Raw genomic sequence first — 230686 nt, forward strand, 5'->3', positions numbered from 1 at the left:
GCTACAATATACTTATGCTGTTCGCTATAAGGCGTATTGGACAATCCCAAAACCTTTTTCATATCAACAACCGGCAAAACCTCACCGCGCAATTGGATAATGCCTTCTACATGTGGGTGTGCATGCGGAATAAAAGTAACAGGTATAGGTTGAATTATCTCTTTTACTTTAATAACATTAATACCGAATTTGTTTGTCCCCATTTGGAACTCAACTATTTCAAGCTCATTTGTACCGCTCTCAAGCAAAATACCTTTATTTTCATTCATCTGAGCTAATACCTCCTACAATTCTCCCATAATTACCCCAATTGTATCATATTACATCATTTGCATATAGAAGAATTATTGACAATAAGTAGTCAATTTTTGCATTAACATCAAACCACGTAGCTCAAAAGTAACTAACTTTTATAATAATCAACTAATGCTTGAGTACCTAAATCATCATATCCCTTTTGCGATAACTCCTCGTACATTCCTTTTGCAAGAGATAGACCCGGCAATTGGAGTCCCATCATTTCTGCTTCTTTTAAGGCAATGCCCATATCCTTGATGAAGTGTTTAATATAAAATCCTGGTTCTAGGTCTCCCTTAACAATACGTGGAGCTAAATTGCTTAAAGACCAAGATCCAGCTGCACCGGTTGATATGGATTGAAGTACTGTATTAATGTCGAGCCCTGCTTTTTTGCCATAAACGATTGCTTCACATACACCAATCATATTGCTCGCAATGGCAACTTGGTTGCACATTTTTGTATGCTGTCCCGCTCCAGCCTCTCCTTGATAAATAATATGTTCACCAAATAATTCAAATACAGGTAGTACTTCTTCAAATACATCCTTTTTGCCGCCTACCATGATGGAAAGTGTCCCATTTTTCGCGCCAATGTCTCCACCTGAAACAGGAGCATCCAATGCTTCCATCCCTATAGTCTCAGCATGTTTAGCAATTTTTTTAGCTAGGGTTGGCTGAGATGTAGTCATATCAACTAATCTCGTTCCCTCTTTGCCCATTTTAAAAATACCTTTTTCTCCAAAATAAACTTCTTCCACATCCTGCGGATAGCCTACCATCGTAAAAACAATTTCTGTATTTTCCGCTGCTTCGCCTGGACTTTCAAACCAGCTTGCCCCTAGTTCGATTAAAGCTTCCGCTTTTGCTTTTGTTCGCGTATAAATATGTACTGTATGTCCTGCTTTTAATAAATGCATGGCGATACTTGATCCCATTACACCAGTTCCAATAAAGCCAATGGTCCATTTTTTCATATTATGACTCCCCTTTTTTATTGTTGTGTTCATTATATCAGAATTTTCATTCCTCTTTATTATACAAGAACTTTCTTAGTACAAAAAAAGAGCAGATACGTAAAGTACCTGCTAAAGAAAGGGGGAAATGAGATTGTTGCTGTGTTCTTTATTATTATTCCACGCTACAACAAATTCTAAACCACCTTGTGTAAATTTTTTTATATAGTGTAAGTAGATAGCCAAAAGTATTACCAAGGCTTATTGTGTCTTTCATCTGCTGGAAGTAAATAAATCTACAAAAAAAGATAACTCCTAATAGGAGTTATCCTTTAAAATTTCACTAAATCTTCATCCTTAGGATAATCTTGTTCATGCTCTTGTTCTTGCTGATAAGTGTTTAGTAAATGATCTAACTTTTTACTTAAGCGGATGGTTTCAATATTAGAAAATCCCTTCTCGATACCTGATTGAATCATTTTTTCACGTGTATTTTCTAATTTTTTTAAAATGGACTCAGACATCCACCATCCTCCTCTCAGTAAAGTATTGTTTTTCTTATCCTATTGCAGATGTAGCTTGTCTTATGAAATTCTATTTTAACTTCGCGGTTCTTTCAAGTAAACATAGATTATATCTCCACCTTGTTTGGCGATCCCTTGAAAATGCTTAAAGTCTTCTCTTTTAATTAATTCTTCTCTCAGTTGATAAAATTCATGTTTATCTACTTTTAATTCTTGAATGTTTCCATTTTTTAAATCGTCTAACTTTTGTATGTAATTGTTCATATTCGCAACTCCCTTTACGTATAATATCAAAAATCTACATAAAATGGTTTTCACTTTACGAAATAACTATTTTAAGGCAAACTGTAAAGTAACTAAAGTTAAAGGGGCTGGTACTTATGAAAATAGCTGAAATTGGGAATGTCATTGAATTCGGAAATGGACTACAGGGAATTGTCGAGAAAGTGAATGAGAATTCTGTAATCGTGAATCTAACGTATATGGAGAATTTCAATTCACTTGAGATTGAAGAAAAAACTGTTGTTAACCATAAACGCTATAAAATATTAGCAGCTGCTAATAACAATTAATATAACGCATTACATATTCTTCAACCATGTTGTCTCTACGAATACCAAACATTTTGTGCTGCTCTATAAGAGCGGCATTTTTTATTAAACAACCTATAAATACTTCTATTGTCTGTTTGTCTTTTTACGTTTAGCATTTTCCCTGGATCCTCTTTATACTGTAATGCCCTCTATTATTATGACAAAAAGAGCGATGTATGTGTCTTACATCACACCACTCTTTTGATCTTAATAAGACAAATCTTTAATTGAGAGCCCTAGTTTTTTTAATAAATCAATCGCTAGGTCTTTTTCTTCCCCAGTCAATACACTTGTAATTTCATGCAATTGTTGTTCATGCTTAGGAAACAGCTCGTCCATAAACTCAGTACCTAGGGGTGTTATTTCAGCATATGTTATGCGCCGATCAGATGGACATGATACGCGCGTTAAGTAACCTCTTTTTTCTAATTTATCAACAACATAAGTGATTGACCCGCTAGCCAGTAAAATCTTATTTCCTATTTTTTGGAGGGGCTGTCTTCCTTTATGGTAAAGTAACTCCAACACAGCGAATTCTGTAGGATTTAATCCATTCTCCTGGAAGAATTGGTTTGTGCACTCATTTATAGCTTTTGTTGCCCTCGAAAGTACAATAAAGAGTTTCAATGACTGCTTTATTTCATCTTGTGTTGCCATTCTTGTTCATCCCTTATAATAAATCTTGATTTTAAGATATTATACCGCTGTGGTTAATACTTTGTCAAAAGGGTGATGTTATACAGAATAAAAGCAATCGCTCTGTTCTGTAAGATCAGCGAAGTCTATTTCCAAGCTTTTTTCTGCCACCATCTCTCTTTGTTTTTGGATTACAAGTGGAAAATCAATACTGAATATAGTGCCCTCTCCTACTTTGCTTGTGGCTGTGATTTTACCATTATGTTCTTCAACAGTTTTCGCCACAAAAGCAAGGCCTAATCCAGTACCTTCTGATTTAGTAGTGTAGAAGGGAGTAAAGATATTTTCCAAGTCGTTTTCAGACATACCTGTACCACTATCTTCAATCGAGATGGTCACTTTATCGTAATACTTGATTTGTTGTCGAATGACAATCTTGCCACCTGAAGGCATAACCTCAAAAGCATTCTTTAATAAATTGATTAGCACCTGCTTCAGTTTGTGGCTATTCCCTAAAATTAAATCTTCTTGATAAAGGTTTTTCTCATATTCTATCTCTACATGCTGCATAATTGATTGGGGCTGCATCAGCTCAATCGTCTCTTCCATTAACTCGCTAAATGAGAAAATATTCATCTCATAGCCACCTGGCTTGGATAAATCTAAGAATTCATTTACAATATTTTCGATACGTTCGATTTCTCTGTCCAAAACAGATAAATAACGCTTATTTTCACCTGTGGCTGTCATTTTCATTAAATCTGTAAAACCCTTTAATGTTGTCATAGGGTTTTTAATTTCATGTGCAATACTTGCTGCCATCTCACCGACCATTTGAAGTGTTTGCTGGTGTTCCAGCCGATTCATCATCATAATTCTTTCCGTTTCATCGCGAATAATTGTTAAATGAATATCATCCTGGCTGTCATAATTGCTCAATAACTGTATATAGCGCGTGCCCTCTTTCATTGGCACTTGAACGGTTAATTCTCCCTTGCCCGTTTCTTTTAAAGAACAGAAGAATTTATGGATATTATACCCTTCATTAGGGAATAACTTCCATAAAATAGAGATATCTTGTCCAATGATACTATGCAGGGAAACATTTAATAATTTGGCGGCCATTTCATTCATCTCAACAATTCGCTTATCAGCATCAGTTAAGAGAAGACCACTCTCAGATTGGTCAAAAACACGTCGGAACTTTTTCTCAACGGCGAGATGCTTATCAACTTTACTAGTAACCTCCGAGTAGTGGAAGCATAGTAAAATCCAATCGTATACATCTGAATAGCAGCTCGTTACTTTCATATCCTCTATTTTAGAGTTTAAGGTGTTAATAGACATCTTCTCAGTTGTATACGAACGAGTTTTAGTATTTTCAACAATCTTCTTCCATACATCGTAGGAATCTTCGCTTAGCCAATTTTTTATATCAATATCTTCTTCTACTTGTAAGTGTTCTTTGGCCAATTCATTAGCAAATAAAATATGGAATCTGTGGTCAACAATTATAATTGGTTCTTCACATTCTTGAAATGTAAAATCAAAATTACTGAAAAATCGTTGCGGCATTAACTAATCACCAATCCCTTCTTTTTATCATTCTATGAATTTCGCCAATAAATTATGACATCAAATTAGCACTAAATAAGATGAAACTCTACTAAATAGGAGTTTTAATGTCCTAAATTACCTCCGTCCGAAATTAAATTATTAATATTCAGATTATTTCATATAAATCAAATTCTATAAATAGGACTTTTTACTTTAAATTTTTTTGTATAATTACGCTAGTATCTTTATCTTAAAACAACTCTGTTAAATATACAAGATATTTCCACTCGACAAATTAGCTAAAAGGAGATTCCCTATGAATATTGTTCTTGCAACACTAAATGCCAAATATATCCACACTAATCTTGCTATCAGATATTTAAAAGCTTATGCCCAGCCTGACTTCAACCCAGTTCTTGCAGAGTATACGATTAAAGACCCTACTTTTAATATCGTATCTGATCTCTATCGAAAATCTCCAGATATCCTCGGATTCAGTTGTTATATCTGGAATATTGAAGAAACAATCAAAGTAATACAAATGGTGAAGAAAGTCAGCCCTCATACGAAAATTGTCCTAGGAGGCCCAGAAGTAAGTTATGATGTCCATGTTTGGCTCAAGCGTTTAAAAGAAGATGTTGACTGCATTATTATGGGCGAAGGTGAGCATTCTTTTAAACAACTACTTCATTATTACCATGGACAAATTCCTCTTTCTGAAGTGCCAGGCATCGCTTATTTAAAAGAGGATAAGGTTGAAATACATCAAGCGGCACAAAAAGTTGATTTGCGTGACATGCCTAGCCCTTATCGTTTTGAAGAAGATCTTCCCCATCTATCAAAGCGAATAGCCTATATTGAGACAAGTCGTGGCTGTCCTTTTAACTGCCAATTTTGCCTTTCTTCTATAGAAGTTGGTGTTCGCTACTTTAACCGCGAAAAAATAAAAGAAGATATACGATATTTGATGAATAACGGCGTCCGGACGATAAAGTTTGTCGATCGTACTTTCAACATTAGCAGAAGCTATGCAATGGAAATGTTCCAGTTTTTAATAGATGAACATCAAGAAGGTGTCGTATTCCAATTTGAAATTACAGCAGATATCATGCGTCCAGAAGTTATTCAATTTTTGAATGACAATGCACCCAAGGGTTTGTTCCGCTTTGAAATTGGCGTACAATCGACAAATGACTTAACCAATGACCTAGTGAAGCGAAGACAAAACTTCTCCAAATTAACTCGTACAGTGACAATGGTAAAAGAAGGAGGCAAAATTGATCAACATTTAGATTTAATAGCAGGACTTCCAGAAGAAGATTATCACAGCTTCCGCCAAACATTTAATGACGTATTTGCTCTACGCCCAGAAGAATTACAGCTAGGTTTCTTAAAGTTACTGCGTGGCACTGGACTGCGCCTGCAAGCGAAACAATACGGCTACGATTATGTGGATGTAGCTCCATATGAAATTGTCGCAAATAATGTGCTAAGCTTTGATGATATGCTTCGGATTAAACAAACCGAGGATATATTAGAGAAATATTGGAATGATCACAGAATTGATTATACGATAGATTATTTGGTCAGTAGCGTCTTTGAAACACCATTTGATTTCTTCCAAGAATTCGGAACCTATTGGGACAATCAAGGCTGGTCACGTATAGGCCACCAGCTTGAAGATTTATTCTTACGCTTGATAGCATTTCTAGAACAGCGCGGAAACGTAAATATGAATATCATTGTAAGTTTGCTGCAGCTAGACTATTTAAAAGCACAGCGTTTCCAGCCTCGTAAACCTTGGTGGAAAAATCAGCTACCTGAAATTAAATCAAAAGATATACTGAAAGAAATACGCTTACACCCTGAAATGGCCGGCAGTGCATTTGCCCAATTCAATGTAGGAGAAAAAGAACTGTATAAGCATACACTGCTTCTGCCTTTCTATATCGATTTAGATTTACTGAATAATAATAATGAGGTCAAAGAGTGCAATGGTTATCTAATGACCTATTTCCGCAAAGATGGAGCTCCGTACTTTGCTTTTATCCGTGAAGAACAAATGGCTTACAGTTAATCATGTATGCAAAAAAAGGGCTCCTCTAAGGAGCCCTTTTTAAAATACTCAAGCTTAATTTATCCATTTACAAACTATCCAATAATAACCCGTTCCTTCGGATAATGATATTTCGTCTGTTTCGCTTTTCCGCCAAGAGAGTAAAGGAATGAAATCATTCCTACCCTGCCTATAAACATTAAGAAAATCATAACAACTTTCCCAATGCTAGAAAGGTGCTCAGTTAACCCTAATGACATACCACATGTACCGAACGCTGATGTGATTTCAAAGAGAATTTCAATCAACGATGCATGCGATTCAGTTAATGATAAGATCATTGTTGCTAATACTACTAAGCATGTAGACAAAATAATCACCACATAGGATCGAAAAACATCCAGGACATGGATTTCACGATGAAAAATTTGAATATCCTGCTTATTTCGTGCAAAGTTGATTAAAAATAAAATAGCAATCGCTAAAGTGGTTGTACGAATACCTCCACCAACAGAACTTGGAGACGCACCAATAAACATTAATAGGCTTAAAAAGATATCTGTCGCTTGATGGAACTGCGTTACATCAATAGTCGTTAATCCTGCTGAACGTGCAGAGACTGAATGAAACATAGCTGTAAAGAATGCTTGATGCCAGCTCATCCCTTTAAATGCATTGAATGCCTCAAGTAACAGGATAACTGCTGTCCCCACTATGAATAAAATAGCGTAGGTAGACGTGGTGATTTTTGTGAAAAGTGAAAACTTAAAGTTTGGCGTCTTATTTGACAAAAAGGCCTTCACTTCAATTAACACCGGAAAACCAATAGCACCAAGCGCGATCATAATCATATTAATAACTTGAACAAAATAATCATGTCGGAATAGATACATAGAATTACCTGTAATATCAAATCCTCCATTTGTAGTCGCTGATATAGCTGCAAAGAACCCATTATAGAGCGCTTCTAAAAATGTATCAAAATACTGAGTGAAATATAGTGTTAAAATCGCAGTCCCTATTAATTCAATCATTAGAAGAAGCTTGATGATTTCTTTAATCAAATGGACAACACCTGATAAATTATATTGATTATGATCCACCATGATTAATTGCCTTTCACGCAGCCCAATCTTCTTTCCAAAAATAAGCCAAGTAAAGGTACCTAATGACATAATACCAATTGCGCCGAGCTGCATAATAACCGACAACATAATAACCCCAAAAACAGAGTATGTTTCAGAAATATTATTTACAGTCAGCCCAGTAACGCTAACAGCACTCACAGCAGTAAATAAACTGTCAAGCAAAGATACATGGACATTTTCCTTATGCACACCAGGTAAAATTAATAAGATGAATGAAATAGCGATCGCTATAAAATAGTAAGTCACGATTGCTTGGAACGGCGTTAACCGCTTTTTAAAACCTTTTGCTGAAGCCATTATTTCGGTCCTTTCATTGTTAACCAAGATACATACACACTATTGTATTGAATAATGAACGAAAAAGGAAGGGTATTAGGGAAAAGATTTACTCTTTGCTATCTTTCCCTTTTTAAGCAAAAAAAAATCCCATTCCCTACTACAGGGAATAGGATTTCCTATCTTTATTTTTCTGGTTCATTTAAGGATTTTGTTTTATGACTTACACTCAATATATAACCACCCGCAAGGATAAGAAGAAGAACAACCCAAAATATCACTTTCCAAGCAATTGAATGTGGGAAATCCTCGTCTAAAATACCAACCTGTGGATGTGCAAGAGTCATCACGCCTAGTTTTACACCAACCCAGCCTACAATCATAAATGCTGCTGTTTCAAATGAAGGATATTTCTGTAATAACGAAACAAACCATTGTGCAGCGAATCTCATAATAATCAAACCGATAATCCCACCTAAGAACATGACCGCAAATTGTCCTGCATTAATGCCTCCGATAGAAAAATCTCCCATGTGAGGCAAGGTAACAGCAAGTGCAACAGCTGCCAACATTGAATCTATCGCAAACGCTAAATCTGCCATTTCTACTTTCACTACTGTTGCCCAAAATCCTGAAGCTTTCTTTTGTTTAACAGAATCTGAAGAACCTGTTTGATGCTTTTTCATATCATACAGATGCTTTCCTGAAACAAATAGAAGATAGATTGCACCTATTGCTTGTATCCACCACCACTTTACTAAAAAAGTGATTAAAAAAAGTGCTGCAAAGCGCAATACAAACGCACCAATCAAACCATAAAAGAGCGCCTTTTTTTGTTGAAGTGGCGGTAGATGTTTCACCATTACAGCCATGACCACCGCATTATCTGCCGCAAGCAGACCTTCTAATACTATTAATATTAATAGTACCCATCCGTACTCTAGTAAAATTGTTTCCATAAAAGTTATTTCCTCCCTTAAATTTGAAAATAAAAAGACCTCTGCCTATAAAAGGCAAAGGTCTCGCTTAGCATTCGTCATTTTTGGATGCTTCTCATAACCGATGGCGTTGCTGCCATGTAATGACGATTATGAGGTAGGTTTCCCTATAGCTACTCCCCTTTGACATGTGTCAAAAGAAGTTATACAGTTTGTTAACTCAGTATAGCAAAAAGTATTCAAAATGTAAATGCATTTTTGTAGATGAAAACATTTGAATTACAATAAGCTATATAAGCGAATATCCGGATTTTTATCATTAAACCAACGCATAGCAAATTCATTTTCGAATAAGAATACGTAGTTGTTAAAACGGTCATGCACTAGCATGCTGCGCGGGCCGGACATTGATTCTTTGACATCTTCTTCGTTTTCAATCCAACGGGCAATTTTACTGCCAATTGGCTCCATATGAACATCTACATTGTATTCATTTTTCATACGGTTTTCGAAAACTTCAAATTGAAGCTGCCCAACAGCACCCAAGATCACATCTTCTGTGTGTAGAGTTTTATAGTATTGGATGGCCCCTTCTTGCACCAACTGCTCAATACCTTTATGGAAATGCTTAGACTTCATAACGTTTTTAGCTGTTACACGAACAAACAGTTCAGGTGTAAACTGCGGAAGCTTTTCGAATTGGAATGTTTTCTTTCCGCCGACAATCGTATCACCGATTTGATATGTTCCGGTATCATAGAGACCAATAATATCGCCTGCTACCGCTACATCAACAGTCTCGCGGTCATCAGCCAAAAATTGAGTAGATTGTGTCACTTTAAAGGATTTTTTCGTACGAGATAAAGTGATGTTCATACCGCGTTCAAACATACCTGATACAATCCGGACAAACGCAATACGGTCCCTATGCGCTGGGTTCATATTTGCTTGAATTTTAAAGATAAAACCTGAGAATTCTTGATCCAACGGCTCTACAATTGTTTCCTCTTCTGTTAAACGAGGCTGAGGCGTAGGTGCGAATTCTAAATATGTTTCTAAAAATGTTTGAACACCAAAATTTGTTAAAGCAGAACCAAAGAATACAGGTGTTAATTCCCCTCTTTTGATACGCTCTTTTGAAAAGCTATTTCCCGCTTCATTCAACAGCATAATATCATCCATTGCTTGCGTATAGTAGGATGTTTTTTTCATCTCATGGTCAACAGCAAGCTCGCCGTTTTCATCTAACGGTAAAAAGCGTTCATCTTCTTCTGTACGGAATTGTTCAATTCGGCTATTGTAACGGTCATAAATGCCAAGGAATTCTTTCCCCATACCGATTGGCCAGTTCATCGCATACGATTCAATGCCCAATACTTCTTCTAGTTCTTCCATTAATTCTAAAGGCTCTTTACCTTGACGGTCTAATTTATTGATGAATGTAAAGATCGGAATACCTCGCATACGGCAAACCTTAAATAACTTCAACGTTTGGGCTTCAATCCCTTTCGCTGCATCAATAATCATGACAGCACTGTCAACAGCCATTAACGTACGGTACGTATCTTCTGAGAAGTCTTGGTGTCCAGGTGTATCCAAAATGTTTACACGGCAATCATTATAGTCAAATTGCATAACAGAGGAAGTAACAGAAATCCCCCGTTGTTTTTCAATCTCCATCCAGTCAGATGTCGCAAATTTGCCAGATTTCTTCGCTTTGACAGTACCCGCATCACGAATAGCACCACCAAAGTATAATAATTTTTCGGTCATCGTTGTTTTACCAGCATCCGGGTGAGAGATAATGGCGAACGTACGACGGGCTAATATATCTTGTTCAAGCTTAGCACTCATATTGTAATCTCCTTTATTTCTTTAAATAGTGATTTTTATCTGGGATCTATAGTTAGTCTACATCGGATTCATCCTTTAATATTTTTCACTAAGTGAATTTTTATATTTTAATTTTAATGAAAGATTTGGAATACCTTCACAATCAGTTATCCCATTTTCTTGTAGAATTATAACTTCGCCGTTTTTTAATTAAAACTTAACCTTGCAATTATATCAAAAAAAGTGAGGGTATTCATACCCTCACTTTTCTTAAATGATGTAATTTTAATTATCGATTAGGTAAGTTGAATTTTTCCCTTGCAGCTGCTAGTGCAATCTCTGCATCGCTGTGCGGGTATTTTTCATTGCCAATGATTTGATAATCCTCATGACCTTTCCCTGCAAACAAAATAACATCGCCGGGTTCAGCCACTTCGATTGCATGGCGTACAGCTTCTGCACGATCACCGATACAACGATATTGATCATGCTGCATCCCTTTTTCTAAACCACTTAGAATGCTGCCATATTCTTCATAGCGCGGATCATCTGTCGTTAATATAACATAATCAGCTGCAGAGGCTTTTTTAGCCATATCCGGACGTTTTAATTGGTCACGGTTGCCGCCTGTGCCTATTAGAAAAATGAGCTTATTTTTCTTATATGGCATTGCAGCTGTAATAGCTTTTTCAATTGCATCAGGTGTATGAGCATAATCAACGAAGATTTGTATAGGGAAATTCTTTGGCGATACTTGTTCCATACGGCCTTTTACAGGTTTTAATTGTTCTAGCTGTTCAATAATTTCTTGTACTTTATATCCTTTGCAATATAATGCGGCTGTAGCAGCTAAAGCATTATAAATATTAAATTCGCCAAGCAATTGCAATTCAACACTAAATGTTCCTTCTGGCGTTACCATGTCAAAATAGGTGTGATGGTCATGATACTCACAGTTAATGGCTCTAAACAATGCGTCTTCATTGTGCAGACCATAAGTCCATATTGGATATGGGGTAAGACCCGCATATTTTTCAGACCACTTATCATCTGCATTTAATACAGCATGTTTATCTTTCTCAAGATCTTGGCCAAGCTGAGAGAATAACAAACCTTTTGCATTTCCGTATTCCTCCATCGATCCATGGAAGTCAAGATGGTCATGTGTTAGGTTTGTAAAAATAGCAACATCAAAGTCTACGCCCGCAACACGGCCTAAAACAAGACCGTGAGAGGAAACTTCCATTACCATTGTTTCACAGCTCTCCGCTTTGGCGCGGAATATCATTTGTTGTGTAGATAATGCATCACTTGTTGTGTTGCCTGATTCGTATAAAATTCCGTTCAAATTAAAGCCAATAGTTCCTTTTAATGCAGAACGAACGCCAAGCCCCAATAAAATATTTTCGATCATTGTAGCGACACTTGTTTTGCCGTTTGTTCCCGTCACTCCGAACATTATCAAGTCTGTTGATGGATAGTCAAAAAACCGTGCTGACAAAAGGCCAAGCGCTCGATTTGTATCGCTAACGATGACTTGCGTTACATCTCCTGACAAATCAAGTTGCTTTTCAGTAACGATAATAGTAGCACCTTGGTCAACCGCATTCTGGGCAAAGTCGTGCCCATCGACTGTATAACCTTTAATGCATATAAATATACTTTTGGGTTCTACACCACGAGAATCAATCGCAATGTTTTTTATTTGATCTGGCAATGTTCCAATGACTTTTTTACTCGGTAAACATTGTAATAACTGTGTTGCTTGCATTCTTTATTTCCTCCTATTACTCGTCACACATGGTTGACGCCACATACGCAGATACAAGTTGAGCTGTATTCTTAATTGAATCAATATGTGTCCGTTCATACGCGTGAGATGACTCAATCCCTGCACCAAATAATGCATGCCGTATATCAAAACCAGCGCGAATGGCGGCAGAAGCATCTGAACCATAGTAAGGATAAATATCTAGTTTGTAATCTATGTTGCTTTCTTTTGCGAGCTTGACTAAATGCTGTGTCAGCTCATAGTGATAAGGACCGCTTGAATCCTTCGCACAAACGGAAACAGTATATTCATCAGATGATTGTCCGTCACCAATCGCTCCCATATCTACAGCTATATATTCGACAACCTCAGAAGGTATGCTTGCATTGCCGCCATATCCAATTTCCTCGTTGTTTGAAATATAAAAATGCGTTGTATACGGCAATTCGATCTTTTCAGCCACGATTGTTTTCACGAATTGAAGCAGTATAGCTGCACTTGCTTTATCATCCAGATGTCTAGATTTAATGAAACCTGTTTCAGTTGCTTCATAACGGGCATCAAAAGAAACAAAGTCGCCTACTTCTATACCGATTGATCGGCTGTCCTTTTCATTAAACACCTTTTCATCAACTCGAACTTCGATATGTTCCTCATTGCGGGGTAGCTCGCCTGCTTTCTTGTATACGTGAACAGATGTTTCGTGCATGAGAATGGTACCTCGGATTTTTTTGCCGGAAGCCGTATGGATGGTACAGGACTCACCCTCTACAGCATTCCATCTGAAACCGCCCACCATCGTCAGTGCCAGGCGACCGTTTGATTTGATTTCTTTTACCATAGCGCCCAATGTATCAACATGAGCTGTCAGCAAGCGATGGCGTTGCGTATTCTTGCCTTCAAGTGTAGCAATGACAGCACCCTTATTTGTTTTGATGAATGGAACATTATTATCTTCCAAATATTCACTAATAAAATTCATAATTTTTGTTGTATAGCCTGATGGACTTGCAATATTCACTAATCTTTCTAGCAATTCAACTGTTTCTTCTTCGTTAAATCTATTTTTCAATGCAATTCCCCCTACTTGTTCTCTCATCATATCAAAATAGGACATTTTACGACAACGTAAAATCATGTATGATGGAAGTATGAAAATATTTAGTACTTCCGAGGTGTCTTAATGAAGCACTCTACCATATTAAGAAAAAAGAATCGCTTCGTACTGTTAATTTTAGTAGCGGCGACCATTTTTCATACATTGATTAATTTACTTGGATTAATAGATGATGGCCAACTCTTAACGCTTTCGTCTATTCTATTTTGTATCTGTATTGGTATATTAACCTATTTTAAGATTGATGAACGACTGATTTGTATTCTGTTGGCAATGGGACTCAATTCATTTGTTGTACTGATTAATCTATACTTTAATTATACACATCATTTGGTCCTCTTTATATTATTACTTTTTATCTTAGCTATCTATCATTCTTTTTGGCTGAATTTTGCTATGATGTCTATCTCATTGATTGAATTTTATTTTCTATTAAAATTTCATTATGAGCCCTTTTCTAAATTCTATAATTCAACAGATATGACGATATTCTTTTTAATTTTTATATTCTTAGCGGTAATTGGAATTATTCAAAGCAACTATTTGAATTATAGATGGAAAAAGGTTGAACAAGTAGCTGAAGAGAAACAGCAAGAATTATTGTCAAAAGAAGGCTACCTGCACCTATTTTTTGAAAATGCGAAAGATAGTATTGCCGTTTTTGATTTGGAAGGACGTGTAGTAGCAGTAAACCCTGCTTTTGAAAAATTGTATGGATGGCGTAAAGAAGAATGTATTGGAAACGAGATTCCGCTTGTTCCACCAGAAAATTTAGCGTATGCAAATGAGCGTTTACGCCATTTGTTAAATGGAGAAAGCTTCCATTTATTCGAGACAAAGGATATGAAAAAAGACGGTACTTACTTTGATGCTCAAGTAACACTTTCACCAATACTTGACGATGAAGGCAAGGTTATTGCCACATCTGTCATTACTAGAGATATATCCTATAAAAAAGAAGCCGAACAAATGCGAATCCAGTCAGAAAAGTTAAAAGTTGCAGGTGAAATTGCTGCTGGGGTCGCTCATGAAATTCGTAATCCTTTAACGGTGATTTCTGGTTTTGTTCAAATGATGAATAATGAGCAAAATTCGCCTTACACCTACTATACAAATCTAATTAACGCAGAGATTGACCGTATAAATTTAATCATTAGCGAGTTCTTAGTTCTGTCGAAACCTCATTCAAAACAAGTGAGAGATTTTGATGTTAAACATGTGGTATCTGATATCTTATTATTGTTCAAACCAGAGTTACAAATGAAAAATATTTGTCTACTAGAGGATATTCCGGATAACAATATTGTATTAAGAGGTGACTCTAATCAAATCAAACAGGTCTTAATTAATTTGATAAAAAACGCAATCGAAGCGATTGAAACTGATGGCACCATTACGATTTCGATTAAAGAAGCAGAAGAAGGTTATTGTGCGATTCGAGTGGCAGATAACGGGCAGGGAATGTCTGAGGAAGTCATTCAACATATTTTCGAGCCATTTTATACAACAAAAGATGCTGGGACAGGGCTTGGTATGATGATCTCTGAAAAAATCATTCAAGAGCATAAAGGTTGGATAGAAATCAACAGCAGGGTTGGAGAAGGAACTGAAATATCCATTTTCCTAGAAATGCTGTCTGAATCGTAAGAAGTTACAATAAAGCTATTTTGTATTTAGATAAAATTTTGATACGAGGACTGAAAAGTCTCCCTTTTAGACAACTGCGAGTATGGAATGTGAAATCGTTCTCATACTCGCTTTTTTTATGGAAGACGTTGCCACTGTTCAAGACAGGCTGTACCATTCTGCTCAACAACATAGCTAATTTAAACATATGAAAAGAGGCAATTTCTATCCAAAAACAGAATAGCTATTGCCTCTTTTTATAATAATTACTTGATCTAAAAGGGTTGAGCCTATTCTTGCATTTGGCTCCGAATATATTCACGGATTATCGGCAAATCTGGTGGGCTTATGTTAGAAGGGATACTATTTATATGAAAGAATTTTAAGTCCGCAACCTCGTTTTCTTCTGCCTTTATGATTCCTTTATAATCTTTACATATATAAGCTGCTACTACATTATATACCTCATCACCATGAGGATATTGATAGTAAAGATCTTGGCCAGAAAAAACCTCTAATAGCATTAAATTGTTTGCAGTTAATCCTGTTTCTTCAAATAACTCTCTTTTGGCAACTTGTTCTAATGTTTCCCCTATCTCCATAGAACCACCGGATAACCCCCAACAATGATTATCCTTGCGAAGTTGCAACAATAGCTCATTTTTGTTATTAATAAGAATTACACATGCACCTACCATGATTAAAGGTCGACTGCCCACTATATTTCTTAATTCCTTAATATATCCCATACCAACCTCCGATAGCCTAAAAACTAATCTCTCTATTTAGTACCTTCACGTCCAAATGCTATTGTTTGAATATTTTCCTTATCAAGGAATGCTTCTATTTTTTTCTGTTCTTTGCCATTGACTACCCCATTTTTCTCAATGAGTGAACCAATGTTTAATTTAGAAAAATCCCCATCACTAACCTTATCAATTATTGTGTTTAATTCATGAATATATTCGTTTGAAGCCGTTATATACCGACTGATTCTTTCAGATTCTTCTTGATACCCTTCCGGTAAGGTATTATTCGAGATATATTGTGAGAAGGATTCATCATTTTCTTTTATAAGCTTGTTAATCCTGTTCAGCTTTTTTGATTCACTTTTAGATAATTTCTCACCGTCATAAATATTGTCCTCAAATGGTTCACTAGCACGTTCTAATTTTTCATCACTATCTAGGTAGGTTTGTATGCTACGTTTCATTTCCTCTTTGTTAAGAGTTTGATTTTTTTTGGTTGAATTGAAAACAGTACGCGGAATTTTCACATCTGCAATAAGTGGTGTATCGTCTTCCGCATCATCGATATATTCTTTCTGAGAACAACCACTCAGTGCACATACAATTAAGAAGCCATAAACAATTTTCCTCATATATTTATTCTTCTCCCCCTTAAGCATAGAGATTTCTCATTTATCCTTTATCGCAAAACTGTGCGAATTAACTTTGCCTTTTGCTTATAAGGTGGATACAATAAATTATTCGCTAGTTTACTAGATCGTTTAAGAATAGATTTTGGATGTGTAAAGCATTCAAAACTAGCCTTACCGTGATAATTGCCGATACCTGACGGACCAACTCCCCCAAATGGCAGGTGGGTATTCCCGACATGTGCCATCGTATCATTAATGCACCCTCCGCCAAACGGCAATTCATCTAAAAAGTATTGAATGGCTTTTTCGGTCTCAGAAAAGAAATAAGCCGCAAGCGGTTTTGGCTTCTGCTTGATCCGATATATAGCCTCAGGCAAATCATCATACACTAATAAAGGAAGGATCGGACCAAAAATCTCATCTTCCATCACAGGATTATCCCATCTAATATCTTGTAAAACAGTAGGTTCAATATACAAATCTTCTCTGTCTACATTCCCGCCAAACAAGAGATGTTCCTTTTCCTTTGTGAGCAGTTGATTCAGCCGATCGAACTGCTTAGTATTGATAATACGTCCAAAGTCCGGACTCTCTTGTGGATTGGAGCCATAAAACTTTTGCAGCGTTTTTTTCAAATGGCGGATGAATGTTACTTTCACTGATTCGTGGACAAGCACATAATCCGGTGCCACACATGTTTGGCCTGCATTTAAAAATTTTCCCCACACAATACGTTTCACCGCTACTTCAATATTAGCTGTTTGATCTACAATGACCGGGCTTTTACCACCTAGCTCAAGCACGTGTGGTGTTAATCGTTCGGCACATGCTTTGGCTACGATTTTCCCTACTCCTACACTACCTGTGAAAAACACAAAATCAAAAGGTGCATGGATAAGTATGGATGTTTCCTCCACTTCGCCCTCTACCATACGTACATAACGTTCTTCAAATGTTTCTTCAACTATTTTTTGTATGACAGCTGCTGTGTGTGGAGCAGACTCTGATGGCTTCACAATTGCTGTATTTCCACCAATAATGGCGCCAATCAACGGCTCCATAACAAGCTGGAATGGATAATTAAATGGGCCAATGATTAATGAAACACCATATGGCTCTCGAACCACCATACTTTTGGCAGGTTGGAAATAGATTGGAGTAGGAACAGCTATAGGATGCATCCATTCTTCTAAATACTTCAGCATAAAACTGATGCTTTCTAATACAATACCGACTTCTGTCGAGTAAGCCTCAAACTCACTCTTATGTAAATCTTGATTTAAAGCGCTCATTATTTCTTTTTCGTTTCGTTGAATGGATCCCTTTAATTTCTTTAACTGTTCCCTACGGAATTCCAGTGTTTTTGTTGCACCCGACATATAATATTCTCGTTGCAAAGCGATCATGTTTTCAATATCTTGTACAGTAAAATTCGCCATAAAATCCCTCCTACAAAGTATAAAAAAAACCAACTTATCCATACTAATTTCAGCTAAATAGAATGTTGATTTTGCCAGTACGCACTGTCTTTTTTCAAATTGTACCATTTGTGAAAAATGAATACTAGTCGCGAAGGGAGTCATTAATATGATAAAAACAGACACTTGGTGGGAATCTTTATTTTCAGGGGATTTATCAATTGGACTATCACTGGAACGTCAACAGGAGCTAGAAGATGAAGGATTTTTGTATTTGCAAAATACAGAACGTTTTGAACGACAAGATGAGTTAACGATCTAACATATACCTTCATCTTACTTCAAGCATGTATACGCAACTATCCGTATACATGCTTTTTTCACTTTCAAAAAAAGGTGGAGACAGGAATGAACAAAAGTATCCAAATTTATAAAAGAGATATAAAAAATATTGTCATAAACAGTAGTTCAGCCATTATCATATTGGGGCTAATTATTCTACCCTCTCTTTATGCTTGGCTTAATATCGCTGCTTCTTGGGATCCTTACGGAAAAACCAATCAGATCCCCGTTGCCATTGTTAATGAAGATCAAGGAGCAACAGCTGGGAACCGCTCGTTTAATGCAGGGAAGGAATTAGTAGAGCAACTAAAAGGCAATCATGATATGGATTGGAAGTTTACAACAAGGACTAAGGCGTTGGATCGTTTGAATAATGGAGACTATTTCTCTGTCATCATCATTCCTAAAGGGTTTTCTAAGGAACTAGCGACTGTCACAAGCGGGCAGCCCCAACGCGCCAAGATGGATTACTTTGTAAACGAAAAGATTAATTCTATTGCTCCGAAAATCACCAGCAAAGGTGCTAGTGTTTTAGTCGAATCAATGAGCAGCAAATTTATCGGAACAGTGAATGGTATTATCTTTGATATTATGAACAGGCTTGGCGTAACGATGCAGGAAGAATTGCCTGATATCGAAAACTTTAAAAATTTGGTTTTCACTCTAGAAAGAGATTTACCGTCTATTTTCAACAAGCTTCAACGAGCGCAAAAGGACCTCAATAGCGCTGGTCAAATTCTTCAAAAAGCTAAAAAGGATTTGCCAGAAGCAAAGGCTTTAACACAAGATGGTCTTTCCACGATCAATCAGACATTAACTTTCATCAATAATGCAGAAACAAAAATAAATTCGCTCAAACCCCAAGTAAGAAATGATGTTGAAAAAATCCAGCATATTGCTACATCTGCCCAAGATCTCATTACAGCCTTAAACAACGATAACTTCACGCCTGCCACTTTGACTGATATGCATAATAAACTGAACCAGCAAGCGAGTACTGCACTTGAAAGATTGACCGCTATTCACACTGCCCTGACAACACTGCAACAAAACAGCAATAATCAACAAACAACGGAGGACCGTCAAGCGTTAGACAAAGCTTTACAGCAAACAGCCAATGCTCAACAAGCCATGGAAACCCTGCAGCAAAATATACAATCAAACACAGACCAAGTACAAGGGCTTTCTCAAAGGGTTGGAAAGCTACGGGAGTTTTCAGATACTGCCCTCACTGGCCTAACGAATTTTACGAATGAATTCGACAATGTTATTCAACCTACAATCGATTCACATATCAACCATATAAAAGAGATGCTAACAGGAGCGAAGGGTATATTGACAGATATCCAGTCCACTTTCCCTGAAATAACACGCTTATTAAACGTATCTGATAGTGCATTAGCTAGCACCAACCAAGGATTGCAAAAAGCAATTGCTGATTATCCGCTTATTCATAGTCGTGTACAAAAGCTCGCCAATCAAATACGCAGTTTCGAGAAAGAAACAAATCTTAACAGTGTCATCCAATTGCTCATCAATAATCCGACCGCTGAAAAGACCTTTTTTGAAGAACCTATTAAGATGAAAGAACATCGCGTATTCCCTATCCCTAATTATGGCACTGGCATGGCTCCGTTTTATTCTGTCTTGGCCATTTGGGTTGGCGGACTACTGCTTGTTTCATTATTGGCGACAGACGTAGAGGATAAGCAATATACTGTTCGAGAAGTATACTTTGGTAAGCTGCTGACATTTTGGACGATTGGCCTTTTGCAAGCGCTAATTATTGTATTAGGCGACCTTTTCCTCTTAAAAGTCTCCGTACAAGCACCGCTTCCTTTTTTACTCTTTAGCTTATTTATCAGCATTGTATTCATGACCATTGTTTACACGCTCGTTTCAGTCTTCGGAAATATCGGAAAAGCCTTATCCATTGTCCTGCTTGTATTGCAGCTGGCAGGTTCAGGAGGAACATATCCTGTCGTTTTGCTACCCAAGTTTTTCCAGATCATTAATCCTTACCTTCCCTTTACCTACGCGATTTCCTTGGCTAGAGAATCTATTGGCGGGATCATTTGGCAGAAGGTCATTTTAGACTTAACCTTCCTAGGTGGCGTCTTGCTATTTATCCTGTTATTTGGAAGTATTTTTAAAAAGCAAATGCAAACCATGACTTTAAAAATGACCGAGAAATCCAGAAAATCTGGTTTATTCCACTAAATCTACGTATTTCACATCAAAACGATACAACGTATTGACATTTGATGTTTTGAAAATTATGATAGATGGAGATTCTTACACAAGTAAGACTCAATAATCTCAAATAAGAGCCTTGCACAATTCCTGTGCAAGGCTTTTGTTTGCACTTTATCCTACAAATGATTCATTTCAGTAAAAATAGCTTGTCTTTTTTAAAAACCGTACTATAATATACAATTAGGTGCCAAACCTACGTGAGATTTATTCGTAAATCATCACAAAAAGGAACTCCATAACAGCACGGATTGCTGGGAGTTCTTTTCTATTAGCAGGCAGATGAGCGCCTGCTTTTTTATTTTGATTTGAAATTCCATACCATCTTTTTCTTCAGAGAAAACCTCCAAAGTTATTCTACATACAAACAATCCATACACAATAAAAACTGCCAACTCCAAAAGAGATTGACAGCCTAATTCTATTAAAATATTAAGTTTAGTATAAAATAACAAATGGCAGCTAAGGCAGCCGACGTTGGCATCGTAATAATCCATGTCATAACAATTTTGCGGGCTACTCCCCATTTAACGGCTTTTACTCGTTGTGCCGCGCCTACACCCATAATAGATGAAGAAATAACATGAGTTGTACTTACAGGCAAATGGATCAGCGTCGCACCGAAGATAATGGACGCGGATGCTAAGTCTGCAGCCGCTCCATTAATTGGCCGAAGCTTCATAATTTTGCCGCCTACAGTTTTGATAATTTTATAGCCTCCGATTGACGTACCTAACCCCATCGCAGTAGCTGCTGCAATCCGCACCCATGTTTGAATTTCATCGCCTGTTTGCCAGCCTGCAGCAATTAACGCCATTGTCATAATACCCATAGCTTTTTGGGCATCATTAGTGCCGTGTGTAAATGATTGAATCGCTGCTGTACAAATTTGCAAGTAGCGGATCCCTTTATTGGTCTTATAAAGATGTGCCTTTTTAAAGATGACTTTGAAAAGAGACATCACAATGAATCCCATGGCAATCGCAATGAACGGCGAAAGAAGCAATGCTTCCAAAATTTTAAGGAAACCACCGTAATTCAAGATGCTAAAGCCTGCAGCTGCAATAGCTGCACCTGCAATCGATCCAATGATGGCATGCGAGGAACTAGATGGAATACCGAAATACCATGTCACTAAATTCCATATAATCGCTGCTATTAATGCTGCAAGAATTACCACTGACCCATTCTCTAAGGCGAAAGGATCGACAATATCCTTGGTAATGGCTTTCGCAACTCCTGTAAAAGTGATAGCTCCGATAAAGTTCATTACAGCAGCCATCATAACAGCTACTTTTGGCGATAATGCTCTTGTGGATACTGAAGTGGCAATCGCATTAGCTGTATCGTGGAACCCATTGATAAAATCAAATGCTAAAGCGAAAATAACAACGAGAACTGTTAATAGTATGATTGAATCCATGCTGCACTCACTTTCTATGCATTACGCATAATGATGGTTTCCATTGTATTTGCTACTTTTTGACATTCATCCGCAATATCTTCTAGTTGCTCGTAAATATCTTTAAATTGAATAATGCGGATTGGGTCTTTTTCATGTAAGAATAACTGTTTAATGGATACACGCAGTACTTCATCACATTTACTTTCGTAATCTTTTATTAAAATTGCATTTTCACGCATGCTTGTTAGATTTTTATTTTGCAATTTCTCCATTGCTTTCACAATTTCATCTGTACTCTTCACAATATATTCGATAAATGTATTCATAGATTCATCAATATCTGTTAACGCAAACATATCAAAATGTGCAATACATTCTTCCATGCCGTCCAGTACATCATCCATGCTGTTGGCTAGTGCCAAAATATCTTCACGTTCAATTGGAGTCATAAACGATTTATTCAACATCACAATTAACTCATGAATCAACGTGTCACCGTCAGTTTCATACTTTTTCATTTTTGTGCTAATTTCCTGTAGATCCTCAAAATTTTTAATTCGAAAATCATTGGCAAAATGCAAGGCTTCTTGTACATTCACTGATATTTTAACTAAGGCATCAAAAAATGGATCTACTTTCTTTCGACTAAACATAAAATCCCCCTGAAAAAGTTAGTATATACTATGTGCTGTTTGCAAAAATAGCATATCAGTAATTAAAATAAATTGCTTGTAAATTTACACTACTTAATAGAACATTTACAATCCTGTAACATTACTTACTAACTTTTTCAATAATTTCGATTTTATTCTCTTATAAACCTGAATATAAACTTCAACAACAAAAAAACCAGCCGCTTAGAGTGCGGGCTGGTTCAGTTTCAATGCTCGGTTGCCGATATCATTTCGCCAATGCAAGCCATCGTTCTTAATTTTTTTAATTTCTTCATACACTGTTTTATGTGCATCCTCCAAATCAGTTCCTTCAGCTGCAACAACTAGAATTCTTCCGCCATCTGAAATCCATTTACCGTCTTTAGATTGAGCTGTTCCAGCATGATAGATATGTACATCAGAAGATATTGTTTCCATTCCATCAAGTGAAATTCCTTTTGTATAATCTCTTGGATAGCCTTCAGCTGCAAGAACTACGCCTAGCACTGCCTCTTCTTTCCATTCTAGCTCCATGTCTCGTCCATCTAAAACAGCTTCGATGGCCTCTGCTAAATCAGAACCCAGACGTGGCAAGACCACTTGTGTTTCCGGATCACCAAACCGAGCATTAAATTCAATCACTTTAGGACCAGCATCGGTTAAAATTAGCCCGGCATACAGTACACCAGTAAATGGGCGTCCTTCTGTAGCCATCGCTTTTGCGGTCGGCATCAAAATATGATCAAGCGCTTCCTGCACGATCTCTTTTGAAATTTGTGGAACAGGCGAGTATGCCCCCATTCCTCCCGTATTAGGGCCCGCATCTCCATCAAAAGCTCGTTTGTGGTCCTGTGCAATAGCCAATGGGTACACTTTTTCTCCATTTACAAAAGCCATGAAGGAAAACTCCTCTCCTTCTAAAAATTCTTCGATCACCAATTTTTCGCATGTTAATTCTGACAATGCCTGCAGAGCCTCTTCTTCTGTCATAGCCACTACTACACCTTTACCAGCAGCTAGGCCATCTGCTTTCAATACAATTGGTGCCCCTTTTTCCATAATGTAAGATTTAGCAAGAGCGAAGTCAGTAAAAGTTTTATAATGTGCTGTGGGGATGCTGTATTTTTTCATTAGATCCTTTGCATATGATTTGCTTCCTTCAATCTCTGCCGCTAGCTTTGAAGGTCCAAACGCACGCAGTCCAGCCGCCTCAAAATCGTCTACTAGACCCTCCATTAAAGGTATTTCAGGACCTACAATAGTGAAGGTAATTTGATTTTCTTTTGCAAATGCGATAAGTCCGATATGGTCATTTTCATGGACGTTACATAGTTCAGCAACATCGGCCATTCCTGGGTTTCCTGGTGCTACAAAAACTCTATCAACATGCTCGCTCTCCGCAAGTTTTCTTGCAATAGCGTGTTCTCTGCCACCACGTCCCACTACAAGTACCTTCATCCAATCACCTCATTGTTAATGTTTAAAATGTCGAACACCTGTGAATACCATGGAAATTCCATATTCATCCGCTTTTTGTATAGAATCCATATCTCTAATAGATCCTCCGGGCTGAATAATGGCTGTAATGCCCGCCTTAGCAGCAGCTTCTACTGTGTCCTCCATTGGGAAAAAGGCATCTGAAGCCATAATACTGCCTGCTGCTTTTTCTCCTGCCTGTTCTAAGGCAATGCTAGCTGCGCCTATTCGGTTCATTTGACCTGCTCCCACACCAAGTGTCATTTGATCGTTGGAGACAACAATTGCATTGGATTTAACATGTTTCACAACCTTCCAGCCAAATTTCAACGCCTGCCACTCTGTTTCAGTCGGCTTCCGTTTTGTAGGCACTGTAGTTGTCGTTTCATCCAGCTTGGCATTATCACTATCTTGTACCAACAGCCCGCCTTCAATGGAAGAGATTCTTCTTTCTACATTTGAACTAGCCTCAAATGGGATGGTTAACAGACGAATATTCTTCTTCGCTTTTAAGAGATTGAGCGCTTCTGGTGTAAATGAAGGAGCGATAATAATTTCCAAGAAAATGCCGCTGAGTTTCTCAGCTGTTTTCACATCAACGGTTCGATTTAAAGCCACTATTCCTCCGAAAATAGAAGTTTCATCTGCTTCAAACGCCTTAGCAAAAGCTTCGGCTATTGTGTCACCTGTACCTACACCACAAGGATTACTATGCTTCACAGCAACCGCCGCGGGTTCTGCAAATTCCTTGGCAATTTGAATGGCCGCGTCTGCATCATTGATATTGTTGTAGGAAAGTGCTTTTCCATGAAGCTGTTTTGCTTTAGCGATTGAGAAAAGAGAGCCTAGTGGCTTTTCATAGAATGCAGCTTTCTGATGTGGATTCTCTCCGTAACGCAAGTTTTGTTTTAATTGGTAAGTCACTGTTAGACTTTCCGGATTTTCCTCCCCTGATATCTCTGTCATATATTGGGCAATTATCGTGTCATAGGCTGCTGTATGGCGAAAAACCTTCGCAGCTAGCTTCCGATTTGTTTCAAATGAAACACTTCCTGTATCAGCTAATTCTAAAAGGATGCCTTCATAATCTGCTGGGTCAACAACCGCCGTAACATATTGATGGTTTTTAGCACTTGATCGAAGCATCGATGGTCCTCCGATGTCAATATTCTCGATGGCTTCTTCCCAAGTTACATCTGGTTTTTCAATGGTTTGTTGGAATGGATATAAATTGACGCAAACAAGCTGAATGGGTGCGATGCCATGCTCTTCTATCTGACGAAGATGGCTTTCTTCACCATGCTTTGCTAACAGTGCTCCATGAACCATTGGGTGGAGTGTCTTTACTCGTCCTTCCAAAATTTCAGGAAAACCGGTCACTTCACTGATGCCTGTCACTTCAATGCCCTCGTCCAATAGTGCCTTTTTTGTACCGCCTGTTGAAATAATTTCAAATCCAGCATTCTTTAAACCCTTCGCAAAATCAATAATCCCTTTTTTATCTGATACACTCAGCAATGCTCGTTTAGACATATGATTCCTCCTCAACCTATGTTTACATGCTCTTGTTGAAATAGTTCTTTTAAAACAGATGGATAAAGACGATGTTCTACTATTTGAATACGTTTCTTCAACGACTCTTCCGTGTCATTCTCATAAATTCGCACGGACTCCTGTGCAATGACAGGTCCTGTATCCATGCCTTCGTCCACATAATGGACGGTGACGCCTGTCTCCTTTGCCTTTGCATCAAGTGCCTGCCCTATTGCATCTTTACCAGGAAAAGCTGGTAGTAGTGAAGGATGGATATTAATGATTCGTCCTTCGTATTCCCGTAGAATGGTCGGTCCAATAAGGCGCATATAGCCAGCTAAAATGAGATAGTCCACTCCTTCTGCAAGTAGATGCTCTAGGATTACTTCCTCATATGCCTTTTTATCTTCGTATTCCTTTGGATTAAAGCAAAAAATAGGAAGTCCCAAGCCTTGTGCACGTTGTACAACATAAGCCTCGTGATGATCACAGACAAGAAGGGATGTTTTTATTTTTAGTTCTTTCTTTGCTTCAGCTTCCATGATGGATTGAAAGTTTGAGCCGTTGCCTGATGCAAAAATAGCAATCTTTTTCATTAGGCAAACGACACTCCTTCCCCTGCAACTGTTTCGCCAATAATATAGGCTTCTTCACCTGATTTTTTAAATTGAGCTACAGCACGTTCGGCATCTTCACGCTTCACGATCACAGCCAAACCAATGCCCATATTAAAGATTTGGTACATTTCATGTGTTGAGATTTGCCCTTTTTTCTGCAATAAAGAAAATATTGGGTGAACCTTCCAGGTGTCGAGTTTCACAGCTGCTCCTACTCCGGCAGGCAGCATGCGAGGGAGATTTTCTACAAAACCTCCACCTGTAATATGGGCCATTCCTTTGATTTCAAATTCTTGCATCGCAGCCTGAATAGCTCTTACGTAAATTCTCGTAGGTGTAAGCAGCACATCGCCTAGTACCCCATCAATCTCCTCAACATACTGATCCAAAGGCATATCTTCAACAACTTTTCGTACTAACGAAAACCCATTACTATGAATGCCGCTTGAAGCAAGTCCAATAATCGCATCGCCAGGCTGGATGGATGCTCCTGTGATTAATTGAGATTTCTCGCATGCCCCTACAGCGAAACCAGCCACATCATATTCATCCGCATCATACATGCCAGGCATTTCAGCTGTTTCGCCACCGATCAATGCACAGCCTGCTTGCTCACAGCCCTCTGCAATTCCTTTTACAATGTCTTCAATACGTTCCGGCACAGCTTTGCCCAACGCAATATAATCAAGAAAATAAAGTGGCTGTGCTCCCTGTACGACAATATCGTTTACACACATTGCGACACAGTCAATGCCGATTGTGTCATGGCGTCCCATCTTCATCGCTAGAAGAAGCTTTGTCCCAACGCCATCTGTACCTGATACTAAGACAGGTTCCTTTAAACCTAGTGTGGAAAGGTCAAATAGTCCGCCGAAGCCGCCAAGTCCACTCATCACTTCTGGCCTCATCGTTCTTGCCACATGTTTTTTCATGCGTTCTACGGATTCATAGCCGGCTTCAATATCTACACCAGCTTGTTTGTATGCATTTGCCATGGAATGACTCCTTTTTAGCATTTCTATTTTTTACCAATATTAATTGTTTGAGCGTCAGTTAGCTCCCAATTTTACTTCTTCTACTGTTAGATTTTCTGATACAGGTTCTGATGCCGGATAAATTTCCGTTGGGTATTGGCCTGTAAAACATGCTAAGCATTGCCCTCCATCTGCATAAGGCCTACCAATTCCCTTGACCATGCCCTCTACACTTAAGAAAGTAAGCGAGTCTGCTCCAATCAATTCACGCAGCTCCTCGACTGACAGTTTCGATGCGATCAGTTCGTCTTGCGTCGATGTATCGATACCATAAAAGCAAGGATTTTTAATAGGCGGTGAGCTGATACAAACATGCACTTCTTTCGCCCCCGCTTCTTTCAGCATGGCTACAATTCTTTTGCTTGTTGTTCCTCGTACGATCGAATCATCGACCATGACTACACGTTTACCTTCTACAACCCCTCTCACAGGTGAGAGCTTCATTTTCACCCCTTGCTCCCGAAGAGACTGTGATGGCTGGATAAATGTTCGTCCGACATAACGGTTTTTTATGAGGCCCATCTCGTATGGAATACCAGATGCTTCCGCATAGCCAATCGCTACTGAAACGCCAGAATCGGGTACCCCCGTCACGACATCTGCATGGATCACTGATTCTAGCGCCAGCTGTTTCCCCAAATTTTTACGCGCTGTATGAACATTAATTCCATCTACATTGCTGTCAGGACGAGAGAAATAAACATATTCCATTGAACACATCGAGCGCTGTGTCGCATGTGCGAATCTCTCAGAATGAATGCCTTCCTCATTAATGATCACAAGCTCACCCGGTTCAATATCCCGTATAAATTGAGCGCCGACGATGTCTAAGGCGCATGTTTCAGAAGCTACAACAACCGCATCGCCAATCTTTCCTAAAGACAATGGCCTAAGACCATGTGGATCAAGAGCTACCATCATTTCCGTCTCGGTCATAATTAAAAAAGCATAAGCTCCCTTTAACATCCCAAGCGCATTTTTAACACGCGTCTTCAAATCTGCGAAACCGCCACGTTTAATTAAATGAGCAAGAACTTCCGTGTCTGAAGTGGTCTGAAAAATGCTTCCCTGTGCTTCTAGCTGATCTTTTAACTGTGCCGCATTCACCAGATTTCCATTGTGTGCCAGTGCAAGCCCACCGCTTTGTGAGTTAAAGAGGAATGGCTGGACATTTTCATATCCGCCACCTCCTGCTGTTGCATAACGTACATGCCCAATCGCCGCATGCCCTGAAAGGCCTTGCATTTTTTCTGGTGTGAATATTTCTGTGACAAGCCCTTCGCCTTTTGCACCGGTTAGATTTTTTCCATCTGTTAAAACCATTCCGCATCCTTCTTGCCCTCTGTGCTGGAGACTATGGAGTCCGTAATATGTAATATTTGCTGCATCCTGATGGCCCCATATCCCAAATACGCCGCATTCTTCATTTAAACCCTTTAATTCAGCAAGCATGGGATTGCTCCTTTCCACACATCCTGCAATTCTTGGACAGCCGCATCTATTAGTAGCTCTCCTTTTTCGTTATGAACGATAAGCTTTGGAGTGGACGTCACTTTCCCGAGACATACTGCATCATCCATCACTGCTTCAAATGCAGCTTGATTCTCTTCCTTAATCGATAGAAGGAAACGAGATTGTGTTTCACCGAAGAGTGCTGCTGTTTCAATACCTTTTATAGATACTTTTGCTCCCAATTGATTTTGACCAAATAATGATTCAGCCAGTGCGATAGATAGTCCACCTTCAGAAATGTCATGAGCTGATGCAACAAGTCCTGATCGAATCGCTTGAAGCAATTGGGATTGGCGCTTTTGTTCGATTTCTAAATCAATAGCTGGGGCACTCCCAAAGATTTTTCCTTCTACCATCTTTTGGAGTTCACTTCCACCAAACTCTTCCTTTGCCTCGCCGATGATATAAATCAAATCACCCGCATCTTTAAACGTTTGTGTCGTGATATGTGCTGTATCTTCAATAAGCCCTACCATGCCTACTACAGGGGTTGGGTATACTGCTTCACCATTTGTTTCATTGTAGAGCGAAACATTACCGCCAATTACCGGCGTTTTCAGCGTTCTGCAAGCTTCGCTCATTCCGTCAGCCGCTTGCTCAAGCTGCCAGAAAATCTCTGGCTTTTCCGGGTTGCCGAAATTCAAGCAATCTGTAATAGCAAGTGGCTCTCCGCCGGAACATACAATATTTCTAGCTGCTTCGGCTACAGCGATTTTCCCTCCGTTTTCAGGGTCTAAGTATAAGTAACGCGAATTGCAGTCTGTTGTCATTGCAAGAGCCTTTTTCGTTCCTCGAATGCGGACAACTGCGGCATCAGAGCCCGGCGCTACGACTGTATTTGTTCTCACCATATAATCATATTGGTTGTACACCCACTCTTTGCTGGCAATAGTAGGCTGTGCCAAAAGATTCAAAAGAGTCTCTTTATAATCTGTAACCACTGGAACTTTTATGTTCATTGCTTGGAAATCGCGGAAAAACTGCGGCTCTTTTGATGGTTTATGATAGACTGGTGCATCCTCGGCAAGTGCATCCACCGGCACCTGTGCTACTTTTTCGCCCTGATGGAATAGTGTCAATTGGTGATCATCTGTTACTCTTCCAATAGATACGGCTTCAAGGCCATATTTCGAAAACAATTCGACGATTTCGTTTTCACGACCCTTCTTAACAACAAGTAGCATGCGCTCCTGTGACTCGGAAAGCATCATTTCATAGGCGGTCATATTTGTTTCGCGTTGTGGAACATGATCGAGATTCATTTCAATGCCAGAACCAGCTTTGCTTGCCATTTCGGCAGAAGAACTGGTTAAACCTGCTGCACCCATATCTTGTATGCCAACAAGCGCATCTGATTGAACAAGCTCAAGACATGCCTCAAGCAATAGTTTTTCCATAAACGGATCACCGACTTGAACGGCAGGGCGTTTTTCTTCGGATGCTTGGGAAAGCTCCTCTGAAGCAAATGTAGCTCCATGAATTCCATCGCGTCCTGTTTTTGCACCTACATACATGACAGTATTCCCTATGCCATGCGCTTGGCCTTTTTTGATATCCTTATGTGCAATTAAACCGACGCACATCGCATTGACAAGAGGATTGCCTTCATAGGAAGAATCAAACTGGATTTCTCCTCCTACTGTTGGAATGCCAATGCAATTTCCATATCCTGCAATACCTGCAACTACTTCTTTGAACAGGTATTTCACACGAGGATTTTGCAGTTCTCCAAAACGAAGCGAATTTAATAAAGCAATAGGGCGTGCTCCCATCGAAAAGACATCACGGATAATACCCCCTACACCTGTGGCAGCTCCTTGATAGGGTTCGATAGCCGATGGATGATTGTGGCTTTCGATTTTAAATACAACGGCTAAATCGTCACCGATATCGACAATCCCTGCTCCTTCACCTGGTCCCTGTAATACTTTTTCGCCTGTTACAGGAAACTTCTTTAAAATGGGCTTTGAATTTTTATAGGAGCAATGTTCTGACCACATGACAGAAAAAAGACCTGTTTCCGTGTAGTTAGGCGTGCGTCCCAGAATTTTTTCAACCAATGCAAATTCTTCATCAGATAATCCCATTTCAGCATACAAACGATTTTCTTTAATGGATTCAACAGTAGGTTCAAGCAGTAACGACATGTGATTCCCTCCAGCTCTTAACGATTGATTGGAACAGCTTCAGCCCGTCCTCTGATCCTAGGAGCGCATCTACAGCTCGCTCAGGATGTGGCATCATACCCAGCACATTGCCTCTTGCATTCATAATGCCTGCAATATTCTCGAGGCTTCCATTCGGGTTTTCTTCATGATAGGTAAACAGGATTCTATTTTCTTTTTTTAATTCTTCTAGTGTTTGATCATCGCAATAGTAATTTCCTTCACCATGTGCAATCGGAATGGAAAGCACTTCACCAGTTGTATATAGATTGGTGAAAGGAGTCTGGCTGTTTTCTACTTTTAGTTTCACATTTCGGCAAATAAATGAAAGCTGTTCATTTCTTCTCATCGCGCCAGGTAAAAGGCCTGCTTCCAATAAAATTTGAAATCCATTGCAGATGCCAAGCACAGGCTTCCCTTCCTCAGCTGCCTTAACTACCTGCTCCATGATAGTTGAAAAACGCGCAAGCGCCCCACTTCGAAGGTAGTCTCCATAAGAAAATCCTCCAGGAAGCAAAATGCCATCATAGCGATCTAGATTGTCTTCAGTATGCCAAACATAATCCACCTCTTCACCAAGCTCATCCTTGATGGCATGGTACATATCAGCATCACAGTTCGAACCAGGAAATACAATGACAGCAAACTTCATAGCGCGGCAACCTCCTTAATATCGTAGCGATAGTCTTCAATCACCGTGTTTGCCAGGAGTTTCTGGCACACTTCATTAACCAAACCATCTATATCTTGTTCTTTTTGATCAATGGTAAGTTCAAGATATTTACCAATTCGTATATCTTCAACTCCTTTATAGCCAAGGCTATGCAAGGATTGTTTTACAGCCGAACCTTGAGGGTCTAATACACTTTCACGCAATGTAATATATACTTGTACCTTATACATGGATTTCTTCCTCCAATTTCATGAGAATCGTTTGGTAAGCTTCTGTTAAACTGCCTAAGTCCCGGCGAAAGACATCTTTATCTAGCTTTTTATTTGTAGCTGTTTCCCACAGTCGACAAGTATCCGGCGATATTTCATCCGCAAGTAAAATTTCACCATCAGCTGTTTTGCCGAACTCCAATTTAAAATCTATAAGCGTAATGCCAAGCTCTTGAAAGAACGCACTCAACACCGCATTCACCCGCTGTGCATATTGTTTTAACACAATCACATCAGTTGGATCAGCAATCGCCAGTTCTTCAATATGATCTTCATTGAGCAGTGGATCGCCCAATGCATCATCTTTATAGTAAAATTCAACAAGTGGTTTAGAGAATGGCGTTCCCTCTGCTATACCGAGCCTTTTGGACAGACTACCGGCAGCTTTGTTTCGCACTACTACTTCCAATGGAATAATGGATACTTTCTTTGCAAGGTGCTCTCGTTCGGAAAGTTTCTGGATGAAATGAGATTGAATGTTTTCGCTATGAAGCTTTGAAAACAGCAAACTTGTAATCGAATTATTTAAAACCCCTTTGCCTGCAATCTCTGCTTTTTTCTCCCCATTAAAAGCAGTGGCTTCATCCTTATATTGTATTAGGACTACATCTTCCTGATCTGTTGCGTATATCTTTTTTGCTTTCCCTTCATATAACATCTCTCTCTTTTCCATTCCTGCCCCTCCATTTTCCGAATAGTATGACTAAATAATTGATAAAATACGCCATAAAGATAGTCAAACACCCATTTCAATATATGTGCATGATTTATGTGTTTAAGGGTGTTTTCCATAATCCGCTTTTTTCAATTTGCACAAGAGCTTCTTCTGTATTCCGGTGAAGAATATTAATATGGCCCATTTTCCGATTAAACGCCGCTTCTTTTTTTCCATAAATGTGATACTTCCACCCATGACTATGTGGTATCGTTGTAATCGCGTTCTCCATATGCTGTCCCAGCAAATTCATCATGACAACGGGCTTTAGCAATTCGGTACTTCCTAGTGGCCAATTACAGATTGCCCGAATATGCTGTTCAAATTGTGAGGTTTCGCAGGCATCCAGCGTGAAGTGTCCTGAATTGTGCGGTCGTGGTGCGAGCTCATTCATAATCACTTTATCTTCTTCTGTCAAAAACATCTCGACCGCAAGCGTGCCGACAACTTCTAGCTTTTCTGCGAGCATCATTGCCTGTTTGGTAGCCTCTTCGACTGCTTTTTCACTGATGCGGGCAGGTACAATGGTCTGCGCTAAAATATTGTCTTGATGAATATTTTCAGCAATTGGGAAGCACGTGCATTCACCGTCTGCTTTTCTAGTCAAAATGACAGATATTTCTTTCACGTAGGGCACCCAAGCTTCTAATACACAGACACCGCTTTGTATAAGATCGCTTGCGCGAGATAAATCTATACGGCTCTTTATTACAAGCTGCCCTTTACCGTCATAACCGCCGCGAGCTGTTTTTAATACGCACGGAAATCCTATTTTTTCTACCCCGATTGCAAGTTCCTCCAAGGTTTGAATGACACAATATGGAGCGACCTCAACACCGCTGGACTTTAGAGCCGTTTTTTCAGCAATACGATTTTGGCTGATTCTTAATAATGCAGAGCCTTGAGGCAAATACGCATAATCACTAAGCCAATTCAATGCTGGAGAGCTAATATTTTCGAATTCAAATGTAATGACATCACTTACACCTGCAAGTTCTTGTAATTTTTCTGTATCATCATAAGCACCAATAATCTCAACATCTGCTACCTGTGCACATGGCCCATTTGGAGTTGGATCTAATACCGCAACACGAAACCCCATTGCTTTCGCAGCAATGGCCATCATTCTGCCAAGCTGTCCTCCGCCGATAATGCCAATCGTTTGCCCCGGTACAATCACAAGGCTATGTAAGTTGTTCACTGCTGTTTAGCACCTTCTCCCTTGTCTCATTGCGCATTCTTTCTAACTTTTCCGCTAACATTTCATCTGATGTCGCCAAAATTTGAGCAGCCAGCAGGCCAGCGTTTGTTGCACCTGCTTTCCCGATTGCTACTGTTGCGACTGGCACACCGCCAGGCATTTGCACAATCGATAAAAGAGAATCTAGCCCATTGAGCGCCTTTGTTTGTACTGGAACGCCAATAACGGGGACCGTTGTCTTAGCAGCTGTCATACCTGGTAAGTGGGCCGCTCCTCCTGCACCAGCGATTATTACTTTTATGCCGTGTTCCTTTGCCCCTTCGGCATATTGGAATAATAATTCTGGCGTTCGGTGAGCTGATACTACTCGTTTTTCAAAGTCGATTTTCAGTTCCTCTAAAATGGCACATGTATGCTTCATTGTTTCCCAATCAGATGTGCTTCCCATAATTACCCCAACTTGTGGCATCTCTTTCCCTCCATCTAACATAAAGATTAAGTAAGACATCACTCTACTCTGCATTCTTTTGAAACAAAAAACCGGACAGATTACTTTCAAAGAGAAAGTAGTCTGTCCGGAAAGTGAAAATGGGTACACTGGTCCCATTCTATCCAGCAAACGGTTCTACTTTCTCTCATAGTCCAATAATTTACGGTTATTGGGTAGAAACTTTCGGGCCATATTCCCGGGGATATATGAGAGAATTGCTTATTACACCCTGATAATACTACAGGATTATCCAGCTGTCAAACCAATAATCGAACATTATATAATTTTTTTTATATAATGTTCGCTTTTTAAATAACTAATTATAAACCGCACCGCTCCAGACGGCGCTTTCCGCTGGCTTGGCTTCAATCTCCTCGTCACTTTGTTCCTGCGGGGCTTTCAGCTCAAGCTTTTCAAGTAGAAGATGCTATCTATAGCTAACCTAATGTAAAAACAAGTTTTAATTTTTGCTCATAATGTCTACTTATTTCGCTTCGCTCCAGACGGCGCTTTCCCCGGGCTTGGCTTCAATCTCTTCGTCACTTTGTTCCTGCGGGGCTTTCAGCTCAAGCTTTTCAAGTAGAAGATGCTATCTATAGCTAGCCGACCGTAAAAACGAGGTTTAATTTTTCCCCATAATGTCTGCTTATATCGCTTCGCTCCAGACGGCGCTTTCCGCGGGCTTGGCTTCAATCTCCTCATCACTTCGTTCTTGCGGGGCTTTCAGCTCAAGCTTTTCCCGCAGGAGACGCCGTCTTCCGCTACGCTATAGGATAAAGATTGTTCAAGTTTTTTGTTGCATAGTATGATGAAATCAGCATTTTACACTTTTAGGTTTTTTACCTATTCTAATACATATTAAATTGGACAGTTTATTAAATTGTGAAGGACGGAAGAGCGGATATGAATCTTAACGGGTTTATTTTAACTTTAATTGTGGGATTTATTTTAATCTTATTAGGTTATTTAATTTGGTATAAAAAGATGCTTTTTCTAATTGCGGGTTATAATGAAACAACTTTTGAAGGGGATAAAGAAAAGTTAGCAAAGGGCACGGGCATCGTTCTTATCTTATTAGGTATAGTTTTGATAGTTTTGCCTTATTTTCTATACTGGTTTGGAAACACTCTAGTCTATTGCTTACTCGCTATTATAGGAATAGCTGGAATAATAGTAGTTATTATGATGAAGAGTAAACCATAGTTTAAATCGTCTATTTTTCATTCTTCTAATAGAATCATATAAAAAAGGATAGATAGAGCTGTTTCAATCGTCTCTATCTACCCTTTTTAAGCATTTAAAGTTGTAATGACAACATACTGTTTCTACTTGCCCTCTTATTTTAAATCCGTCATATAGCTTGTATCATTATATGTTTCTAATAACCATTTCTCTTTTTCATATGATATTGTGCTAATTCCACCGTTTGATAAGCGAGGGACTTCTGGAAAAACTGTCATCTTTTCAACCATATCAAAGATTGTATGGATGACTGCACCATGTGTGACTAAGATAACCTCATCGTGGGGATAGCTTTGCTGAATCTTTTGCAAACCCTTTGCTAACCTTTGGCAGAGACTTTCCATAGATTCTTGGTTCGGATATTGCTTGCTTGGATATAATTTCAAACGTTCTTCTAGTGTTAGTCCTTCTGCCTTGCCAAAGTTTCGTTCTTTAAACTCGTCTATCAAAATTAATGGCAGGTGCAGCGTTTCATTCATTATAGTAGCAGTTTGCCGTGCTCTTTGAAGCGTGCTACTAAAAATAGCTTGGCAATTTTTATCTTGAAAGTAATTCCTACAAGCAATCGCCTGCCGCTTCCCATTTTCATTCAGTACAGTATCTGTCCCACCTTGAATTTTACCCGCTAAATTCCAATCTGTTTCTCCATGGCGAAGCATATAGATTTTTGTCATTGATACACCTACCTTGCCGCTTTTGTAAAACCTGCCTTTTTGGCTTCCTCTTCTGTACAAAATGTTTTTTCCGGTTTTACATTATTGTACTGAGCCATTCCTGGCATGTGGTATAGTTTATTTCCTTTGCTGTTGATATTGCCTTTAATCGTACAAGCACTTTTTTCGTTATCTTTTTGTCGGTAAGTCCCGTTTGAATTTTTCGTATGTTGTTGCTTTTCAACGACAGATTTGACAAATCCTCGATCCGTCACATATCCGTCATATCTCCATATCCCTATCTTCTTTTTCTTAGCTTGTTCTTGAATATCTTTAAATTCATTTACATACTTTGTATTCGGCTGATAGATATAGCCAACACGTGCTAGTCCCTCAGCCACTAATTGTTCTTGCACACTTTTTCCATCTGCATAGACATAAGCCAGCAGGCGGCCATACTTGTCCTCCTTATCGCCAACATCAAACTCTAAGGAAACGTTCTTAGCATGATTCAATATCTCTCTATTTTTAGACTGTGCCTCGCGCCCGTATGGCTGCTCGCCAAGTTGTTTATGATACATCTCGGGTGTATCAATCAATAAGTAGCGAACTTTTTTTAGTTCACCATTATATTTCACCTTAATTGTATCGCCATCCATCACGCTTATTACCTTTACAGGTACTTTTTCTGATGTTTCAGTTTCTTGTTCATTGCTAGAAGAATTGTCCAATGTACAGCCGGCAAGTACTACAAGCACCAAGCTGCATAGTAGGATGATCCACCATTTCATACTATCACCATATTTTCTTTATAAATTTCCATAACGCGACGAAACAGCGCCAAGTATGACGCTGCCCAAAGACGCTATACTCTGTCTCTTCCTGCAATGGATTCACCTGTTTCTTCGACGTCGCGAATACGGTGTGCTAGTCGAGAAGAAGCAGATGCAGCAATGCTTGCAATCAAATCATCTAAAAATGTGTGGACGCCTGTTCCGTCTCTAGTATCCAATTTCTTGATGATGCCGATTTTTTGCTTATCTAAATGTCCATACGTTGTCATTGCTATACTTCCGTATGTGAGAACAGAGCCTATCGCAAGTGTTTCATCAATGCCAAACAGGCTTTCATCTGATTCTATTAATTGCTGCAATGGCTGGGAAAGCATTCCCTTTTCTGCAAGTTCATCTAATTCAATTCCGACGAGAATAGCATGCTGTACCTCTCTCTTATTGAGAACCCGTTCGACTGATTGAATGCAATGTGCCAGTGTCAAGCCGTTGCTATAGGGATATTGCATCTCAAATACAATTTCGGCGATATCGCTAATCAACACGCCACGTCGCGCAATTGCTTCTTTAGCTGCATTTCGGACGCTTTCGGAGGATATATTCACTTTTTCATTATACATAATAATGACCTCATTTCTCCCTATATTTCTTATTATACCTTTGCAAATTCATATGTTACAATTTCCCTACAGAATGTTGAAGGGTGTGTTTGGTATGGGACAAGGAACTATTAACGATATAGCATTTTATAGCGAAGCACTACAAGAAGAATTACATTTGTTGATTTATCTACCAGAAAATTATTCACCGCTTTACAAATATACTATTTTAATCGCTTCTGACGGGCGCGACTATTTTCAGTTAGGACGCATTTCTAGAATTGCCGATGAATATTTGGCAAATGAAGAGATTGAAAATTTGATTATTGTGGGCGTTCCATATAAAAATGTGGAAGATCGTAGACGCAAGTACTTGCCAAATGGCGACTTACATACCGCTTATTTGCGTTTCTTAGCACATGAGCTCGTGCCCTATTTAGACAAAAATTATTCCACTTATCATATGGGTATGGCCCGGGCTCTCATTGGTGATTCTCAAGCAGCCACAGTATCTTTGCTTGCCGCTGTTGCCTATCCTAATACTTTTGGAAAGGTACTGCTTCAATCGCCGCAAGTGAATGAAGAGGTGCTTCAGAAAGTCCAAGAAATGAAAGATCCTCATGCTTTTTCGGTATATCATGTTATCGGTTCTTTAGAAACGGAAGTTGTGACGATGGATAAAAAAGTAAAAGACTTTTTGACACCAAACCGAAAACTTCACCAACTGCTTAAGGAACTAGGTGTTGATACGTTTTACGATGAATTTGAGGGCAAACATACGTGGAAATTTTGGCAAGCTGACTTAAAAAGAGCTATCCGACAAAATTTCGGTCAAAAATAAATAGTTAGGTAATAACCTTTACAGTAATTTCTGCTATACTGAAAATTAAGTTAATTATTTTTCTATTAAGGAGGTTTTCATAATATGAAATATGGAATTGTTGCATTCCCATCAAAAGAAATCCAAGATTTTGCTAACTCTTATCGTAAAAGATATGATACCCATTACGCAAAAATTACTCCGCATATTACATTAAAAGGAGAAACAGAAATCCAATCTTCTGAAATTGAGGAAATCTCAGCATCTATTAAGAAGGTGTGCGAACAATTTAATCCGCTAACTATTTCTATTTCAAAGATTAGCTCTTTTGCACCTGTTAATAATGCCATTTATTTAAAAGTGGAGCCGACAGAACAACTTATGCACTTACACGAGGCATTAGAAAATGATGTTGCAGGCGGCGAAGCAAAATATAAATTTGTACCTCATATTACGATTGCCCAAGATATGAGCGCTGGAGAACATGATGATGTCTTTGGCCAATTGCGCATGACAAAGGTTGATTTCAACGAAACAATTAATCGTATTCATTTGCTTTATCAGTTAGAGGATGGTTCTTGGACAGTGTTTGAAACTTACCGACTTAGAGGAGAAGAGTAATTATTGGTTTTCGCTAAGATTGTTGAAACAGAAAAAGAATTGCAGGATGCTTTTTTTGTTCGAAGAGAAGTGTTTGTGAAAGAACAAGGAATTCCTCAACCTTTAGAAATAGATGAATATGATGAGAGTGCTACACACTTTGTCGCATACTTTGATAATCGACCGATTGCCGCTGGGCGTGTAAGATTTACAGATGAACTAGTAGCTGTTGTAGAACGCGTATGCGTTTTACCAGATTTCCGGCGAAAGCAGATTGGTATTCTCATGATGAATTGCCTAGAAGATTTTATTCATGGCTCAGAGATTCGTAAAGTAAAGTTGAATGCCCAAACGCATGCTATTCCTTTTTACGAGAAACAGAATTATATCATCACTTCTCCAGAATTTCTCGATGCCGGAATACCTTACCGCGCTATGGAAAAAATAATATAACAGCAAAAAAGCTACGATGTCTATGAATCTCAAGTACATCGTAGCTTTTTATATGGAAGAAGTATGGAAGGGTTTAGGTTGATCCATTGATGAAATGAGCATATTAGACATATAAGTTGCAAATCAATCCCTTATCCGTTTTATTCACAATTTCGTGATCATAAGAATCAGCTGTATGGCGTTTAGGACTGTGTATGATTGGTTGGTGGTGTACAGGTGAAGATCTTTTTTTCTCTACATAGAAAGATTGCTTCATCGTTTGTCTTTTTTGCTCTAACTCCTGCTGAAACTTTGATGAATTTTTCACTTTCTCAACACGTTCCACGTATGAATAGGATTCTCTTGTTTGTGCAGAGCGATTGATATATTGAGCAGCTTGATAGTCATTGATTGGTAAAATATAACTCATTATAAGCACCCCCGACAGTTTTTTATCCTTTATACCCTATATGTTTAAAAGATAAACATCATGCCGGGGGAAACTTATATTAAAGCATATCTTGGATTTTACTTATGTCCAAATTCTTGCCATTCTTCATAATAGAATTGACAATTTGCTCTTCTAGATCTTTTGAAACGGGCTTATTTGCAAGCTTCGCTACTTTTTTTACAATTTTACGTACTTGACGTTCATCTTGAAAGTCGGCGTTTTGAATGGCATTTGCTAGTGCGAAGACTTCTTCCATTGGAACCCCAGTCTTTTGTTCGATCTTACGAAAGAAAGGTGAATTCATTCAATATCCTCCTCTAGCAAATGAAACTTGCGCCAACAATAATCAACAAGATGAATAAAACAACGATTAAAATGAAAGTAGATCCACCGTAAGAAGATCCACCACCATCATAACCATAGCAGCCTCCGCCGAAGCCGCCTCCGTATCCGTAACCGCCTCCGCATCCGTATCCCCATGACATTTACATCCCCTCCTCTCTTTTCTCTATATCCTATGCCTTTTGGAAAAGAGAGACCGGGCGTATGTCTATGGATGCTGACCTTTTGAGTGGAAAATAAGCGCACCAATCATACCAAAAACAATTGCTGCACTGATACCCGAACTTGTCACTTCGAACATTCCTGTCAGAACGCCAATCCATCCGTGCTTTTCTGCTTCCGCTAGAGCACCGTGTGTCAAGGAGTTACCAAAGGAGGTAATCGGAATAGTTGCACCAGCTCCAGCAAAGTCAATTAACGGTTCATACAAATTAAAGCCGTCTAAAACTGAACCAAGAACAACCAGAATACTTAAAGTATGTGCTGGGGTCAGTTTTCCTAAATCCATAATCAGTTGCCCTACAACGCAAATAAGGCCACCTACAATAAAAGCAATCAACAATGTTGCAAACATATTTATATCCTCATTTCATTGAAATTTCGATGGCGTGTGCCGTGCAAGGAATAGACTCATTTTGCTGAACAGTAAGCGGCGAAAGCAATGCTCCTGTTGCGACTGCTAAGACCCTTTCATACTTCTTCTCATTCAATCCCTTTAGAATAGTACTGAAAAAGACAGATGCAGAGCACCCCGCACCACTTGCTCCGGCAAGAAAGGTTTGATCATCTCCATAGAATTCTGCTCCGGCATCACGGATTTTCATCACATCTTGCTGAGCCATTCCTTCCTTAATTAAACATTCCTGTAATATTGGAAGACCAACCTTCGCCAAATCTCCCGTAATGATTAAATCGTAGTCGCTTAATGATTGTCCTCTTCCTTTTAAATGCCTTGTAATTGTGTCGCAAGCTGCAGGTGCCATAGCTGCCCCCATATGGAAAGGATCAGTTTGCTGCAAGTCGATGGATTTCCCGACAGTTGCGGCCTCTATTACAGGACTATTCATTTGCCCTTTCGCTATTAATGCATAGCCTGCTGCTGTAACGGTCCATTGTGCTGTACCAGGTTTTTGACCGCCATATTCCACTGGATATCGAAATTGCCTTTCAATGGAGTTATGCTGGCTTGCAGCACCAGCCAACGCATATTTACTTGCCCCTAATTCTGTTAGTAATGCTGCCACAATAGCTCCGGATATAGAAGTAGCACAGGCAGAATATAGTCCCAAATATGGAATACCTAACGTAGACGCTAGAAAGTTGGAGGGGGTCATTTGATTAACTAAATCTCCACTCATAAGGAAGTCAACATCACGTTCTTTAATATTCGCTTTTTCTAATGCAATTTGACATGCTTGAAGAGCCATCTGTTTATGGCCCTTTTCATTGGATTTTTCTTCTGCTCTTTCATCGTCTAAAAGAAGATCAAAATCTGCAGCAAATACACTTTTTTTCTCTAAAGGGCCACCTACTACTCCAGAAGCAATAATGGAAGGCTTTGACGGAAAATAAATTACTCCTTGATCCATTACCAATTCGTCACCCCCACTGTTACTAAAAGAAGTTTTACTAGTGCTACAACAAAGGCTGATACAACGCCGAATACAATAACAGATCCTGCTAATTTAAAAATATTGCCTCCAACACCCAATACATATCCTTCAGATTTATGTTCAATGGCTGATGAGATAACAGCATTACCGAACCCTGTAACCGGTACGGCGCTACCTGCTCCTGCAAATTGTGCAAGTTTCTTATAAAGCCCGAATCCAGTAAATAGCATAGCAAGGAAAATCATTGTAGCGACTGTCGGGTTTCCCGCTGTTCTTTCTGTAAAATTAAAATAAGCCATATAAAAGAACGTAATCAGCTGGCCAATTGTACAAATGATGCCGCCTACGAGAAAAGCCTTTAAACAATTTTTAATAATGGAAGGTTTTGGTGACAGAGATTGTTGTAAAGTATCATATTGTTTTGCATCCATTAAGTTTGCTCCTCCGCTAATTCTTTTAAATTTTTAATTTTTTCTTTTACCTTCTTCTCGCTCATTTTCTTTTCGTTTAAACGATCTGTTTCCATTATTATCTTTTGATCTGTACTAACTAGCACATCGCGATCAGGAAGCGCACGCTTAATTTTTTTTTTCCACTTCTTTTCATATTTCTTTTTATTCCATTTTGAAAACGGCTTTACCTCCACACCTACAATTGCCTCTTTTTTTGTAAATAAGACAGATACCTTTTGGACATGTTTGTCATGGCCTAAAACTTTTTCTACCGATTGCCGTTCTTCCTGATATTTGTGGTCATCATTGACTGAGATAGCTGCACTATTTGATTTTCCACATCCAGCAAGCACAGTTAATAGAGCAATAAACATCAACAGGCTTTTTTTCATATCTTCCCCATCCTTTTTATTGATAGTATGCGAATTTTAAATTCAAATTATTCAAAAGCAATAATGATAATAGCCTGCGCCATCCCACTAAATAGCCATATAGTATAAAGAATTGGAAATAAGGAGGTGAATTTGAATGGGTTGTGGAAGAGAAAGTACAAGTGTGAGCCCAATTATGGGAGGAAATTGCGTATGTGACGTATTACAGACAATTTTGGACCTCCAAGTTCAACGTGAAAATAACGAATGCGGTACTTGTCCTACTAGCTGTTTCCTAGAACCTCTAGGCGGTTTAGTAAGTCCATCTAGATCAAATGCTGATACTCGTGTATTTATGCTAGTGACTAAAGATGGCACGCCGTTTAAAGCTTTCTTCAAAAACTCTCGTCACCATCATCGTAATTCTTTAGAGAGTACGTCACTAGGCGGAATGAACATGAACAATCATCATAATCAACAGCACCATAATCAACAACATCATAATCATAATCAATCTTGCTTCTCTGTATTTTTCCGTGTAGAAGATATTTTTGATGACTGCTGTGCAACATTACGTGTATTAAAACCGAATCGAAACATCTTAAAAGAATGCGGCTCCATCGACTTCAATAAAATTTGTGAAGTAACTGACTTCGAACTTACAGATAGTTGCATTACCGTAGATCTAAATTGCTTCTGCGGCGTACAATGTGTGCAAGATGTCTTCTTAGACGTTTGCCGATAAAAAGCTCGCTCAAGGTGAAACAGCGTCGTAATATGGCAAAGGGTCCTAATCTATGATTAGGGCCCTTTGTTCTTTTAGCCCAGTCTCTTTTTTTAATAAGGCATATGCTATAGAGAATCTGAATAAGGATGTGATATTAATGGGTTGTGGAAAAGAAAGCTCAAGCAGTTCAAGCTCAAGTTCGAGCTCAAGCGTTAGACCAATCACTTCAGCTAATTGTGTGTGTGATGTGGTGCAAGCAATCTTAGACATTCAGACACAGGACATCACTAATGATTGCCAGTGCCCTTCTAACTGTTTCTTAGAGCCGCTGGGTGGCTTGGTAAGTCCATCTAGATCAAATGCAGACACACGTGTGTTTATGTTATTAACAAAAGACGGCACACCATTTAAAGCATTTTTCAAACCGCGTCATCACGGTTCGCATAATAACAGTGCAACACATCATAACGGATGTTTTTCTGTATTTTTCCGTGTAGAAGATGTATTTGATGGCTGTTGTGCAACATTGCGTGTACTAAAACCAAACAAGAACATTCATAAAGATTGCGATTGCGGCTCAATCGATTTAAATGCAATTTGTGATGTAACTGATTTTGAACTTACAGATAGTTGCATTACTGTAGATTTAAATTGCTTCTGTGGCGTGCAATGCATCCAGGACGTCTTCTTAAATGTTTGTCCTGATTAACAAAAATACCTAAACCAGAAAACGAATAGACGATAAAAAGCGGGATTCTCCTTTACTATGGTGAATCTCGCTTTTTTCATACAAATTTTTTATGGAAGTGGTATATTATTTTACAATAAAAAAAGCCTAGAAAAATATCTAGGCAAGTTTTAAAAATTGAATTTAAGATTCAGCATCGATTTTATCTTTTTCAGCATGTTGGACTTGTGGTTTAAAGAATGAGCTTCCTCTCCACACCAAATCAGAGATTTCCCAAACCTTATACGTTAACACTGTTTCAGAGGTACGAATAAAGACATCCTCTGTCTCACTATCAAATTTCTTTACTACTCCAGTGATCTCCTGCCCATCATGCAGTACAAATACAAGCGGCTGATATGCCCTTTGCTGAAATGGCTTTGACAGGAAATGAAGCCTCTCTTTTCTTTTTACTAATTCACTGTTATCTAAATTATGTGTACTTGGCTTTTGAGCACTCTCAAAATGCTCTGTTTGGTCCTCGATTACAATACTTTCAATTAGCTCCGCACTTGTTTCCACAGGGACTGTTTCTCTGAAAAAAGCAGGGGGCGTTTTGATAAAAAGGAGTGGGTCTTTTCCCACAATCACACATCCTTTTTATTTTTATCATATGCCTAATATGCCATATGGGTTCACATGAGATGATTAATGAAAGCTGTAGCAATTCCTAAGTAAATCAGAATACTGGTAATGTCATTTAATGTTGTGATAAAAGGACCTGAAGCAACTGCAGGGTCAATATTCATGCGGTGCATCACTAACGGAATCACTGCACCAGCCAACGTTGCCACGACGATTGAGCAACAGATGGCCACACCTACCAACAATCCTAGAAGGAATGTATGTTGCCAGAAGTATACAATGCCGAGCGCGATGATCCCGCAAACAACTCCCATGATGATGCCAGTGACCATCTCTCTAAGCATCAATGCCCATTTGTTATCTTCTTCTGAATTCCCTGTCGCAATACCCCGGACCGCAACCGCAAGCGCCTGTGTACCACTATTCCCTGAAGTCCCGCCAATTAACGGTATAAATGCAGCCAACAACGCTACTTTTTCAAGCGTATCAGTAAATAGATCAACTAAATTAGCCGTAATCATACCAAGGAACAACAGTATGACAAGCCAAGGTAATCTTTTTTTGGCAGCCAAAAAAGGATTCTTGTCAAATGTATCCATATCTGAAACACCTGCTAGCTTGGAATAGTCCTCAGATGCTTCTTCATCAATAACATCAATAATATCATCAACTGTGATAATACCGAGCATTTCATTTTTTGAATTAATAACGGGCACCGCTAGGAAGTTATAGTCCTTCATAATCTGAGCTACATCTTCCTGGTCATCCGCTACCTTCACGCTTACGACACGATCGTTCATAATTTCATGGATTAGTGTATCTTCATCCGCGATAATTAAATCACGCAATGAAATGACACCTGCCAAATGTTCTGCATCATCCACCACAAAGATATAATAGATGGTTTCGGCATTCGGCGCCTCATTCCGCAGTATCGTCATAGCAGACCTTACAGTGGAATTTTCGGGGATTGCCACATATTCCGTGGTCATAATAGAACCCGCAGTATATTCCTCATAATGAAGAAGCTCCCGAATTTCCTGGGCATCTTCATTGCTCATTAATTTTAAAAAATGGCTAATTTGGTCTTTGTCTAATTCATTTAATACATCGACCGCATCATCCGTGTACATTTCTGAAATCATTTGCGCCGCATAAATAGGCGTCATTTCCTCAAGAAACCGAGTATATCCATTATCGTCAAGTTCTAGAGCTTCGAAGATTTCCGCCAACTCTTTCGGGGACAAGTATTGATAGATCACCTGTCGTATATCTGGTTCCACCTTCTCATAAAACTGTGCCTGATCATATGGATGAAGCGATAAATACTCTTCTCTGAATGCAAGTGTATCGCCTTGGTGAATTAACGAGCATAAATGCTCTTCATCAAATTGTACTTCATCATTTTCTGTTTTGTTATCCATCATGCATGTCCCCTCCTCTCGATTTGGATCTTTTTTAATACCTTACTATAATAGTTCGAAGTTTCGACAAGGGTCAATTCTTTTTTAGTGTTTCTATCGAATCAATTTCATAAATCCGTTTTCATAAAAGAACGTTTTAACCTTTTATTTATTCATAATAGTTCTGGCTAGACACACTTTGCAGTGGGAGACTTAATCAATTCATTCTTGCAAGTATTCAGCTCAAGCTCTACCTGCAGTGATCACTATATCTACTGCACTATACCCCAAAAATATCATATAAAAAAAAGCCTGTGACATAACTAAAGTAGTCCGTTCCCTGTGCTCCAAAAGATCGCTTTCCGCGGGGCGCACCTTGAGCCTCCTTGTCGCTTACGCTCCTGCGGGGTCTCAAAATTGCACTAAATCCCGCAGGAGTCGACCTTTTTCCGCTCCGGTCCACTCCCAAAACTGAATAGGGGTTTGGGATATTTAAAGGCAGTCATATAGAAAAAATGCATGAAGGCGTATTGTCCTTCATGCATTTTTATTTTTGAAATTATGGCCCAGCCTCTTGTTAATTTACACCACTATTTGAATGGCTGAGCAAAATATGCTCCATATCTTCCGGAAGATTGCTATACCATATCATTTCCTCTTGGGAGAGAGGATGTTGAAGCTTTAGCGAAACACAGTGCAGCGCCTGCCGTCTAATCAATGTGCACTTTCCTCCATATAAGTCATCACCCAACAATGGATGTCCAAGCGAAGATAGGTGTACACGAATCTGATGTGTTCTGCCTGTATGCAAAGTCAAACGAACATGGCTTACTTCTTCTCCATTTACATTAAAACGGTTTAAGACAGTGACATCCGTATGGGCGTATTGTCCATCCTCTGTTACTTCACGTTCAATAATGCTTCCTGCTTTTCTGCCAATCGGTGCGATGATTTGCTGAAAGTCTTCTTTCACGTGGCCATGTACAAGAGCTTCATATGTTCGGTAAATGGTATGCGATTTTTGTGCTTCGCTGAGCAAATGATGTATATGGCGGTGCTTTGCTATACACATCAACCCTGATGTATCGCGGTCTAATCTTGTGACGATATGAACAGTGGATGCCACATCCTGCTCTTGCAAATGCCCCGCAATCTTATTCGCAATACTGCCTGTCGGATGGTCATGTGAGGGTATAGAACTTTGACCATCCGGCTTTTCGACAATCAATAACGCTTGATCTTCATAACAGATAGTTAAACGTCCTTTTTCAGGTATTAAGCCAGCACTCATCTCTTCTTTAGGAAAAATAACCTTAATTTCATCGCCTTCTGTTAAGGGATGACGCACATTCTGTTCTTCTCCATTGACCAACAGTGCGCCACCGCGAAATTTGATCGCTGTTAATGTTCTCTTCGAAATGCCAAATTGAGCTAGTGCATCTCTAAGTAATTGTCTATCTAGAGATGCATGAAACGTTAAATGGTATCGTAAATCTTTCATTAGTCCCTCAAATCGCTATCAATAAAGGAGTCATGTACACGTTGCCAGAAAGGAAATGCTCTAAAACGCGCAAATCTCACTTTATCTTTTGCCACACGATATTGAATGGTTTTCACGTTTTTATGCAAAAGCTGAATATGATCAATCGTTACCATAAAATCATCCACCTTCACTGGCTTTAATACACAGTTGTGATGTGCAGGTAACACGAGCGAAGAGCCAACTGTACGGAATACGCGATTATTAATAGAAGCCATTTCCGTTAGTTGAATTGTCTCTAATGATGGATGAATAATGGCTCCTCCTAGTGCCTTGTTATAGGCTGTGCTGCCGGAAGGAGTAGAGACACATAGACCGTCGCCGCGGAAACGTTCAAATAGCTTACCGTTTAACTCTATATCCATTACTAGTGTGACCTCTGGCGACTTCACAGTAGATTCGTTTAGCGCTAAATAGGTAAAACAATCCGTATTGTCTTGATAATTAATCGTCATTTCTAATAATGGGTACTCAATTACATCAAACTCATTTTTAGCAATTGAAATGACCAATTTTTCAATTTCAGCTGGCTTCCAATCTGCATAGAAACCGAGATGACCTGTGTGGATTCCTACAAAAGCCACTTCTGATAGCATATGTGTATATCTATGGAAAGCCTGTAATAGTGTACCGTCACCGCCGATAGATAAGACTATTTCCGGCTTTTCTTCGTCTAATTCCAACCCGAAATGTGTTAAATAGTTGATAGCTCGTTCCATCAGTTCATTAGACTGTGGATCATTCCGTGACTGAACTGCGAATCTCATCGTTTTCCTTCATCTCCTTTCCCTTGGCTTTGGCGCACTTCTGGATTGTTTGCTTCTTTATATTCTGTGAAATATGCCTGCGCTTCTCGAATTTCCTCGCGAATCTCAGACATCTCCTCATCAAGCATGAATGCCGCTTCGGCTGCGCTTTGAAGACGCTTTTTTATCTCGTCAGGAAATAACCCTTTATATTTATAGTTTAACGAATGTTCAATTGAAGCCCAGAAATTCATAGCGAGCGTTCGTATTTGGATTTCTGCCAATATCTTTTTTTCGCCCTGAATGGTTCCGACAGGATATTCGATTATCATATGATAAGAACGATATCCACTTTTTTTCACATTCGTAATATAATCTTTTTCTTCTATGATATGTAAATCATTTCTTTGCCGCAAAAGGTCAATCACAACTGGTATATCATCGACAAATTGGCACATAATTCGCACGCCTGCGATATCTTGCAATTCATGTGCAAGTGTATCGGAAGGTTCAAAGACCAAACCTTTTTCCAATGTCTTATCATATATACTTGCAAGCGGTTTTACTCTGCCTGTGACAAATTCAATCGGCGATGTCCTATTTGATTTCTCAAATTGAGCACGTATTCCTTTTAATTTTATTTTCAATTCATCAACGGCTTGCTTATATGGCTGCAAAAAGCGATCCCATTGTCCCATGATAAGTCCCCCTAACACATTTAGGCTTCACTCAAAAGTTGTGCAAACACTTCCTCAACCGCTGTTGTAAAAGCTTCGCCGTAATTAGAGTTGCCTTCAATATTATATATTAGCGATCTTAATTCATCCCATAGATGAACTAATTCCACTTTACCCGCATCCCATTTTAACACAGGTACTGCATTTATCTGCATAGCAGCAGCTAAATTCGGCCAAATAGCTTGCGGGAATTCCACATAGCTATATCCCTCTTCCTCGTCCATCATATATACAAAAGTCATGGCATCCGAGTCTGTAATAAGCTTGCCGGACGGCGTTCCCATTATATTCTCCTCTTGGTTTTCAAGTAGAAAATTAATATGTGTGTTTTCTAAAGTACTACTGCCAATCGTATATGTTTTTCTCACTATTCTTCTCCCCTTTTGTGAAGTGTTTCTCTTGTTTTGTATTATGGATTTCACGATCAAATTGTTCGCTCTTTACTTAGTTGTAGAACTCCATATTATTTTATCATAAAGACGTTCTTTTCTAACCATATTCTTCATTTTTACATCTGTACACCTTTGTTGTCATTTTAGCCTATATTCCGCTATAATTCAGGATAAGAAAGGGTGAAAAGAATGCCCCAAGAATTAGAAATTGAATTCAAAAATATGCTGACAAAAGATGAGTTTATCAAACTCGCCAACTATTTCAACCTAAAACAAGATGACTTTCGTGAACAAACCAATTATTACTTTGATACAAGGGACTTCTTACTGAAACAGCTGCGTGCAGGTCTCCGTATACGAAAAAAAGGCTCTTCCTTTGAATGTACATTAAAAGAACCGTTCACCGGTATAGGGCTCATGGAAACAACGGACAGGCTAACTGCAAGCGAAGCAGACTCTTTTCTAAAAGGAGAAGGCCCACTTGCTGCCTCAGAAGTAAACCAACGGCTTGAAGCATTAAAAATTAATATAAAAGACTTAAATAATATAGGTACACTTATCACCAAACGTGCCGAAATAAAGTACGAGGGTGGTCTTCTAGTTTTAGACCATTCAAATTATGGACGTACGGAAGACTATGAACTAGAATATGAAGTATCAAATGAGGAAAAAGGAAAAGCAACATTCCTTGAATTTCTTGCTAGCCATTCGATTCCCATCCGTCCTGCAGAGAAAAAAATTGCCCGCTTGATGAATGCGAAAAAATAAGATCTTTCTCTTATTACATCATGTGTAAGGGGTATTTTTTACAATCTCTGTTTGATAAAAAGTGAGGTCTATCCATGAACATTCAATCTATTCTTCCATATATACAATCACTTAATACGAGTACGGCAGATATAAATGGAAATAACACAACAAATTCTTTTGCTAACATGATGGGGCAATATGCTGGCTTATCAACAGAATCATCCGATACTTCGCAAATGCTTGGTATGTCTAATGCTTTGTCGAATACAGGAACACAATTATTGCAATTATTATCTTCTAGCGGTATGCAGAATAGTAATTTAGCCAGCGCCTTCAATCCAACCCAACTGTTGGGCAGCTTAGGCTCCTTATCCAACAGTGCCAACTCGCTTTATTACAACGGGACATCTCCTGTTTACAGTCCAGCTACGATGAACCTTACAAATGGTTCCACGTCTGTGTTAAATACAACACAGCAGCCCGTGAGTGCCGCGACAGGTTCTGGGCCACAAACGGGTTTTGATGAGTTAATCACGAAGGCTTCCAATATGTATGGTATTCCAGAAAAAATGATAAAATCGGTAATTAAACAAGAATCTGGCTTTAATCCAAGTGCTACTAGCTCCGCTGGTGCAGGAGGTTTAATGCAATTAATGCCGAGTACCGCTAAATTCTTGGGTGTTTCCAATGTGTATGATGCCGAACAAAATATCATGGGCGGTACTAAATATTTAAAACAATTATTTGATAAATTTGGGGGCAATTACGATTTAATGCTCGCTGGATACAATGCAGGACCTGGAGCAGTTGCAAAATATGGCGGCGTTCCTCCTTATAAAGAAACGATGAACTATGTGCAATCTATTATGAATACATTTAATGCTTAAGTCTCTTATATTACTGGCCAATCTTAGCTAACTGTCATCTTTTTACGTTTAATTATGTATGATTTTAGCACGTAGATTGGCTTTTTACTTTGTACTCTATGAAATATGAAATAGATAACGTATCATTTGTTTGAGAAAATAGAAAGAGGTTGATAAAATAGGATTACAGCTAAAGCAAAGGAGATACATCTATGATGCAAAAACCTATTATCCCATTTGAGGAAATTGGTGAGGAAAGACTCTATAAATTAATTGATATTTTCTATTCAAAAGTTGCCAACAATCCGAAGCTAAAGCCTATATTCCCTGATGATTTAACTGAGACCGCACGCAAACAAAAGCAATTTCAAACACAATATTTAGGCGGTCCCAACATTTATACACAAGAGCACGGCCATCCCATGATGAAAGCTAGGCATATGCCATTTAAGATCACTCCTGAAAGAGCTCAAGCTTGGTTGGAGTGCATGTCCGAAGCTATGGATGAAGTCGGCTTAGACGGCAAATTCAGACACGTGTACTATCAACGTCTTGTCCAAACTGCACATCACATGATCAACGCACCGGACGAAGACGAGGAGGTTTTAGAGTGAACAATATTCAGTATTTAAGCGAAAAACCTGCTGTCTCCCCATCTCTAAGCAAACCGATTGAACTTTATGTGTTCATTGATTTGCTTTCTCCGGGGAGCTTTGAACTTCAAGCGCTAATCCGACAATTACAAATAAACTATGGCCATTATTTTTCAATGCGCTTTGTCCTGAGCACAGAATTAAATTCTTTAAACAGTGCTTGTCAGCGTATTAATAGTTGCCAAACACAAGAAGAGCTAGTGGACCTATCACATCCTGTCCTGCCTTCCATCGCCGTAAAGGCTGCGGAACTGCAAGGAAAAAAAGCAGGTTATCGCTATTTAACTAAGCTCCAGGAATACACCTATTTAAATACAAAAAATGTATGCCAATGCAGTACATTACAAGAAATCGCTTATGAAACAAATCTAGATGTAGAAGAATTCCAAACAGACTTTTTATCCGTGGAAGCTTCCCGCTCTTTCCAAAATGATTTATGCATTGCACGAGAAATGGAAGTAGATGAAGTGCCAAGCTTTGTATTCTTCAATGAAAATATTGAGGATGAGGGATTAAAAGTTTCAGGCAGCTACTCCTATGAAGTCTATGAAAAAATATTAGAAGAATTACTCGGTGAAAAGCTAGTTTGCCAGCAACCGCCATCAGTAGAAGATTTATTCCATCGCTTTCATACATTTACAACAAAAGAATTAGCAGCAATTTATCAAATTTCCCCTTCTACTTGTGAACGTGAGCTAAAGAAAAAAATGTTGCAACAAAAAGTAGACCGAGTGAGTTATGAAAACTTATCGCTCTGGCGTTTAAAATAAATGAACAAAAAAGCCCTAACTGTTGATAACAGTTAGGGCTTTTTATATTGAGATATAACATTCTAAAATTGGCAAAAAAATAAAGAAGCATCTCTACGGGAGATGCTTCTTTTCACAAAGGGGATGGGAGAAATGTTCACGTTCAAACAAAGGGGTGTATGTTTGTTTGTGATTTATTTCACATCTATTACTTTAGCACGGAAAATCGCATATATCAACGCTTTGAACATCTTTTCACAAAGTTGTCAAATAGAAAGCGTTATCATTGAATATTATCCATTTATTCACAGGGCTTTCTTATATATGGGGTACTAATTTGATATGTGGATGAAGTGGGGATAGCTACTCTTTCCGGGGGTCAGACTTCTCTAATACTTTCTATTAGCAATATCCCCCGTCTGTACCCAAAGCAAAAAAGATTGAACTCTTCAACTAGAGAGTCCAATCTTTTTCATTCGTTTATTGTTCTGACAAAAGCTTTTCTAATTCTTCTAAGTTTCGCTCGAACACTTTACATGCTTCTTCAATTGGGGATGCAGATTCCATATCAACACCAGCAGCTTTTAACACATTGATAGGATAATCTGAGCAGCCTGCTTTTAGGAACTCATTGATATAGCGCTCTACAGCTGGTTTGCCCTCTGATAAAATTTGAGAACTTAATGCAATTGCAGCACTTTTACCTGTTGCATATTGATACACATAATAGTTGTAGTAGAAGTGTGGAATGCGAGCCCATTCCAAGCCGATCTCTTCATCTACGACCATGTCGTCACCAAAATATTTCTTATTTAACTCATAGTATACTTCAGTCATACGATCAGCAGTTAGAGCTTCACCTTTTTGGTCCATTTGATGAATAATATGCTCAAATTCTGCGAACATTGTTTGACGAATAATGGTGCCACGGAAGCCTTCAAGCCAATGGTTTAAGATATAAATTCTTGTTTTCGGATCATCAATTGTTTTCAGCAGGTAGTCATTTAACAATTCTTCATTACATGTGGATGCTACCTCTGCCACAAAAATTGAATAATCACCGTACACGAACGGTTGATTGTTGCGTGTGAAATAACTGTGGACACTATGTCCAAATTCATGCACAAGTGTGAACAGGTTATCCAGATTATTTTGCCAGTTCATCAGAATGTATGGATTTGTTCCGTAAGAACCTGATGAATAAGCCCCGCTGCGTTTGCCTTTGCTTTCTAAAACATCCACCCAGCGATCTTTTAAAGCTTGCTCAACGATACCTACATACTCATCACCCATCACACTTAAGGATTTGAGCATATGTTCCTTGGCTTCGTCATATGTCATATCAATTTTTGATTCAGCGACAAGTGGTGTATAGACATCCCACATATGCAATTCATCTACTTGAAGCATTTTTTTGCGCAATGCAATGTAGCGGTGCATCAACGGTAAATACTTGTGGATAGTTTCAAGCAATTGATCGTATACTTTTTCTGGAATATGATTTGCGCTCATAGCAGCTTGGCGGGCAGAATCATAATGGCGAATTTCAGCATTCACATTATGAGCTTTCACATTGCCTGATAACGTTGCGGCAAACGTATTTTTAAAATCTCCATACGTTTTGTACATCGCACGGAATGCAGCCTCACGGACTGAGCGATCTTTGCTTTCCAAGAAATGAACATAGTTGCCATGAGTTAATTGAACTTCATTACCTTCTTCATCACGTACAGTTGGGAATTCCAGGTCTGCATTGTTCAGCATGCTAAAGGTATTAGAAGAAGCACCCGTTACCTCAGACATTTGCGAAAGCAATGCCTCTTGCTCTGCAGGCAAAATATGAGGGCGTTCATTATTAATTTCTTCTAATTCATGTGTATATAATTGGAGATCCTTATTTTCTTTCAAATATTCTTTAATTACCGCTTCATCCAACGCTAAAATTTCCGGCGTCAAGAAAGACAGGCTTGTAGAAACCTTTGCATATAATGTTTTAGCGCGACTGTCCATAGCTTGGTATGTGGAATTCGTTGTATCTTGGTCATTGCGCATATGAGAATATGCATAAAGCTTTCCAAGCTTAGTATAAACTTCATCGCGGAAACGAAGGACTTTAAGCAATGCATCCGATCCTTCAGCAATAGTACCTTGATATTGCGAAGCCTGTTTCGCCAATTCTGCTAATTCTTGATAAGAAGTTTCCCAATCAGCATTTGACTGAAAAATATCTTCCAATTTCCATGTTAATTCCTCTGGTACTTCTTCTCTTGTAAGTACTTTCGTTTTTTCTGTCATTACTTAAACCTCCTACTTTCAACTCCAAAAATGGACTGCTCTATTATTTTCTCAATTTTCTTAAGTTTTTGCAAGAAATTGGCTATAAATATAGTGAAATATCTTTTCTTCCTCATAATGGCTAAATATATCTTCAATATCTAAATGATTTAATATTTCGCTATAAAAACGAATTGATTCTGTATCTACACATATGCCATGTGAGTCAGTGAAATCCTTTGCTAATTTTGGACTATAAGCCATACAATTTTGATGCTGTGTATATAAAAAATATAGCCATAACAGCTGCCATTCAACTGCTTCTATTGAATGCGGCTTTTTATTTATTGGAATGCCAACAAATAAGGGCAACTTCTCAGGGATGACTCGTAAATAATAGCAAGCACGTAAAAAGGGATCCTTTACTCCCCTCTTGCTTATATGTAGTCTTCCTCTAAGAACTCGTTCTCGTTCCCTTTTCCAAAGCTGCCAATATTTCAAGCATTCATTCTTTGTGAGTGCACTTGCACGCAAAAAAGGAAAGTGCTGTTGGTCAATGGCAAGTGTTTGTACCTTTGCAATGAAGCGATACCCGCCAATAGGAAGCAGATAATTAAAGTACACGAATAGTTTTAAAGTGGGGTTGTAGGTGATGAGATGGGCATGTTGATTACTATATGTGATGAACTGCTGTTTAAATGGAGATAAACGTATTTGTTGAATTCCATCTTTATGAGGATTTTTGGCCATAGGGGTATGTAAAATCCATAGTGGAATCATTTTTTCCTTGTGATAGCCAGTTGTACGTTTTACCATTTGGGGTTTGGAAATCGTACTGTATTGAAATTCAATAGCATATTGCTGTTCTTCTACTTTGATAAGAAGATCGGGACGTTGCATTAAACTTTTTAGATAAGGCTCTAGCTTTGCCTCTATCTGCAGTCTTTGAAACATTTCATATAAATGCCGTTTTCCAAGCAGGTGTGTAGCTGTCTCGCCTTCTGAAAAATACTGGCAAGACCCTTTCTTTCTGTGTGCAAAATGCGGAATCATCACTTGTCCAATTTTTAAATGCACGGCTTTTTGGCATTGCGGACAAAAAAATTGTTCTTTTTCTCTCAAACGACTTAACCCATTTTTATCCTCATTTCCAGACAACAAAATGAGCTTGTTCGAGGAATCAAGTGCCGTCAACATTCAATCACCTCCACAAACCAAGTGTAAGAATATTCAACACTGAATGCAAACAAAAAACCCTCTCTACTTGGAAATAGAGAAGGTTTCAAAGAAACTGTTAGAAGTATTTTCGTACTGTTTCTAAACAGTTTTTATCCATAATTAATTTTCCGTATTCTTCTAAAAGGTGAATGGTTGTATCTGCTTCTTCTGCACATTCGGAGATAACGCTTAGATAGTCTTCTAAATCATCCATCGTCATTTCCTCGTCAAAGTCAGCATGCAAGAAATACTTGCCTTTCATCTCGAAAAGTGATGTTTCAAAGTTTGCACTTTGCGGCATTCTTTCTGCTATATCAATTATGTCGTCAAAGTCTTTTAGGATAAACGTATATCCATCTATATCATCCTCAACTTCGCCGAAAATTGTATCAAAGTTAGAGGAACCCGCCTTCGCATCAAGCCCACTAAACGCATTTTCAAAAAACTTTCTTTTTTCTTCAATACTGGAAGGGAGATCCATCAAACCATCAGGAGATAACTTTGTAGATGTTACCGTCAATTCGAGACCTTTGTCAGTTGCCACAACTTGGATCCATAACGGGCCATCCATTTCAAAATCTATATCATCATTAATTTCTTCCATCATAACCCAGAAGAGTTCTTCGCCTTTATCACGGTCATACCAAATTTCATCTTTGGTGAATCCTCGTTCTTCAATATCAACGTAAGAAATGAAGAGTTTTAGTGTATTCTCATTAATGCGTTCCATATCCATTTTACACAACCCCCTTCGGTCCATAATTATAATATTCTTCAACGATCATGTAGCCAGATTTTCAAGGTGTATTACTTTAACAGCGTCTATTACTATTGTATGACGAGATGGTGAAAAATGAAAAGGATAAATCTTAGGAAATATCAATAGTATATGAATTATAATAGTTTTAAGTTCCATTTGCCAATAAGAAGCAATAGATTATGGCAATGTGAATAGAATGTATTCACAGCAATTGTTTTAACATTATATTCTGATGCCTTGCCATTGTTGACACATCGCTGTTTAATATCCTCATGTCTTTACCTTCTTCTTTACCCACAAATGGCTTTTAAAAAACGAAAAAAGCTAAAACCCATCAGACGATGGATTCTAGCTTAGCTTGTACACCTGTACTTGATCTATACAGAGTTAGTTCACCATTTTTTGCGCTTCTTGCAATTGGTAAGCACGAACTTTACGTGGTAGGAAACGACGAATTTCATCTTCGTTGTACCCCACTTGCAGACGCTTTTCGTCTAAAATGATTGGACGTCTTAATAAGCCAGGATTTTCTTGGATTAACTCATATAATCGTTGTAAAGGTAATGATTCAACGTCTACTTTTAATTTTTGGAAAATCTTTGAGCGTGTAGAGATAATCTCATCTGTGCCATCTTCCGTCATTCGTAGTATTTCTTTAATTTCGCTTATGCTTAACGGCTCCGCGAAGATATTTCTTTCTTTATATGAAATCTCATGTTCTTCTAACCATGCTTTTGCTTTTCTACATGAAGTACAACTCGGTGATGTAAAAAGAGTGACCATCATCTCAAAAACACATCCTTTCGAAAATGTGAGTTAATGTATATAGGAATTGCTGTATTGTTAAATTAGAATTACTCTAATAAAGAAGTCTAACATCATTATACACCATAAATTCTCATTTGAATATACACAAAATAGAAATTACATCAATTGATTGACGACTAAATATGACGAATTATTCTATTATGTTCAGTTTCACTATTATTCGTCATAGAGCAATTCTCAGTTATATCTGTATTATCCCCATTTTTAGGAACAACTAAACATAAAAATCCAGAATAATTTTCTCAATTAATACCTTTACACTGAAAATGAGTTGCTATACTATTATTTACGTTTAATTGCCAAAAAGGTTCCAAAACTTTTTGAAAAGATGAAAAATAAAGAAGATATTTTTTAGATATTCTCTAACTGACTTGCAGTAGACAAATAAAAGCTTTCTCTATAATTGGAAGTTATGCAACAGTTGCTTTTTCAAAAACGCTATATTATAATTTTCACCATATTGATAAAACGTTGAAGAAGAAGAGTACTTATAGTTCGTTTGTAAAGAGAGTCTGTGGCTGGTGGAAACAGATCATACGCTATAGGGAATGGGCTTCTGAGTAGCTTTATGAAAATATAGTAGTAAGGCTCGGGTTTGTCCTACGTTACAGGATTAGAGTGGCCGGATTCGGCAAACTTGGGTGGTACCGCGGATACATAACATTATTCGTCCCTTTTCAGAGGGATGAATAATGTTTTTTGTTTTTATAAGAAATTTTTAGGAGGAAAAAGAAATGAAAAGAATTTTTTCAGGTGTACAACCAACAGGTGTCATTACATTAGGAAACTATATTGGGGCCTTTCGGCAGTTCGTGGCTATGCAGGAGGATTATGATTGCATCTTTTGTATCGCTGATGAACATGCAATTACTGTACCGCAAGACAGCGATTCACTAAGAAACAGCATACGAGCTCTTGCCGCTACTTATATTGCAGCAGGCATTGACCCACATAAATCAACATTATTCATTCAATCTGAAGTTCCTGCACATGCACAAGCAGGCTGGATGTTAACTTGTACAGCTTATATCGGAGAATTGGAACGCATGACTCAATTTAAAGATAAGTCGAAAGGAAAAGATGCCGTATCAGCAGGCCTTTTAACTTACCCTCCATTAATGGCAGCAGATATCTTGCTTTATAATACAGACATCGTTCCTGTTGGAGAGGATCAAAAACAACATCTTGAAATCACACGTGATCTAGCAGAGCGATTCAACAAACGCTATGGCGAAGTATTTACTATTCCAGAAATTCAACTCCCTAAGAACGGCGCTCGCATCAAATCACTTCAAGATCCATTGAAGAAGATGAGCAAATCAGATGAGAACAAAAAAGCAACAATCCGTTTGCTGGATACGCCAAAAGAAATCGAGAAAAAGATCAAATCAGCCGTTACTGATTCGGAAGGTATCGTGAAATTCGATATGGAAAATAAGCCAGGCGTTTCTAATCTTTTAACTATTGAAGCAGCGTTGAGCAATATGTCGATAGACGATTTAGTCTCAAAATATGATGGACTTGGCTATGGTGCTTTTAAAGCTGGCGTAGCGGAAAGCGTTATTCAACACCTAACACCAATTCAAGAAAGATACAATGAATTAATTGATTCACCTGAATTGGATGAAATTCTGAATGTTGGTGCTGAGAAAGCCAACAAGATTGCAAGTGAAACTGTTACGAAAATGGAGTCCGCGATGGGCTTGGGAAGAAAAAGACGGTAATCAGTCCAAGACATGCTCCTAAAAAGATTTTAAAATCCACTGTCTTCAAGATGAAAATAAATACATCAGACCATGGATAACCGAGAGCATGATAGTTTAAATACAAAATCATATGAGTGGCGGTCAATACAACTAGTCCATAACAAATTAAAAAAAATAAGAATCGCATATCATTATCCTTTTCTTGTTTTTTTATTTCAGTGTTTGAAAGAGATTTGTTGTGTGAAATTTCGCTTTGTCGTTTAAAGAATCTATTATAAGCTATGAAAAAAAGCCTTTCTCTATTCATGAGAAAGGCTTTTCTACTAGTTTTAACTTTTTGTATTACATTTTTTTAAACAGTAGTGAAGCATTATGTCCACCAAAACCAAGCGAATTGCTCATCACGTAAGAGATTTCTTGCTCTCTTGCTTTATTTGGCACATAATCCAAATCACATTCTTCATCTGGTGTTTCAAGATTCATTGTCGGTGGCAGAATATTTTCTTGCAACGCCAATACAGAGAAGATTGCCTCAATGCCACCTGCTGCACCAAGTAAATGGCCGGTCATTGATTTAGTTGAACTGATCGCTAATTTATAAGCATGCTCTCCGAAAACTGTTTTGACCGCTTTCGTTTCGAATAAATCATTATAGACCGTACTTGTTCCGTGAGCATTAATGTAATCCACTTGCTCAGGAGATACATCTGCATCATTAAGTGCTTGTTGCATAGCACGTGCTGCTCCTTCACCTTCTGGAGCAGGAGCTGTGATATGGTGTGCATCACCTGTTGAGCCGTAGCCAATAACTTCTGCGTAAATTTTTGCACCACGGTTAACCGCATGCTCATATTCTTCCAAGATCACAATACCAGCACCTTCGCCAATGACGAAGCCATCACGATTTTTATCGAACGGACGTGAAGCTGTTTTTGGATCTGGATTTAATGTTAGTGCAGTATTTGAACAGAAACCAGCTACTGCCATGTTAGTAATCGGTGCTTCTGCTCCACCTGAAATCATGACATCAGCATCACCACGTTCAATTACCTTGAAGGCGTCACCGATTGAGTTTGTACCTGATGCACAAGCTGTTACTGAACATGAATTAATCGCTTTTGCTCCGAAATGGATGGATACTTGACCCGCTGCCATATCGGGAATCATCATTGGTACGAAAAATGGACTCACACGACGTTGCCCTTTTTCAAGGAAATTATTATATTGCTGTTCAAATGTCTCCATTCCACCAATTCCTGAACCAATCCATACACCCGTGCGCAATCCGACCTCAGGCGTAATTTCTAGGTTTGAATCTTCAACAGCCATAATAGATGCAGCTAATGCATATTGAGTAAAACGGTCCATTTTTCTCGCATCTTTTTTAGAAATATATTTTTCAATATCAAAGTCTTTTACTTCAGCAGCAATTTTAGCCGGAAATTTTTCTGGATCCAATCTTGTTAATGGTCCAATTCCAACATGGCCTGCTTTAATATTTTCCCAAGTTGTTGAAATATCGTTTCCTAGCGGTGTTACTGCTCCAATACCAGTCACTACTACTCGACGTTTTGCCATGGTTATAATTCCTCACTTTTCCTTTGTGTTATTTTCCCCATCTCATTGCAACAGCGCCCCAAGTTAATCCAGCTCCGAAACCTACTAAAACAAGTAGATCATCATCTTTAATGCGGCCGTTCTCCAACTCTTCTACTAACGCATTACCAATTGAAGCAGCTGAAGTGTTACCGTATTTGTGGATAACTGACGACATTTTTTCAGGCGGTAATTCCAACCGTTGTCTAGAAGCTTCCATGATACGGATATTAGCTTGATGCGGAATCAAAAAGTCTACATCATTTTTTGTTAAGCCTGCTTTATCAATTACATTTAGTGCAGATTGTCCCATTTGACGAACTGCAAATTTAAATACTTCGCGGCCATTCATTGAAAGATAGTTTTCTTTCGTTTGATATAGATGATTTCCACCTGAACCGTCTGAACCCAATTCAAATGAAAGTATACCTCTTCCTTCAGAAACTTTACCTACCACTGCTGCAGCTGCACCGTCTCCAAAAAGAACGGCTGTATTACGATCAGACCAGTCAACAATTTTTGTTAGTTTTTCAACTCCAACAACCAAAACATAATCGTAAACACCTGACTCAATAAACTGCTTAGCTGTGACTAAACCATAAATATAGCCAGCACATGCTGCAGAAAGATCCATCGCTGCTGCATTAACTGCACCAAGCTGGTCTTGTATCATGCAGGCTACACTCGGAAACGGCTGATCCGGCGTAACAGTAGCTACTAGAATTAATCCAATTTGTTCTGGTTTTATGCCAGCGTCTTTGATCGCTTTATCTGCTGCTTCAAATGCCATATGGGATGTATCTTGGTCATCTGCAGCGATATGACGTTCTTGTATGCCAGTACGTGTGCGAATCCATTCATCTGACGTATCCATCATTTTTTCTAAATCAAAATTTGTTAATACCTTCTCTGGAACACATCTTCCTACTCCAACAATCCCAGCATTCATGAGGTAGCGCCTCTTTTCTTATTATCAATTATTAGTATCTGGTCTTAATTATAGCGAATAATTCTCTTTTTATCAATATGAATCAATTTTGTTCTTATCAGATTGCAAAAGTTTCTTCCAAAAAAATAAAACGTTATGGTATGATAGAGTTGATAAAAAGTGAAACGAACACTCAGATTTCATGAGGTTTAATCCTCAATTAGTGCGCGTTGAACCAATCGGGCATTTATGGTCAGTAACTCTTCTAACCATTCGTTATCACTCAAGTGTTGAGTTGAGGTCTTGCTGCCCCATAATGCGGATAAAAGTGAGCTAGAGGTGATTATATGAAATACATTATGTTAGTGATTTGGTCAGCATTATTGGTTTCCACATTAAACTATGTTGTGAGCTCAATCAATAATGTGCCATTAGATGGACCAGCATTCACAAAAGGATTATGGATATCACTTATCATTTCAGTATTAATCTTAATAATGGATGCAGTGATTCCAAAAGATTCACCAAAAGAAATCGGTCAACACGAATAATGACTAAAAAACCTGTCCCAAATAATGGACAGGTTTTTTATTTTGAAGAATGATTATTTACTTTCTTTATGAATGGTTACTTTACCATCCTCCAAGGCTACTACTAATCGGTCTCCGGCGCTTGCTTCGCCTTTTAATAATTCTTGCGCTACCAAAGTTTCAATATAGCGTTGAACAAAGCGGCGTAGTGGACGTGCGCCAAATGCAGGGTCAATGCCTTCTTTAACTACCCATTCTAGTACATCTTCATTTACGATTAGCTCAATATCTTGTTCTGCCACCCGTTTTTGAAGGAGTGCTACATATTTTTTAGCAATTTCGTAATATTGTTTTTCTGATAAGGAATGGAACATCACGATATCATCAAGTCGGTTAAGCAATTCAGGTTTAAAATGTTGTTTCAATTCTGCCATTACTAGATCTTCGATTGCATGATCGCTATCTTGCCCTTTTAACTCCAACAAATAGTGTGAGCCAATATTGGAAGTTAAGATAATGACTGTATTAGTAAAGTTGACTGTACGCCCTTGACTATCGGTTATGCGACCATCATCCAATATTTGTAACAAGATATTCGCTACATCAGGATGAGCTTTTTCAATTTCATCGAGCAACACAACAGAATAAGGATTTCTGCGAACGGCTTCTGTCAATTGACCGCCTTCTTCGTATCCAATATATCCTGGAGGTGCACCCACTAATCTTGAAACACTGTGTTTTTCCATGTATTCGGACATATCTATACGAATGAAATGATCTTCTGAATCAAATAGCTGAGCAGCCAATGCTTTAGCTAATTCTGTTTTGCCGACACCTGTTGGACCTAAAAATAGGAATGAACCAATAGGCTTGTTCGGATCTTGAATGCCAGCTCTTGCACGCCATACTGCTTCCGTCACCAAACGTACCGCATCGTCTTGCCCAACTACACGTTCATGCAATGTGTCTTTTAGATGCAATAGCTTTTCGCGTTCACCTTCTACTAATTTAGTCACAGGAATACCCGTCCATCTTGAAACGATTGATGCAATCTCTTCCGCTGTTACATCTTCTCGTAACAAACGGCTCTCATCATCAGTTTGCAAAGATTTTTCAAGCGATTGCAGTTCTTTTTCTAATTCTGGAATTTTGCCATGGCGCAAAACGGCAGCTTTGTTAAGATCATATTGATTCTCTGCATCCTCTAATTCTCTACGATAGCGGTTTAATGTTTCCCGTTTTTCTTGGATAGCTTGCAGTGCATTTTTTTCTGACTCCCACTGCTCTTTCATATTTTTAGATGATGCTTTTAATTGATCTAACTCTTCGCGTAAAGCTATAAGCCGTTTTTTGCTTGCTTCGTCTTTTTCTTTTTGTAACGCTTGTTCTTCAATCTCTAGCTGCATTTGGCGACGTGTTACTTCATCTAGCTCTTGTGGCATTGAATCGATTTCAGTACGAATCATCGCACAAGCTTCATCGACTAAATCAATCGCTTTATCTGGTAAGAAGCGCTCTGTTAAATAACGATTAGACAATTCTGCTGCCGCTACAATCGCTCTATCATGAATTTTTACGGCATGATGCAATTCAAAGCTTTCCTTTAAACCACGTAAAATGGAAATAGTATCTTCTACTGATGGCTCTCGCACGAGTACTTGTTGGAAGCGACGTTCAAGCGCCGGATCTTTTTCAATATACATGCGATATTCATCAAGCGTTGTCGCGCCAATACAATGTAATTCACCGCGTGCAAGCATTGGTTTAAGCATATTGCCTGCATCCATTGCTCCGTCTGTTTTTCCTGCGCCAACAATAGTATGAATTTCATCAATGAATAAAATAATACGTCCTTCACTTTCTTTGACTTCTTTCAAGACACCCTTTAACCGTTCTTCAAATTGGCCACGGTAGCTCGCACCAGCCACTAATGCACTCATATCAAGCTCATATATGAGATGATCCTTTAATCCTTCAGGTACATCTTTTTTTACAATACGCTGTGCAAGGCCCTCAACAATAGCTGTTTTTCCTACCCCAGGTTCACCAATTAATACCGGGTTATTTTTCGTTTTACGGGACAATATTCTAATAACATTCCGAATTTCTTGGTCTCGACCAATGACAGGATCCATCTTTCCTTTTTTCACTTCTTCTACTAAATTCCGTCCAAATTGTTCTAATGGGCTTTTTTGCTCTTCGTTATTCATTTGCATTTGCATTCAAATCAGCTCCCTTTGACCATTACTGACCTTATGTTAATTTTATTATATTCTTCTCTATCTTTAATGTAAAGTAATATGTTTGACCTTATTTGACTAAATAATAATTACCATTATTTACTGTATTCACATGACTATCATTCTAACTACGCTGTGTTATAATGAGAAAAATAGATTACGCGAAGGATGGGATAGGTATTGGCAGATTTGGATCATTTTGAACCGCTTCCACAAAAGATACGAAAAATCTTTGAAGAACATGGTTCATTGATTAAATTTCCTAAGAGTAGCCATATTTGCATCGAGGGAGAGCCAGTTAAAGATCTTTTCTTTATCGTAGCTGGGAAAGTGGTTGTATCGAAAGAAACTGCAGGAGGCAAAGAATTGTCGCTCCGAATTTGTGGCAGTGATGATTGTATTGGTGAAGGAATTGTTTTTAGCACATCTGGTTTTTATCCACTGAGTGCGAAAACATTGGAAGCCTCTCAAATTCTTACATTAGATGCAGGCCTTTTCGAAATACTTTTAGCTCAAGAACCTGATTTGTTAATTGAGTATATTAAATGGCTACAGCTTCAAAATTTAAAAACCCAAACGAAGCTGCGTGATTTGCTGCTATTTGGCAAGAAAGGTGCGCTATATTCCACTATCATTCGTTTATCCAATACGTACGGTGAAAAACTAGAAAATGGTGACATTCTAATTAACTATCCATTAACAAACACTACGCTAGCAAATTTGTGTGCTACAAGCCGTGAAGTAATCAATCGTACGCTGCATGAATTAAAGAATTTAGACGTCATTTCTTTTGATAAAGGATTGATTACCGTCCATCAATTAAACTATTTAAAAGATCAATGTGAATGTGATAACTGCCCTATTAGCGTCTGTCGTATTGACTAATGCTTCATCTTCTATGTATACCCTACTGTCATGAATATATTCGGAATGCTTATATAAAAAATCAGTGAAGAACTAGTTCTCCACTGATTTTTAATTTTTATCGAATACCTAATGCCATTTTTGCGTAGCGTGACATCTTATCTTTAGACCAAGGCGGATTCCAGACAACATTGACATCTACATCTTTTACTTCTGGAATTTCAAATAAAGCTGTACGGATTTGATCCACAATCACTGGTCCCAGTGGGCAACCCATAGAAGTAAGTGTCATTGTGATGACGCATAGTCCTTCTTCAGACATATCCACGTCATAGACTAAACCTAAATTGACGATATCTATACCCAGTTCTGGGTCAATAACATTTTCAAGTGCACCTAGAATATTTTCTTTTAAATCTGCATCCATGGTTTTATCCCCTTTCTTCATATTGTTCCCTAATCATATCATCCCTAAATCACTATGCCAAATGGTCAGCAAGGAAAGCAGTCCCTGCAAGCATCCCTGCACGAGATACTTTGTGGCCAGAAGACGAATCAACCATAAACGCCAAATCTTCTGGATGATCCTGATAATAATCTTTTTGAAGTAGTTTATAAAATTCATGCGTAGGCTTAAATGGTACCATTTGGTCCTTTTTGCCATGCCAAAAGAATACAGGGCGACCTAACAGACCTTCTGGTTCTTTACTTAAGTCAAAACGACTAAGCGTTTTATACATTCTCTCTAACTCTTCGTCATTCAACGGAATTTTAAACCCTTTTTCTTCAATGCCGGCAATTTGTTCCTTCGCTAATTCTACATAAGCTGGAGAGCCCATCATAACAGCCGCCGTTTTGATCCACGGATATACTTTCAATGCGCCAAGCGTCACAATGCCACCCATTGAGGTTCCAGAAAGGCCAATTTCACCTTCTTTTGCCAACCCTTTTTCTAGCAGCTGGTTGCGTAAAAATTGTACTTCTTCGATAGAAGTTAAAACAATTTCCCAAAAACGAAGACTCAACTGAACTTCATCCAGTTCTTCTTCGCGTTCCCCATGCAATAGCGCATCAGGCAATAATACACGTAGACCCTTATTTACTAACTGGTAAGCATAATGTAGATTATGTTCTTTTGCGCTTGTAAATCCGTGCAAAAAAATGACAGTGGGCGCTTCTTTTGTCGCCGACTGTTCATTGTATATATGAAGTAAAGGGATATTGCCCCAAATTTCATGGTCCACTTTCATTTCATTCACTCCCTCATTTCGTTATGTCAATGTTATCAAAAAAAAGAAAGTGAAGCCAATCTGATGTTATATACTTATGGTTTCAAGCCTACTAATACTGCTATATCCTGTGGTTTTTTTAACACGTATTCCGCTAAGTCATAGCCCTCTGTTGTTTTCGCTCCCCACAATGCCAGGGCAAAATGTACTCCTGCTTTATAGGCGCAATGCATATCATAGATGGAATCACCAATGTACAGCGCGCTGCTACTTGGTACACCTAATCCTTCTAGGCAAGCCAATAGTGGTTCTGGCTCTGGTTTGTGTTTGACTGTATCGTCAGCGCAAACTATATACTGAAAATAGGTATTCAATCCAAATGGTTCGAACTCTCTTTTCAATTCGTCTCTTGTTTTAGAAGTAACAATCCCCATTTGGATATGCTTATCAGCCAATAACTCTATGATTTCTTCTATATCGCTAAACAATCCAACCTCATCAGCATATTCTAATACGGCTTGCGACCACTTCTTATCCATTTTATCTACATTCGTAACAGGGAATTGCTTGAGTGCCTCTTTCCCCGGTATTCCTAAAGAAAACTTTAGATCATCTAATTCATAACTTAATCCTTCTTCTTTCAATACCTGCTGTAGAGATAATAAGATGGCTTTTTCTGTATCCAATAAAGTACCATCAATATCAAAAATAATCGATTTGTACATCTGAACTACTCCCCTTTGTTAGTTATTCTAAAATATATATAACCTTTAGAAATACATTAAACCCTTTATTGTGAATAAACTTTGACTAAAGCCTTATTGAAAGGATAAACTTTAATATATCTTACCAACTGAATCAACTTCATATATCCATTTAAATAGTGTATAAACGAACGTTTTTATTTTTAATCATTCAGAATTTCTGCCAATTAACGCTTCGCTTCAAACGGCACTTTTCACGGACTTACACTATAAAATAAAGAAAGCTCGTTCATTTCAACTATATGGTGAAAATGATTCAGCTATTGGCATTTAAACATATGTATTCCTATGATGAAAATTTCACTTAAATCACAGGACTAGCTAAATTTGGACTACACATCGACAAAACAAATAAGAAAAGGAGTTATCAGCATGGCACAACAACATTTAATTGTTTTAGATTTAGATGGAACCCTATTAACTGATGAAAAAGTGATTTCTGATAAAACAAAGGCCACATTGCAAAAAGCTAGAGAGGCCGGACATGAAGTCATGATTGCAACAGGAAGGCCCTATCGTGCAAGTAAATTGTTCTATCATGAACTAGGTTTGCACACACCCATCGTCAATTTCAATGGTGCATTTGTACATCATCCTCTAGACCAAAACTGGAAGACAGTACATAAGCCGATTGACTTAAAAGTTGTACAAGAAGTCGTAGAGTCATTAAACAGAGAGCAGTTTGAAAATTTAATTGCCGAAGTCATGGATGACGTGTATGTACAATACCATGATGAGAAGCTATTAAATATATTTAGTATGGGTGACCCGAAAGTAACGACGGGAGACTTGCATCAATATCTAAAAGACAACCCAACAAGTTTGTTAATTCAAGCGAAAGAAAGCAGCGTGCCGAGCATTCGTCAATACCTGGCAGACACGAAAGCCGAATTGATTGATCATAGGCGTTGGGGAGATCCTTTCCCGGTCATAGAAATCGTACGTCATGGCTTGAATAAAGCTGTCGGCCTCTCTCATGTAGCGAAAGACCTGGGCATTCCTCGCGACCGCATTATTGCTTTTGGCGATGAGGACAATGACCTTGAAATGATTGAATATGCAGGTGTAGGCGTAGCAATGGGCAATGGCATTAGCCAACTTAAAAATATTGCGAATGAAGTAACAACAACCAACAACGAAGACGGAATTGCTGAATTCCTTATTGATCGTCTTCATATATAGAGAATAGAATACAGGGGGTTTTAAAATGAGAATTTACGCAGATAGCGCATCTGATTTGCCAAAGTCTTTTTATGAACAAGAGGATGTTACACTCATCCCACTTCGCGTTCATCTAAAAGGAAAAGAATATGATGACATCATTGGCGTCGACATGGATGAGGTGTATCAAGCCATCCGGGATGGAGAATCATTAAAAACCTCGCAAGCTTCACCCGAACGTTTTTTGAAGGAATTTAACGCTTTAGGTCAATCCGGAGAAGAAGGAATCTACATTGCTTTCTCATCTGAACTTTCGGGAACCTACAATACTGCCGTCATGATGGCGCAGCAGGCAAAAGAAAATTACCCGGATTTAAAGCTAACTATTATTGATACAAAATGTGCCTCTCTTGGTTACGGACTAATCGTTAAAGAAGCTGCCCGCATGAAGAATGAAGGCAAATCTTACGATGAAGTGACGGAAAGAGCGCGATTTAACGCACTCCATATGGAGCATTTATTTACAGTAGATGATTTAGATTATCTTGCAAAGGGTGGCAGACTCTCCAAAGCGAGTGCTTTTATCGGTGGCCTTTTGAGCATTAAACCTGTTTTAGATGTAGAAGATGGAAAATTGGTGCCTATCGAAAAATATAGAGGGCGCAAAAAAGTATTTAAACGCCTGATAGAGTTAATGAAAGAACGAGGCGACTCACTTTCTGAACAAGTGATTGCCATTAGCCACAGCGATGACCTCGCTGCAGCAGAGGAAATGAAAGCTTTGATTGAGGAGAATTTCCATCCTAAAGCAGTAGAAATTCATTTAATCGGATCCGTCATTGCGGCACATACAGGGACAGGTACTATTTCTGTCTTCTTCTTAAATCAGCTGCCCGAAAAATAAAAGAATACAAAAAAAGCTCTTTCTTATCTTTTCGATAAGAAGAGCTTTTATTTTATGCTTTTTTCCCTCTACGTCCTCTACGAAGCAACAAAACAATGAAGGTAATAAAGATGACATACACAAGTCCTAGCGCTATCATATAAGGAATATTAATTCCCTTATGGTCAGTAACTTGGTAAAACTCAACAAGTTCACGGTCTAAAACAATGTTGTATTTTTCATCTTCTTTTTGTTGGCGCACAATATCTTTTTCAAAGATGCCGTGCAGTTCCTTATTATTACCAATCACAGATGGATCCAAAACATATCTCTTTGTTTTATCTGTATTATTGACAACTATAATCCATTTTTCTTTTCCAGAGTAGCGCTCATATACGATTAAACCATCTTTATTTTCTAACAGCTTAAATTTCCCTGTACGCAATGCCTCCGATTTGTTTCTAACTGATTGAAGATCTTCAATATAGGAAATAATATCATCTTTTGTACGGAAATCCATTGGCGCATGTGATTCATCTGTAGTCACACCATTTTGCGCGATTTCAGTACCATATGAAACAATCGGCACACCAGGCAATGTCATGATTGCTCCCAGTGCAACTTTAATCCGTGTAGGCGGGAACATGTTTTCTTCAGCAGATGCATGTGTAAAGCGAGCACTATATAAATCATCAAGCATTAGTGCAACAGGCTTTTGCGAGGTATCGTTAATACTATTACCTAATGGCTTCTCTAGCTGTGAAGAGTCTTGATCCACATTCTTAAAGATGGATTGGTATGTATCAATCGTATGTTTGTTTACTTTCAAATCAAAATCAGCATCGCTTGGCTCATTTGTAATCACATACAAATTTTTATTTTTTTGTTTAAGCGCTGTAATCATCTTATTGAGAAATGCAGTGTCTGCTTTGCCAAGCTCCGTTAATCGGATTCCATCCACTTTATACTTACCTACAAAATCTACTGCTGCCTGTATTAATGCGTCTTGTACAGCAGGATTGGATGTCTTCCAATTGATGCGGTCAGAATTTGCTAGCTCGTACCAGTCTTGATGGCCTTTTTCTAATACCCATGCATGATTTTTACTTACATTGTTAATCGGAAAATCTACCATCGTTTTAATATGGTTTTTATGCAAAGTTCCAATTAATGATGAAAATTCTTTGCCTGTACCGAAATGGCGCTCAATTTTATTGTAATCTACAACGGCTTGTCCATCATATGTTTCGGATGAAAAAACAGAACCTAATGAAAGCATGGTAAAACCTAAATCTTGAAAATATGAAAGCTTAGTAGCGATCCCATCAAAGTCTCCACCATGAAAAGCTTTTGGATCTTTTGCATTAATATTATAATCATTCTCTACATTTTTATCGAAAAATCGGTCTATTAATACATCATAAATACTTTCATTTTGAATTTGGGGTGTCTCTTCTTTCGCAGATACTGCCGGGGCTGTGCCAATTGCCGTGGCCAGCAATATGGATGCAACTGCAGTACTAATCCATTTTACATTCAACTCGAAGTCCTCCTCTATAGAACTGTCCAACATAATTTTAACAAACGAATAACAATCTCTCCATACGTACTTGCAAAAAAAATGTAATCCTTCTGTAATTTCAACAAAGTTGTGAATGTCCTTTGACAGAAAAAAACACACATTCTTACAGAATGTGTGCTTTAATCTACTGCCTTTTAGATATGAAGGAAACCTAATGGCAAATGTGCTCCCATATATACAGTGAATACAAGGAAGATAATAAAGAGCGCCCAAAGTACGCCTGTAGATTTTGATTTTTGTTTGCGAACTAGGACCATTTCCATCATGCCGATTACAAGTAATCCGCCCAATAGTTTTAATCCGTATTCCATTGCCATAGGGCCTGCCATTTGATCACTAAATACTATGCCACCAGAAATAATGATTAAAATGTAGAATACACGTAAAATCATATGTGTGATTTTTTGGCCTTTAGAGCCGTTTTGCATCATAACAGCTACGAAGAATAAAATGACTGCTATAATAACCGATGTAAAATGTAAGTGTATCATTTCGTATTTTCCCCCAAATAGTTATTGTCTTATTTATCCTACCAAATTTGTTATGTACTATACAAATTTTAGACCGATGGATAATAGATTCCATCGGTCTTATTCTTAATTCTGACATAATTATTTCAATAATGTAGATTAAAAGGGCTACACATGTCAGCTTCGTTATTCAAAACTGTTTACCAAAGTGCCGATTCCTTCGATTGATACTTTCACCACATCTCCTGCTTTCAGGTATTGCGGCGGATTCATACCCTTACCGACGCCTGCAGGAGTGCCAGTCAAAATAACATCTCCAGGTTCTAACGTTACTAATCTAGAAATCTCTACTATTAAATCTTCAACAGTGTGCATCATATCTAGGGTTGTACCATTTTGACGTACTTCGTCATTTACCTTTGTCACAACAGTTAAATTCTGCGGATTAGGTAATTCATCTTTCGTCACCAAATAAGGTCCCATTGGGCAAGAGCCATCTAAACTTTTGCCTAAGAAAAATTGCTTATGTTTTCCCTGTAAATCTCGTGCAGTAATGTCATTGGCAATCGTATAGCCAAACACATAATCAAAGGCTAGGTTTTTCGGTATGTCTTTTCCCTTTTTGCCAATCACAACAGCTAGTTCACCTTCATAATCCAATTGAGATGTTACATTTGCATGTATAGGCAAAGTTTGTTCGTCAGCAGCAATAGCTGTCGGCGCTTTTGTAAATACGACAATATCCTCAGGAGCTTCTGCTGCACCCATTTCTTTTGCATGCTCATTATAATTTTTGCCAACGCAAATAATATTTTTAGTAGTACGCGGTATAGGCGCCAACCACTCAATATCATTAAAGCTATATTTAAAGTGAGCTGGGTTCTCTGATTCTTCAGCAGCTCTTACTAGTTTGCGTGTTTGCTCCACAAATTCAAAGCCATTCGTCATGCCTTCTACTATTGTTTTAGCATACGAAGGCAGAACTTGTAGCTCTTCCTGAATCGCAAGTACATCCCAAACTGCTTCTTCTTTTTTCACCTTTGGACCAAAGCCCAATTGATCATTATAACGAAAAGAAAGAATTTTCATAAATGTAGCACTCCTTTTTTTACCCATCATACAACATTTACTTAAATATTTCCTCTTTTTTCGCTAATCTTTCCATACGTAATACGTTTCCATAGACTTTCTAGTGGTCCTTGGCGAAAAATCAATAACCAGAACATAGAAAAAACTGCTAAAATCGCATATATTCCAAGCGCTAACCAGGTGATTGTATCAAGACCTAATTTTCCATAAAGCCCTAATCCAAAATAATAAAAAATAAGTGTACAAACAAGGGATTCTAATAAGTAAACAGTTAATGACATTCTCCCTGCCATCGCAAAAGGCAATAAAATCTTCGTTACATAAGGAATGCAACAAATAAGAATGATAGCACTAGCATATCCAACAGCTAAAAGCGGTCCACCGAATTGCATTTGAATGCTATCTAGAAAATAAGTGCGATCCATTGTATAAGGCAACATTTTTAAAATAATTCCAAGTACAATGAGCACGACCGCAGCCACAAACCACTTAGATAGATGACTCTTCGCACTTTCTATTAACTTCCATTTAGCCGCCGCGGCTCCAATTAACATGAAAGGTAGTATGGTGAACAAGGACATAATCCACATAGAAGGAGAAAATTGTACGCTCGCATCTGTTAAACGCTGCTGGAACGCATCCATCCAAGAACCGCTCCCATAAGCTTTAATCGCACTTTGAACAGCTTGTATATCCGCGTATTCAAATGTGTCGGATGAAGCTTTAACTAATGAGGCGATATATGCCAATAAAGCTACCAAACCATTTATTGCTCCGTAAAATAGCAAACCAATCGCTAATAAAAACTGGGGCTTCATACGAATCAAGCTAATGGCAATAAGTCCGCAGAAAGCATACATCATTAAAATATCTCCCCACCAAAGAAGCAGTACATGAAGCAAACCGATGATGAATAGCACCACCAAACGTTTTACGCTCAATTTATAAAAACTGTTTCCTAGCCTTTCCGCCTTTTCCTGTTGCATCGCAAGACCATAGCCGAACAACATGGCAAAAAGCGGATAAAAACTGCCCTGCACGAGAATATCCAACCATTTATGATATGAAATATCAAGCGGCGTTGAAAAATACGTCTTTAAATCTACATATGGTACTGGCGTACTGAATGCAAACATATTTACGAGAAGAATGCCAAGTAAACTGACCCCTCGCAGAATATCTATGGTAGCGACTCTCTCTTTGGTCGCCGTTGGGGTACTCTGCACGTCTATTCCTCCTATAATTGTATAGAGTGATTAGCATTAAATGCGTAAATCACTTTCTCCGCTATTTCAATCTTCAATATCTCTTCTATTGCTTTTTTATAGAGTGAAAGCTGCACTTCATATCGCTTAACCATTTCAGTACGCAAGCCCTCTATTGTTTGCATATGGGGCAAAAGCCGATCCGTTTTATAATCGAGCAAAATCCACTTTCCGGTTGCATCCTTTAACAGGCAGTCGATTACCCCCTGCACAACCTGCGTATCTCCCTCATTGTCTGCAAGACTTAGCGTAAAAGGCATTTCTCGATGAAGCTCTTGCGCATTCATAAAGCGGATGCCTGTTTCACTTTTAAAGAAGTCGATAATCTTGTTCGGTTTCACAGCTTTCGCTTCTTCTTCTGTTAACAGTTGGCGCTCCACTAAAGAATCCACAAACCTGCGTACCGTTTCTTCGCTATGAAGACCTTCTTTTGGGATATGCTGCATCACTGTATGGATAGCTGTCCCCGTTTCTGCTGCTGTCAGTGATTGCTGCTGTAAAAATGCAGGCCTTTGTGCTACTCTTTGCTGATTTGGCGTGCTGCTCGTAAATAGCTCTGGCTCTTCTTGTGATTGTAGCTGCTGCAGTCTCTTTAATTCACTGACAGATGTTTTGGAACGTTTAGCAATCGCTCGTTCATATGCGTAAGGTTCGTCAAAGCGTCTTTCAATCTCTGCCACCATTGCCGGATTTACTTCCGCTTCTGGTAAAGATTCTTTTTCTTCTTCTACTTTCTCTACCTCAGTTTCATATAAATCATTCACATGCAAAACATTTAATTTCCATTGAGATTGTTCTGTCCCTACCTCTTCTCCTTTGAAATGAGGATGTCTTGCAAATGCCGGTCCGATCCAATCTAAATAACTTTTTGCTTTTGCGCGAAGGTAGTCTGGAAGCATTTCTCCATCTGGCAGCTGTGCAGAATCCGTCCACTGTTTCTTCGCTTTCTCCCAATCTTTAATCGTTCCAAGTAAGAAAAGCTTCTCCTTCGCCCTTGTCATAGCTACATACAGAATACGCATCTCTTCTGATTTCATTTCTAGTGTTTTCTTTTCTACCATCGCAAGGAAAGGCAGAGATGTGTACTGGATTCTCTTTTCTGGATCAATCATCTTCACAGCTAAGCCAAATTCTTGATCAAATAAGTAAGGCAAATGGAAATCCATTTTATTAAATTCACGGCCAAGCCCTGCTACAAAAACAAAAGGAAACTCTAGGCCTTTAGATGAATGGATGGTCATGAGACGAACAACATTTTCCTTCTCACTGATAGCTTTAGCAGTTCCTAAGTCATTTCCCCGCAACCGCATGCGCTCTACAAAACGTAAGAAGCGGAAAAGACCTCGGAATGACGTTTTTTCATAAGCTATAGCCCGATCATGTAACGCACGGAGATTCGCCTGCCTTTGCTTGCCATTTGACATAGCTCCGACCATCTCATAATAATTTGTATCCATATAAACGCGCCATATCAAATCAGCCAGAGATCCGCGTCTCGCCAAATCTCGCCAATCCTCTAGTTGCAATAAGAAACGCTGTAACTTCGAGGCAGTAGTGGCGTTTAACCCGGCTCCTTCACTACGCACGAATTGTTTAAGCGCTTCGTAGAATGATGCCTTCGGTTGTGCAAGGCGAATTTTGGCCAATTCATTTTCAGTAAGACCCACAAAAGGTGCTCTTAAAACCGATACAAACGGAATATCTTGATAAGGATTATCGATTGTTTTTAAGGTGTTTAACATAATCATGACTTCAAGTGCTTCAAAATAACCTTTTGAAATCTCCGCATACAATGGGATCTCCGCTGCCTTAAACTCATCCACCAAATCTGCAGACCAAGTCATTGAACGCATTAGAATGACAAAATCCCTATACTCGATGGGTCTTTCTTTTTTGGTCCACGGATCCATTACTGTCATACCTGAATCCATCATGCGTCTAATTTCTTTAATCATAAATCTAGCTTCTTGCTGGGATTTCTTTAACTCTTCTTCCTCGGATGCTTGCGAACCGCTTTCATCCTCATTCTCTTCGGTATATAAAATAGCCAATTCAATTGGCATTTCTTTTTCGGCATAAGGTGCTTGTGGTTTTAAAGCGGCAGCTTCATCATAAACCACTTCTCCTACTTCCTCGCCCATGATTTGTTTAAAAACATAGTTCGTTCCATGCAACACCTGTGGACGACTACGGAAGTTAGCGTTCAAGTCTATACGGAGGCCTGAATTCTCCCCCTCATTGTAAGCTAGATACTTATGAAGAAATAGAGTTGGTTCTGCTAAGCGGAATCGATAGATGGCCTGCTTCACATCACCGACCATAAACATGTTGCCGTTTGATGCTTCACCTGTTTTGATGAGCTGTAGGATGGTCTCTTGAAGAAAATTGACATCTTGGTATTCATCAATTAACACTTCTTTAAAATGGGCCCGATAATCAAGTGCAACCGATGAAGGCACCATTTCGCCATCCACGTCTTCCGTTAAAATAGCTAATGCGTAGTGTTCTAAATCTGAAAAGTCTACTAATCCCTTTGAGCTTTTAGCTGCTCCATACATTTCGCTAAATTGTAAAGCCAGCTCTACCAACGTTGCAATCATCGGCTTCATAAAGCGAATTTCATCAAGCAGCCTTTCTGGAGAACGCTGAAAATACTTTTCAACTGGCTTTTCAAACATTTCTTTTACTTGCTTACGTTTCGCTTTTGCCATTTCTAGCAGTTCTTCATCACAGCTACCCTTCTTTTGGGCTTTCGCTCTGTCTAGTTTAGCCTTTTGGAAGAATGAATGAGCCTCCTGCCAGCTTCTCTCACTAACAAGAGCTCTTGCCTCTTGAAGCAGCACTAAATCTTTTTCTGCTGTTTCCCCGTATGCATAAGGCCCATCTGGCAACAGTGCAAGCTGACGGATTTCTTGGGCAATGTGGATGGCCCCATCAATATCATGCAAAATGGCCTTTTTCACATATGGAATGAAAGGCAAATCATCTACAACAGCATCATCTGCAATGGCATATTGCTCTGGCAAGGCCAAAAGCCATTTAGATGGCTCTGGATTGACGCGAGACATTTCATATAACTTAGAAATGAGCACTTCAATCGCCTGGTCATCTCGATCGGATGTAAAACTATCCACTAATCGGTAGACACGCTCTGCATATTCACCGTCATAGGCCGCTTCTAGCACTTGCGCGAGAATATCATCCTTTAGCAATGCTGCTTCTGTTTCATCTGCAATGCGAAAACCTGGGTCTATGTTCAGTAAATATGCATATTGCCGCACGATATTTAAGCAAAACGAATGCAGTGTAGAAATCTGCGCTTTATTAATCAGACTTAATTGCCTGCGCAAATGCTTAGAAGTAGGGTCTTTCTTAATTTCCTTCTCAAGCGCATCGGCCATACGATGTCTCATTTCTGCCGCAGATGCATTTGTGAATGTAACGACAAGCAGCTGATCAACGTCAATGGGATGGTCAGCTGAAATGACTTTCTCAATCATCCGATTAATCAATACTGCCGTTTTACCTGACCCTGCTGCTGCAGAGACTAGGATATCTTGTCCAGTTGCCCATATGGCTTTCCACTGTTCGTCCGTCCATGTCGCATCGTCCGGCTTTTTAGGTATGGCTGAGGTCATCGTGACCACTCTCCTTTCGTATCTTTTCAATTACTTGTTCAGGCTTATCCAGCGATAATTGGCGATAATGCTGCGCTGGGTCTGTTGTATCAAATTGACATACACTTTTAAATGAACAGAACTCGCATGCGGTACGCTGATTCATCTTGAATGGGCTTATGTCCGTTTTGCCTTCCAGAATTTCCTGGCCTGCCTTTTTATGCTTACTCCGAATAAAGTGTGTAAGTGAACTCATATCATCTGGCGCTATGATGGATGACATACCGGGAGATGCATTGCCGTCTTTTTTGACATAAACAGGCACGACCTTGGAATATCCTCCACTCTCAGCAAGATTTTCGTCCATCGCAAGGATTGATTGAGAATCATTTAATAATAGGCCACGCATTTTAAATTCCTTTAAACGCTCAGTTTCGGCTTCTTCTATTGATAAGCTATTAGATGCGCTTAGCATTGGGTTGTGAACATGAATATAAAGAACGCCGCCAGCTTCGGCATGGACCGGAAGCCATTCCTCTGAATTCGTAATGGCCACATCTAGGTATGTCAGCATCTGTAAAGATAGTCCATAGTAAACTTCATTTAAATCCAGCTTGCGGGCAGATGATTTATAATCGACAACGCGTATATACGGTTTACCGTCAATGGTTGTTGCATCCACACGGTCAATTCGGCCGCGCATTTGCATTTTCTTATTGTTGTCCAACTGAATAACAAGTGGTGGCAAAGGCTCATTCGGCCCAAAAGCTGCTTCAATCGCAATGGGTTTAAAGCCCGACACTCTTGCATGCTGGCTTAGCGATTGCAGTGTACGTTGTACGATATAGGTCAACTTTCGAGCAATATAGCGGTAGCGTGCATTGCTTAATAAAATTTGGTGATATAAAAGTGGCGATATTTCTTCAACAGCTTTTTTAGCTAAATGCGCACATTGCTCATTCGTTAATTGGCTCCATGAGAGATGCAGACGATCCGTTTCTTCACTAATCCATTTCAAAGCAGCATGAAAAAGATCGCCAATTGTAGGTGTTTCTAAGCGATACTCTGCTCTTTCCTCCAGATTTAATCCATACATTGAAAAATGGGAGAATGGACAGCGATAAAACTTCTCTATTCGCGATACACTGGAAGTTAATGTAGATCCATAAAGGGACTCTGTCATTTCAGGTGTTAAAGGTTCAGCCTGCCCATGCGTTTTTAATGGACGCTTTAAGCGCTCTAAAATGGTTCTCCAATAAGGATCCTTCTCATAATACTGTTGAAGCGCTAACCATTCAGGACTTAACTCTCCATGCTCCTGTTGCATCCGTAGTCCTTTCATTAAATACGCAAGCGACGTACGCGGATGCACAATATATGACATAATATCAAAAGCCTCAGTCGATTCGGTCGGATCAATAAGCGCCATTGTTTTACGTATGTTTTTCAGTTGATCTTCCAAGCGTTTGATATACAAAGACGGTAGCAGTGCCTTGCTTTCTTCATCAGCCATCGCATAAGAAACAAACAAACGATGGGATTGCATAGTAAATGCATGATAGGTGATAAATTCTTCTTCTAACAAGCGAGTTTTAGAGGTTGGTGCGATTTCATGCCCAAGTCTTGAAAACCACTCACGTTCGCTGTCTGCCAATATCCCTTCATAATCAAGCCGTTTTGGATACACACCATCATTTACGCCAATCACAAAAACTGCCTTAACATGTGTTAAACGAGCTATATCAGCTGATGCTATTGTTATTTGGTCTATAGAAGGCGGAATTCTTGAGAACTCCAATGTATCAAAGCCTTCATCTAAAATCTCAAAGGCTTCTTCTAAATTCATAGGCTGATCGCCAAAAAGAAGAACAAACTGGTCTAGGATATCCACCCAATTTTTCCATGCTTGTTCATGCTCACTTGCTTCCAGTAAACGTCCTTTTTCAATTTCATAGTCCTTTAACGTTTGCAGCTTATCAAATACTTCTAGCGTCTCCATGAAACGATAAATGGCTGTGGCGATATCTCTTCCAGTAACGGCTTCTTGCAATTCCGTTTCTAATGCTTTCAATGGGACACGTATTTTTTCACGTACCAATTCTATCTCCTGTTGATACGCTCGTTCTTCGTCTGTTTGATTGGCCGTATATAATTCCAGACCGCGATATTTTTTATAGAGCCAGCGATCATCTTCAAACCAGCGTTTTCCGTATATACCTTTTGCCAAAACAAAATTTTCAAGTAAGTCCGCTCTTTCTCGCCATATTTGCTTTTCTGCATTCATTGGGAAAAATAAATCTGTTTTGACGGCACGGAAAATAGGCTCATACTGCCAGCCAGATTGGATAGCTTCCAAAGCTGATCGGCTTAATTCAATCAGCGGATGATGAAGCATCGGCTTTTTTTGGCTAACAAAGTATGGCAGATCATATTGAGGAAAGATCGTGTGGATTAGGGGATCATAGACATCTTGTTGGCGATAAAGAATTGCCATATCACGATAACGCATGCCATCCTCATGGACAAGCCCATGAATTTTTCGGGCAACAGCATGAACTTCTGCCCGACGATTAGATGCTTCAATGATCTCCGCACTGCCATCGCTCTCTTGTTGAAGTGCTGGGAATGCATCAAACTGACTTTCTAAATGTCGTAAATCAGCCGTCTGAAATCTGTGTTGCTCTCTTTGATGGATAGTCGGTTCTAATTCAACGCCATTTTCCTGCGCTATTTCAATTAATTTAGCGCACGTTCTTGAAGATTGATAGAACAATGCATGCTCATCTTCTGCATCTGCAATAGACTCCATTGGTAAAACAACCGTTACGCGGCGCGCTGTTTTTAGCAATTCCTCTACGACTTCTAACTCTCGTGTAGTAAATGCCGTAAAGCCATCTATATAAATGTCCGCCTGTTGGATAGCAAGTGATTTTCCCAGCTGTGACGCTAACAATGGATAGTAGCCCTCACTATCAACATACGTCGTGCCCAATGATTCTTCTATTGCCCCTACAAGCAAATGTAAGTCATGCATTTTATCCTGTAGCGTTTTAGGCGCATCTACATCTGCAAAACTAGCCATTAGATTTGTTAGCGCTGTACTATCCAAACTATATCTGCTAAATTCCTTTAGCAATGACTCCATTTCAGCTGTAAATCCCCGTTTATCAGCAGCTTTCTTAAACAGAGCAAATTCTTCTTTGTGTTGGTCCAACAATTTCCGGATCAGCATTCGATAGCCAAAGCCATTGACTTCTTTGCGGCTAATCCCACCTGTTTCTTGTAGAACACGCCATGCCAGTCGTTTAAAGGTTGTGACTTGTGCACGAATAAGCCCTTTAATGCTATATTCGTGTGTCATATCTCTCTCGGCTGAAAATGACATCTGATCAGGCACAATTAAAAAAATCGGCGAACCAATTGGCTGCTCTTCCACTTTCGCCACAATTTCTTGTTGAATCAGGGCTGTTTTGCCCGATCCAGATCTGCCTGTAATGAATCGCAGTGACATACATAACCCCCGCTTTCTTTTCCTTTATTATAGCACAATGCGAACTAGCGTTCTATTTATGCTCATATTTAGATGAATTTCTCATTTCTGCTTTCATTTTATTGTTCATTCGCGCTTCGACATGCTTTCCTCCCCACCATAAGAGAACCAGAACGACGACAATCAAGCCTGTCCTAACAGGATTTGTAATGAGTGCTTGCAAATCTGAGCCTATCCAACTAATAATAAAGATCATCACCAGCTTTGCCAGCATCACCGTGACTAAATAATTCTTCTTTTTAAGCTTGGATAAGCCCGCCACCACATTGACAATAGCTGATGGGGTGAAAGGAAAACAAAGCAATATTAATAATGGGGTGAACCCTTGGTATTCAACCCAATGTATAAGCTTTTGAACAGCAGAACGATTTGAAATAAAGCGCAGGATTTTGCTTCTGCCAAACTTTCGGATAATAATAAATACAGAGTAAGCCCCTAACACTGCGCCTGCCCACGAAAATAAAAATCCCCACCATAATCCATAGGCGCTAGCATTCGCCACCACGAATGCAGCTAATGGCAAAAACGGCAAAAAAGCCTCTAAGAATGGCAAGGCTATAGCTAGTAGAGTCCCAATTAAACGATAATGTTGTGCAAGCAGCTGAAATTTCTCAATGGATAACCATTCAGGCACGGTCATTGCCCCTTTCGACAAATCTTACTTTTATAGTTAAGACTAATATAGCCATTTATAAGTTGCGTTACGATTCAGTTGAAACTTTTTTGCTATTTTCGACATACATTTACCCGTTGAACTTAATAGGGGGTAGTCCAATTATTATACAACACTTTGTACAGGGGTGAGAGACAAAAGGATTGCCTTAATTTCGACAAAATGTTGTTCTCCAAAATACAAAAAGACGGCCTGTCCTTTCAGACAGCAACCGTCATAATAGATATGTTTCTATTTATATATATGCTAGTTTTAAGAATTAACTCTAGCTTAATCTTCTGCTTACAATGTGTCTTCTATCGAACTACTAGCAAGCCAATTCGATAGTGGTCATGACGATAAATGACATGCTGCCTTAATCGAACTTCTCCGTCCTGGTCAACCACTTCTAGTCGACAATGAGCCGCATTTATTTGGAGCGCTTCATATAATTCTTCTTCATTTGAGACCGGAATGCCATTGACTTTACGAATGCATTCACCCACTTGAATGCCCATAGCTGCAGCTGGGGAATCCGGCAAAACACCCGCAACCATCACACCATTATCTTTGGGCGTTACGGCATAGGTACCATGGCGTTCACTTAATGAATATAGGATTGAAATAAAAATACGTCCAATTATACCGACAAATACTGCTGCGACTCCCATGATTGGAAAGAAGTATGCAATAATTCCTTCAATTAAGACAAGCAGGCCCAGTATCTCGATTGTTTTCCCTACTTGTGGATAAAAGTGTACCGGCAACAACTTTCTTGATCTCTGTTGGAAACCAATGACAAACGGTACAAGAATTAGTGAGAATGTATTGCTTCCTAGCGTAAACTGCGGCCAATATGGAACATATTCGTGAATCGCTCCACTCGGAATGACGAAGAAAATAGGCAGCATCCACAATCGTTTGGCAAGGTAGATAGCGGATGGTAAACCTCGTTCAGACTTTAATATTCTTGGTGAAGCCAGTTTAGCAGCGTTCTTCACTACAAGAGCACCTTCCGCGACCAGCACAAGCCCAATTAATATAGGAATCGTACTTAACATACCGACATGCATAGAATGACTTGTCACATCCCATTTCAAGAAGTGCCAAGAGCCATCTGTAATATATGTATACCATAAGATAACAAATGCTATGCCAAGTGGATAAACAGCAGATGCTGCATGATAATAAAAAACAGCGATTAAAATAACGCCGACGACTGCACTGATTACAATAAATTGAATGGGAACTGTTAATCCTACGATTAAGCTTATGGCTGAGATGATAACCCCAGGCAACCAGCCTTCTTTCATCATAAGGATTGTCTCAGACCATCCCCAAAAAATTCGTGTCTTAAAGGATTTCCGTTCTGATTTTACACGCTGATAGCCAATTAAAATAGCGAATAAGATTCCTATATATAATAAAGGATTTAAAAAGAAACGGCCGATGCCTTTGATAATTTCCATGATTACATCTATGTACATACGTTTTGCATCACCTTTCATTCTCCGGCAGTTAATATAATGGTGCTTTCATTGTATCAAACAGCCGATTGAAAACGAAGTGTTTTAATGATTATGTACCATTTATCTTATATTAGGGAATGTATTAGCGGTGAAAAGCAATAGTTTTCTCTTCTTCACTTTCTGGCTCATGAATTGCAAGATTAGCCCTGTAGGAAGCGGTCGAGCATGACTGCTCACCTACAGGGCTTTCTCATCTATTTCAATTTTTGATTAATATAGCTAATCGCCATTTGGAGCTGCGTATCATTTTCTTCTTTCTCTCTATATTGAACCATCTCTTCACGCAAGGTTGTTAAGAATTCCTCATTCATCTCACTTTTGCCGGACAGATTGTGTTTATCACTATACTGTTGGACAGCTTTTGCTGTGGATTTGTCATAATACCCATCCAATCGGCTAATTTGGTAGCCCTGTGTTTTTAATACTTCTTGGATGGATTGGATATCATCTGCAAAATCTCCTTCTTTAAATTTCCCTACGATTGGTGGCAATTTCATATGAAATAGGGGATTTTGTTCCACTTCAACTCCAGCTTGAATACCCTTGCCATGAATCCATTCCCTTTTTGGCGTCAGCCATTTATTCGTGGAAAGCTTCAATTCGCCCCCATTAGATAATGGCCAAGTTTCTTGTACAGTGCCTTTTCCAAAACTTTTAACACCAATAATCATTGCTCGATCTAACTCTTTTAACGCTCCACTTAACACTTCACTCGCAGAGGCACTTCCCTCATCTTGCAGCAGGACCATCGGCAGCTGTTTTAACTTTTCATCATAATCAAACGCAAGATCATCTTTTGCGACTTTTAAAGGCTCTTGATTGCCCATCGCATCTTCCATGTAGGCGAAAGTAGAATCCGGTTTAACGACACTTCCAATAACTTGTGCGACACTTTTGAGATATCCGCCAGGGTTGCTTCTTACATCAATGATTAAAGCTTGAATATTATTTTTCATTAGTTCGCTTGTTTGCTGGTACCATTCTTCTGCCGTCTTTTCACCAAAAACAGAAATAGCAATATAACCAATATTTTTGTCTTTTACTCCAATGAGCTTGCTTTTGACAGATGTTTGCGCAATTGCTCCTCTTGTAATTTTGATATCTACATGTCGGTTTTCTGAAGGCCTAAATACTGTCATGGTAAGGGTTGTACCCTCATCGCCCCTTATAAGTGCAAGCAATTGAGTTAATGACTTTCCTTCTGCCCTTTGCTTATCTATTTGGACGATTTCGTCATAAGGTTTAAGCCCAGCTTTCTCAGCTGGTGACCCTTTCATTGGCGACACGACAATAAACCGGCCTTGGCTTTGGGTAATCTCTGCTCCTATCCCTACACGTTCATCAGATAATTGTTCCTTATGCATTTTTGCTTCTTCTTTTGTATAGTAGGTGCTGTATGGATCCTTCAAAGCGCCCGCCATACCTGTAATCGCGCCTTCAACCAATTGTTTTTCCGTTGTACTATGAACCGACTCTTGGCGAATTAATTGATATGCTTCTCCAACAGGTTCTAAAGTCGTTGATTCAGCCTTCACTGCTTCTTTTGTTTTTTGGGACTTCATGAAATAGAAAATCCCTCCGCATACCAATACACTAATAAATAAATAAAGCCACCATTTTCGCATTAATCTCAGTCCCTCCCATATCTTTGCACTATATGAGAGAGAGTCCTGAAATAAAACTAAAATGGTGGACATGTTTTGAAATTATTTTAGGGAACTCATTGCATATTCCATCATTTTCCTATCCATTGGACCCTTAATTATCTGCTTAATTTGTCCTTTTTCGTTAATGAAATAGGTTGTAGGAATGTTAACTATTTCGTACTGCTTTTGCTGTTCCCCTTTCTTATCTAATAAGATAGGGTATGTGATATCGTACGATTCGGCAAACTCTTTAATATACTCTTTACTTTTATCAGCACTAGTCAAATTGACCGCTAATATTTCTACATTATCTTTTTTATTCAAGCTTTTATAATACTTCTCCATTTGTGGTATCTCTTCTTTACATGGTGGACACCATGTTGTCCAGAAGTTCAGGATTATTTTTTTGCCGCGATAATCTGATAGCTTCACTTTTTTCCCTTCGAGAGTCTTAAGCGTAAAATCAGGAGCATATTGACTGATTTCTACTCCACTCTCTTCTACTTCTTTTGTTTCTACTTGTGTGTATGAGGTGTCGATTTTTTCTGCTTCTGTTATTTTCGACTTTAAAAAGTTCGTGAGCGCAAAAACAATTAATGCCGCGACTAGCAGCAAACCGAAAACTTTCTTTTTCACTTTTTCGCCTCCAGCTTTGCATATCTATAAGAATTTATGCTTGTTACCATACTAAAAATGCTATCACAATCTAATTTGAAAAGCTATGAATGCTGTGTGAATAGATACGGTGGAAATAAAAAAAGTTGCCGGCTAATTAGCCAGCAACCAATTCATTATGTTTAAAATGATATATACCGCAAAGGATTGACCGCTCCTACTTTTTGCCCTTCCCATGGTGTTGTATGGATTTCAAAATGGAGGTGGCTGCCGTATGCGCGGCCTGTATGCCCCATATAGCCAATCACCTGGCCTTTATGAACCCTTTCGCCAACACATACCTTATATTGGCTTAAATGTGCATAAACTGTCGTAAAGATATGTCCTTCAATGGAATGTGTCATCATGATCACATTGCCGTAGGTAGACAAGGGACTAGCACGAAACACTACTCCATCGGAGGCTGCTACTACAGGGGTGCCCTCTTTATTCGCAAGATCAATACCATAGTGAAATTCTGCACCTTCACCTAAATCCCGCCAACCGTGATTGGATGTCAGCCGCCCTACAGCCGGCTTTGTCCATGTTCCAAACGTGACCTCGGGCAGTTCGCCCGTCTCCATTTGAGAAGCAGCCGAAGTAGCTGCATTTGACGTAGAGGACATTTGTGCTGCTAGGTTTGCTAGTCTTTGCTGTTCTTCTTCAATCTCTCTTTTCACATTTTCACTCATCGTGACAGCTTCTGAGTATTCCTTTTCAAGGAGTCTCTTCCCTGTTTGCAGCTTTTTTTGTTCTGCTTCCAGTTTGTCGATTATACCATTTTTATCTATTATTTGTTCATCATACGATTTACGAAGCAATTCTAATTGTTCACGGTAGATTTTTTTCTTCTCTACTTTCCCATCAAGCTCAGCCTGTTTCTCTTCCAAACGCTCCTTTTTGTCGCGTTGTTCTCGTAAAATTTGGCGATCTGCTTGTAATAATGTATTCACAGCACCCACACGGTCAATAAAATCACCTAAACTTTGTGATTGTAAGACAAGGGTCACATAGCTTAAACTCCCATTGTTTTCTTGAAGAGCCCTTGCACGATTATCAAGCAATTCAGAACGTTGATTGATTGTTTGCTGCATGCTTTCAACCGATACACTTAATTGTTTGATTGCTTTAGACATCTTGTGTTCTTTCGCAAGCACGGAACCAATTTTCAAATCAGTTTTAGTAAGTTTACGATCAAGGCTAGCGATTTGGTCCATATAATTCTCAATTGTTGCTTGATGTTGATTAATCTCAGAAGTTTTTGCATCTAGTTTTGAATGGATTTCACTTTTTTCTTTGTCCATTCTTTGCTGTTTACTATTTAAGTCCTTGATAGATGTTGCATGCACCTTTATCGTTGGCCATACTAGAGCAAATGCGATTGTGGTACATAGTAAAGCTTTTAAGGCCCTTGATTTCATGTTCAACCACGAATCCCCCTGATATTCTTTCTCTCTCAACATTGCACATTTATGGCTTTACTTACACTTTTAAGAATTTACGTACAGACATAAAACTTCCCCACATACCGATGATTACGCCCATTACTAATATCAATGCATCTATTTCAATGATAAATGGAGAAACGCTTAGCAATTCGAACACTTCTCCCTTTAATCTTGGCGCTAGCGCACTATGGATATTTGCATACGCAAGCGTAACAACTATAATCGGAATAATCGATCCTAAAATACCTAGCCAAATCCCTTCTAGTAAGAAAGGAATGCGTACAAACCAGTTCGTAGCACCTACAAGTTTCATGATTTCAATCTCTTTACTTCGAGCAAAAATAGTAATTTTGATAGTATTCGAAATTAGGAACATTGCAGTCAGCAATAAGGCAATGATGAGTACAATCCCCACATTTCTACCTGTGTTTAACACATTGAAGAGCTTCTCGATTTTCCCTTTTCCGTATAGCGCTTCATATGTACCATCCATCTTATCAATTTGTTTAGCGATTTTCGCTGTCTGTTGAGGGTTGGATGCTTTGACATAAAGAACATTTCGCAATGGATTGCTTTGTTTAAATAAACTTAAATCATTACCAAAGTCTTTCACTAAACCGCTTAATTCACTCTCTTTTGATGAATAGCGTATTGATTCTACCCCTGGCAGGTTCTTAATTTGATCTTGCAGATTGCTTTCATCTTTTTCATTTGCTTGTAAATCGATGAGTACTTTGATCTCCACATCGTTTTCCAGATCATCGGCAACTTTGTTTAAGTTCATCATAATCACCATAAATACTCCTACAAGCAATAGGGTTACGGTGACGGCACTGACAGAAGCAAATGTCATCCATCCATTTCTGGCAATTGATTTAAAGCTTTCTCGTAAATGACGCGACAAGGTGTTAAATTTCATAGCCGTAATCACCTCCTCGTTCATCACGAACAATTAGTCCGCCTTCAATGGCAACAACACGACGTCTCATATTATTAACGATTTCTCGATTGTGCGTCGCCATTATAATGGTTGTCCCTCTTGCATTAATCTCTTCAAATAAACTCATAATCTCCCAAGATGTATCAGGGTCTAGGTTTCCGGTCGGTTCATCGGCAATTACTACTTTTGGTAAATTGACAATGGATCTCGCAATCGACACGCGTTGTTGCTCGCCACCCGATAATTCATCCGGAAACATTCTCGCTTTCTTTTTTAAGCCCACTAAATCCAACACATCCATCACACGTTTCCGTATTTTTTCCGGATGTTCTTCAATTACCTCAAGAGCAAATGCGACGTTCTCAAAGACAGTAAGCTTTGGCAGCAGCTTAAAATCTTGAAAGACTACGCCGATTTGCCTTCTTAAGTAAGGAACTTCTTTATTCTTCAAATTAGACAGGTTCATGCCATTCACAACAATTTCACCTGATGACGCTTTTTCTTCCCGATACATCATCTTAATAAAAGTCGATTTCCCAGCACCGCTCGGACCGACAATATAAACAAACTCCCCTTGGTTAATTCTTATATTGAGCCCATTCAGCGCTACAATACCATTGGGGTACTTTTTATAGACATTCTTCATTTCTATCATATTTAGACCACCTATGTTTTAGTAAAACTTGACTATTTTCCACTCTATTATATCACGGCACTATTTGTCTACCATTACAAGTGTATTTCAAATAGGTGAATTATTACTTGGGTGTTTCTTTTTATTTACTTGTTATTTAATGTGCAAAAAAAGACTGCATCAAAAGAAAGCGTTAAAGCTTTCTTTTAAAGCAGTCTTCTTACCATAACTTTTAAAGGTTATATCGAACTATAACTGAACCAGTTTTTGTTTCCCCTTCAACTAGCAGAGTTTGTGTATCTTCAATTACTTTTGAGAATTGTACACTCTTTTGCAAGAACTGATTTTGTTCATTTTGTCGTTGGATATCCGGTAGACGCACATCTACTTTCCCTAAGTTTGAAGTGACTTCACCCTGTAGGGAGGTATTATTCGGTATATAAATTTCCACTGCACCAGCAATTGTTTGTGCACGGATATTCTTTGCTTTTTCAGTACGAGTCGTCACTACGACATGGCCATTAGCTGATTTCGCATCTAATTCTTCTATTTTGCCATCGACATAAATGCGGCCATTGACTGTTTCTACTTCTGCTTTTTTCCCTTTCACATCACGTAGGTCAATTGCGCCATTGGCAGTTTCTGCTTCCAATTGGTAGAAACCAACATTTTTGAAATCAATACCACCATTCATTGTTTTGACTTTTATTTGTTCGATGTCAATGTTAGCTGTTTTAAATCCTCCATTGAATTGGCGGATTGTGACGAAATCATATTTTTTTGCCGGAATGTAAATAGTAGCATCTAGGCGCAGTTTTTTTGTTGCAGAGACAATTCGTAATGTATCATCATCTGCCTTGCTGACTACACCTTGATTGAATTCTTTTAATATGTCATCCGACATTTTCCCAATGGTTGGTCGAATACGATATACAATCTTCGCACTCTCTTCATTCGTTGGAATCAACTCGATATTACCATTGGGAATATCAATGCTAATATTAGAAAACGTAGCGTTCTGTAACTCTTCTATTTTTTCTTCTGAAGCTGAAGAACTCATAAACCCTTTGTCAAAATCAAATTCTTTCACTTTCGAGAAAGTAGTATTCATTAAATTCACCAATTTCGTTCCAAATTGTGTGAAGTCTTTACGTATTTCTTCAAAGAATTCATCTTCATTGCCAGATTGGCGTTGTTCAGTTGTCTGCTCCCCATGCTGGTCACTTGTCATCTTCTCTTTTTCCGACTCATTTTCGAAGTATTCTTTCTGTGGAGCAGTCTTGCTGCTATCAGTTGTTGCTTTATTTTCGTTTGGCTGTTGATTCATGTTTGATGGCTGCTCAAGTTTTTCAAATAGTACGATTGCTTCTTGGGCGGTGATTGTGCCTTTTTCGACTAAATCCAAAATTCGTTTACGTTCATCTTGCATAATAACACCCTCCATTATTCGTCTTACTACATGTACGAATTCACTAGCAAAAAGTTTCATAATAACGGAAGGAGATATACCTACCAAAGCTTATTTAGCTCTCTATGGCAGATAAATCTCCATTTCCACTCATACTATCTTAATCATTTTACTAATACTATTTCTGCGCTTTTTCGAGCGATGCTTCCATACGGGCGCGATCACGCTCTAATACACGGTTCAAATAAAATCCGGTATATGAACCTTCTGTGTCAGCTACTTGCTCAGGCGTTCCCTTAGCAACAACAGTACCACCTTTATCTCCGCCTTCTGGTCCCATATCTATAATGTAGTCAACTGTTTTTATTACATCAAGATTATGTTCGATAACCAGCACTGTGTCGCCATTCTCTACAAGTCGATGTAACACTTTTAATAGACGCGAAATATCATCTGCATGAAGTCCTGTTGTCGGTTCATCCAATATATAAATGGATTTTCCATTAGACCGTTTATGCAATTCAGATGCCAGCTTAACGCGTTGCGCTTCCCCACCGGATAACGTAGTCGCTGGTTGGCCAAGTTTGATATAACCTAATCCCACATCAACTAATGTTTGCAGCTTTCTAGCAATACGCGGGATGTTTTTGAAGAATTCCAAGCCATTTTCAACTGTCATTTCGAGCACATCTGAAATATTTTGGTCTTTATATTTTACCTCAAGTGTTTCCCTGTTATAACGTTTGCCATGACATACTTCACATGGTACGTAAACATCAGGCAAGAAATGCATCTCAATTTTGATGATCCCGTCTCCTCGACACGCTTCACAGCGTCCGCCTTTGACATTAAAGCTAAAGCGTCCTTTTTTGTAACCGCGTACTTTCGCTTCATTTGTAGAAGCGAACACATCTCGAATATCATCAAATACCCCTGTATATGTTGCTGGGTTAGAACGTGGCGTTCTGCCGATCGGCGACTGGTCAATATCAATCACTTTTTCTAACTGCTCGATTCCTTCTATTTCTTTCACTTCGCCTGGCTTAACCTTGGCGCGGTTCAATTTATGAGCGAGCGTTTTGTATAGAATTTCATTGACTAACGTACTCTTCCCAGATCCAGAAACACCAGTTACTGCAACAAATACGCCTAATGGAATATCTACTTTTACATTTTTTAAATTGTTTTCTCTTGCCCCTTTAATCTTGATATAGCGGCCATCAGGGGTTCTCCGTTCAATCGGCAATGGGATAAATTTCTCGCCGCTTAAATATTTCCCTGTCAATGAATGCGGATTATGCATAACCTCCTGCGGTGTACCGGCAGCAACAATTTCACCGCCATGTGCTCCTGCGCCAGGTCCTACATCGATTAAATAGTCAGCGGCCATCATTGTATCCTCATCATGCTCAACAACAATCAATGTGTTGCCCAGATCTCTCATGCTTTGCAATGTAGCGATCAGACGGTCATTATCGCGCTGATGTAGGCCGATTGACGGCTCATCTAGGATATATAACACACCAGTTAACCGAGAGCCAATTTGAGTAGCGAGACGAATACGCTGTGCCTCGCCGCCCGATAATGTGCCTGCTGCACGGTTTAACGTTAGATAATCCAAACCAACATTGATTAAAAAGCTTAATCGCTCTTGAATCTCTCTTAAAATCAACCGGGCAATCTGCATATCTTTTTCCGATAGCTCTAGTTCTTTAAATAGTTGGAATGCTTCTTTTACAGATAGCTCTGTTACTTCACCAATATGCATACCATTGATCTTTACAGCTAATGATTCGGGTTTTAAACGATGACCGTGACATGATGGGCACGGTTGCTGTACCATGTATTTTTCCATTTGCTCCCGTACATAATCCGAGCTAGTTTCTTTGTAGCGTCGTTCTACATTTCTTAACACACCTTCAAAGAAAATATTTTGGTCTCGCACGCTTCCGAATTCATTTTCATAGTGGAAGTGAATGCTATCATTTCCCGATCCATTCAATATCTTATCCATTTGTTCACTTGATAGCTCTTTTACCGGCACATCCATTGGGATGCCGTAATGGTAGCAAACAGCTTTCAATAATTGTGGATAGAATTGTGAGCTTGTTGGAATCCATGGAGCAATGGCTCCTTCATCCAATGTCAAATCCCAGTCTGGTATGACTAATTCTTTATCTACTACTAGTTTAGATCCAAGACCATCACATCTTGCACATGCACCAAACGGGCTGTTGAAGGAGAACATTTTCGGTTCTAATTCGCCGATTGAAAAGCCACAAATAGGACAAGCGTGATGTTCGCTGAATAACAATTCTTCATGTTCCATCACATCGACTACTACACGGCCTTCTGCAAGCCTTAACGCTGTTTCTAATGAATCGCTTATACGTGCCTCGACGCCTTCTTTTAAAACGATACGGTCTATGACCACTTCAATCGTATGTTTTTTATTCTTATCTAATTCAATATTATCGTCTAAATCGCGGAGTTCACCATCTATTCGTGCACGGACAAACCCCTGTTTTTTTAGATCCTCTAAAAGTTTTACATGTGTGCCCTTTCTCCCTTGGATCATGGGTGCAAGCAATTGAAGCTTGGTACGCTCAGGATACTGCTTAATGCGATCCACCATTTGTTCAATGGTTTGAGAAGTAATTTCAATACCATGCTTTGGACAGATTGGTTTTCCGACACGAGCAAAAAGCAATCGCAGGTAATCATAAATCTCCGTTACCGTTCCGACTGTTGAACGTGGATTTCGGCTTGTTGTTTTTTGATCGATTGATATGGCAGGCGATAAGCCTTCTATCGCATCTACATCCGGCTTGTCCATCTGACCTAAAAATTGCCGTGCATAAGATGACAGCGACTCAACATAACGCCTTTGACCTTCCGCATAAATCGTGTCAAAAGCGAGAGAGGATTTCCCTGAACCCGACAAACCAGTAATCACGACTAATTGGTCTCTTGGAATGGTCACATCTATATTTTTTAAATTATTTGCTCTGGCACCTTGTACTACAATCTCTTGATTTTTCAAATTGGTCATCCTTCCGACTTCAATTCCAAAATAGTGTCTCTTAATTCTGCTGCCCGCTCAAAATCAAGCGCTTTTGCAGCATCCTTCATTTCTGTCTCTAATGATTCAAGCAATGTGATTTTTTCCGCCTTTGTAAGCTTTTTGCCTTTGGTTGCCTTTGTCAGATATGATTCAGGCTCCTCGGCAGCTTGTGTTGCACGAATCACATCACGAATTTCTTTTTGTATAGTTTTAGGTGTAATATTATGTTTTTCATTATATTCCATTTGAATTGTACGACGGCGTTCCGTTTCCTCGAGTGCTTTTGCCATTGAATCTGTAATGCGATCAGCATACATAATGACATGCCCATTGGCATTTCGAGCAGCACGACCGATTGTTTGGATTAAAGAACGTTCTGAACGAAGGAAACCTTCTTTATCCGCATCTAAAATAGCGACAAGCGAAACTTCCGGAATGTCTAGTCCTTCACGAAGCAAGTTAATACCGACTAGTACATCATATGTTCCTACACGCAGCTCGCGAATAATCTCAATACGCTCTAACGTTTTTATTTCAGAGTGCAAATACTGTACCTTAATGCCCATCTCTTTTAAATAATCGGTTAAATCCTCCGACATTTTTTTCGTAAGCGTCGTAATGAGTACACGTTCATTCCGTTGAATTCTATTTTGAATTTCATCCATTAGGTCATCGATTTGGCCTTCAATTGGGCGTACATCGATTTCTGGATCAAGCAAGCCAGTCGGGCGAATAATTTGTTCAGCCATCTCAGGTGTATGTTCCAATTCATAAGGACCAGGCGTTGCCGAAACATAAATTGCGTTATGAATATGTTTCTCAAATTCTTCAAATTTCAGCGGCCTGTTATCAAGCGCAGACGGCAAGCGGAATCCGTGTTCTACTAGTACGTTTTTGCGTGCTTGGTCTCCATTATACATACCACGGATTTGCGGCAATGTAACATGACTTTCATCAATGACAAGCAGAAAGTCTTCCGGGAAGTAATCAAGCAATGTATAAGGTGTAACACCAGCCGGGCGCAATGTAAGATGCCTTGAATAGTTTTCTATGCCAGAGCAGAAGCCCATTTCGCGCATCATTTCCAAGTCGTAATTCGTTCGTTGCTCTAATCGCTGTGCTTCAAGCAGCTTGTCTTCTTCTCGCATATGTTTTAATTGATCTTTCAGTTCTACTTCAATATTATCTATTGCTTTTAACAATTTCTCCTCACGCGTAACGAAGTGGGATGCTGGGAAAATAGCAATATGTTCTCTATCTCCAAGTACTTCGCCTGTCAACGCATCTACTTCTCTAATGCGGTCAACTTCATCCCCGAAAAATTCAATACGGATACAGTGTTCATCTCGAGATGCAGGGAAAATTTCGACTACATCTCCGCGCACTCTAAAGGTACCACGCGTGAAATTTATATCATTTCGTTCATACTGGATATCTACCAGTTTGCGGAGCAGCTGGTTGCGTTCAATTTCCATCCCTGTACGAATGGACACAACCATTTCACGGTATTCTTCCGGGTTCCCCAAGCCATAAATACAAGAAACGGATGCAATAATAATTACATCATCTCGTTCAAACAATGAGGAAGTGGCAGAGTGCCGCAGTTTATCGATTTCATCATTGATGCTGGCGTCCTTTTCAATGTAGGTATCGGTTTGTGGCACATACGCTTCCGGTTGGTAATAATCATAATAGCTGACGAAATACTCGACAGCATTATTTGGAAAAAACTCCTTAAATTCGCTGTAAAGTTGACCTGCGAGCGTTTTATTATGCGCAATGATCAACGTCGGCTTTTTCACTTCTTTGATAACGTTTGAAATCGTGAATGTTTTCCCCGTTCCTGTTGCTCCAAGGAGTGTTTGATGCTGTTTATTTTGTCTAACGCCTTCAACCAATTCTTTAATCGCTGCAGGCTGGTCGCCACTCGGTTGATATGCGGAATGTAATTCGAAATCTTTACTCATTTGGTTCCTCCCCGTTCCTTAAAACTCATAGACATATTTTAACATAGCTACGCACAAGTATCCAGAAATAAGCGAACGTACGTTTTATTGTTTAAATAAAAAAACCGCTCCATCTGAACGGTTTTTAATTTTTAAATTGAATGATAACAGTCACAGTTTTCGACTTTGGGGGCTTTTACTGAGAAAGTAAAACAAAAATAGTTTAATTTTACCCTCATATGGCCCAAGCAAAGTATTCATTCTACCAACAAAAAGAGAAGAACGACCAATGATATGGCACTTTTCTCTGTTTTATTTCCTGAAATGCTTTTTGTTAGTATAGGAAAAACAACATGAATATGCAATCTTTTTTACTTTCTCATCTATCTATAGAAATAGTGTAGTTGAGAACATTATATACCCGTAAATTTAGTCTTTGAATCCACCAACATACTAGGAGGAATAAAAATGGAAATTATAAAAATTAATGAATTTTATCTAACACCGGATATTTGCATGCTTAAGCCTATTTTGGTAGACAAACGTAATTATTCACTTGTTATTGAGTTGAATCGTCAATACATCGTCTCATGTACCGTGACCCGGTTGATTAATTATATTTGTACTTCACTCGGCACTTCTTTGGACGTATCACTGGAATATTCAAATTACGTATTTAGCAAAGTAAACGAACATGCTAAATCAGACACGATAATTAAACTACCTATCATCTTAACGGCTCTTTTACAGCCGTATATTTTCTTTCCGACTGCATCACCTAAGAAAAAGCATAACGCGTGGATTTTGTGGCAAAATTTTAGAGGACATACTATGATGAATAAACAAGAAATGGGCTTATATTTCAAGCAAGGAGTTTATATAGAGGAACATTTAAGCTTTACAACCCTTTCAAGGCAGCAATATTATGCTTCAATCCTTTATTTCCGTCATATGGATGAGGTGATCAATAGGCATCAAAAAATGGACAATCGTTCAATTATAGAGCGCGGCTTGTTTCTTATGGCTTAGATAAATAGTGAGTTAACAGTTCCTCCACATGATTGCGCAGCCGAATATTCGAGTATCGCCGGCAATCTTGGGCTCTTTTATTGATAAAAATGTATTCGGAGAATAGATCATCTCGCTCCCCGCGGAATACTTGCAGCTGATGCATAGCCAAATAACGTTTCGTCTCAGCCAGTTCTTTGTGGACTCGCTTGGTTGTCTGTTCAAGCAGCCTTATATAGGGTTGTTTTAATTTAAAATGCCCTTGCTCAAATTCCTTGCTATCACGCTTTAGAATTTGCAGCACCATTGGCAAGTAAATGGCCTGCTCTAACCTATGAATTGCTTCATTCGATAAATTCAACATCGCCAACAACCTCCATAGAAAACAAACGTTCTTATTTTATTTTATATTCGAGTTGCTCATTTAGCAAGTAAAATTAAGAACAAACGTTTGGTATGTTTTGGCTCAATACCCAAAATAGAAAGAGACAACACCGCTACTAGCAAAAAATACGCCCGTTCAGATGAGACCTTGCAAAAGTCTATCCACTCGGGCGTATTATTTATTCATAACTTACAGTTTTTATAGCTGTGAGCGCAAATATGCATTAATAAACTGGTCAATATCGCCATCCATCACCGCTTGGACATTACCGGTTTCTGTGTTGGTGCGATGGTCTTTCACCATTGAATACGGATGGAATACATATGAACGGATTTGGCTACTCCAGCCGATTTCCTTCTGTTCACCGCGGATATCATCTAGCTGAGCTTGCTGCTCTTCTACTTTTAGCTGATACAATTTCGCCTGCAGCATATTCATCGCTTTCTCACGGTTTTTAATTTGTGAGCGTTCAGCCTGGCATGCCACCACAACACCTGTTGGCAAGTGAGTAATACGGACAGCGGATTCTGTTTTATTGATATGCTGTCCGCCTGCGCCTGATGCACGATACGTATCTACTTTTAAATCTTCTGAACGAATTTCAACAGCAATCTCATCAGTAAACTCCGGCATAACATCTGCAGACACAAAGGAAGTATGTCGACGACCAGCGGAATCGAAAGGTGAAATACGTACAAGGCGATGAACGCCTTTTTCGGCTTTCAGGTAACCGTATGCATTATGTCCACGAATTGCGAGTGTAACAGACTTCAACCCTGCTTCATCGCCTGGCAAGTAGTCTAATGTTTCTACTTTGAAATCATGTTTTTCTGCCCAACGCGTATACATACGCAAAAGCATAGACCCCCAATCTTGGGACTCGGTACCGCCTGCACCTGGGTGAAGTTCTACAATGGCATTGTTTTGATCGTAAGGGTCGCTTAAAAGCAATTGTAGTTCGAAATCCTCGGTGCGTTTTTTAAACTCATCCATCTCATTAAAAAGTTCTTGCTGCAATTCTTCATCTGGTTCCTCTTTCAATAAATCCAGTGTCATTTCAAGGTTTTCCTGCGTTTCAACTAATTCGTGAAATTCGTTGACGATTTCTTTTAAACCTCTGGATTCACTGATAATTTTTTGCGCATTGTTTTGATCATCCCAGAAAGATGGCTCAAGCATCATTTCATCCAATTCTTGAATCCGCGCCTCTTTGTTTTCTAAGTCAAAGAGACCCCCTAAAGTCTTCTAATTTTGTGGACGTCCCATCAAGGTCGTTCCGAACATCTGATAATTCCATCATAATTTGTTCCTCCAATTACATTAAATATTCAATAATTTATCACGCATCTTGGCCAATTTTCAACAACTAAGGCTGGATGTTATTCACTGTAAGTATACTTGTAGAAGGGAGAATTTTCTACAACTATACCTATGAAAAGACATAAAGGAGTTGTTCAAATTTTGAACAGCTCCTTTTGCCAATTACATCATTCATTTTAACCCACATTACGGGCAGAAGAGCTCATCAGCGGGAGAAAAAGGATCCCACTATTTTTACTCTTTATACAGCACCGTGGCAGTTTTTATATTTCTTACCGCTACCGCATGGGCATAAATCATTACGACCTACTTCTTGCTGTTTACGGACTGGCTTGCGTTTAGAAGTCTTTTCATCGGTTTTCGGATTTACCGCTTCACCCTTCGCTACTTCTTCACGTTCAAGATTACTGCGGATTTCTGCTTTCATTGCATATTGAGCAACGTCAGAACGGATTGCTTCTACCATTGCTTCGAACATCGCAAAACCTTCTGATTGATATTCACGAAGCGGATCTGTTTGAGCATAAGCACGTAGATGAATACCTTGGCGCAATTGATCCATTGCATCGATGTGGTCAATCCATTTAGAGTCAATTGCACGAAGCAAAATAACTTTCTCAAATTCGCGCATGCGGTCAGGCGTAAGTTCTTCTTCTTTGCGATCATATTCTTTTTGCACTTCAGTGCGAAGGAATTCAATGATTTCTTCTTGGGTTTTACCTTTGAATGAATCGACAGTAGCAACGCCTTCTGGTAGCAAATTAGCACCTACAAAACTTGCTAGTCCTGTTAGATTCCATTCAGTTGGATTTTCTTCAGTTGTATATGAATGAACTGCGCTAACTAGTACTTCGTCTACCATTGATTCAACTAAGCCACGCATATTCTCTGTTTCCAATACCTCATAACGCTCTTTATAGATGATTTCACGTTGTTGACGCAAAACATCATCATATTGCAATAAGCGTTTACGCGCATCGAAGTTATTGCCTTCTACACGTTTTTGAGCAGATTCAACGGCTTTGGATACCATTTTCGATTGGATTGGCTGTGTATCGTCCATCCCTAATCTTGTCATCATGTTTTTCATGCTTTCTGAGCCGAAACGTTTCATCAATTCATCTTCCAAAGAAAGATAGAATTGTGTGATACCAGGGTCACCTTGACGTCCAGCACGGCCTCGCAACTGATTATCGATACGGCGTGATTCATGACGTTCTGTACCAATAACGGCTAATCCGCCTAAATCTAGTACACCTTCGCCAAGTTTAATATCTGTACCACGACCAGCCATGTTTGTTGCAATAGTTACAGCGCCTTTTTGACCTGCTTCTGCAACAATCTCTGCTTCGCGCTCATGGTTTTTCGCATTCAAGACATTGTGCGGAATGCTGCGTTTTGCTAATAAGTGCGAGATTAATTCTGATGTTTCGATAGCAACGGTACCAACAAGTACTGGCTGTCCTTTTTGATGACGGTCTGCAATTTCATTTGCCACCGCTTCAAATTTACCTTGCATAGATGCATAGATTAAATCCGGACGGTCATCACGTGCAATTGGTTTGTTAGTCGGAATCACAACAACATTCATATTATAAATATTGCGGAATTCCTCTTCTTCCGTTTTAGCTGTACCTGTCATACCAGATAACTTTTCATACATACGGAAATAGTTTTGGAACGTAATAGTCGCCATGGTCATAGACTCGTTTTGAATTTCCACGCCTTCTTTTGCTTCGATGGCTTGGTGTAATCCTTCTGAATAACGGCGGCCTTGCATAATACGTCCTGTAAATGAGTCAACGATTAATATTTCACCGTCTTGTACCACATAATCAACATCCAAGTGCATACTAACATGCGCTTTTAACGATTGGTTAATGGCATGGTTTAGACCAACATGCGTTAAATCAAACAAGTTATCAATATTGAAAGCTCTCTCTGCTTTTTCAATCCCTTGTTCTGTCATTGTAACGCCTTTAGTTTCTACATCATAATTGTAGTCTTCATCTTGTTTCAATGTGCGTACAAACGCGTTTGATTGTTTGTATAAGGCAGCTGATTTATTCGCTTGACCAGAAATGATTAAAGGTGTACGGGCTTCATCGACTAAGATGGAGTCCACTTCATCGATTACTGCATAATGCAGCGGGCGTTGAACACGTTCTTCTTTATAAAGCACCATGTTGTCGCGCAAGTAGTCGAAGCCAAGTTCGTTGTTTGTGCTATATGTGATATCACAAGCATAAGCTTCTCTTTTTTCATCTTTTGACATGTTATTCAAGTTCAATCCAACTGTTAAGCCTAAAAATTCATATAATGGACGCATTGTTTCAGCATCACGGCTTGCTAAGTACTCGTTGACTGTAACAACATGCACGCCTTTATGAGTAAGGGCATTTAAGTAAACAGGTAAAGTGGAAGTCAACGTTTTACCTTCCCCTGTCTTCATCTCAGCAATATTCCCTTCATGAAGCGTTGCGCCCCCCATCAATTGAACTGGGTAAGGGTACATGCCTAAAACGCGTTTAGATGCCTCACGAACAACTGCAAAAGCTTCAGGGCGAATTTTATCTAAATCTTCGCCGTTAGAAAAACGTTCGTAGAATTCATTCGTTTTTGCTTTTAATTCTTCATCTGTTAATTTAGCCATATCTTCAGCAAATGCATCGACTGCACTTGCAACTTTTTCTAAGTGTTTTAATTCTTTTTTATTTGGATCAAAAATTTTATTTAATATGCTAGGCATTGATTTTCACATCCTATATAGTCTCAACCTTCATTTTAACACTGTCTGAACGTTTAAAGCAAATGAACAATTAGTAAAAATCTATTATTCCTAAACAAATAATACAAGGAAAAAAGATATACAGAATTGAAATTTACAAATCTATTCAGTGTGATGAATCAAATCATCTACTGTGAGCGTTCACTTAACATATAACAGTAATGATAACTTAACAGTAAAGTAAATAAATTGAAAAATCAATCTTTAATTTCTTTTAAAAGAAATACATAGAAGGAAAGGTTTGATTTCAAAAATTGATAATGAAGGATATCACACAAAAGCCCAGCTGAGCAAACATTAGGTTGCTCCTGCTGGGCTTATCTAAAAAGCAAATACTATGAATTTATTATCTTAACTAGTTTCAATCAGTCCGTATTTACCATCTCTACGTTTGTAGACAATATTTGTGCCGTCTGACTCTGCATCTGTGTAAATAAAGAAATCATGACCGAGTAAGTTCATTTGTAAAATGGCTTCCTCTTCGTCCATTGGTTTCAAGGAAAGTTGTTTTGTACGGACAACTGATAGTTCTTCCTCTGAATCATTCGGATCAGTTACTGCTCCAGGGGAATTATCAGTCTGAACATTTGCAAAGTAAATGCCTACTCCTTCACGATCGCGGAATTTACGATTGACTTTTGTTTTATGCTTGCGAATTTGACGTTCCAACTTGCCAATAATCAAGTCAACTGCAGCATACATATCATCATTAGCCTCTTCTGCACGTAAAGTTAAACTTTTCATAGGAATTGTTACTTCTACTTTCGTACTCTTGTCATTGTAAACCTTTAAATTTACATGAGCAATCGCATTAAGATCTTCATTGAAATAGCGTTCTAATTTTTGAAGCTTTGTTTCAACGTACTCTCGAATTGCTGGAGTTACCTCAATGTTTTCACCACGAATGTTAAATGTTAGCATGTAAACTCCTCCTTTAATCAACCATACTAATATTATTCTACAATGCCCGTTAAAACCCTTCTTAAAACACATAATTAATTAATTTTTTTTGATGTTGTTATTATGTTCTGCCACTATTTTGTCTTATTTCCACTAAAGTATATTGCTTGGGACTTAGATATAGAACATAATAATATATTTTTGATATTTTGGATTTCAAAAAAAGACCCGAACGCCATAACGGCTCGGGCCTTCATTATATTAAAGATTATCCAATTGGTTTTTAATATCATAAACCGCATAGAAATATTGATAGCGTTGAAGTACTTTGCGATCAATAAGCGTGCTTAATTTGATTTCTTCCCCCTTGATTAGCTTTGGTATATTTAGATCTTGGTAAAGCCGTTCAAGAATAACCATTTTGTCGACAATGTTTTTACTACATGTCCCAGTTTCACAATTATTATTTGTTTCATCAGCAGCAAGTTCCTCTACCTTGGCTACGCCTTTTTCAAAGTCTGCAAGCTTTTTAATAGAAGGTTCGATATTTTTATCTGTCCTATATTCTCTTAATTTGCTTTTATTCTTCACATAATTTTGGGCATTAACCGACATAGCGTCATAAGTTTTGCCTGCTTCAATGACTGCTTTTGTGTAACCAGACTTTCCAGGTGTAATAGCCACAATCTTTTTATCTAGCTCTTGAGCGGCTTTAATATTGTCACCTTCATTTAGCAAGGCCTTTTGAGGTACAGTTAACGATTCTTCTGCTATTGCCTTTTGGTCCTTCCCCAACTTATTGTACAGTGTTATGACCTGTGCAATATTATCAATATACTGATTATCATACGGAGTGCCAGGATCTGTTAGTATTGTCACAATTGAAACGATGGGAGCATATTTATTGTAAATAGCCAGTACTTTGCTATCTACATAAGTTAATGCTTTTTTGTCAAGTCCATTATACAATTTCACTGCTTCTAATATATCAGCATATGGACTTTTGGGATTCAAGCGATTGACAGCCTTCTCAAAAGCATCTGCCTTTTCTTTTGGCGTTTTGTATTCTGTCCCAGATTGTATACTATCAAAATCCGTTACAACATATTTTTTAGCCGTAGTCGACAATTTGCCATAATCTTGGATAAGTTTTTTCAAATCAGTACCGTACTTTTTACTGTTTGGATCAAGTGATTGATAGCTCTTATCGAGTTTTTGCGCTTGTTTGATAGCTGTTTCTTCGGTTAAAAATTCCTTATTCAAGCTTGTTGTTTTTGTAACAATAGCTTTTGGGTCTAACGATAATTTTTTATAAATGGCAATTGTGGAAAGCATTAATTGAATATCGTTATTGCTGTACTTTCCATTTTTATTTATCTTATCAATATTTATATACATATCTACTAAAGGAGCATAGCTATTATATTTTGCTAGCGTTGGCTTATCTAGAAGCGAAAGCTGTACTTCATTTAGTGCATTGTATTGTTTCACAAGAGAATTGACATCCTCGTACAAACTGTTCTTAGACAACTTGTTCAAAGCTTGAATAAATGCATCAATTTCGGCTTTAATAGTTGCTGCATTAAAACGATTAGCAAAATCCTCAATCTCTTTCGAGTAGATTACATAAGCCTGAACGTTTGGACCCGCATTCATGTATCTATAATACAGAGCAATTGCACCATCTCTATAGCTAGAGCTAGTTGGCTTTAACGCTTCATACGCTGCATTGATTTTTTGTGCTTCTAGGAAATTCTGAATCGCCACATCATTCAACGGGATAGACGGACGAATAATTTCATTTTCTTCAAAAACTCGATTTGAATCATACGGAATGTTGTGTGATTCTTCATACGAGTGGTCGTTTGCATACCTTGGCGCCTTGCTGACAATAGCTCTTTGCGGTGAATCTAATTGATTATAAAGAGTAATAACCTTTACAATACTATTTACGTCATTTTTATTTTTTAGTTTATCACCAGAAGCATATCCTTTTCCTTCGACAAACCGTCCATATTGCACATACATGCTTTTTGCGATGTCCTGAATTGTCAGGATATCTTCGAATTTATGATATTGTTCCATAATTGTTGGATCTATAATCGTTTCTAAAGGAACATTATACTGCGCATTAATCTTGTTGTATTTTACGTTATTCACATAGTAATCTTTGACTTTTTTTACATCTTGCACGCCTGGTGTATAGCCTTTATTACTAACTTCCGACAGGTCTTTCACCATTTGTTCGAATTCCCTAGCTGTCGCAAGTTGTGGAATATATCGCGTTGCTACTTCTTCCAAGGCCTTCTTGTTTGCTACATATTTTTTCACCTGTGACGGTGCACGGTCATAAAGAGTGTAATAGACTTTCAAAATGTCTACTTCATACTTGCTGTCAGTAGGTTTAATTTTTTCGAATGCTTTATCAATAGTTGCAGCTTGAGCTATCTCATCTCCATCTTGCAAAAATTTATATTTAGAGCGATCTGCATCATCTATTACTTTTTTCGGATCAGCTGCCAGCTTCTTATACGTTTTGATGGCTTGTTGAATATATTCAATATTAGTTGGTGAAATATCGTTTTCATTCGTAATTTTTATCAAATCAAACATTTGCATGATATCCGCAATTGGCTCATATTGCTTATATTTTTTTAAGATTTTGCTATCAACAAGATTGCTTATTTTTGAATAAGGTTCTACCTTTGCTAAATAGTAACGGACAACTGGCAGTACATCTTGCGTTGCATTACTTTTACGATTCAATTGGTTAACCATTTCTTCAAAGGTTGAGGCAAGCTGTTGTTGGCTTTTATAGGCTTGATCTAATCCTTCCATTTTTAGGCCATTTACCAAATATTTAAGCGTATCAGGTGATGCATCTAGATAATCGATGTGTACTTTTTTCGCTTCTTTCGGATAGTTTTTGCTCGATTTTTTCAGTTTAGCATAAGCTTTATCGAGTCCTTGCGCCTCTTTAATATTGGCTTCTTCACCTGCCAGCATCTCAATTGTCGGTTTGTGTGTTGTTGTCGAATTGTCTACAATTGCTTTTTGAGGAGTACCTAGCTTTTTATACGTTTTAATATTGGATAAAAGGTCAGTAATATTCTTTGTAGAATATCCATAATAACCATTACTTAATGTTTTATCTGGAATTTTATTAAACGCTGTTACCACTTGTGGAATGCCTGCGTATTGGTTGTATGTCTTAAGAACTATTTTATCTACTAATGCTGTTTGGTTTGGTTTTGCATTAGACATAGCATTATATTTTGCAACAACTGATTTTACATCTTGGAGAGTGCTATTTGCCGATAATTTACTAACGTCTATAGCAAAGTCATCAGCTGCTTTCTTTGCTTCTTTGTAAACTGGAGACGTAGGAATTGCGGCAATGGTAAGCGCATTCTTTATAAATCGTCTAACATCAATGATGGCATTATCATATGCATCAAAAACCTTCTGCAGGTCTGCTAAGTAAGTTGGACTCGTTTTTTTCTTTTGCACTGAATCATAACTTTTATCTATATTCTGTGCACTAGCCACATTTTTTTCTTCTAAAAGATATGGCTTTTTTTCCTTTGCGTTTGCTTGAACTATCTCTTTCTGATCTGCTCCAAGCTTTTTATATTTTGCAAGCTGGTCGATTAAATTATCAATTTGGGCTGAAGTTAATGAGCCTGGCGTAATGGTGGTAAAAGTAGGCAAGCTTTTTATTCCTTCAACTATGCTTGGTATGCTCTCGTACTTTTTATAAGTTGCTATTATCTTTTTGTCCACAATATCAATTGTAGCCAATTTGGGATAAACGTTCGGTGAAGAACTTGCTGTCGATTTGCTATAAAGTTTATAATCGCTAACAGCTTCCTTAATTTTATCAAACAGTTGATCTTCAGTAATCGTACCTTCATCAATGTTGTCTATAAGTGCTGAAAAAGTCTTAGCCTGTTCCATTTGTTTACTATATATTGTATTAATTTTAGCTATTTCAGTTCCGTTTGGCATAAAATCAGTCACAGCTTTTGGTGCATTTGTGTATTCCCAGTACAAAGCAACAGCATCTTTACCATACGTATTGCTGGATGTCTTTAAACTTGCATATTTTTTCTCCAATGTGGCAGCTGTTTTAATTGTGTCAGCTTGAGTTAGATAACCATTTAATTTACTTTTCTCGTCTGAACTCATTAAATGGTCTAACAGATTTTTTTGAGCGCCCGAAAGCTTATTATAAGAGGTTAAAAAGTTATATATTTTGGGGCCATTTTTTTCTTGTGTTCCGCTATTTGCATTTCCTACAGCTAGCGTCATTAAACGATAGGAACCTGTGACATTGCTATAATGATTTAATTTTTTTACTGTAGAAGCAGGAACAGCCGCTTTGGTTATTGCATTCATGCTATCATAGGTCTTTTTCAGCGGAGCAGCTTTTGTTCTGTAGTTTTTATCAGTTAATTTATTGACATCAGCTTGGAGCTTTTTTACTTTCTTAAGAGCTGGCTGTATTTTTGCCCAATGTTTTTTTAAAGTTGAATAATTCGCAACTAACTTTTTGTCTTTTTTCGATAGTTTATCGTATGCGCTTTTGGCAGTTTTTGTTTTTTGGATGTAGTCAGCTTTTTGAGATTTAATCGCTTTAATCTTATTAATAACTGCTTTAGCTTTTTTACTTGTTTTTTTGGATACCATCGTAATATCAGCATGGGTTGAGATATCAGGACCAGCTTGTGCTTCTGTACTTTCCTTGCTAGCAGCAGACAAAAACGCTGGCGCCATTAATACAGCTGCAAGTCCCATAGCGACAAATGATTTACGCATATGAATCCCCCTTTATGTAATGTTATTTATATAGTCTCTCTTCTATTATATCGGAAGAAAAATTGGTAATGTTAGAATAACTGGTTTATTAAGAAATGAAAAAACCCCGTAAAGATTTGTTTCTCTACGGGAATAGTCTAGATTTATACATGTTGTTTTTTATCAATAATTTCTTGTTTACGACGTAATTTCAATTCTGAAATTATCAGCGTTTCAATCAGCTCATCGGTTTCTAAATCAATACCATAATAATAATGGCCAAAAGCAGGACGCTTCCATTTCACTTCACCATGTACAGCAATAGGTTTGGTATGTAAGACAAAGAGAAGCTCAATAACGCAAACTTTGCCTTCAATTGGTAAATTATCGTTTAAAGCAATCCTCGCACCGCTGGGGCTTAAATCGACTAACTGGCAAAATTCTGAGGTTGAAGAAAAATCCTGTACAATTCCGTCCATTATTACTTTATACTTTGAAGTTATCCTGTTCTCAAATATATGCCGAAATGACTCGGTACGTTTAAACTTCATAACGCTTTCCAACACCTTTACTACTAAATTGTTTCTATTATAACGAGAGTGACAATATGAAGAATATAACAAAAAAAGACTCTAGCAAAAACAGCAGCCTTCGCTAGAGTAATTACTTTTACTTCTTACCATCAAAGTAGCTACCATCCATCACACGGACACTCGCATAAGGATCAACATAACTTCGTTCAGATTTCTTAGATAAATGGAGATTCTTTATATCTGTTGAGAGTTCATCTTTTTGGGCTTTCAAACGTTTTCGGATTCTTTCATCCAGCTCCCGCAACTGCTTTTCAAATGGATGACCCGGCAGTGGATTTACTTCCAACTGCTGTAGTTCCTCAATAATAGATCCCCGTTCATCTAGTAAACGTTCTGTGATTTGTAAATAATCATCCCGCTCTTTATCCGGCGGCAGCTCGGACAAATGTTTAAAAAGTTGCGCGGATACTTGCAATAGTTGTTGAAGCAAATCCATTATAATTGATTCCCAACAAACTGTTTTTGTCTGTTAAACTTAATGACTTCTTTCCATGTATCACGGAACTCTAACACTAAGCCCTCCACTTCATCAATAATGGAAGGGTCACTTTTTATATTCGCCTCCATTAAACGACGATTCATATAGTCGTAAAGCGGCATCATTTCATTAGAAACAGCTAGATCCATATTTAATGTGGACATTAATTCTGTGATAATATTTTGGGCTTTAATAAGATTTGTATTTTTCATTTCAATATTTTTTTCAAGAATTCCTTTTTTGGCATGATGCATAAATTTAAGACAGCCATTGTATAGAATAAGTGTTAGCTCACCAGGAGAGGCGGTTGTGACACTATTTTGTTTGTATGCATTATAAGCATTTTGTGCTTGCAAGTTGGACAACTCCTTTATATTTTACAAAGTTCTTAAATTATCTATTGGGCGAAGTAAGAGGCTTGGCTATTCGCACGTGCAATTGCATCCTCCATGGCAGAAAATTGCTTCCAATAACGGTCTTCAATCATTTTTAAGCGGTCTTTCCAATCAGCAATTTTGTCTGTTAGACCTTCAAGTTGTTTTCCAAGAGTATATGTGTTATCCACAGAAGAAGCTTTACCTGCACGTTCTTCAATTGTTTTTACGGTATCTTGAGAAATTTTACGCATTTGCGCAACTATCCCTGTGTTAGGCTGAGTAAAGATTTTCATTACGTTTTCTGGATCTTTCGTCAGGGCTTCTCGAAGCTTGTTTTCATCAATCTCTAACTTCCCGCCATCGTTGTAGGTTTTTGTTGTAGTAATGCCGATTTCAAATAGAGCTTTCTTATTTCCATCTCCAAATTCTACTGATTTATAAAGAGTGCTGCGCAGACTGGAAAGCGCATTACGCACAATAGAATCGCTACGTATTGATCCGGATTTCGCCTTTTCTTCCCATTTTTTAATTTGATCTTCAGTCATTTGAGAGCGCTGTGCATCGGTAAGTGGCTGATAATCCTTGTATTTGGCTTCACCAATCTTATCATTCAATGAGGTGATGAGATTATTGTACATGTTGACGAAGTCTTTCATCTTGTTTACCATTCCATCTGTATCAGTTGTGGATGTAACCGATATTGGACTGATAGAATCTTTAGCAAATTTTTCTTTTAGAGTAATAGTATATCCTGAAATAGAGAGTTGGTTTGACGTGCTATTCATCGTAATTCCGTTTATAGTATACTCAGCATTTGTACCCTCAATTATCTGTGCATCAGCTGCCTCGAAACCAAGGCCTTCCATAAGAGATTTATCATTAGCACTATCTGCTTGGATAGATGCCCCCCCATCCTTAGGTAATCCTGTTGCATTTGCGGTAAGTGACATTTTTCCGTCTGCAAAAATTGCTGTTATACCAACTTTATTCAGTTTACTTGTAAAACTAGATAATGTGTCTGTGCCTTTATATGCAATGCTTTCTTTTTTCATTGACCCATCTTTTTGTAAAACATTTAGAGTTAGGGTCCCTTCTTCTGATGAAAATCCAGGAATTTGAGATAATAATGTATTTTCATCAGCTATCCCTGAATTTGTTGTAATTTTTCCTGACACTAACCTACCAGAAGTTGCAAGGCTTGTGATACTTTCTATAGAAAGCGATCCGCTAGCTGTTGAAGATGCAGTAGCAGAGATTTTAGAGCTATCGGATACATTAACTGTTTTTGTCGGGAATTTACTTTGCAAACCAAATTCGTCAAAAAATGTTTTTTCAAATGTGGATAGCTTTGTGTTCACTTCCCGATAAGCATCTCGTTGCCATTCATATTTTTGCTTTTGTTGTACAAGTTTTTCCATTTGCATGCTTTGCGCTTGCATTAGTTTTTCTACCATAGATTCCGTATCAATTCCAGATGCTAATCCTGTAATACGGCTACCGCTTGTTTGTAAATATGAATAACTCGAAATATTGTTCGCCATTTCATTCACTCCTTAAATCTTTTCGTCTACTATATTTCCGATAATCTTTTGCATTTCATAGTAAGCATCTAATACTTGTTTCGATGGGATTTCACGAATAACTTCATCTGTTTTCGAGTCGACCACTTTGACATAATACTCTTTCAATCCATCATGATAGACAAACTTCAAGTTATTATTATGTACCTCCATGAACTCATTCAACTTGTCTATTGCCTTCTGGAAAGTGGCTTTCGGTATGTCATTTTCTTTGTTTTGATTTAAACTTTCTTCCGTTGATTCATTCGCATTTTTTGTTAAAGGTGTATTTGCTATAGCCGGATCGACCGGCGGCATCTGTGAAGCAATTCGCATAGACAGATTCCTCCCTACAATTAGCATGCATAATTAGTTACCTTTAATATCGGATAAGTCTTTTGCTTTTCAATAGTTCATTAGAAAGAAATCAAAAAACCGCCCCTCCAAATAGGAATAGGCGGTTTGTCTGTTCAATTATTTAAAACGTTCAATAACATCTTCTAATTCACCGGCAATTTGTTTCATATGCTCAGTAGAAGTAGACACATGCTCCATTTCTTGTTGTTGTTGGACAGCAGATGCACTCACTTCTTCCGCTGATGCAGCCGTTTCATCCGAAATTGCTGCTACATTGCGGATTGCTTCCATCGCTCTTTCTTTATATGTCAGCATTTCTTCTAGCTTATGAGACAATTGCTCAATGGAGCCACCCATTTCTTTTGCTACTGACGCGTTTTCCATAAATGTTGTCTCGGTATCAGAGACAGATCGATTGGTGGTTTCCATCAATTCTATATTATGTTGAATAAGCGAAACTGTTTGAGCTGTTTCATTCAAAATTTCTTTCACTGTATGCTGGATACTTTCTGTTTCTGTACGTGATTGCTCAGCCAACTTTCTTACTTCTTCTGCCACAACCGCGAATCCTTTGCCATGCTCCCCTGCTCTTGCAGCTTCGATACTCGCATTCAGTGCCAATAAATTAGTTTGTGCTGTAATGCCCTGGATCGATTCAATGACCGCATTAATTTTTGTCATCTTATGAGATAGAACTGAAATTTGAGCTTCCACTTTACTGTTCATATCGTTAGTGGTTTCATGATGATTACGAAGCAATTCTACTTGCTTAATTCCTTGTTTAGTAGAATGTGCTGATTTCAGTGACAACTGATCCATATTTGCAGAAAGTGCTGCTAACGCATCAATCTGTGAAGAAAGATCCACCATTTGCTGATTTGTATTTTCTGCATCAATTGATTGTTGTTGTGCACCTTGCGCAATCTGTTCTACTGCTGCTGCCACTTCTTCGCTCGCCGCTGAAACCTCTTCAAATGCACGATGCACGTTCGTAGATGTTTGATTCAAGCGCGAAGTAGATTCTTTAACCGTGCCAATGACTTCATTTGTTTGGTCTAACATATCATTGAATGCTATAGCTACAAGCCCAATTTCATCTGGACGTATTTGCGATTCATCTATTTTCTCAGTTAGATCACCTGAAGCTGCTTTTTCAATGGATTTTCTTAAGCTGGCAAGAGGTTTCATTTGATGATGAATGAACCAGAACGATACTGCCGCCATCAGGATGATGATAATAACACCTGCAATGATTGTTAGAGTTAAAATAGATTTAAACGTAGCCAGAATACTTGATTTAGGAACTACCGACTGCACGCTCCATACCTCATCTGCTCCCTCGACTTTTATTGGTGCAAATGCGTTAAACGCTTGTTCTTTTAATTGCTTCGAATCTACATACAGACTTGGTATATCACCTTTTGTCAATTGACTTTTTACCGGTTTCCAATTAATCGCATTCGCCATGTTGGTTCCAGTGATTTTGGGGTTTATACTATTCGCTACCACAGTCCCATTGTCTGTGATAATGCTCGCATAACCTCCATCAGGCTTCATGTCCTTAACCAATTCATTTAAGAAATCCATTGAAATTCCAGCTGTTATTACACCTGCAAATTGATGATCTTCTGTATAAATAGGCGTAGCTATAGAAGCCACATAAATAGATTCATTTCCTACTTTAAACTCCTGTGGTTCCGTTAATACAGTACGATCTTCATTTTTGGGAATAGCGTACCATTTACTTATCTCTTCATTATCATATCCGACTGCTGGTACTACGTTAACTTGATCATTATTTTTTAACATGTATGGAATGTATCGCCCATTCTCATCCAACAATTTCGAATCTACTAAATTCTTTTTAGGTGCAATATTTTTTTCTAAAATTATAGATATGCCGGTAAGCTGCGAAGTATTATCTAAGTTTTGCTTCATAATACTTAAAACTGATTGTGCTGTCAGTTTATGATCGTTTGCAAGTGCTTCTAACGCATGTTTTGTCGCCTTTATTGTTTCTTCTGTGGCCTCAAATCGTTCAGAAACTTCAGCGGCATATAGCTTCGAATGCTCTTTTGCATATTTTTCTGAGTCCTGGATACTTTTTTGATATAAATTGATACTTACTAATACCGAATATATCAGGAACAATATTAGAAACAGCCCTATAATTACCCCTGACAATCTCCAACCTATACTTTTGGTCTTCTTCATGTGTTTTTTCTCCCCTAGTTGTCTGCTATGTATAGCAATTTGGACCAATATACCCAAAAGGCGACTGGTACGTTAAACTATTCTACCATGCCTGCTAAATAGTAAAAAGTAATAAGTATTTTTCCAGAAATATTCCAAAGAATAAAAATTTTAGGTTTCAATTTAAAAATATTGTAAATTTAATAACATGTTATTATAATAGAAAAGTTGCTGGGCAATTTGACTTAATAACTATATAAAGATGCTTTTCTCATTGAAAAAGGTGTATTTACAGATTATAAATACCTTTGTACATAGCAAAATAAAGCATAATATAGGTCAAAAGATTTGATGTTTTAAAGAAACAACAAATTCCCAATAGAATAAAAAAATATGCTACAAAAGCATGGCAGAAAAGGATGATTTAAAATGAAATGGACCATTAACCGAAAACTTCTCGGTGGTTTCGGAGTAGTAATTGCACTTTTAATTACTATGGTCGCAATAAGCTTTTCCCAACTTCGTTCAGTGAATGATAGTTATAGCTTTCTATTGCAAGACAAAGCGCAGAAAGCTGTAGATATTAAAGATTTACAGGTAGCGTTGAAGCAAGAAATGTTTAGTTTAAGAGGATTCTTACTTTTAGGTGGCGATCAAGCTTTACAAGAATACACGCAATCACGCGAGGATTTTAAAAACCAGTATGACAATCTACAAAGTAGATTTAAGATCCCCGAAGCAAAGAAAATGTTAAGTGATTTAAATAGTATTGAAGATGAATATAATCAACTCTCCGAGCAAATCATTGCGCTCCAAAAACAAAAGAAAACAGAAGAAGCAAACCTTTTAATGACTTCAAAAGGTAAAGATATTGTAAGTCGTATTAATGAACAATCAAAAAAACTGTCTGATTATCAAAATGATATTCTAGACAAAGGAAATAAAGAAACAACAGATACAGTAATGCATACAATAAATATTTTAATTCTAATTGGCATTATAGCAGTCATAGTTTCGATTGCCATCGCATGGTTCATCGGCCGTCTTATATCTAAGCCGCTCATCGCCATTGCACAATCAACCTCGCGCGTTTCAGACGGTGATTTAACTGTTGAGCCTATTCAAGTAAAAAATAAAGATGAAATTGGCGATTTAGCTCAATCATTCAATTTGATGACCGATAACCTTCGTAGTTTAATTCATAAAGTAAACAATAATGCAGTCCAAGTTGCTTCTTCAGCAGAAGAATTAACTGCTAGCGCTGAACAAACTTCACTGGCGACAAACCAAATTGCAACGAGCATCCATGAAATTTCTAGCGGTGCAGAATTGCAAGGCCAAGGTGCAATGGAAAGCTCTAGTGCAATGAATGAAATGACAGTAGGTATTCAACAGGTAGCCGAATCTTCAGCACAAGTTTCTGAACTATCAAGCGATACATTAAAAGAAGCTAATAATGGCCATGACTCGTTGAAAAAAGTGATTTCCCAAATGAACACCATTACAGATGTAGTAGATGATTCTGCTAGAGTCGTCAAAAACTTGGGCAGCCATTCTGAAGAAATCGGCCATATTATTGAGGTGATAACTTCAATCGCCGATCAAACAAATTTGTTGGCACTAAACGCTGCGATTGAATCAGCTCGAGCTGGCGAACATGGTAAAGGCTTCGCAGTAGTTGCTGCCGAAGTACGAAAATTAGCTGAACAATCCAAGCAATCCGCTGACCAAATCGCTCAATTGATCAGCAAAATTCAAAATGATACGGCACGTGCAGTAGATGTTATGACACAAGGAACACATGAAGTGCAAGTAGGCATGACTGTCGTACATGAAGCTGAGACTGGCTTTAAAGAGATTGTGAAATTAATAGAACAAGTTTCTACCAAAATAGAAGAATCTACAGCTATCTCTGAAGAAATGTCAGCAGGCGCTGAACAAATCAACGCCACTATGGAAGATATAGCTCAAATAGCACAAACTTCCGCTACAAATACTCAACACGTGGCTGCTGCTTCTGAAGAGCAACTGGCATCAATGGAGGAAATTTCTTCTTCTGCTTTGGCGCTTTCTAAGATGGCGGAAGAGTTGCAAGAACATGTGAACCAGTTCAAAATCTAATTTATCCTTGATTTATAACTTTTAAATATCAACACACACGAAAAAGACGCTACTCGATTGAGTAGCGCCTTTTTCATCCCAGTTGCGGGATTCAAGGGAAATTACTAGAAAAAATTTCTAGCGCTAAATATAACGGTTCAGGACGAGTGTTCCTTTCGCCCGGAAACTAAATTCCCCGTACAAGGTGTTTTCCAATACATCTTCTGCAGTCGCTGTTAAACACTTCATGTCTATCAGTCCCCTTCGTTGTAGTATTGTTTTTCCCTTGTATTCTATATATACCCGCTGTCGCAGGCTTAAAACATATTTTATAAAATTTGTTAGGATTGATAGTAGCTTTTTTGTCGAACTACCTATTACGGAGCTAGTTTAATTCCCTTTTTTCTTTCAGCAGCCTTTGAAATTCCTTCTCTAATTCACTAGAAGGTTCAATACTTAGACGGCTGAGCACTTCTGTTATTTTTGTCTCTAATAAGAGAAGCTGGTCTGACTTAGGATTATCTTTTTTAGGCTTTTGTTGCTGTACATATTGCGGATAACTACCTTCGAAAATATGGATCTTCTGCTTCTTAATCTCCAATATTCGAGTTGCAATCTTTTCAATAAATTGACGGTCATGCGATACAAAAATAATTGTGCCTTCATAATCTTGCAGGAGTGATTCTAAAGCTTCTACCGCTTCAGTATCTAAGAAATTAGTCGGCTCATCTAGCACTAATGTATTTAGATCACTGACAAATAATTTGGCGAACGCTACTTTTACTCGTTCACCCCCGCTTAATACACCAACAGGTTTATACACATCATCATGATAGAAATGCAAGCGTGCAAGAACTGTACGAATTAGGTCTTCCCCTCTTTTAGAAGTAGATTGCACGTTTTCTAGGATTGTTTTTTCGGTGTCTAATATATCGAGTTTCTGACTGAAATAGCCCATTTGAATAGAGGGAGAGATCGAAATGCCTGCATCTCTTGCCATTATTTTTTTAAGGAGCGTTGTTTTCCCTGTTCCATTTGCTCCGATTATTGCTAATTTATCGCCGCCTCGTATGAAGAAGCTTGCTTTTTTCCATAGCTTTCTTTCCCCGAAAGACCCTTCCACATTTTCTATTCGAAAGACAATACGTCCATTCACTAAATCTGCATGAGGTAAATCCATTTTTATAGGGGCACGCTCTTTGCTCTTTTCCACTTTTTCAAGATTTTCTATTCTCGTTTCAATGGCTTTAGCAGATTGATATAACTTTTTTTGTTTTTTTGCAAAGTATGGCTTTGTTCCAGTAATTCTAGCTTCCGAGGAGCTCAGCTTTTTCGGTTTTTTTGTGGCTCTTTTTGCTTTTTCTTCTTTTAATATTAAAGCTTCTTCAAGCTGTTTCTTTTCTTTTACGTACTTTTCGTATGCCGCTTGCTCTTGATTCTTTTCCACTTCTTTTTGTTTTACATATTCACTATAATTGCCTTTATATTTTGTCAGCTGGCCATCTCTTATTTCCCATATACTCGTGCAGAGAGCATCCAAAAATGTCCGGTCATGTGATACTAAAATAAATGCTCCTTGCCAGCTTTTCATACTTTTTTCCAACCAGCTGATATGAGAAAGGTCCAAATGAGTAGTCGGTTCATCTAATAGCAGTAAGCCTGAATTTCGATTGAGGCTTTTTTGAATATATTCTTGTGTGACTTCTCCACCACTTTTGGTTGTGACATCAACCTTTATTTGCGGAATATACTCACACTCTACATATTGATGCACAAACCCATTATCAGGCGTTATTTTCTGAGCTAAAATCTGTAATAGTGTCGTCTTTCCGCTTCCATTCGGTCCAACCAGCCCAATCCGTTCATGCTGTTGCACCTCGAGTTCTGTAATATCCAACAACAAACGATCTTTTACATAATGTTTTATTTGTCCCGCTTTTAATACCTGCATAAATTCATCTCCTTTTGGAGACAGAAAAAGCCTCCTATTTTATGCAGAATAGGAGGCATTCATAAATAGAGGATCATTAAATAAGCCTATAAAAAGACCATTCAATCCAACTATAGAAATACAATCCTATTCTGAAAATGACAATTGAAGGCATCAAAAAGAAGCGGTGTCCGCCTACTTAAAACCTTCATTTGTGTGTTTTCAATCATAGGATTAGTAAATCATTTAGTTGGGTCACCCTCTCGTCCGTTTGAATTACAATTATCTTAAACCAAAGAGCAAAATTCTGTCAAATGAAATTTGCCCTCTGTGAAAAATCTTTTACCTAATAAAGCTCAAGGAACTTTCCTTTTGCCTTTTTCCCTTTGGTACAGTATGGATTGCCTGGCCAATAAGCCCTTCCACACTTTCTAACAGGGCTTCATTCATACTAGGGTGGGCAAAGGCCGGAAATTTTGCATCCTCTTCTTTCGCTGCCATTTCCAATAGTTGAACAAATGTGCTTGATAGCTCAACCGCTCCTTCTCCTATCATATGAATGCCCAAAATAATGTCATTTGAAGCATCTGTCACTACTTTAATAAAGCCATCTTTGTTGCCAGTAATCATGGCATAGCCATTACTCCCCAATGCAAATTGATTTACACGAAGATCGATTCCAAGATTTTGGGCTTGCTGTTCAGTCAAACCAACTGAAGCAATTGGCGGAATGGAATGAACAATGGTTGGTAGGAATGCTAAATCTACCTCCGGATTGCCACCAGCAATCGATTCTACTGCGGCTTTGCCTTGCTTGATTGCCTTTACTGCGAGAAGTGGACCTTCCGTCACATCCCCGATCGCGTAAATAGAGGGAACTGTTGTCCTCATATTTCGATCAATCTTTATAAACCCATTTACATTTTGCTCGATACCAAATCGTTGTAGCCCTAGATCCTCTACATTCGGCTTCCTGTTCCCTGCTGCGAACAAATGTGTACCTGAAACATCCTCTTCTTTTCCTTGCGTTCTGAACCTTACATCTATACCTGCTTCTGTTTCCTCGGCTGACAAAATCTTCGCTTCTTTGTAGACCTTTATCTTCTTTTTCTTCAGTAACCTGTTCAATTCCTTAGTGATAGAACTATCAAATATAAAATCATCTGTGTCTTCCAATAGAATTGTCACTTGAGCCCCTAATGCATGAAAGCTTGAAGCCACTTCTAGCGATATATAATCATGGCCATAAACGATTAAATGCTCGGGCAACTCCTGCAAATCAAATATTTCCTGAGAAAGCAGCATACGCTTATTGTTTTTTGGACATCCCTCTGGCAACACAGGGCTACTACCTGTAGCGATAATTGCTTGCTTGAACGTATAAATATCAAATTGGTGGCCATTTTCAACACCAATCCGATCTTCTCCAATCAATCCTGCCTTCCCTTTAATTATCTCTACTTTATTGGCTTTGCAAAGTGTTTCTACACCACTTCTGAGTTGATCAGTCACTTTCGATTTATAAGAAAGCAGCTTGTTTAGGTTAAATGATGTTTCCCCAACGAAAAGACCTAGCTCTTTCATATGCCCAGTTTCTGACTGTTTTTTCGCAGCATATGTAAACACTTTAGACGGAATGCAGCCCCTATTCAAACAAACGCCGCCAAGTTTTTCTTGCTCAATCAACGTTACGGATACTCCAAGCTGCGCAGCACGAATGGCCGCACTATATCCGCCGGGGCCGCCACCGATAATGACCAAATCTCTTTCTTGACTGATATCTCCAACGACCATCTATATCATCTCCAGCATCAGTTTGTTTGGCTGTTCAATTAAACTAGCAAAACGATTTGTAAATGCCACCGCAGTAGCACCATCTGCAACACGATGATCAAAAGACATGGACAATGTCATCACATGTCCAATAACAATCTCATCATTCTCCGTCACGATTGGTACTTTTTTTGTTTTATGGAAAGCGATCAGTGCTGTTTCCGGATAGTTGATAATTGGTGTTGCACCTGTACTTCCAAGCGGGCCCACATTACTAACAGTAAATGTGCTGTTTTGAATTTCAGCAGCCACAAGCTTACCGTCTTTCGCCTTTTCATTTAAGCATTTCATCTCATCATGAATCTGTTGTATTGATTTCTTATCAGCATGATGAATAACTGGCACAATTAAGCCCTCTTTTGTATCTACTGCCATGCCAAGATGGTACTCTTTTTTCAGCAGGATTCTATCGTTTTCTTCATCAAGCTCCGCATTAAATACAGGGAAATCTTTCAAAGCAAATACCAGGGCTTTCATGAAGAAAGCAGGCACCGATACATGAACGCCTTCCTTCTTTAATTCCTCCCGCAGCTTCAGTAGATTTGTCATATTGACTTCGTCAAAATGGGTCACATGTGGAATCGTAAAGAGGGATTTTGTCATTTTCTTCGCGATTTGTTTGCGTATACCCCGGAACGGAATTTCATCAGGCGATATTGGCTTTGCCAGGAATTCTGGCTCTACCATAGTCGATACAGCTTCCTTCTCTGCTAACTGTTCTCCCTTCATAAACCGGTATACATCTTCTTCTGTTACCCTTCCAGAGGGATCCGATGGTGTAACATCTTCAATATTGATATGGTGATCGCGTGCAATTTTGCGTGTATAGGGAGTAGCTAATACGCGATTAAACGAAGAAACAAACTCATTTTTCTCCTTTAATAGCACCGGAACTTCTTCTTTAGGAGTTTCAGATGCCTTCCCTTCACTAACAGGTTCTAAGCTTCCTTCTCCTTCAATGTAAAGCAGCGTCGTACCTACAGCTACTGTTGTGCCTGTACTAATAATAATTTCTTTTATTGTACCGGCTCCAGGTGAGGGCAATTCAGCCACCATCTTATCCGTCTGCACTTCTACAAGCGGCTGGTCAGCTATCACCCGATCTCCTGGTTTAACAAGGTAATGAATAATTTCACCTTCTGTCATTCCTTCTCCGATATCATGAAGTTTTACCTCTAGCATAGACGTTCCCCCATTTCAAAAAACATAATGCATTTATTCTCTTTATAGAAAAATAGAAGACGCCAGGAATTGGCGCCTTCAGCCACACGATTAGAAATGAACAGCCTTTTCAATACTTTCTAATACACGTGCTGGCGTTGGAAGAAAGTCTTCCTCTAATGCAAAGAAAGGCACTGGCACATCAAAGCCTGTAACACGCTCAATAGGCGCCCGCAAATATAAGAAAGATGTATCGTTAATAATAGAGATAATATCATTGCCAAGACCGCCAGTTAAATGTGCTTCATGAACAATGACAGCTCTCCCTGTTTTTTGTACAGATTCCGCAATGATTTCTCGATCGATTGGATAGAGTGTTCTCAAATCAATAATGTCACAGCTGATTCCTTTTTTCTCGGATTGCTGCGCCGCCTTTTCTACAATGGGCATCATAGCCCCCCAGGCAATCAGAGTGACATCTGTACCTTCTCTCACCCTTTTTCCTTTGCCAATCTCAACTGTATATTTTCCAACCGGCACTTCTTCTCTTTTCGCACGATAGCTCTTCATTGGCTCAAGCATTAATACCGGGTCTGGGTCTTCCATTGCCGCGATCAGCAGCCCTTTTGCGTCATAGGGAGTAGATGGGCAAACAACCTTTATTCCCGGCATATGTGTGAACAGGGATTCTGTGCTATCAGAATGAATTTCAGGTGAACGGATTCCTGCGCCGTATGGGGCTCGAATAACCATCGGCACAGTATAATGCCCCATGGTTCTCATCCGAAGCCGTGAGACATGTGTCATAATTTGTTCGTAAGCTGGATAAATGAAGCCTAAAAATTGAATTTCCGCAATAGGTTTAAATCCATTAACTGCAAGGCCGATAGATGTACCTATAATTCCAGCTTCTGAAAGGGGTGTATCAACAACACGATCAGTACCAAATTTCTCTTGAAGCCCTTCCGTCGCTCGAAAAACTCCGCCATTCTTTCCAATATCCTCACCAAGAATCATGACACTTTCATCGCTTTCAAGCAGCATTTTCATCGCATCATTGACAGCTCCTACTATCGTCAAAAGCTGTGTGGCCGTATTTTCTCGTTGTATCTCCTTAACTTCCATTTCCAAAGCCCATTACCCCCTCTTCAAATGTGCAAGATAGGATTCTTTTTGCTCAGCCAGTTGTGTCGGCATTTTAGCGAAAACATGGTCGAACAAATCTTCCACGTTTGCTTTTGGATAGCTTTCCATCTCTTCAACAGCTGTCTCTACTTCTGCTTTGATTAATGCTTCTATCTCAACAATCCAAGCCTCATCCCAGCAGCTGTTTTTCTTCATAAAACGCTCTAGTCGCACTAATGGATCTACTATCTCTTTCCCTTGGTCTTCCGGACGATATTTTGACGGATCATCTGCAGTTGTATGGGCACCTGTACGCCAAGTCACCGCTTCAATAAGCGTTGGCCCTCTACCGTTTCTAGCATCTTCTAAGGCCTTTTTAGCCTCAAAGTAAACAGAGAAACAGTCATTGCCGTCAATACGTACTCCTGGCATGCCATATGCGACAGCTTTTTGAGCAATCGTTTCAGAATTCATTTGCTTTTCAATCGGAACCGATATGGCATACCGGTTATTCTGATTAAAAAATAAGACAGGTGCTTTTAATACACTGGCGAAATTTAATCCTTCATGGAAATCTCCTTCAGATGTTGCTCCATCTCCAAAATAGGCAATGGCTGCATTCCGCGTCCCTTTACGCATTTCTGCCCAAGCTGCTCCTGCTGCATGAGGCAATTGTGTAGCAATCGGCACAGCAGGCGGAAAAATATTCTTTCCTACAGGCGGAACACACCCCTCTGCTCTTCCATTCCAGTAAAGATAGGTCTCAACCATAGGGGCGCCAAATGTAAGCTTTGCACCGTGATCGCGGTATGTTGGAAACATCCAATCATCCTGCCCCAGTGCTAGTGCACTGCCCACCTGTGAAGCTTCCTGCCCCTCCATTGGTGCATATGTGCCAAGGCGTCCTTGCCGCTGCAAGCTGATCGCTTTTCTATCAAAGGCCCGAATCCGCTTCATATGGTAATACAACTCTTTTGCTAGCTCTCCATGCAGTTGTTCACAATAGGAAGCGTCTACTACGTTTCCTTCATCATCTATGATTCTTTTGATCGGAAATTGAGTCTCCATAGTACCCTCCTCACACAATTATTTACGAATCGCCCATTTTGGCTTGATAGAAGAAGTGAAGAAGCTGTTTCGCTTTCCTCTGGATGCCATGCGTTGCTCACACATTCGGTTTGCTGCTTCCATCGTAGTGATGCTGTCCAGTCTTGCTTGCTGGTATACTTCAAGAATGGCATCATAAATATGTTTTGTTTTTGCAAGTACACGTTCTTTATTCACACCGTATAATTCATCCGCTACCTGAATGAGACCACCCGAGTTGATAATGTAATCCGGTGCATATAGAATGCCTTTTTCAGTAAGCTGTCTTCCATGCTCTTCAGTAAGAAGTTGATTATTGGCTGAACCAGCGATTGCTTTTACTTTCAACTGTGCAATGGTTTCATCGTTAATAACTCCACCAAGGGCACAAGGAACAAAAACATCTGCTTCTTGTGTATATATTTCATGGCTAGCCACAATAGAAACTGAACCTGGCGTAGCTTTTGCTTTTTCTTGTATCGCCTGTAAGCTTTGTTCGTTGATATCTGTCACAATCAAATGAGCGCCTTCTTCCAGTAAGCCTTCTGCTACTTTAAAGCCAACTTTTCCTAGGCCTTGAACGGCATATGTATGGCCGCCAAGACTGTCTCTACCAAAGAGCGTTCTATTTGTTGCTTTGATGCCATAAAGAACACCCATTGCAGTCGGAACAGAAGAATCTCCTCCGCCTCCATAGGCTTCCGGTACACCAACGATACAATTGGTCTCTTTCATGGCATGAATGAAATCTTCCATATTTGTGCCCATATCTGTCCCCGTATAAAAACGGCCACCCAGCGATTCAACAAACTGACCAAAAGCTCTGAACAATTCAGGTGATTTATCTTTTAACGGATCCCCGATGATAACAGCTTTTCCTCCACCAAAATCAACGTCTGAGGCAGCACATTTATAACTCATGCCTTTCGAGAGGCGCAGGGCATCTTCAAGTGCTTCTTCCACACTGTTATATGGCTGCATACGGCACCCGCCAAGCGCAGGTCCAAGCGTTGTATTATGAATGGCAATAATTGCCTTCAAGCCCGATGCCGGATCGTTGCAAAAGACCACTTGTTCATGTTTAGACATTTTTTCAAAAAGCGTAAATTCTTCTGTTATTGATTTCTTTTCTACCAGATTCATTTTTATCCCCGCTTTCATTGAATGGTTGACGTCTCTTCTCCACTGTAAGCCCTTTCAAAATAGTGCTAATGAAGATAAATAAATGTAACTTTAATTATAAAAGGTTAGAGTGTACAAATATATATCAAACTGATCTAATTTTCTGAAATAATTTAACATTATGAATATATTTATTGATCAATTACTCCGATTTGTAAATTCCTTTTACTGCAGTAAAAAACCCCTTTCCAAAGTGAAAGAGGTCGCGAATGAAAGTCTATTATTCTTTTATTTTAAAGGCTCACGGCCATTCTTGCTCAATAGCTGATGGCAAAACTATTTTTTCCGAAACAGGTGATTTTAGCACGATCGATGTATGGATAATACCGTAGTGAATTAGATAATCAATAAGCTTATTTAAATGGTCCACATCATTGACTGCTGCCTTCAATAAATAGTTCACAGTGCCAGTTAAACGGTGACATTCAATGATATCGGGATGGTTTCGAGTCATTTCTTCAAAATCATCATAAAGAACCTTTACTTCACTCACCTGAATGAATAAAAGCAGGTTTCGACCTACTGCATTAGGCAATACTCTTGCTCCAATTTTGTCGATCGTTCCTTTTTCAGTTAACCTTGTAAAACGTTCGGCTACACTTGGCCTGCTGAGGGAGAGTTTTTTTGATAAATCGCTTAGTGTAATTCGTCCATCTTCCTGAAGAATTTTCAAAAGTTGAATATCTGTCACGTCCATGTTATCACCCTCAAACGTTTTATTTTACGCATAGCTTTCTTCTATTCTATTAAAAAAAATAGTCGAAGACGCCAAGAACATCCAAGTAAACAATCACAATCACAACAGGCACAAGGTATTTAATCAATAGGAACCATGTAGCAAAAATTTTCTTTCCAATAGATGAGCCAGAAGAAATCTCTTCTACTAATCTTTCTTTTGAAATTTTCATCGGAACAAAAATGGCGATCAACAAAGCCCCAAGCGGTAGAAGCAAATTACTTACAAGATAATCAGCCGCATCAAAAATAGACTTTTTGAAAATCAATACGTCGCTCCACACACCGTATGACAGTGCAGAAGGTACGCCTACAACAAAAATCAGTAGACCGATGATCCATGAATATTTCATCCGTTTGCTGTCATCGCCTTTTGCTAGTACGGCCACAATAATCTCAAGCATAGAAAAAGCAGAAGTTAATGCGGCAAATAAAAATAGGATTAAAAAGGCAAGTAAAAAGACGATGCCAAATGGAATTTGGTTAAAGACTGTTGGCAGCACATTAAATAGCAATACTGGCCCTGCATCTGGTTTCAGACCAAATGAGAAAACAGCAGGGAAAATAGCCAATCCAGCTAACACTGCTACAAGCAGGTTCATGACCACGATGGAAATAGCGGATTGTGGGATACTTTCCTTCTTAGATAAATAGGAGCTGTATGTGACCATGACGGATACCCCAACACTCAAGGTAAAGAATGACTGCCCCATGGCAAATAAGATTGTATCCGAAGTAATCTTTGATAAATCAGGATTAAGAAAGAATTCAAGTCCTTTCATTGATCCTTCTAGTGTTAGAGAACGAATAATAATAAGCAGGAATAAAATAAACAATGCCGGCATCATAAATTGGCTTGCCTTTTCAATACCAGCTGTTACACCCCGTGAAACCACATAAATCGTGATTGCCATAAACAAAAATTGACCGAAAATAGAAAGGAATGGACTGGATATCGTTTCGCCAAATAAAGTCCCATATTGGACTTCTGTTAGACCATTTAAAGCCCCGGTAAAACCTTTATAAATATAAATTAAGATCCATCCGCCTACTACACTATAAAATGATAGCAAGATAAAGCATGTAAAAATGCCAAGCCTTCCAATAAAATGCCATGAAGAGTTTGGCGCTAGTTCCTTATATGATTCTATTGCATCTTTTTGCGTACTTCTTCCGATAATGAACTCTCCAATTAAAAGCGGCAAACCGACAAGCAATGTAAAGAGAATAAAAATGAGTAGAAAAATTCCTCCCCCGCTTGTACCGGCTACATAAGGAAACTTCCAGATAGCGCCGAGCCCAATTGCAGAACCAGCAGCTGCCAGAATGAACCCCAGCTTCGATGACCATTGTTCTTTCTGTTCCAATACTCCACCCCTTCATATTTATTAAACAGGAAAACGCTTACACTTCTCTCTTTTAATCCCCTCTATTGGTATAACGTTTTTCCAACTTCATTTTATCAACCCGTTATATGAAAATCAACATTATTTTCTGAAAATTCTATCACCTATATACAACAAAATCCGCTCCTCACAAGGGGATATTTTCCTTGTAAGGATTAATCAGTACTATATATCCTTTTCTCCAAGGATAACAGTCGCACCTTGCTTCGCCGCACGAAATCTGATTTCTTTTACTTCTTGTGCTGCAAAATTAAGCTGCTCATCTGCCGATTCCATCATTCTTTCGAACAATTCCTTAACAGTCGGTACATCATCAATTAGTCCTGCAATTTGGCCACTGTTAATAAAGCCGTTTTCCATATCGCCTTTCAACGCGCCTTGTATATGTTTATCTTCCGAAGTCCATTCTGTATACTGATCTAACGTCATTCCCTCTTGTTCCTGCTCATGTAAGCGCTTTGCATAAGGATTTTTTAAAATCCGTCTGACCCTGCCAACACTGCGACCCAAAATCATCGTTTCTGTATCCTCTGCTTGGACAAGATGATTCTTGTACACTTCATGGAATGGCGCCTCTTTTGTTGCAATCAGCCTTGTCCCTATTTGTACGCCGCTTGCGCCAAGCATAAGAGCTGCTGCCAGACCTCTACCATCCCCAATCCCACCAGCAGCTAGTACCGGTACATTTACATGCTCCACAATCTGTGGGACCAGTGTAAATGTAGTTAATTCAAGAGAAGAGTTAATCCCTGCTGCTTCGAATCCTTCCGCTACAAGGATATCCGCACCAGCTGCCTCTGCTTTTTGTGCATGTTTAACAGATGCTACAAGTACAATTACCTTGATTCCATGTTCATGGAGTAGTGGAATGAGTGGTGCTGGATTACCTGCTGATAGTGAAACAAACGGAATTTTATGCTTGATAACCAAATCAATAAGATCTTTTGTATGAGGTGATACGCTTATTGCTATATTTACCGCAAAGCTTTTAGCTGTAAGCTGTTTAGTTTCTAGAATAATTTTTTCTACCTCACCAGGATCCATAGTACCGCACCCAATCGTGCCAAGCCCTCCCGCTTCAGAAACGGCAGCGGTTAATTGGGCATTGCTAATATTGCCCATCCCCCCTTGGATAATAGGATAGTTTATTTGAAGCAATTCACAAACATCTATCATTTTTTCTCCTCCCTTTGAAATTATGTTATAATAAATAGAATAGAAAAACAATTTAGAAAATTACTGACGGAGGGTATGCTATGATTATTGCTTTTAACGGGAAAAATCCGCAGCTCGAAGAAAATGTATTTATTGCACCTGGCTCTCAACTGATAGGAGATGTCCATGTCGGCTCAGAATCGACCATTTGGTTTAATGCTGTGCTTCGCGGCGACGAAGGCTCCATTACAATAGGTAAACGATGCAGCATCCAAGATAACTCAACCATACATTTGTATGAAGGTTCTCCGGTTGTCGTGGAAGATGAAGTAACGGTTGGCCATAATGTTATTTTGCATGGCTGTAAGGTGGGGAAACGTTCAATTATTGGCATGGGGTCCACCATACTAGACAATACAGAAATCGGTGAAGAGTGTATTATTGGCGCCAACACTTTAATTCCGAGCGGCAAGAAAATTCCTCCTCGTTCGCTTGTGGTTGGCTCACCTGGTAAAGTGGTCCGCGAACTAAATGACAAAGACCTTGAACTCATTCAGTTGTCTATTGATACGTATGTGCAAAAAGGATATGACTTTAGAAAAGCTTTAGAGCAAGATTAAACTATGTTAGCACCCTACAGACGTTTAACTATCAGTTAGTAGTAAATAGTATGAACCAATGGATTAAAAGATGCCTTGGATATATTTTATATACTAGTAGATTGAAAACCCAGAAAGCTTTTCGTTTTCTGGGTTTTACTTTGGATTCTCATTGACTAGATATGGATGATGCGCTGCATTATACGTTTTGTCTTTACGACGCATATCATTATCCTCACTGAATACTTCTTCAAAAAATCGGCTGGCTGGCTCTGCCAGTAATTTATAGTATTGGCTGAATAGAAGTGAGGCATGGTCACCATTCCACAAAGGAGGTAACAACTCTTTTGGCAATCCCGGGTCGGTAAATAGAAATTTACGGTATTCATGCACTAGGTTCGCCCGCGCAACAAAACATTCCGCATCTGTCATTTGCCCAGTTGCCATAGCACTTTGGTGGATAATATATCTTTTGCTATATGTTGCAATAAACTCTTCATACTTTCCTTCAATCTCTTGTAGCGGCCAACTTTTTTCGACAAGTGCACGGTCTTCATTTGGCCCTTTGTAATCTGAAACAAAGAAATCAACATACTCGCTTATTTCATATTTTTCAACTAGCATCTTCACTTCTTTTTCAAGATCGTTTGGTGAAATCCAACAACCACTTGAAAAGCTCCCGAAACCACTCCATAGTAGCTCTTTGCGTAATTCATCACGGATTAACCTTTTTTCTTCTGGAATGGTATACATCAGCATGCGCCATTTGCCATCCCATGAATGTGCCTTTAACTTGAAAATCCGGTGTGCTGCTTCTTCCATACGCGCTTCTCCCCGTGGTGTAAGGTAATAATAGCTTTTGTTCCCCTTTTTTTCGGATACAATCCAGCCCTGCTTCACCATTCGAGAGACAGCAACTCGAACGGATTGCTCATTATGTCCAAACTCTTTCAATACACGAATTAAACTGCCGATCCATATTTTATTTCCGTAATGACGAATATAGTCGCCATAGATGGTGAAAATCATTGATTGTGTATTCGCCATTTCATTCCTCTCTTTCTTCTTTTTTCGACATTTCTTTATTTTCTTATTATAACGTTAATTTGATAGAATGCCTACTTGCCGATATACTCTGGTTCCCTTTTTTCACTAAAAGCCTGAAGTGCTTCTAAGCGATCTCTTGTTGGTACCGTCAGTTCATACGCTTTAGCTTCAATAGCTAGACCTGTTTGTAAGTCTGTATTCATTCCTTGTGTGATAGCATATTTGGCTTGTTTTAAAGCAACAGGACCATTTTTCATCATATCTACCGCCAATTGTTCACAGGTACTCATTAATTCCTCTTTCTTCACTACTTGCAATACAACCCCCATGGACAATCCTTCTTGTGCTGAAAATTTCCTGGCGGTAAAAATGAGTTCCTTCGCTTTCATTTCCCCTACTAATCTAGGCAGGCGCTGTGTTCCACCTGCTCCTGGTATGATGGCCCAGCTTGTTTCAGTCAAACCCATTTGCGTATCTTCTACTGCGATGGGGAAGTCACAAGCAATCATCAATTCAAGTCCACCGCCCAGTGCATAGCCATTGACTGCTGCAATGGTTGGCTGCGGGAGGCTCGCAATGCCGTTGAATACATCGCGAATTGCTTTTACATTTCGTCGGACTTCTGCTTCGGTTAAATGTTTGCGCTCTTTTAAATCAGCACCTGCGCTAAACGCTTTATTGCCGGCACCAGTAAATATGGCTACTTTAACCTCTGGATCAATCGAAATTTCATCTGTAACTGCTTGCAAGCATTTTAGAGTCTCATAGTTAAAACAATTAAGGGATTCTTCCCGATTAATAGTTACATAAGCAATATTATTTTTCTTCGTATATAATACTGTCGACATCCTACCATTCCTTTCTATTAAAAAGACTGTCCGTCTTCATCCGAGGACACTGAAAGTCTCAACTCCACAGTTCTTATTGTACTAATTTGATAAGAAAACGAAGTGTGAACAGCTGCGCGCTCCTGGGAGCGAGCGGTGAGTCTCCTCGTTCGATTCTCTCCCTGTGGGGTCTCACCTGACTCGCTAATTCCCGAGGAGTCTCCGCTGCTCACACTTCAATTAAATTTTACTTATCAAATCTATACTAATAAAATTGCGCTTTTACTCTTTCAGTGCATCTCTTCTTCCATTGCCCTTTTATTTCACAAAAAGAACAATAGCATCTGAAGGGACAGCTTATTTGTAATATTTATTCATTGTAATTTTCTACAATAGCTGCAATGCCTTGACCGACACCAATACACATTGTGGCCAATCCGAATTTTTCGTTTCTCCTTTTCATCTCATAAAGAAGCGTTGTCAAAATACGCGCCCCACTAGCACCTAATGGATGGCCAAAAGCGATGGCTCCTCCGTTGACGTTCACTTTATTCGAATCTAGTTCTAGCTGGCGAATGCATTCAATTGACTGGGAAGCAAAAGCTTCGTTCAACTCAATAAGCCCGATATCATTTACAGTCAGGTGTGCTCGTTTAAGCGCTTTTTGGGTTGCGTAAATTGGGCCAAGACCCATAACGGCCGGTTCTAGCCCCGCTGTAGCTCCTGTTATATATTTGGCGAGCGGCTTTACATTTAGCTCTTTCGCTTTTTCCGCGCTCATAAGCAGCAACGCAGCTGCCCCATCGTTTACCCCAGATGCATTTCCCGCTGTCACAGTACCACCTTCAAAAAGTGGCTTTAGCTTCCCAAGCTTTTCAAGTGTTGTCTCTGGACGCGGATGTTCATCACGGTCAACAACCATTTCACTTCCTTTGCGGTCCTTATATACAACCGGAACAATCTCTTCCGCAAAACGATTTTCTTCCAATGCTTTTTTGGCCCGTTGCTGACTTACATGTGCAAATGCGTCTTGATCCTCACGAGAAATGGCATAGCGCTGCGCAACATTTTCTGCCGTTTGCGGCATCGAGTCTGTTCCATACATTTCATGTAGCACAGGATTAGTAAAACGCCAGCCGATTGTTGTATCTTGCAGTTCCATATTTCCCCGTGGGAACTCCTGATTTGGCTTTGCCATGACTAATGGCGCTCGTGTCATGCTTTCTGTACCGCCTGCAATAAAGATATCTCCTTCGCCTACTGAAATTGCTCGTGCAGCATACATCACAGCATCTAAGCCTGAGCCGCACAGGCGATTAACCGTAGTGCCGCCGACCTCTACTGGAAGACCTGCAAGTAGGGCTGCCATTCTTGCCACATTCCGATTGTCTTCTCCCGCTTGATTCGCGTTGCCTAATACAACTTCTTCAATCTGTTCAGGAGGGATTGCCGGGTTTCGCTCAAGCAATGCTTTAATGACAACTGCTCCAAGATCATCCGGTCTGACATCCTTTAATGCTCCTTTATATCTGCCAATTGGCGTACGGACTGCATCTACAATAACGACTTCTCTCATTTTTTTATCAGCTCTTTTTGATCAGTATAGTCATACACGCCTCTTCCACTTTTGCGGCCAAGCCTTCCCGCTTTCACATACTGTTCAAGAATTGGTGCAGGCCGATATTTTTCACCTAGCTTTTCATGCAAATACTTTAAGTTGTTCAAACGGACATCAAGGCCCACAAGATCAACTAATTCAAAGGGACCCATCGGATAATTCAATCCAAGTTTTATCGCTTTATCAATCTCTTCAGGCGTGCCGAGCCCTTCTTGTAACATATAGAAGGCCTCATTACCGACCAATGCACTGATCCGACTTGTCACAAACCCAGGGAATTCATTAATGACAACGGTCTCCTTCCCCATTTTTTCAGCGACTTCTCTAATCACAGCTGCTGTTTCATCGCTTGTTTCGAGTCCGCGGATAATTTCAACGAGAGGCATTTTATGTACAGGGTTGAAAAAATGCATCGCAATCGTTTTATCCGGACGCTTCGCATAGGAAGCAATCTCTGTCGGGCTCATAGTAGATGTATTTGTTGCGAAGTAGCAATGCTCTTGGGCATGCTCCTCCATCATTTCAAATACTTGTTTCTTAATAGCTGCTACTTCTGGTACAGCTTCAATCAGTAAATCAGCCCCTGCCGCGACGAATGCTAAGTCTGTTTCAAAATGTAAATTTCCACGAGCCTGTTCTGCTGCCTCTACAGTGATATGTCCACGGGAGATGCTTTTTTCAAAAATGGTCTCAATCTCTTTTTTTGCATTATGCAATGCCTCTTCGCTTACATCTGCAACTGTGACAGAGTATCCGCCAAGTGCTCCAACATAGGCAATTCCTCTACCCATGACACCTAAACCAATGACGCCAATGCGGTTGATCATATTTTTCTCCTCCTTTATGCAGGAAAACGGACAAGAGATTGTAGTCACCTGTCCGTCTTCAATAAATAGCTTAAACGCCTAATGGATTAAGGGGACGGCTGCCATAGTAAGATAGGATACTCTTTGTTTCTGTATAGAGATCCAGTGACTCAATACTTAACTCGCGTCCAAAGCCTGACTGTTTGTAACCGCCAAAAGGCGTGCCCGGAAATGCAGAAAATGGACAGTTGACCATGACAATACCTGCTTGAATTCCATTAGCTACACGCGTTGCTTTTGCGCCGTCTTTTGTCCAAATCGCAGAACCTAGACCATATTCGGTATCATTTGCCAGCTTAATCGCTTCTTTTTCATCTTTAAACTTCATGACAACAACAACAGGTCCAAAGATTTCTTCTTTTACTGCTTTCATATCATGATTTACATTTGCAATCACAGTTGGTTCATACCAGAAGCCATTTTCAAAGCCTTCAGGTTTTGCCACATGCCCTCCAGCAAGAATTTCTGCGCCATCTTCCACCGCAGATTTTACATAGCTGTCAATTGTGTCAAGCTGACGTTGGTCGATGATTGCCCCCATATGTGTACCTTTATCAAATGGATCGCCCAGTTTAATAGCTTTTGCCTTTTGGACGAACTTGCTCATGAATTCCTCATATATATCTTCTTGCACATACAAGCGTGAACGTGCTTCGCAAGATTGTCCGCTATTATAGAAAATACCAAACAATGATCCATCAACTGCCGCATCAATGTCTGCATCATTAAAGACAAGATTAGGCGATTTGCCTCCAAGCTCAAGTGTCACGCGCTTTAATGATTGCGATGCTTTGGCCATAATGTCTTTACCGATTGGCGTAGAACCTGTGAATGCCACTTTATCCACTTGTGGATGACCCACTAGATAATCGCCCACTTCAGCACCTGAACCTGGAATAATATTCACAACGCCTGCAGGAACACCTGCTTCTAGGCAAATTTCGCCTAGGATAATCGTTGTAAGCGGCGTAAGAGAAGCAGGTTTAACAATAACGGAACAGCCAACAGCAATCGCCGGTGCCACTTTCCATGCAGCCATCATCATTGGATAATTCCATGGCGTGATTTGGGCACAAACACCGACAGGTTCTTTTTCTGTATAGTTATGGAATTGCCCAGGCACATTATTAACCGTCCCGCGGTGGCCGACAATCGCGCCTGCGTAGAATTCAAAATCTTCAATGGCTTGCATAACCTGTCCCTGTGCAGCATGGATAGACTTACCTGTATCAAGAATTTCTAGTTCCACTAGTTCGTTGAAACGGGCACGCATAATAGAAGCAATCTTATTCAATACTTGTGCACGGCGGCCGACAGGGTACTTCCTCCATTTACCGTTATCAAATGCTTCGCGTGCAGCAGATACCGCTCGATCTGTATCCTCTTTTGAAGCTTTTGCTACTTCAGCTACTAATTCGCCGGTTGCAGGATTGTATACTTTTATCGTTTCGTCACTGCTGCTTTTTACCTTCTCTCCGTTAATGATTAAATGGTAAAAATCTCGTTTCATTGCTGCTTGTTCTACCTTGATTTCTTGAGTTGTTGACATCTATTCCACTCCCTTTTATTTTCCTTGGAAAACTGGTTTTCTCTTCTGCATAAATGCATCAACGCCCTCACGATGATCAGCTGTCAAACCAGCGATACGTTGTCCTTGGGCTTCACGTTCAAGATATTCGTCAAATGAAAGTGTGCTTGCATCTTTCAGTGACCGTTTGATTAAGCCCATTGCCTTTGTCGGCATAGTTGCGAGGCGGGCTGCAAATGTGTGTACTTCATCTGTAAATGTTTCTGCTGAAAAAACTCTATTAGCGAGACCAAGCTCAACCGCTCTCTCTGCTGGTATTTTCTCACCCAGCATAGCTAGCTCAGCTGCCTTTGCTTCACCCACAAGCTTCGTTAGGAAATAAAGATTGCCTGAATCCGGTATGAGCCCAACATGTATAAAAGCATTAATGAAACTAGCATTCTCAGAAACTAAGCGAAAATCACAAGCAAGCGCTAGAGAAAATCCAGCACCAGCGGCAACTCCGTTCACGGCCGCTACTATTGGCTTTTCGCATCGTCTCATCTCTTTTACCATTGGTCCGTAATTCGATCTTAAAATATCTCCGTGATCCATCGTTTCATCTACGTCAGACAAATCTTGGCCGGAACAAAACGCTCGACCTGCTCCTGTGATCACTATTGTCCGGACTTCTTCATCTCGTGAAGCTGTCTTAACAGCATCTTTGATTTCACTGTTCATCCTTGCTGTAAACGCGTTAAGTTTGTCGGGTCTGTTCAACGTGAGCCAGGCAACTCCATCTCTTACGTCATAATGAATGGTTTCAAACATAGATGCAGCTCCTTATCTACCTTTATATTCTGGTTTTCTTTTTTCTACAAAAGCATTCATGCCTTCTTTCTGATCCTGTGAAGCAAAAAGCAGATAAAAATTTTTCCGTTCATATTGCATGCCCTCGTATAGTGGATAATCGACAGCCTTATTTACTGAATCCTTAATCAGACGTAAAGAAAGTGGGGGCTGTTTTGCAATCTTGGCCGCAAATTTTAATGTTTCTTCCATTAATAATTCCGGGGAAACAATTTGATTAATCACACCATGTGTTAAAGCATCTTCTGCTGGAATCCTCTCTCCTGTCCAAAGCCACTGAAGCGCTTTTGTACGTCCTGCCAGCTTTGTCAGCCTTTGAGTCCCACCAGCTCCAGGCATAACACCGAGTGATACTTCCGGGAAACTAAATTCGGTGCCAGAAGCCGCGATTAAAAGATCGCAGCATAATGCAAGCTCAAATCCGCCGCCAAATACAAACCCTTTCACCGCTCCGATAATGGGCTTTTTTATGAGTGAGAGCCGGTCCCAATCGGCAAACTGGTTTAACAATTCCAGCCGAATCGGATCATCCTCCGCCATTTCATCAATATCAGCGCCAGCTGAGAAAGAGTGACCCTTTCCGGTTAAGACAATCACCTGCACCTCTTCATTTCGGTCAAATGACTCCATTGCTTCCACGACTTCACTGACCATTTTTCGATTAAGAGCATTTAACTGGCGGGGGCGGTTTAACTCTATGACCGCCGTTCCGCCTGTTATAAAGGTGTCGATACAGTCAAAAGCACTCATTCTACTTCCTCGCCGATCATCAATGTTACAAGATCACCTGCAAATCCCATTAAATCTTTTCCGGAAGCTTTCCCTTCATCCGACTTCATGCCGCTTTTCAAATCTTCCATGCTGTCATAAATCATTTCGCACATGAGATAAAGATCTGGTTCGCCGCCTGTCATCACATTTTTAGTAAATCTCGTTACTTTCATTTCACGAAGGCCTGGAATTTTTGCTGTAACAGGGCCGTGAACATTAAAATAATGCTCATCAAATTTCTCTTTGTCTTTCGGTTGTTTGTATAATGCCACTACTTTTGCCATTCTAAATCCCTCCACTTTTTTACATGATTGTTGATACTGGTTTCATTGCTTCAAACGGGTTCTTACAACTTTTGCAGTACAAAATACTTCTGCAGGCAGTGGGCCCAAAGATATTTTCCATAGTTACATAAGTAGACCCACAATAAGGGCAATCCACATGCCATGAACCATCTACTTCAAAGTGCTGCGGGGGTGGCGCAATGCCAAACGCGCGGAGCCCTTTGTGTCCTTCTTCTGTAATACGTTCAGATGTCCAAGGTGGATGGAATACAAATTCGACTTCTACCTCACCCACCGATGGTAGTCTTTTCACTGCATTCACTGTATTTTTCTTAATAATTTCCAATGCAGGGCATCCCAGAAAAGTGGGAAGGAGCACTATGTTCACGTTGTTTCCTTCCACATTCACTTTCTCTACCATGCCTAAATCAATGATGCTGACTGTATCGATTTCTGGATCTTTCACGCCCATTAACGCATCGTATACTTCTTGTCGAATTTCTTCTTCAAGTGATACCACCTGTGATCACCTCTTTTGATGTTCATTTACCAAGCTGCTGCAGGATCTAATCTGTACACTTCTGACAGAGTCGTTAATGCAGATGCCAATTCTTCCGTATGATCGCCATTGCGGCCATTCTTTGCCGAAGCTTCTGGAATGTCTGGCACTTTCATCGCAACACATTCAAATGGTAGCGCCATGTTCGATTTCCATCCCTCTTTTAATTGATCTTCGCCGGCAATTAGACCGCTCTGTTCAATCGCTGTTTTTTCATCTCCGTACGAGAAAACATCCCCAAAGTCCTTCATCACAAGCTCTATTGCTTCATTCATTCGGCGTTTTGCTTCATCTGTTGAATTGAGAAGCTGAATAAACCATGTTTTCCAGTGCAGAAGATGATAGTACAGCTCCATGTTTACTTTTACAGCCGTTTCAGCAAGCGGCTTATAGTTGCTTTGCCGTAATGAATCCATCTTGACTTTTTTCGCTTGGGTGTAGAAGAAATTTCTAACAACGGCATAAGCCCAATCATATTTCGGTGTTTCCATGTAATAGCCTTCACCGTTCACTCGTTCAGCGAGCACACTATTTCTTCTATCCTGAGCTTCCCGCAGGTGTGCAAGGTCATCTGCTTTTCCAGCACCAAGATCCTCAAGCAGTGTATAGAACATAGCCGCATGCCCCATTGTGTCTTGACTGATGGAGGAAGACGCCACATCCTCTTCTATATGTGGGGCAAGGCCGAGCCATTCAGAGCCGCGGAAAGAGATGAGAAAATCATCGTCCGCTAATTGAAACAATAGATTTTCTAATGCTTTTTTATATTCAGGGCTTAAAACGTTTTCTCCGCTGCTCATTTGCTGTTCCCTCCCCACGATAGGATTTCTTTTTCATCTAGCATTTGTTGCTCGTAATGGCGCCACTTCTTTTTCAAATAGCCATAGCCTTTAGTTGTGCGGTATTGCTTATTATCCAAACGGCCCAGTGTCAGTTTCTCATCAGCATTCATAGAACGGATATGTTCTCTATCTATAATCCAAATATCTGCAACAGGCTCACGGCGCATAAAGTTTTCTTGTGCCATGATAAACGCCATATCTTTGTTTGGCGCAAGCAGGCTAAATTGGTGTTGAAAAGCAGAACTCGGCGTTCGTTTGCTAAACACTTCAAATTCTCGGTAAAATGTTTTTTCTGCCATTTATATGACCTCCCATCGGTACAATTAATTGGTTGTAGCTGCTAATGCATCACGAACCCATGCGTTATTTTCATATGAGGTTCTACGAAGATTGAGGCGAGCTTGTGAACGTGGTCCTTGGTTTTTAATAATTTTCTTAAACTCAGACCAATCCGGCTGCTGGTAGATCCACATTTGTTTTTCTTCATCGTAATGCATGGTTGGATCCGGCAGTTTAAGCCCGAGCGAAAGAATCCGTGGAATATATTTTGTAAAGAAGTCTTGCCTTAATTGTTCATTTGTTTTTTTACGGATTTTATATTTAATCGTAATGTCCTGTTTGGAGGAGCCAGTTGTTTCCTTACTTGCCGGGCCAAAGAACATCAACAAAGATTCCCACCAATGATTTATTGCTTCTTGTACCATCGTTCTCTGTTCTTCTGTTCCTTCTGCAAGCGCCATAATGATGGCTTCCCCATGCTGTGCATGGAAGACTTCTTCTGCACAGATGCGCTGAAGTGCTCGTGCATACGGACCATAGGAGGAGCCAAGCATGTTTGTTTGAGTAATAATCGCTGCGCCATCTACGAGCCAGCCGATCAGCCCTGCATCTCCCCAGGATTTCGTATCCATATGGAAGACGTTATGGAATTTTAAATCCCCATTAAATAAATCCTGCATGATGTCGCTGCGGGTTTTACCATATGGCTTCAATAAATCTTCTGCTACGCGAAGCAGTAATTGCCCATGCCCCATTTCATCTTGCACTTTCGCCATGATGGCAAGCTTTCTATGAAGCGTCGGGGCTTTTGGTACCCACTCTTTTTCCGGAAGCGCTCCCATAATTTCGCTGATACCATGCATGGAAATTAACTTAATGAGCGCGATTCGATATTCCTCAGGCATCCAGTCATCGGCCTCAATTTTATCTCCCGCTTCAATCCGCTCGATAAATTGTTCAAGCATTTCTTCTTCGCTTTTCATTGCCAGATTAGACACTTGCTCTCCTCCTAAAAAATTAATTTATTTGTAGTTTTCTATAACAGATTTACACGCCGTTACGATTATATGTTATGTGTCAAAGAAATATTTCCACCATTATCAGGTTTTGTTGCGCTTCCCCACTTTTAATAAAAGGACTATTTAGGATTTCACAGCGAAAAATGGCTCACTTTCCACTTTTATTGAATCTGTCGGACAACCTTCTACCGCATCCTCTAAGTCTTCAAGCAGATATTCAGGAACTTCAACGCGTCCTTCGTTATCATCTAAAATGACATGAGAGATGCCTTCTTCGTCATAATCGAAAATATCTGGTGCACTGGCTTCGCAAGCACCGCATGCAATACAAGTTTCTTTGTCCACCATGGTGTACTTCGGCATGATAAAAGTTCCTCCTTTGGTCTTTGTAAGGGGTAGTTTACACAGATTTTGCTATGTTTTTTTCGCTTTCTCCCATCACAGAGGTGCTGTGCAATGGCTGCACTTTTGCTTTTGGGTCAATATAGACTTTGGCATTGCTAACTGCAGTTGGCGCTTCGCCGAAACCACTGGCAATAAGCTTTACCTTTCCTTCGTATGTGCAAATATCTCCGGCAGCGTAAATCCCTTCAATATTCGTTTCCATCCTTGAGTTAACAACAATGCTATTCTTCTCAATCTCGAGACCCCAATTCTTCATAGGTCCAAGCGATGACACAAAGCCGTATGTGACGACAACATCATCCACCTCAATCGTCTCTTTTCGGTCGCCTTTTACCTGCTCCAGCACAACCTTTTCAATCCGATCTTTACCGATTAATTCTGTTGGAACAAACGGCGTCATGATCGTAACTGAAGAATTCTTCATATTTTCCACGCTATGCTCATGGGCTCGGAACTTATCTCGTCGGTGGGCAATGGTAACCTGTTCAGCTATTGGTTCAAGCATTAATGCCCAATCTACCGCTGAATCTCCTCCTCCAAACACTTGCACTTTTTTACCGGCAAATTTGTTGAGGTCTTGGATGAAATAATGGAGGTTTTGACCTTCATACTTCTCTGCTTCTTTCAACTCCAGTTTCCTAGGCTGAAAAGCCCCATTTCCTGCTGTAATAACAATGGCCTTGGTATAATGAATGCCATTATTTGTTGTTAACTCAAAAATGCCATCTTCTCGTTTTTCAAGAATTTCAACTGATTCCCCTAAGCAAATAGTCGGTTGAAATTGGTCCATCTGTTCTTTCAGATTATCAACCAGCTCCTGCGCCTTGATTTTTGGGAAACCCGCCACATCATAGATATATTTTTCTGGATAAAGTGCCGATAGCTGACCGCCAAGCTGCGGCAGGCTCTCAATCACTTTGCAGGACATTTTCCGCAAACCTGCATAAAAAGCAGTAAACATGCCAACTGGCCCACCACCAATTATCGTAATATCAAAAATATTCTGATTTTCATTCATTCAATTCCGTCCTTCCATATTTCTATTACACTACTACTGCCTTAGAATCTCTTAAATCAACAATTCGGGCAGCTTTGCCTTCTGACCTTGGTATTGCTTTAGGAATATTAAAGACAGTGTTTATGGTCACTAAGCATGTAGATTTCATTACACGCTGGATTTCTTTCTTTATTTTCGAAACACGTTCATGTGACAAGTCTTGGCCTATTTCCTCATATAGCTTGCTTTCTATCTCGACATGTAACACTGCTTCGTCCATTGCTCCATTGCGGATAAGATGGATTTGGAAATGCGGCACAAGTCCATCGATTTGAAGTAGCACCCGCTCTATTTCAGATGGGAAGACATTTACACCTCGGATAATAATCATGTCATCCGTACGTCCCTTTACTCTAGACATTCTGACTGTTGTCCGTCCACAGCTACATTTTTCTCTTGATAAAGAGGCAAGGTCGCCTGTACGATAACGTAAAACTGGAAACGCTTCCTTTGTTAAGCTTGTAAAAACAAGCTCGCCAATTTCTCCATCTGAGACTGGTTCCAACGTCATCGGATCAATTACTTCTACAAAGAAATGATCTTCTTGTACATGTAGGCCATCTTGCGCTTCTGCACACTCAATTGAGACACCTGGCCCCATAATTTCGCTCAATCCATAAATATCAACTGCTTTCAAATTAAACATCTCTTCAAGCTTAGTCCGCATCTCTTCAGACCAGGGCTCAGCACCAAAAATGCCATATTCGACCGATGTTTCTCTCGGATCTTTACCCATCTCCAGCATCTTCTCACCTATGTTTAAAATGTAAGATGGGGTTCCACAAATTCCACGCGGTTTGAAATCTTCAATAACCGTGATTTGCCGTTCTGTATTACCTCCTGATATGGGAATGACTGCCGCTCCAAGCATTTCAGCACCGTAGTGTAAGCCAAGCCCACCTGTAAACAATCCATAGCCGTATGCATTGTGGAATATATCCGTTTTCTTCCCTCCCGCAGCCACTATGGACCGGGCGACAATTTCGCTCCAAACTTTTAAATCATTCTCTGTATAACCAACAACAGTCGGCTTCCCACTTGTTCCTGATGAAGCGTGGATTCTCACAAGCCTCTCTTGTGGAACAGCAAATAAATCATATGGATAATGATCCCGCAAATCTTGTTTTTTTGTAAATGGGAGCCTTAGTATGTCATCCAAGCATTTAATATCATCTGGTGTAATCCCTATTTCACTAAATTTATTTCTATAGAATTCTACATTTTCATAGACTAACCTTACTGTGTTTTGAAGACGCTCAACCTGTAAGCTCTCCATTTCAGAACGCGCCATTGTTTCAATTTGCGGATTGTACATGTGGTGTAACCCCCTAATTGTAGAATATGGAACATTAAAATCTGAAACTATATAACACTTTTTAAACGATTAATTATTTAGTTGTAATACAATTAAATTCTAATTTTCGTTTTACCAGTTGTCAACAGTAAATTCTGAAAATTCTTTTATATTCGAGCGTTACCTTCTATATCTTAAAAGTATTTGAGTTTTAGATAACAAAAGTAGCATGTTTCTCAAGAAGCAAGAATCGGGTAATTAAAGGAGGGATAAGGAGCGTGAGCGAAGATGGGCTACGTATTTATTATGTTATATTTCGTGATTATTGGATTCGTTATTGAGATTTCTGTCATGTTATTTCACTTTACCGGCCTCAAAACAAAAATATCGAGGTTTCAGGTCATCTCAATGCTAACAGCCACTGGCTTCACGACAGATGAATCCAAGATTATCATTGATCATCCGATACGAAGAAAAATTGCATCATTTCTTATATTATTCGGTGCCTTTTCACTTGCGGTCATCATTTCCTCCATCAGCAATATTCTGTCGGACGATTTAAGATTAAAAGAGCTATCCATCATTTGCGGCGTACTCTTTGCAATTCTGGCGATTTTAAAATTGCCTTTGACTCGAAAAAAATTAACACGATCTTTTAAACGAGAGTTAGAGAATGAATTTCAAATATATGAGCGTCCTGTAAAAGATGTTTTATATCTAGACAGTGAGGATTTTGTAACAGAAATGAATATTACTGAACACTCTAAATTAGTGGGCAAAAGGATTTCTGACATATTAGATGAGGAAGAAGACATACGTATATTATTCATTAAAAGAGGAGAAGTTTGGATAAGAAAGGATTTATTCTCCTGTACCTTAAATCAAGGTGACCAAGTCCTGCTCTATGGAAATAAAAAAGAGATTGAAGAAAAATTTGCTCGGGAACTAAATCGAAAGATGATCTAACCTATTCTAATAATATAAAAATCGTAATGAATCTTTTGGTTCAATTATTCGTAGATGAATCATAGACAAAATGAAAAGGAGGAATTGAATTGGAAGGTAAAGGCTGTATTAAGTGTGGTTGTACGGATGCTGTTACAAAAGAAGTTGCTATGACGGGCACAGGTTTGTCCAAGATGTTTGATATTCAGCACAATCAATTTATTGTGGTGTATTGCAAAAATTGTGGGTATGCAGAGTTTTATAACAAAAAGTCATCTGCTTCCTCTAATATTTTAGATTTATTCTTTGGTTAGATGATATGTAGTTCGCTAATTGCATAAGATGAAACTATAAAGAGAAGTGTGGAGCCGCCGCTTCTCTTTTTTATATTTTCTAGTTATCTTCTTTTAAATATATTGCATCTTCCATAAAATGATATATTTCGATCGACGAATTATTATCACTGAAAATTCATTAAATTTTAATAAATTTAATAATTCTGTTTTATTCTACTTTATCCTTTGATATAGTATTAATAGTTACTCTTCTTAAGTAGCTAAATTTTTCATTAGATAAGGGGGATATTTATGAAGAAAAGATTTTTATCGCTTGTGCTATTATCAGCTTTAATGCTAGTACTTGCTGCTTGTAACTTCGGCGGAACGAAAGAAACAGATACCTCTTCCGGCGGAAAATCTTCTTCTGGCACTACCAAAAACGAAGATAAAACGTTAAATCTTTCAATCACTTCTGAACCACCAAGTTTAAATCCACAGTTGGCAACGGACAGTACATCTGGTGCAATCATCCGTGCAGCGTTTGAGGGTCTTACTCGTGTAGACAAAGACGGTAATGTTCAAAACGCAATGGCTGAGGACGTACAAGTAAGCGATGATAAATTAACGTACACATTCAAGTTACGTGATGCAAAATGGTCAAATGGCGATCCAGTAGTAGCTGGCGACTTCGCTTACGCTTGGAAATGGGCATTAGATCCAAAGAATGCTTCTGAATATGCTTCAATCCTTTACCCAATCAAAGGTGCAGAGAAATTTAATGGTGGAAAAGGTTCTGCTGATGATTTAGGCGTTAAAGTAGTTGATGACAAAACATTAGAAGTAACACTTGAAAACCCAACACCTTACTTCTTAGAATTAACAGCATTCTATACGTATATGCCTGTTAATGAAAAAGTAGTTAAAGACAATAAAAAATGGTTCGCTGAAGCTGGCGACACTTATGTAACTAACGGTCCTTTCACATTAAGCGACTGGAAACACAATGACTCAATCACTCTTAAAAAGTACGCTGATTACTGGGATAAAGACAACGTAGCTTTATCTACTGTTAACGTTAAAATGGTTGAATCTGAAACAACTGCAAACCGTATGTTTAAAAGCGGCGACCTTGATTACTTAGGTTCTCCATATCAAACGGTTCCACTTGATGCAATGGATGGTTATAAAAAAGACAAAACTTTAAAATCTACTCCATATGCAGCGATCTATGAATACAAATTCAATACAAAAGGTAAATACACTAAAAATGCGAATATCCGTAAAGCATTATCTTACGCAATCGACCGTCAAGGTTTAGCTGATAATGTACTAAAAGGCGGCCAAAAACCAGCATTGAGCAATGTGCCAATCGCAATCGAAGGTTTTGAAGATGAAAACAACAAATTCAAAGACAACGATATCGATGCAGCGAAAAAAGCACTTGAAGAAGGTATGAAAGAATTAGGTATCAAAAAAGCTAGCGATATCAAAATTGGCATTTCTATCAACACAAGTGAAGCACACGCTGCTATCGCACAATATATTCAAGAAGGCTGGCACAAAAACCTAGGTATCGAAGTGAAAATGGATAACTCAGAATGGCAAGTATTCCTTGATAAAGTAACTGCCCTAGATTATGACGTAGCACGTATGGGCTGGATCGCTGACTTCAACGATGCTTACACATTCCTAGAACGTTATGATACTGCTAAAAATGGTAACAATGATACTGCTTGGGAAGATCCAAAGTACAAATCTTTACTAGTTTCTGCAACAAAAGAAACGGACGAAAACAAACGTCTTGATTTATTAAAAGAAGCTAACACAGTGCTAGCTGAACAAATGCCAATCGCACCAATCTACTTCTATGTAAACAACTATGTAGAAAAAGATTATGTGAAAAACATGGCACCAAACAAGCTAGGTGAAATTGACCTTAAAGCTGTAGATATCGAAAAATAATTTTAAAAACTGCTTTCAATGTTTATTCGTTGAAAGCAGTTTTTTTATGTTTCATATCATGGTTAATTAAGCTTATATATATTATGTAACTCAGAACATGTTCATAAAGTGTTTTGAGATTTATAAATTCGGCTTTCCCCATACAAAGTCTAGAGCACTTTTCCAACCATATGCATTTTTTCGCGTGTATATTTTACCCTATCCCGTAAAGTTGTTGTATTTGTCCATGCCTCATTCAAATCTTTTCATATGATATTAATAACCAAGGACTTAACATTCTTGGCATTAATTAACGTGAAAGGAGGGAAATAAGATGAATGACGTTTGCCCAACATGTGGCAGCCATAAATCATACCATGCTATCACTCATCATTGTGATGGTATGTCGTCTCACGACCATAAGTGTAACTGCGACCATAAGTGTAGGCAAAGTTCTCACTCCTGTTGCGACTACTGCCATTCCCATTATCATTGTAGAAGATCTATCTGTGATGAGGATTTCAGCATTCGGCTAGGTGGCTTGCAAAATGGACTAAACTTTCGGTTGAGGCAATTAATAGGTTGTAAAGTTGAATTCTTAATGGATAACGGCAACACCTTATATGGTGAAATCCGCCATGTAGGATCTAACTTTGTAGAGATTATGGAAGAAGACTACAAACCACCAAAAATAGTTAAAGATAAAGTCATCGAAGAAGTATCTTCTAATGATGAAATAATCGAGAAGCCTCCTTCTGATATTAAAAAGAAGAAGAATAAAAGAAAAAAGAAAAATAATAGAAAAAAGAAGCATATGACCATTTTTTCTATGGATAAAATTATGGATATAAAATATCGTTGTAGCTGCCATTAACCGCTTTAACTTCTCTTTGATGACTCTTATTGAAGAAAGTACTGAAAGTAACATTTAACCTATACTTGCACACCAAAATAATTCAACATTTCTTATTTTGTAATTGCTTAATGCTCATCTATTGAGGCATTAGTTTCAGAGAAGAAGGATAATCAGGCAGTCAAAAACAACGTCCATTGGCCGCACTAAAATATTTGCATTAAGGAAGAAATTAAATAACTCAGCCGCTAAGGATTCCTCCTTTTGCGACTGAGTTTTTTTAAGAAATCGACTCTTTCATTTTTTTAATTAAGATGAGTTTTGCTAAAGGAATTATTCTGAGCTCTTTTTCTATTTTTAACACAATAGAATCTTTGTTAACATCTGTTACAAACCCTTTTAATTCTATACCATCGAAGGTAAGTTCAATTCTTTTTGCTTCCAAAGATAATAAATATATGGGTAATCGCATACCGAAAAACAGATGAAGCAGCTCTGGCGAGGAAGAGACGACTTCTCCAAAATGATAAGCCACTTCTCTCCTAAAACAAGAGTCCACGTCTCTTAATGACGCTTCGTGTATAGGTACAGCATATCTGCCACATGGTTTCACTTCATTAATCACGCTGTACGGAATAATCACCTCTTGCTTTTCATTCAGAAGTACGACAAAATCAAACCCGGCAATTTGGACATGCCCTTCTACTTTATTATCTGTATTTAGAGTAACTTCCACATACAGTCCTTCCAAACCCCTAAACGCATTGCGGTAAATTTCTTGGGGGGATCTTTCATTAAGGGCCAAATCGAGAAGCAGTTCATTTGCTGCAGCAATTTCATCCTCTACATCTTTTAATTTTTCAATAGGAAGGCAGCTCGTTGGCGAAGGATAGGTTGGCGAGAGCATGTTGGGCGGGCAGCATGGATTCTGAGAGCAAAAGTCTTCTATTGGAGATAGTTCGACAAGCGGTCGTTCATATTTACTTCCCATCTGTGTCACCTCCTTTCTTTAACAGCAAAGGATTCTTTATTCATTAATTGGTGGCAAGTATTTTTGTATTTCTTTGTGCACACGCATGATCCCCCACATGCCTTGTTCTAAATCCCATCTTATATTGCCAGCTCGATACATAAAGTCACCGGAATAACCCCCAATGGCACCTGCTCCTCCTAGGAGCTGCAAATTTCTAAGCCCGCCTGCCACATTATGACCTACAAATGATTCAACACGAGAATCCATATCTTTTACATCAAAGAGCCATCTGTGGCCATGGAGGTGGAATGTGTGAGACCTTCTTCTTTCTGCCGGCGTAATAAGGCGGATTGTAACGGGATCGCCTGTATATGCTTCAAATACAGGTGTCGCTGGATCGCCAAATACGATAGATGAAAATAATTTATGAAGAACAGGGTTCTTGTTATAACGGTTAATTAAGCGTTCACAACGATAATTAAAGCCTCGTGAGCCTTGATCATATGTGTCTACTAAATCCTCTTTATCCAAATCTGGAGGAGGCAATAAAATTCCATCAATAGGATCGATAATTAGCTCATCATTTTGATCAAGAAGCCTAACACCATCATGAATGAGTAAAACATACTCTCTTACATCCGGAAGAAGAGGGTTCCTTAATATCACATTCGCACCTGACCGGACCGGCTTTAATGTATAAGGATCCACATATTCTGTTCCTCTCGGCTCAGCAATAAAGGCTCCAAAGGCCCCTTGCGATTTATGATTGCGAATATCTGCCATATCCCATAATCCACAGGCACCTAATTGAGAATCTACATACCAGCGATATGTTCTTTTTTCTCCCGGCCCTACTGTTTGATCTCCATTAAATCCAACCGTTTCTCCAGCGGAAGTTTGAACATCATAATCTACTAATTGTGGGTGCAGTGAAATCCTTAATGATGGTGGATAAAATGCCTGCTCTTTCACCTCTGGATATGGATAGATACCATCCTTGAATGGAAATAGATCAAATTTCAGCTTACTCGTCAATGTTACATCCACTGTATCCCCCACATTGGCTCGGATTACAAGTGGCTCTGCCTTCTTTTTACCTTGCAAAATATCTTCCATATCTTCTTGAAGTGCAAAAATAATGCCGTACGGGTCATGGTCGCCAAAATCGTTATAGGTTATTGGGACTTGAAAAGCGACAATATCGAAAGTCCGTATAGGACCTTTCGCTGGGAGGAGTGTTGCTTTCTTTGCAGGCGGTGGTTTCTTTCCAGTACACTCCGGCAAAGGCCTTGATTGCTTCATAGGCATCGGTCGATCTGACAAAGGAATCAAATCGGGCACTTTTTCTTTATATGCTCGGATTAACCCCCAAAGGCCATTCCATAGATCCTCTTCAGTTTCAAAAGCCCACAGATAATCTCCTGGTCTTGGAATAAATGTTTCAAAGGTGAAAGACTCAGAAATCCCGATGTGTTGCTGACAGTCTAACCGTGAAGAGAGATTTCCACGTTCGTTGAGCCATCTTAAACCATGGACATTAAAACTATGCGACTCTTCTTGCGCGCCTTGCAAAAGCCTTATCCGTATGGGATCGCCTGCATATGCACGCAGTATTGGCGTGACTGGATCACCGTGCGTAAATGAACTAAAACTATAAGCGGGATCACACTCTTTCCCTAATCGGAATTGCAACGGTTCGTTTTTATAATTTACACCGAATAAGCCAGGATCATCTTGAGAGCCCGGAAATTTTGGAGGATTGAGTGGCTTGCCATCTTTGTCAAACAGTAAAGTAAAGTCTTGTGCAAATAGTGCAAAGTCTCGGTAATTTGGTATGAGCGGATGATTGACAGTTACCTGCGTACCACGGTCAACCTCTTCTCCTGTGGCTGGATTAAGAAATTCAGAAAATCTTGGATGTACTACACCTGATCCAAAGACGCCATGTTGCTGATGGCTCAATGGGAAGAGATGGTCATGGAAGAACCATGCCTTCAATTCAACGTCCGCATAGTAAGAATAGCGGATTGTTTCACCCGGCAATACAGAAGAATCATAATTCCACCCCACATTCGCACCATCACATACCAGTACATCAAACTTTACAAAGTGAATATGAAAACCGGTCTCATATGTTCTGGTAACTAATTGGAAAGCATCACCATCAAGAATATGAGGCAACCTGTTAGTAAAATTAATCTTAATGCAGGTGTGAGCAGAAGCATGAATAACAAGTGGCTCTGGCTCTTTCTTTCCAGAACAGACATCTTCCACATCTTCATCTAACACATAAATACGCCCTTTTGGATCATGCCAGCCTTCTCTATTGTAAATAATCGGCAGTTCAATTATAGAAACATTGAATTCTTTGACGGGTGTTTCTTCAGGGCACGGGTCTGTAAATACGGCACCTGGGCGCGGTTTTTCAATCGCTGCATGACGTTCCAGCTCTGTCATGTCCCTTCCACCAACAATACCTAAAGGCGGTCTTGGCGCTTTATTCCCTACTTTGCCAGGAATAAAATTCGGGAAGCCAGGTTTTTGCTTCGTTGGCTTGGGTGGCGGCGCCCGATCAGGCAAGGGCTGCAATGCTTTGATTGGTACACCGTTCGGATAGCATTGACTCCCATCTTGCAGGGTATCAAAGATTCGATTCATCCCCCACATCCCCGCTGCGAAATGCGGATATAAATGACAGTGGATGATGATATCTCCAAATGAGCCTTGAAGGCTTCCTAATCCATATAGTGGATCTATTGTATAGTGAGATTGTGGGCTGATGGCTTGGGCATCAACAATGGTTGATGATAAGTCTTGCGGATCTTCAAACCATTGATGGACGTGGTAATGAAAGACATGTGTTTCCTTTTGCCCACCGTGGAATAGGCGTATCCTGGCGGGATCTCCTACGTACCCCCGTAATATAGGAGCAGATGGATCGCCGAAGACCCATGAATCATGATGCACCTCTTCTCCGACACAGTTAGGGCACACCACGCCTTCAGAAATTAACTGAGCACGTCTATTTTCCGGCTCATATCTGTAATTGGCGCCATGAAATGATTCTTCCTCTTGATTGGTGATATGATTGATAGGTCGGTTTCCTGTGACATCATTGATCTCCATCTCATCATGGAACATCCACACATACTCTCTGTGAGAAGGCAGCAATGGATGATGAACATCCGCATACATTCCGCTATTCATTGGCTTGCCCGATACTGGATCTGTCCACCAGGAAAATCGATTTTCAACACATAGTCCCCCAAAAAGTCCATTCGAATTGGATCCATTTTTGCTGCTTGAGGGGTTACCTAGATCTGCAAAGAAATAGTTTCCTTCTTCCAATGCATGTATCCGGTATATTATCGAATCACCCGGGGCCACTGTACTATCCTTGTTATAGCCGACACTTGCTCCATCTGCATTACAAACATCGTACTCTGCTTCATAAAAATGCATACCTGTATGGAATGGCAGTTTATTTTCAAATTGAATCTCTACAATATCGCCGGCGTTCGCCCGAATAACCAATGGCTCTACTAAATCCACCGGTGTAAAAGGATTTTTCTTGACCAAGTCTTTTACTTTTTGCTCATTCTCTTTTAACACATACATCATGCCATTCGGATTATGGTCGCCAAATGTGTTGACCACAATCCGAATTGGAATAGCGACGACATGATATTTTCTCTTCATTTAACCTCCTCCGTCTCTTTAACCTTTCAACTCAGGGATACTTGGGCCAATATTGGTTTCAATGTAAAAAACACTGATGGAATCAATGTGTACGCTCCATTCTTTCCCCTCTAGCTCAGCAACGCTTGTTGTTTCAACATCTAGCACAACAATATCTTCAATGACTTCTTTTATCTTTCCAATAAACATAAAGGGGAATGCTTGCGTTAAGATAAATACTCTTCGATTCACGTTCTTTTTAAAATGTTTTGTCACTGCTTCATGTCTTCGCTCATTGATCATTTTCAATCGTTCTTTTTGCATTTGTTCATCCTCCTGCACTAGGTTAGTGGAAAGGCCATATCACTTGGAATTTCTGTTGAAAAAGCAACAATTTGTTCAAGTGGAATACTTAAAGGAAGTGGAAATTCATAGAAAGGGGCGTTCACCATTTTGATAATGACGGGTGACAAGGTAAGATGTCCCAATTGGATATCAGAAACTTTACCTGCAAATATGGGCCTAAATACTTGACCCAGAAGGTTTAGCTGCACTGCTCTTGTTATAACCAGCACTTCCTCCCCTTTCAACTTTTGCATATAATCTACTAGCATTTCATCAGCTTGCTTCACGCTATCTCCTCCTCGTGATTAGAAAATCGCTTTTATCATTTCCCTCCAAAAGGTAAAAAGCCTTACGGTCGCAACAGAATGTATATCATTAAGAGGAATTACACTCTCCGCCTTCAAAAGTTTAAGATATAAATGGCTTTTATCAGTTCGATTAATCTTTCCATAATACATTTTGTCATCTGTTCGAACTTCTACAGAGCACCCTTTCCAAGTATCCAGATTTGTTCTGAGTGACTCCTCAAAAAATTGTTGAACCAGCGCATCTCGTTTTGTGACTGTTTCACCAAACTTCAGAATAAGTTTTTCTCTTAATCCGTTATCATAAATATAGTTTTGATGTGCATTCGAATAAGTAGGATGACCAAAAGGAATCGTTGCAGACACAATTGAACTATAAGGAAGCCAAATACGTTTTTTCAAATTTGTAATCATCACAAAATCTCTGCCTATGGTTGCGACTTTGCCCTCCACCACTGGCTCTTCCTCTGATATAGTAATAACCACTTCTTGATTTCGCTTCATTTTGAAAAACTTCTTTAACGTTAATGTTTTACGGATAGGTTCATGGATATTAGTAATTTGAAACATATTTTGCTGACTGATATATTCTGCTAGAATTCTAGTCTCTTCTTCTGAAACCGGACTTGTCGGTGAGGAAAATGACGGAGCACTACCTGTTCCTTTTTGATTTACCAGGGGGCTATTAACCTTTTCGTTCATTTTTTTCACCCCTTATTGTTGAAGTATACAGAGTACGCAAGCTATTAATTTTCTTTTATCAGTAGATAAATATTTTCTGCAAGCTGTTCTATGTTGACAGCCTTTTGCCCCGTATTCATAGTATGGTATGCACGGATTTGATTGGCAGTGTCTGCTAAATACATAGTCGTGCTATGGGCGATTGTACCTTCTTCATCTTTTTTGTAGGCAAAATTAAAGTCGTTGATGGTTTTTCGGGTATTTTCTAAAGTTCCCCTTATAAAAATCCAATTAGCAGGAATTGGCTCAAAATGGGATGCGTACTGTTTAATCCTTCTAGAAGTATCCACTTCAGGATCCATCGTAATTAAAACTACATCATATTCAGTTTCTTTCACATTTTTTTTCTTTAATACACCCTGAAGCTCTTTTAAATCTAGCATGGTCATCGGGCAAACATCCGGGCAATTTGTGTAATAAAAAGTGATTAATTTCGGTTTACTATTGGAAAAGGAGAACTCTTTTCCATCAATGGTTTGTAGCTCAGGGTTTTCTATCTTGTGCAATTTTGGCAACTCAGCTGCTTTCGGCCAAAAGATGTACACTAATATGGCCCCGAATAAAAGCCCGCACATGATGATGACTCGTTTTTTCAAACCTTCCTCCCCCTCATACTCTTAACGAATATAAAATAAGCATGAAAACGAATAGTAGTAGAAGCGATGAAAATCCACACATTTGATATATCATAACGAATTGTTGCTGAGCAGAAGCAAGAGGAATACTGCATAATTGGGGGTTTTTCAACACTTCGCCTATCATCACTCCCATAATGCTACCTAACACGCCTTGGTAAAAACCAAGCAAAATGGAGTGGAATTTAACAAGCGCTCCAAATAAAATACCCACTACCCCACCATACATAATGCTGCATAGCACGATAAAAGAAGGGTGAATTGTGAAGGCGCTAGATATATGGATGCCTACTACCAATGCTGAGACTGAAACAGCTGCTTTTGTGATAGATGCTGCATACCGATCCCCGAATAATGCTCTTTTCCTTCGTAGGATAAAGTAACAAATAAATGTTGTCAGCATATTAAAAATGCCAAGAATTATAACTATAAACATGGCGTACCTCCTATGAACGCCTAAGTGATATAACCAATAGGGCAATCATCAAACAAATCAACCCCTCCATCATGACAATAAACAGAAACGGATTAATCAAGATTGCTCCTAACATCGGTGCCATAATACCTACCATTAAACCATTGCTCAATCCTGTCAGCATTGTCTGATAATCAAATAGCGCACCGAAAATACCTCCTGCCACCATTCCAAGAATCGTTGACAAGCAGGTAATCGCAATAAAATGAAAAGTATACTGCACCATCAGTAAAACACCTACCGAAAGGCTAAGCATACCGCCGGTAACCATGGCTATATTCATGCCTAAGTGAAAACCAACTACTTTTCGGTAACGGGACATAAACACATACAGCATGATAAAAACCAACATATTCACATATGTCAATAACTGCAAAGAAATCTCCTCCATGTCACCACCTCTTCACAAGGTATGTATATTTAACTTATAGGGTGACATCACAAGTGTTACGCTACCTTAATGGTTGATGAGAGGCCCCATCCGTAAATGTATTTCTCATCCCTACTATAATTTTCTCGATTTTTCATTTTCCCAAAGACTTTACATGGTATCTTATAGTTCCACGCCCTACCACAAGACAGTAAAAATACATATTGTGTGGACCTTTTGAAACTTGATAGGAAATGTAAAAATGTTATTAAGGGGATGAATTCATTGTTTAACGATTTTAAGCTAACGGAAGGCCGTCCTATATATATTCAACTGAAGGATTATCTTAAAAGGATGATTACCAACGGGCATTTACTTGAGCACCAAAAGCTTCCATCTACCCGCGAATTCAGCTCATTATTATCCATCAGTCGAAACACCGTTCTAACGGCTTATACAGATTTGGAGCAAGAAGGACTTATCTATGCAGTGAAAGGAAAAGGACACTTTGTAAGCCATGTTGAAACATTCAAATCCCAATCCATCCAGTTGAATTGGACAGAAAAGATCAATGAGCAAACCTTTCTAGCAGAAAAGATGGACCTTATGAAGCATGGAGTAGGCTGGAAAAAAGGAATGATCTCATTTACTAGCATTGCCCCTGATGAAAAGCTTTTTGATGTAGAAAATTTCAAAAGAGCTTTTTTAAATCGGATGTCCTTAGAGGGAGATATTGTTCTGAACTACGGTTATGCAAAGGGCTATAAACCACTTATCGAATACCTGCTTCATTACATGGAGATTAAAGGGGTCGATACGAGTAACAAAGATATTTTAATTACAAATGGATTTACGGAAGGCCTTGATTTACTTTTATCCTCTTTAAATAAAAAGAATGGCCGTCTTATTTGCGAAAATCCAACCCATCATTCTGCCCTTAAGATTTTTCAATTACACGGCTTTGAAATCGATGGAATTGAAATGGAAAACGACGGTGTTAATGTTAAGAAGTTAGAAAAATCCCTATCCGAAAAGGAATATGATTTTGCTTACTTGATTCCGTCTTACCATAATCCAACGGGCATCGTAACATCCTCAGAAAAAAGGAAGAAAATGATGGATCTGTTTTCAGCCTATCAATTGCCTATCATTGAAGATGGATTTAATGAAGAATTACGTTACTCAGGATCACATCTAGCACCGTTAGCTGCTTTTGGCGGACTTGGCAATAACGTCATATATATTAGTAGTTTCTCTAAGATTCTTTTTCCTGGCTTACGGGTTGGGTGGATTTTAGCAGACAAAGAGTTGATTTATTACTTGGAAAGTATGAAAAGAGCTCGTACCATTCATACGTCAACGTTAGATCAAGCTGTGTTATATCAATATTTAAATGATGGCTATTTTGAAAAGTATATAAAAAAAGCAAAAGCTGTCTATAAGAAAAAATATGAGCTTGCTGTCCATTATTGTAAGCAATATATCCCCTGTAAACGGATAACTGGTGACGGTGGACTACACCTTTTTATAGAACTAAATAACAATATAGATGCACAAGAGCTACTGGAAGCATGTTACCAGAAAGGCGTTATTTTTTCGTTAGGTCATGTTTTTTACACAGATAGTAACGGAAAACATACGCTGCGTTTAGGATTTTCTAGGCTACAAGAAAGCGAGATTATTCAGGGAATTAAAATTATAGGAGACATCTTAAAAACTAAATTTGGAGGTTAAACAAATGAGAGTTGGCGTCATTATGGGAGGGTTTTCTTCCGAGAAGCAAGTTTCAATCATGACAGGTGAAGAAATGATGGTCCATTTAGATAAAGATAAATATGAGGTCGTACCGATTCGTATTGAGAAAAAAGAAGACCTAATAGAAAAAGCACGGAATCTTGACGTTGCACTATTGGCGTTACATGGTAAATATGGTGAGGATGGGACAATTCAAGGTACTCTAGATACGTTAGGCGTTCCCTATACAGGAAGCAATATCTTGTCCAGCAGTTTATGTATGGATAAGAATGTTTCGAAAAAAGTCATCCGATATGAAGGCGTGCAAACACCAGATTGGATTCACCTTTCAAACACTGATGAACTTAACCTGGACGAATTAGATCAATTGGGTTTCCCTGTAGTGGTGAAACCTAATTCAGGCGGTTCGAGTGTAGGCGTAAAAGTAGTTTATGACAAGGAAACAGTGAAATCAGCGATAGCAGACGTATTCAAATGGGATTCAGAAGTGATTATTGAAAAGGTTATATCTGGTGAGGAAATCACTTGTCCCATATTGAATGGAAAGCTTTTACCGACGATTTCAATCCGGCATCAGGGTGAATTCTTTGATTACACCTCGAAATATGATGATGCAGCCACCATTGAAGAAGTGGTTCAACTCCCTATTGAAACACATAATCGTGTTGCTGATGCAGCCATCTCTTGCTATAAGGCATTGAAATGTAGCGTCTATGCCCGAGTAGACATGATGATTTACAACGGTGTTCCCTATGTGTTAGAAGTTAATACACTACCTGGATTAACAAAAAATAGTCTAATGCCGAAAAGTGCAGAAGCAGCAGGTATACCTTACTCTCAATTGCTTGATTCTATTATTGATAGTTCACTTCAAGCTAGGAGAAACGAAGCTTAATTGTGGGGATTGTGATCCTTAAAAAAAGAGGAACCTATAGTTGGTTCCTCTTTTTGTGGAATTAATGATTTTTTCCTTACAAAAGACTTTTTAAAATCAAAAAGGAATTCTCTCAACGGGAAGAAAACTTAGGAGTTAGTCTATTCCCTAATGACTATGGAGATTTGAAGACTACAATCAAAAAGTTTGGTATAAACATATATTAAAACAACTCGAATGGTAAAAACATTCCAAAGAGTTAGCGGATATAAAAACTAATTCCACAGAGGAGTAGTTTTTGTGCTTGCTGTATGTGTAATAATTCTTCACCATTTTGTTATTCCGAAAAAATAGGTATTTGACAATCTTGATTTTTCTGAAAACATCTGGTAGTCTATTTTTAATTCCTAGTAAATTAATCTGAAAAGAGGGGATGAGTATGGGAAGAGAATTTAACGACTTGTTTGATCAATGGGCCCAGACATATGATGGAACGATTTCGGGCCATGATCTTGAATATACAGAAGTGTTTACAAGGTATGATGAGATTTTAGAGGAAGTGGCAGACCGAGCATCCGGTTTTGTTATTGAATTTGGTGTCGGAACCGGCAATCTGACGAGCAAGCTTGTCAGCAAAGGAAGAGAGGTCTATGCTGTTGAACCATCCTCAGGGATGAGAGAAAAAGCAAAGGAGAAGCTCCCTGATCTCACACTGATTGACGGTGATTTTCTTCAGTTTCCCGATCCTCTCGTAAAAGCCGATGCAATTGTCAGCACCTATGCCTTTCATCATTTGACAGATGAAGAGAAAGATAGAGCGATTGGCCGTTTTCATGAAGTGCTCAATGAGAATGGGAGAATCGTTTTTGCTGACACTGTTTTCTTGGACGATAATGCCTATAAAGAAAAAATCAAAGAGTCCGAGGAAAAGGGATTCTTCCGGCTTGCCGAAGATTTAAAGAGTGAGTACTACACAACCATTCCGGTTCTGACCAAATTATTCGAGAAGAATGGTTTTTTAGTAAAATTTGAGCAGCAAAATGAGTTTGTCTGGCTAATAGACTCAATAAAAAAGGAGAGATAACTATGGCAGCACAGCAAAAGATGAATGTAGAAAGCTTTAATCTCGACCATACAAAAGTAGCAGCACCCTATGTCCGACTTGCAGGTGTCAAAGAAGGGATCAACGGAGATGTCATCCGCAAATATGATATTCGCTTTTGCCAGCCGAACAAAGAGCATTTGGAAATGCCTGCTTTGCACTCGCTTGAGCATATGATGGCAGAATTCAGCCGGAACCATTCCGATAAAATTGTCGACATTGGACCAATGGGCTGCCAAACAGGCTATTATATGGCGTTAATCAACCATGATGATTATGAAGAAGTACTCGTTATTCTTGAAAAAACGCTGAATGATGTGCTAGTAGCGACCGAAGTACCTGCCTGCAATGAGGTACAATGCGGCTGGGCAGCGAGCCACAGCCTGGAAGGTGCAAAAGAAGCAGCAAGAAAAATGCTGGCAAAAAGAGACGAATGGTCAGAAGTATTTGCCTAAAAATGAGGGAGCAACATGAAGTACGCAAAAAACATTCAACAATTGATCGGTCATACTCCGTTGCTTGAATTGACTGCCTTTCCTTTGCCTGAAGGAGTCAGACTGTTTGCCAAATTAGAATTTTTCAATCCTGGTGGCAGTGTAAAAGACCGGCTCGGCCAGTATTTGCTTGAACAGGCTTTTCGTTCAGGAGAACTTCAGAAAGGTGGCACGGTGATTGAACCAACCGCTGGTAATACTGGCATCGGTTTGGCGCTTGCAGCCATCCATTACGGGGTGAAAGCTGTGTTCGTCACACCAGAGAAATTTAGCCAAGAAAAGCAAATTTTAATGAAGGCACTTGGAGCAAAAGTGGTGAATACGCCGACAGAGCTCGGGATGGAAGGTGCCATAAAGAAAGCAGAAGAGCTTCTTCAAACAATCCCTAATTCCTATTATCCAGGACAATTTCGGAATGAATGGAACCCTGCCACTTATTATGAAACACTCGGTCCTGAACTTGTGGAAGCAATGGACGGACAGATTGATATATTCGTAGCGGGAGCTGGATCAGGCGGGACATTTACCGGAACCGCCCGCTATTTGAAGTATCACGTTCCCGATGTCCGCTGTGTCGTGGTAGAACCTGAAGGCTCCATATTGAACGGCGGAAAACCAGGAAGCCATGAGACAGAAGGAATTGGCATGGAATTCCTTCCCCCATTTATTGATACTACATTGTTCGATGGAATTCATACGATTTCTGATCAGGATGCATTCCATTATCTAAGGGAAGCCGCAAGATTAGAAGGCCTTTTGGTCGGGAGCTCTTCCGGTGCTGCCCTGGCTGCGGCGTTGAAGGAAGCAGAACAGGCGGCTCCAGGAAGCCATATTGTCACTATTTTCCCTGATAGCAGCGAACGATATATAAGTAACAGAATATATGACGAGGTGAAATAAAGATGAAAAAGAAAACACAATTAATACATGGTGGAATCAGCAGTGACCCATATACTGGTGCAGTTTCAATACCGATCTACCAGTCGAGTACATTCAAGCAGGACGGCGTCGGCAATTTCACATACGAATATGCAAGAACAGGCAACCCGACGAGAGAAGCGTTGGAAAAGCTGATTGCTGATATTGAAGGCGGTGCTCGGGGATTTGCATTCGGATCTGGTATGGCCGCCATTTCAGCAGTTGTCCATCTGTTCTCATCTGGCGACCATCTGATCTTAACTGATGACGTGTACGGTGGTTCCTTCCGTGTCATGACGAAGGTATTCAACCGTTTTGGCATTGAAGTTTCGTTTGTAGATACAACAGATCTAGATGCAGTTAAGGCGGAGATTCGTCCTGAGACAAAGGCCATCTTTGTGGAGACGCCTACGAATCCTCTATTGAAAGTGACGGATATTAAGGCGGTCAGCGCAATTGCCAAAGAGCATCATTTACTGTTCATCGTTGACAACACATTTAGCACGCCTTACTGGCAGAACCCGATTGCACTAGGTGCGGATATTGTCCTGCATAGTGCGACGAAATATCTTGGGGGTCATAGTGATGTCGTGGCAGGCCTCGCCGTTACGGCAACAGAAAAGCTCGGAGAAGATCTTCATTTTATCCAAAACTCTACCGGTGGAATATTGGGACCGCAGGACAGCTGGATCTTGATGAGAGGCATAAAAACGCTCGGTATCCGTATGGAGGAAATCGAATCGAATACAAAAGCGATTATAGAGATGCTTCAAGAAGAGGAAGCAGTAGGCAAAATCTTCTATCCGGGTCTTGCAGATCATCCGGGACATGAAGTCCACCAATCCCAAGCTGGCGGATTTGGAGGCATGGTCTCCTTTACCGTGGAAAACGAAGAGAAAGCGCGAGAAGTTGTGAAAAATGTTCGCTACTTCACATTGGCAGAAAGCCTCGGTGCTGTCGAAAGTCTAATCTCCGTTCCACCTCTCATGACACATGCTTCTATTCCACGAGAACGGAGACTAGAACTGGGTATTGAAGATGGACTTGTACGGATTTCGGTCGGACTGGAAGATGCCGAAGACCTTGTGGATGATTTGCGCTCTGCTTTGCGTAAATAAGGATTACTAAAAAGCTGCGGAATTTTATTCTGCAGCTTTTTTGTGTCTATAGTTTTGTTATTCTGAGGGCGAAAATTCAGGATTAGCCTATACAACAGCTAAATCAATTCTCAATACCTAGGGTTCTCTTATTCATAATTTGTAGTAGCAATAAAATCAAAATCGCCATTTGATCTAATTTCATTATTATATATTAAGATTACTGTATTATATGATTTCTTTAGATTTGTATTTTTCTTGATTTTTGGAATGATAATTTCTTCATAAGAACACCCATCTAATAATACTGAAAAATCACTACTACTATTCTTATAGACAGCTTTTTCTATAGTAACCTCATCTGTTTCATCCATATCAATCCTAAAATCAATAAAGAATTGGGAAGGGACAGACTCGCCATCCTCATCATATGTTATATCAACATGCTCTTCTATTGAGTTCTCATCGTTAATATTCCCTAACCAAATTGAAACCCAGCCTTGTTTTTCCATTATTGTTTCCTCCTATTTTAATCTTAGACCTTGAGGTAAAGACGAAACCCCACCCGCTAATCTATAATTAGCCCAATTATTCAGCCTTCTAACAAAGGAATGATAGTCGCTAGAAGTATCTATTATTGCTAATAATTCATTATGTACTTTAGTTGAGCCCAATCCTCCATGAATACCATTTCGATTTACAAATTTCACCTTTGATAGTGGAACCTACTAGAGCTATGAGTTATATTAAATCAAAGATGATTTTATTTTCTAAACACAAAAAACACTTGCTGCCTACTAGTGCCATCAAGTGTTTTAAAGTTTTTTTAGTTTATCTTATTACAATTAATATCCTAAATGCTAAAAATGTATATTTAATTCTTCACGGATTGCTTTTTCTAAATATTCCTCAAAATTCTCTGCTATAATTTCTTTCCCACCGAAATTAAAATCAAATGTAATAATTTCTGTATTCGGAGAATTAAAGCCTACTGGATTTCCCGCACCATCGATACCAATAGCAGTAAAATCCTCATACCCTTTAGGGAGTGCTTTTCTAAATTGTAGAGATTTCTCAACAAATGATGGCGTCGCAACAAACTCTGCCTCTTTCAATCCCAAAACAATAGCCTCACCAACTGCTCCAGAACCATATCTCAAAAGAAATTCTTTAAAATCCTCTGGCAATTTTACTTTTAGTTCATTCTCTGCTTGGTTTACCTCCTCAATATTTAGAGGGCCTCCAAAGGCTTCAGGGCACATTTCAAACTCTTCATCGATAGTATTTATTATTTCTAGCTTCATTCAATAATCCCCCTTTTAATCATTTCATTGGCATATCTCGCCTTCCAATATTCTTTACGCCACTTATTAAATTCTATTCTAGCTTCTCCACTGCCAACTCCACCTGAATTTCCAAATGGATGTTGTCTTTTATTACCTAAATCATGGTATCTATTAGGCATCTCAATTATTGTTCCCTCAACTTTTTGTTCATGTTGATGGAGTATAATTGTATCATTTGCTCCATCCTTTGGTGAATAACCTTTTTTAAATGAGTATATCAATTGTTTATCAGACATATGTGTTAATGAACGCTGTGCTTTCACTTCAAAACCTCTAAATTTTGCTGTAAATTTATAAGTTTGCTCATAGCCTTCTAGCGCTTGGTGTACATCCTTAGGTGATAATTTATAAATATCTTTTGTTGAATTTATTTTACCAGCACCCTTACCAGCCAAAACCCCATCCTTCTCCGCCTGCTTGATCGCTAAATACTCATCTGCTTTCGCAGGGAGTTTTCCAGATGGAAGACCTCGTTCTATACCGGTGACTACATTTCCAGCGTTTGTTTGAACCGCACGGACTTCGATTGGACGGAGAGCATTGTCAATAAATTTGGCGGATTCACGGACTGTTTGTTGGCCTGTCTTTGATGTGACTGCAGCGAGAACGGGATGCTTCAGGGTAAATTTCAGCTGATCGCCATGGGCTTTTCCTGATTCCTCGCATGTTCCAGTGTCGACTTTAAGGCAGATCCCCCTGCATTCTCAACAGTTTTATAGGCTGATTTCATTACATTCGCAAGAGCTGGCATATTTTTTAATAAGGCTTTTCCCGCAGCTGCACCAGCACCTGGCACAATCGCAAAAGCGCCTCTTACAAGGCGTTCGTTATCAGAGAGTTTTCTGCCGGATATGAGATCTTCCCCCGTGATGGCACCACCGACATCAATGGCCGTATAGGCAGCACCGGCTACAAGTCCAGCGGGTGGACAGACAATCGTTAAGCCTACCACAACCCCTGTAGCAATTAAATTAAACCAAAATTCCTTCTTCTCTTGACCCGCACGGATTCCTTCATATTCAAAGGCCCCACTATTTAAAGAGGCTGTTTCATAATCCTCCTGGGAAGCTTTGACATCTGGATTTTCCAGCTTCCACGCCTCATATTCAGCTTTCAGGTTATCAGAATACTCCGTGTCGGCTTCATATAAATCCGTTAGCTTGATTTCCTTTTTATCATGTCTATAAAAAAAGGGACCTGTCTGAACGTTAATCGTATTCGCTGTTGTGTACGCAGAAACATTCATATCCGCCATCTTTTGCATGTATTCATCGATGCTTTTATAGAACGGTTCGTCTACTTTTTCATCTATAATTTTACCAATTCTCTTGGCATAATCATATAACTTTTTGTACTTCTCGCGTATGGGTTTCGCTTCTGGTTGGTATGTCTGGGGGTTAAAAGAAATGGCTCTATCGATATCTTTGTCTGCTATTTCGCTCTTCGAGTCCTTAAATAGGTCATCTGAATGCTCGTACTTATTGTCATACTTGTGCGCTTCATTCACTTTTTCCAGTGCCGAAGCTATACTCTTCCACTTTGCCTCTTCATAGAGAATCTCCACCTACTGCAACACCTCTTAAAACAATTGGGAAGCAATCATTACATCTCCTCAATTGTAAAAAATTTATAATTATATTTTAAAAAAGAGAAATATAGGCGTCAATGAGCATTATAGTTTAGCAGTTATACCAGCAAAGCATAATATTCTAAAATCAATCATATTAAGTTGTTAAAAATGCAGGAAATAGATAGATGACTTAATGTTATGCATGCAAAGATATCTATTTTGCAATCAGTTGATAAGTATTTTGGTATATATTTAAATTCTTAATTAACCATAATTAGACTTTCTCAAAAAAGTAATTAATATTTTATAATAACTACATTATAAAGTAGGTAAAATTACCTTTTTATGTATTAAACATTCAAACATTTAAACATTTAAACATTTAAACATTTAAACATTTAAACATTTAGATTTTAGCACCTTTTAAAAATTCAAAAGTAAATAAATAAAGACCCTAGGATAATCCCTAGAGTCCTTTTAAATTAATCTAAGCGACTATGCTAAGATTAACGAAGTAATTGAAGTACACCTTGTGGCTGTTGGTTAGCTTGTGCCAACATAGCTTGAGCTGCTTGAGAAAGAATAGAGTTTTTAGTTTGCTCCATCATTTCTTTAGCCATATCTACATCACGAACACGAGATTCTGCAGCAGTTAGGTTTTCAGAAGCATTGTTCAAGTTATTGATAGTGTGCTCTAAACGGTTTTGGTTTGCACCAAGTTTAGAACGAGCAGCAGAAACTGTTTTAATTGCAGTATCAACTAACGCAATATCAGTATCAAATTGACCAGTAGTTCCATCAGGAGCTAAAGCACTTACCCCTAAATCAGCTGCACTGAATCCTTTACCTGTTCCAGCATCAATAGTTAATTGAAGTGTTTGCGTTGCATTAGCACCAATTTGGAAATCCTCTTCAAAGCTACCATCTAATAATTTTTTACCATTAAATTCTGTACGAGTAGAGATACCTGTTAACTCTTTATTCAATTCTCCAATTTCATCTTTGATTGCTGTAAGGTCTTCTGTAGCTAATGTTCCACCATTACCAGCTTGAACGATTAGTTCACGTTGACGTTGTAGGATAGAATGAGTTTCACCCAAAGCACCTTCAGCAGTTTGGATTAAAGAAATAGCGTCTTGAGAGTTACGAGATGCTTGGTCTAATCCACGAATTTGGCCACGCATTTTTTCTGAAATTGATAGTCCAGCAGCATCATCACCTGCACGGTTGATACGAAGACCAGAAGATAATTTCTCCATTGATTTTGATTGTGCATTTGTTGCACTATTCAATTGGCGGTGTGTGTTAAGAGCTGCAATATTGTGATTGATAATCATTATAATTTCCTCCTTGGAATATACAATCCACATCCTTGTGGATCTCAGTGTTTTGACAGGGAATTAAGCCGGCCGGTCTCTTTTCCCTGTTACATACTTACTATCGGAGCATTACGTAATTGTTTAATAGTTTTAGTTAAATTTTTTACTTTTTCTTTTTAAATATATCTAAATTTTGGAGCACCGCTTCCGTATTAGATTGTGACACTTCTGTTCGGAGTTCTCCCCGTACTATTCCAATGTTTTTAGGAGCTTTGATACCAAGTTTAATTTGGTCCCCTTTAATTTCAGTGATGACAATTTCCACGTCGTCCCCTACCCAAATAGTTTCGCCGACTTTACGTGATAGTACTAGCATCTCTTCACCCCTCTACGCTTTCTGTTGAGATAAGGTGTCGTATTGCATAATCTTCATTATTTAATATAACTTGTTTTGCCTTGTTATTCGTTGTATTCCAAACGATTGGCGCTTTTAAATTAATTGTAGATTGCTTAATTGATTCTTTTAATGAAACAATTGATAGCACTGCAACTTCCCTAGGATCATTTATTTGCAGGGAGTGCGCGATGACTTCGTCGATTTCAAAGCTATAGTTAGTTGTAATGTCAAATGGATTAGTCACAATAAAGGCAAGTTCTGCTGTTTTAATCGATTGCAGGACATGGAATGTCGTATTATCTTCAATCGGGAGTAGCACAAACCCTTTTTCATCCTCAAAACCTGGTATGCCATGTTCGAAATGAAGAATTTGGGATGATTCAATCTCTACTTCCCCTAAATAGGCTGTTAGAATATTCATGTTTAATCTCCCCTTACACTTGCCAATCTATTTTTAATGAAGGGTATTGAAGCATTTCTGTTGTCACTTTACCCGGTGTGTATTCATGGATTGGCTTATTGATTTTCGTGTTGTTAATTACTTTTTGCGGTTGGGCTTCTATATTTACCTTTCCCGGCTGGAATGAAATTTTAACGCTGCCTGGTGAAGGGATAAACTTAATACCTAAGCTAGAATAAGGCTGTCTGCCAGACTGTTTGGCATGAGCAGCAATTGGATTACCCCCATTCTCAATATGCATCAAGTCGTCACCTTCACCCGCTCTTCTTGAAATCCCCTCTAAGAGCTGCCCTCTGCTATAACTAGCAACTTCGGCAGTACGCCGTATGCTACTCATCAAATCTAAATCTGCACGTGCTTCTAGTGTATCGATGGAAAGCTCCGGCTTTATCGTACTAATTTCAAGGATCGCGGCTGGTTGCTCTAACTCTAGCTCAGCCTGAGGCTGTTGAATTTCTTGAATTGGCTGCTGAATGTTTAAACCAAGTTTGCCTTGCGTTGATTCAATGTGCAATTTTGGCATGTCCATAAAGTATCACCTCTCAAAAGAAGCGTTTGGAAAAATTCCAAACGCTTCTTCATCTTATCGTAAAAAATCTGTCAATGACGGTTGAATAATACGAGCTCCTACTGATAATGCAGCTCGGTGGATAGATTCTTGTGTGATCATATTAGTGATCGCCTTTTCGTAATCTACATCTTCATTATCTGACATTTGCTTAGTTGCAGAGATTTCTTGCGATGCCAGGCGATCTTCCATCAATTCTACACGATTTTGACGAGCCCCAATATCTGACCGAATCGTCAATAATTCATTACTATTTTTATTAAGCTCGGTTAAGGAGTTACTAAAATCCTCAGTTGTTGTAGCACTATCTAACCTTGCAAACATATCATCAATACTTTGGAATGTGTTAAGTGGTGTAATATTTGATTGCAAAGAAATGCCGTCAAAAATCTCTATATTTATTGTCTTTTCAAAAGCAGGATCGGTTGAATAAGTCCCTGTAGTTTTATCAAAAGGAGGTACATTTGTTTTAGTACCACTAAAAATATATTTTTCTCCGATTTTTGTATTGGACATATCTTGCACATGTTGTCGTAATTGTTTTAGTTCGGCCTTTATTTTATCACGGTCCTCTTCAGTGGTAGTTCCATTTGCCGCTTGAACTAATAGATCATTCGTGCGCTGCAATGCAGCATTTACTTTATCCAATGTATTATCAGATGTATCAAGCCAATTATTGACTTCACCAATATTGCGCTCATACTGCTCTATTTTGCCAAGTGCTGTACGGTAGTTAATCCCTTTCATAACAACAACAGGATCATCTGAAGGGCGGTTTACTTTTTTCCCTGTTTCCACTTGGCGCTGTAGATCCCCCATTTTACCGTAGCTACTTGATAGATTGCGTAGCATATTGTTTGAGAGCATTGATTGTGTTACACGCATCTCACTTTACCTCCTACTTACAGACCTACTCGGCCCATACCGTTAATGATCTTATCTAATATTTCATCGATTGCCGTAATCATACGAGCTGATGCGCTGTATGCTTTTTGGAATGTAATCATATTTGTCATTTCTTCATCCAAGGATACAGAACTTACGGATGCTCTGCGTTCTGTGACAGATTGCAGCAATGTTTCTGAATTATATTGCAAGCGGTTTGCTTGTTGGCCGTCGACTCCTAGCTGACCTATTAGTCCTTCAAAGTAGGATTGCGTGCTAACGCCACCTAAATCTGTCAGTGCTGAAAATTTCATATTTGCTAGTTTTTGAGCAAGTTTTCCATTACCAGGTTCTGCATCTATAGAATCAGATGCAGCAATTAGCTTTGGATCTTTAACAATCGCCTCATTCACGACAATATTACTAGCAGACATGCCACTTGATGCGTCTTTTACTACAAAGAAATCCTGTCCCTGAACACCATTCAAATCTGTACCAGTTTTGTGAATCTTATTAAACTCTTCTGCAAAAGCCTTAGCCATTTTATCTAAGTTAGCTAGCATTTCTGGCAATTTCCCCGTAACTGTTCCAGTTGATGTACCGTCTACACGATAGCCGTAGGAATTAATTAATGATTTTAACTTGCCTGTTTCCGTAAACTTGTTTGCTAAATGAACCTCTTCCCCTTCTGCTGACCAATCGTTGTTAACTGGTTTATCAATTGCCTTTTTATCGGCATCCAGTTCTTTTTTCACAAGGTAAAAGCCTGTAACAGGTTCTGTCGGTGTTACGCCGTCTGTTGAACCTTTTGTCCGCAATTCAGCGTGATCTGCCCCATCTACCAATTTCAACTTCGTACCATCAGCAAGTTTAATAGAAACAGTAAGAGAACCCTCCGAAATAGCTAATGCGTTCCCCCCAGACTTTTGATATTCCAAATCAATCGGGAAATAGCTGGAAAGCTCATCAACCAGATTATCTCTAGCATCATACAAATCATTTGGTAAGTAACCGTTTGGTTCCACATCTTTGATTTGTCTATTGATATTGGCAATTTGTTCAGCAAGTGAATTAATATCCTTTAATGAGATACCAATTTCTTTTCCCGTGTTATCTTGCACTTGTTTAAGCGATGTTGCCATATAGTTAAATGAATCTGCTACCGCCACGCCACGTTGAACAACAACGGCACGTGCTCCTCCGTCTTCCGGATGTACGCTTAAGTCCTGCAATGAATTCCATAATTCATTCATTGTTTGGGCAAGTCCATAATTGGATGGTTCGTTTAAGATATCTTCTATTTGTGTAATGACTTGCGATGTGGATTGCCAATAACCAAGTTTATTGGTCTCTTGTCTATATTGGTTGTCGACAAATTTGTCGCGGATTCTTTCTATTGAGCCTGCTTCAACGCCCGTACCTAAAAACCCAGGCATTTGTGGCGAATTCGTTCCTGTACCTGGGAACCCTTGTGTCGGCTGCATGTTGACGCGTTGACGTGAATAGCCGATCGTATTGGCATTGGAGATATTATGGCCAACTGTGTAAAGTGCTTGTTGTTGCGTTGTAAGGCCGCGTCTGCTTGTTTCTAAACCCATAAAAGTGGAGCCCATTCTTTTTCCTCCTATAGCAATTCGTGCATTTATGCTTGCGAATCAAAATTAGTTTTCGGCAAATGGCTGCCTCTGGCTTCGTTTTTCGAATAATTCACTTGATTTTGCTCTGGGCGCATCAAGTCAAGCGTCATATTGACATATTGTAGTGATTGGTAAATCATTTTTTGATTTAAATCGTTTTGCTGCTTCAATGAATCTATAAGACTAACTAAGCGATCGCTAACCTCTTTCAATGCATCTTTTTCATCTTGTGTGCTAGCTGCTTCTATAACCTGCGCAACAGTATTACTGCCAGAGGAAGCAAATCCCTTTGCTTTGAAGTAATCCGTTACTGCCTTCTGGCGCTGTTGTTCAAGCTGCGATATGGCTAGTACATGTGCTTGCTCGTCTTTTAGCGTTTGGTCGAGAGCTTCCATATCGCCACCTTTAATCAGGTCTGTTTTGTGATAAGCTAGTTTGAGCAGGCTTTTATGCATTTTTTCAAGTTTATCCATGCTGGTTAACAGCGGCTCTATGAACATGTTCTCTCTCCTTTATTTGCGGTAATAACGCAATAAGTCTGATGCTAATTTATTTGCGTCGACTTTGTAATTGCCTGATTCCACTTGTTCTTTAATTTGACCAATGCGTTCTGCACGGTCAGTGCTGTAGCTTTTGATTCCTTGAAGGTCTTTCGCTGCAGATGAGATTTCAATTTGGTCCGCCATATTGACCGTACTCTTCTTTAGTTTCTCTGTTTTTAATGATTGATTTTGGTATGGATTTACTTTGTTTACACCGTAATTTTGAATTTTCAACGTAATGACCTCCTCTTTTTATAATGTCTACTTTTTATTTCGGTACAATTTGGTGAATGTTAAGCCAATACGCAATAAAACGAAAGAGTTCCTATTGTTTGTTATTTAGTATAGTACTTTTTTCTAATTAAAAACCTCCATTCGCCAAAAGGAATGAAGGTTTGTGCTTTATTTATTATTTCTATCAGATAAATAAGTTGCCTTATCTTGATTTTCTCTTGCTTGCCTGAATTCACGGGCTGCATTAAATTTATTTAAATCTTTTTTTAATCCATCTGCACATTCGTTACAAAGCTTTCCTGAAGTTGTTAAGCGTCCGCATTGATCGCACGGATAGCCTAAATTCGGGAATAAGGCCGGTTGCAGCCTATTTTTTCGAACCCATTTATATAAAAGCTCTTCTTCCACGCCTGTGACTTCAACAATCCGTTCAACTGTCGCTGCGCGGTTTTCTCGTTTACGCAAAAAACGGTAGACAACTTCATACATATTTTCTTCATCCTGAGTGCACTTCGGGCAAACTTCCCTTACACCGGTATAGTTAAAGAAGCCGCCGCACTTCGGACAATTTCGCAATTCTCCCATTGTCATTCCTCCAACTTGTTAGCCACTAAGTCTTTTGGCATTCTATGGACATCATAGCAAAACAAATAGCATATGCCTATAGAAAATTAAGTGAAAAGTCAATAAGGGATTATTTTATTGTCAGTAAAATTATCCTTGAATCAGTGCAAATGACGTTACTTTCCTCGCACCTGCGTCCATTAGTAACGTAGTTGCATGTTTCAGGGTTGTTCCTGTTGTCACAATATCATCGACCAACAGATAATCGATATGTTCTATCTGACAGTCTTCCTTTAAACTGAAAAATTGCTCTGATTGCTCCCTCTCCAATTTTGATTTAGTCGCTTGGTTTTGCGTAGTCATTTTCTCTAAACAATGTGTATAAGTGATGCTAGCAACCCTCAACAGTTCATCCACCTGCGCAAATGTCCGTTCTTTTTTCTTTAAAGGATGCATAGGAATTGGAACAATGGTGGCAGAACTGTTTTTCAAATAAGTAGCAATGTCTGACCGAAAAACTTTTGCCAAAACAACATCCTGTCCAAATTTGAATTGATGAAGATAATCATGCATCGCTTCATTATAGTGATATAGCGCAATGACATCTTCATATTTTTGCTCGCTGTCTTGTATCCGCTCAAATTTCCTCAAGCACTTCTCACAGACAACAGGCTCGGGCATTGAAGTAAACAGCAGCTTCCAAGTAAGTTGGTGACGCAATGGTGCTGAGCATAAATAGCAGTGCATCATTGAATCACTTCCAATTCGTTCAGCTTTACGATTTCCCTTCTTGCCTCATCCATTTCCAACGTAATGCCATGATGGAAGAATACTAAATCTCCTGAAGGATGGTCCGCTGAGCGGCCGACACGTCCACCAATTTGTATGAGCGCACTTTTGTTGAAAATGGCGCTTTCCGAACCAACCACCGCTACTTGCACTCGTGGAATGGTGATGCCACGTTCTAAAATAGTTGTAGTCAAAAGCCCTGGTATATTACTCTGCCTTAACAATAGCACCTTTTCTTTTCGGTCTGAGTCCTCTGCGTGAACAGCTTGTATAGCTGGATGCAATTGCTGAAATAAGCCAACCGACTTTTCCATTAGCTCAATTGTAGGAAAAAAGACTAAAAAAGGTTCTTCTTTCTCCAGCCGATCACAGACCCATTGCTTTAGCTTTTGAGGGATTTTGCCTTTTGTAAGTTTCTTTTGATAACTGAACAATGAATCAAAGCGCGGCACAGGTAAAGGATGTGTATGATATCTTCTAGGAATAAAAGAAGATCCGCCCTTCCTTTTTTTGATCCTATTTTTCAATTCATCAGATGGTGTTGCGGTGACATAAAGAATGGGTGCTTCCAGTTTCTTTGCTTTCTGCACAGCTTCTTGTAATGTTTGATCAAATGTATATGGAAAGGCATCCGCTTCATCAACTATGACTACATCAAATGCCTCTTCAAAACGGTAAAGCTGATGTGTCGTTGCAATAATGAGTTGGGAATAGCGTTTATCTACCTCCGCTCCCCCATAAAGTGCTTGTACAAATGTTTGTGGAAACACTTTTTGAATCCGCGGAGCAAGCTCGAGCACCACATCTGTTCGAGGCGTCGCCACACATACTCGTTTATGGCTCTTTAGGCATTCAGCAATTGCTGGGAATAATATCTCAGTTTTCCCCGCGCCACATACTGCATGAGTAAGATGATCTTTACTTAGGCGTACACTTTCTATCAGTTCGACAGAAGCTTTTTCTTGCTGAGGTGTAAAGGTACCTTCCCATATAAACGTATTTCCCTTGGTCACTATTTTCTTTGGAGGACCGATCCATTTTATTAATTGTGTACAGGAACTGACTCTGCCCATGTTAATGCAATGCCTGCAATACACACATGTTTGTTCACACTTTGCACAATGAAAACGTGCGAAAAAGTGTTGGTTTATATTGCGGCAACGATTACATTGCCATTTTTCTTTGGAAAATAAATGATTGGTTGTTGAGATTAATTGAATACCAGGGATGACTTCTACATAGCCAAGCTTAATTTGCTGATCGATTGTTTCACTTCTTAAAAATGATTGATTGCGTAGCCATAGCCTGCCAGTTAAAAAGTCTCGAAGCTGATGATGCAAAAGATGTAAAGGAGAAGATTGGGTAAGATTAAGCTGTGTTTTGTTTAACTGAAATCGCAATGATTCCCTCCAATTCTGGGGTTGGATTGAATTAAGTTTAGCGATATTCTAGAGTCCTAACAAGGGTTATTTCATAAAAGAAAAAATCCCGATAGACAAACTTGCATCAACGGGATTTTAACAATTATTTTCGATACCATCCAAGCCCAAGTGAACCTTCGCCAAGGTGCGTACCAATGACAGGACCGAAATAGCTTAATGTGAATTCAACGGATGGATATTTTTCTTGAAGGACACGCATCCATTCTTTCCCTTCTTCTTCACAATTACCATGGATGACGGAAGCTTTGATATTTGGATGGACTGCTACATCTTCGCCAAGTAAATCTTCTATACGCTTAAGCGCTTTTTTACGTGTACGGATTTTTTCAAATGGGACAATCACTTTATCTTGGAAATGCAAGATAGGTTTAACTTGCAGCAATCCACCTATTAAGGCTGATGCCGCTGATAGACGGCCACCACGTTGCAAGTGCGCCAAATCGTCCACCATAAAGTAAGCACGTACTGTTTTTTTCATTTCTTCAAGTTTCGCTATGATTTCTTTTGCAGAAGCACCTTGTTTGGCCATTTTACCTGCCTCAATGACATAGAAGCCTTGGACATAACAGGCAATTTCACTATCAAAACCATGTACATCTAAATTTTTGACCATCTCACCAGCTTGTACTGCGCCTTGATATGTTCCACTAATACCACTTGATAAATGGATAGTTACGACTTCATCATAGTCTTTCGCTAGTTTTTCAAACAAGGAGACAAATTTGCCGATTGGCGGCTGCGATGTTTTAGGAAGCTCTTTTTCTTCCCGAACTTTTTTATAGAACGTCCCTACGTCTAGATCGACGCCTTCCTCATAAGACTCTCCCTCAAAAATAACGCTTAGTGGGACTACATGTATATTTAAATCTTTTATTTCATCCTCTGACAGATAGGCTGTGCTATCTGTAACGATGGCGGTTGTCATTAATTGTTCACTCCCCTACCTACATAAATACAATTCTATAATAGATCACTTGTTATGTTCAATGGGAAATAGCTAAACCCGGCAAAACAAAAATGAACGCAAAGATTTTCTCCGCGTTCATTAGTAGTACTTCTATTTTTTTGTGCCCATGACATAAACGGCAGAAACGCCCCATTTGCCATTGTCCTTCGTCATTACTGTCACTTGGTTGAGTGGTTGTGTGAAGGAGTTGCTGTCCTGTTTCACAACAGTTTTGATATTCGCAAAGATTTCTGCGTAATTGTCCTTGTATTTCTTCAAGGTAATATTTTTAGCGGTGCGCTTTACATCATAGTCTTTAAACGCTTGTTTAGTGTAGTCAATTTCTTCTTTATAATCGAAGCCTTGTGGTTTATCCGCAATGGTATTGGCATATCGATCAATATCTTTATCATTAAATGCAGCAATATATTCATCGAAGACGGCTAATATAGCTTTTTTCTCTTCAGCTGGCGCTGTTTGATCTTCATCAACTTTACCGTCTGAATTTAGCTCAAAACCTACACCTTCATCATCTGAAGAAACAGATGATTTCGCGGCCTGTTCATTCGCTTCTGTATTTTGTTTCGTATCGGAAATACCGTGATTAATCGCGTTATTTTGAGATGTATAATCACTATCTTTGGTCGACCCTGTATTGCTACTCGCTTTTTCATCATTGTTGCCACATGCAGCTAGCATCAACGCACATACACCGACTAGCGCTATCTTTCGTAAAAACATGGATGAGGCCCTCCTACTTTGTATTCAGCAAACATATTGACGTCAAAAGAATTAATATGTTTCATTTCAAACAATATCAGTATAATCCAGTTAAGATAGCGTGTCATCTTCTTTTAACTTCCTTAACTTCCTCGGTATCCATCTTAACACGGTATAAATAGTAAAAAGCTAGAGTAGCGGGTCGAACTCCGCTATACTCTAGCTTTTTAAATTTCTTATCTTACTTCGACCCAGCCGTTTTTAATTGCTGTAACCACTGCTTGCGTACGGTCGTTTACATTCATTTTTTGAAGAATGCTTGATACATGGTTTTTAACTGTTTTCTCTGAGATGAATAATGTTTCACCAATTGCTCTATTGCTTTGACCATCTGTTAAAAGTTGTAGCACTTCACATTCACGCTTTGTAAGCAAGTGGAATGGACGACGAATTTCTGTTTGATGGAATGAACCTTTGTTTTCGCGTTCGCTTAAACGACGGTATTCCGCTACTAAGTTTCTTGTTACTTTTGGATGCAAGTAGGAGCCGCCAGCAGCTACGATTTTAATCGCATCAACAATTTCATCCGCATCCATTTCTTTAAGCATATAACCTAATGCACCTGATTTTAATGCATGCGATACATATGACTCGTCGTCATGGATGGACAAAATCATCACTTTAGCATTAGGGTGTCCTTCAATAAGCTCAGCTGTCGCTTCGACGCCATTTTTTTGTGGCATATTAATATCCATCAAGACAACATCTGGTTGATACTCTTCATATAGTTGGATAAGATCCGTACCATCGTCGCCTTCTGCAACGACTTCAAATGAATCTTCAAAGTCCAATATACGTTTAACCCCTTCGCGGAATAATTGATGATCATCAATAATAATAATTTTTGTCATGAAAACTTCCTCCTAAATTGCACCTAAATTCTCTATTTTGTTTTAATTGGTATTTTAAACATGATGCGCGTTCCTTGTTTTTCTACAGAATCTAAATTCATTTCGCCACCTAGCAAATCGACACGTTCCTTCATTCCAATCAAGCCAAAAGAATTCTGTTTTGTAGTTTGTGGATTAAATCCAATGCCATCATCTTTAATGGAGATATTGATAAAGTCTTTACAACTCTCTAGTTTAACCCACACCTGATGTGATTTTCCATGTTGGATTGCATTATTTACACACTCTTGCACCAAACGGAAAATGGCTACTTCGTATTTTGAATCAAGCCGGGTCTGTTCTCCAATGCTTTGGAAATAAACCTTCGTTCCTTGATGATACTCTTCTACAGAACTTAGGTATTTTTTCAAGGTCGGTACGATTCCTAAGTCATCTAGAGCCATAGGCCGTAAATCATAAATAATACGTCTTACCTCATGCAAGGCATCCCGCACCATACCCTTTAGTTCTACTATTTCCAGCAAAGCTTTTTCAATACCTCGTTCTTGATATGTACGATTGATTATATCAGTGCGTAGCAATACATTAGCAAGCATTTGTGCGGGACCATCATGAATTTCTCTTGAAATCCGTTTTCTTTCTTCTTCAGTGGCTTCAATAATTTTCATGGTGTAGTCTTCACGCATCTTCGCATTTTCTAATGCCGGACGAATGCTCTTCAAATCAACGGTCAAATAATTCAGCACCACGTTAACTTGGCTAACCAAATGATCCGCCCGTTCAATTGTATCGAGTAGAGAGCGCATTCTTCTTTCTAAGTCATCTCTCTTATCGCGCAATAACCTTTCTTCTGCTTGAAGAATCGAATAACGAATCTGAATCTTATTTGCTTGGTCATAGGCTTTTTGAATCTCTGCTTCACTATAAATGTTGAAATTCTTAGAAACTTCCGCTAAACGAGTTCTCGACAATCGTGACTTTTTCTCTAGCACATCATTTTCCAGAATTACTTCCTTTATTTTAGAACGAACTTGTTCCAGCTCGAGTTTCATTTCATCAAATGTTTTGCGACTCTGTTCACTGATAGTGAAGATGTCATTCTTTGATTCGTCGATGGTTTTAATCATTCGGTTGAAGATTAAATCCAACGATTCTAAGTCGAATTTATCGTTTAACATTCACATCATCCTTATTTTTTGTGCTACATTTAAATCAATACTTCGCCTGTTTGCTGGCTTATATATCTTTCCTACTGTATTCACATCATTATTATATCACGTGTCAGACTTAAGACTATTAAATTCTGATGACAAACAGATGTCTAAGGCTTCACGAAATAGGACCTATATAAAGAGGAGTGTAACATGAGAAAAAATTATTTAACAATAAAAAGCGCTGGTTCGAATGAAATTGTAATATCAAAATCAAGATTTATCTCTAATTGTAAACGGGTGGAAAATGAGGAAGAAGCATTAGACTTTATTCAATCAATTAAAAAAGAGCATCATTCTGCAAATCACAACTGCTCTGCATATATAATCGGTGAGAACAACCAATACCAAAAAGCAAATGATGATGGAGAACCTAGTGGAACTGCCGGTGTACCTATATTAGAAGTTATCAAAAAACAAAACCTGCAAGATACAGTCATTGTCATCACTCGCTACTTCGGTGGCATAAAATTAGGTGCAGGAGGTTTAGTACGAGCGTATGGTAAGGCAGCGTCTGCTGGTATTGAGGCTAGCGGTGTCGTAGAACGAAAGTTACATAAAGTTATGAAGGCAGCAATTGACTATACCTGGCTTGGAAAACTAGAAAATGAAATTCGAAATTCTTCTTATTTAATTAAAGAAATTACTTACGCAGATAATGTAGAATTTTACGTATATGTTCCTGAAGAACAAGAAGCAGAGTTTAGCGAATGGTTAACAAACATGACAAATGGGCAAGTAATGATTACATGTGTTGACAAAGTATTTCGTGAATTCGACAAAATATAATGAAATTTTAATTTTACCTTTACATTTTCACATAGTATAATGAAGTTCGCTATATGTACTAAAAGAAACTTCTTTCTTTTGAATAGCGTCAAATAATTATCTACACTTAGTATTCCTAAATTTAGAGGAGATTATATATGACAAATTCTAGAATACAGGCAAAAAAAGAGAAAAGAGTGAAAAAGACGCCTAAGAAGAAAAAGTCGCGTCTCGCTTTAAAAGTCTTTTTAATTGTCATTGCATTAATGCTCGTTTCTGGCGGTGCCTATGCATACTATTTATACAAACAAGGCGAGAAGGCTGCGAACAAAGCATATGATAATGAAAACCAACGTGAAAAATCTGATTTGCGTACTGAAAAAGTAGAACCGTTGAAAGACAATATCTCAATCCTATTTGTTGGGATTGATGACAGCGAAAAACGAGAACAAGGCACTGATCATTCCCGCTCAGATGCATTAATGCTTGCCACTTTAAATAACAAAGATAAATCAGTAAAATTATTAAGCATTCCGCGTGACTCTTATGTATATATTCCATATGTAGGCTACCAAGATAAAATCACGCACGCCCATGCATACGGCGGTACACAAGCAACAATCGATACTGTTGAAAACTTGTTGAATGTACCAGTGGATTACTATTATCGATTGAACTTTGATGCGTTTATTCAGATTGTAGATGCATTAGGCGGTATCGAAGTGAAAGTACCGTATGCCCTACATGAGTTAGACGAAAATGACAAACGGACGGTTAACTTAAAACCTGGAAAGCAAATCCTAGATGGTAGTGAAGCATTAGCTCTTGCACGTACACGTCATCAGGACAGCGACATACAGCGCGGCGAACGCCAACAAATGATTTTAAAAGCCATAATTAAAAAAGCTTCTTCCGTTTCATCATTCACAAAATATGATAACATCCTTGCAGCAATCGGTAACAATATGAAAACCAATATGACATTCGGCGAAATGAAGTCCCTTGCAGCCTATGTGAAAAACGGGATGCCAAAAGTTAAGTCGCTTTCATTAAAAGGTACCGATGATATGTCCACAGGTGTTTACTACTATAAACTTGACGAAAATGGTTTAGCTGAAACACGCCAAGTTTTGCAAAAACAATTAGGAATTAGTGACAGTGATTTAAGCAAATCAAATCAACAAACTGACAACAACACTAATCAACAAAATACTAATAATCAGCAGAACAATACTAATCAACAAAATACGAATAACCAACAGCAAAACACAAACCAACAAAATAATAATGCCGGAAACAACAATGCTGGCTACCAATCTGGATCCACTAACAACTATAGTGGCAGTTACAATTCCGGCGGTAATCAATAAAGTCGCTTCATTGGCTAATAAATAAAAAACACCCCAAACGTTAGAATCAAATCTAGCTTTGGGGTGTTTTTTGGTCTTTCACAATAATTTTTTTAATCTATATTAGTATGGTGCAATAATAGTTTCGTTTCAAAAAGCACTTTCTGCGCGCTTGGTTCCATCTCTTCTCACTACGTTCATGCAGGACTTTCAGCTCAAGCATATCTTAGGAGATATCGTATCTACAACCCTAGTTATAAAAGTCCATCTATTTACTGAGTTTAATGATAGTGAATAACTGAACTATCCTTCTCTCTCTTTACTAAAACTTCAACTGGTTATTCATCTCCTTTATCTATTTATTAACTAAAAAAAACGTGAAAGATATATATCTTTCACGTCTTTTAATTAGAATTTTAAACAATCACTATTTATTTACGTCTTACTAGATTTAAAAGTGGTCGGTAATTTTGTCCAGCTAGTCCAATCGCTTCAACAAATAATTCAATGGCTATCAAAATCACCGTGATTAACAAAATAGCTCCCCATACTGTAGCCATCGAGAATGTAACTGCTGCTACTCCGAACATCGCTGCAATACCGTAAATTAACAGTACTGTTTGGCGATGAGTAAATCCAAGACTCATCAAACGATGATGCAAATGGGATTTGTCAGGACTAAATGGCGGTTGTTTATTTAATAAACGGCGCACAATAGCAAAGAATGTATCTGAAATTGGCACGCCCAACATTACGATTGGAATAACCAAAGAGATAAAGGTAACATTTTTAAAACCAAGTAATGATAAGACGGCAATCATAAAGCCAAGGAACAGCGCGCCTGTATCACCCATAAAAATTTTAGCTGGATGGAAATTATAAAATAAGAAACCACAAGTACTTGCAGCAAGAATTAAAGCAATCACAAGTACAAAACCATTACTCATAATAAACGCCATACCAGCAAGTGTAACTAAAGCAATCGTAGAAACACCAGCAGCAAGGCCATCCAATCCATCTATTAAGTTAATTGCATTTGTAATAGCTAATATCCAAAGTATCGTTAATGGAATACTAAAGTATCCAAAGTCTAATTTTCCGTTAAAAGGCAAGTTGATAAAATCAATTTGAACGCCGCCAAAGAAGATGACGATTAATGCTGCAGCCAATTGGCCAAGCAGTTTTGCTTTTGGCGTAATTTCAAGCATATCATCAAGAGCCCCAGTTATAACAATCACAAAGCCGCCAAGCAAAATAGCAACTATCGATACAGACTTATCCATAGGATGTGCCACAGCAATCCCTATTAGAAAGGCTATAAAAATGGCTAAACCGCCAAGTCGCGGCATTACACTGCTGTGTACTTTGCGATGGTTTGGTTTATCAACAGCGCCAATGCGGTATGCGAGTTTCTTAACGAACGGAGTCAAGAGTATTGAAGCAACAAAAGCTACAATTAGTGCTAGGTAAGTCATATTACCCGTCCTCCTTACGAACTCTACATCATTTTATTTGAAATATGCGTCCCAATAACGCAGTGATATACTATTTCTCATTAAGTACAAAGACTATTATAGCACGAAATTAGCAAAATAGCAGTCTCTTTCAAGGAATTCATTGGGCAACTCACATTCACAAATGTACTTCTTCCCCAATTCTATTCTTTATACACATAGACAAAATGCAGTCGCTCTACTTATTTCTAATCTTCACTATATATTAATTGGGATACTCTAAAATTACAAGACGTATTTAAGAACAAATTGTTCCAATTATTGTTCTTCATTTTACCAGACTATTGATCTCTTTAAAATAGAACTGTTAATAGTAAATAAATACATTTAAAAAGCCTTAAGATTTTAATGTATTCGACAAATTATAAAAATATTCATCTTTTTATCACAAAATAGTGTTTTTTTCGATATTTTTTTATGGTACTCTAATCAATAGCTTTTGAAATTTTAATTAGAATTTTCAGATATTAAATAAATTCACTTACTATTCTAATTAAAAAATGATATACGGCAAAACACAGGCCAATGAAAAACACTAAAACACTTCTTAGATTTTTCAGTGCCTAAGTAAAAAGGAGTTTTTCTATGGAAATTCAAAAACTGTCACTTGGAGAAAAAATTTCGGTAGGATTTATGCTATTTGCCCTTTTCCTTGGTGCAGGCAACATTATTTTCCCGCCATTGCTAGGACAACAATCAGGCGAACATTTTGTATTAGCCATTATAGGATTTTTAATCACAGGTGTGGGTTTGCCTTTACTAGGCGTTATTACAGTTGCTAAATCAGGTGGCGAATTACAGGATATGGCTTCTAAAGTAAGCCCATTATTTGGAATCATCTTCACAGCAATTGTTTATCTAGCTATCGGTCCTTTCTTCGCCATGCCGCGTACCGGAACCGTTTCATACGAATTAGGGGTAAAACCTTATTTATCAGAACATACCGCTTCTATGAGCTGGCCACTAATTATTTTTACAATACTCTTCTTCTTAATTACAATGTTTTTTGCATTGAATCCAAGCAAGCTTATTGACCGAGTAGGAAAAATTCTAACACCAGCACTTCTGGTTGTAATCGCGGCTCTTGCTATAAAATCAATTGTTACACCAATGGACGGAGCTGGAAAAGCGATTGGTAAATATGTCTCAAATCCTTTCGGCGAAGGTTTTGTACAGGGCTATTTGACAATGGACTTTCTTGCAGCATTAATTTTCGGTATTGTAATTATCGAGGCTTTAAAAGGGAAAAACATCACGCATAAACCAACGGTCGTTAAAACAACCATTTTTGCAGCCTTTATTGCAGCAGCAGGACTTGCACTCGTCTATTTAGCTCTTGGGTATATCGGTTCGTCCAGCTATCAGACTATTGGGCAATTCAATAGTGGAGCAGATATTATCACAAAGTCTGCCAACATACTTTATGGGCAATTTGGTAACATTTTATTAACTGCGGTAATTTTGTTGGCCTGTCTGACAACTTCAATCGGTTTAATGACAGCCTCATCTGAGTTTTTCTATAAATTATTCCCATCAATTTCATATAAAGCTTGGGTATGGATTTTCGCTATCTTCTCTACTATTGTTGCTAATATTGGCTTAGATCAGCTAATCGCAGTTTCTTTACCAGTTCTTTTAGCTATCTATCCATTAGCCATTGTACTGATGGTATTAACGCTAGTATCAAAATGGTTCCTCGATGCTCGTTCCGTCTACATTACAGCGCTTATTTTTACAGCATTTATCAGTATTTACGATGGCCTGAAGAGTGCAAAAATTGAATGGCCAGCCTATGAAGAGTTTTTGAAACAGATTCCACTTTATTCAACAGGAATAGGATGGCTCATTCCCGCTTTAATAGGTGCAGTGATTGGCTGGATCATTTCTCTTTTCCTAAAAAGAAAATAATATATTATTATTTAAGCGATTAGAGCGAATCTCTAATCGCTTTTTATTGTGCTTTCATTTAATAGGATAAAACAATATTTAAATCTTCCCTTTAACCAGTCATAGTCAATCGTTTACCTTCTATATAATCATTAATTTTGATTAAATTTACAACTATAAAAAAACGCTTTCAAAAATTTTATAAAAGACTCAACTTTTTAAGAACAAAAGCTTGAATTCATCTCATAGTGTGATATATTTAATACGCTATTGAGATATATTCATAAATTAGACACAAAGGATTGAGGGTGTAACAAAAATGGAGTGGTATGAATTAGTCGCTTCGATTATTTTAATTTTATTGGCAATCTTTGTCGTTGTTCTAGGGATCGCATTATTATTCCTACAAATAATGGACAAAAAACAAAAACAACATGCCATCTTGCGAAATTTCCCGGTTCTTGGCAGGGTCCGCTATATTACAGAAAAAGTCGGTCCTGAGCTTCGACAATATCTATTCGACGGAGACAATGAAGGGAAACCATTTAGTCGAGAAGACTTCTTACATGTCGTATTACCGGGGAAATACTTGAGTAATGTCATCGGATTTGGTTCAAAAAGAAATTTTGAAGAACCAGGATATTATATTCGTAATGCCACATTTACTAAACAAGTAGAAGAAATGCGCGTAGACCAAACACAAACAGTTGAAACACAAAAATATGTAATTGATTCAGATAGCCTAATTAGCCGTAAAGAGCATACTGAAAAAATTGTCGCTAAACCATGGTTATTGCCTGATGAAGACGCCGTAGTTATCGGACCTAATTGCCGTGAGCCTTTCCATGTGAAGAGCTTGGTTGGCCAATCAGCGATGAGTTATGGTGCTTTAGGGAAAAATGCAATTAGCGCTTTATCAAAAGGGATCGGCTTAGCCAAAGGTTCTTGGATGAACACTGGTGAAGGGGGCGTTTCCGATCACCATTTAGCGGGTGGTTCTGACCTAATCGCACAAATTGGTTCTGGTTTATTTGGCTTCCGTACACTTGAAGGCGACTTCAGTTTTGAATTATTAAAAGAAAAAGCAGCTATACCACAAGTAAAAGCATTTGAACTAAAATTGGCTCAAGGTGCAAAAACACGAGGCGGCCACGTCGAAGGCGATAAAGTAACCGAAGAGATTGCCCGTATCCGTAACGTAGTACCTGGTAAAACAATCAACAGTCCAAACCGTTTCCGCCAATTCGATGATTTCCCATCATTATTCGACTTTATCGAACAAATTCGTGAGGTAGGCGGACTTCCAGTCGGCATTAAAGTGGTTATCGGCAGTCCAGATGATGCAGACAACCTTGCTTCATATATGAAAGAGTCTGGCAAAGGCCCTGACTTCATTACAATCGATGGTGCTGAAGGCGGTACTGGTGCTACTTATCAAGATTTAGCTGATAGTGTTGGACTTCCATTGCATAGCGGTCTTGTCCTTTTACATGACGCACTTGTAAAACATGGTGTTCGAGACCGTGTCAAAATCATAGCTTCCGGTAAAATTATCACTTCAGATCGTGCAGCAGTCATCCTTGGCCTTGGCGCAGATTTAATCAATGTAGCACGTGGATTTATGATTTCAGTAGGCTGCATTATGGCCCAACGTTGTCACACAAATGAATGCCCTGCAGGAGTAGCTACAACAGATCCAAAACTTCAAAATGGTTTAATCGTTGATGAGAAAAAGTTCCGCGTTACTAACTATATTTTAACAATGCGGGAAGGCCTTTACCGAGTAGCAGCTGCTGCCGGCCTGGATTCTCCTACTAAATTTAATAGCGAACATATTGTCTATAAAGATGAACATGGCCGTGTATATAAAGTAGAAAACCTTAATCCTAAATTTTAATTTAAATAGAAAGAACTCCCCTGCTCTTTTAGCGGGATGGTGAATACATGCGAGTATAAGAGCGATTCCGTCGTTCTTATGCTCGTTTTTTTTCGTATAAATTCATTCGATTGTTTCAACTGATACAAATCTACCTCACTACCATCTACTAGAGCTTACATGCTAGCATTACCATCTTAATATAAGACCATTTATATATATTTATACCTGACAAACCTAAAATTAAAGTAAAAAGGCAACTTCAGTTGAAAACCCAACAAAAGTTGCCTTTTTTATTTAGAAAGCAGGCAGGATATTCTGGTACCCAACCTATTTTAATCTAACTCTTTTAATGCAATTCGTTCCACTGCTTTTGCAACAGAGCTGTGGACATTCGGATCTAGTGGGTGTGGCACTAAATCGCCATTATGTGTAGCATCCACGATTGCATTTGCTGCAGCCAGCAACATCGGATAAGTAATGCTTTTTGCATTGGCATTTAAAGCACCGCGGAAGATACCTGGGAACCCAAGAACATTGTTTACAAGTCGTCCATCAGCCGCATAGGCTGCTCCTGCTTGTAATGCTTCCTCTGGTGTGATTTCAGGGTATGGATTGGACAACGCCAATATGATTTGCCCTTTTCTCACCATGCTTGGTTTAATAAGACCTTTGACACCAGTTGTCGCAATCACAATATCACATTTTTGCATTAGCTCTTCTAAAGAATTCATGACTGTACCACCGAAACTGCGTAAGCGGTCACAAGAACTTTCTTGTAAATCACTACCGCATACTTCTTTCACGCCATACTCAATCAACATACGAGAAATGGCAAGTCCTGCAGCTCCAAGACCTACTTGTCCAACAACTGCTTGCTTCAAGTCAACGCCTGCATAACGGCTAGCAGACAAAACTGCAGCTAATGTTACAACCGCAGTACCATGTTGGTCGTCATGCATAACAGGTATATTTAAATCTTTCTTTAAGCGTTCTTCAATTTCAAAGCAATGAGGTGAACCAATATCCTCTAGAAGAATCCCGCCAAACCCTTGTGAAATATGTTTTACTGTTTCAACGACTTCATCCGGATCACTCGTATCAAGTAGAATTGGTATACCGCTAATTCCTGCAAATTGGTCAAACAGCACAGATTTGCCTTCCATGACAGGCATCCCAGCTACAGATCCTATATTACCAAGCCCTAAAATAGCAGTACCATCTGTGACAATCGCTACTGTATTACCAATGCTAGTAAAATAATTTGCTTTCTCAGGTGAACGCTCAATTTCTTGGCAGACACTTGCCACGCCAGGTGTATAAATACGTCGAAGATCACTAAGTGAACGAACATCAATCTTTCTGGACATATGTATTTTTCCACCTTCATGAGCCTTCATTACATCGTCGGAAACAGCGCGGACAGTAATATCTTCTAAACCATTTAACGCACCCACAATTGCATCCAATTGTTCTACACTGTCGCATGTACAAGAAACATCACGAATTGTAGACAACGTGCCAATCTTTAGCGTCTTAATATCGCCGATATCGCCACCTTGGTCGCCAATTGCTTTTGCAACTTTAGCGAAATTCCCTGGTTTTGATGGTGTTTCTACTATTAGACTACGTATAATATTTTGTATTGCCATATATTTCCCTCCACCTTACACTATTATGACTATTTTGTGACGATTAGAAATACATTCTACCCCTTTCGTCTTTAAAGGTAAATATACTCCCTATAAACTTACAAGATTTCTGTTCAAAATAAACGGAATAGAGGTTCTTTCATTTTGCTAAAAGAAAATTAATTCAATTAGAAATTAATTGTATAGAAGTTGTAGTACTTAGTTATACTGGAAATATAATCATCCAACTCCCATAGCATATTTCGATTTGAAATATAAATTCATGTGAAAAACCTTCCCCCAAGAGAACCGCTTCCCCCTTAGCGGTTCTTTTACTATTTAATCCGACTTATTTCCCGAGGAATAACCTTTATTTTTATTTATTCCCCCTGTATTGATTACTAAATATTCTCTTTTACACAGTAATTCTATTTTATTTTAAAGTAATCATCTTATTTTTGCACTAAAATAAGAAAAATTTGTCGAAAATGCAAACAAGCCTATTTTCAGATGGAGCAGTTACATTTATACTAGTAAAAGTATAAGGGAATTCAGTCAAAAGTTACAAAATCCATTGTGAAAATATGAGGTGTGGTAATGAGCATTAAAAAGATGATTCGTCTGACAATCATAATTACAGCTATTTTAGTTATTCTAAACGGATTAAGTTTAGGCTATCTGGCAAAAAGTATATCCAATCAAAACAAAATTGAAAGAATTAACCGAGAAGATAGTTCAATTGCTCTTTCATTGATGAAGAATACTGAAACAAAGTCTTCTAATATTCGTACATACGCAGAATCTGGCTCTAGCCGTTTCTTACAAGCTTATGAGCGTGAGGTCCAATCCTCACTAAACGCTGATGAGACTTTAAAAAAATTAAAGAGCAATCAACTTCCAGAAGATATTATTGCTCTTGCCGAATATGCGATTACACAATCAGAACAACTTAAACCACTAGAAAAAAAAGCAATCTCATTAGCAAAATCCGAGGAATTCGTCCAGGCTAAAGATATACTTTATGGAACTGAATATAGTTTATTAAAAGATAATATCAGCAGCTCTATTGATTCTTTTGACAAATCATTAAAAAAATTAACAGCAAAACAAGTAACAAAAGCTAAAACGCAGGTAAAAGTGAGCATTATCACAATGGCTGGCCTTCTAGCGCTATTTATGATTTATATTGCAGTAGTTCTATCTTATTTTTCTCATAAAATGAAACCTATATACTCACTAAAGAATTTTGTTTTAGAAGTAGCGAATGGCAATTTAACAATTGAACCAATTCACCATGGACAAGAAGATGAAATTGATGAACTTTCGGAAGCATTTAATGGCATGTACCAAAATTTAAGAGACATGATCCATACATTAACTCAAACGAGTGAACATCTAGCAGCTTCTTCCGAAGAATTGTACGCCAGTACTGAGCAAACCAATAATACAACTAAAATTGTAAGCCAAAAAATTGATCAGCTTGCACTTGATTCTGCGATGCAAACTGACTATTTAACAAATGGAACGAATTCAGTGAATGTTGTTGCTAGCCAAATTAGCGCTGTAGCCGAATCAGCTGCTTCCGCTGCTAAATCAGCTGCAAACTCATCAGACAAAACGGTATTTGGCGGAAAGCATCTAAAGAATACGGTCAAACAAATAAAAGAGATCAAAGCAGAAGTGGCCGAAACCCAAACTTCTTTATTAGAGCTAGCAAATAGTTCAAAGAGAATTAACAGCATGCTTTCTACGATTACTGAAATTTCGGAGCAGACAAATCTGTTAGCACTTAACGCAGCAATAGAAGCGGCTCGTGCTGGGGAGCATGGTAAAGGTTTTGCGGTAGTGGCCGGGGAAGTTCGAAAGCTTGCAGAGGAATCGGCACGTTCAGCGAATGAAATACGTGAAACAACCGAAAATATCGAAAAGTATATGCATAAAACAGTACAGCAAATGAAACAAGTCAATTTAAAAGCTGATGATGGTTTCAACAGTATTCAAACAACAGGTAAAGCATTCAAGGAGATTTATACAATGTCTATAAATCTTTCTAATGAAATACAAGAAGTATCGACTATTACCGAAGAAATGGCAGCAGCCTCTCAGGAAACGGCAGCTTCCCTTGAAAATGTAAATACTATTTCACAAGAAACAAATTCAAAAACTCAAGAGATTGCTAACCTAAGTGAGGAGCAATATGCAATTGTTGAAGAAATTACAGCCTCAGCAGAAGAATTGAGCCAGTTAGCAGAAACATTAAACAAACAAATACAAGTGTTTCAAGTGTAAAGAAAAAGCGCAAATTGCGCTTTTTTTATTTTTGCCTACTTATTTAATGGTCCTTTAGTAGCTACCACTCCTACATATATTTTAAAAATATTTCAATCCATCTATCAAAACTCCCTTTTTTCGTCAGTTGATTGTATTAAATCCCATTTTTCTCTACAATACAGTTAATAAAATATACTCATAAGATCCAACCCAAAAGGAGTGACCTATATGAAAAAAGCAATCGTTTCTGCTCTAGCTGTATGTGCTACCACTTTTGTAATACATGACCAAGATGCGAAAGCAAGTACTAATACATACAAGGTAAAAAGTGGTGATTCACTATATGTCATAGCAAAAAAGAAAAATACGACAATCACCAAACTTAAAAAACTGAACCATCTGACTTCAGATCTTATTTATGTAGGACAAACCTTAAAAACCTCAGGCACAACGAGCAACAGTGCGAGCAAGAAAACCTCTGCTCCGAAAAAAAGTACAACAAGTAAAAGTACAACTGTTTCCAAAAAGTCTGATACGTACAAAGTAAAACCAGGCGATTATATTGCAAAAATTGCAGCCAATCATGGTATTACATTATCAGCCTTAATGAAAGCAAATGGTCTAAAAAATGATCTTATTTTTGCTGGCCAAACATTGAAGATACCTGGCTCAAGCACTACAGTCACTCATGTTTCTTCTAACAAGAATAATTCTCCAAAGCCAACGACAAGCAAAAAAGCAACGACCTATACTGTCAAATCAGGTGATTATGTAGGAAAGATTGCTGCAGCTTTTAACGTATCCATTGCGACAATCGAAAAAAATAATAACATAAAAAACCATGTTATTTATGTTGGTCAAAAGTTAAAAATTAATGGGTCTTCAACAAAACCAGCAAGCAATAACACGAAACCAGCGACACCGAGTAAGACTCCAACAGCGCCTTCGAACGCAAAAAAATATACAGTGGTGTCAGGTGATACGCTTTCGGTAATAGCCCACAAATTTGGTATAACAATCACACAGCTAAAATCTTGGAATGGATTAACTTCAGATATGATCCGCGTTGGGCAAGTCCTTGCTGTAAAAAATAGCGGGACAACAGTCCAACAAGATAAAGAGAATACAACAGGTGTGTCTAATCCAACACCTGGACAAGCGTCATCTACAGTATTAAAAAATGCTATTAATATTGGGCTTTCTATGAAAGGAACACCTTATGTATGGGGAGGTTCTTCGCCAAGCGGCTTTGATTGCAGCGGTTTTATTTACTATGTATTTAAACAAGCTGGTTATAATAACATCAGCCGCACAAGCGCTGCTAGCTACGAAGCGCGTTCTTACTATGTTTCCAGTCCGAAACCTGGCGATCTAGTATTCTTTAAAAATACGTACAAGACTGGTATCTCGCATTTAGGTATTTATATTGGTAATGGCCAATTCGTCCATGCCGGCGGTGATTATGTACAGGTATCTTCGGTAAATGAATCTTATTGGAAGAGCCACTTTGATAGCTATAAACGATTTTACGATTTATAAGTTATAAATTTTCCCTATAATACTGATTTTTAAACCTTATCCAATATTTTTGGATAGGGTTTTTTTACATTGAGAAAGCTTGATATATCAACGTTTTTGTCGAACTGTAATCATTATGCTCTACTTTTGTTACAAGACTGTAATATAACTGTAAACGAAATAGCATTGTTAATTTATCAGATTTTTTATAAAGTTATACTTGTAAAAAACGAAATAAAACATAACATTTGAACTATAACGATTGAACTTAAATAACTACGAAATATAAAAAAACTTACTAGAATAGTTGGAGGACCTTTCATGAAAAAGAGAACTTTCTTAACGGCTATCGCATCAGGCGCATTAGCATTAACAATTGGATTTGGCCAAGCAAAAGCAGCAGAACAACATGATACAGCAACTACTACAGAACATACATCTATTACAATGGTTTCAAGCTCACAAGCTGTTAAAATCAGCGGCAAATACCATGTTACTGCAAATTCCTTAACATTACGTAAGGCACCTTCTCTATCTGCAGGAAAGTTAGGTTACTTCAAAAAAAATAAAACCGTAAATGCAAGCTACAAAAAAGTTGTGTCAGGTAGAACATGGTTTAAAGTTAGTGCACAAGGCAAAACAGGCTGGATGTCTGCAGCTTACTTAAAAGCTGGTGCTGGCGTTAAGACAACTTCTTCTAGTACAAATCAAAGTGATATTGTAAATACAGCTAAAAACTACTTGGGTGTTCCTTATGTTTATGGTGGAACCACTCCATCTGGTTTTGACTGCAGTGGTTTTACACGCTACGTTTTAGGCAAACATGGTATTACTTTACCACGTACAAGTCGTCAGCAACGTACTGCCCTACCATATACAAGCAATCCACAACCAGGAGATTTAGTATTCTTTAATGTAGGTGGCGGTGCTATAACACATGTGGCAATTTATGCAGGCAATGGCATGATTGTTCATGCAGCAGGCAGCCATGTACAATACCAAACAATGAGCACTTATTGGAAAAATTACATTCATAGCTACGGTAGCATTCGCTAACTGAATGTTATAAGTAGTGCCCGTTAGAATAATATATCGTACGTTAAAAAAGCTCAGCTAACGTAGCTGAGCTTTTTCATTAGGATGCAGTTTGATAAGTTTCTTCTTCACTTGCAGGTTCAGTTGACTTTGGTTCTACAACTGATTTGTTTTCCTTAACGCTTTTCGTTTGTACGGCTGGTGTTTCTTCATCATCAGTATCTTGCTCTGATGTCTCCAACTCTTCTGCAGATGCTCCATCGTCTTGAGTACTGTTGATCGTAATTTCTTTAAATTGATAATCCGCATAGTCGTCGATAACAATTTTATAGATTATTTTTTCTTTTAATTGATGCTCTTGCTTATTTTTATCTACATAAGTGAATGTAGAGTCAACTTCGGCAGTCGCATAATCGTCTGTGATTTGAATATTGCCGATTGAATGTTTTAAATCTTTATACTTTCTGCCATCAGCTGTGTATGTTTCTAACATCTTAGATGCAGCATTTTGCGCTGTGCTTCCTGGAAGAATATAGGACTCATATGAAGGTCTTTTAACAGGGTCTTTAATAGCAAGTGGTACAAGATCATAGAAGCTATCGATATAATCTTTTATCAAGTCTTTCCCTAGATATGCTTCATCTCTGTGATCATTATCAAAATCTTGATCGTTATCAATATCGATCTCTACATCTTTGTTTGACCACCCTGTAATTAAATTCATTATTTGTTTAATTGGTATAGCGTAACCTATTTCAGGTTGGTCTGTTAAAATAATCGAATTAATACCAATTACGTTACCTGTTTCTGCATTAATCAGCGGGCCACCGCTAGAACCAGGATGCAAACGAGCCGTCATTTCGTATAGTCCGCTATATGTGTATTCATCAGTAAACTCTGCGCCAATGTTTGTGATTTTTCCTTCAGTTGAAGTGCCGCCCTTATTATTCGGGCTACCAATTGCAATAACAGGCGTGTTAAGTCTTGCTGGTGCTGTATCTAAAACGAGCGGGTCTTTCCCTTCCAGTTCTGGTACACGTATAAGTGCAACGTCTGTCTTTTTAGAAATTCCAATTACCTGACCTTGAAACTCTTGGCCATGCTCATTTGAAACTAAAACATAAGAAGCATCTTTCGCCACATGGGCATTCGTGATAATGTCTCCTTTTTTGTTAAATAGGAACCCAGAACCTTGCTGCAAATCTGTCACGATCGTATAGACTTGCGTTTTAGCGTTTGCAATAATTGCAGAGGTATCATTTTTAGGCATAACAACATTTGTTTCTTCTTTGGTCGTCGTTGGCTGGCCAGTTGCAGGAATATCATTGGTCACACTTCCCTCTTGACGGCTAGCTGTCACCTTATCCTCTTGATCCTTTTTCGGTTCTTCTTTCTTTTTTGTCTCTTCCTTTTTAGGCTTATTGATTTTTTCTACTTTAATATGTTCATTTTCATTTGCTGACTTTTCATTTTTGGTTAGGAGCATAAACGCACCCAAGATAATGGCTGCTATTAATACAATGGATACAGCTATTCTTTTGATGGATGCTTTCTTTGGCTGATACCGTCGATTTTTAGTCATCACACATCCACTTCCTATCATTATTTAATTGTCAATACTATAGACGAATGAGCCTATATGAAAGTTTCAAAATTTTATCAATTCGGCTTTCTAGATTCAATTTCACAAAGATTATCATAGCATAAATTCCAGAGAATAGAATGAGAAAATAGATTTTTTTCGAAGGTATTTCTACTTATTTGTTTTACCCTATTTTCAGCACTATATGCACATCTTACTTTCTTTTCCATAGGTCTCCTTTATAATGTCTACTCGGTTTATTTAAAGATTCCTTTCCGTGGTATATAATGAGGGAAAACGTGTTATGGAAGGTAAGTTGAATGAAAAAGATAAATATATTGGGCATTCCTTTTGTAGATACTACCAAAAAAGAGTTTGTTAGCCATGTCTTGACCTTGGCAACCAGCAATAAGGAACCCATTTCAATCGTAACAGCGAATCCAGAAATTGTTATGCTAACAAAAGAAAATGCACAATATGAACAATACGTACAGCGATCCACCTATGTAGTCGCAGACGGTATAGGCGTTGTCATCGGTTCTAAAATATTAGGTACGCCTTTGCGGGAACGGATACCAGGCTATGAATTAGTACATGCATTTATGAAAAATGCTGATGTTAATAAAAATCGATTCTTCTTTTATGGTGGCAAGCCTGGTATAGCAGAAGCAGCGGCTAAAAAGGCAATCGCCCTCTACCCCCATATTAATATTGTGGGGACTGCTGATGGCTATGGTGACAGAGACGCAGTAGCTACTCAGGCAGCGTCCTTAAAGCCTGATTTTATCTTTATTGCTACGGGAGCTCCCAAACAAGAAGAGTGGATAGCTAATCACCGCCATCAATTTGAGCACTGTGTCATGATGGGCGTAGGCGGCAGTTTGGACGTCTTATCAGGCAATGTTCGCCGTGCGCCACAACTCTTTATCAAGCTTAATCTTGAATGGTTCTATCGCCTAATCACACAACCCACCCGTATAAAACGTATAATGAAGATACCTCTTTTTCTTTTGAAGGTATTCAAGTCCAAATAATTGCGTTACTATAAAACCGATTCTTTCTCAGGAATCGGTTTATTTTGATTTATTTCTTTGAATAATCAAAACATAGATTGAATGTTATCATGCAGTGATCTAAAATTATAATGATACTATTAAATTAATGCTGCTAACTTGGATAAGTTAGCATTTATTTTACATATTACAAGAGTTAAAAGTGAATCTAGAGGTGATTATCTTGAAAATTCGATTAGGGCTAATTGGTGCAGCTGACTCTCTTACGTTTGTACAGACGATTATTGACACCTATCCTGAATTCATTTGTACACCTATAGAATGCATAACGGTGGATGATTTAGAACAGAAAGTAGTACCAGTCCTAGATCAAATGGATATGTGGTTATGTATGGGCCCCATTACTTATAACATAGTGTTGGAATGGAATAAAATTGATGCTCCTATTTTTTATATTGCATACAAGGGCTCTACCCTTTATAAAACAATTCTACGTGTCCTATATGAGCAGCAAATTAACGTGGATGAAATTAGTTTCGATTCTATTGACGTTGCAACATGGGAGCAAGCACTAGTAGAAGCAGGCATTACAACCAAAATTAAATATGTTGAATCTGAAATGATTTCACTTGGGGGGCTTACTCAATACCATTACGAGTTATGGAAAAGCGGAAAAACAAAGGCAGCGATCACAGGCCATCCAATCCATCAGGAACTAAGACGTCTCGGTGTTCCTGCATATCGAAATTTACCCTCGTCAATGGCAGTAGAAACTGTATTAGTAAGTATTCTTCGTACGTACGAAATGCTACAGTATAAATCATCCCAAATAGCTGTTCAGATTATCGAAATAGATTCTTTTCAAGGATTAAAAAGAGACTCTTTTTCAACTGATGAGCTTGTTCGAATGGAGCTTAAGTACACGGAGACACTTCTTTCCTATACGAAAAAGATTCTAGGTTCCGTTAAGCCCTCAGGTTTTGGACGCTATGTTATATTCACTACCCGCGGTCTGCTTCAGGACATGACAGAGGATTTCACCAGCGTTCCTCATATGGAGGATTTATCACCACTTTCCAATGAAGCTGTTACATGCGGAATAGGAATTGGACAAACTGTATATGATGCCGAGATTAATGCCGGTAATGCCCTCATCCATGCGAAAGAATATGGTAAAGGTATATGGATGGTCTGTTTTGATGACAAAAAAATCTCTGGCCCATTAGGTACACCCGAGCAGCTGATGTATTCCTACGCATCAGATCACCTACAATCTATTAGCCAAAAAACCGGCTTTAGTGTATCGACCTTAAATAAGCTAAATGCAACCTTAAAAAAATTACCTAGTAATGAAGCTAATGCACAAGAGCTTGCTAAGTACATGAAAATCCCTGAAAGAAGCGCGAGAAGAATACTAACAACGCTTGAAGAAGAGGGGTATGCCAAGGTAGTTGCTACCGAAAAACCTCATACACGCGGAAGGCCACGAAAAATTTATACCATTTCTCTAACTTAAAGTAGAGTGCACATCTCGTAGGATGTGCACTCTTTTTAATTGCGTACTTTATATTCTTTTATATCTGCTGGCAATGGAGAAATGTATTCTTCTCCACCTTTTCGTTGAATAAGCTCTTGTTTGGCTTTATCAATAATTTCGGGACTTTGAAGCACTTCTAAGGCGGTTCTTGCCATTATTTTTGCTGCATGCAACATCCCTTTATGTGCTAAAGATGACGTTCCTGTCGCAACCATTTGCCAAGTATGGAAAGGTGTACCTAACGGCTCGCACGCAGTCATGCATTGAGCAGTCGGCACGACCCAACTAACATCCCCAACATCAGATGAAATCGGCATAAAAACAGCAGGCGTAAAGGGTTCAATCACATCTGACAATTCTTTCCCTTCCAACTCCTTATTTTTTTGGATTTCAAACAACTTGTCTGCTTCAGAAAGTGTTGAACGAATACTCTTTGCAAAATTGATTTCCTCTTCACTATATTGAGGTACCCCAATTGACTCCAAGGTATCATACATGACCTTTTCTAATGTAGTATTTGGCACAATATCCGATAATGCAGAAGCTAAGTCAATCATAACCTCTGTTTCGGTCATTAATGCTGCTCCTTTTGCTATATTGCAAACACGTTCGTATATATCCCTTGTTTGGGATACGCGAGGAGCACGTATAAAGTAGAGCACTTCTCCCTCTGCCTGTACAACATTCGGTGAATATCCACCACTGTTTGTAATAGCATAATGAACGCGAGCTTCAGGAATAATATGCTCTCGTAAGTAATTAACACCTACATTCATTAACTCTATTGCATCTAACGCACTTCTACCCAAATGAGGACTGCCCGCAGCATGCGCACTTTTTCCCTTAAACTTAAAATATACTTCATAACATGCTAGAGTTTCTGCAGACATAATATTGTTCGTTGTGCCCGGATGCCATGTAAACGCAACATCCACATCATCAAATATCCCTTCTCTAACCATGAATGTTTTGCCTCCACCGATCTCCTCTCCTGGACAGCCGTAATAACGGATTGTTCCTTCTATATTGTTTTCCTCGATGTAAGAACGAAGCGCTATGGCAGAAGCTAACGATCCTGTCCCCAGCAAATTATGCCCACAGCCGTGTCCATTTCCTCCTTTTTCAATAGCCTGTTGTTCCGCAAGGCCGCCGGATTGACTAAGGCCTGTTAATGCATCAAACTCTCCTAAAAAGGCGATGATCGGCTTACCGCTACCATAACTACCGATGAATGCTGTTTCAATGTTAGCCACCCCTTTTTCTACCGAGAAGCCTTCTTCCTCCAATGTTTCACAAAGTAATTCTGCTGATTTATACTCTTCAAAGCCAGTTTCAGCAAACTGCCAAATTTGATCACTTACTTGTATAAAATCATTTCTTTTTTCTTCTATTAGTGCTGCCAATCGTTCTTGTGCATTCATTACTTTACACTCTCCTTTAAAGTTTAAGCGCTCACCTTTTGGGAAGCGTTTTCATAAATACTTGTGTTTTGTCGTGGAATCTTATAAACCAAGCCACAAATTAATACGATGATTAAAGCTCCAATCAAGAAGAAAAAGGCTGCTTCAAATGATCCTGAAAATAAGTCGATTAATGCACCCATAACCGTTGGTGCGATAAACCCTGCCATCCCACCTGCAAAATACATCATTCCCATAAATGATCCTATAATATGTTGTGAAACATATTTAAGAGGGATAGTGATAACAGCCATTGCGATTGCTGAATCTCCTATAGAGAACAAGCTTTGATATGTAATAGCCATTTCTATATTCTCGGCATTAAACATCAAGTACAAACAAATGCCTGATAAAATGGAGCCAACCAAAATGACTATCTTTTCTTTACCAGCAAGCGTTTTATCAATTAGGTAGCCCGTGATAAGTGCAGCTAGTAAGCCAAATGCCTGTGGAATCATAGAAAGCGAGCCGACATCTCTTAAATTTAAATGCCTGGTTTGTTCTAAATAGGAAGGCAACCAAGATGCAAACCCCCAGTGCACAATACTTGAACAAAAATACATAATGACAATTGTCCAAAGTAATTTGCTTTTGTATAACTCCTTAATAGGCAACTTATTTTTAACCGTGCTGTCTTGTACTAGCACTTCAACCTTTGGTGGATTGTAAAATTTGAATAATAAAAGAGTAACTACTAATCCTACTCCACCAACTATATAAAACATCACGCGCCATCCCCACGTTTCTGCTATCATCCCTGTGAGATATAGAGCTAGTACACCTCCGATTAACTGAGCTGCCAATAATAATGACTTGGCTCTTGCACGGACTTCCCTTTTATAAATTTCAGTTATTGCTACTCCACTTCCTGTAGGCAAACCGCCATCACCCAGTCCTAAAATAAATCTAATGCCCAATATCGCTAAAAAAGAACCAGCCATCCCAGTCATTAATGAAAATAGTGAAACAACAAATACAGCGATGACTATTACCTTCCTAGACCCAAATTTATCAGACACCCACCCGGCAATTAAAGTCATCATGGCACTACTTAGCCAAAAACTACTAATCACTAATCCTGATTGCGTCTGCGTTAAATGTAGTTCCTTTCCAATTGGGATGATAGCAACATTCATCCCAAAAAGAGTTAGTGAATCTACTAGCCACCCTAAAAACAATAAAGAAAATATAAAGTGTTTACGACTCTTACTCATTCAATCCCTCCTCAACCCATTGTCCGTTTATTTTCGGTCATAAACGGTCTTGACCTTAATTATAATATTAAACCATTTACAGTTCAATATAAGACTCTAAATATTCAGACAAAATGAGGGGAGATTAGCCTGCAATTGCTAAGAAAGATGCTTCCCGACGTGGATGGAAAGTTTAGCTTCAGTTTTTTATTGATTTATCGTATACGTTTGTATACAATAAACCTATACTAAAAGTGTATACGTTTGTATACAATAAAGAGGTGTATTATGAGGCCAAATGAAGAAAAAGGCGGTCGAGGTCGACATCGCCATCATGACCACAAAGCAAGAGGAGCTAAAACATTTCGCCGCGGTAGAGCTATAGCCTTTTTAGAAATGATTCAGCTAAAGCGGACAACCATTAAGCAACAGCTGGAAGCACCTGAATTTGAAAGCATAAAGCCTATCTTAATCGGTGAATTAAAGGCACTCGATATGGTCATTAACGAATTTACTCAACTGTTTGACTTAGAGGAGTATGAGGGATCTGAAGAATCTCCCGCCACTTTGAAAGAGGATGAGAATAAAGGAGATGGATCAGATGAAACAAATCAATGAATATATTGATTCCCTTTTCGCCTCTGAAGATGTGATTTTAGATGACGTTTTAGTCTCGATTGAAGAAAACGGAATGCGTTCTATCTCCGTATCCCCCGGCTCTGGTAAGCTCCTTACAATGCTGGTGTCTTTATCTCAAGCTAAAGAGGTACTAGAGATTGGTGCACTTGGCGGCTATAGTGGCATATGCTTGGCCAGAGGATTTGGCAGTGACGGTTCTTTAACATCACTTGAATTAGAGGAAAATTATGCTGCCCTCGCTCATCAAAATTTAACCAAAGCAGGCTTTGGTAATCAAGTTACCTACTTGACTGGTCCAGCACTAGAAAGTCTCCAAATTCTAAAAGAAAATAATAAACAATATGACTTTTTCTTTATAGATGCAGACAAACTAAATTACATTAACTATTTAAACGTTTGTATCGAGCTTGCCAATAATGGTGCTATTATTGTCACAGACAATGTCTTAGCTGGCGGGAGTGTTGCAGATTCAAACTCACAGCCTAAACGCTATAGTGAGTTCATGAAAGAGTTCAATAAAACAGTCGCAGAACACTCTCAGTTGCAATCTGTATTAATACCAATCGGCGACGGAATGACGGTTTCACGCGTTATAAAGTAGTTATACAACATGCTGACTGCTAGCAAATGCTATATGCTTTGTGAGCAGTTTTTTCAATTTCTAATCCTGCTTATCCGACTACCCCACCCCTCAACCTAGAAATATTTTCCCTTGCATGATACTGTATTCAATGAATAATAACGAGGAGGAATTCTTTCACTTTGATTTCATTTATCCTAACACTAAAACGACTGCTAGAAGCTTTGTATAAATCATCAAAACATCCTTTATTTTTATCGCTTATTACTACCCTATTTTTCATCATTCTGTCAGGCGTGTTATTTTATACACAAAAAGAAGGCTGGGCCGTTCTAGACGCCATCTATTTCTGCGTTGTGAGCATTATTCCAACCGGCATCGATACCAACCTTTCCCCTGAAACAGCGATAGGAAAAGTATTCACTATGTTCTATCTTATCGTTGGAACAGGCACAATGCTCCTAACACTCATACTTTTGGCCAAATCGACCATCAATAATGATGATGATTTTAAGAAAACCTTTAAAAGTGGAAAGTGGAAACGCGAAGGACAAGAGGAAGAAAAATAATTCATTTCTTCCCAGTTGCATTGGAGAAGAATAAGTCAAGATAATGCTAGGGCATTTTTGAATTTCACTTAAATCATGAAATCTGAATTAAGAAAATAAAAGTGCTATACTATTGTTGTAAATAACTGTTGCCGACTTAGTTTAATGGCAAAACGGTGGTCTCGTAATCCACTGATAAGAGTTCGATTCTCTTAGTCGGCATATTAAAAAACCGACAACTAATATAAATCTTAATTTGAATTTGTACTATCCTTCAATTGATAATCTAATAAGGCTCTTAGCCCCTTATTACGTCTTTTCCATTTCCATAAAAAATAAAAGCCATCCAATATTATTGGATGGCTTTATTTCTTATTCTATAACGGCAATCATGCCCTCTTCATCATCAATTTCTAATCGGATGCTTGCTGCATAAGGATCTACGTTCGTTTCTTCCTGTAAGTAGGCGCGGATAGCGGACAACATGTTGGCTACACGATACGTATCTTGTCGATTATTATAATATGCATCGGCAGAGTAGCCTTCATCGTCATCAAAGCAAAGCTCGATCTCTACATTTTCGGGCATTACATTGATTTGGCGTGCATGGTATACGCATAATGCGTTAATTAATTGGTCCTCTGATAAGACTATTGTTTCCATACATTTCGGTCCTCGTCACGTTTTTTGTTGCCGCGGAACATTTGGAAAACTTTCATGATTAACATAATAAGTACCAAGATGGCAATAACATTGATTAATAAACCAAATAAGTTGCCCATTGCACCCATATTGCTAAGCATTCCGCCAAATAAAAGTCCTGCCAGTCCTCCGAGCATCATGCCACGCATAAATCCGCCCTTTCTTGGAGTTGAATTAGCAGTTTTTGATTTGTTAGTTTTGTTGTTAAAGCTTGAGTTTTTGTTATCTTGTGTATTTCGATTTGTATTGGATTTATTGTTATTGAAAATAGAATTATTGGAATTACCGTTTGAATTAAAACCTCTTTTGCCTGATTTGTATCCTCTTGCATCAGCTGTGATGCTAAAATGGTCTGAAACAACAGGCCCTACAGTTGAGAAAGCAAGAGTAGCTGCAAATAAAGCTGCCGCAAGTTTTTTAAATTTCAATTAAATACCCTCCATTAGTGTGTAATTAATATTACTTACTCTTATCTTATCATTTTCCTTACCTTATATGAAATGAAACGCTAAGGCAAAAAAATCCTCCTGCTTTTATAGCAAGAGGATTTTTATTAGTTTGTTAGTCCACTTTTACATTACGAACTTCTGTTGGCTCATCAATAGTTTGTTTACCTTTTAAGTAGTTGATGAATGCATCAGTATCTACTTCGATTGTTTTATCATTTGTTGCTGTTGTGAATGCTTTGAAGTTATCGCCACCTGTTGCGATAAAGTCGTTAATTACAACAGAATATGTTTTTGCAGGATCGATTTTTTCATCTGTATCTCCTACAAATACATCTACAACTCCTTTTGAATTATACGTATAGTGCAAGCCAGATACTTCTAAGCCATAACCACCTGTGAATTGTTGGTTGATTGCTTCTTTAATATTAGCACCAGTCATGTCTACCACTTTCAAGTAGTTGCCGAATGGTTGGACTGCTTGCGCTTTACCCCATGTAATAACATTTTTGTCTCCGTCTTTAACTGTAGTAAGGTCAGCACGGATACCACCAGAGTTTGTCATAGCAAAGTCAGCATTGTAGCCTAGAGCTTTTGCTTGGCTTAATTGTCCATCAGTTACTAAGTTACCGACTGGAGAACCGCCTAGTGGATGAGCGACACGGTCTCTTGTAATGGATTCAAATGATGCTGTTGCGATTGGCGCATCAATTTTCTCTTTTACTAAAGATTTCGCTTCATTCACAATGCCATTTACCTTCTTAGATACTTTGTTGCTGTTGATTTGTTCTTCAGTTGGCAAGTAGTTATATTTTACAATACCAGATGGTGTTTTAATAAAGTCTTTTGTCTTTTTGCTAATTTTACCTGTTACAACTGAATAAGCTTTACCAAATGATTTTGCCTCAATAATGCGTGTATTTTTGTAAACGCCATTAGCAAAGTTGTGATCATGGCCGCCGATTACTACGTCTACAGAGTGTTTCGGATCGATTTTTTCAAGCTCTTTCAGCATATCCACTGTTTGGCCTAAAATTTTCTCTTTTCCTTGTGTTTCAATTGATGTGTCTGCATCTGTGTTATAGGCACCTGAGTGTGCAACTACGACGATTGCATTTACACCTTGTTTACGCAAAACTTTTGAATATTTTGCGATTGCTTTTGCCGGATTTACCACTTCGATATTCTCAACGTGTTTAGATAGTACTACTGTTTTAATGTCTGGTGTAACGACACCGATAAATCCAACTTTAACTCCACCATATTTTTTCACTGTATAAGGTTTGAAGCCACTAAGGATTTTCTTAGACTTTTTATCTACAATGTTGGAAGTTAGGATCTCCATATTGCTTTTAGTCAATTTATAATCTTTTACTAATTCATAGTTTTGTGTTGCTTCAGTCGGTGCAAGGCCGTTTAAAATTCGTTTGAATTCATCGATTCCCTCATCAAATTCATGGTTACCTAGTGCTCCAACAGTAAATTTAATTGCATTGGCTGCATTCATTGTTGGCTCGTCTTGAAGTAAGCTTGAATAAGATGGACTTCCGCCTACTAAGTCGCCTGCACTAATTCTGTAAGTATTTGCAGCAGCTGTTTTTAATTTGTACTTCTTAGCAAACGCTGCTTTTTCTTGCTCAAAGTGATACGCAAGAGCTGGTGCTCCTCCGATTGGTGTGCCATCAGTAGCTTTATAACTCTCTCCGATATTACCATGCATATCATTGATAGATAGAAACTGTACTGGCACAGTTGTTGGTGCTTTCGGTTTTGCTGGCGTTGTTTTGGCAAAAGCTGACATAGGCGTCATTAATAATGCAGCAGCCCCTAATGTTGCGACGATTTTTGTTTTAAACACTCTCTACACTCTCCCATTTTATATGTAAGTTTGTTTCTTCTTCATTGTATAGTCTGCTATATAACAATACAATACTCAAAATTAAAAATAATATAATAATAGCATGTAAGACTATTCAGATAATACTATATCATCATTTCAAATAAATGAAAGCGCTTTTTTATTAAAAATTTTGAAGAATTTTGCCTAAATATGATATAATTACGTAGAACTTATAGTTAGATGTGCCTGTTAAAATTTGGGGAGGAATTTATTTTGACAACAATGAAATCTGTTCAACAACGTTTTGAAGAAAGTCCTTTTTGGCAAACACTTGGACTTGAATATATACATGCTGAAGATGGAATTGCCGAAATTGCCTTTGACTATAAAAAAGAACTAAACAATGTGGTGGGTACAATGCACGGCGGTGTCTTCATGTCAGCTCTTGATACTGTGATGGGCATTGCAACACATACGCTTGGTTTTAAAGATGTAATTACTATTCAACTAGAAACGCGTTTTTTAAAGCCGGTTACACACGGTCGTGTGAAAGGGCTAGCGCGTATCATTTCGCAAACCCGTTCAACAACCATTGTAGAAGGCCGTCTCTATGACGAAGAAGATGAACTCGTTGGATTTGCAACAGGTACATTTAAAGGTAGTAATTAAGGATAGAGATGCCCACTCTTTTAAGAGGTTGGGCATCTTTTTATATGTCTCTATTGTAGGTAAAGAGGATCCGATATACTTTACTATTCTGGCTTTTGAGCTTGTCTATCTCCCTATTCTGCAAGTTATACTGTACAGTTCATTATGTGTTAAGGTACTAAGTTCGCTTCGCCTTCATCGTCACCTTTAACCTTTTGTTTTGGTTTTCTATTAATTTGATAGTTGATACTATTCTCTTCTTTAATAATCTCGTATTTTGCATAGTTTCTCTTTTCTTTTGGAGGGATTCGCATATAAAACGTATAGTATTCTATTTGCGCTTTTAATGCGCATGCACGATTCATTCTCCGTTCAAATGTACTTACTGTAATATCCATTATTAATTCGGTTCCACTAGTAAAAGTAATAATCGTACCTAAGCTACCGTATGCACTGTACCTTTTTATATGGTTAAGTGCTAACCATATGCAGCCATCTTTCTTTGGCGAGAAAACGGGAAACCAGACTCTTTCGTTAATAGTGACCGGATGCATCTTAACTTTACCAAGAATATGCTTTGTCCCTTGTCCAGCCCCTGTTAAGCTAGAGCCTGAGAATTTTAAATTGGCGTCCATAATTTCGATTGGATTTAAATCGCTTAGTGTAACTCCCCCTAATTCCATAATTTTAGTTTTTACCTTCCCCGTCGCATTCTCGTAAAATGGGATAAGTGCAAGCGTTTCAATAGATAAAGCGTAAACATGTTTAATCAATTCATTTCCCTCCTCATTAATAAAATAAAAGCGATAAAACAAAATTTCCCGCCATCAAATCAAACATAATTTGTAAATTCGACATAATTCAGGATAATTTTATATTATATTATTACTATTAAAATCCGATGTCAAATAAACATATTTTCCTATTAAATTCACTATAAAATCCCTTTTTTCTCTCAAAAACCTGTTAATTAGCGGTTTTGTTATTTTACACTGTTAAAAGCTGATTAACTTTTTTCATTACTTTCTTAACTTAAACGGCCTAAATCACCTTAATTTTAACCAACCAAAAGGCTAAAATTATTTAAATAGAAAGTGCCAATACACTCACAATCCAACTAATATGCATAAGAAAAACAATACTATAGATAACAAGCGCTGCTCTTAAAAGTAGATTTATCAATAAAGTAGCCCTCATCTTACTTAGAATAACAATGAGAGCTACAGGCAAAGCTAATTTCATTAAATAAAAGGCTATTTTACTCGAGCTGTATATCCAACTCATTAAAGGATTGGCTTCGCCAATAATATGATTGCGTAAGCCTATGTCTGTTAAAATTGTATCTAACAAGCATAATATGAATAATATATAAACATTAATAAATTGCCGTTTACTATCGGGCTGTGTTATAGATTGTTCCACTAAAACTCCTCCTAAATTGCCAATGTTGAATAAGTCTAAGGCAAATAGAAAGGTTTTTATTCACATACGAAAAAGGACTGGCCAGAAAAATTCTGTGCCAGCCCTTTTACTTTATATTAACTTACATCCATGGATGGCCTGGGTTCCATTGTTGCCATTGTTGGTGATGGCCATCATGATGCATTGGGTATGTTTGCCAATGCTGTTGTGTTGGACGCCAATGGCGTTGACCGGATTGCCAAGGATAGGATTGATGGTATCCATGATGCATTGGATATCCATGGCCCCCATGACCTCCATGACCTCCATGGCTTCCATGATGTCCCATATTCCAGTTGCCGTGTTGTTGATGTTGCATATGTCCATAGTTTTGATTCCAATCATGCCCCTGTCCCCATTGATCGCCAGAGTGCCACCCACCATACTGTTGACTCATTTGTGACATCCATGGGTTATACTCCATATTTTCCCTCATGTAATTAACGCCTTGCCCATCAAAAGGTTGAACCATTCTCTAAACACTCCCTTTTCATTATTCCTTGTATCATATGGTCAAATGACTAAGGCATTTGGGCCTTTATACCAATAGATTAACAATGGGTAAAGCATATCGGAAAAGAACATTTCTTTGACCAATAAAAAAACCAGCATTCGCTGGTTTTTCATCTATAGTTGTGTTGCTGCCTCGTATGTTTCCACGAGATTATTGGCCGTTTTTTTCTGGTCATCTGCTAGCATACTTAGTGTAGCATTGAGCTCTTCTAATGAAGCAGTGCTTCCCTCAATAATTGTCGCAAATTCATTTGTATTCGCTTCAATAGTGCCTGTCTTGTCCTCAACACTTTTAATTTCACTTGCTACTACTATCATTTGCTGATTCAGGTTTTGCATAGCAGTATATAAATGATTAAACGCATTTACTGACTTTTCTACAGTTTCCACTTGTTGCTCGACACGTTTTGCCCCTACTTGTAATTGGCTTAAAGTACTTTCATTGTATGTGTTAACATTACTTAGATTTTCATCAATTTTCACTAATGTATCTGCAGTAGTCGAGGCCAATTTACGGATTTCTTCGGCTACAACAGCGAAGCCCTTCCCATATTCACCGGCACGCGCGGCTTCAATAGAAGCATTGAGGGCCAACAGATTAGTTTGTTCTGTAATCCCTTTAATCGCAACTGTGAATGTATTGGTTTCTTGTATTTTAGAAGTCAGCGTTTCAACGGATTGAGAAAGTTGTTGGAAAAATCCAGAGAAATTATCGATTTCATCCTTCATTTCTTTCATATTTTTCGCACCCTGTGTTGCTTGTTGACCAGCTTCCTCTGTTTCATTTTTAGCGCCTTCTACCGAGCGTCCAATATCGAGTACCGTTTTGTGCATATATTGGATATCTTGTGCAATATCATTGATCCGATAATTCTGCTGTTCTGCTCCAGCACTTACCTCACTCACTGCCCCTAGCCTCTCTTGATATGAAGTAGTGGTGTTTTCGAAAGTATTTTTAATATCGTTTAAATTAGAAGTTATTGTACCGACTGTTGTATTCAGCTTATTCGAAGTATCTTTTTCCTTTTCTGCCTGCTCATGTACTGTGCGTAAGTAGCCCAACGCTTGGTCGAGCACTCTACCATTTTGCAAAATTTGTAGATACAATCCAATAATCATTAATAAATAAACTAATACGACATTGGCCAATTGACTATGTATATCTTCATCTTGAAAATTGATATAGTTCATATAAATTGTCATAAGGCCGAGGATTACTCCGGTAAAGTAAATCTTTCGATTAGAATGAATACTTGCCACTATAATTAAGAAAAAGCTTAAAGCAATAGTACCTAGTGTTGATTCACCTTGGCCAAAAATCAAAGTCATACTAATTAGAAATATCATGGCAACAACAAAGTATGGGAAAGCAATTTTTAGCGCATTAATTTTTTTCTGTGCAAAATAAGCGGTTATAAAAAGTAAAAAAGATATTCCCAAACTAATCCTTACCAAATTTGTTGATGACAATATAAGCTGCGCAATTGTGCCTAACCCAGAGCAAATAAAGACCATTAAAAATAGGTAAAAGTTTTTCTTTTGAAGGTCTTCCCATTTCAGTTCATCCATCGTCAAATTTCTCACTTCCTCAGCGATTAAGTAAAAATTCCTGTTATCTTAAAAGATAATTAGGCCTTTTTTCATCATTATTATAACAGCGTGAGATTCAACTTTTCAATGTAAAATGAAAAAAATTACAGACCTTACCCTTAATTATGTCAAAAAAACCATTTAGCTTTTCAACTAAATGGTTTTGGTTTATATCAAATTATAAATGTCTGTAACCAGCAAAGTGTTTTTTCCAGTAAGATTCATTCACAGAGCTAACTTGAACCTTTGTACCGCTTGCACTAACAAACTTGCTGTTGCCCATATAAATACCGATATGTGAAATTCCTGATTTATATGTATTTTTAAAGAAAACTAAATCGCCAATACGAGGTGATTTGGTTGCAGATGAACGTGCATAAAAACCTTGGGCATTTGTGCGCGATACAGAGTATCCTGCTTTTTTATATGCATAGTAAATAAGTCCGCTACAATCAAAACCGCTTTTTGACGAGCCGCCAAAAACGTATTTTATCCCCTGTTGCTTAAGAGCAATTGCTAGAGCCTTGGAAGCTTTAGACGAGGATGAAACGCCTGCAACACTTTTGCTGACTTTTTTCGTAGCTTTCTTTTTAGCTTTTGTTTTTTTCACTTTTAATTTTTGGCCTACATATATTTTTGTAGACTTCATATGATTTAATTTCATAATTGTTTTGTATGAAATATGATATTTGCTTCCTATTTTAGAAAGAGTGTCGCCTGATTTTACTTTGTATGTAACTGTAGCTGCTGATGCGGTTGTTTCTTCTCCCACGGTTGTAAATAGCAGTGCCGAACTTAGTGCGATTGCTGTTAGTAATGGTTTTCTCATTTAATATTCTCCCTTAGTTGAATCAATCTCATAAGTCTTTTTAATAGCATATAGACGAACAGTAATCTGTTCTCCAGACAGAACTTTCAGCGATATTAGCTTACTCTCTATATTGCTTCATTTCGCTAGGCTTCCAGCTCGATCGCATCCCTTAGAAGATGCCGTATCCGTAATACTATCAATACTCTTTTTAGTGAAATTTTATTATGAAATTAACTCAGTTATTATCTTTATTAGTTATATTTATTTTTTGTAGTTATTTATTGAACATGTTCATTATAAGGGGTGAATATGACAAGAATATGATAAGGAGAACAAATTTATATTACAAAAAGGCTCGCATCTTATTTAAGAAGCGAGCCACTCACTATGAATAAAAATGATTTCCGTCGATCATTTCTTTCGCTTTTTTTGATTTGTCTATTCTATGATACTCTGAAATTTGGATAACTCGTACATGCCCCGTAAAGAGTTCATGATAAATACCTCTAGAATCTGTAAAGTGGATGTATTGATCTCTTTCACTTTGGATTAATGCTTCTGCTTCTGCTTGCGACTCAACAAAAATAAAACGTCGCACATAATGTTCTTGGTCAAAAAAGTAAGTCACTTTAAATTCCTTCATCAACAAACCTCCTTTTTTCTCTTATGTGTAAGCATATCCATCCTAGGCCATACTAAAACTTTAATCGCTCGGTTCCTCCTTAGAAATTTTTCCACTATTAGTCGTAATGGTTGTCTCCGCTGAATAGGATGTAAGACACCACAAAACGGAGGAAACCACAATGCACTCTTTTTTCCCTTATTTCTTTTTAGGCATATCTTTGGCCGCGCCGATTGGACCAGTTAAGGCAACACTGCTAAACCTTGGGATAAAAAATGGTTTTTTTCATGCCTGGTTTTTTAGCCTTGGCGCCATCGCAACTGACATGTTGTATATGTTATTGGTTTACTTTGGTATTGGGCATTTTATTGAATTTCAAGTCGTCAAAACCATTCTTTGGTCTTTTGGCTGCTTCGTCTTATTGTATACAGGGATTGAAAACTTATTAACCCTCCATAAAGTTAAACTTAATACCAACTTTAAAAAGGTCACAAGATTAAGACATTCATTTCTATCTGGTTTCTTCATCGCCCTTTTAAATCCTTTGACCATCCTTTTTTGGCTTGGCATTTATGGTTCTGTATTAGTAGGCGGTTCTGGGAAACTTGAGAAATGGGAAATTATTTTATATAGCTTAGTGATATTGCTTGGCATTGTATTGGTAGACCTTTTTATGTCAAGTATTTCAAGTGGCTCTCGAAAAGTCCTTTCTACGAAGTTTTTAAATGGCATCTCAATCGTTTCCTCTTTGTCTATGATTGGCTTTGGTATTCACTTTGGCTACCAAGCATATCAAGCCCTGTTTGCATAAAAAAGTACAATACGGAAAACCTACCTCTAACAAATAAAATTGAGGTGTTTTCATGGGGAATACGGAAAAAGATGATGTGAAGGTAGGTTTTTGGGCGATATTCAGCTTAGCTTCCATCCCTCTAGTCATGACGCTCGGCAATTCGATGTTAATTCCTGTATTGCCGATTTTAGAAAAGAAAGTTGATATTTCTTCCTTCCAATCAAGTATGATTATTACCAGCTACTCTATTGCAGCCATTCTGTTTATCCCAGTAGCTGGTTATTTATCGGATCGATTTGGACGAAAAATCGTTATTTTGCCATGTTTAATTTTAGCTCTGATCGGCGGATTAATATCAGCCATCGCCTCATGGAAGCTGGATAGCCCCTACATCATGATTATTATTGGACGAGTCCTTCAAGGTATAGGCGCAGCGGGGGCCATGCCTATCGTTATTCCTCTTGTTGGAGATCTTTTTAATGGCGATGAAGAAAAGGCTACATCCAGCCTTGGCATTATTGAAACATCTAATACATTCGGTAAAGTGCTAAGTCCTATATTGGGTTCCATTTTTGCTGCTTTTCTGTGGTTTTTACCCTTCTTCTCGATTTCTTTCTTCAGTTTAATTTCCATCATTTTAATATTCTTCTTCATTAAAGTCCCCAAGGAAGAGGACGAGCCTGTCGCCTTCAAAGAATTTGTATCCAACGTTAAAGAAACATTTTCAAGAGAAGGTAAGTGGCTGTCTGTTGTCTTTTTAAGCGGTATATATGTCATGCTTGTGCTATTTGGCATGTTATTTTTCCTGTCTGAGGTTCTGGAAAGCACTCATGATATCAAAGGTGTGAAAAAAGGATTTATCTTGGCCATTCCGTTATTGATGCTATGTATCGCCTCCTTTATTACGGGTAAAAAAGCAAAGGGCGAAATTAAAGCATTGAAAAAGCTGATTTTGATTTCATTAATCATCACCTCTGCGAGTATTGCTTTTATTGGTTTTTTAGAGGATCATTTAATTTTCCTTTTGATCGTTGCAAGTATTGCCAGCATTGCTCTTGGCTGCTTGCTACCTGTACTAGATGCTATAATTACTCAGAATATTAAAAAGGAAGAACGCGGTACAGTTACCTCCTTTTACAGTGCCGCTCGCTTTATTGGCGTTGCTGCTGGCCCACCCGTCATGTCGCTTGTAATGAAAAACTATTTGAATCATAGTTATATCACCGCTAGCATATTAGGTTTGATCTTAGTATGGCTTGTCGTTAAATTGATTAAAGCGGAAGAGATTGGTTCAAAAAATAAAAACTTGGAACCAAAGACAGAATAAAAAAGGACCAGATTCTCTTGAATCGGTCCTTCTTTTATCATTCATTTGGCATTCATACTGATAAGAATTAGAGTAACGCCAGCAAATAGGCAGATCATGCGCGTCATAGAAATCTTATCTGCTAGCCCAAACATGGCAACGGCCGTAGTAATAATCAGTACAGTAGGTCCCACTAACGCTAGCATTGTATTGATATAAAACGCCTTCTCTAGATTGTTGAACCTAAACATAAATAATGCGGCCATAATTTCAAGACTTCCTGAAAACAGGCGCATCACAACCATAATTAATACGGATTTATCTATAATTCATCATCCAATCTTCCATTTTGTTTCTATATTTCACTATATGTCTGATGTGGACAATTTATATTTACTTTTTAAAAAGCATATGAAAAAGCCTCCGTTAATGTTCGGAGGCTTTAACCTATCTGTTGCTGTACTTTTCATCTAACATGTCAAAAATTTCTTTATAGCTAGGACCAGAAGCGGCATTTAACCTTTTGACTTCCTCAATATCCGTTCCAGTCCATGTATACTTTTTTGGCGTTTCCGGGTCAATCATATTGCCATTCGATTGTGTATCTGTCCATTCATGATTTGCTACTATTTCTTTTATTTCATTGTAAGATGGTCCAGACATCGCATTTTGCCTTTTTACTTCCTCAATGTCTGTGCCCACTTCAGTATATTTTTTATTCATCTGTTGTCTCTCCTTTCATCTTTGTTTATTCACACATCTGTGGATTGAGGTTGATCAGGTTCTCCTTTAGCTTGATGTTGACTAACACCACCGGATGAAAATAAGGGGGGATTCTCATAATCGACTGGATGACTATAGGCAGATGTCATCGTTCCGCCATACTGTCCTACAATCGTTTTGATTGCATCACTTGTGGCTTCAACCTGCGAATTTTGATCGTATACTTTCTTAAAATCCAATGATTTTTTTGAATGATTGTCTAAACTCAAAAGATCACCTCCTATTTTTTTAGGTTTCCTCAAAAAGTGCATTTTATCCGGTTTTAGAGAGCTGTCGATTTCTATCCTGTTGATTGATTAAATTTGTATAATTTTGTCCATAATGATCCTAACGATTGTTTATAAAGGTGGAATTATGTATGTTGAAAAAACTAATCAGTATAGCACTTATTTGCGCCATATCTTTTGGAGCAGGCATTTATTATACATTGAATACATCATCAACTAAGTTTCTAGATTGGAACAAAAATAGTGTAGAATTATTTGCCGCTGCCCCAGCCACAATTTCTTCTGTATTCGATGACGTCAAACTTGTGTTATCCACATCAATGAATTTTATTGATAATCAACTAGACAATCTCTTCCATGAAGATAAGGAGAAAGAGACAAAACTGATAAAGTATATAGAAAAAAATCATGATAACCCTATAAAACCTGTGGATGACTCTCAAAAAATTGATGTCGACAACGAAGAAATCGATCCAATGCCTGCAGATGGCGGAATGGGTATATAAAAAAAGCTCCTATTGTTTGGCTACAAACAGAAGGAGCTTTTTTGTGAATAAATCAAACTTCTAACCGATAATTAAACTATAATTTATCAAAAAGGAGTTCAATTATGATGAAAAATCTGAGATTATTACTACTTTTAGTAGTTGCTCTTATAGCTATGCAAGTATCAGCTACAGCCAAATCTAATCCAGTTCATACATTACAGCTAAGTAAGCAATTAAAAGCGAAGACACTTTTTTATCCCTACAGAGACCCAGCAGGTGTAACGGGCTCAAAATCAAAGGGATTACAAGGCATCACAGTCGATGAGCATCAACAATATTATCTCACCTACTCAACAGGTGATAAAACGAGGTACGGGTATATTTATAAATATAGCTCCAAAGGGAAGCTTTTGAAAAAAAGTGAACGTCTCACGATTGGACATGGCCAAGCTATTGCCTATAAAGATGGCTACTTATATCAATTAGCAGATATAAGCGGACAAAGCCGGTATACATTGCAAAAAATCAATGTAAAAACATTTAAAGTGGAACGCAAATGGCTGGTTCCGTCGACAATCCATCCCAATGTTATTGCTATGTTGGATAAAAATACAGCAGTTGGCGTTTCCAAATCCGGCAATGGTTATGACCTCAACACGATTCATTTAGGAAAAGGAAAAGAGGCTGGTCGTGATTGGCGAGAAAAGGTACACATTAACGGACTTGTCGGAACAACCCCAGGTAAGGAAGTACAAGGCTTTGCATATGGCAAGGGGAAATATTATATCCTTTCAAATGGCGAATATATGATAGTGAATCCTGATGGAAGCCAAAGCCAGAAACTACGGTTGAACACCAATAGAGAACCTGAAGGTATGAGTATTACGAATAGCGGAAAAATTGTGATGGGCTTTAATAAATTGAATGAAATATTTATTGAGATGTAAAAAAACATCCAAGTTCTATTACGGAACTTGGATGTTTTTTATATTATGATGGCATACCGATAATCGATTTAATTTCTAAGTATTCTTCGATTCCGTATGCGCCCCATTCTCGGCCGATACCTGATTGCTTATAGCCGCCAAATGGAGCAGCAAAATCAGCTGGTACTTGGTTTATAGTGATGCGGCCTGCTCTGATAGAAGAAGCCACTTTTAATAATGTGTCTTTATCTTCACCGACAACATAACCTGCTAATCCAAAAATGGTATCGTTCGCAATCTCAATGGCTTCATCAAGAGTTTCATAGGTTAGGATAGACATTACTGGACCAAAGATCTCCTCTTGAGCTATGGTCATATCATTTTTCACATTCGCGAAAACAGTTGGCTTTACATAATAGCCTTTGTCTAATCCTTCTGGTTTGCCCGTACCACCGACAACAAGTGTGGCACCTTCAGATTGCCCTTTTTTAATATAATCCTGTACTCGATTATATTGTTTTTCAGATACGAGTGGCCCTAAGTATGTGCTGCGGTCATACGGATCTCCAACTGGGAATCCTGGAAGAACCTCTTTAACTGCCTCAATGAACTCATCTTTCATTGATTGTGGAATTAACGTACGTGTCGCAGCTGCACAGACTTGGCCTGAGTTGGATAAAATATTGCCAACTGCAATTTTTGCAGCTTTTTTCACATCATAATCATCAAGAATAATGAGAGGAGATTTCCCACCAAGTTCTAATGCCACTTTTTTTATCGTTTTTGCGCCATTTTCAGTAATTTTTTGGCCGACAGCCCCTGAACCTGTAAATGAAACAAAGTCGATATCAGGGTGAGAGCTAATGCCATTTCCGACAACTTCACCTGTACCGTTTACAAGGTTAAATACTCCTTTTGGTACATTTGCTGCTTCAAAGATTTCTGCCAATATAATTGCAGCAAAAGGTGTTAGCTCAGAAGGTTTTAAAACAACTGTACTTCCTGCCGCAAAGGCACTTGCAAGCTTTGTAGAAGTTTGGTTAGTTGGGAAATTCCAAGGTGTGATCAGCCCAGACACCCCGATCGCCTCTTTTGTAATAAGAGTGGAGCCTCTTTTTTCAGTGAACTCTAAAGCGTCAAGCTCTTTAGCTGCTTGTCTAAAGTGAGAAAGCCCCATATTGTAGTGTACTTTTTCACTCATTTTTATCGGAGCACCAAGTTCTTGTGTGATTGTTTCTATAATATCGTCTTTGCGTTTTTCATATTCATCCGCAATTCGGTTCAGTAAATCAATGCGTTCTTGCTTTGAAGTTTGTGAAAAAGAAGGGAAAGCCTCCCGTGCAGCAGCAACAGCTTTATCTAGGTCTTCCTCTGTCCCACTACTGATTTGGCCAATTACTTCCTCCGTTGCAGGATTAATGACATCAATTGTTTCGCTTCCTGTAGATGCAATCCATTCGCCATTAATAAAATGCTCTAATCGAGATTTCATATTTATCGCTCCTTTTTCAAATAATAAAGGGGAAATGAGATGTTTCACTACCTCCATTTATTCCCTTTCTTCGAATATAGCATAAATAAGATAGATCTATAAAGGATGAGGTCCTGCATAGCAAATAGTATCCATATTTGTCGTATGATCTTCTCGTTTATTTAAAAGGAAAAGTCATTATACGACAAAATAGTCACCTAGCATCAATCGACAAAAGATGCATAAACAAAAAAACTGTAGACGAGGTTTGACTCGCCTACAGTTTACTATTATTCAAAAAGACCAATAAGGATATATTTTGCCTTTTGAATAGAAGGTAACGCTTTGATATCCTTTTTATTCAAATTCTCTGATTTACTTGGTGTAATAAACGGAGATGGATCAGAAACTTTGACGTTTTGTTCATTTGTTACGATTGTATCCTTTGTTAGAATGCCTTCGATAACCTGATTTTTTTTCTTATATGATACACCTATTTGAATCGGTTGTTTTCGGACCATGCCATTTTTCGTCATTTGGTATACATAATACTTTTTATTTTCTTTTTCAATAGACTTTGATGCAATCACAGGCACTTGAAGAGCTTCAGCTAACGTTACCTGCATATCCATTTTTGTACCGAGTAACAACGGTTTTTCTTTTTCAGTTACCGTCGATGCCTCGTTATTTAGGTTTACCTTTGATTGTTTGTCTGGATTTTTCGCAGCATCCGTGTTGCCACTTGTTTCTGTGGTATTTTCTTCAGCTTCACTTGTGATTCTTGTTGGCTCATCAGTTGGTGTATCCTCTATTGCACTGTTGTCACTTTCATTTCCTAATTTAACCAAAAAAGAATACATAGGTTCTTTTTTTGCTGTTTTATAGTCAGGAATAGCGATAACTTGCGATACTTCACCTGTATAATACTGATCCAACAGCGGTGAATACAATTTAACCGCTTGTCCTTCTTGAACTTCATGCACCCGCGTTGCAGGCAAGTTACCCTTTACCGCTGAACTAGCAGAGGCAATTGTAATCATAGGATCCTGCAGTTCTGGGTTAATATTTGTTACTTGCCCATCAACTGGACTCACTACATTTAAATCTTGTAATTGCTCATCAATCCTAGATAGTTTTGCATCGTTTTCAGTTAGAGTTGCTTCTAGCTTGCTCTTTTCCGTTTGAGCGGCGGCTATTTTTTGTTGTACATTGCTATCAATAATTGGAGAGGTATCTATATTTACATCTACTTTTACTTTTTTGTTTTCTGTTTCGGTTTTTGCTGTATCCACTGGAGCTTGTTGTTTAATTTGCTGCAATTCTGTAATTTCATTTTCCACACTGCTCATCTCGCTTTGCAGCCGTTCTTTCCGGTCTTCTAATACTGCTTTTTTATCCTCCAATTTTTGCGCATCATACACAAATAACGGGGTTCCAGCAGTCACCGTTTCGCCCTCTTTTACAAGGATTTTATCTAATGAACCCTTGCGTTTATCAAAATATACATGCGTTTCAGACTCTGGCTCTGTCACACCTTTTGTATAAAATAATTTTTTCACATTATCTTTTTCTACTCTTGTCCAGTCTCGAACATTAATTGTTCTTTCAGCTTTGCTATTTTCTTTTAAAAGAAGATACACATTGCATAGAACAAACACAATGGCCAATACGGCAATAATCGACTTGCTCCACTTCTTCAATTTTTCCAATCTCCTTTAGAAAAAGAATTCTATCTTCATATAAGATATGAAACCTGCAAAGATCCAATAAATCACATATAGTATCACATTTAGTACGAATAGCGTTTGCTTACGTCCTTCAATTAACTTCGTTAGATAGAAAAATGATAAGAAGAACATCGCTACCCGGAATATAGTAAGTTCACTTAAAAAGTCTATAGCAATCACATTCGAAGTGATATATTGTGCGATGACGCCAAATGAAAAAACATTTGATGCAGACCCAATATTTAGTCCCAAAAATAATGGAATAAGGAGGATTTTCTCAATAAGGAAAATTCCCAATACATTCATTTGCATAATCATCATTTTGCGGAACTGTCCATTGGCAAAAGCCACATAATATAAGCTGCTTAAATACAAGAAGATGGTTGGAATGATAAGGGCTTGCAGCAGCTTTCCTATTAAGAAAAGTTGCTTTCTCGCTTCAAAGGCGGAATCTGTGAGCGTTGGTAGTTCCTTCGAGATGGATTCACTCCCAATACCAAGCGAGCTACCCACCATGTAGATTAAAATACTTGCCAGATATAATAAAATAATAGAAAGACGATAACGTTTATAATGCTCTGCTTCCGCTAACATTTCTCTATAAACAGCGGGCGTAAAAATCCCTCTAAACGGGTTTATCCTCAGTATCATATTTTTTTTCTCCTTTAATCGCATCCTTCTTCAAGATTCATAGAATGAAAATGAAGAAAGCCCTGTACGAGAGTCTCAAACAGAGCAAGAAAATCTGCGAATATACTGCACATTCTTTCTTTTATTTTAGATAGGAATGTAAAAGATTGCAACTTTATTTGGGGGATTTTTCAAGTAATTTGTTGAAAAGAGGCTGATTATATCGATAGATGTATTTTCTCGACCGGGTATTCCCGTTTTGTAGGAGACTTGTCCTACTAATTAATCTTGTAATCGATTTTTGTGAACAATCTTGAAGGTATTTTTTACATTCCTCGTGAGTGATAGAAGATTTGAAAAGTAAAAACCAATCGAGCAATGCATTTTCTGTTGCCTGTGGTATTGTTTGTTCACATAGATTACAAAGCCACGTCCTCTGGGTTTGGCGTATACCTTTACCGCCGCATTGACACATGACACCAGTTTGCAAATGACTAAGGGGGATATGGTATTTTTCTGAAAGAGGAAAATGGTTATACGGATGCTGCTCTTCTTTCAATTTAGATATGATGGCATATAATTGTTGGGCAGAGATGAAGTGGGGTTGTTGTTCTAAGGATTGAAGATATAAAGGGATTTCTCTTAGACCGAGCAGTTTCTCTTGCGTTGGGGGCGTCTCGAGTAACACATGCTCGTTTGGCAAAATGATTGCCTTGTGGATGGGAAGGTCCAGGTTAAAATGTTGTTTTAGCCAATAATTTAAACTATCCCCAGCTCTCTTCACTTGCATCTGTGGGCATGGGTAGCTAAAAACTTTTCCATTTAAATTTTGATGTAGCGAATAAGGATTTTCATTAAACTTTAGATGACCTTTTAAGTTCTTAACTTCCAAAATACATATAAAACTACGCGTTATGATGAGTGTATCAATCTCTATTTGCCTATTCTGCGATACTCTTAACTCTACATTCGGCAAAATATAGTGAATGTTGGAAAAGTGTGTCTCTAATATGGCCCGATCAACTCTCTTTTCACCGCTAAATCCAATCTTGATATTCTCAAAATCTCGAACAATTTCAGCTCGTTTCGAAGAATGTTGACTGAGGCGAATCAATAACCGTCGATATGCAGTAAAGAGTAATGATTTTGTTCTACCTTCTATAATGTATATCATCTCCTAACTTATTCATTATATTACCACTCCTTAAATATACTTCAAGTTATTTTAAAAGTAGTTTGATAATGGTGATATTTATGAATTGGTTACACTTGGCTTTTAGGTTGGCTTTATTAGGGGCACTCGAGGACTTATTCGGGTCACTCACCTTGATTCCGGTCACTCGTAGGGTCATTCGGGTCACTCACTCCCTTTTTAAGGACACTCGTCCACTTATTCGGGACACTCGGGAGCCTATTTGGGTCACTCGCCCTGATTGTGGTCACTCGTAGACTCATTCCGGTCACTCACTCCCTGATTGTGGTCACTCGTAGACTCATTCCGGTCACTCGGGAGCCTATTTAGGACACTCGCTCTGATTGAGGTCACTCATAGTCTCATTCGGGTCACTCACTCCCTTTTTGAGGACACTCGTCCACTTATTCGGGACACTCGCGAGCCTATTTGGGACACTCGCCCTGATAGAGGTCACTCATAGTCTCATTTGGGTCACTCACTCCCTTTTTGAGGACACTCGTCCACTTATTCCGGTCACTCGGGAGCCTATTTGGGACACTCGCCCTGATTGAGGTCACTCACTTCTTGATTCCGGACACTCGCGAGCCTATTTGGGACACTCATAGTCTCATTCCGGACACTCGCTTGCCTCTTTCATACACTCATCCTAATTCCCCCTCTCCAATAAAAAAATCACACTTCAAATGAAGTGTGATTTTCTATGCCGCTCTTATTTCTTAATTAGTTCTAAGTCAACTGGAATATTTTTCTCTACTTTTTCACCTTTTAGGGATTTAACAGCTGTTTCTACAGCAATTTCGCCAATTTCTGTTGGTTGTTGTGCGATTGTTGCTGCTAACTTGCCTGATTTTACAGCTTTTACAGCATCATCAGTAGCGTCAAAGCCGACTACTTTGATTTTTTTGCCGGAAGCTTCAATTGCTTCTAGTGCGCCTAAAGCCATTTCATCATTATGAGCGAATACACCTTTAATATCTGGGTTAGATTGAAGGATATTTTCCATAACTGTTAGACCTTCAGAGCGGTTAAAGTTAGCTGTTTGTTTTTTTACTACATCTAAGCCTTTATCTGCTACTTTATGGAAGCCTTCTCCTCTATCGCGAGCTGCTGATGAACCTGCTACACCTTCAAGCTCAGCTACTTTCGCTCCATCGCCAATCAATGATTTCAAATAGTCGCCTGCCATTTCTCCACCTTTAACGTTATCGGAAGCTATATGAGCTACAACTTTACCGCCGTCTGATGAACGGTCAACTGTGATAACTGGAATTTTTGCATCGTTTGCTGATTCGACTGCAGATGCTACTGCTTCTGAGTCAGTTGGATTGATGATGATCAGGTCTACATCTTGTTGAATTAAATCTTCTACGTCCGAAGCTTGTTTCGATGCATTATCTTGTGCATCTACTACTGTTAAATTTACATGTTCTTTCTTCGCTTCTTTTTTCGCGCCATCTGATAATGTAACGAAGAATGGGTTATTTAGAGTTGAGACAGACAAACCGATTTTCATATCGTCATTTGATTTTTTCGAGTCTTTTGAAGCTGAATCATCACCATTTGGTGACATAGAGCAAGCTCCTAGTAATAATGATGCTGATAACGCTAGAGTCCATGATAATTTTTTCATTTTTATCTCTCCTATGCTGTTTTTTTACGATCAAGTAGTACTGCGATTAGAATGACAATCCCCTTCACGACTTGTTGGAAGAAGGATGAAACGCCAATTAAGTTTAAGCCATTATTTAATACGCCGATAATTAGTGCACCGACTAATGTGCCGAAGATCCAGCCACGTCCGCCTGTTAAAGAAGTACCGCCTAATACAACTGCCGCAATGGCATCTAATTCATAAGATTGGCCTGCTGTCGGCTGTGCTGAATTTAAACGAGAAGTAAGAATTAAAGCAGACAATGCAGCAAGCATACCTGTTAGTGCATATACCGCGATGGTGATGCGGTCTACATTAATGCCAGACAAACGGGAAGCTTCCTCGTTACCGCCAATTGCGTACACTCTGCGGCCGAATGTTGTTTGTTTTAAAATAAAGTAAAGAACAATGAATGCCACGATCATAGTCACTACTGGCACAGGGATTCCAAATAAATACCCTTTCCCGAATAGTTGGAATGCCTGCGAATCGCCTAGACCTGAGACCGGTTTACCATCTGTATAAACAAGTGTTAGACCGCGGAAAATAGTCATAGTGGCAAGTGTTGCGATAAATGGTGCTACTTTACCTTTTGCGATAATAACCCCATTGATAGCTCCAAGCAATGCACCTAATAGTAAACCAATAAGCATAGCTAAAAGTGGATTCATACCACCTGCAAGTAAGCCTGCACTAATAGCTCCTGTCAGCGCTAACGTCGAGCCGACCGATAAATCGATTCCGCCTGTTAAAATGACAAACGTCATCCCAAATGCGATTAAGGCACTGATGGATACTTGGCGCAGAACATTAAAAATATTTGTAGCTGTTAAAAAACTAGGGCTCATAAATGAAATAATAATGATGATTAAAAGAAGTCCTAGCAATGGTCCGAGTTTTTGAATTAAATCTTTAGATTTGGACAACTTTGTCACCTCCAGTGGCATAATACATAATTTTTTCTTGCGTCATATTTTCCTTTGTTACTTCTCCTGTAACTTTTCCTTCATGCATAACGAGCACGCGATCTGCCATGCCAATTACTTCTGGTAGTTCAGAGGAAATCATTAAGATTGCGACACCTTGCTCAGCAAGGTTATTAATAATTTGATAGATTTCTTTTTTAGCCCCAATATCGACTCCGCGCGTCGGCTCATCCAGAATCAAGATTTTCGGTTCATCGCCTAACCATTTAGCAATGACTACTTTTTGCTGGTTTCCACCACTCAAAGACTTGGCTGTTTGCATAGGGCCTGACGTTCGAACACCAAGCTTTTTGATTAAATCGCTTACAAAACTCTTTTCTTTTGTCCGATTGATGATACCCATGTTTGAAGCTTTGTCTAGGTTGGTAAGCAACACATTGTCTTTTATTGAAAAATCAACAACTAAACCTTCCGATTTGCGGTCCTCTGTCACATATCCAATACCATGTTTTTTAGCGTGAAGCGGATTCGTGATTTTTACTTTCTTGCCGTCAATGAAGATTTCGCCTTTTGCCATTTTGCGATATCCAAAGATGGCCTGTGCTACCTCTGTACGCCCAGCTCCCATTAATCCTGCGATGGCAAGGACTTCACCCTTACGTAGCTTGAAATTAATATCCTCACAATAACCATCTCTGGTAAGACCCTTCACCTCAAGCTTGACGTCGCCTATTTCAGCATGGCGTTCTGGAAAACGTTCACCTAGCTCACGTCCAACCATCATTTTGACAATCTCATCGAAAGTAGTTTCTTTAATCACTCGAACACCGACATATTGTCCATCACGTAGGATCGTAATACGATTGCAAATCGCAAAGATTTCTTCCATACGATGTGAAATATAAACAAATGAAACGCCTTGTTCTTGTAGCTTGTGAATGGTCTTAAATAGTGTTTGAATTTCACGATCTGTTAAAGCTGCCGTCGGTTCATCCATAATAATGACCTTTGCCTTCGTTTCAATTGCTTTAGCAATTTCAATAATCTGCTGTTTCCCAACAGAAAGTAGTCCAGCTGGCGTTTTGACATCTATATCGAGCCCTAATTGGCTTAAAATACGTGAAGCTTCTTTGTTCATTTCTTTCGTTTTTAAAATGCCTGTCCTGCCAAGGGTCTGCTCATTTCCTAAGAATAGGTTTTCCGCAACCGATAAATCTGGCAAAATATTAAGCTCTTGATGGATGACGGCGATGCCTAGTGCTTCTGCTTCTTTGGGAGATTTAAAGTCGACTTCTTGTCCATTCACTTTGATTACGCCTGCATCCCGTTCATAAATGCCTGTCAAAATTTTCATTAGAGTTGATTTACCTGCTCCGTTTTCACCCATCAACGCATGGATTTCTCCGTCCTCGAGAGAAAAATTAACGCCTTTTAACACGACATTTCCGTTAAAGGCTTTATCAATGCCTGTCATTTCAATCATTTTGTAACACCGCCCTTTTAAAAAATCACACCTGATTGCAAAAGTATATTAGCGTATGGTGTTGCCTCTCCAGTGCGGATAATAACTTTGGCATTCACCGATTTTTGTTTTAATTGTTCATGGCTGACCTTTTCTATTGGACATGGAAAAGGCGTTAGCTGACTATAAAGCTCCGCATTTTCTGCGTCCATTTCTGTTGCTATCCAAGCTTTTTCTGCTTTGAAATCACCAAGCACAGTTTCGAGTATGTCTATGAAACTAGGTTTTCCCATTTTATAGGCAAGGTCAATGCATGTGACTCCGTCCGGAATGGGCAGACCGCAATCAGCAATCATGATGGTATCTGTATGACCGATCTTTGCGAAAATACCTGCCAGCTCCCGATTTAAAATTCCTTGTTTTTTCAAACTGCTCATCCTTTCAAGCGGGCTTCCACCATTTGAAGTGTTGGCATACCACCTTGCGCTCCGAATTTCTCTACAGATAAGGATGCTGCAATGTTCGCAAATCGTACTGCTTCTTTTAACGGCTGTCCTGATGTTATGGCGTATGCAAGTGCACCATTGAATGTATCGCCGGCTCCTGTTGTATCTACCGCTTTTGTTTTAAATCCTTCAATGAATACATGTTCTTTGCCGTTATAATAGCGAGCTCCAGCTGCACCCAAAGTGACGATTAATTGGTTTGGATACTTCTCAAGAGCTTCTTCTATTTCACTATGAAAGATCTCTTCGCACTCTGTTTCATTTGGAGTTAAGTAAGCAATGCTACTCATCCATTCTTCCTTAAAGTTTTTCGCAGGTGCTGGATTTAGTAGAACAGGAATGTCTGCTTCTTTACAAACACGAAGTGCATAATCAACGGTTTCTTGCGGAATCTCCAATTGCATGATGACTAGTTCACTGCGCTCGATTAATTCTCTCGCTTCGTCAATTTCAGCTTCTGTTACAAGTCCATTTGCACCGGGCACAACGATAATCCGGTTGTCATTTTCATATAAAAGGATATTGGCAATGCCCGTTGCTGTTTCTTGAGCAGTGGCCACAAAACGTGTGTAAATGCCTTCTGTTGATAAATTTCCTGTGAGTTCTTGGCCAAATCCGTCTTGTCCTACAGCGCCTACCATATGAATGTCTCCACCAAGTCTCGCTGCTGCGACCGCTTGATTTGCGCCTTTTCCGCCAGGCACTGTTTCAAAACGATTGCCCAGCACGGTTTCTCCTTGTTTAGGAAAAATCGTTGAATCTACTACTAAGTCCATATTGATACTGCCAATGACTGTAATCATTTGACCCCTCCTTATTTTGTCGAGCGCCGAATGACTAACTCTGTCGGCAATTCGATGAGATGATTATCTATAGGTTCTTCTTTAATTTTCTTTAACAATAATTCTGTCGCTACTTTACCAAGATGATAAATATCTTGAGCGACTGTGGTTAGTTCTGGTGTGACAAGCGCTCCAAGGCTAATTCCATCAAACCCTACAATTTGGATATCATCTGGAATTTTTCTACCCAGCGATTGCGCTGCTTTCATAGCCCCAATCGCAGAAGCATCACTTGCTGCGAACACTCCATCAATTGTTGGAAAAGCATTGAGTATGTTGAAAGCTTTTTGTTCAGCTTCTGTAAATTCAAATGGCGATGTGATGGTTTCAACTTGAATATCCTGCGCATTATTGACTACTTCCAGAAAACCCTTCATCCGATCTTCGGCTACTCCGATTCCTTGAGGCCCTCTTATGCAAAGAATATGTTTGCATCCTTGGTCAAGTAAATAGTTGATCGCCATTTTTGCGCCTTCTACATTGTTTGTCGTAACAGTCGGTATGGTAGGATCTAATCGCCTGTCGAGTGCAACTATCGGCAATTTGATATGGCGGTAATATTCCGCTTCCGTATAATTAGTCGTTACAATCAGCCCTGCTGCATAATTTTGCTGCAATGATTGTATATAATGCTTTTCTTTCTCCTGTTGTTCAGAAGAGTTGCAAAGGACAACCGTATAGCCATTCGAAAAAGCTGTTTCCTCTACGGCTTTCGCCAATTCCGGGAAGAAAGGATTAGTAATATCTGGAACAAGCAATCCTATAATATTTGTCTTTTTTGTACTGAGTGAACGTGCCATCTGATTTGGTTTATATCCCAATTCTTGAATCGATTTCTTGAGTACATTTTTTGTTTCCTCGCTTACATAGCCCTTGTCATTTAAATAACGCGAAACGGTCGCAACCGAAACGCCTGCATGTTTCCCCACATCCCTAATTGTTACCATTAATATCTCCTTATTTTACGTGTAACCGGTTACATGTGTAATCGTTTACACATAATATACTTAAAAACTTTAATTATGTCAACATAATAATTAATTTATGTCATACTAAATCCGAATTTCCCTCATAAATCTTGATTAGTATGTCACTTTAACAGTATTCAAAGAATGGTTGATCCTTAATTCTCCCAAAAAAACCCTTTTCTTATAGAAAAGGGTTTAAATCGTTTATTTTTCATTGTTGGTCGTATTCTTTTTCTTTCTCCGTATGGCCATGTAAAGAATAAGAGCAATAGCCGCGATGAGAATAACAAAACCTACTATATAAGGTACAGCTTGTTTCTTTGTATCGTTTTTGGAGACATTATTTGTTTCAGTAACTTTTTTAGTAGAAACAATAAAGCGACCGTCTTTTGTTTCAACTGCTGCTGATTTGTTAGCGTTTGAGTTTTTCAACTGACGATAAAAATCATCATCCTGGAGAGATTGCTCGCGGTTTCCAAGCACGAGCAACGGTTCGCTAGACTGCCAGAAATTTTGTGTGATGTAAGCAGTTAATGCGACTGCCTGCGGCAAGAAGCCTTCTTCCATCATTTTTTCTTCATCTGATAATGGGAGTTGGTCTCTTTTATCTTTTAATAAATTAAAATCGTTCGCTTCCCCTGTAAAGATTAGCGCATATTTTTGCAGTTCGGCCTGCGAAACCTCTTTTTCTGTTTTTAATTTAATAGGCGGAAGCTCACCGTTAATAAATAATGTTTTGTATAGAGCGAGCATTTGACTATCGCTCACTTGCTTTTGATTAGGCATGATGATCAGTGTTTGATGATCAAAAGCATTGGGATAATCACGCAATGAAAATACCGTATTGTTTGCTTTTTCAGCAAGATTCAACGTGCTGTCTCCATCAATATACAACTCAAAACGTTCACCTGTATGCTCACATGGATCTTCTAATTGGAATCCAGTGACCTCGAATCTCAAATCAACGAGCGAATGCTTGTTTAATAAATTCGTTTGAATGGGTACATTCGCTTCATATATACCTGATTGTGTTTTCTTTAGTTTGCTAAGATCAATGGAATGAGGAACATCATTGACATAAAGGATTAGCTCTGTTTTTCGGCCATTCGCTTCATCTTTTACAGGCATGGTTGCTGATTTTTTCAAATACAAATGAAGGTTTGCTTGATTGTCTTCTTCCATGCGAGGCAGTGATACATAATAATCTTTTGATGTGGTGTTACCGCCAGATAAGGTTTCACTCTTAAAGCCTAATTCGTTGAGTTTTATATGAGTGCCGTCCTTCTTCTTTGACTGCGGCAATTGGTCTACCGTCATCTGTTGCCCCGACAGTTGCTTTGTTAAATCTTCTTTTAATAAAAGATCAATTCTTTGTTCAATGGTACTGCTGTTGTCTGCAGTTACAAAAAGTACAGGAACCTCATTCTTGTTGCCTTGATTGTGCAATATTCCGCTTTTGAGGGAGATTCCATCTTTGTAGCTGACATTTGCCTTAGACATAATGCGTTGTATTTCCGTTGTTTTAAACTCATCTTTAGCTCCGACAAAAATCACTGGTCCTTTTACTGTGCGAAGATGAGTTTCTCGTGATACTGTAGCCTCGCTGTCCTCCTCTTCTGATAAAAATGCCGCTAGCTGATAAGCGCTATTTAAAGTAGCTGTTGATGGATTGTCTGGTAATACTATCTGGGTGTTCCCTGTTTTAAAAGTAGATGGATAATCGCTTAATGCTATTTCTTTTTTTTCTTTTGCAAACGAAGAGATGGATGAAAGTACATCAATCTTAAGCCAGTTACCTTGATCTCCCGGCGCAACACATACGCCTTCTTTTACCACTCCATAAAAACTCGCTGTTAACGTATGATCTCCTTTTGTTAAAGCTCTTTTTGGTAAATCAATCGTCACGCTATTGTTTGTTTTCTTGCCTGCAAGAGAAATTGACTTAACGGGCAGTCCATCCACTTTCACTGTAAACGATGAAGGGGATTTCAGTAATTCCGAATGCTCCAAGTGAAAAGTAGCACTATGCTTTTTATTTCTTTCACTTTCTTCTAGTGAATAATAAAAGTCAGTGGAAGATGATGGCCCCTGCAATTCGATTACTTTATTGGTAAGCGGTTTTTCTTCGTTACTTGTGCCTTCTATTGTAATAGGGTGCTTCACCGTAATGTTCGTTGCTGCCTTTCCAGGCAAAGAAAATAGAAACAGGCTGAAGAACAACGCTGCAAGATATATAAAGTTTCTCATGTTTCTCCTCCTTACTTTGGCTTCTTCGCAAAGCGCTCTGTTTTATACCATTTGACTTCTTGGCCTGTAATCAAACGCTTGATTTCTAAAGATAAAGAACGAACCACTAACACAATCCACATCTGTGAATATGTAAAATACATGGCGATCACATATATGAAATTCTTCCAATTCATCTCTGTTTTTTCAATACTTAATGTGACCATCACTTCTCCTAGGAAGAGTAAAAATGCAAGTCCCCAGAGAATTAAAGAGATATTGCCAATGCTAAGACCGATATCATAGAACAAATTGATGATAAATAAAGCATTCGACAGAATTACTCCAAAGAAAAATAGGAAATAAGTGAAAAAGAAATAAAACAAATCAAAGATAATACTCTTTCTCTTCAGTGTTAAAAATTGGCGAAGAAACTTTAGCACAACATATTGATTGCCACGCGCCCACCGTGTTCTCTGTTTCCACCATACACTCAAGGTTTCCGGTTCTTGTTCCCATGTAATAGCTTTTGGGAAAAAGCGGATATGGTAGCCAAGATTATAAACACGAATGGTCAGCTCTGTATCCTCTGCTAATGCCTTCACATCCCAACCGCCAAGCCTCTCTAAAATACTGCGGCGAATAGCAAAGTTAGTACCAGGGATGGTGGCAACACGGAACCATTTCCAACGTCCGCCTTGTGCCATCCACTGAAAACAAATCGTTTCAATATTGATAAAACGAGTCAGCCAGGTTTCTTCCGCATTGATGACACGGAATTTGCCGACAGTTGCTGCGGCTTTGGGGTCATTTTGAAGTCCCATCACCAAGTACCAAACCGCCATTCGCTCCGGCGTATTGTCTGCATCATATACGATAACAATCTCGCTGGACGAGTCAGCAAGCGCAGAATTTAATGCAGAGGATTTGCCTTTTCCCTTATTCGGTTCCACTGTTTCAAGGACGCGGATAAATGGGTATTTTTCCGCAAACCTACTTGCAATCAAGCCCGTATCATCGGACGAATTATCGTTAATAACAATGACTTCAAGCTTATCCTTGGGATAATACAACCGAGACATCGCTCGTAAAGTCTGTTCGATAACGAGTTCTTCATTATGGGCTGGTATAAAGACACTAACAGTTGGCAGCTCCTCCATATTTCTGGACCATTCAGGAATGGGCTTTTCAAAACTGCGGAAATGGAGATAGCCCCCTTCCATTAGAAACATATGATATAACAGCATTACCCATATAAGAAATAGTGCTATATAAAATAAAAGATCAGCCATGCTCATTCCTCTCCTCAAACAATCGCTTGCGCAATGTTATACGCAAACGAAGCGTATTTATGAAAAAAATCCCTACAAAAACTGTCACAACCACTAGAATGGCCCACAAAATAACTTCAAAAGGCCTTTCCTGGAAATACATTTGTAGTCGATCCTTTATAGTAAATGACTTCTTCACGTGCAGGGCTCCGCTTTTTTCTTGTTTGATATCTACTTTCTTTGTCTTGACTTGAAGCTGACTCTTCCGAAAATCAATCCATTCAATTGGCATTTGGGTATCTTCCAATGTGCTGATGATTTTTTCCATCAAGGGAGCTCCTAGATAGACTGGATAAGGCATGCCTATCGCTGAACCTGGCACATTTCTTAATCGAGCAAGCGATACCTGAAACTGATTAATGGACGTCTCCGTTGATTCTTGTATCTGGTTTACATTTATCGGATATATTATATGACCATCCTGTTTTGCCATATAAAAGTGGTGGCTATGTTCATGCAGGGCAGCCGTAAAGCCTTTAATTGGATTGCTGATGATTGTAGGATAGAGCTTATTTAAAACCATATATTCCAAACTATTATCTACTTCATTGCCAGAAGGAGATAGAATAAGCGATGCCCCTCTTTGTTGAAGAGAACGCAGGTACTTAACCAGCTTTTTGTTATCCTGAATATAATAGGATGAGCCATCTTTCTCTTTGTAAATCGGCGTAATTGCTAGATGAAGTGGAATGTGACGAGAAGAAAGCTCGTTGATTGTTTCTTTTAGCTTTGTTAAATTGGTTTTCATATTTATATTCGTTAGGACGATATAGGCTGGATGTGTATTTTGAAACTGTATGCCCAGCACTTGGCTAAAGAGATGCGGCCAGCTGTAGACAAAGTCTGTTGACGACATCAAATCGCCCATATAAGACCAGTTTGAATGAAGAGAACGCGATACGAATGGCACTTTTTGCGTTAACGTAGAGGCATGTACAAGGACTTTCCATTGTTCTTTCGGGGGTATCATAGCATGCCACCTAATTGGTTCTGTCAACGAATAGTTGCCAATTTTGCGTAGTTTTATATTTTCACGGTCTCTCCACTTTCCAAAGGGTTTTAATTGCGTAGCATTTTCGCCAATAGCAAGTGCCTGCCCTTTGAAATGTTCCATTGCTCTTTTTGCTTTAAGGGGAACTTTCTCCTTATAGGTGCTAATAAACACTAACCTGCGATATTGCTTCAAGTTGTTATCAGTTAATAATTCTACGGGGAATATATCGACAGACACTACAGATTCCAACATCTCCTGCAATGCTACGATGTCTTCATTGACTCGCCCGTCGCTTGTCATATAGACGATTGCAGTGTCCTTTTCTTTGGCAGAAGCATATGTATTTCCTGCATAAATAACACTTCCTAAAAGAACAAGAGTAAACAGCCAAAACTTCTTATAGCTCACTTGTTCTCATCTCCCTTTCCATCTCTCCTAGCAATTCATCAAGGGTACGCTCGCTATTAGGTGTATAGGTAATGTAGCTTGTTTTGTATTGGAGTGTTATCCATTTGCCATTGAGTAGTTGATGATTTTTGAGTATGTCATCCAATTTTTGATAAATAATATCAATCGAAGCGTCTGATGTTTCTGTCAACAGCAAACCGATTTCATTCTGCTGATACCGAAACTTTTTATCAATATGACGGAGCTTGCCTGTAATTCTTAAAGCTAACTGCTTCCAAAGATTATTTGCTTCTTTCATGCCATATAGTTTTTTAAATTGACTATAATTCTCAAGCTTTAAGAGAATGAAGGTAAATGTATGATGATAGCGATCAGCTCTTCGCATTTCTTCATTTAATGTCAAACGCATACGCATCTCATTGTCAAAACCCGTCTCCGGATCCACCGCTACAAAATTCTTGATATCTTGTTGAAGCCTTTTGTTATACTCCTGTTGCGTCACAAGTATTCCTTGTATCTTCCCTGCGGCGAGGACGCCAAGCAAAAGTACAATCCCGTATCCTAAAAATAACTGTAATGGCATACGAGTCGTTGATACAGCTTCACCTGAAAACTCCGTATAAATCAGGGCTGTACCTGTTATAAACAGATAAATTAAACTGCTAATTAATCCTGCTACCAACCCACGCCACAGCGTAAAGAAAAAGATAAGAAGCAATAGGATATATAATAGCAGCCGTGTATTCTCACCATTCAACAAAAAATAAGGGGGCAATTGACTCAGTATAATAAATAAAGCCCCAAAGCCAAATAATTCTCTTAGCCATTTACTTTTTAGTTGCATGCGCCATCTCCCTTTCTGCTAATAATGGGGATAGATTATCAAATGCATGAGTTTCTTTTGTTTTTGCATCATAGTAACCAGATTTTTTATTAATTTTCATTTCATTCATTTTCCCATAAAACTCTTGGGCCAGTTTGAAGTCTCCTGCTTTAAGCATATAGCGTGTAGCAAGTGCGTAAACTGCGGGTGATTCATACTGCACAGAGGGTTTTTCAGTACTTGCTGTATACCTGCCATAAAGTTTATGTTCCCTTCTATATATCTTAATAAGCCATTTTTTGAAAGTTTGGGTATTTTGACCAACAGATGCTTGGTGATATGCGACATAAAGCTGATCAACTAAATGCAAATCATCGTCATATACGTACGTTTGATTATCAATCTGATAGGCCTTTGGATAGGTATCATTTTTTGATAGAGGCGCCTTACTTAAAATCGATAGCTGCTTTTGATATTGTTCCTCTGTAAGAACATCATGTTTTTTCATTTCCTTTAAAGATTGTGGCATTATATAGCTCAGCGTTAATACATTTGCTTTTTTATATGTATCTACATCTACATAATCAACAAAAGTGCCATCCTGCATTCCGTCTTTTACTAGCGATTGGCTGATTGTCTTCCCTAACTTGGTATATGCTGCACTATGCCATTTGTCCCCTGCTTTTAGTAAAATACCTGCAATTCTTTCATCATCAATCAATGCATTGACAGTTGCCTGTTTTTCTCCATCAATTTTCCATGCAAGCAATCCGTTCTTTAAAAAATGGTCTTTAATCACTTTTACTTGTTGATGAAAACGTTCCTGGTCACCTTTTTCATATAAATAAGCTAACCATAAACCGGCAGATTCAGATAAAAAGACATTTTTTTGATCAGTTAAATTCGTGCGCAAAAGCCCATCCTCATTGATTAAATGATTAATCACAAATTTTTCGGTAGATGAAAGAGGCTTTACTTCCTGGGATTGAATACTTTTCTTCATGCAGCTCGTTAATACAAACAAACAACATATGAGCAGCAGACATATACTGATACCTCGGCGATTCAAATGGCTTCCCTCCAATAAAAAATACATATATTAATATACCTTATTAGTGTCGAATTTTGTTGAATTTATATGAAATAAGAACCTATTTCACTCACAAAAAGATTTATCTATTTTTAATATGTTTATAGGCTGATTGAATAGGGAATCAGAACATGGTGGACATTATGGGTTGTTAAATTTAGTTTCTTCTATTATAATAGTATACCTATTCATCATTAGGAAATGCGTTTATCTTTTTTCACATCTAACAACTTCATAGTTTCATCTCTTTTCACTCATTACTTTGCAACAATACAACTGAATATGGTCTCTTAAAAGGTACGGAGATTGTTTTTAAGTTTCCGCTATTTCTTTTAAACATAGGTATCTTTTTGGAGCTTCTCGAAAATAGCAAAAACTAAATAGAGGAGCTGTTTTAGAAATATGGTACAAAAAAATCTTGATATTGAGCCTTCGGATATTAATATCGTAAGCTCAAAGAAAGCAAAGAAAGCTGTATTTGCAACAGGTGTAGGTAATATGATGGAATGGTTTGATTTTGGACTTTACGCATACCTAGCTGTTGTAATCAGTGAATTATTCTTTGCAGGAGTAAGTAACCCCAGTCTTCAACTCGTCTTTACATTCGCCACTTTTGCGGTTGCTTTCTTAATTCGTCCACTCGGCGGCATATTCTTTGGCCGGATCGGGGACAAATATGGACGAAAGATCGTCTTAAGTACGACCATTATTATGATGGCAATCTCTACCCTCTTAATCGGTATTTTACCCACTTATGAACAAATCGGTGTTTGGGCACCTATTTTACTGCTTGTAGCACGCATGATTCAAGGCTTTTCAACAGGCGGCGAATACTCAGGCGCAATGGTCTATATTGCAGAATCTTCTCCTGATAAAAAACGTGGGACTCTTGGCAGCGGCCTGGAAATTGGTACGCTCGTTGGCTATATTTTTGCCTCTGGGGTTGTCACACTACTTACCTTTATGCTGTCGCATGAACAAATGCTATCATGGGGATGGCGTTTACCGTTCATTATTGCAGCGCCAATTGGTTTAGTCGGCCTATATTTGCGCCGTCATTTAGATGAATCTCCTGTATTTGAAGAAATGGAAGAAGCACGTGAAAGCGAAGAACACATTCCATTTAGAGATATCATTAAGTACTATAAAAAAGATTTACTACTAAGTATTGTGATTGTGGCTTTCTTTAACATTACAAACTATATGATACTGTCGTACATTCCTTCTTATATGACAGAGGTATTGCATATTCACAATACAGTAAGCTTAGTCATTTTGTTAGTTGTGATGATGATTATGATTCCACTTGCACTCTTCTTTGGTCGCTGGAGTGATAAGATTGGTAATAAACGTATTGTTCAAATTGGTTTACTTGGAACGCTTATTTTAGCTGTCCCTGCATTTTCAATGATGGGTTATGGCCATATCGGCTGGATTTTCGCCGGCGTCTTTTTGCTGGGCTTCTTCCTAAGCTGTTATGAAGGTACTATGCCGTCGCTATTACCAACACTTTTCTTCTCAGATGTCAGATACCGTGCACTTGCCGTATCGTTTAACATCTCTGTTTCAATTTTTGGTGGTACTACACCACTTGTAGCATCTTATCTTGTACATGCTACAAAAAATCCGTTGTCACCTGCCATCTATCTAATGGTGATTAGTATTATTGGCTTCGTAATCTTTACATGGCTATTCCGCGATACATCTGGACGTCCACTAAAAGGCTCATTCCCAGCTGTGGATTCACGTAAAGAGTTTAAAGAAGTCCTAGATCAAGACCCAGATGATGTCCTTTGGTGGCAATCTGAAACTATGGAAGCAAAAGAAGCAGAACTTCAGGCAAAAATGGCTGACTAATGTGTTTATGTTGTTAGATGTAGCAACCCCCTCGAATTTAATCGAGGGGGTTTTTATTATTATGATTAGTTTCTCTAGAAGACGTAATCTGTAAAGTTTCGGGAGTAAATTTTAGATTAGCGTTAGTAAATCATCGAAGTGCGGTAGTATTTTTCCTCGGGACAGGGGTAAATTGCTTTTAAACGGCAGTAAAAATTTATCCGTTAAGATTCATCAGGTATTGTTTGGATTGCTGCTACAAGGGAAAGATGATAGTCAGGAGGTGTATTTTCTATGGAACTATTGAAAGTTAATGGAAAGATGGATACAAAGAGCTTGGCTAAGCATGTCCTCGTCCCTATTATTGGAGGTTCCGTTACTGGGTGGCTTGCCAATCGACATGCTCAAGAGAAATATAAGAAGCTGAAAAAGCCTTCGTTTTCTCCGCCTTCCGCTATTTTCCCCATTGCCTGGACTACATTATACGGATTAATGGGACTCGCAAAATATAGAGTATCCAAACAGCAAGAAGGTAAAAGAAAAAAGGAAATTTCCATCTATGAACTACAGCTTGGTCTTAATTTCTTATGGTCATTTTTGTTCTTCCGTTGGGAGCTTCGTGGCACGGCATTAGTGGAAATGACCGTATTGCTAGGCGCGATTGCACTCACTGCCTATGACTTCTTCCAAGTTGATCGAACAGCAGGCACGTTGATGATTCCTTATATCGGATGGGTTATCTTCGCGCTCAGTCTAAATTATGCTACATGGAAATTGAACGAATAAAAAATATTTTACATTGTAATATTAAAAACAAGGTAGTGCATTAATACTACTTAAAATTAGCTAATAATATAAAAATGTACATTACTATAATCAATTTAGTAGTGTACGTTTTTTATATTGCTTACATGTCTCCTAAACGTTATTTTGCTAATAGCTGTGGTGCAATATATACTAGAGAATCAAAGAAAAGGGATGCTAATCATTTTAAGCAGTTTAAATAGTAATTCAAAAAAATAGCCTTGTTAAATTAGTTTTAACAAGGCTAGCTTAACTTTCTTCTTTAACCAACGTTCCCAAAATTGCTTTCACACGATTAACGAATTCTAGCCTTGCGATATCCATCATATACATTGATTGCAGCACCTACTATAAAGAAGAAAATGCCGCCCCCAATAATCCATGATTTCAATTGGTTAGCCGTTATCTCGAATAAATCAGTCATATACATAATAAAATTCTGTGTAATTAAATCTGGATTTATTAAAATCACAATGAAAACAATGGTGGAAATCAACTGGAATGCCGCATTAAAAATAGCCATTCCTTTAGTCCATTTACTTTTAATTAATTTATAAATAGCCAATGCGATTTCCAAACAAATTACAATTAGAACGATAAACCAATACTGGAGCAAGACCTCTTGATTAGCGACTGGAGTGATGAATTCAAATCTATTTCCCTCTCCTCTATAAATACCAACAAGATGGTCTGCATAAAAATAAATGGTTGCCCAAATGGCCGTCCACATTAAACTACCAAATACCTCAAGCTTTGTAATGGTTTTTTTCTTAGGAATATAAGCGACATTTTTCAAATCAGCAGGTGACCATTTTTTAAGGTTTGTAGTTAAGGGTTGTTCATCTTTTCCGTTATCTACCCTTTCTATAATAGCGAAAACAAGTGTTAGCCAAAAGAATACTTGAATCCCAACTTCCAGAGTTTTCAATATACCATATGCAATCACATCAAATATTACATTTAATATCGCTTCTTCTCCATCATATCCAATAAAATATTCTGCAATCATGGAGATCAGCGAAATAACAACGGCAATCGGCAATATCATTTTTAGCAGCGACACATACACATCAAAATAGCGTGGGCCTATAAGATGCATCGGTCGATCCCGATAACCAACAGCTAACGTGACAGGACTTCCTAATTTTTCAAGAACAGTCTTTACTTCTTCCTCGCTGTAATCGTTGGGCAGCATATCCTCTATGGTTGACCGTAACTCAAGTGCAATATCCCCACGACTCTTTTCAGGCAGCCTTCGAGTAACTTCCTGAATATAAACTTCAATTAAATTCATCAACTTCCCCTCCCTTTAATAAGCTATAAAGTTCCTTAGAATTTTCTATCCATTCCTTCTTTAACTGCAAAAATATCTCAAAACCATATTCACTTAAAACATAGTACTTACGGGGTCTACTCTCAGATGTATC

The 230686-nt window shown here is 38.6% G+C and carries 219 protein-coding genes, 1 tRNA gene, 1 riboswitch and 1 other annotated feature (2 of these 222 only partly in view); of the genes, 54 read left to right on the forward strand and 166 right to left on the reverse strand.

The window, feature by feature from the left end; translation table 11 throughout:
- The 4 genes from RST01_RS04615 to ykzS form a co-directional block, all read right to left on the reverse strand.
- A protein-coding gene (locus RST01_RS04615; RefSeq protein WP_147194421.1) for a chemotaxis protein crosses the window boundary here: on the reverse strand, window positions 1–269 show its start. Its footprint begins 637 nt before the window's first position; only the first 269 of its 906 coding nucleotides appear in the window; the start codon lies at window positions 267–269; its stop codon lies off the left edge, out of view.
- A gap of 134 nt (window positions 270–403) precedes the next feature.
- Window positions 404–1273: an NAD(P)-dependent oxidoreductase gene (locus RST01_RS04620; protein ID WP_147194424.1), complete on the reverse strand. Its 870-nt coding sequence runs from the start codon at window positions 1271–1273 to the stop codon at window positions 404–406.
- 311 nt (window positions 1274–1584) lie between these two features.
- Complete coding sequence (locus tag RST01_RS04625; RefSeq protein ID WP_147194427.1) at window positions 1585–1776, reverse strand: aspartyl-phosphate phosphatase Spo0E family protein; 192 nt, start codon at window positions 1774–1776, stop codon at window positions 1585–1587.
- A 75-nt stretch (window positions 1777–1851) separates the two neighbouring features.
- Window positions 1852–2040, reverse strand: coding sequence for a protein YkzS (gene ykzS / locus RST01_RS04630; protein ID WP_147194430.1), 189 nt, complete (start codon window positions 2038–2040; stop codon window positions 1852–1854).
- 116 nt (window positions 2041–2156) lie between these two features.
- Between ykzS and RST01_RS04635 the strand changes: the two genes are divergently transcribed.
- Window positions 2157–2348, forward strand: a complete 192-nt coding sequence (locus tag RST01_RS04635) for a YkvS family protein (protein WP_066784945.1) — start codon at window positions 2157–2159, stop codon at window positions 2346–2348.
- Between the two features lie 228 nt (window positions 2349–2576).
- On the opposite strand, the gene RST01_RS04640 is transcribed toward RST01_RS04635, so the two are convergent.
- Complete coding sequence (locus RST01_RS04640) at window positions 2577–3026, reverse strand: MarR family winged helix-turn-helix transcriptional regulator (RefSeq protein ID WP_147194433.1); 450 nt, start codon at window positions 3024–3026, stop codon at window positions 2577–2579.
- A 78-nt stretch (window positions 3027–3104) separates the two neighbouring features.
- Window positions 3105–4580 (reverse strand): PAS domain-containing sensor histidine kinase, encoded by a 1476-nt coding sequence (locus RST01_RS04645; protein ID WP_147194437.1) that lies wholly within the window; start codon window positions 4578–4580, stop codon window positions 3105–3107.
- A gap of 298 nt (window positions 4581–4878) precedes the next feature.
- Here RST01_RS04645 and RST01_RS04650 point away from each other — a divergent pair, with 298 nt between their 5' ends.
- Window positions 4879–6639, forward strand: a complete 1761-nt coding sequence (locus RST01_RS04650) for a B12-binding domain-containing radical SAM protein (RefSeq protein ID WP_147194440.1) — start codon at window positions 4879–4881, stop codon at window positions 6637–6639.
- 74 nt (window positions 6640–6713) lie between these two features.
- Here RST01_RS04650 and RST01_RS04655 read toward each other — a convergent pair whose 3' ends face one another.
- From RST01_RS04655 to RST01_RS04675, 5 genes are all read right to left on the reverse strand, one after another.
- Window positions 6714–8063 (reverse strand): TrkH family potassium uptake protein, encoded by a 1350-nt coding sequence (locus RST01_RS04655; RefSeq protein WP_147194443.1) that lies wholly within the window; start codon window positions 8061–8063, stop codon window positions 6714–6716.
- Between the two features lie 164 nt (window positions 8064–8227).
- Entirely contained in the window at window positions 8228–9001 is a 774-nt protein-coding gene (locus tag RST01_RS04660; protein ID WP_147194445.1) for a TerC family protein, read from the reverse strand.
- A 258-nt stretch (window positions 9002–9259) separates the two neighbouring features.
- Window positions 9260–10834, reverse strand: coding sequence for a peptide chain release factor 3 (locus RST01_RS04665; protein ID WP_147194448.1), 1575 nt, complete (start codon window positions 10832–10834; stop codon window positions 9260–9262).
- A 268-nt stretch (window positions 10835–11102) separates the two neighbouring features.
- Window positions 11103–12584, reverse strand: coding sequence for a UDP-N-acetylmuramoyl-L-alanyl-D-glutamate--2,6-diaminopimelate ligase (locus tag RST01_RS04670; RefSeq protein WP_147194451.1), 1482 nt, complete (start codon window positions 12582–12584; stop codon window positions 11103–11105).
- Between the two features lie 16 nt (window positions 12585–12600).
- Window positions 12601–13656: a M42 family metallopeptidase gene (locus tag RST01_RS04675; protein ID WP_147194454.1), complete on the reverse strand. Its 1056-nt coding sequence runs from the start codon at window positions 13654–13656 to the stop codon at window positions 12601–12603.
- A gap of 111 nt (window positions 13657–13767) precedes the next feature.
- On the opposite strand from RST01_RS04675, the gene RST01_RS04680 reads away from it, so the two are divergent.
- Entirely contained in the window at window positions 13768–15348 is a 1581-nt protein-coding gene (locus RST01_RS04680) for a two-component system sensor histidine kinase NtrB (protein WP_147194457.1), read from the forward strand.
- A gap of 269 nt (window positions 15349–15617) precedes the next feature.
- On the opposite strand, the gene RST01_RS04685 is transcribed toward RST01_RS04680, so the two are convergent.
- Genes RST01_RS04685 through RST01_RS04695 form a run of 3 tightly spaced genes read right to left on the reverse strand, consistent with a single transcriptional unit; the run spans window position 15618 to window position 18147 of the window.
- The gene (locus RST01_RS04685) at window positions 15618–16076 is read right to left on the reverse strand and encodes an NUDIX hydrolase (RefSeq protein WP_147194459.1); all 459 of its coding nucleotides are present in this window, start codon (window positions 16074–16076) and stop codon (window positions 15618–15620) included.
- Between the two features lie 32 nt (window positions 16077–16108).
- Window positions 16109–16708 carry an NDxxF motif lipoprotein gene (locus RST01_RS04690; protein WP_147194462.1) on the reverse strand — a complete coding sequence of 200 codons (600 nt, stop codon included), beginning with the start codon at window positions 16706–16708 and terminating at the stop codon, window positions 16109–16111.
- A gap of 47 nt (window positions 16709–16755) precedes the next feature.
- On the reverse strand, window positions 16756–18147 hold the full coding sequence (locus RST01_RS04695) for an aldehyde dehydrogenase (RefSeq protein WP_147194465.1): 1392 nt from the start codon (window positions 18145–18147) through the stop codon (window positions 16756–16758).
- A 148-nt stretch (window positions 18148–18295) separates the two neighbouring features.
- On the opposite strand from RST01_RS04695, the gene RST01_RS15925 reads away from it, so the two are divergent.
- The gene (locus RST01_RS15925; RefSeq protein ID WP_173668467.1) at window positions 18296–18448 is read left to right on the forward strand and encodes a hypothetical protein; all 153 of its coding nucleotides are present in this window, start codon (window positions 18296–18298) and stop codon (window positions 18446–18448) included.
- An 86-nt stretch (window positions 18449–18534) separates the two neighbouring features.
- Window positions 18535–20688, forward strand: coding sequence for a YhgE/Pip domain-containing protein (locus RST01_RS04700; RefSeq protein WP_147194469.1), 2154 nt, complete (start codon window positions 18535–18537; stop codon window positions 20686–20688).
- A gap of 457 nt (window positions 20689–21145) precedes the next feature.
- Here the strand turns inward: RST01_RS04700 and RST01_RS04705 are convergent, their stop codons facing one another.
- From RST01_RS04705 to purE, 13 genes are all read right to left on the reverse strand, one after another.
- Window positions 21146–22144: an inorganic phosphate transporter gene (locus RST01_RS04705; protein ID WP_147194472.1), complete on the reverse strand. Its 999-nt coding sequence runs from the start codon at window positions 22142–22144 to the stop codon at window positions 21146–21148.
- A gap of 14 nt (window positions 22145–22158) precedes the next feature.
- Entirely contained in the window at window positions 22159–22779 is a 621-nt protein-coding gene (locus tag RST01_RS04710; protein WP_066784901.1) for a DUF47 domain-containing protein, read from the reverse strand.
- 204 nt (window positions 22780–22983) lie between these two features.
- On the reverse strand, window positions 22984–24237 hold the full coding sequence (purD, locus tag RST01_RS04715) for a phosphoribosylamine--glycine ligase (protein WP_147194474.1): 1254 nt from the start codon (window positions 24235–24237) through the stop codon (window positions 22984–22986).
- 15 nt (window positions 24238–24252) lie between these two features.
- Entirely contained in the window at window positions 24253–25788 is a 1536-nt protein-coding gene (purH, locus tag RST01_RS04720; RefSeq protein ID WP_147194477.1) for a bifunctional phosphoribosylaminoimidazolecarboxamide formyltransferase/IMP cyclohydrolase, read from the reverse strand.
- An 11-nt stretch (window positions 25789–25799) separates the two neighbouring features.
- Window positions 25800–26384 carry a phosphoribosylglycinamide formyltransferase gene (gene purN / locus RST01_RS04725; RefSeq protein ID WP_147194480.1) on the reverse strand — a complete coding sequence of 195 codons (585 nt, stop codon included), beginning with the start codon at window positions 26382–26384 and terminating at the stop codon, window positions 25800–25802.
- On the reverse strand, window positions 26384–27400 hold the full coding sequence (purM, locus tag RST01_RS04730) for a phosphoribosylformylglycinamidine cyclo-ligase (RefSeq protein ID WP_147194483.1): 1017 nt from the start codon (window positions 27398–27400) through the stop codon (window positions 26384–26386). Before purM ends, purN begins: the two co-directional genes overlap by 1 nt.
- 54 nt (window positions 27401–27454) lie before the next feature.
- Window positions 27455–28891, reverse strand: coding sequence for an amidophosphoribosyltransferase (gene purF / locus RST01_RS04735; RefSeq protein ID WP_147194486.1), 1437 nt, complete (start codon window positions 28889–28891; stop codon window positions 27455–27457).
- Window positions 28876–31098, reverse strand: coding sequence for a phosphoribosylformylglycinamidine synthase subunit PurL (purL, locus tag RST01_RS04740; RefSeq protein WP_147194489.1), 2223 nt, complete (start codon window positions 31096–31098; stop codon window positions 28876–28878). Before purL ends, purF begins: the two co-directional genes overlap by 16 nt.
- Window positions 31082–31768, reverse strand: a complete 687-nt coding sequence (gene purQ / locus RST01_RS04745) for a phosphoribosylformylglycinamidine synthase subunit PurQ (RefSeq protein WP_147194491.1) — start codon at window positions 31766–31768, stop codon at window positions 31082–31084. The genes purL and purQ overlap by 17 nt, the downstream gene beginning before the upstream one ends.
- Window positions 31765–32019, reverse strand: coding sequence for a phosphoribosylformylglycinamidine synthase subunit PurS (purS, locus tag RST01_RS04750; RefSeq protein ID WP_147194494.1), 255 nt, complete (start codon window positions 32017–32019; stop codon window positions 31765–31767). Before purS ends, purQ begins: the two co-directional genes overlap by 4 nt.
- Window positions 32012–32731 (reverse strand): phosphoribosylaminoimidazolesuccinocarboxamide synthase, encoded by a 720-nt coding sequence (purC, locus tag RST01_RS04755; protein ID WP_147194497.1) that lies wholly within the window; start codon window positions 32729–32731, stop codon window positions 32012–32014. Before purC ends, purS begins: the two co-directional genes overlap by 8 nt.
- A gap of 94 nt (window positions 32732–32825) precedes the next feature.
- A complete protein-coding gene (gene purK, locus RST01_RS04760) occupies window positions 32826–33974 on the reverse strand; it encodes a 5-(carboxyamino)imidazole ribonucleotide synthase (protein ID WP_147194499.1) in 1149 nt (382 codons plus the stop codon).
- Entirely contained in the window at window positions 33958–34443 is a 486-nt protein-coding gene (purE, locus tag RST01_RS04765) for a 5-(carboxyamino)imidazole ribonucleotide mutase (protein WP_147194502.1), read from the reverse strand. The genes purK and purE overlap by 17 nt, the downstream gene beginning before the upstream one ends.
- A 149-nt stretch (window positions 34444–34592) precedes the next feature.
- Window positions 34593–34694: riboswitch (purine riboswitch) on the reverse strand.
- Between the two features lie 673 nt (window positions 34695–35367).
- On the opposite strand from purE, the gene RST01_RS04770 reads away from it, so the two are divergent.
- Window positions 35368–35667, forward strand: coding sequence for a DUF3784 domain-containing protein (locus tag RST01_RS04770; protein ID WP_147194505.1), 300 nt, complete (start codon window positions 35368–35370; stop codon window positions 35665–35667).
- Between the two features lie 134 nt (window positions 35668–35801).
- Here the strand turns inward: RST01_RS04770 and RST01_RS04775 are convergent, their stop codons facing one another.
- From RST01_RS04775 to RST01_RS04785, 3 genes are all read right to left on the reverse strand, one after another.
- A complete protein-coding gene (locus tag RST01_RS04775) occupies window positions 35802–36380 on the reverse strand; it encodes a histidine phosphatase family protein (RefSeq protein ID WP_147194507.1) in 579 nt (192 codons plus the stop codon).
- 8 nt (window positions 36381–36388) lie between these two features.
- Window positions 36389–37150, reverse strand: coding sequence for a thermonuclease family protein (locus RST01_RS16250; protein WP_147194510.1), 762 nt, complete (start codon window positions 37148–37150; stop codon window positions 36389–36391).
- A 74-nt stretch (window positions 37151–37224) separates the two neighbouring features.
- The gene (locus RST01_RS04785; protein ID WP_147194512.1) at window positions 37225–37770 is read right to left on the reverse strand and encodes a phosphatidylglycerophosphatase A family protein; all 546 of its coding nucleotides are present in this window, start codon (window positions 37768–37770) and stop codon (window positions 37225–37227) included.
- Between the two features lie 94 nt (window positions 37771–37864).
- Between RST01_RS04785 and RST01_RS04790 the strand changes: the two genes are divergently transcribed.
- The 3 genes from RST01_RS04790 to RST01_RS04800 all read left to right on the forward strand — a co-directional run bounded on the left by RST01_RS04790 (window position 37865) and on the right by RST01_RS04800 (window position 39622).
- On the forward strand, window positions 37865–38590 hold the full coding sequence (locus tag RST01_RS04790; protein ID WP_147194515.1) for an alpha/beta hydrolase: 726 nt from the start codon (window positions 37865–37867) through the stop codon (window positions 38588–38590).
- An 84-nt stretch (window positions 38591–38674) separates the two neighbouring features.
- Entirely contained in the window at window positions 38675–39190 is a 516-nt protein-coding gene (locus tag RST01_RS04795; RefSeq protein WP_147194518.1) for a YjcG family protein, read from the forward strand.
- A 3-nt stretch (window positions 39191–39193) separates the two neighbouring features.
- Entirely contained in the window at window positions 39194–39622 is a 429-nt protein-coding gene (locus RST01_RS04800; RefSeq protein ID WP_147194521.1) for a GNAT family N-acetyltransferase, read from the forward strand.
- 103 nt (window positions 39623–39725) lie between these two features.
- Here RST01_RS04800 and RST01_RS04805 read toward each other — a convergent pair whose 3' ends face one another.
- From RST01_RS04805 to RST01_RS04835, 7 genes are all read right to left on the reverse strand, one after another.
- Window positions 39726–40031, reverse strand: coding sequence for a hypothetical protein (locus tag RST01_RS04805; protein ID WP_147194524.1), 306 nt, complete (start codon window positions 40029–40031; stop codon window positions 39726–39728).
- A 79-nt stretch (window positions 40032–40110) separates the two neighbouring features.
- Window positions 40111–40356, reverse strand: coding sequence for a stage VI sporulation protein F (locus RST01_RS04810; protein ID WP_147194527.1), 246 nt, complete (start codon window positions 40354–40356; stop codon window positions 40111–40113).
- Between the two features lie 13 nt (window positions 40357–40369).
- Window positions 40370–40537 carry a YjcZ family sporulation protein gene (locus RST01_RS04815; protein ID WP_147194530.1) on the reverse strand — a complete coding sequence of 56 codons (168 nt, stop codon included), beginning with the start codon at window positions 40535–40537 and terminating at the stop codon, window positions 40370–40372.
- Window positions 40538–40602: 65 nt separating this feature from the next.
- Window positions 40603–40968 carry a stage V sporulation protein AE gene (spoVAE, locus tag RST01_RS04820; protein ID WP_147194533.1) on the reverse strand — a complete coding sequence of 122 codons (366 nt, stop codon included), beginning with the start codon at window positions 40966–40968 and terminating at the stop codon, window positions 40603–40605.
- A gap of 10 nt (window positions 40969–40978) precedes the next feature.
- Window positions 40979–41983: a stage V sporulation protein AD gene (locus tag RST01_RS04825; RefSeq protein WP_147195092.1), complete on the reverse strand. Its 1005-nt coding sequence runs from the start codon at window positions 41981–41983 to the stop codon at window positions 40979–40981.
- Entirely contained in the window at window positions 41983–42438 is a 456-nt protein-coding gene (gene spoVAC, locus RST01_RS04830; protein ID WP_066784830.1) for a stage V sporulation protein AC, read from the reverse strand. The genes RST01_RS04825 and spoVAC overlap by 1 nt, the downstream gene beginning before the upstream one ends.
- A complete protein-coding gene (locus RST01_RS04835) occupies window positions 42438–42851 on the reverse strand; it encodes a YhcN/YlaJ family sporulation lipoprotein (protein WP_147194535.1) in 414 nt (137 codons plus the stop codon). The genes spoVAC and RST01_RS04835 overlap by 1 nt, the downstream gene beginning before the upstream one ends.
- A gap of 136 nt (window positions 42852–42987) precedes the next feature.
- Here RST01_RS04835 and RST01_RS04840 point away from each other — a divergent pair, with 136 nt between their 5' ends.
- Both RST01_RS04840 and RST01_RS04845 read left to right on the forward strand, forming a co-directional pair.
- The gene (locus RST01_RS04840) at window positions 42988–43575 is read left to right on the forward strand and encodes a CotY/CotZ family spore coat protein (RefSeq protein WP_147194538.1); all 588 of its coding nucleotides are present in this window, start codon (window positions 42988–42990) and stop codon (window positions 43573–43575) included.
- Window positions 43576–43714: 139 nt separating this feature from the next.
- A complete protein-coding gene (locus RST01_RS04845) occupies window positions 43715–44266 on the forward strand; it encodes a CotY/CotZ family spore coat protein (RefSeq protein ID WP_147194541.1) in 552 nt (183 codons plus the stop codon).
- A gap of 162 nt (window positions 44267–44428) precedes the next feature.
- Here RST01_RS04845 and RST01_RS04850 read toward each other — a convergent pair whose 3' ends face one another.
- The 6 genes from RST01_RS04850 to RST01_RS04875 all read right to left on the reverse strand — a co-directional run bounded on the left by RST01_RS04850 (window position 44429) and on the right by RST01_RS04875 (window position 49663).
- A complete protein-coding gene (locus RST01_RS04850) occupies window positions 44429–44869 on the reverse strand; it encodes a hypothetical protein (protein ID WP_147194544.1) in 441 nt (146 codons plus the stop codon).
- A 50-nt stretch (window positions 44870–44919) separates the two neighbouring features.
- Window positions 44920–46296: a magnesium transporter gene (mgtE, locus tag RST01_RS04855; protein WP_147194547.1), complete on the reverse strand. Its 1377-nt coding sequence runs from the start codon at window positions 46294–46296 to the stop codon at window positions 44920–44922.
- A gap of 553 nt (window positions 46297–46849) precedes the next feature.
- The gene (locus RST01_RS04860) at window positions 46850–47773 is read right to left on the reverse strand and encodes an RluA family pseudouridine synthase (RefSeq protein WP_147194550.1); all 924 of its coding nucleotides are present in this window, start codon (window positions 47771–47773) and stop codon (window positions 46850–46852) included.
- Complete coding sequence (locus RST01_RS04865; protein WP_066784812.1) at window positions 47773–48579, reverse strand: NAD kinase; 807 nt, start codon at window positions 48577–48579, stop codon at window positions 47773–47775. The genes RST01_RS04860 and RST01_RS04865 overlap by 1 nt, the downstream gene beginning before the upstream one ends.
- Complete coding sequence (gene yjbM, locus RST01_RS04870; protein WP_066784810.1) at window positions 48576–49256, reverse strand: GTP diphosphokinase; 681 nt, start codon at window positions 49254–49256, stop codon at window positions 48576–48578. The genes RST01_RS04865 and yjbM overlap by 4 nt, the downstream gene beginning before the upstream one ends.
- A 20-nt stretch (window positions 49257–49276) precedes the next feature.
- The gene (locus RST01_RS04875; protein ID WP_147194553.1) at window positions 49277–49663 is read right to left on the reverse strand and encodes a UPF0738 family protein; all 387 of its coding nucleotides are present in this window, start codon (window positions 49661–49663) and stop codon (window positions 49277–49279) included.
- Between the two features lie 213 nt (window positions 49664–49876).
- On the opposite strand from RST01_RS04875, the gene RST01_RS04880 reads away from it, so the two are divergent.
- From RST01_RS04880 to RST01_RS04895, 4 genes are all read left to right on the forward strand, one after another.
- Window positions 49877–50455, forward strand: coding sequence for a CYTH domain-containing protein (locus RST01_RS04880; RefSeq protein WP_147194555.1), 579 nt, complete (start codon window positions 49877–49879; stop codon window positions 50453–50455).
- A 74-nt stretch (window positions 50456–50529) separates the two neighbouring features.
- Window positions 50530–51324 carry a lytic transglycosylase domain-containing protein gene (locus tag RST01_RS04885; RefSeq protein ID WP_244946638.1) on the forward strand — a complete coding sequence of 265 codons (795 nt, stop codon included), beginning with the start codon at window positions 50530–50532 and terminating at the stop codon, window positions 51322–51324.
- Window positions 51325–51515: 191 nt separating this feature from the next.
- Complete coding sequence (locus tag RST01_RS04890; protein ID WP_066784795.1) at window positions 51516–51917, forward strand: globin domain-containing protein; 402 nt, start codon at window positions 51516–51518, stop codon at window positions 51915–51917.
- A complete protein-coding gene (locus RST01_RS04895) occupies window positions 51914–52726 on the forward strand; it encodes a DsbA family protein (protein ID WP_147194558.1) in 813 nt (270 codons plus the stop codon). Before RST01_RS04890 ends, RST01_RS04895 begins: the two co-directional genes overlap by 4 nt.
- Window positions 52727–53185: 459 nt before the next feature.
- Here the strand turns inward: RST01_RS04895 and pepF are convergent, their stop codons facing one another.
- The 4 genes from pepF to spxA form a co-directional block, all read right to left on the reverse strand.
- Entirely contained in the window at window positions 53186–55000 is a 1815-nt protein-coding gene (gene pepF / locus RST01_RS04900; protein WP_147194561.1) for an oligoendopeptidase F, read from the reverse strand.
- A 60-nt stretch (window positions 55001–55060) separates the two neighbouring features.
- On the reverse strand, window positions 55061–56176 hold the full coding sequence (locus RST01_RS04905; protein WP_147194564.1) for a competence protein CoiA: 1116 nt from the start codon (window positions 56174–56176) through the stop codon (window positions 55061–55063).
- 97 nt (window positions 56177–56273) lie between these two features.
- Entirely contained in the window at window positions 56274–56933 is a 660-nt protein-coding gene (gene mecA / locus RST01_RS04910; RefSeq protein ID WP_147194567.1) for an adaptor protein MecA, read from the reverse strand.
- Between the two features lie 411 nt (window positions 56934–57344).
- The gene (gene spxA, locus RST01_RS04915) at window positions 57345–57740 is read right to left on the reverse strand and encodes a transcriptional regulator SpxA (protein ID WP_066791827.1); all 396 of its coding nucleotides are present in this window, start codon (window positions 57738–57740) and stop codon (window positions 57345–57347) included.
- A 507-nt stretch (window positions 57741–58247) separates the two neighbouring features.
- Window positions 58248–58463 (forward strand) — a binding site (T-box leader).
- 56 nt (window positions 58464–58519) lie between these two features.
- Between spxA and trpS the strand changes: the two genes are divergently transcribed.
- Window positions 58520–59509 (forward strand): tryptophan--tRNA ligase, encoded by a 990-nt coding sequence (gene trpS / locus RST01_RS04920; RefSeq protein WP_147194570.1) that lies wholly within the window; start codon window positions 58520–58522, stop codon window positions 59507–59509.
- Here trpS and RST01_RS16350 read toward each other — a convergent pair.
- Genes RST01_RS16350 through RST01_RS04935 form a run of 3 tightly spaced genes read right to left on the reverse strand, consistent with a single transcriptional unit; the run spans window position 59463 to window position 62036 of the window.
- Window positions 59463–59798, reverse strand: a complete 336-nt coding sequence (locus RST01_RS16350; RefSeq protein WP_503826077.1) for a YuzI family membrane protein — start codon at window positions 59796–59798, stop codon at window positions 59463–59465. The genes trpS and RST01_RS16350 overlap by 47 nt on opposite strands.
- A 35-nt stretch (window positions 59799–59833) precedes the next feature.
- Window positions 59834–61069 (reverse strand): beta-ketoacyl-ACP synthase II, encoded by a 1236-nt coding sequence (gene fabF, locus RST01_RS04930; protein ID WP_066784784.1) that lies wholly within the window; start codon window positions 61067–61069, stop codon window positions 59834–59836.
- A 28-nt stretch (window positions 61070–61097) separates the two neighbouring features.
- On the reverse strand, window positions 61098–62036 hold the full coding sequence (locus tag RST01_RS04935) for a beta-ketoacyl-ACP synthase III (protein WP_066784782.1): 939 nt from the start codon (window positions 62034–62036) through the stop codon (window positions 61098–61100).
- Between the two features lie 326 nt (window positions 62037–62362).
- Between RST01_RS04935 and RST01_RS04940 the strand changes: the two genes are divergently transcribed.
- On the forward strand, window positions 62363–62566 hold the full coding sequence (locus RST01_RS04940) for a YjzD family protein (RefSeq protein WP_066784779.1): 204 nt from the start codon (window positions 62363–62365) through the stop codon (window positions 62564–62566).
- 53 nt (window positions 62567–62619) lie between these two features.
- On the opposite strand, the gene RST01_RS04945 is transcribed toward RST01_RS04940, so the two are convergent.
- Window positions 62620–64767, reverse strand: coding sequence for an ATP-dependent Clp protease ATP-binding subunit (locus tag RST01_RS04945; protein WP_147194573.1), 2148 nt, complete (start codon window positions 64765–64767; stop codon window positions 62620–62622).
- A 198-nt stretch (window positions 64768–64965) separates the two neighbouring features.
- Here RST01_RS04945 and RST01_RS04950 point away from each other — a divergent pair, with 198 nt between their 5' ends.
- Window positions 64966–65670, forward strand: coding sequence for a Crp/Fnr family transcriptional regulator (locus RST01_RS04950; RefSeq protein ID WP_244946639.1), 705 nt, complete (start codon window positions 64966–64968; stop codon window positions 65668–65670).
- Between the two features lie 97 nt (window positions 65671–65767).
- Here the strand turns inward: RST01_RS04950 and RST01_RS04955 are convergent, their stop codons facing one another.
- The 3 genes from RST01_RS04955 to RST01_RS04965 form a co-directional block, all read right to left on the reverse strand.
- Complete coding sequence (locus RST01_RS04955; protein WP_066784777.1) at window positions 65768–66076, reverse strand: metal-sulfur cluster assembly factor; 309 nt, start codon at window positions 66074–66076, stop codon at window positions 65768–65770.
- A gap of 52 nt (window positions 66077–66128) precedes the next feature.
- On the reverse strand, window positions 66129–66899 hold the full coding sequence (locus RST01_RS04960; protein WP_147194576.1) for a prolyl oligopeptidase family serine peptidase: 771 nt from the start codon (window positions 66897–66899) through the stop codon (window positions 66129–66131).
- A 74-nt stretch (window positions 66900–66973) separates the two neighbouring features.
- Window positions 66974–67603 carry an HAD family hydrolase gene (locus RST01_RS04965; protein ID WP_147194579.1) on the reverse strand — a complete coding sequence of 210 codons (630 nt, stop codon included), beginning with the start codon at window positions 67601–67603 and terminating at the stop codon, window positions 66974–66976.
- Window positions 67604–68014: 411 nt separating this feature from the next.
- Here RST01_RS04965 and RST01_RS04970 point away from each other — a divergent pair, with 411 nt between their 5' ends.
- Both RST01_RS04970 and RST01_RS04975 read left to right on the forward strand, forming a co-directional pair.
- Window positions 68015–68824, forward strand: coding sequence for a Cof-type HAD-IIB family hydrolase (locus tag RST01_RS04970; protein WP_147194582.1), 810 nt, complete (start codon window positions 68015–68017; stop codon window positions 68822–68824).
- 25 nt (window positions 68825–68849) lie between these two features.
- Window positions 68850–69707 (forward strand): DegV family protein, encoded by an 858-nt coding sequence (locus RST01_RS04975; protein WP_147194585.1) that lies wholly within the window; start codon window positions 68850–68852, stop codon window positions 69705–69707.
- 52 nt (window positions 69708–69759) lie between these two features.
- On the opposite strand, the gene RST01_RS04980 is transcribed toward RST01_RS04975, so the two are convergent.
- The 16 genes from RST01_RS04980 to uvrB all read right to left on the reverse strand — a co-directional run bounded on the left by RST01_RS04980 (window position 69760) and on the right by uvrB (window position 95201).
- Window positions 69760–71226 carry an alpha-amylase family glycosyl hydrolase gene (locus tag RST01_RS04980; RefSeq protein WP_184117513.1) on the reverse strand — a complete coding sequence of 489 codons (1467 nt, stop codon included), beginning with the start codon at window positions 71224–71226 and terminating at the stop codon, window positions 69760–69762.
- Between the two features lie 176 nt (window positions 71227–71402).
- Window positions 71403–71759, reverse strand: a complete 357-nt coding sequence (locus tag RST01_RS04985) for a YisL family protein (protein ID WP_147194591.1) — start codon at window positions 71757–71759, stop codon at window positions 71403–71405.
- Window positions 71760–71924: 165 nt separating this feature from the next.
- Complete coding sequence (locus tag RST01_RS04990; protein ID WP_147194594.1) at window positions 71925–72827, reverse strand: fumarylacetoacetate hydrolase family protein; 903 nt, start codon at window positions 72825–72827, stop codon at window positions 71925–71927.
- Between the two features lie 41 nt (window positions 72828–72868).
- Entirely contained in the window at window positions 72869–74053 is a 1185-nt protein-coding gene (locus RST01_RS04995; RefSeq protein WP_244946640.1) for a DUF418 domain-containing protein, read from the reverse strand.
- An 11-nt stretch (window positions 74054–74064) separates the two neighbouring features.
- On the reverse strand, window positions 74065–77730 hold the full coding sequence (gene addA / locus RST01_RS05000) for a helicase-exonuclease AddAB subunit AddA (RefSeq protein ID WP_147194597.1): 3666 nt from the start codon (window positions 77728–77730) through the stop codon (window positions 74065–74067).
- Window positions 77711–81220, reverse strand: a complete 3510-nt coding sequence (gene addB, locus RST01_RS05005) for a helicase-exonuclease AddAB subunit AddB (RefSeq protein ID WP_147194600.1) — start codon at window positions 81218–81220, stop codon at window positions 77711–77713. Before addB ends, addA begins: the two co-directional genes overlap by 20 nt.
- A gap of 52 nt (window positions 81221–81272) precedes the next feature.
- A complete protein-coding gene (locus RST01_RS05010; RefSeq protein WP_221297944.1) occupies window positions 81273–81899 on the reverse strand; it encodes a TVP38/TMEM64 family protein in 627 nt (208 codons plus the stop codon).
- A gap of 329 nt (window positions 81900–82228) precedes the next feature.
- Complete coding sequence (locus RST01_RS05015; protein ID WP_244946641.1) at window positions 82229–83419, reverse strand: PDZ domain-containing protein; 1191 nt, start codon at window positions 83417–83419, stop codon at window positions 82229–82231.
- Window positions 83420–83634: 215 nt separating this feature from the next.
- The gene (locus RST01_RS05020) at window positions 83635–85065 is read right to left on the reverse strand and encodes a S41 family peptidase (protein WP_147194606.1); all 1431 of its coding nucleotides are present in this window, start codon (window positions 85063–85065) and stop codon (window positions 83635–83637) included.
- 81 nt (window positions 85066–85146) lie between these two features.
- The gene (locus RST01_RS05025) at window positions 85147–85722 is read right to left on the reverse strand and encodes a peroxiredoxin family protein (RefSeq protein ID WP_184117514.1); all 576 of its coding nucleotides are present in this window, start codon (window positions 85720–85722) and stop codon (window positions 85147–85149) included.
- Window positions 85723–85883: 161 nt separating this feature from the next.
- A complete protein-coding gene (locus RST01_RS05030; protein ID WP_244946654.1) occupies window positions 85884–87161 on the reverse strand; it encodes a murein hydrolase activator EnvC family protein in 1278 nt (425 codons plus the stop codon).
- 61 nt (window positions 87162–87222) lie between these two features.
- On the reverse strand, window positions 87223–88107 hold the full coding sequence (gene ftsX, locus RST01_RS05035) for a permease-like cell division protein FtsX (protein WP_147194615.1): 885 nt from the start codon (window positions 88105–88107) through the stop codon (window positions 87223–87225).
- Window positions 88097–88783 (reverse strand): cell division ATP-binding protein FtsE, encoded by a 687-nt coding sequence (ftsE, locus tag RST01_RS05040; protein ID WP_066784729.1) that lies wholly within the window; start codon window positions 88781–88783, stop codon window positions 88097–88099. The genes ftsX and ftsE overlap by 11 nt, the downstream gene beginning before the upstream one ends.
- Window positions 88784–88994: 211 nt before the next feature.
- Complete coding sequence (locus RST01_RS05045; protein ID WP_184117516.1) at window positions 88995–90191, reverse strand: DUF4097 family beta strand repeat-containing protein; 1197 nt, start codon at window positions 90189–90191, stop codon at window positions 88995–88997.
- A 157-nt stretch (window positions 90192–90348) separates the two neighbouring features.
- Complete coding sequence (uvrA, locus tag RST01_RS05050) at window positions 90349–93213, reverse strand: excinuclease ABC subunit UvrA (RefSeq protein WP_147194621.1); 2865 nt, start codon at window positions 93211–93213, stop codon at window positions 90349–90351.
- 5 nt (window positions 93214–93218) lie between these two features.
- Window positions 93219–95201: an excinuclease ABC subunit UvrB gene (uvrB, locus tag RST01_RS05055; RefSeq protein WP_147194624.1), complete on the reverse strand. Its 1983-nt coding sequence runs from the start codon at window positions 95199–95201 to the stop codon at window positions 93219–93221.
- Window positions 95202–95648: 447 nt separating this feature from the next.
- Between uvrB and RST01_RS05060 the strand changes: the two genes are divergently transcribed.
- Entirely contained in the window at window positions 95649–96209 is a 561-nt protein-coding gene (locus RST01_RS05060; RefSeq protein WP_147194626.1) for a competence protein ComK, read from the forward strand.
- Here RST01_RS05060 and RST01_RS05065 read toward each other — a convergent pair.
- The 11 genes from RST01_RS05065 to RST01_RS05115 form a co-directional block, all read right to left on the reverse strand.
- Window positions 96199–96552: a YhjD family protein gene (locus tag RST01_RS05065; protein WP_147194629.1), complete on the reverse strand. Its 354-nt coding sequence runs from the start codon at window positions 96550–96552 to the stop codon at window positions 96199–96201. The two genes, RST01_RS05060 and RST01_RS05065, sit on opposite strands and share 11 nt — an antisense overlap.
- A 219-nt stretch (window positions 96553–96771) precedes the next feature.
- Window positions 96772–97870 (reverse strand): peptide chain release factor 2 gene (gene prfB, locus RST01_RS05070; protein WP_147195101.1). Its coding sequence is split into 2 segments (ribosomal slippage): window positions 96772–97797 and window positions 97799–97870, totalling 1098 coding nucleotides; the frame shifts between segments, so codons are not numbered across the junction.
- 264 nt (window positions 97871–98134) lie between these two features.
- Window positions 98135–100642, reverse strand: a complete 2508-nt coding sequence (gene secA / locus RST01_RS05075; RefSeq protein WP_147194632.1) for a preprotein translocase subunit SecA — start codon at window positions 100640–100642, stop codon at window positions 98135–98137.
- Between the two features lie 390 nt (window positions 100643–101032).
- Window positions 101033–101602, reverse strand: a complete 570-nt coding sequence (gene hpf, locus RST01_RS05080; RefSeq protein ID WP_147194634.1) for a ribosome hibernation-promoting factor, HPF/YfiA family — start codon at window positions 101600–101602, stop codon at window positions 101033–101035.
- A 240-nt stretch (window positions 101603–101842) separates the two neighbouring features.
- Window positions 101843–106399 carry a hypothetical protein gene (locus tag RST01_RS05085; RefSeq protein ID WP_147194637.1) on the reverse strand — a complete coding sequence of 1519 codons (4557 nt, stop codon included), beginning with the start codon at window positions 106397–106399 and terminating at the stop codon, window positions 101843–101845.
- A gap of 143 nt (window positions 106400–106542) precedes the next feature.
- On the reverse strand, window positions 106543–106929 hold the full coding sequence (locus RST01_RS05090) for a PilZ domain-containing protein (RefSeq protein WP_147194640.1): 387 nt from the start codon (window positions 106927–106929) through the stop codon (window positions 106543–106545).
- A 118-nt stretch (window positions 106930–107047) separates the two neighbouring features.
- Window positions 107048–107407 carry a flagellar protein FliT gene (locus RST01_RS05095; RefSeq protein WP_147194642.1) on the reverse strand — a complete coding sequence of 120 codons (360 nt, stop codon included), beginning with the start codon at window positions 107405–107407 and terminating at the stop codon, window positions 107048–107050.
- A complete protein-coding gene (gene fliS, locus RST01_RS05100; RefSeq protein WP_147194645.1) occupies window positions 107407–107805 on the reverse strand; it encodes a flagellar export chaperone FliS in 399 nt (132 codons plus the stop codon). The genes RST01_RS05095 and fliS overlap by 1 nt, the downstream gene beginning before the upstream one ends.
- A 41-nt stretch (window positions 107806–107846) precedes the next feature.
- Window positions 107847–109367, reverse strand: coding sequence for a flagellar hook-associated protein 2 (locus tag RST01_RS05105; RefSeq protein ID WP_147194648.1), 1521 nt, complete (start codon window positions 109365–109367; stop codon window positions 107847–107849).
- A 12-nt stretch (window positions 109368–109379) separates the two neighbouring features.
- Window positions 109380–109721, reverse strand: a complete 342-nt coding sequence (locus RST01_RS05110) for a flagellar protein FlaG (RefSeq protein ID WP_066784695.1) — start codon at window positions 109719–109721, stop codon at window positions 109380–109382.
- Window positions 109722–109859: 138 nt separating this feature from the next.
- Window positions 109860–111956 carry a methyl-accepting chemotaxis protein gene (locus RST01_RS05115; protein WP_147194650.1) on the reverse strand — a complete coding sequence of 699 codons (2097 nt, stop codon included), beginning with the start codon at window positions 111954–111956 and terminating at the stop codon, window positions 109860–109862.
- 408 nt (window positions 111957–112364) lie between these two features.
- On the opposite strand from RST01_RS05115, the gene RST01_RS05120 reads away from it, so the two are divergent.
- Window positions 112365–114056 (forward strand): methyl-accepting chemotaxis protein, encoded by a 1692-nt coding sequence (locus RST01_RS05120; protein WP_147194653.1) that lies wholly within the window; start codon window positions 112365–112367, stop codon window positions 114054–114056.
- A gap of 364 nt (window positions 114057–114420) precedes the next feature.
- Here the strand turns inward: RST01_RS05120 and RST01_RS05125 are convergent, their stop codons facing one another.
- The 9 genes from RST01_RS05125 to RST01_RS05165 form a co-directional block, all read right to left on the reverse strand.
- Window positions 114421–115986 (reverse strand): Vga family ABC-F type ribosomal protection protein, encoded by a 1566-nt coding sequence (locus RST01_RS05125; RefSeq protein ID WP_147194656.1) that lies wholly within the window; start codon window positions 115984–115986, stop codon window positions 114421–114423.
- Window positions 115987–116307: 321 nt separating this feature from the next.
- Window positions 116308–117759, reverse strand: coding sequence for a dihydrolipoyl dehydrogenase (gene lpdA / locus RST01_RS05130; RefSeq protein WP_147194659.1), 1452 nt, complete (start codon window positions 117757–117759; stop codon window positions 116308–116310).
- A complete protein-coding gene (locus RST01_RS05135; RefSeq protein WP_147194662.1) occupies window positions 117760–118980 on the reverse strand; it encodes a dihydrolipoamide acetyltransferase family protein in 1221 nt (406 codons plus the stop codon).
- Between the two features lie 90 nt (window positions 118981–119070).
- The gene (locus RST01_RS05140; RefSeq protein WP_147195103.1) at window positions 119071–120084 is read right to left on the reverse strand and encodes an alpha-ketoacid dehydrogenase subunit beta; all 1014 of its coding nucleotides are present in this window, start codon (window positions 120082–120084) and stop codon (window positions 119071–119073) included.
- Window positions 120085–120096: 12 nt separating this feature from the next.
- Window positions 120097–121152 carry a pyruvate dehydrogenase (acetyl-transferring) E1 component subunit alpha gene (gene pdhA, locus RST01_RS05145; RefSeq protein ID WP_147194665.1) on the reverse strand — a complete coding sequence of 352 codons (1056 nt, stop codon included), beginning with the start codon at window positions 121150–121152 and terminating at the stop codon, window positions 120097–120099.
- Window positions 121153–121170: 18 nt separating this feature from the next.
- Window positions 121171–122313: a Leu/Phe/Val dehydrogenase gene (locus RST01_RS05150; RefSeq protein WP_147194668.1), complete on the reverse strand. Its 1143-nt coding sequence runs from the start codon at window positions 122311–122313 to the stop codon at window positions 121171–121173.
- A gap of 280 nt (window positions 122314–122593) precedes the next feature.
- Window positions 122594–123049 (reverse strand): Lrp/AsnC family transcriptional regulator, encoded by a 456-nt coding sequence (locus RST01_RS05155; RefSeq protein ID WP_066784673.1) that lies wholly within the window; start codon window positions 123047–123049, stop codon window positions 122594–122596.
- A gap of 49 nt (window positions 123050–123098) precedes the next feature.
- Entirely contained in the window at window positions 123099–124454 is a 1356-nt protein-coding gene (locus RST01_RS05160) for a sodium-dependent transporter (protein WP_147194671.1), read from the reverse strand.
- A 204-nt stretch (window positions 124455–124658) separates the two neighbouring features.
- The gene (locus tag RST01_RS05165) at window positions 124659–125669 is read right to left on the reverse strand and encodes an NAD(P)H-dependent flavin oxidoreductase (protein WP_147194673.1); all 1011 of its coding nucleotides are present in this window, start codon (window positions 125667–125669) and stop codon (window positions 124659–124661) included.
- Between the two features lie 80 nt (window positions 125670–125749).
- Between RST01_RS05165 and RST01_RS05170 the strand changes: the two genes are divergently transcribed.
- Window positions 125750–126268: a gamma carbonic anhydrase family protein gene (locus tag RST01_RS05170; RefSeq protein WP_147194676.1), complete on the forward strand. Its 519-nt coding sequence runs from the start codon at window positions 125750–125752 to the stop codon at window positions 126266–126268.
- Window positions 126269–126403: 135 nt separating this feature from the next.
- Here the strand turns inward: RST01_RS05170 and paaX are convergent, their stop codons facing one another.
- From paaX to RST01_RS05245, 15 genes are all read right to left on the reverse strand, one after another.
- The gene (gene paaX, locus RST01_RS05175; RefSeq protein WP_147194679.1) at window positions 126404–127294 is read right to left on the reverse strand and encodes a phenylacetic acid degradation operon negative regulatory protein PaaX; all 891 of its coding nucleotides are present in this window, start codon (window positions 127292–127294) and stop codon (window positions 126404–126406) included.
- 71 nt (window positions 127295–127365) lie between these two features.
- Complete coding sequence (locus tag RST01_RS05180) at window positions 127366–128142, reverse strand: enoyl-CoA hydratase-related protein (RefSeq protein ID WP_147194682.1); 777 nt, start codon at window positions 128140–128142, stop codon at window positions 127366–127368.
- 349 nt (window positions 128143–128491) lie between these two features.
- Window positions 128492–129697 carry an acetyl-CoA C-acyltransferase gene (locus RST01_RS05185; protein WP_147194685.1) on the reverse strand — a complete coding sequence of 402 codons (1206 nt, stop codon included), beginning with the start codon at window positions 129695–129697 and terminating at the stop codon, window positions 128492–128494.
- Entirely contained in the window at window positions 129694–130566 is an 873-nt protein-coding gene (locus tag RST01_RS05190; RefSeq protein WP_147194688.1) for a 3-hydroxyacyl-CoA dehydrogenase, read from the reverse strand. Before RST01_RS05190 ends, RST01_RS05185 begins: the two co-directional genes overlap by 4 nt.
- 70 nt (window positions 130567–130636) lie before the next feature.
- Window positions 130637–132154 carry an aldehyde dehydrogenase family protein gene (locus tag RST01_RS05195; RefSeq protein ID WP_147194691.1) on the reverse strand — a complete coding sequence of 506 codons (1518 nt, stop codon included), beginning with the start codon at window positions 132152–132154 and terminating at the stop codon, window positions 130637–130639.
- A 15-nt stretch (window positions 132155–132169) separates the two neighbouring features.
- The gene (locus RST01_RS05200; RefSeq protein ID WP_147194694.1) at window positions 132170–132943 is read right to left on the reverse strand and encodes an enoyl-CoA hydratase-related protein; all 774 of its coding nucleotides are present in this window, start codon (window positions 132941–132943) and stop codon (window positions 132170–132172) included.
- 12 nt (window positions 132944–132955) lie between these two features.
- Window positions 132956–133732 carry an enoyl-CoA hydratase/isomerase family protein gene (locus RST01_RS05205; protein WP_147194697.1) on the reverse strand — a complete coding sequence of 259 codons (777 nt, stop codon included), beginning with the start codon at window positions 133730–133732 and terminating at the stop codon, window positions 132956–132958.
- On the reverse strand, window positions 133729–134037 hold the full coding sequence (locus RST01_RS05210) for an EthD family reductase (RefSeq protein WP_147194700.1): 309 nt from the start codon (window positions 134035–134037) through the stop codon (window positions 133729–133731). Before RST01_RS05210 ends, RST01_RS05205 begins: the two co-directional genes overlap by 4 nt.
- Before the next feature lie 19 nt (window positions 134038–134056).
- Window positions 134057–134557 carry a 1,2-phenylacetyl-CoA epoxidase subunit PaaD gene (paaD, locus tag RST01_RS05215; protein ID WP_256467907.1) on the reverse strand — a complete coding sequence of 167 codons (501 nt, stop codon included), beginning with the start codon at window positions 134555–134557 and terminating at the stop codon, window positions 134057–134059.
- Between the two features lie 26 nt (window positions 134558–134583).
- Window positions 134584–135396 (reverse strand): 1,2-phenylacetyl-CoA epoxidase subunit PaaC, encoded by an 813-nt coding sequence (gene paaC, locus RST01_RS05220; RefSeq protein WP_147194703.1) that lies wholly within the window; start codon window positions 135394–135396, stop codon window positions 134584–134586.
- On the reverse strand, window positions 135393–135737 hold the full coding sequence (paaB, locus tag RST01_RS05225) for a 1,2-phenylacetyl-CoA epoxidase subunit PaaB (RefSeq protein WP_147194705.1): 345 nt from the start codon (window positions 135735–135737) through the stop codon (window positions 135393–135395). The genes paaC and paaB overlap by 4 nt, the downstream gene beginning before the upstream one ends.
- A 24-nt stretch (window positions 135738–135761) precedes the next feature.
- Entirely contained in the window at window positions 135762–136700 is a 939-nt protein-coding gene (gene paaA / locus RST01_RS05230) for a 1,2-phenylacetyl-CoA epoxidase subunit PaaA (protein ID WP_147195107.1), read from the reverse strand.
- Between the two features lie 159 nt (window positions 136701–136859).
- Window positions 136860–137099, reverse strand: coding sequence for a ferredoxin (locus RST01_RS05235; RefSeq protein WP_147194708.1), 240 nt, complete (start codon window positions 137097–137099; stop codon window positions 136860–136862).
- A gap of 37 nt (window positions 137100–137136) precedes the next feature.
- Window positions 137137–138159, reverse strand: coding sequence for an NAD(P)/FAD-dependent oxidoreductase (locus RST01_RS05240; protein WP_147194711.1), 1023 nt, complete (start codon window positions 138157–138159; stop codon window positions 137137–137139).
- Window positions 138160–138184: 25 nt separating this feature from the next.
- Window positions 138185–139513 carry a phenylacetate--CoA ligase family protein gene (locus RST01_RS05245; RefSeq protein ID WP_147194714.1) on the reverse strand — a complete coding sequence of 443 codons (1329 nt, stop codon included), beginning with the start codon at window positions 139511–139513 and terminating at the stop codon, window positions 138185–138187.
- 267 nt (window positions 139514–139780) lie between these two features.
- On the opposite strand from RST01_RS05245, the gene RST01_RS05250 reads away from it, so the two are divergent.
- The 5 genes from RST01_RS05250 to RST01_RS05270 all read left to right on the forward strand — a co-directional run bounded on the left by RST01_RS05250 (window position 139781) and on the right by RST01_RS05270 (window position 143530).
- Window positions 139781–140458 carry a TrkA C-terminal domain-containing protein gene (locus RST01_RS05250; protein ID WP_147194719.1) on the forward strand — a complete coding sequence of 226 codons (678 nt, stop codon included), beginning with the start codon at window positions 139781–139783 and terminating at the stop codon, window positions 140456–140458.
- Between the two features lie 89 nt (window positions 140459–140547).
- Window positions 140548–140751, forward strand: a complete 204-nt coding sequence (locus tag RST01_RS05255; RefSeq protein WP_066784624.1) for a zinc ribbon domain-containing protein — start codon at window positions 140548–140550, stop codon at window positions 140749–140751.
- Between the two features lie 273 nt (window positions 140752–141024).
- Window positions 141025–142677, forward strand: coding sequence for a peptide ABC transporter substrate-binding protein (locus RST01_RS05260; protein ID WP_147194722.1), 1653 nt, complete (start codon window positions 141025–141027; stop codon window positions 142675–142677).
- Window positions 142678–142994: 317 nt separating this feature from the next.
- On the forward strand, window positions 142995–143192 hold the full coding sequence (locus RST01_RS05265) for a hypothetical protein (protein ID WP_147194724.1): 198 nt from the start codon (window positions 142995–142997) through the stop codon (window positions 143190–143192).
- A 5-nt stretch (window positions 143193–143197) separates the two neighbouring features.
- On the forward strand, window positions 143198–143530 hold the full coding sequence (locus RST01_RS05270) for a hypothetical protein (RefSeq protein WP_147194727.1): 333 nt from the start codon (window positions 143198–143200) through the stop codon (window positions 143528–143530).
- Between the two features lie 259 nt (window positions 143531–143789).
- On the opposite strand, the gene RST01_RS05275 is transcribed toward RST01_RS05270, so the two are convergent.
- From RST01_RS05275 to RST01_RS05310, 8 genes are read right to left on the reverse strand one after another with little or no spacing between them, the layout of a single operon-like run.
- Complete coding sequence (locus tag RST01_RS05275) at window positions 143790–144500, reverse strand: hypothetical protein (RefSeq protein ID WP_147194730.1); 711 nt, start codon at window positions 144498–144500, stop codon at window positions 143790–143792.
- Between the two features lie 36 nt (window positions 144501–144536).
- Window positions 144537–148181, reverse strand: coding sequence for a cupredoxin domain-containing protein (locus RST01_RS05280; RefSeq protein WP_147194732.1), 3645 nt, complete (start codon window positions 148179–148181; stop codon window positions 144537–144539).
- 18 nt (window positions 148182–148199) lie between these two features.
- A complete protein-coding gene (locus RST01_RS05285; RefSeq protein WP_147194735.1) occupies window positions 148200–148484 on the reverse strand; it encodes a hypothetical protein in 285 nt (94 codons plus the stop codon).
- Window positions 148485–148501: 17 nt separating this feature from the next.
- Window positions 148502–148792: a hypothetical protein gene (locus RST01_RS05290; protein ID WP_244946642.1), complete on the reverse strand. Its 291-nt coding sequence runs from the start codon at window positions 148790–148792 to the stop codon at window positions 148502–148504.
- Window positions 148793–148810: 18 nt separating this feature from the next.
- On the reverse strand, window positions 148811–149512 hold the full coding sequence (locus RST01_RS05295) for a hypothetical protein (protein ID WP_147194738.1): 702 nt from the start codon (window positions 149510–149512) through the stop codon (window positions 148811–148813).
- A 44-nt stretch (window positions 149513–149556) separates the two neighbouring features.
- Window positions 149557–150147 (reverse strand): SCO family protein, encoded by a 591-nt coding sequence (locus RST01_RS05300; protein ID WP_147194741.1) that lies wholly within the window; start codon window positions 150145–150147, stop codon window positions 149557–149559.
- Between the two features lie 13 nt (window positions 150148–150160).
- Entirely contained in the window at window positions 150161–150622 is a 462-nt protein-coding gene (locus RST01_RS05305; protein WP_147194744.1) for a hypothetical protein, read from the reverse strand.
- A gap of 10 nt (window positions 150623–150632) precedes the next feature.
- Window positions 150633–151037 carry a hypothetical protein gene (locus RST01_RS05310; RefSeq protein WP_244946643.1) on the reverse strand — a complete coding sequence of 135 codons (405 nt, stop codon included), beginning with the start codon at window positions 151035–151037 and terminating at the stop codon, window positions 150633–150635.
- A 279-nt stretch (window positions 151038–151316) separates the two neighbouring features.
- Between RST01_RS05310 and pdxR the strand changes: the two genes are divergently transcribed.
- The 6 genes from pdxR to RST01_RS05340 all read left to right on the forward strand — a co-directional run bounded on the left by pdxR (window position 151317) and on the right by RST01_RS05340 (window position 157292).
- Window positions 151317–152765 carry a MocR-like pyridoxine biosynthesis transcription factor PdxR gene (pdxR, locus tag RST01_RS05315; RefSeq protein ID WP_147194751.1) on the forward strand — a complete coding sequence of 483 codons (1449 nt, stop codon included), beginning with the start codon at window positions 151317–151319 and terminating at the stop codon, window positions 152763–152765.
- A gap of 4 nt (window positions 152766–152769) precedes the next feature.
- The gene (locus RST01_RS05320) at window positions 152770–153681 is read left to right on the forward strand and encodes a D-alanine--D-alanine ligase (RefSeq protein ID WP_147194754.1); all 912 of its coding nucleotides are present in this window, start codon (window positions 152770–152772) and stop codon (window positions 153679–153681) included.
- A gap of 418 nt (window positions 153682–154099) precedes the next feature.
- Window positions 154100–154744: a class I SAM-dependent DNA methyltransferase gene (locus tag RST01_RS05325; protein WP_147194757.1), complete on the forward strand. Its 645-nt coding sequence runs from the start codon at window positions 154100–154102 to the stop codon at window positions 154742–154744.
- 2 nt (window positions 154745–154746) lie between these two features.
- Window positions 154747–155217 (forward strand): S-ribosylhomocysteine lyase, encoded by a 471-nt coding sequence (locus tag RST01_RS05330; protein ID WP_147194760.1) that lies wholly within the window; start codon window positions 154747–154749, stop codon window positions 155215–155217.
- A gap of 15 nt (window positions 155218–155232) precedes the next feature.
- On the forward strand, window positions 155233–156156 hold the full coding sequence (locus RST01_RS05335) for a PLP-dependent cysteine synthase family protein (RefSeq protein WP_147194763.1): 924 nt from the start codon (window positions 155233–155235) through the stop codon (window positions 156154–156156).
- A 2-nt stretch (window positions 156157–156158) separates the two neighbouring features.
- Window positions 156159–157292 carry a bifunctional cystathionine gamma-lyase/homocysteine desulfhydrase gene (locus tag RST01_RS05340; RefSeq protein ID WP_147194766.1) on the forward strand — a complete coding sequence of 378 codons (1134 nt, stop codon included), beginning with the start codon at window positions 156159–156161 and terminating at the stop codon, window positions 157290–157292.
- A 128-nt stretch (window positions 157293–157420) separates the two neighbouring features.
- Here RST01_RS05340 and RST01_RS05345 read toward each other — a convergent pair whose 3' ends face one another.
- The 19 genes from RST01_RS05345 to RST01_RS05440 all read right to left on the reverse strand — a co-directional run bounded on the left by RST01_RS05345 (window position 157421) and on the right by RST01_RS05440 (window position 172779).
- Complete coding sequence (locus RST01_RS05345) at window positions 157421–157783, reverse strand: immunity 22 family protein (RefSeq protein ID WP_147194769.1); 363 nt, start codon at window positions 157781–157783, stop codon at window positions 157421–157423.
- A gap of 348 nt (window positions 157784–158131) precedes the next feature.
- Window positions 158132–158575 carry an SMI1/KNR4 family protein gene (locus RST01_RS05355; RefSeq protein ID WP_147194775.1) on the reverse strand — a complete coding sequence of 148 codons (444 nt, stop codon included), beginning with the start codon at window positions 158573–158575 and terminating at the stop codon, window positions 158132–158134.
- A complete protein-coding gene (locus tag RST01_RS05360) occupies window positions 158572–159012 on the reverse strand; it encodes an HNH/ENDO VII family nuclease (protein ID WP_147194778.1) in 441 nt (146 codons plus the stop codon). Before RST01_RS05360 ends, RST01_RS05355 begins: the two co-directional genes overlap by 4 nt.
- A 233-nt stretch (window positions 159013–159245) precedes the next feature.
- A complete protein-coding gene (locus RST01_RS05365) occupies window positions 159246–160181 on the reverse strand; it encodes a pre-toxin TG domain-containing protein (protein ID WP_147194781.1) in 936 nt (311 codons plus the stop codon).
- A gap of 512 nt (window positions 160182–160693) precedes the next feature.
- Complete coding sequence (gene hag, locus RST01_RS05370) at window positions 160694–161524, reverse strand: flagellin Hag (protein WP_147194784.1); 831 nt, start codon at window positions 161522–161524, stop codon at window positions 160694–160696.
- A gap of 145 nt (window positions 161525–161669) precedes the next feature.
- Window positions 161670–161882, reverse strand: coding sequence for a carbon storage regulator CsrA (gene csrA, locus RST01_RS05375; protein ID WP_147194788.1), 213 nt, complete (start codon window positions 161880–161882; stop codon window positions 161670–161672).
- Window positions 161883–161886: 4 nt separating this feature from the next.
- The gene (gene fliW / locus RST01_RS05380) at window positions 161887–162324 is read right to left on the reverse strand and encodes a flagellar assembly protein FliW (RefSeq protein WP_147194791.1); all 438 of its coding nucleotides are present in this window, start codon (window positions 162322–162324) and stop codon (window positions 161887–161889) included.
- Window positions 162325–162337: 13 nt separating this feature from the next.
- Window positions 162338–162892: a DUF6470 family protein gene (locus RST01_RS05385; RefSeq protein WP_147194794.1), complete on the reverse strand. Its 555-nt coding sequence runs from the start codon at window positions 162890–162892 to the stop codon at window positions 162338–162340.
- Window positions 162893–162946: 54 nt separating this feature from the next.
- A complete protein-coding gene (gene flgL, locus RST01_RS05390) occupies window positions 162947–163816 on the reverse strand; it encodes a flagellar hook-associated protein FlgL (protein ID WP_147194797.1) in 870 nt (289 codons plus the stop codon).
- A gap of 17 nt (window positions 163817–163833) precedes the next feature.
- A complete protein-coding gene (flgK, locus tag RST01_RS05395) occupies window positions 163834–165429 on the reverse strand; it encodes a flagellar hook-associated protein FlgK (RefSeq protein ID WP_147194801.1) in 1596 nt (531 codons plus the stop codon).
- Window positions 165430–165458: 29 nt separating this feature from the next.
- Window positions 165459–165953, reverse strand: coding sequence for a flagellar protein FlgN (locus tag RST01_RS05400; RefSeq protein WP_147194804.1), 495 nt, complete (start codon window positions 165951–165953; stop codon window positions 165459–165461).
- A gap of 12 nt (window positions 165954–165965) precedes the next feature.
- Window positions 165966–166229 carry a flagellar biosynthesis anti-sigma factor FlgM gene (gene flgM, locus RST01_RS05405; RefSeq protein WP_147194808.1) on the reverse strand — a complete coding sequence of 88 codons (264 nt, stop codon included), beginning with the start codon at window positions 166227–166229 and terminating at the stop codon, window positions 165966–165968.
- 168 nt (window positions 166230–166397) lie between these two features.
- Window positions 166398–166814 carry a TIGR03826 family flagellar region protein gene (locus RST01_RS05410; protein WP_147194811.1) on the reverse strand — a complete coding sequence of 139 codons (417 nt, stop codon included), beginning with the start codon at window positions 166812–166814 and terminating at the stop codon, window positions 166398–166400.
- A 129-nt stretch (window positions 166815–166943) separates the two neighbouring features.
- Window positions 166944–167543 (reverse strand): ComF family protein, encoded by a 600-nt coding sequence (locus tag RST01_RS05415; protein ID WP_147194814.1) that lies wholly within the window; start codon window positions 167541–167543, stop codon window positions 166944–166946.
- Window positions 167540–168982 (reverse strand): ATP-dependent helicase ComFA, encoded by a 1443-nt coding sequence (locus RST01_RS05420; protein ID WP_371859435.1) that lies wholly within the window; start codon window positions 168980–168982, stop codon window positions 167540–167542. The genes RST01_RS05415 and RST01_RS05420 overlap by 4 nt, the downstream gene beginning before the upstream one ends.
- A gap of 124 nt (window positions 168983–169106) precedes the next feature.
- The gene (locus tag RST01_RS05425; RefSeq protein ID WP_147194817.1) at window positions 169107–169949 is read right to left on the reverse strand and encodes a DegV family protein; all 843 of its coding nucleotides are present in this window, start codon (window positions 169947–169949) and stop codon (window positions 169107–169109) included.
- 132 nt (window positions 169950–170081) lie between these two features.
- A complete protein-coding gene (locus RST01_RS05430) occupies window positions 170082–170711 on the reverse strand; it encodes a nuclear transport factor 2 family protein (protein ID WP_147194819.1) in 630 nt (209 codons plus the stop codon).
- Between the two features lie 215 nt (window positions 170712–170926).
- Window positions 170927–171601: a response regulator transcription factor gene (locus tag RST01_RS05435; protein ID WP_066784550.1), complete on the reverse strand. Its 675-nt coding sequence runs from the start codon at window positions 171599–171601 to the stop codon at window positions 170927–170929.
- Window positions 171602–171633: 32 nt separating this feature from the next.
- Window positions 171634–172779, reverse strand: a complete 1146-nt coding sequence (locus RST01_RS05440) for a sensor histidine kinase (protein ID WP_147194822.1) — start codon at window positions 172777–172779, stop codon at window positions 171634–171636.
- A gap of 186 nt (window positions 172780–172965) precedes the next feature.
- Between RST01_RS05440 and RST01_RS05445 the strand changes: the two genes are divergently transcribed.
- Window positions 172966–173601, forward strand: a complete 636-nt coding sequence (locus tag RST01_RS05445) for a YigZ family protein (RefSeq protein WP_147194825.1) — start codon at window positions 172966–172968, stop codon at window positions 173599–173601.
- A gap of 137 nt (window positions 173602–173738) precedes the next feature.
- Window positions 173739–174950 (forward strand): LCP family protein, encoded by a 1212-nt coding sequence (locus RST01_RS05450; protein ID WP_147194828.1) that lies wholly within the window; start codon window positions 173739–173741, stop codon window positions 174948–174950.
- A 410-nt stretch (window positions 174951–175360) separates the two neighbouring features.
- On the opposite strand, the gene RST01_RS05455 is transcribed toward RST01_RS05450, so the two are convergent.
- Window positions 175361–176404: a glycosyltransferase family 4 protein gene (locus RST01_RS05455; RefSeq protein ID WP_066784542.1), complete on the reverse strand. Its 1044-nt coding sequence runs from the start codon at window positions 176402–176404 to the stop codon at window positions 175361–175363.
- Window positions 176405–177028: 624 nt separating this feature from the next.
- On the opposite strand from RST01_RS05455, the gene brnQ reads away from it, so the two are divergent.
- Together brnQ and RST01_RS05465 are read left to right on the forward strand one after the other, a co-directional pair.
- Window positions 177029–178351 carry a branched-chain amino acid transport system II carrier protein gene (brnQ, locus tag RST01_RS05460; RefSeq protein WP_147194831.1) on the forward strand — a complete coding sequence of 441 codons (1323 nt, stop codon included), beginning with the start codon at window positions 177029–177031 and terminating at the stop codon, window positions 178349–178351.
- Window positions 178352–178649: 298 nt separating this feature from the next.
- Window positions 178650–180227 carry an FMN-binding glutamate synthase family protein gene (locus RST01_RS05465; RefSeq protein ID WP_147194834.1) on the forward strand — a complete coding sequence of 526 codons (1578 nt, stop codon included), beginning with the start codon at window positions 178650–178652 and terminating at the stop codon, window positions 180225–180227.
- 314 nt (window positions 180228–180541) lie between these two features.
- On the opposite strand, the gene RST01_RS05470 is transcribed toward RST01_RS05465, so the two are convergent.
- Window positions 180542–181858, reverse strand: a complete 1317-nt coding sequence (locus RST01_RS05470) for an NAD-dependent malic enzyme (RefSeq protein ID WP_147194837.1) — start codon at window positions 181856–181858, stop codon at window positions 180542–180544.
- 576 nt (window positions 181859–182434) lie between these two features.
- Between RST01_RS05470 and RST01_RS05475 the strand changes: the two genes are divergently transcribed.
- The 3 genes from RST01_RS05475 to RST01_RS05485 all read left to right on the forward strand — a co-directional run bounded on the left by RST01_RS05475 (window position 182435) and on the right by RST01_RS05485 (window position 186682).
- A complete protein-coding gene (locus RST01_RS05475; protein ID WP_147194840.1) occupies window positions 182435–184126 on the forward strand; it encodes a methyl-accepting chemotaxis protein in 1692 nt (563 codons plus the stop codon).
- A gap of 210 nt (window positions 184127–184336) precedes the next feature.
- Window positions 184337–185647 carry a C40 family peptidase gene (locus RST01_RS05480; protein ID WP_147194843.1) on the forward strand — a complete coding sequence of 437 codons (1311 nt, stop codon included), beginning with the start codon at window positions 184337–184339 and terminating at the stop codon, window positions 185645–185647.
- 300 nt (window positions 185648–185947) lie between these two features.
- Window positions 185948–186682, forward strand: a complete 735-nt coding sequence (locus RST01_RS05485; protein WP_147194847.1) for a C40 family peptidase — start codon at window positions 185948–185950, stop codon at window positions 186680–186682.
- 79 nt (window positions 186683–186761) lie between these two features.
- Here RST01_RS05485 and RST01_RS05490 read toward each other — a convergent pair whose 3' ends face one another.
- Window positions 186762–188243 carry a S1C family serine protease gene (locus tag RST01_RS05490; RefSeq protein ID WP_244946655.1) on the reverse strand — a complete coding sequence of 494 codons (1482 nt, stop codon included), beginning with the start codon at window positions 188241–188243 and terminating at the stop codon, window positions 186762–186764.
- A 320-nt stretch (window positions 188244–188563) separates the two neighbouring features.
- On the opposite strand from RST01_RS05490, the gene RST01_RS05495 reads away from it, so the two are divergent.
- Window positions 188564–189277, forward strand: a complete 714-nt coding sequence (locus tag RST01_RS05495; protein WP_147194853.1) for a WecB/TagA/CpsF family glycosyltransferase — start codon at window positions 188564–188566, stop codon at window positions 189275–189277.
- Window positions 189278–189479: 202 nt separating this feature from the next.
- Window positions 189480–190772, forward strand: coding sequence for a helix-turn-helix domain-containing protein (locus RST01_RS05500; RefSeq protein WP_147194855.1), 1293 nt, complete (start codon window positions 189480–189482; stop codon window positions 190770–190772).
- A gap of 35 nt (window positions 190773–190807) precedes the next feature.
- On the opposite strand, the gene RST01_RS05505 is transcribed toward RST01_RS05500, so the two are convergent.
- Window positions 190808–192214, reverse strand: coding sequence for a M20 family metallopeptidase (locus tag RST01_RS05505; RefSeq protein WP_147194858.1), 1407 nt, complete (start codon window positions 192212–192214; stop codon window positions 190808–190810).
- Between the two features lie 23 nt (window positions 192215–192237).
- Window positions 192238–193467, reverse strand: coding sequence for an MFS transporter (locus tag RST01_RS05510; protein WP_147194861.1), 1230 nt, complete (start codon window positions 193465–193467; stop codon window positions 192238–192240).
- 267 nt (window positions 193468–193734) lie between these two features.
- Here RST01_RS05510 and RST01_RS05515 point away from each other — a divergent pair, with 267 nt between their 5' ends.
- The 4 genes from RST01_RS05515 to RST01_RS05530 all read left to right on the forward strand — a co-directional run bounded on the left by RST01_RS05515 (window position 193735) and on the right by RST01_RS05530 (window position 195435).
- The gene (locus RST01_RS05515) at window positions 193735–194064 is read left to right on the forward strand and encodes a hypothetical protein (protein ID WP_147194864.1); all 330 of its coding nucleotides are present in this window, start codon (window positions 193735–193737) and stop codon (window positions 194062–194064) included.
- Window positions 194048–194686 carry an O-methyltransferase gene (locus RST01_RS05520; RefSeq protein ID WP_147194867.1) on the forward strand — a complete coding sequence of 213 codons (639 nt, stop codon included), beginning with the start codon at window positions 194048–194050 and terminating at the stop codon, window positions 194684–194686. The genes RST01_RS05515 and RST01_RS05520 overlap by 17 nt, the downstream gene beginning before the upstream one ends.
- 161 nt (window positions 194687–194847) lie before the next feature.
- Window positions 194848–195234 carry a potassium channel family protein gene (locus tag RST01_RS05525; RefSeq protein WP_066784496.1) on the forward strand — a complete coding sequence of 129 codons (387 nt, stop codon included), beginning with the start codon at window positions 194848–194850 and terminating at the stop codon, window positions 195232–195234.
- A gap of 130 nt (window positions 195235–195364) precedes the next feature.
- Window positions 195365–195435, forward strand: a tRNA-Thr gene (locus tag RST01_RS05530).
- A 150-nt stretch (window positions 195436–195585) separates the two neighbouring features.
- Here the strand turns inward: RST01_RS05530 and RST01_RS05535 are convergent.
- The 3 genes from RST01_RS05535 to RST01_RS05545 all read right to left on the reverse strand — a co-directional run bounded on the left by RST01_RS05535 (window position 195586) and on the right by RST01_RS05545 (window position 198219).
- A complete protein-coding gene (locus tag RST01_RS05535) occupies window positions 195586–195876 on the reverse strand; it encodes a DUF2653 family protein (RefSeq protein WP_066784491.1) in 291 nt (96 codons plus the stop codon).
- Window positions 195864–196343: a hypothetical protein gene (locus RST01_RS05540; RefSeq protein ID WP_066784490.1), complete on the reverse strand. Its 480-nt coding sequence runs from the start codon at window positions 196341–196343 to the stop codon at window positions 195864–195866. Before RST01_RS05540 ends, RST01_RS05535 begins: the two co-directional genes overlap by 13 nt.
- 133 nt (window positions 196344–196476) lie before the next feature.
- Window positions 196477–198219: a bifunctional metallophosphatase/5'-nucleotidase gene (locus RST01_RS05545; protein WP_147194869.1), complete on the reverse strand. Its 1743-nt coding sequence runs from the start codon at window positions 198217–198219 to the stop codon at window positions 196477–196479.
- A 264-nt stretch (window positions 198220–198483) separates the two neighbouring features.
- Here RST01_RS05545 and RST01_RS05555 point away from each other — a divergent pair, with 264 nt between their 5' ends.
- Window positions 198484–198870, forward strand: coding sequence for a PaaI family thioesterase (locus RST01_RS05555; RefSeq protein WP_236717725.1), 387 nt, complete (start codon window positions 198484–198486; stop codon window positions 198868–198870).
- A gap of 149 nt (window positions 198871–199019) precedes the next feature.
- On the opposite strand, the gene RST01_RS05560 is transcribed toward RST01_RS05555, so the two are convergent.
- From RST01_RS05560 to RST01_RS05585, 6 genes are all read right to left on the reverse strand, one after another.
- On the reverse strand, window positions 199020–199622 hold the full coding sequence (locus tag RST01_RS05560; RefSeq protein ID WP_184117518.1) for a competence protein ComK: 603 nt from the start codon (window positions 199620–199622) through the stop codon (window positions 199020–199022).
- A 310-nt stretch (window positions 199623–199932) separates the two neighbouring features.
- Window positions 199933–200271, reverse strand: a complete 339-nt coding sequence (locus RST01_RS05565) for a DUF5658 family protein (RefSeq protein ID WP_147194875.1) — start codon at window positions 200269–200271, stop codon at window positions 199933–199935.
- A gap of 121 nt (window positions 200272–200392) precedes the next feature.
- A complete protein-coding gene (locus RST01_RS05570) occupies window positions 200393–200782 on the reverse strand; it encodes a hypothetical protein (RefSeq protein ID WP_147194878.1) in 390 nt (129 codons plus the stop codon).
- Between the two features lie 155 nt (window positions 200783–200937).
- Window positions 200938–202392, reverse strand: a complete 1455-nt coding sequence (locus tag RST01_RS05575; RefSeq protein WP_244946656.1) for a methyl-accepting chemotaxis protein — start codon at window positions 202390–202392, stop codon at window positions 200938–200940.
- 199 nt (window positions 202393–202591) lie between these two features.
- Complete coding sequence (locus tag RST01_RS05580) at window positions 202592–203242, reverse strand: C40 family peptidase (protein WP_147194883.1); 651 nt, start codon at window positions 203240–203242, stop codon at window positions 202592–202594.
- Between the two features lie 367 nt (window positions 203243–203609).
- Complete coding sequence (locus RST01_RS05585; protein WP_147194886.1) at window positions 203610–203867, reverse strand: hypothetical protein; 258 nt, start codon at window positions 203865–203867, stop codon at window positions 203610–203612.
- Between the two features lie 160 nt (window positions 203868–204027).
- On the opposite strand from RST01_RS05585, the gene RST01_RS05590 reads away from it, so the two are divergent.
- On the forward strand, window positions 204028–204657 hold the full coding sequence (locus RST01_RS05590) for a LysE family transporter (protein ID WP_066784462.1): 630 nt from the start codon (window positions 204028–204030) through the stop codon (window positions 204655–204657).
- A 52-nt stretch (window positions 204658–204709) separates the two neighbouring features.
- The gene (locus tag RST01_RS05595) at window positions 204710–205966 is read left to right on the forward strand and encodes an MFS transporter (RefSeq protein WP_147194889.1); all 1257 of its coding nucleotides are present in this window, start codon (window positions 204710–204712) and stop codon (window positions 205964–205966) included.
- 41 nt (window positions 205967–206007) lie between these two features.
- Here the strand turns inward: RST01_RS05595 and RST01_RS05600 are convergent, their stop codons facing one another.
- The 3 genes from RST01_RS05600 to RST01_RS05610 form a co-directional block, all read right to left on the reverse strand.
- Complete coding sequence (locus RST01_RS05600) at window positions 206008–206274, reverse strand: YqhV family protein (protein ID WP_371859438.1); 267 nt, start codon at window positions 206272–206274, stop codon at window positions 206008–206010.
- A 118-nt stretch (window positions 206275–206392) separates the two neighbouring features.
- Window positions 206393–206668 (reverse strand): hypothetical protein, encoded by a 276-nt coding sequence (locus tag RST01_RS05605; protein WP_147194895.1) that lies wholly within the window; start codon window positions 206666–206668, stop codon window positions 206393–206395.
- 29 nt (window positions 206669–206697) lie between these two features.
- Complete coding sequence (locus tag RST01_RS05610) at window positions 206698–206937, reverse strand: hypothetical protein (protein ID WP_147194898.1); 240 nt, start codon at window positions 206935–206937, stop codon at window positions 206698–206700.
- Between the two features lie 149 nt (window positions 206938–207086).
- Between RST01_RS05610 and RST01_RS05615 the strand changes: the two genes are divergently transcribed.
- Together RST01_RS05615 and RST01_RS05620 are read left to right on the forward strand one after the other, a co-directional pair.
- Window positions 207087–207461: a hypothetical protein gene (locus RST01_RS05615; protein ID WP_147194901.1), complete on the forward strand. Its 375-nt coding sequence runs from the start codon at window positions 207087–207089 to the stop codon at window positions 207459–207461.
- A 104-nt stretch (window positions 207462–207565) separates the two neighbouring features.
- A complete protein-coding gene (locus RST01_RS05620; RefSeq protein WP_147194903.1) occupies window positions 207566–208390 on the forward strand; it encodes a hypothetical protein in 825 nt (274 codons plus the stop codon).
- A 43-nt stretch (window positions 208391–208433) separates the two neighbouring features.
- Here RST01_RS05620 and RST01_RS05625 read toward each other — a convergent pair whose 3' ends face one another.
- From RST01_RS05625 to RST01_RS05695, 15 genes are all read right to left on the reverse strand, one after another.
- Window positions 208434–209861, reverse strand: a complete 1428-nt coding sequence (locus RST01_RS05625) for an aldehyde dehydrogenase family protein (RefSeq protein ID WP_147194906.1) — start codon at window positions 209859–209861, stop codon at window positions 208434–208436.
- A 269-nt stretch (window positions 209862–210130) separates the two neighbouring features.
- On the reverse strand, window positions 210131–211540 hold the full coding sequence (locus RST01_RS05630) for an efflux RND transporter periplasmic adaptor subunit (protein ID WP_147194909.1): 1410 nt from the start codon (window positions 211538–211540) through the stop codon (window positions 210131–210133).
- Window positions 211541–211555: 15 nt separating this feature from the next.
- Window positions 211556–212218, reverse strand: coding sequence for a hypothetical protein (locus RST01_RS05635; RefSeq protein ID WP_147194912.1), 663 nt, complete (start codon window positions 212216–212218; stop codon window positions 211556–211558).
- Between the two features lie 154 nt (window positions 212219–212372).
- Window positions 212373–213371 (reverse strand): nuclease-related domain-containing protein, encoded by a 999-nt coding sequence (locus RST01_RS05640; RefSeq protein WP_147194915.1) that lies wholly within the window; start codon window positions 213369–213371, stop codon window positions 212373–212375.
- A 730-nt stretch (window positions 213372–214101) separates the two neighbouring features.
- Window positions 214102–215022, reverse strand: a complete 921-nt coding sequence (gene rbsB, locus RST01_RS05645; protein WP_147194918.1) for a ribose ABC transporter substrate-binding protein RbsB — start codon at window positions 215020–215022, stop codon at window positions 214102–214104.
- An 11-nt stretch (window positions 215023–215033) separates the two neighbouring features.
- Window positions 215034–215990 (reverse strand): ribose ABC transporter permease, encoded by a 957-nt coding sequence (gene rbsC / locus RST01_RS05650; RefSeq protein WP_221297946.1) that lies wholly within the window; start codon window positions 215988–215990, stop codon window positions 215034–215036.
- On the reverse strand, window positions 215956–217452 hold the full coding sequence (locus tag RST01_RS05655; RefSeq protein ID WP_147194921.1) for a sugar ABC transporter ATP-binding protein: 1497 nt from the start codon (window positions 217450–217452) through the stop codon (window positions 215956–215958). The genes rbsC and RST01_RS05655 overlap by 35 nt, the downstream gene beginning before the upstream one ends.
- Window positions 217453–217469: 17 nt before the next feature.
- Entirely contained in the window at window positions 217470–217859 is a 390-nt protein-coding gene (rbsD, locus tag RST01_RS05660) for a D-ribose pyranase (protein WP_147194924.1), read from the reverse strand.
- Window positions 217860–217864: 5 nt separating this feature from the next.
- The gene (rbsK, locus tag RST01_RS05665) at window positions 217865–218740 is read right to left on the reverse strand and encodes a ribokinase (protein ID WP_147194927.1); all 876 of its coding nucleotides are present in this window, start codon (window positions 218738–218740) and stop codon (window positions 217865–217867) included.
- An 11-nt stretch (window positions 218741–218751) separates the two neighbouring features.
- A complete protein-coding gene (locus tag RST01_RS05670; protein ID WP_147194930.1) occupies window positions 218752–219726 on the reverse strand; it encodes a LacI family DNA-binding transcriptional regulator in 975 nt (324 codons plus the stop codon).
- A 225-nt stretch (window positions 219727–219951) separates the two neighbouring features.
- On the reverse strand, window positions 219952–221994 hold the full coding sequence (locus tag RST01_RS05675) for a cellulose biosynthesis cyclic di-GMP-binding regulatory protein BcsB (RefSeq protein WP_147194933.1): 2043 nt from the start codon (window positions 221992–221994) through the stop codon (window positions 219952–219954).
- 11 nt (window positions 221995–222005) lie between these two features.
- The gene (locus tag RST01_RS05680; protein WP_147194936.1) at window positions 222006–223265 is read right to left on the reverse strand and encodes a glycosyltransferase family 2 protein; all 1260 of its coding nucleotides are present in this window, start codon (window positions 223263–223265) and stop codon (window positions 222006–222008) included.
- Window positions 223258–224706, reverse strand: coding sequence for a DUF2334 domain-containing protein (locus RST01_RS05685; RefSeq protein ID WP_147194939.1), 1449 nt, complete (start codon window positions 224704–224706; stop codon window positions 223258–223260). Before RST01_RS05685 ends, RST01_RS05680 begins: the two co-directional genes overlap by 8 nt.
- Window positions 224696–225550, reverse strand: a complete 855-nt coding sequence (locus RST01_RS05690) for a diguanylate cyclase domain-containing protein (RefSeq protein WP_147194941.1) — start codon at window positions 225548–225550, stop codon at window positions 224696–224698. The genes RST01_RS05685 and RST01_RS05690 overlap by 11 nt, the downstream gene beginning before the upstream one ends.
- Entirely contained in the window at window positions 225534–226598 is a 1065-nt protein-coding gene (locus RST01_RS05695) for a glycosyl hydrolase family 8 (protein ID WP_244946644.1), read from the reverse strand. Before RST01_RS05695 ends, RST01_RS05690 begins: the two co-directional genes overlap by 17 nt.
- A 423-nt stretch (window positions 226599–227021) precedes the next feature.
- On the opposite strand from RST01_RS05695, the gene RST01_RS05700 reads away from it, so the two are divergent.
- Entirely contained in the window at window positions 227022–228476 is a 1455-nt protein-coding gene (locus RST01_RS05700) for an MFS transporter (protein ID WP_147194947.1), read from the forward strand.
- 273 nt (window positions 228477–228749) lie between these two features.
- A complete protein-coding gene (locus RST01_RS05705; RefSeq protein ID WP_147194950.1) occupies window positions 228750–229241 on the forward strand; it encodes a TspO/MBR family protein in 492 nt (163 codons plus the stop codon).
- Between the two features lie 313 nt (window positions 229242–229554).
- Here RST01_RS05705 and RST01_RS05710 read toward each other — a convergent pair whose 3' ends face one another.
- The gene (locus RST01_RS05710) at window positions 229555–230553 is read right to left on the reverse strand and encodes an HAAS signaling domain-containing protein (protein ID WP_147194953.1); all 999 of its coding nucleotides are present in this window, start codon (window positions 230551–230553) and stop codon (window positions 229555–229557) included.
- Window positions 230540–230686: the 3' end of a PadR family transcriptional regulator gene (locus tag RST01_RS05715; RefSeq protein ID WP_147194956.1), read on the reverse strand. 201 nt of this gene lie beyond the right edge of the window; 147 of the gene's 348 nt are visible here — the last part of the coding sequence; the start codon falls outside the window, past its right edge — the gene reads right to left on this strand; it ends in the stop codon at window positions 230540–230542. The genes RST01_RS05710 and RST01_RS05715 overlap by 14 nt, the downstream gene beginning before the upstream one ends.

The sequence above is a fragment of the Rummeliibacillus stabekisii genome (assembly GCF_007988965.1).
Classification (GTDB): domain Bacteria; phylum Bacillota; class Bacilli; order Bacillales_A; family Planococcaceae; genus Rummeliibacillus; species Rummeliibacillus stabekisii.

What these genes read in the sequence shown, in the direction of transcription:
- RST01_RS04625 (WP_147194427.1), bottom strand. Translation starts at nt 1,776, where the DNA reads ATGTCTGAGTCCATTTTAAAAAAATTAGAAAATACACGTGAAAAAATG.
- RST01_RS05470 (WP_147194837.1), bottom strand. Translation starts at nt 181,858, where the DNA reads ATGGCAATACAAAATATTATACGTAGTCTAATAGTAGAAACACCATCA.
- RST01_RS04945 (WP_147194573.1), bottom strand. Translation starts at nt 64,767, where the DNA reads ATGCAAATGCAAATGAATAACGAAGAGCAAAAAAGCCCATTAGAACAA.
- RST01_RS04650 (WP_147194440.1), top strand. Translation starts at nt 4,879, where the DNA reads ATGAATATTGTTCTTGCAACACTAAATGCCAAATATATCCACACTAAT.
- purF (WP_147194486.1), bottom strand. Translation starts at nt 28,891, where the DNA reads ATGCTTGCTGAATTAAAGGGTTTAAATGAAGAATGCGGCGTATTTGGG.
- RST01_RS05250 (WP_147194719.1), top strand. Translation starts at nt 139,781, where the DNA reads ATGGGCTACGTATTTATTATGTTATATTTCGTGATTATTGGATTCGTT.
- RST01_RS05125 (WP_147194656.1), bottom strand. Translation starts at nt 115,986, where the DNA reads ATGCAGGTATTAAAAGCGGGACAAATAAAACATTATGTAAAAGATCGT.
- RST01_RS05690 (WP_147194941.1), bottom strand. Translation starts at nt 225,550, where the DNA reads ATGCAACTAAAAAGTAAATGGCTAAGAGAATTATTTGGCTTTGGGGCT.
- RST01_RS04880 (WP_147194555.1), top strand. Translation starts at nt 49,877, where the DNA reads ATGCCCCAAGAATTAGAAATTGAATTCAAAAATATGCTGACAAAAGAT.
- RST01_RS05010 (WP_221297944.1), bottom strand. Translation starts at nt 81,899, where the DNA reads ATGACCGTGCCTGAATGGTTATCCATTGAGAAATTTCAGCTGCTTGCA.
- yjbM (WP_066784810.1), bottom strand. Translation starts at nt 49,256, where the DNA reads ATGGGACAATGGGATCGCTTTTTGCAGCCATATAAGCAAGCCGTTGAT.
- RST01_RS05505 (WP_147194858.1), bottom strand. Translation starts at nt 192,214, where the DNA reads ATGAATGCACAAGAACGATTGGCAGCACTAATAGAAGAAAAAAGAAAT.
- ykzS (WP_147194430.1), bottom strand. Translation starts at nt 2,040, where the DNA reads ATGAACAATTACATACAAAAGTTAGACGATTTAAAAAATGGAAACATT.
- RST01_RS05030 (WP_244946654.1), bottom strand. Translation starts at nt 87,161, where the DNA reads ATGAAATCAAGGGCCTTAAAAGCTTTACTATGTACCACAATCGCATTT.
- RST01_RS05450 (WP_147194828.1), top strand. Translation starts at nt 173,739, where the DNA reads ATGACAAATTCTAGAATACAGGCAAAAAAAGAGAAAAGAGTGAAAAAG.
- RST01_RS04905 (WP_147194564.1), bottom strand. Translation starts at nt 56,176, where the DNA reads ATGTTGACGGCACTTGATTCCTCGAACAAGCTCATTTTGTTGTCTGGA.
- RST01_RS05195 (WP_147194691.1), bottom strand. Translation starts at nt 132,154, where the DNA reads ATGTCAACAACTCAAGAAATCAAGGTAGAACAAGCAGCAATGAAACGA.
- RST01_RS05475 (WP_147194840.1), top strand. Translation starts at nt 182,435, where the DNA reads ATGAGCATTAAAAAGATGATTCGTCTGACAATCATAATTACAGCTATT.
- RST01_RS05200 (WP_147194694.1), bottom strand. Translation starts at nt 132,943, where the DNA reads ATGTTTGAAACCATTCATTATGACGTAAGAGATGGAGTTGCCTGGCTC.
- csrA (WP_147194788.1), bottom strand. Translation starts at nt 161,882, where the DNA reads ATGCTAGTACTATCACGTAAAGTCGGCGAAACTATTTGGGTAGGGGAC.
- RST01_RS05510 (WP_147194861.1), bottom strand. Translation starts at nt 193,467, where the DNA reads ATGAGTAAGAGTCGTAAACACTTTATATTTTCTTTATTGTTTTTAGGG.
- RST01_RS04845 (WP_147194541.1), top strand. Translation starts at nt 43,715, where the DNA reads ATGGGTTGTGGAAAAGAAAGCTCAAGCAGTTCAAGCTCAAGTTCGAGC.
- fliW (WP_147194791.1), bottom strand. Translation starts at nt 162,324, where the DNA reads ATGAATATTCTAACAGCCTATTTAGGGGAAGTAGAGATTGAATCATCC.
- RST01_RS05675 (WP_147194933.1), bottom strand. Translation starts at nt 221,994, where the DNA reads ATGAGAAACTTTATATATCTTGCAGCGTTGTTCTTCAGCCTGTTTCTA.
- RST01_RS05355 (WP_147194775.1), bottom strand. Translation starts at nt 158,575, where the DNA reads ATGAAGCTAGAAATAATAAATACTATCGATGAAGAGTTTGAAATGTGC.
- RST01_RS05110 (WP_066784695.1), bottom strand. Translation starts at nt 109,721, where the DNA reads ATGCGAATTGCTTCACAGATGCCGCCGGTCGATCCGGCTATAGCAAAT.
- trpS (WP_147194570.1), top strand. Translation starts at nt 58,520, where the DNA reads ATGAAAAGAATTTTTTCAGGTGTACAACCAACAGGTGTCATTACATTA.
- RST01_RS05330 (WP_147194760.1), top strand. Translation starts at nt 154,747, where the DNA reads ATGGCAGCACAGCAAAAGATGAATGTAGAAAGCTTTAATCTCGACCAT.
- RST01_RS05400 (WP_147194804.1), bottom strand. Translation starts at nt 165,953, where the DNA reads ATGTTCATAGAGCCGCTGTTAACCAGCATGGATAAACTTGAAAAAATG.
- purS (WP_147194494.1), bottom strand. Translation starts at nt 32,019, where the DNA reads ATGTATAAGGTACAAGTATATATTACATTGCGTGAAAGTGTATTAGAC.
- RST01_RS04955 (WP_066784777.1), bottom strand. Translation starts at nt 66,076, where the DNA reads ATGGATGCAGATTTAAAAGAAAATATTCTAGGTGCACTTGAAAATGTT.
- RST01_RS05670 (WP_147194930.1), bottom strand. Translation starts at nt 219,726, where the DNA reads ATGGTAACAATTAGGGATGTGGGGAAACATGCAGGCGTTTCGGTTGCG.
- rbsC (WP_221297946.1), bottom strand. Translation starts at nt 215,990, where the DNA reads ATGCCACTGGAGGTGACAAAGTTGTCCAAATCTAAAGATTTAATTCAA.
- RST01_RS05105 (WP_147194648.1), bottom strand. Translation starts at nt 109,367, where the DNA reads ATGGCGAACAATATTTCGAGTTATTCATATTTACAAACAAGCGGTAGC.
- RST01_RS15925 (WP_173668467.1), top strand. Translation starts at nt 18,296, where the DNA reads ATGATAAAAACAGACACTTGGTGGGAATCTTTATTTTCAGGGGATTTA.
- RST01_RS05015 (WP_244946641.1), bottom strand. Translation starts at nt 83,419, where the DNA reads ATGAAAGGTGATGCAAAACGTATGTACATAGATGTAATCATGGAAATT.
- RST01_RS05435 (WP_066784550.1), bottom strand. Translation starts at nt 171,601, where the DNA reads ATGACAAAAATTATTATTATTGATGATCATCAATTATTCCGCGAAGGG.
- RST01_RS04935 (WP_066784782.1), bottom strand. Translation starts at nt 62,036, where the DNA reads ATGAATGCTGGGATTGTTGGAGTAGGAAGATGTGTTCCAGAGAAGGTA.
- RST01_RS04965 (WP_147194579.1), bottom strand. Translation starts at nt 67,603, where the DNA reads ATGTACAAATCGATTATTTTTGATATTGATGGTACTTTATTGGATACA.
- purE (WP_147194502.1), bottom strand. Translation starts at nt 34,443, where the DNA reads ATGCCACAAGTTGGGGTAATTATGGGAAGCACATCTGATTGGGAAACA.
- purC (WP_147194497.1), bottom strand. Translation starts at nt 32,731, where the DNA reads ATGGAAAAGAGAGAGATGTTATATGAAGGGAAAGCAAAAAAGATATAC.
- pdhA (WP_147194665.1), bottom strand. Translation starts at nt 121,152, where the DNA reads ATGGAGACTCAATTTCCGATCAAAAGAATCATAGATGATGAAGGAAAC.
- RST01_RS04835 (WP_147194535.1), bottom strand. Translation starts at nt 42,851, where the DNA reads ATGAAAAAAAGCCTGTTGATGTTTATTGCTCTATTAACTGTGCTTGCT.
- RST01_RS04695 (WP_147194465.1), bottom strand. Translation starts at nt 18,147, where the DNA reads ATGGCGAATTTTACTGTACAAGATATTGAAAACATGATCGCTTTGCAA.
- addA (WP_147194597.1), bottom strand. Translation starts at nt 77,730, where the DNA reads ATGACCTCAGCCATACCTAAAAAGCCGGACGATGCGACATGGACGGAC.
- RST01_RS04710 (WP_066784901.1), bottom strand. Translation starts at nt 22,779, where the DNA reads ATGTTTAGTCGAAAGAAAGTAGATCCATTTTTTGATGCCTTAGTTAAA.
- RST01_RS04985 (WP_147194591.1), bottom strand. Translation starts at nt 71,759, where the DNA reads ATGATACACTTACATTTTACATCGGTTATTATAGCAGTCATTTTATTC.
- purM (WP_147194483.1), bottom strand. Translation starts at nt 27,400, where the DNA reads ATGGCAAATGCATACAAACAAGCTGGTGTAGATATTGAAGCCGGCTAT.
- RST01_RS05485 (WP_147194847.1), top strand. Translation starts at nt 185,948, where the DNA reads ATGAAAAAGAGAACTTTCTTAACGGCTATCGCATCAGGCGCATTAGCA.
- pepF (WP_147194561.1), bottom strand. Translation starts at nt 55,000, where the DNA reads ATGACAGAAAAAACGAAAGTACTTACAAGAGAAGAAGTACCAGAGGAA.
- RST01_RS05640 (WP_147194915.1), bottom strand. Translation starts at nt 213,371, where the DNA reads ATGATATACATTATAGAAGGTAGAACAAAATCATTACTCTTTACTGCA.
- RST01_RS05415 (WP_147194814.1), bottom strand. Translation starts at nt 167,543, where the DNA reads ATGATGCACTGCTATTTATGCTCAGCACCATTGCGTCACCAACTTACT.
- RST01_RS04975 (WP_147194585.1), top strand. Translation starts at nt 68,850, where the DNA reads ATGAGAATTTACGCAGATAGCGCATCTGATTTGCCAAAGTCTTTTTAT.
- RST01_RS04795 (WP_147194518.1), top strand. Translation starts at nt 38,675, where the DNA reads ATGAAATATGGAATTGTTGCATTCCCATCAAAAGAAATCCAAGATTTT.
- RST01_RS04770 (WP_147194505.1), top strand. Translation starts at nt 35,368, where the DNA reads ATGAATCTTAACGGGTTTATTTTAACTTTAATTGTGGGATTTATTTTA.
- RST01_RS05095 (WP_147194642.1), bottom strand. Translation starts at nt 107,407, where the DNA reads ATGGATTTGCTTCAACAACTATTGCAAGTATCCGCGCAACTTTTTAAA.
- RST01_RS05090 (WP_147194640.1), bottom strand. Translation starts at nt 106,929, where the DNA reads ATGAAGTTTAAACGTACCGAGTCATTTCGGCATATATTTGAGAACAGG.
- RST01_RS04685 (WP_147194459.1), bottom strand. Translation starts at nt 16,076, where the DNA reads ATGGGATATATTAAGGAATTAAGAAATATAGTGGGCAGTCGACCTTTA.
- RST01_RS05445 (WP_147194825.1), top strand. Translation starts at nt 172,966, where the DNA reads ATGAGAAAAAATTATTTAACAATAAAAAGCGCTGGTTCGAATGAAATT.
- RST01_RS04885 (WP_244946638.1), top strand. Translation starts at nt 50,530, where the DNA reads ATGAACATTCAATCTATTCTTCCATATATACAATCACTTAATACGAGT.
- mgtE (WP_147194547.1), bottom strand. Translation starts at nt 46,296, where the DNA reads ATGATGGATAACAAAACAGAAAATGATGAAGTACAATTTGATGAAGAG.
- RST01_RS05295 (WP_147194738.1), bottom strand. Translation starts at nt 149,512, where the DNA reads ATGAACGAAAAGGTTAATAGCCCCCTGGTAAATCAAAAAGGAACAGGT.
- hag (WP_147194784.1), bottom strand. Translation starts at nt 161,524, where the DNA reads ATGATTATCAATCACAATATTGCAGCTCTTAACACACACCGCCAATTG.
- RST01_RS04865 (WP_066784812.1), bottom strand. Translation starts at nt 48,579, where the DNA reads ATGAGATTCGCAGTTCAGTCACGGAATGATCCACAGTCTAATGAACTG.
- RST01_RS05575 (WP_244946656.1), bottom strand. Translation starts at nt 202,392, where the DNA reads ATGGATGAACTGAAATGGGAAGACCTTCAAAAGAAAAACTTTTACCTA.
- RST01_RS05140 (WP_147195103.1), bottom strand. Translation starts at nt 120,084, where the DNA reads ATGGAAGTTAAGGAGATACAACGAGAAAATACGGCCACACAGCTTTTG.
- RST01_RS05320 (WP_147194754.1), top strand. Translation starts at nt 152,770, where the DNA reads ATGAGAGTTGGCGTCATTATGGGAGGGTTTTCTTCCGAGAAGCAAGTT.
- RST01_RS05345 (WP_147194769.1), bottom strand. Translation starts at nt 157,783, where the DNA reads ATGGAAAAACAAGGCTGGGTTTCAATTTGGTTAGGGAATATTAACGAT.
- RST01_RS05635 (WP_147194912.1), bottom strand. Translation starts at nt 212,218, where the DNA reads ATGATACTGAGGATAAACCCGTTTAGAGGGATTTTTACGCCCGCTGTT.
- rbsK (WP_147194927.1), bottom strand. Translation starts at nt 218,740, where the DNA reads ATGATTACAGTCATTGGCAGTATCAATATGGACTTAGTAGTAGATTCA.
- purQ (WP_147194491.1), bottom strand. Translation starts at nt 31,768, where the DNA reads ATGAAGTTTGCTGTCATTGTATTTCCTGGTTCGAACTGTGATGCTGAT.
- RST01_RS05180 (WP_147194682.1), bottom strand. Translation starts at nt 128,142, where the DNA reads ATGTCGACAGTATTATATACGAAGAAAAATAATATTGCTTATGTAACT.
- RST01_RS05190 (WP_147194688.1), bottom strand. Translation starts at nt 130,566, where the DNA reads ATGATCAACCGCATTGGCGTCATTGGTTTAGGTGTCATGGGTAGAGGA.
- RST01_RS05120 (WP_147194653.1), top strand. Translation starts at nt 112,365, where the DNA reads ATGAAATGGACCATTAACCGAAAACTTCTCGGTGGTTTCGGAGTAGTA.
- spoVAE (WP_147194533.1), bottom strand. Translation starts at nt 40,968, where the DNA reads ATGTTTGCAACATTGTTGATTGCTTTTATTGTAGGTGGCCTTATTTGC.
- paaC (WP_147194703.1), bottom strand. Translation starts at nt 135,396, where the DNA reads ATGAGCAGCGGAGAAAACGTTTTAAGCCCTGAATATAAAAAAGCATTA.
- rbsB (WP_147194918.1), bottom strand. Translation starts at nt 215,022, where the DNA reads ATGAAAAAATTATCATGGACTCTAGCGTTATCAGCATCATTATTACTA.
- RST01_RS05275 (WP_147194730.1), bottom strand. Translation starts at nt 144,500, where the DNA reads ATGGGAAGTAAATATGAACGACCGCTTGTCGAACTATCTCCAATAGAA.
- RST01_RS05590 (WP_066784462.1), top strand. Translation starts at nt 204,028, where the DNA reads ATGCACTCTTTTTTCCCTTATTTCTTTTTAGGCATATCTTTGGCCGCG.
- RST01_RS05705 (WP_147194950.1), top strand. Translation starts at nt 228,750, where the DNA reads ATGGAACTATTGAAAGTTAATGGAAAGATGGATACAAAGAGCTTGGCT.
- fabF (WP_066784784.1), bottom strand. Translation starts at nt 61,069, where the DNA reads ATGGCAAAACGTCGAGTAGTAGTGACTGGTATTGGAGCAGTAACACCG.
- flgL (WP_147194797.1), bottom strand. Translation starts at nt 163,816, where the DNA reads ATGCGTGTAACACAATCAATGCTCTCAAACAATATGCTACGCAATCTA.
- RST01_RS16250 (WP_147194510.1), bottom strand. Translation starts at nt 37,150, where the DNA reads ATGAAATGGTGGATCATCCTACTATGCAGCTTGGTGCTTGTAGTACTT.
- addB (WP_147194600.1), bottom strand. Translation starts at nt 81,220, where the DNA reads ATGTCACTGCGATTCATTACAGGCAGATCTGGATCGGGCAAAACAGCC.
- RST01_RS04825 (WP_147195092.1), bottom strand. Translation starts at nt 41,983, where the DNA reads ATGGATCAAGGAGTAATTTATTTTCCGTCAAAGCCTTCCATTATTGCT.
- RST01_RS04655 (WP_147194443.1), bottom strand. Translation starts at nt 8,063, where the DNA reads ATGGCTTCAGCAAAAGGTTTTAAAAAGCGGTTAACGCCGTTCCAAGCA.
- RST01_RS04665 (WP_147194448.1), bottom strand. Translation starts at nt 10,834, where the DNA reads ATGAGTGCTAAGCTTGAACAAGATATATTAGCCCGTCGTACGTTCGCC.
- RST01_RS05595 (WP_147194889.1), top strand. Translation starts at nt 204,710, where the DNA reads ATGGGGAATACGGAAAAAGATGATGTGAAGGTAGGTTTTTGGGCGATA.
- RST01_RS05515 (WP_147194864.1), top strand. Translation starts at nt 193,735, where the DNA reads ATGAGGCCAAATGAAGAAAAAGGCGGTCGAGGTCGACATCGCCATCAT.
- RST01_RS04700 (WP_147194469.1), top strand. Translation starts at nt 18,535, where the DNA reads ATGAACAAAAGTATCCAAATTTATAAAAGAGATATAAAAAATATTGTC.
- RST01_RS04670 (WP_147194451.1), bottom strand. Translation starts at nt 12,584, where the DNA reads ATGCAAGCAACACAGTTATTACAATGTTTACCGAGTAAAAAAGTCATT.
- RST01_RS05570 (WP_147194878.1), bottom strand. Translation starts at nt 200,782, where the DNA reads ATGGTTCAACCTTTTGATGGGCAAGGCGTTAATTACATGAGGGAAAAT.
- RST01_RS05555 (WP_236717725.1), top strand. Translation starts at nt 198,484, where the DNA reads ATGAAATCTGTTCAACAACGTTTTGAAGAAAGTCCTTTTTGGCAAACA.
- paaA (WP_147195107.1), bottom strand. Translation starts at nt 136,700, where the DNA reads ATGAAAAGCGAAGAAGAAATGCTTGAACAATTTATCGAGCGGATTGAA.
- RST01_RS05185 (WP_147194685.1), bottom strand. Translation starts at nt 129,697, where the DNA reads ATGAGAGAAGTCGTTATTGTAGATGCAGTCCGTACGCCAATTGGCAGA.
- secA (WP_147194632.1), bottom strand. Translation starts at nt 100,642, where the DNA reads ATGCCTAGCATATTAAATAAAATTTTTGATCCAAATAAAAAAGAATTA.
- RST01_RS05085 (WP_147194637.1), bottom strand. Translation starts at nt 106,399, where the DNA reads ATGCGTAAATCATTTGTCGCTATGGGACTTGCAGCTGTATTAATGGCG.
- RST01_RS05115 (WP_147194650.1), bottom strand. Translation starts at nt 111,956, where the DNA reads ATGAAGAAGACCAAAAGTATAGGTTGGAGATTGTCAGGGGTAATTATA.
- RST01_RS05410 (WP_147194811.1), bottom strand. Translation starts at nt 166,814, where the DNA reads ATGGGAGAATTGCGAAATTGTCCGAAGTGCGGCGGCTTCTTTAACTAT.
- RST01_RS05385 (WP_147194794.1), bottom strand. Translation starts at nt 162,892, where the DNA reads ATGGACATGCCAAAATTGCACATTGAATCAACGCAAGGCAAACTTGGT.
- purH (WP_147194477.1), bottom strand. Translation starts at nt 25,788, where the DNA reads ATGTCTAAACGAGCATTGCTGAGTGTATCAGATAAAAAAGGGATTATT.
- RST01_RS05465 (WP_147194834.1), top strand. Translation starts at nt 178,650, where the DNA reads ATGGAGTGGTATGAATTAGTCGCTTCGATTATTTTAATTTTATTGGCA.
- RST01_RS05165 (WP_147194673.1), bottom strand. Translation starts at nt 125,669, where the DNA reads ATGATAGATGTTTGTGAATTGCTTCAAATAAACTATCCTATTATCCAA.
- purN (WP_147194480.1), bottom strand. Translation starts at nt 26,384, where the DNA reads ATGAAAAAGATTGCTATTTTTGCATCAGGCAACGGCTCAAACTTTCAA.
- RST01_RS05480 (WP_147194843.1), top strand. Translation starts at nt 184,337, where the DNA reads ATGAAAAAAGCAATCGTTTCTGCTCTAGCTGTATGTGCTACCACTTTT.
- RST01_RS04645 (WP_147194437.1), bottom strand. Translation starts at nt 4,580, where the DNA reads ATGCCGCAACGATTTTTCAGTAATTTTGATTTTACATTTCAAGAATGT.
- RST01_RS05150 (WP_147194668.1), bottom strand. Translation starts at nt 122,313, where the DNA reads ATGAATCTGGTAGAAAAGAAATCAATAACAGAAGAATTTACGCTTTTT.
- RST01_RS05305 (WP_147194744.1), bottom strand. Translation starts at nt 150,622, where the DNA reads ATGTTTATAGTTATAATTCTTGGCATTTTTAATATGCTGACAACATTT.
- RST01_RS04690 (WP_147194462.1), bottom strand. Translation starts at nt 16,708, where the DNA reads ATGAGGAAAATTGTTTATGGCTTCTTAATTGTATGTGCACTGAGTGGT.
- spxA (WP_066791827.1), bottom strand. Translation starts at nt 57,740, where the DNA reads ATGGTCACTCTTTTTACATCACCGAGTTGTACTTCATGTAGAAAAGCA.
- RST01_RS05135 (WP_147194662.1), bottom strand. Translation starts at nt 118,980, where the DNA reads ATGCTAGAGGTAAAACTTCATGATATCGGAGAAGGAATGACAGAAGGT.
- RST01_RS05325 (WP_147194757.1), top strand. Translation starts at nt 154,100, where the DNA reads ATGGGAAGAGAATTTAACGACTTGTTTGATCAATGGGCCCAGACATAT.
- RST01_RS05210 (WP_147194700.1), bottom strand. Translation starts at nt 134,037, where the DNA reads ATGGCAAAAGTAGTGGCATTATACAAACAACCGAAAGACAAAGAGAAA.
- purL (WP_147194489.1), bottom strand. Translation starts at nt 31,098, where the DNA reads ATGTCGTTACTGCTTGAACCTACTGTTGAATCCATTAAAGAAAATCGT.
- RST01_RS04620 (WP_147194424.1), bottom strand. Translation starts at nt 1,273, where the DNA reads ATGAAAAAATGGACCATTGGCTTTATTGGAACTGGTGTAATGGGATCA.
- RST01_RS05205 (WP_147194697.1), bottom strand. Translation starts at nt 133,732, where the DNA reads ATGAGTGCTTTTGACTGTATCGACACCTTTATAACAGGCGGAACGGCG.
- RST01_RS04640 (WP_147194433.1), bottom strand. Translation starts at nt 3,026, where the DNA reads ATGGCAACACAAGATGAAATAAAGCAGTCATTGAAACTCTTTATTGTA.
- RST01_RS05265 (WP_147194724.1), top strand. Translation starts at nt 142,995, where the DNA reads ATGACGTTTGCCCAACATGTGGCAGCCATAAATCATACCATGCTATCA.
- RST01_RS05615 (WP_147194901.1), top strand. Translation starts at nt 207,087, where the DNA reads ATGTTGAAAAAACTAATCAGTATAGCACTTATTTGCGCCATATCTTTT.
- RST01_RS04705 (WP_147194472.1), bottom strand. Translation starts at nt 22,144, where the DNA reads ATGGATTCAATCATACTATTAACAGTTCTCGTTGTTATTTTCGCTTTA.
- RST01_RS04815 (WP_147194530.1), bottom strand. Translation starts at nt 40,537, where the DNA reads ATGTCATGGGGATACGGATGCGGAGGCGGTTACGGATACGGAGGCGGC.
- flgK (WP_147194801.1), bottom strand. Translation starts at nt 165,429, where the DNA reads ATGGGCTCCACTTTTATGGGTTTAGAAACAAGCAGACGCGGCCTTACA.
- RST01_RS04775 (WP_147194507.1), bottom strand. Translation starts at nt 36,380, where the DNA reads ATGACAAAAATCTATATGCTTCGCCATGGAGAAACAGATTGGAATTTA.
- RST01_RS05655 (WP_147194921.1), bottom strand. Translation starts at nt 217,452, where the DNA reads ATGATTGAAATGACAGGCATTGATAAAGCCTTTAACGGAAATGTCGTG.
- RST01_RS04970 (WP_147194582.1), top strand. Translation starts at nt 68,015, where the DNA reads ATGGCACAACAACATTTAATTGTTTTAGATTTAGATGGAACCCTATTA.
- RST01_RS04785 (WP_147194512.1), bottom strand. Translation starts at nt 37,770, where the DNA reads ATGTATAATGAAAAAGTGAATATATCCTCCGAAAGCGTCCGAAATGCA.
- RST01_RS04960 (WP_147194576.1), bottom strand. Translation starts at nt 66,899, where the DNA reads ATGAAAGTGGACCATGAAATTTGGGGCAATATCCCTTTACTTCATATA.
- RST01_RS05065 (WP_147194629.1), bottom strand. Translation starts at nt 96,552, where the DNA reads ATGTTGAATTTATCGAATGAAGCAATTCATAGGTTAGAGCAGGCCATT.
- RST01_RS05520 (WP_147194867.1), top strand. Translation starts at nt 194,048, where the DNA reads ATGAAACAAATCAATGAATATATTGATTCCCTTTTCGCCTCTGAAGAT.
- RST01_RS05235 (WP_147194708.1), bottom strand. Translation starts at nt 137,099, where the DNA reads ATGCCGAAGTACACCATGGTGGACAAAGAAACTTGTATTGCATGCGGT.
- RST01_RS05340 (WP_147194766.1), top strand. Translation starts at nt 156,159, where the DNA reads ATGAAAAAGAAAACACAATTAATACATGGTGGAATCAGCAGTGACCCA.
- brnQ (WP_147194831.1), top strand. Translation starts at nt 177,029, where the DNA reads ATGGAAATTCAAAAACTGTCACTTGGAGAAAAAATTTCGGTAGGATTT.
- RST01_RS05580 (WP_147194883.1), bottom strand. Translation starts at nt 203,242, where the DNA reads ATGAGAAAACCATTACTAACAGCAATCGCACTAAGTTCGGCACTGCTA.
- RST01_RS04860 (WP_147194550.1), bottom strand. Translation starts at nt 47,773, where the DNA reads ATGAAAGATTTACGATACCATTTAACGTTTCATGCATCTCTAGATAGA.
- RST01_RS04940 (WP_066784779.1), top strand. Translation starts at nt 62,363, where the DNA reads ATGAAATACATTATGTTAGTGATTTGGTCAGCATTATTGGTTTCCACA.
- RST01_RS05625 (WP_147194906.1), bottom strand. Translation starts at nt 209,861, where the DNA reads ATGAAATCTCGATTAGAGCATTTTATTAATGGCGAATGGATTGCATCT.
- RST01_RS05170 (WP_147194676.1), top strand. Translation starts at nt 125,750, where the DNA reads ATGATTATTGCTTTTAACGGGAAAAATCCGCAGCTCGAAGAAAATGTA.
- RST01_RS05280 (WP_147194732.1), bottom strand. Translation starts at nt 148,181, where the DNA reads ATGAAGAGAAAATATCATGTCGTCGCTATTCCAATTCGGATTGTGGTC.
- paaB (WP_147194705.1), bottom strand. Translation starts at nt 135,737, where the DNA reads ATGGCAGAAAAAACATTTTACCGAGAATTTGAAGTGTTTAGCAAACGA.
- RST01_RS04840 (WP_147194538.1), top strand. Translation starts at nt 42,988, where the DNA reads ATGGGTTGTGGAAGAGAAAGTACAAGTGTGAGCCCAATTATGGGAGGA.
- RST01_RS05585 (WP_147194886.1), bottom strand. Translation starts at nt 203,867, where the DNA reads ATGAAGGAATTTAAAGTGACTTACTTTTTTGACCAAGAACATTATGTG.
- paaX (WP_147194679.1), bottom strand. Translation starts at nt 127,294, where the DNA reads ATGGCGAATACACAATCAATGATTTTCACCATCTATGGCGACTATATT.
- RST01_RS05060 (WP_147194626.1), top strand. Translation starts at nt 95,649, where the DNA reads ATGGAAATTATAAAAATTAATGAATTTTATCTAACACCGGATATTTGC.
- RST01_RS04990 (WP_147194594.1), bottom strand. Translation starts at nt 72,827, where the DNA reads ATGAAAATTCTTTCTTTTCGTTATAATGATCAATTGGGCTTTGGTCCA.
- mecA (WP_147194567.1), bottom strand. Translation starts at nt 56,933, where the DNA reads ATGGATATGGAACGCATTAATGAGAATACACTAAAACTCTTCATTTCT.
- RST01_RS05490 (WP_244946655.1), bottom strand. Translation starts at nt 188,243, where the DNA reads ATGACTAAAAATCGACGGTATCAGCCAAAGAAAGCATCCATCAAAAGA.
- RST01_RS05535 (WP_066784491.1), bottom strand. Translation starts at nt 195,876, where the DNA reads ATGGAAACAATAGTCTTATCAGAGGACCAATTAATTAACGCATTATGC.
- RST01_RS04790 (WP_147194515.1), top strand. Translation starts at nt 37,865, where the DNA reads ATGGGACAAGGAACTATTAACGATATAGCATTTTATAGCGAAGCACTA.
- ftsX (WP_147194615.1), bottom strand. Translation starts at nt 88,107, where the DNA reads ATGAAATTTAACACCTTGTCGCGTCATTTACGAGAAAGCTTTAAATCA.
- spoVAC (WP_066784830.1), bottom strand. Translation starts at nt 42,438, where the DNA reads ATGGATGCAAAACAATATGATACTTTACAACAATCTCTGTCACCAAAA.
- RST01_RS05680 (WP_147194936.1), bottom strand. Translation starts at nt 223,265, where the DNA reads ATGGCTGATCTTTTATTTTATATAGCACTATTTCTTATATGGGTAATG.
- RST01_RS05700 (WP_147194947.1), top strand. Translation starts at nt 227,022, where the DNA reads ATGGTACAAAAAAATCTTGATATTGAGCCTTCGGATATTAATATCGTA.
- RST01_RS05260 (WP_147194722.1), top strand. Translation starts at nt 141,025, where the DNA reads ATGAAGAAAAGATTTTTATCGCTTGTGCTATTATCAGCTTTAATGCTA.
- lpdA (WP_147194659.1), bottom strand. Translation starts at nt 117,759, where the DNA reads ATGGTCGTTGGAGATATCAGTCAAGAAAGAGATTTGGTCATTATCGGT.
- RST01_RS05155 (WP_066784673.1), bottom strand. Translation starts at nt 123,049, where the DNA reads ATGGACGTGACAGATATTCAACTTTTGAAAATTCTTCAGGAAGATGGA.
- RST01_RS04660 (WP_147194445.1), bottom strand. Translation starts at nt 9,001, where the DNA reads ATGGAAACAATTTTACTAGAGTACGGATGGGTACTATTAATATTAATA.
- RST01_RS05620 (WP_147194903.1), top strand. Translation starts at nt 207,566, where the DNA reads ATGATGAAAAATCTGAGATTATTACTACTTTTAGTAGTTGCTCTTATA.
- RST01_RS05605 (WP_147194895.1), bottom strand. Translation starts at nt 206,668, where the DNA reads ATGAATAAAAAATATACTGAAGTGGGCACAGACATTGAGGAAGTAAAA.
- RST01_RS05240 (WP_147194711.1), bottom strand. Translation starts at nt 138,159, where the DNA reads ATGAATGAAAATCAGAATATTTTTGATATTACGATAATTGGTGGTGGG.
- hpf (WP_147194634.1), bottom strand. Translation starts at nt 101,602, where the DNA reads ATGCTAACATTTAACATTCGTGGTGAAAACATTGAGGTAACTCCAGCA.
- RST01_RS05045 (WP_184117516.1), bottom strand. Translation starts at nt 90,191, where the DNA reads ATGCAAGATGAACGTAAACGAATTTTGGATTTAGTCGAAAAAGGCACA.
- RST01_RS05440 (WP_147194822.1), bottom strand. Translation starts at nt 172,779, where the DNA reads ATGTTAAACGATAAATTCGACTTAGAATCGTTGGATTTAATCTTCAAC.
- RST01_RS04635 (WP_066784945.1), top strand. Translation starts at nt 2,157, where the DNA reads ATGAAAATAGCTGAAATTGGGAATGTCATTGAATTCGGAAATGGACTA.
- purD (WP_147194474.1), bottom strand. Translation starts at nt 24,237, where the DNA reads ATGAAGGTACTTGTAGTGGGACGTGGTGGCAGAGAACACGCTATTGCA.
- RST01_RS04680 (WP_147194457.1), top strand. Translation starts at nt 13,768, where the DNA reads ATGAAGCACTCTACCATATTAAGAAAAAAGAATCGCTTCGTACTGTTA.
- ftsE (WP_066784729.1), bottom strand. Translation starts at nt 88,783, where the DNA reads ATGATAGAAATGAAGAATGTCTATAAAAAGTACCCCAATGGTATTGTA.
- RST01_RS05495 (WP_147194853.1), top strand. Translation starts at nt 188,564, where the DNA reads ATGAAAAAGATAAATATATTGGGCATTCCTTTTGTAGATACTACCAAA.
- RST01_RS04890 (WP_066784795.1), top strand. Translation starts at nt 51,516, where the DNA reads ATGATGCAAAAACCTATTATCCCATTTGAGGAAATTGGTGAGGAAAGA.
- RST01_RS05245 (WP_147194714.1), bottom strand. Translation starts at nt 139,513, where the DNA reads ATGTACAATCCGCAAATTGAAACAATGGCGCGTTCTGAAATGGAGAGC.
- RST01_RS05285 (WP_147194735.1), bottom strand. Translation starts at nt 148,484, where the DNA reads ATGCAAAAAGAACGATTGAAAATGATCAATGAGCGAAGACATGAAGCA.
- RST01_RS05425 (WP_147194817.1), bottom strand. Translation starts at nt 169,949, where the DNA reads ATGACAACCGCCATCGTTACAGATAGCACAGCCTATCTGTCAGAGGAT.
- RST01_RS04805 (WP_147194524.1), bottom strand. Translation starts at nt 40,031, where the DNA reads ATGAGTTATATTTTACCAATCAATGACTATCAAGCTGCTCAATATATC.
- RST01_RS05020 (WP_147194606.1), bottom strand. Translation starts at nt 85,065, where the DNA reads ATGCGAAAATGGTGGCTTTATTTATTTATTAGTGTATTGGTATGCGGA.
- RST01_RS05335 (WP_147194763.1), top strand. Translation starts at nt 155,233, where the DNA reads ATGAAGTACGCAAAAAACATTCAACAATTGATCGGTCATACTCCGTTG.
- uvrB (WP_147194624.1), bottom strand. Translation starts at nt 95,201, where the DNA reads ATGAGTAAAGATTTCGAATTACATTCCGCATATCAACCGAGTGGCGAC.
- RST01_RS04810 (WP_147194527.1), bottom strand. Translation starts at nt 40,356, where the DNA reads ATGAATTCACCTTTCTTTCGTAAGATCGAACAAAAGACTGGGGTTCCA.
- RST01_RS16350 (WP_503826077.1), bottom strand. Translation starts at nt 59,798, where the DNA reads ATGAATAGAGAAAGGCTTTTTTTCATAGCTTATAATAGATTCTTTAAA.
- RST01_RS05710 (WP_147194953.1), bottom strand. Translation starts at nt 230,553, where the DNA reads ATGAATTTAATTGAAGTTTATATTCAGGAAGTTACTCGAAGGCTGCCT.
- RST01_RS05455 (WP_066784542.1), bottom strand. Translation starts at nt 176,404, where the DNA reads ATGACTTACCTAGCACTAATTGTAGCTTTTGTTGCTTCAATACTCTTG.
- RST01_RS05430 (WP_147194819.1), bottom strand. Translation starts at nt 170,711, where the DNA reads ATGTTTTTACGAAAGATAGCGCTAGTCGGTGTATGTGCGTTGATGCTA.